Source organism: Limnothrix sp. HT2024, assembly GCF_059138625.1.
The window spans coordinates 3022699-3253384 of record NZ_CM181121.1 but is presented as its reverse complement, the minus strand read 5'-3'; the positions used below and the strand labels follow the sequence as shown (position 1 = coordinate 3253384).

Genomic DNA, 230686 nt, shown 5'->3' with positions numbered 1-230686 from the left:
CTCGGGTAGCGATGAGACACGGGCAGTCTTCCCACCCACTACCTCAGATCGACCATAACGCTACAGCACAGCAAAGTCTTCAATTTCAGACAGAAACTGCTCATAGGTCAAGCGGACAAAACCATCCTCACGCGGTTCAGTAGTTGCTTTTTCAGATGCATTGCCACTCACCCCTGCCGTACCGCCATTATCCTGACCATGAGGGTTATAAAGCACCACGTACTGCTGACCACCCTCTTCAAAGGCATCTGTCACCGTATAGGCATGAGTACCGTACAGGAGTGAAGCCTTTTTGGGAGTTGAGGCGGTGGTGAACCGGCCAGATGCCAAGGCATCCCGAATGATACTGAAGGAGTAAGCCGGATATCCACGATCATCATTAGCATCGTTGGTGTATCGCTGGGCCTTGCCACCCAAAATCTGACCTTGAGCCGCAGCCTCCGAGCCACCATTGCCCATCTTGTTGTAGCTACCCAGCCATTGTGCGTAGGCACGCTCCATCACAACTGGCCAAAGCACATTGTTGGGATCATTCGGATTCTGGGTTCTAGTGGATCCAGCAATCTTGCCCTCAGCAGTGATGAAAGACTGGTTGACCGTCACGTATTCTGCCCGGCCCGTATCACTGTTGAAGAACCGCACGGTGTAGGTTCTGTCACCATTATCGGTGATGGCATTCAAAATAGCCTGTGAAGTAACGGTTCCCCGGAAGGGTTCTTCCGCCGATGAAGGGCCAAGGGGTTGACGGCCAAATGTTGATCCCAAAGCTGCGATGTAGTAGCAATTGCCAAACGGTTCCTGAGCCAGATCCCCAATCACAGGTTGACCTTTTGCACCGTAGAGAGTTCCTTGGACACCTTGATACGTAAAGGTTTTAGTATCTGGCTCATCATCATCCTTGAAGATGGCAGCAGGGCCGAAAGCACCACGGAACCATGTACCCACAACCTTGTTGAATTCCTCACTATCCAACAGGGTTGTAGAGGCAGACACTTGAGCTGCGACTTTACCAGCTAGATAGAGGGTAGGTTCGGACACGCTAAACGCATCGGTTTTTCGAGCCAACACGGACAAGTCAACCTCTTCGTTATTGTCGATCGTGCCGTCACTGGCCATCGTTTCATAGATCGCTAGGTAGTCGTTGCGATCAAGCTGTTCATCACTGGCTAACTGTTCAACCTGTGCTCGAACAGGCGCACTCTTGATAGCGCCTAAGTAGGTAGGCAAGCTGGGGCGTACGCGCGGTTCGTTGAGCCGCCCGGGCGTTGCGGCCAAGGTGAAGCTACCGGTTTGATCTTCAAGCGAACTGCTGGCCCGCACGATGTAGTTCTTACCGGCCGTTGGAGTAAAGGTCAGTTGTGCATTGGTATTACTCGGGAAGCTGATGTCATCATTATCAGCAATGACCAACCCGGAAGAGGCATCTACCACTTCAAGGTAAGCATCAAAGGCACTGGAGGTGAGATTGAGCTGCACCGCTTGACCAGGTGTGAGACCACCCAGACTGTAATCGGCACGATAGAAACCGACTGCTTTAATCGATCCAGTGCTCAGAGCACCGCCAATACTTTGACCCAAGGAGATCGAACCGCTGACGGTATTCGATCCGGTGACGTTGACGCTAAAATCACCCGTGGCCGCCGCTGCGCTGGCAAAGCTGGTAACGCGAACAGTGTAGTCAGTGTCAGCTTTGGCCGTAAAGGAGATCGCTGCATTTTTGGTACTAGGGCTGCTGTTATCGTTTTCAGCAACCACTTGACCCGTTGCCTCATCAATAATTTGAACTGCCGCATCAAAAGTGCCTTGACCTGTCACCGCCACATTGACTTGTTGATTACCAACCACATCAAGCAGCAAGAAGTCCTGGCTTCTAGCTCCACCAGCACGGGTTGGATTAAGAGGGCTAGTGGAGGTGATAGAACCGGAAAGGCTCTGGCCAGGGGCGATGGTTTCGATTGTCTCTGAGCCAGTGGAACTGCTGCCTATAGCCTCCAAACTCAGGCTATAGCTGGTGTTGTTAGTGGAGGTGACACGTGCAAAGTAGGTTCCAGCCGCCTGTTGTGGGAAATAAATTTCACCGGTTTGCCCTGCGGTGGCAGTGGCTGTTTGCAGCATCTCGCCAGCATCAAGCCGATTATTGTTGTTGAGGTCGCGAAACAGCTCTACCGTCGCGGGTGCACTGGTTTTGTCGAGGAATAGTCCGAGTTCGCGGTTACTGCCGAGTGAGAATTGATAGAGATCATTCTTATTGGAAGTTAGAGTCCCGGTGCGATCCTCAACACCACTCAGGGATCCAATCTTGGTGGCATTGCCCAGGGATAGCCCGATCGCGCTAGCCGGAGTCGCTACTGCTTTTTGCTGGAGAGCCAAATTAAAGTTTGTGTTCCCCTCAAACTGATACACGTCCAGAAAATACTGGCCGGGGAACAGATTCAGCGTCAGGGATTCAGCAGCAGTGCCTTCGTTTTCCGAGAAGATCAATTCTTCTTCTGGTTCAAACAGGCGGTTTTTGTTTAAGTCTTGCCACAGGGACAGATCTGAATCGGCACTCAGGCCACTCAATGTGGCCGAGAGGGTTGAGGTTTCACGAATGCCCAGCTCATAGCTGACAATCGGTTGATCATCGTTGATGCGACCGGACAAGGTACGCGTTCCCGTCAAGGGGTCAAGGCTGGTGGTAGGCACCTCCACGATCGGCTGCGGTTGAATGCTCTTGTAACCAAACCGAGCCAGGGCCGCCGCCAGCAATTCTTCGTAGCGTTTGTTGTCTCGCCTGATGCGCTCGCTCGATTCGCCTGTCAGGGGATCTACACCCTCTGGAAGTGTTGCACTGCCTCCCTCTGGGAGCAAGGTTGTGGAGTTCACGAACCAATCGCTAGAAATGCCGCCTAAAAAGCTCCCAACCTGATTGACACCCAAAAACTTTAGGGTATCTGCCAATGTGCCATTAGGAACAATTGCACCCTGATTTCCACTGAGTGCTTCGGTCGATCGTTGCGTTGCATCGATCGATCCAAAAAGATCGCTATTCATAAACTATGCTAAGCCCCAAAAGAGTACTGGAGAGATTAAGCCAGTGACTTTAGCTGCGGCAACGATTATTCCAACCGATCGTGCAAAAAATCACTAACGTCTCCGTGCCAGATTTAGCCGCTCATGCTAACAGCCCATCATCTGGAATGGGTTTAGTGTTACAAGAGTGTTACGCCCAAAATCGCCTAAATTAACCGAAAACAGTTCCTGAGTCCATATTCAGGCGATTTTCAGGCTGAAGACTTATTCATCAATCAGACTGAAATTAGATCAGGAGTAAGTTAAGTTTCATTAATTAGCCAATGAATTGTCATCAATCAAGAATCAAATGATCAAATTTTTAATTGGATAATTGCCAATAAAATTAGATCACAAACTTCATTGAAAATTCGATGATCAATCTGGCAGTTGAATTGTCAATACATTTGCCAAATCGTCAATCAATTTTTAATCAAATCAATGAATGATTGAGCTAATCACTTGTCAAGTCAGATTTATTTGAAAATCATCTCGATTTTTCAGTACCTCACTGCCACTTCATCTCCATCTACTTGTTGGCTAATTATTATTGCTACTGCTACCTTCTTCTTCCGTTGTCGCAGGGCTTCCAAACGTACCGCCGGGGCCAAAAAGGGACGTGGCCGCCTCATCCAGTTGTTGGAAAAAGAGCAGGAACCCTAAGACATCTCGGAACGGCTGGGTCACGGTGTTCAAGGCATAGGTAACACGAGCGATGAGATTGCGATTCACAACCACCACGTCGTTATCGCGCAGGGGAGGATTATTCGCTGGATCGCCCATAAACGCAGCTTTGCCATCCAGAATTCGGGTGACCGGTTTGCCCTGTTCTGGATCAAAACGAATGAGGGCAATTCGCCGGAGCCGGGCGGTATCCAATGACACGCCATTGAGCGCATCAATGAAGGTGCTGCCGTTGGGCAGGGTGAGGGTGACCAGGCCACCGCGACCGGCATAGTTCACCATCCGAATCCGAATGGCGGCACGGGCTACGTTGCTGCGGGCCATCAGGTCTGCGTCATAGCCCGGATCAATGCCGGATTCGCGCCGAGGTACCACGATCGCATCGCCATCTTGCAGATAAATCCGGGGTTCCGGGGCCCCTTCCACAAGCAGCGAGAGCAGGTTCACGTTTTTCTCGATCGTGGAGCCGTCGGGCAGTTGGCGACGAACTTTGATGGCCCGTAGGTCGGCCCAGTCGGTGGCTCCGCCGGAGGCCACCAGGGCGGTCACGACCGTATCAAAGGGACTCACTCGATAGAATCCGGGTTTGACCACTTCGCCGGTGACCACAATGTCAGGGTTCACGGGGGTGAGCACACCGACGGTGACGATCGGGTTAACGAGATAGCGTTCGTACCCCTGTTGCAGAAACTTTTGCAGTTCGGCGGTGGTTAGCCCTTCCGCATTGACGATTCCCAGTAGGGGGACGGAAATCTGCCCCTGAACATTGACGATGGTGGAGGTGTTGAGTTCGGGGAAGCCTTGCACCTGAACGGCGATCGTGTCGTAGGACGAGAGACGATAGACCCGCCACTCCGGGGGCGGTGCGGTTAAGGATTCGGGCCAGTCGGGAATGGGTTGCCCCGGTTGCAAGGGTGGCACGGGGGCGGCGTTGGGGTCGGAGGGTTGAGCCAGGGCCGGGCCGGGGGCCGGCTGGGCTGGAGTTGTTGGGGTGGCGGGAGGCCGGTTGGGTTGGGGAGCCGCTTGGATCGATCGAATTTGGGGGCGATCGGGGCCCGATCGGGGAATGTCCGGAAACACGACTTCAGCGGTGGATTCGGCGGCGGACGGATCGGGATTGCGATCGAGCGGATTGGCGGGCTGATGGGCAGGTCGATCTAAACCTGAGCCATTCGCTCCCTGGCGAGGCGTTTGGGCCAAGACGGCGATCGCCTGACTACTGAGCAGGACGATCGGTAAACAACGGCTGAGGGCCAAGGTCAGGGCGGGCAGGGAGGAACGGGCCATAGGACAGAAAAAGGCAGCAACGGCAGAATCAGCGGACTCTAAAGAATCCAATCAGCAGCATCCAAGTCGCGAAGAGCAGTAATGCAATCCCCATTGAGCGATTCAGCCATTAGCGATCATTCACGATCGGCGCTAGCGATCGACCTTGGGTGGGGCGGGTTTCAGCGGCCCCGTCAACAGGACTTGCTGCACCTGTTGCGCCAAATCGGTTAAGCGGGCTTGATAGTTTTGATCCCACTCATCCAAGGGCTTATCCGTAGGCAACAGCAAACTAACCGCAACCCAAGGGGTGTGGCCCTGTTGCCATTGGGCCAGTTGATCACGCCAAAACCATTGGCTGGGGGCCGGGTCGCCCCCTTGGGGCCAGGCATACCAAGACAACAGGAAATAGGTTTGATGCTGACTGGTCCAAAGCCGCACCAGCCGAGCCCGGAAGGGGGGCAGGCCCGCCGGGGTCAGGGTCAAGGTCTGTTCTGAGTCTGTTTGCAGGCCGTCGCCCAACCAGTTGCCGGAGTCGAGGGCTGTCCATTCCACTTGGGGCCGATCGCGCCCGCGCTTCATGGGCATCAGCAGCAACACGGCGCGATCGCGTTGGGCTGCGGCGTTGGGGGTTGCGCCCGAGCCTTGGGGCCGCACCCGCTCGATCGGCTGCCAAAGCCACTGTTCACCACCCAAACTGCGCTGGCTGATCTGCTGGGTTTGCCAACCGGGAATGGCTAAGCCCTGTTTGGGTAATTGCCGCAGGGTTTTCAGTTGGCTGGGGTTGCCGGCCCGTTGCCAGCGCCAGGCCCCGCCCGCCACATAACCCGGCAAGGATCCCAGGGCGATCGCCCCCAACAGGCCCAGGGCCAGCAGCTTAGAGCGGTGGCGGCCCCAGAAAGTTTGAGTGGGGGTGGGTTGCGAGTCCGAAGCGGAAGAGTCGGTCATGGGAAAAAGCAGCGGCGGGCAAGGACAGGCTCAAGAGCAAAAATCAAACTAAGGCAATCAAACTAAAACCCAAGCTGAAACCAAAGCAAAGCTCAAAACACCAACGACAACACAAACCCAAACAGCAACAGATGCACCACGATTAGCTGATTCGCAGGCAAATCCTCCCGCCAGGATAGCGGGCTGGGACTGGTGGCCGCCAAGGGCAACGCGATCGCCCGGGGAGTCGATCGACCCGTCTGGAGATCGATTCGGGATCGATTTGAAATCGATGAGATGACCGCAAATTACCAAGGACTGCCAATTGTGGTGAAGCTGGCCCAATAGTAGGGGTGCGCTAGGGAAAAAGTCGCTAACTTGCTCGACTCCGGCGGCAAATCTACAACGCCACCGGGAAACACCAAGCGCCCATCTTCGGCCCGAGTTTGCCCCCGCAACATGGCAATTTGGGCCCGGCGCAGGGCTTCCGCTTTGATGGGAGCCGATCGCAGGGCATCATAGAACCCCGCCATCAGCCCCAAGGTTCCCTCATCACTCACATACCAGAGGCTAGCCACCACGGATTTCACCCCCGCATCCACCGCAAAGCCCGCAAATCCCAACTCCGCCGACTCATCCCCGATCGCCGTGCGACAAGCACTCAGCACCAACAATTCCACGGGCGGACTGCCCAACCCCAAGTAGCGCAAATCACTAACCGCGAGCCGTCGATCCCATAACCGCACAAAGGAATCCTGGGGAGAGCCGGGCCGAAAATCCGCATGGGTGGCCAAATGCAAAATCGGGAACGGGTTCGATCGCCGCTGACGCTTCAGGTTTTCTAAGTTGAACTCTTCATTTAGAAAGGTTTTGTCCCGGGGAATGAGCCGCTGAATCGTGGCCAGTTCCACCGGCACAGCGGGCAACGGTGGCAAATCCGTGAACTCCGAGGCCCCAAAACTGAGCACCGGGGCCGATCGAATGGGTTCAAACTGCGTATCGGTCAGGTTAATGCTGGGAATTAACCCAACGCTGTATTTTTCAATCAAAAACTGCTGGCCATCGTGCAACACGGACACGGGCAGCGATCGCATCCCGCGATCCATCGAAAAGGCGATCGTGTCCACCTGATGGCGCACCAAATCTTCGGCCACGGGCCCCACAATCCAGCGGTATAGCTGTTCGGCCGGGGGGCGGTAGGTGTTGCTGATGCGGGCTACGGGGGTGGTGATGGCGGCTCGCAAATCATTCACCGCCTTCAAAACCCGATCGCGCTGGGCCTCGCGCACCACTCGATAGATCGGTGGCGCATCGGGAATCACCAAAATCACATCCAACTGCTCAGGGCGAGCGAAGGTATACAAAATCGCCGGTTTCAGGCCCGTTTTGGACTCCAAACGGCGCAATGTGCCCTGAAGGTCGGGAAAACTTTGCACATCGTTGCTCAGGGCCCGACCCAGATGGCCGTTGGTGAGGGTGGTATAGAGCCGATCGATTTCCACCGCTGCCTTGTCCGAAGCACCGTCTTTTAGGTGGTCAATGATTTGACGACGGGCCACCTGTTCAACGTCCGTCAAATTGTCTTCCGATTGCGCCCCGTTGCCCATGGCCCGTTGCTGCACGCTGCGCACCGCTTCCGGGTCAGCGCGATCGCCCTTCGCTTCTGGCTCCCCACCGGGAGTCGGCGTGGGACTCGGAGAAGGCGTGGGACTCGGGGAAGGTGTGGGACTCGGGGAAGGTGTGGGCGTGGGGCTGGGACTCGGCGTGGGACTCGGCGTGGGACTTGGCGTGGGACTGGGGGAAGGACTGGGACTTGGGCTAGGCGTAGGGCTTGGATCAGGACTGGGGCTGGGGCTAGGACTGGGACTAGGGGTGGGCACTGGCTCGCCCGTGGTGATGAATTCGATGTTGCCCTGGGTGAAGGGGCCCGGAAAGGAACCGGTGCTGATGGTGCTGCTGCCGGTGGATACGCCGCCCGCCAAGCCATTGCCACCGCTGCTGGGCGTTTCGCCCACCACCAAAGGCACAACAGGTGTTTGGGAACCGCCGCCATGGGTGATGCGCACGGCATTCCCTCCCTGGCTGCCGCCCGTGGCAATGCTGGTCAAAACGCCCGATCGATCAATAAAAGCCCCCAGGGCCCGGAAAAAGCGCGTGCTCACAATATCCACGCTGCCACCCCGACCATCACTCCCCCCTTGGGCGTTCAGGCTGGTGATTTGCACATCGCCCGGGCCCGTGAGGGTGAGGTTGGCGTTGCCACCGTTGCCGCCAATGGCGCTGAGATTCAGGGTTCCCAAACTGATGCCGGTGCTGGCGCGGGCCTGAAGATTGCCGCCTTGGCTGTTGCCGCTGGCGTTCAGGTTGCCCCCACTGATCTGGTCGGTGGCGCTGATCAGCGTGATGCTACCGGCGGCGTTTTGTCCCTGGGTGCTGAGGCTGCCAAAGCTGAGGGCCCGCTGGGCGGTGAGGGTGATGTTGCCGCCGCCGTTGCCCGCCGCCGTGATCAAACCGGCGATCGCGGCGCTGTTGTTGCTGCTGGCGATCGCCACATTGCCGGCCACGCCAATCACCGGAGCACTGGTGGACAGGTCGCCACTGAGGGCGATCGGGCCGTTGCTGTCGATCGTTACGCCGCCGCCGCTGCCATTGTTGCCGATCGCCTGGAGATTGCCCCCCACCGTCACCCCCGTGCTGCCATTGAGCGTGACTGCTCCCCCGGACTGACTGCCGCTGCTGGTGATGGCTCCCGTGGCGATCGCCCCGCCCGAGGTTCGCAATGTCACTTGCCCCCCGATCGGGCCCTGGCTGGTGATGGCTCCGGTGGTCAGGTTACCCGGCGCAGACAGGTTAATCGCCCCGCCGATGGTGTTAATGTCGCCCGTGGTGATGGAGCCGCTGCTGCTATTGAGGGTGATCGGGCCACCTGCGCTACCGGTGGTGCGCAAGGAGCCAGTGGTGATGCTGGAGCCGGCCGAGAGGTCGATCGCCCCGCCCTGGGTTTCCAGCGCCCCGATCGAGATCGCCTCGCCCGCTTGAATGGTGATCGGTGCGCCCAAGGTGCTCAACACATCGGCGGAATCCAAAAACCGCACATCGCGCCCCGCCGTAAACCGCACGGATCCCCCATTGGCCATCTGGAGACTGAGGCGATTATCGAGCAAATTTTCTAGGAAAATATCCCGTTCCGCCTCCAGGATCAGGTTAGCGGTGCCCAACAACCGCTCCAAGCGCCCCTCACTGATCGTGAAGTCCACTGGAGTGGGTGGCCCCGTAAAAAAGCCTTGATCGGTTCGCAGGATCTGATTTTCTGGCTGGCCAGAGGGCACATTACCGCTCAGTTGTGAATCATCAATGCCCACTAAACCGGGCACAATCCGAATATCCTGGGGATCCAGCAGCAGAGTGCCCAAGGAACCCAAGGGAGCCGTCAGATCCACCGTTCCCCGCACGGCCAATTCCCCTTTAGCCGACAGCTCCACAAAACCACCCGGGCCACCGTTGGGGCCGCCCCGGGCCGCGATCGCCCCGCTATACCAAGTCAAACCATCGGCCCAAACAATCACCTGACCGCCGGCCCCTCGATCGGTGGCGTTGGCCTGAATTTGGCTGGCCCGATCGACCCAAGTGGCCCAAGCGCTGAACAGATTCCCGCTGCCCCGTTCGCTGCCGCCAATTTGCACCCGACCGCCCCCCTGAGGGCCGCTGGCTTCCAAATTAGCCCCCACCAAACCCACCCGATCGCCCCCGATCGTGATGCTGCCGCCGGAGCCGGTGGAGCGGGCGGTGTCCACATTTCCGGCCACCGCCACACCCCGATCGGGCAAGGCCACGGGCCCCGACGCAACCGATTGCAACAGCACCGAGCCATCGGGATTGATCACCAACTGGGACGCGGCGGCGGTGGGGCTGCCGGCCAACAATTCCGCCAGTGATCGCCCCCCGATCGCCCCCGGTTCCGGCAAGGCCACTTCCAAGGTCAAGGTGGATCCATCGGGCGCAATCCTGACCCGATTCGTGCCGGGAATCGCGGCCACGGTCACGTTGCCTCCGGGAGCTTGCAGCCGGCCCGTGGACACCACGGAACCACCGCCCAACAGCCACAGATTTTGTCCTTCGCCCACGGCCAGGGAACCCCAGTTCAACAGATGACCAGGGCGATCGCTCACAAAATCCAGCCATTGCAAGGAGCCACTCAAGCCGCGAAAGTCTACGGGCCCTTGGGCAGGAAACCAACCGCCATCGCTGAAACCCAGCCGATCGGCCGTGGTGGCCATAAACGAAGCGGGCACATCCAACCGGGCCCCAGCCCCAAACAGGATCCCCGCAGGATTCATGAGATATAAATTTGCCTGGCCGCCGGAGACCCGAATCAGCCCTTCAATCACGGACGGTTCACCCCCAGTGACGCGCCCGACGATCGCCCGCAAGTCCGGTGTGGCCAAAAAGTTAGCGATTTCTTGGGAACTGAGGCCCAGCCGCTGAAAGCTATGGAACAGGTTATCGCCCGATCGGATGCCGCCGCCGATGTTGTATTGGTTGCCCTGTTGTTGGACGGTGGTGCCCAGGCCATCGTTGGCGGGAACGATCGCCGGTTCGGCATGGACGGGGCTGGCCATAAGGGCCATGCCGATGCCCAAAATCCCGATCGCCGTTTGCCGGTAACTACCCATGGCTTTTCCTCGCTCGATCGCTGGGGGTGGATGTGTCCTTAGGGCGATCGTAGCTCGCAAACGGTTGATTAACCCTGGCTTAATTTGCAGCGGCGGGGCAATCATCCATCCACTAGTTTTTGGCCGTAGACTGGCTGGGTTGGGACTGTTGGGATCAAAACAATGTCGAACTCGTTGCTGCGCGACCGCTTTCGTCAGGCCTATCGCAACTTGAACTTGCAACCGCTGCTGGATGAAAAAGCGATCGCCCAATTTGGCATTGAGTATGGCGAAGAGTCGATCGCGGAACTCGAAAATCTGATCGACTTAGCCGAAGCACCCCACAACAAAATCATCTTTGCAGGCCACCGGGGATGTGGAAAATCGACCCTGTTGGCCACTTTGGAGCGGCGGCTGAATGCCGACCCAGAACAGCGTTTTTTTATTGTGCGGTTCTCGATCGCCGATGTGGTGGAACAGTCGGACGTGAACCATGTGAATCTGCTGTTTTCAATCGCCTTGCAAATTATGGAACGGGCGGTTGATGCGCAAGTAGATCTTTCTCAAGAGCAACGAAAGCGGATCGAAAATTGGTTTGCCGAGCACACCCGAACCGTCACCGAAACGCCCATTAGTGCCGAAGTGGAAGCCGGGTTTGATTTTGTGTTCTTTAAGGGCAAGATGAAAACCGATTCATCAGTGCGAGATGAAATTAAAAAGAAATTTGAGCGTAGTGTTTTTGATTTAATTCAACAACTGGATGGCATCGCTTCTGTGATTGAGTTGGCAACTCAGCAGGAGCTGTTGGTCATTATTGATGATCTAGATAAATTAGATTTGCCCGTTGCTCGAAATCTCTATTATGAAAATGTCAATGCTCTCTTTGCTCCTAGCTTTCGGATTTTGTACACGGTACCGATCGGGGCAGTACGAGATATTACATTGCTGAATAGCGTGAAGACTGCTTCAGACAACCAAATGCACTTCATGCGAGTCTCGAAGCTTTATAAGCGGGGTGACAGTCGAAAAGCTGATGTGCCCCCGAATCCTCAAGTGATAGAAGAGCTGACGGAAGCGCTCTACCGGCGGATTGATCAGGACTTGATGGAGCCAGGGATTGCCGGGAAAATCGCCGTAACGAGCGGTGGTGTGCTGCGGGAATTAGTCCGAATTGCCAATGAGTGCTGTCAGCAAGCTCTGTTGAAATTGCGGCGCGATCGCACCCTGGCGGATCTCAAAATCAATGAGGAAATCTTGCAGCTTGCGATTAACGAATTACGCAATGATATTGCTGCGCCCTTAACCCAAAATAATTATCGAATTTTGCTGGAGATCTATCATCACTATATCTACGATGCCCAAGACGACCAAGAGCGCCAAACCTTCTTGGATCTGTTGCAGTGGCTGTATGTGTTGGAATATCGCAATGCGGATGATTGGTTTGATGTGAATCCGTTGGTGGTGGATTTGTTGAAGCGGCGAGGATTGACCAACAGCGATGACCAGTCCCCAGAATGATGCAGCGCTGCAAGATGAGCTGACCTTTGAGCGGTTAATTGAAACCATTGCCGCCAGCAAGGGAATGTCTGCCCTGTTGGTGGCGGTGAGTGATGACCCGTTCCAGGAGGAAACAATCGTCCGGCGCTGTGAGGTGGAGCTGTTGCAACAAGAGGGCATCCACACGGTGGAGGTGCAGTTGGCGCGGCGCGACCCTAGTATGCGGGCGGCGATCGAACGGGCCTTGACCACAGCCCCCCACGTCCGCGCGGGGCGGCCGAGCGTGCTGATGGTGCGCGGGGCGGGGGGCCTGTCGGGGTTGAACTTGCAGGCCGAGGACGACAGCCCCACGGAAATCGATCGCTTTTTTGGGTATTTGCAATGGACGCGGGAAGCGATCGGGCAAATTCCCTATCCGATCGTCCTGTGGCTCACGCCGCGCCTCTACAAGCAAATGGCCAAGCGTGCTCCCGATTTTTGGAGTTGGCGACGGGGCACATTTCAGTTTCGCCAGCGAACTCCTGTGGAAACGGGGCCGGTTCGCTCCCCAGATTTCCTTGGCCAGATCGCCCGTGATGATTCTGATGACGACAGCATTCTTTCCGATGATTCTGATGACGACAGCATTCTTTCCCTCGAAGACTTGCAGGCCGCAATCACGGCCAACACCAATAATCGTCCCCGCCTAGCCCGCCTCTGGAATCAGTTAGGTAGGCGATATCAGCGGGATTACAACAACTATCCCGAGTCGATTGTGGCTTGTGAACAAGCGCTGCAAATTGCTCGTGAATTGGACGATCAGTATGAGAAGGCCTATGCACTGAACTGGCTGGGCAATGCTTACAATTCCCTTGGTGAGTATCAGCAGGCCATCGACTTTCACGAGCAATCCCTAGAAATCAGACGTGCGATCAGCGATCACAAAGGAGAAGCAGGTTCCCTAGGCAATTTGGGCAATACTTACAAGTCTCTTGGTGAGTATCAGCAGTCCATCGACTTTTACGAGCAATCCCTGGCAATCTTTCGTACGATCAGTGATCGCTACGGTGAAGCATATGCCTTAAACAACTTGGGCAATACTTACAAGTCTCTTGGTGAGTATCAGCGGTCCATCGACTTTTACGAGCAATCCCTAGCAATCTTTCGTACGATCGGCGATCACTACGGTGAAGCATATGCCTTAAATGGTCTAGGCAATGCTTACTTGTTCCTTGGTGAATATCAGCGGGCGATCGACTTTCACGAGCAATCCTTAGCAATCAAACGGGCGATCGACAATCGCCACGGTGAAGCCGCTTCTCTAGGCAATTTGGGCAATGCTTACTATTCCCTGGGTGAGTATCAGCGGGCGATCGACTTTTACGAGCAATCCCTAGCAATCTTTCGTACGATCGGCGATCGCCGAGGAGAAGCAAATTCATTAAACAATTTGGGCAATGCTTACAATTCCCTGGGTGAGCATCAGCGGGCGATCGACTTTCACGAGCAGTCCCTAGCAATTAAATGGGCAATCGGCTATCGGCAAGGAGAAGCAAATTCGTTGGCAAACAAAGGGACTTACTTAGCCAAGTTGGGCAAAAAATGGGAAGCCAAACAATACTACGAAGCGGCGCGGCAAATTTATCAAGAATTGGGGCTACAGTACCGTGTTCATGACGTGAATGATCGCCTACGAACTCTACTGTAAGTGGTCGAGCCGTTTGGTTCGGTGGACTTGGCAAGATTGCAGGAACCTCGCCAGCCGGAACCTTGGGAGTTGGAACGGTTCGACCAACCCCGCCCGCCGCGTCCGTCCGGCCCACCCTGGTGGCAACGCCTTTGGCGGGCCTTTCGTCGTTGGTTTCGTCGCCTGTGGCAACCCTACTAGGGCCCACGAAACTAATCAATTCAGCCTTTCGCCACCGACTGGTCTGGTTGGTGTGCGCCCTTCCATAGCAAGGTGCAACAGGCGGAACTCCCCCAGACACCGCCATGGCATCGGGGGCGATCGCCCTGGCCCAGGCCTATGGGGTTGGGGCAGGCGGTTCTAGCTGATTGAGGGCTCCACAGATATATCGCTTGACGGTTTCGCGGCTGGCGGTCACGCCGCTGGGCAGGGTAAACACCATCTCGACGGTGGTTTGGTTGTTTTCTGCTAAGGCAAATACATCAATGGGCAAGGCCCGTTGAAAGGCGGTGGCGGGGTTTTCGGCGCGCATCGTACCGTTGGCTACGTCGGTGCTGAGGGTGCGAATGCCTTCGCGGGCCAAGATCACCCGCAGTTGAAAGAAGGCTCTTTCGACGGATAGGCCTTGGACTTGGACGCGGGCGAAGTAGGCGGAACCGTTGAAGAAGTCGCCTTTTTTGTCGAAGCTTTCTTCGCAGGTGGTGGCCAGGGCGGGCGTGCCAAGGCAGAGCAAGGCCAGGCTCAGGAGCAGCGATCGCATGGTTTGCATGATCGGGTCAAAGAACAAAACCTCAGGATTGCCGATCGGGAATGGGCATGGCCATAGCGGTGTGACACAAAGGAGCCACAGCACGCGATCGTGTAGAGCAATGATGGCGGCCCAAGTAATCGGAAATAGTCGGTTTGCCCGATCAACCGATCCACAACCTCCGCGAAACAATGCGGGTTTCAGTCGATCGCCCCAGGTTGTGGATCGGCTCATTGTTGACTAGCCGACCGTGATATTCGGCTCCTCGCAGAAATTCACCAACACCGTTTCGCTTTCCGACTCATCCTCAAACACAAAGCTGATGTACCACTCACAGGGCGAATCATTCGTATGCTCCGCCCAGGTGACTGTTGCCCCCTCCCCAGAAGCAATTCCCTCTTCTGGCAAATCGAACTGCGACCACTCCTCATCATCGGGCGAAACCCAAATTTCCAGGATGGTTTGATCGGTGTTGTTGGTGACCGTAAAGCTAAACAAATCGTCCGACATGGGGGGTATATCCCAAAATTGCAGAATACGGCTCCGTTCTAGACTCCAAACCGGGTCGCTGTGGGCTTTCCTTAGCTTTTCTTCACCACGCCGTTCCCTTGCCCGCAATTCAGATTCCAACTCCTATGCTGAAATGAAACCCCTGATCGAGCGGGCATTACTGAACCGATCGGTCTTGGTTTTGATGGTTTTTGATCAATTAGGAGCAAGATTCGATGAAATGGACTGGCAAACAAGGCCCATGGCTCGCGGGCCTGTCCCTCGCGATCGCCAGCACCGCCGCGATCGGGGGTTGGGGATTTAGCCAATGGCGGGGCCAACAACCCGCCGCATCGGCCCAAGGTTCCAACCCCATCGCCCAGGCCAGCCCCGCCCTTTGTCCTCCCGGCGGGGACGCGGCCGGCGGCATGGCGCATCATATGCACTCGATGCAGGTGAGCAGCGAGTTTGAATTCATCAGCCACATGATTCCGCACCACCAGGAGGCGATCGACACGGCCAAGCTCGTGCGCGATCGCACCCAACGGCTGGAAATGCGGCAATTTACCCAAGCGATTATTGATGCCCAAAGCCGGGAGGTGAGCCAAATGAAAACATGGCTGCAAACCTGGTATCCCAACCAAACCAGCACCCAGGCCTACCAGCCCATGATGCGCCCTCTGGAACCTTTGCAAGGGGATGCGCTGGATCAGCAGTTCTTGCAAGATATGGTGATGCACCATCAAGGGGCGGTGATGATGGCCCAAAGCCTGATTCAAGGCAAGTTGGTGAAACATCCGCCCGTGCAGTCGATGGCTCAGGATGTGATTCGCACCCAAAGCCAGGAGATTGATCAGATGCAAACCTGGTTGGGGACTTGGTTCCCGAACGGTGGCCAATGTGGGCGATCAACGGCGACGGATTCCACGGGCAACGGGTTAATGCACCACGGCATGAACCACGGGAATATGAACCATGGGAAACAGCCTTAGGCTTCGTTGTATTCGCCATCGGGTTTGCACCGTGGTGATTCGCCACCATGATTAGTCTGGGTCAATAGTCCAGCAGGGGCCGTATAGGGCCGGCCGCCAGCATTCATCGGGAATGGCATGGGATCACCATCCCGATCGCCCATCGATTTTGGTTGATTACGGTTGATTCTTAAAGAAATGGCTAAGGAACAAGCAGCCATTAGCCACAACTTCAACGAATTTTCTGAGGAAATGGCCCTGGCACTTTCTGGGACAATTTGGACAACCCAACGCCCCGGGGACATTTTCTGAGCCAAAAAACTTCTGAGCCAGAAAAACCGTCAGGAAATTTTTACAAATTCCACAGGGGGGCGATCGCCGGCCGGCGGGAACCTTGGTATCGTGGAGATATAAATCGTATACCGCAATACGAAATAAATCAGGAAGCTTAGGGTGTGTCGTCAAATCGCCTGAAACCCTGATTCCACCGTTGGCAGATCGTGGAAGACAAGAGGCTCAAGCCCCTTGTTACGACGACTGAGACATGTAAAATCAATCGTTTCTGCCTGATCCTAGGAAATGACGACAGACCCTATTTCCTAACGTTATATTTGCGCCGTTTTAGCGCTAGTTTGGCGCTGTTCTGGTGCTTTGCGAGGGTTCGCTCACGCCACCTCACTGCTCGATCGATTCATCACCGCCGAATCTGTTCCTCAAGAATTTCACCGTATGCTGGCCAGCGATCGCGCCCTGAAATTTAATCCCCTGGATGCGGGGCAACCCAGCCGCATCCTGATTGTTGAAGACGAAGAACTGATTCGCGATATGGTTGCCGCGGCCCTGCGCGACGAGGGCTATGAAGTATTAGTGGCGGCCGATGGGGCTGCGGCCTTGAACCTGTTGAATCTGAACAATCCCGGCGACATGAACCGCCCGCCCGACTTGATTGTTCTGGATTTGATGTTGCCCCGGGTGAATGGGCTGGATCTGTGTCGGCTGTTGCGCCAGCGCCAAGATCCCGTGCCGATTTTGATGCTGAGTGCTAAGGGCAGCGAGACCGACCGGGTGTTGGGGCTGGAAGTGGGGGCCGATGACTACCTCACGAAGCCCTTCAGTATGCGGGAGTTGGTGGCTCGTTGTCGGGCCCTGCTGCGGCGCAATCGGATCGTGAGCGCGGCCCAGCCGGAAGTGCTGCGCTATCGGGATATTGAACTGTATCCCCAGGAATGCCGGGTGGTGGTGCGCACTCAGGAGGTGAACCTGTCACCGAAGGAATTTCGACTGCTGGAATTGTTTGTGCAACATCCCCGGCGGGTTTGGTCTCGGGAGCAATTGCTGGAGCGCATTTGGGGCATTGACTTCATTGGCGACAGCAAAACCGTTGATGTGCATATCCGCTGGCTGCGAGAAAAGATTGAGCTAGATCCCAGCACGCCTGAATACATCGTCACCATTCGCGGCTTTGGCTATCGATTTGGTTAGTGTCCTAGTCGGTTTAGGACTGGGGCTAGGGGTTGGGGTGTGGCAACAGGCGCGGCTGCGTTCTCGCCTGATGCAGCTTTTTGCGCCCATTTTGGCCGATGAGGTGGCGATTCCGTTGGGGCTGGAGTCCTTAGTGCGGCGCGGGGTGGTGGCGGCGCTCGATCGGGAAGTGGCCCTGGAGTCTCAGCTCGAAATCTGGGAGAAGGCCCTGGCGGCGGCTCCGATCGCCTTTCTGTGGGTCGATCGCGATGATGGCCTGCGGTGGTGCAATGATCGGGCCCGGGAATTGTTCGCCATCCGTCAGTGGCAACCCAGCCAAGACCGGCTCTTGATTGAGGTGGTGCGCTCCTACGATTTGGATCAGTTGGTGCAACAAACCCGGCGGGGCCGGCTCACTTGCCAACGGGACTGGACTTTTTATGGGGATCCACGGCCGGAACCCACGGAACCGACGGAGGGCCCGGAGTTCAGCGACCACGGGACGATCGATCCGCCATTGCCGGGGCCGGGAACCGCCACCAAGGGGGTGGGGCTGGCCCTGCGGGGGTGGGGAATTCCGCTGCCCCATGGTCATGTGGCGATTTTTGTGGAAAATTGCCAACAGATGGTGGATTTGGCCCGCAGTCGCAACCGGTGGATCAATGACTTGGCCCATGAGTTGCGCACGCCCCTCACGTCCATTCAATTGGTGTTTGAAACCCTGCAAAAGCAACTGGAACCGCCCTTGAGTCATTGGGTCGATCGGGCGATGCCGGAAGTGAAACGGCTGGTGCGCTTTGTGCAAGATTGGCTGGATTTGAGCCAAATGGAACAGAATCCGGGGCAAATTTTGCGCCTGGAGGTGTTGGACTTGGTGGAGGTGGCCCAGGCGGCTTGGCAGTCGGTGGAACCCTTGGCGGAACGAAAATCGGTGGCCCTGGTGCTCGATCGGGATGGGTTAGATCATCTTTGGCTCCAGGGCGATCGGGCCAAGCTCCATCGGCTGCTGTTAAATCTGCTGGACAATGCGATTAAGTACAGCCCGGAAGGTGGGCAAATTTGGCTGCACATTTCCCAAGATGCGCCGGCCTTGACCTTGCCCCAACCGCCCAAGGAGTTAGCGGAGGAATTGGCGGAGGAACTGGGTTTGGCGAGCCAGTCGGGCGATCGCGCCTCGGAGTCTGACCCGCACTGGGCCGCCGGAGCGCCCCAGCCCAACCCCCAAGCGGCCAGCGACTCCCCCGACCCAGACAATGACCCGATCGCCACCTGGGCCTATGCCGACGTGATCGATATGGGGCCCGGATTTTCGCCCACGGATTTACCTCACATTTTCGAGCGGCTCTATCGCGGCGACGCTTCCCGCACCCGCGAAACCGATGCCATGATTGCGCCCCAGTTACCCAGCACCGGCAGCGGCCTGGGGTTGGCGATCGCCCGGCAAATTGCGATCGCCCATGGGGGACAAATTACCGGCAGCAACGACCCCAAAACCGGCGGCGCAAGGCTGCGGGTGGCCCTGCCGATTCGGGCCATCCGTCAACCCCTGGATGATCTGTAGCGCTTGACGATCGGGCGCAATCCCCAAAAACACCAACAACCGGGGCGATCGAGTTGTTTGGTAGCCAACAGCACCCCAACCAGTGCAGAAATTTTGAACAATCATCTCAGGGGCGACTCTTCCCGGGATTGCGGCAGATCAGCCCACTAAAGTTTGGTTAAATTCCCACTAAACTTCTGAGCTGGAACCCCCATCTTAAGAAAATATAAGATATAAAGGAAAGGCAATCTTTTGACATGCATCCATTAATTTCTCATTTCCATTCCCCTTTTTACCGAGGCATTTTTATTCCAATCCTTATCCATCAGACAATCGCCAATTAGTCCAATGGCAGCCTTGATTAATCCTAGATTGATCTTTCGCAGATTGTCCTTTCATGAACCTTTGATCAGACAACAGCATGAGTCATTAAGTATGAATCATTAATCACCCCAGTCGATGTTTCGTCATCATTCCTTGCGATCTTCCCGATCGCTCAAAAATTGTCAAATCCATCAAGATTGATTGGAGTTTGACCCAGCAATCCCTAATTCTATTTCTGTCCGTTGCCTAGCAGCTTCCCAGAAACTTCCCGGAAATTTTTCCAGTACTTTTGGATCAGCCTTTCCCTAGTCATCAAACTCTCGGCGCGATCGGCTTTGTTCAAAATTTCTGCCCGAATTTCTGCCCAAAATATTCATAGCCAAGCGCCAAGCCCCTAAGAGGATGTCTGAAAAGCCAAAATTGCTACTCTGTACGCCCCAGTGATCGACTTAGACAAGGGGCTTAAGCCCCTTGTTTCCACGACTATTGGTGCTTGCCCGTGCCAAAGAATACTTTTTAAACATCCTCTAAGCCGCACTCATCTTTCTTTGCCAGCCCTCCAACTAAGAACCAGCAATTCATCAAGAATCCATGGTGCAATTCCTGGTTTTGAGTCTTTACTTTTTTCAAGTTGCGCCATCAGTGATTTATCTATTTTTCAACACCTTCTTTCATCGATCAATGCGGCTCTAAGGCTTCTTGGGGGTTGGTGTCTTGATTTCCTGAAGTAGATGTTCTCAATAGAACTGGGTTGGTGGTTTCATTGCTGAGCAACGCCTAAATTCAAAAGGAAATCATTCTGAGCCAATCATCACGGTTTCCAAAGTAGGGTTGGGGCGAGCTGTTGATTCATTCCGTTGTTTATGAAGGTTCCATGATTGCTGTAGACGTGAAACGATCTTTGTTTTCCACTGCTTCGGGTGCGGCCACCAAACCGACGGCGATCGAGCGCAAAATCAAGCGAGTTTGCCAAGATGTGCTGCGGATGGGAGCGCTGGTTGAGGATTCGTTTCGCCTCACTCAGCAAGCCCTGTTTGCCCGCGACCTATCCACGATCGAGCGGATTAATGCCCTCGAAGACCGCATCGATGCGTTCTATCGCCAAATTGAACTCGACTGCGTGGTCACCATGACCCTGAACGCTCCGGTGGCGGAAAATTGCCGCTGGCTGAGTGCCCTGATGCAGTTGGTGCGGGACTTGGAACGCATTGGCGATTATTCCCAGGATTTGGCGGACATTGCGGTGCGCCTGTTTCCCTATGGGCCCCATCCCCATTTGGAGGAGGTGGAAGCCATGGCTCGCCAAACCCTAACCATGTTGGGCATGAGTTTGGCGGCGTTGGTAGAACCAGATCCGGAGGCGGGGGCCCGGCTCCAGGCGGCGGACAATGTGGTGGATGAGGCCTACGATCGCCTCTATAGCCTGTTGGCCACGCAGCGGGATGTGCCGGGGCCGATCGAGCCGGTGTTGCTGATGGTGCTGACCATTCGCCACATTGAGCGCATGGCCGACCATGCCACCAATATTGCCCAACGGGCCTCCTATATCGTGACGGGTCACCGCCCCTAGCCATCCCCTGAGAGGATGCCTGATCAGCCAGAATGTCCACTCCGTAAGCCCCAGCAATCAACGAAGACAAGGGGCTTCAGGCCCTTGCCCCCACGACCCCTAAGCCCCAAACAGCCAAAGCCAAAGGGGCAAGGTGAAGGGCAAGGCCAGGGTTCCCAGGGCCACACTGGACACGGCCAAGTCCCGATCGAGGTCGTAGGCTTCGGCAATGACCAAACAGGCAAAGGCCGGGGGCATGGCCATCTGCAACACCAAAACCAAGAGGGTCGGCCCCTGCCATCCCCAACCCCGCAGGGCCAACCCCACCACCAGGGGCACGATCGCCATTTTGATCACCAACAGGGCGATCGCCGGGGCCGTGGCATTGCCCCAACGCAACTGACTGAGCCGCATTCCAATCAACACCAAGGCCAGGGCCACCACAGTCCAAGCAATGGCCGTCAGTCCCCGATCGATCACCTGGGGCAGGGCGATCGATCGCGACCCCAAGCCCGCCAGGGCCCCCCAGACCGTCGGATTCACCAACCCCGCCCGCACCATGCCCCAACCGTCGCTGGATTGTCCCCCCAGCCGGGCCGCCAGGGCCGAACCCACCCCATAGGCCCCCAGGGTTGTGCCCGCCACATCAAAAAACAGGGCCCAGGCAAATTGCCCACTCCCCACCAGGGCCAAGGCGATCGGGAAGCCCAAATAGCCCGTGTTGCCAAACATGCTCCCCAGCCAAAAGCTGGCTCGCCGTTGGGGAGCGGTCACCCCTTGCCAGTGCAACCATCCCCAAGCCAGGCAACCGGCCAGGGCGATCGCCCCCCAAGCCACCAAGGGAGCCAACCAGGCTTGGCCGCTCAGATCCGTTTGGCGCAAAAAGGCCACGCAGCTCAGGGGCACCCCTACCCAAAACAGCCCTTGCCCAATCGCCCCGGACACCCGCGCCGGTAGCCAGCGGCCCAACAGCACCCCCAAGCCCACCCCACCGGCCAAGGTGGCGTATAACTTCCCCAACACAACTGCATCCAACGCCATTCCCTATCCCTGCCTTTGCCCAACAGTTCCCATTCAGCTCCAATCTCAGATCCAATCCCAGGTTCAATTCAGATTTAGTTTCAGATCCAATGCAGATTCAATTCGGTTGAGTTTCGAGCCAAGATTCCACAAAAACTCGCCCCCTTTCCATCAAACGCATCCCCACAGCCCCAAAACCGGCCGCAGTTTCCGCCAAAGACCTCAGTAATCCCGATTCGATCGGTCACATGCTCTCTTTCGCGAACCCCATGGCAAGCGCTACAGTGTCGAAAACCAAATAAACCACGCCGGAATCCGGCAAGCCTCGCCCATTTCCCTTGGCTTGCTGATTCCACGATCGCACCGTTAAATAAAACGTGAAGCATTCCCGGGGAGAAGCCAGCTAAACCATGAAAGCCATGATCCTTGCGGCAGGCAAAGGCACGCGTGTTCGGCCAATCACCTTCACCGTGCCCAAGCCGATGATCCCCATCCTGCAAAAGCCAGTGATGGAATTCCTGATCGAGCTTTTGCGCCAACACGGCTTTGATCAAGTGGTGGTGAACGTCAGCCACCTGGCCAAGGAAATTGAAGACTATTTTCGTGACGGCCAACGGTTTGGGGTCGAAATTGCCTATTCCTTTGAAGGATTTGTCGAAGACGGCGAGCTGATTGGCAAAGCTCTCGGATCTGCGGGTGGCCTGCGCAAAATCCAAGACTTCTCCCCCTTCTTTGATGACACTTTTGTGGTGCTTTGCGGCGATGCGCTGATTGATTTGGACTTGACCGCCGCCGTCAAATTCCACAAGGCCAAAGGCTCCCTAGCCACGATCGTCATGAAATCCGTACCCCGGGATGAGGTGTCTAGCTATGGGGTGGTGCTGACGGATCCGGACGGCCGAATCAAGGCATTCCAGGAAAAACCCGCCGTGGAAGAAGCCCTCAGCACCAGCATCAACACCGGGATTTATATCTTTGAGCCGGAAATTTTCAACTACATTCCCCCGGGCTGTGAGTATGACATCGGGGGCGACCTGTTTCCCAAACTGGTGGAAATGGGTGCGCCGTTCTATGGCATCACCATGGATTTTCAGTGGGTTGATATTGGCAAAGTGCCGGACTACTGGCGGGCCATTCGCAGTGTGCTGTTAGGGGAAGTGCAAAACGTGGCCATTCCTGGACGACAGGTGCGCCCGGGGGTTTATACGGGGCTGAATGTGGCGGTCAACTGGGACAAGGTGGAGATCCAAGGGCCGGTGTATATCGGGGGCATGAGCCGGATTGATGATGGGGCAAAGATTATTGGCCCCACGGCGATCGGGCAAAACTGCCACATTTGCAGCGGGGCCACGGTGGAAAACAGCGTGATTTTTGAATATTCCCGCTTGGGCCCGGGGGTGCGGCTGGTGGATAAGTTGGTGTTCGGTCGCTATTGTGTGGATAAGACGGGCGCGACGATCGATGTGCAGGCGGCGGCCCTCGATTGGCTGATTACGGATGCCAGACAGGTGATGCCTGCTACACCCACGGAGGAAGGCCAGGCGATTGCGGAGTTGTTGCAGTTGGAGTGAGCCAGGTGATCGGGATCGAGACCCGATCGAGCCAGCCCCCGAGGTCAACTTGGCTGCGGGAATTTCCCGATCGACCATCCAGGAAATTCCCATCAGGTCTGCAAAAGACCGTCTACCCTTTTGCAGGATTGTCAGTTAGCATTGGCGAGAAGTTTTAGACAGGCATCAGTATGGCCGAGGGTCGAGTAGCGTTTTTAGCAGGCTGCGCCATTACGGGATCGCTGGCATTTGCGGTCGCGAAGGGATGGATTGCGGTGGGCGCGCCTCCGTCCTCGGTTCCCGGGCTGTCGGAAAATCCCAACGGGGTTCCCCTGCTCGAAGGGGGTGGCCAACTGCCCCCGGCCCCCACGGTGACCATGCTGCCCTCGCCGCCGCCCACTGCTGTGACCGCACCCGCCGCCCGCCCCAGTGCCGCCGCGAACGGTGCTGCTGATGCGGCGGCCACCCCTCCCACGGGCGACAGCACGATCGCCAAGTTGGAGGAACGGCTGCGGAAAAGCGAAGACCAACTGAAGGAAATTCAAGCGGACTTGCGAGAAGACCGCAAAGACCGGGAGCGCCTGACTGCGGCGGTGGATAAACTGAGCACCGCCGTACAGGGCCAGGAAAAGAACCTCACTTCCATGGCCTTGGATGACAAGTTGGCGCAAATTGCGGCTAACCGGGGCGAACAGCAGCCCCCGGGCCAATGGGGCAACGGCATCCTTTGGGCCCTGGGGGGCATGGTGCTGACGGTCAGCAGCATTGTGATGGCGGGGGTGATTTCCACCATGGCCCGGCAAAACCGAGGGAGCTATGGCGCGCCGCCCCACAGCCCGCAACCCTTCCACCCCATCCGAGTGGTTCCTACCTATTTACCTCGGGCCCGCCAGGATCAGGCGGTGCGCCGGGAACCGGGGACGGCGGATTTCGTGGAATACGATTACTAATTAGCAAGCAATGGGCCGGTTCTAGGCTTTTGCGAGACGGTTGCAAGGTTTGGGTGGCGATCGGGACATGGCGGTGAGTGGCCTGTGGGTGGCCGGTGATGGCAATGCGTTCCTGATCATGGGGCGATGATGCACGATCAGGCGTTGAGTTTGGCTCGCCAGGGGGATTGGCCGGGGGCGATCGCCCTATGGCAACAAATGGCGGCGGCGGCCCCCCATGATGGGGCCATTTGGAAGAATTTAGGGATTGCCTATTATCGATCGGGGCATTGGCTCCAGTCGATCGACTGCTATCAACGGGCGATCGCCCTGCGGCCAACGGATCCGGGCTTGCGAGTCAATCTGGGAGCGGCCCTCAAACAGGCCCAACAGCTCCCGGCGGCCGTGGCGGAATATAAACGGGCGATCGCCCTGGATCCTGATCATTGGGATGCCCATCGCAACCTGGCCAATGCCCTGGAAAAGCTGGGCGACCTGATTCCCGCCGAAGTTCATATCCGGCAGGTGGTGGCAGCGCTGCCCCAATGCGCCAAAGCCTGCCACAGCTTGGGCAATATCCTTTGGGAACAGGGTCGCTATGAAGACGCGATCGCCCAATATAACCAGGCCTTGGCGATCGAGCCGGATTTCCATGAGGCGATCGCCAATCGGGGTATGGTGCAAATGACCCTCGGCCAATGGGAACAGGGCCTAGCGGACTATGAGCACCGTTGGTTTTGTGTGGAAACGGCGCGGGGGCTGCCGCCGGTTCCCTTTCCCCAACCGGTTTGGACGGGAGCGCAACCGCTGGCGGGCAAAACCATTCTGCTCTACTCAGATATGGGCTTTGGGGATGCGCTGAACTTTGTGCGCTATGCTCCCCTGTTGGCGGCCCGGGGAGCGCGGGTGCTGGTGGAATGTCCAAGGCCCCTGGCTCGGCTGTTTGGCACGGTGGCGGGCGTGGCGCAGGTGGTGATCCGAGGGGAAGCGCCACCGCCGTTTGATTATTGGTCGCCGTTGATGAGTTTGCCGGCCGCCTTGGGAACCACGCCAGCCACCATTCCAGCGAATATTCCCTATTTTCAGCCCCTTCAATCGCTGCCGTTGTTTCCAGGGTTTCCACCGTCAGCTCAGGGGGCGATCGAGCCGGAACCTTTACCAATCGCCTCGCCAGCGGGTCAACGGTGGGGATTTGTTTGGGCTTCGGGCAAAACAGGAGCCACCGCCCGCAAGCGATCGACCGCTTTGGCCCAATGGGCGGCCCTGCTGCGATCGCCGGGCTATCAGTTTTGGAGTTTGCAAACGGAAACCAGCCCCGAGGAGCGGGCCTGGCTCGCCGATCGGGGCATTCCCGCCTTGGGCGATCGGCTCACGGATTTTGCGGACACGGCCCAAGCGATCGCCCAACTGGATGGGGTGATCACCGTAGACACCGCCACAGCCCACCTGGCCGGGGCGATCGGCAAACCGGTTTGGATTCTGTTGCCGGCCGTGCCCGACTGGCGCTGGCTGCTGAACACCGATCGCACCCCCTGGTATCCCACAGCCAGACTCTTTCGCCAACCGAAGATTGGCGATTGGGCGGCGGTTTTTGCCCAAGTGCAAAGGGCGCTGGCCCCATGACCAACGCCCCGAAAATAGTTGATTCGCGAGATATGGCCCCCGGCCAATTCCCCCCGCCAGACTAACGACTGACGAAGGAATCAAGCCGGGCGATCGACTTGCCCTAGAAACCCGTCCTAGAAACCCATCGCCTGGGCCACTGCCTCCAATTCCGGTTCAATCCCTTGGTGGTACTGATTTTGGGAGGTTTTCAGGGCCGTATCCGGATCCTTCAAACCATTCCCCGTCAGCACACAAACCACCGTGGCCCCGGCGGGCACTTGGTCGCGCACCTTCAGCAGCCCCGCCACGGAAGCCGCGCTAGCCGGTTCACAGAACACGCCTTCTTCACCCGCGAGCAGTTGGTAGGCCTCCAGAATTTCTTCATCGGTGACCGCCTCAAAGCCGCCTTGGCTGGCATCCCGCACCGCCAGAGCCTTATCCCAACTGGCGGGCTTGCCGATGCGAATGGCCGTCGCGATCGTGTGTGGATCCAACACCGGACGACCCACCACCAACGGCGCAGATCCGGCCGCTTGGAAACCCATCATCCGGGGCAACCGCTGGCACCGTTGCTCCTGGTGATATTCACAGAAGCCCATCCAATAGGCGGTGATGTTCCCGGCATTCCCCACGGGCACGCAGAGCCAGTCCGGCGCATCGCCCAGGGCATCCACCACCTCAAAGGCGGCGGTTTTTTGCCCCTGAAGTCGATAGGGGTTCACGGAGTTCACCAGGGTGATCGGATAGTCGTTGGCCATTTGGCGCACCAACTCCAACGCCCGATCGAAGTTGCCCCGAATCGCCAGCACCTCAGCGCCGTAGAGCAGGGCTTGGGCAAGCTTGCCCAGGGCCACATAGCCATCGGGAATCAAGACAAAAGCCTTGAGGCCACCCCGGCGGGCATAGGCAGCAGCAGCGGCGGAGGTGTTGCCGGTGCTGGCGCAAATCACCGCCTTGGCTCCGGCTTCCTTGGCTTTGGTCACGGCCATGGTCATCCCCCGGTCTTTGAAGCTGCCGGTGGGATTCAAACCGTCATATTTCACGTAAACTTTCACGCCGCGCCCAATCCGATCGGCCACGGACGGGACGGGAATTAACGGTGTATTACCCTCGTGTAGGGTGACAACGGGCGTGGAGTCGGTAACGGGAAGATAGCGGCGATAGGTTTCGATCAGGCCGCGCCAGCCTCCCGGGGGCGCTGGAACCTGTGCCGTACTGGCCGTGCGAGGATCAACAATTGGGGCGGATTCGACGACGGGTAAACGAGCGGTCACAGAGCGTCTACAACTCCAACGTGCTTGCAGATTACCCAAACAGTTTAACCTGACAGGCCCGAACGCGGCGACGACGAACCTATCAAAAGCTGGGTGCTGAAAATTGAATCACGGCCGTTGAAATGATGCAAATGCTGATCGAAAGGGTGAGCCAAAGGTGAACAGAATATGACCTTTCAACTGACACAGGTAGTGCCTTGGGGGCGATCGTTTGAGGACTATCGGCAAATGTTTTCCCTCACGGAGGAGGATTTGGAGCGATCGATCCTCGACTGTGCCGGTGGGCCGGCCAGCTTTAACGCGACGATGCATCGGTTGGGAAAACGGGTAATTTCCTGCGACCCGATTTATCAGTTTTCAGCGGCGGAAATTGCCCAACGGATTGCGGAAACCTGTCCCAAAATCGTGGCGGGATTGCACGAAAACCACGATTGGTTTGTGTGGTCTGCGGAATTGCCCACGCCGGAAGCGTTGGCGGACTATCGGTTGCAAGCAATGGGGGAATTTTTGGCGGATTTTCCTGCCGGATTGCCAGAACAGCGCTACCAACCATGCTGTTTGCCGGAGTTGCCCTTTGGGGATGGGGAGTTTGAGTTGGCGCTCTGCTCCCATTTGCTCTTTACCTATTCCGCTCAATTTTCCCTGGAATTTCATCAGCAATCGATCGGGGAATTAGCCCGGGTGGCGCAGGAAGTGCGGGTGTTTCCGCTGCTGGAAAATTATCAGGTGACCCGATCGCCCCATGTGCAACTGACGATCGATCACTTGGTCGATCGGGGTTTGCGGGTGGAAGTTTTGCCCACCACCTACGAATTTCAGCGGGGTGGCAATGAACTGCTGCGCATTTGGCGCGCACCCTAGCCAGAGCCAACTGGCAAAAAAACGCGCTTGATCGTCAGCGCCTGATCGCCAGTGCGATCGAGACTGGCGCGATCAAGGCCAGGGCCAGGAACCAAGCACCGGACAAGTTCCCAAAAGCGTGCTATCGATCGGATGATGTGCCACTCCTTGCTTCGTTATCGATGGTTACTGCTTTGGCGCTATTGATCCTGTTCTCGATCGCCCTGCTGCCACCGTTGCTGTCCCTGCGGGCCGTTCGCCGCTATGAAGTCCTGGTGCAAACCACGGTTGCCCGGGCCCGCCTGACGACCCGATCGCCCCGGTCGTCCTTCCCGGGGCCTCAGCCCCCGGAACTGACCCATATTCCAGGGGCGGGCTATGTCATCGGCAATCTGAGCTGTCGGTTCAATGCCCGATCGCCCCAGTTGCGCTGTGCCGTGAATCCCAGTGGCCCCTGTGCCGATTGCCATTGGTACGAAGCCACGCCTTAACAGGTGGTTAATCAGTTAATCAACTCATTAGTTAATTAGTAGACTGTTGATTAACCCATCAATCAAGGGCCGTTGGCGATTTACCCACGATCGCCCCCAGCGTTGCCACCAAAATATCGGGCGTTTGGCCGCTGGTGGCAAAGATACTCGCCTCGCCCTGCAAGCGGTAGGCGGGGTTGGTGGCCAGAATGCCTCGCCCCCCTTGGGCCACGAGGGCGGCTTGGGTGGCTCGGCCCATCAGAGCGATCGCCTGGGCCCGCAGTTGCAGTTTTTGGGCATAGGGTTTGTCGATCGGGCGGCCATAGACCTGTTGCCGCAATTGGTCAAACTCCCGGCGCAGGGTGTCGTGGGCAACGGCGATCGTCAGCAGGCGTTTTTCCTGGAACAGCACCGTTAGCCGATCGAGGGCCGCTTGGGTACAACCGAGGGCGAAGTAGACCCCTTGCAGAGCGTTCCGGCGATCGAGTTGCTGAATCCAGTCGATCGGCTTGAGGCCAATCACGGCCGCTTCGGGAATTAGCCAGCGATCAAATGTGACTGCCGCCGTTTGGGTGGCGTTCATGGCTCCCAACACCATGGGCGGCTCCGGCTGAATGTTGCGATCGCCCGATTGCACCGCCGTCAACGGCACAATGCCAAACAGCACCCCGGCCGCCGTTGGCACAGCTAACACCGCTTCGGGAAAGTGCCCCACCCCGGTCACCCAAGGAGCCGTGCCCGTAACTTCCCAGCCACCGGCCACGGCGCGCCCCTCGATCGGGGGATCATCCGCCCGCCGCAGATGGGAAAAGGCGATGCCCAATTGTCGATCGCCCCGCGCGATCGCCGGTAAATATTGGGTTTTGAGGTCGTCATTGTCCCCGGAGGCAATCAGCGCCGCTGCGGTTTGGTGCTGGGCTTGCAAAAAGGCCAAAGCACCGGAACAGCGAGCCAGTTGCTCCCGAAACCAACCATATTCCTCTTCGTTCAGGGCTTTGCCGCCCCACTCGACGGGCACTTTCAGGGCTAACCAACCCTGTTGCCCCAGCCATTGGAGGGCCGCAGTCAGGGCTTCCGGCTGGCGATCGAGTGAATCCGCCTGGGGCCCCAGGGTGGTTAGCAACTGGGCCGCCGCCTGCTCCAACCAAGGAGGCAAATTGGGCCCGTCCGTCGCGGCCAGCGTCGGGGTCATCGGGTTGGTCTCTGCGTGGTTGGTCTCTGTGTGGTTGGTCTCTGCGTGGTTGGTCTCCGTGTGGTTGGTCTCCGTGTGGTTAGCCTCTGCATGATTGATTACTTCGCCGCTGGTGTCGTTAGGGCCGGTGTTGTTGGGGCTGATGTCTTGAGATGGCTCCACCTTGGTCGATCGGGGATGAGTAGTGGTTTACGGCTATTGTGCTACGGCCGGGAGTTTTCGCCCCCTGGCCAGCGGCGTTTGAGCAGCGTTGTCAACGAAATGTTAACTCTAAAGTTAAGGTTTCTTGCATGAACGAGGCCGCCCGAAACGCACCGTGATAACTTTCTTCTCGGTTAGCAAAGCGCCAACCGCCATCAATATCTCCCCACCCATTCGGAACCTTAATTTCGGTCAATTCGCTTGCTGAAATTAACTTCGGAAGATCAGTTCAAGATAATCGCAATTTAATCGCAGATTAATCATGAACGGTTCTCAAAGCTGATGGGTAATGCCAGTTGATCGGTGAACTATTGATCTTAAATTAATGATCGAATTGGTTGACCACATCAATTAGAAATTGGTGAGATCTTGAGGACAGTGGCTCCGCTTTCTAACCTGCTTGAATCACGCCGTTTTACTTCTCTGGCAGTAGCGATGTTGACCCACAAAAGCGATGCACCGGTTCGTGAAAGCTTCAGCGATTATGTAGCCGAATTGCAATTGCACATGAGTTTGCAAGCGCGAAACCTGGTTCCTTCATCGGGCCAAGCGGAAGAAAACCGTGATCGCTTGCTGCGAGAAACCCAAGAAACCGTCGAGAAAATGCTATCGCGGCAATTGGGCTAAGATGCTTTGGTCAAGACATCTTGATCAAGGGGCTTGGTGATTCGTCACCGACAAACCATAACAATCTGAATAAAAACGCTCTTCGGAGTGGTTTTTAAAGCGCAATCAAAACTCAGTTGTTTGTTTTTTCTTTCCTTTTAATTGCTTTTTCAATTCCTTTCTTGAATGCCCGATCGCGCCTTTTTTAGCGATCACCCTTTTAATTCCACAAACTGCTGTATAACCAAAAGCACGCTCCGATTCTGGGGCGTGCTTTTGGTTTCTGGCCCCAGTGAACTTGGGGGTCAATTTTCCCGCCTGCCCGTTTTTGCATCATGACCCTTGGGATTAATTTGAGTTTTACGATTCCCGAACCAACGGGCTTGGCAACCTACGCGATCGAACTGTTGCCCTACTTGCGATCGCGCGATCCTTTGCTATTTAGCCCCTGGGAAATGGCGGGGTTTCGTAACCAGCGCGTGCCCGCCAACATGACCTCAGATTTAGGCGCAAAGGGTCATCTACGGCGACTGTTTTGGACGCAATTTCGCTTGCCGCAACTGTGCCGTCGATCGGGTGTTGAGCTGCTGTTTTGTCCGGTTCCCGAGGCTCCAATTCAGTTTGGCACTCGGGCCCTGCGCACCCTGGTGATGGTACATGATTTGATTCCGCTGCGGTTTTTTCCGCCCCGATCGCGCCTACATCTTTACAGCAAATATTATGTGCGCCGAGTGGCCGAACAGGCCACCCATTTGCTCTGTAATTCCCAGGCCACGGCCGATGATTTAGTCCATTTTTTCCAAATTCCTGCCCAGAAAATTACCGTCACCCCGTTAGCGCACAATGCCGATCGCTACCGATTTTTAAACCTGCCGCGCCGCCCTTATTTCTTCTATGTGGGACGCAACGATCCTTACAAAAATTTACCGGGGGCGATCGCGGCCTTTGCCCAATTTTTGCGGATGGCTCCGGCTAATGATTGGCAATTTTGGATTGCTGGGCCCATGAACCCGCGCTATCAACCGGCCCTGGCGGCCCAAATTGCGGAACTGGGTTTGGCCGATCGGGTGCGCTTTTTAGGATATGTGCCGATCGAGCAATTACCGGTATTGCTGAACCAGGCGATCGCGTTGGTTTTTCCCACTCGTTGGGAAGGCTTTGGGATTCCGGCCCTGGAAGCGATGGCCTGCGGTACGCCCGTGATCACCTCCAATCTGGCTTCGTTGCCGGAGGTAACGGGCGATGCGGCGTTGTTGATTGACCCGGAGCAACCCCGAGCCATTGCTGATGCCATGGTGCAGGTGGCCACCGATGACCGACTTTGGCAGGAGCTACACCAACGCAGCCTCGATCGCGCCAGTCAGTTCAGTTGGGCCAAAACCGCAGCCCAAACGCAAGCCGTTTTGAGGCAATTGTTTTAAGGCAATGTCAGGCCCCTTGAAAGCAAGGCGCTGGCAACGGCCAAATCGACCGACCTAGGAGCATATGGATCGTGGGGGACAAGGGGCTTAAGCCCCTTGTTACGGCGACTAGGGCCGCGCCAGTCAGTTCAGTTGGGCCAAAACCGCAGCCCAAACGCAAGCCGTTTTGAGGCAATTGTTTTAAGGCAATGTCAAGCCCCTTGAAAGCAAGGCGCTGGCAACGGCCAAATCGACCGACCTAGGAGCGTATCTAAGGATCCTAAGGATCGTGGGGGACAAGGGGCTTAAGCCCCTTGTTACGGCGACTAGGGCATGGAAGATCAATCGTTTCAGCATCACCTCGAACAATGACGACACCCCCTAAGCCCCTTGCCCCCACAACGATTGAGTGGAATAACCACTGGTCTCCACCTTCTTCACCACGCCAAGCGCTCAAATAATTCAGGGGACGATCGGGCGATCGTCCCCTGAGCATTGGTTACGGTTTCCTGAGCAGATTGGACTCAGTACCCGTTACCCATCCAAGCCAATTGATTTAGCCTATTCAGCAGTGGCCAGCTCTTCCGTGCTGCCCCGGCTGCGGCGGCGGGTCAGGGTGTTAAACAACATTTGCCCGATCGCCTTGATCAAATTGCCTTCCAATTCCATGAACATTTTCATGTTCTTGCCAAACGCATCATTGGCTTCATCCACAATGCGATCGGCGGTGGCTTCATCGATCGGTAATTCGTTCAGCGCTGCCCGATATTGGTTCTTGAAAGCCTTCTCATCCGAGATGGTTTCAAACTCATAGAAAGCCGTTCCTTGGCCATCGGTCAAGTTCATGGCATTCACGGCAATGTTCTTGAGAATTTGCCCACCGGACAAGTCACCCAAATAGCGCGTGTAGGAATGGGCCACCAACAATTCGGGAGCCGTGGCCGACACTTCCCGCACCCGAGCAATGTAGTCTTGGGCGGCGGTCGAAGGCTTCACTTCTTCACGCCAATTGGAGCCGTAATAGTAAGCCAAATCACGCTCCAGGCTGCTCTTGCGATACAACTCTTGGAAGTTGATCGGCGCAACAACTGGGTGATCTTTGTGCTTGGTCATTTCCTCTTCCATTGCCGTATAGACAAAGTAGAGGTTGCCCACCAGTTTGCGATAGGAGCTTTTTTCGACTACGCCTTTCAGAAAGCACTTCACGAAGCCGACATTCTCTGCCATGCTGTGTGATTTTTTCGTGCCTTCGCGTAGTTTGGTTGCTAAATTGACGCTCATGTTAAAGAAGTTGAGAAGTCTGCGAATACCAGTTTGCCAATTTTGTGCGATTCCTGGGCAAAGGCAGCGGGGGAGAAATCCACACCCCCTACCGAACGCGGGCCCCTAAAACAGTTAGGTTGCGACGGTTGCCGACACAGGGCAGCACTTAACCACGGCGAAAGACGGCCAAAGCAAAATCCTGTCTCGATCGCTGGGTGACTCGATCGTTAGATTAGCGGGATTTTCTGAACGTTATGGTTAAGAATCATGACAAGCACCAAAGTCATCGAGTTTGATCAAATCAATCATTTTCGTATCTCTCCTTGCTTGAATCCCTGGCTGTGAGTTTTTGCCTAAACCCCCAGTGCGATCGCCCGCACAATCCCGATCAGGGAAACTTCTGCCTCAATTGCGGTGCTCCCTTGCTGTTGCGGGGGCACTACCGCGCCATTCGCCCCCTGGGCCGTGGCGGATTTGCACGCACTTACTTGGGCATTGATCGCGATCGGCTCGATACCCCCTGCGCCATTAAGCAATTTTTGCCCAGCGCCAAAACCCCCGCTGGCCGCGACAAGGCGATTGAACTGTTCACCCGCGAGGCCCTGCGGCTGCGAGACTTGGGCGACAATCCGCAAATTCCCGCCCTGTTGGGTTTTTTTGAGGAAGGGGGCTACCTCTACCTGGTGCAGGAATACATCGCCGGGGAAACCATCGATCGGGAACTGCAACGATCGGGCCCATTCAGCGAAGCCAAGCTGCTGGCTTTCCTGCGGGATTTGTTGCCCGTGTTGCAATTTGTGCACGATCGCAGCACGATTCACCGGGATCTGAAGCCCTTAAACCTGATTCGTCGTCAACGGGATCAGCGAATTGTCCCGATCGATTTCGGCGTGGCCAAAGTGCTGGAAGCCAACACCCAAAGCCGCCCCGGCACGAAAATTGGCACGGCGGGCTATGCGCCCGATGAGCAATTGCGCGGCGGCCAGGCCTATCCCGCCAGCGATCTCTACAGCGTGGGAGCGATCTGCGTGTTTCTGCTGACCGGTGTGGAACCGGAGGAGCTATACAACCCCCTGACGGGCCAGTGGCCTTGGCGAGAACAGTTGGCCCAATGGCGGGATGAGCTGTCGGGCAATGAAGATTCGCTAGATGCATCCCAACGGAAGCACTTGCCAGTGTCTGACTCGGTGAGCGAAGGGTTGGGCTTGGTGCTCGATCGACTCTTGCAACCGGCCGTTGCCGATCGCTACCAAAGCGCCCTGGAAGTGCTGGCGGATCTAGACAACATCATCCGCACCATGCCCCCTTCTCCCTACCGTCGAGAAGAGTCCATGGCGGTCGATCGCGATCGGGCCAAGCGCTTTTGGCTGACTCGAATCGGCACATCTTCCGGCGGCAATTTTTCATAGAACTCGGGCAGTTTGACCTTAATTGTCCAGAGCACGGCCTTTTCAATTTCCAGGTGCGATCGGTAGCGATAAACAAATTTCCAAGCTAACCGATTGGGCAACAAGATAAAGACCAGAATTTTGGTCAAAATCTTGATTGTGCAATCACGATTCTCTCGCACAAATTCCCAATTATCGCGCCAAATCCAATAGGCTAAATAGCGCAGGGCCAAAAAAGCACGGTTGCGGTGAATTCCCCCATCCATCGCCTTATAGAGCAGGAATTTATAGCGATTATTCAGGGTCATTTGCACCAGCTTGCCAAAGCGCTTGCGATCGGCTGGATTTTGACTGAGGCGTTGGCGCTCTCGGTTAATAATTGCCAAGCTCACCTGCTCCATCTTGATCGCGTTGGTGGAGGCGGAACCCCTCACCTGGCGATAATGCACCTGTAATTTCGGCACACAAATAAATTCATAGGATTCCGCCAGGCGCAACCAAAAATCCCAATCTTCCGCCGGGTGCAGCGATCCTTCATAGCCCCCCAATTCAAAATAGGCATCGCGCCGGATCATCGTGTTCGATCCTGATTGCACAATGTCAATCAATAAAATCTGTAAGTAGGTGTTATATTCCGTGTCAATAAAGCCCCCGTCACGAATATAATTTCCCTCTTCATCAACCCAATCAATCCAACTGTAGACGGCTCCGGCTTCTGGGTTGGCTTCAAGGGCATTCACCTGATCTTCAACCTTGTCCGATGTCCACAGATCATCCGCGTCAATAAAGGTGAGATATCGCCCTCGGGACACCATGGCCCCATGATTGCGAGCAGCGGCCACACCGGCATTTTCCTGTTCAATCAGCTTCAGGCGGGGATCTGTGAATTGCCGCACCACGTTGGAGGTGTTGTCGGTGGAACCATCGTTGACAACGATCACTTCGATGTCCCGCAAAGTCTGATTCAGGACGGATTCGATCGTTTCAGCAATGGTTTTTGCCCCGTTATAGGCGGGAATAATAATCGATGCAGTGGGGACGGCGTTCATGGGTGGGGCCATCAGAAATCAACAAAACCAGGAAGAAATCGTGCCTTGAGCATAGCCTCCGGCTTGGGGCTGCTGGTAGCTTTCATTGGCTTCCCCATTTCTGAAATTCGCGCAGAATTGGCCCAATCCGCCTAAAACGCAATTCTTGATTGTTTTCGATCGGGTTTTCGATGGGCCCCGATCGGGGCATGGCGGAAGCCGCAAAAACCGCAACGGGCTGGGTCAAGCACTGAATAAGCTCGGGATGCGCTGAACTCGTTGAATGGGCTGAGGTAACCCCTAGGAACCACAGCGGGCCCGATCGGCTGCGAGGCGCTCCTTCAGCTTCGGGGTGATGCCGGTGGTGGCGTTGCTCCAGAGGCGGTCGAACTCCCGCTGAAACAGGGTCGCCACGATCGGGTGCTTGACCACCAACAGGGTTTCATCATTGAGGCGATCGGCCGCCGCAGACCAGTTGTGAGAACCGGTCAGCACCGTTTGCCCATCCACCAAGCCAAATTTGTGGTGCAGCAGGTCACCCATGGGCAACTCCGGGGAACCCACGGTGGTGATCGGTGGGTTCCAAGGTCGCTGATTGGGTTCCAGTTCGCAGGTTCTGCGGCGCAGGGTCACCCCCAACAGATCCAGGGCTTCGCTATAGTCCCGGGCCAGGAAGCTCGGATCCACCAGCACACGCACTTTGGATCCTCGGCGGTGGGCGGTTTCCATGGCATCCGCGATCGCCTGCTCAGAAAAGACAAACAGGGCCAGATCGATCGAGCGGGTGGCCTGGCCCACATTGGCCGCAATCACCCCATTGGTGCGTTCAGGAAAGGGAACGGCGGTTTTCATGGGCGAAAACTGAATGCCAATGGTGGCATCACCCACTTGGGTCGATCGCAGAGGGCGCAGGGGCTTATTCGTGCCAAAGCGGCTGTCGGGCTGGCCGCCCGGCCCATCGCCCCACATCAGCGCAAATTCCTCCAGCAACCAACCGGCCACGACGGGGCTATCAATTTCTAACAGGTTATTGGGATTGCCGCGACTGGCGGGCCGGCCCATGTCGCCATGGACATCGCTGAGGGTGAAGTTCGCGGAGGTGATGATCGATCGATTGCCGTCCACCACGATGAACTTGTGGTGCATCAAGCCCGATCCCTTGGATCCGTCGGCGGTGTCGTCTAGGGTGGGCACGCCGCCCTGAGCCAACATCACCATGGCATCGGTTGCCAGCACCTCTGCCTCACTGACGGTTCCGTCGCCGTTGCGATCGCCCAGTCGGAAATAATCTTCAATGCGCGATCGCTCCCGATCGCTCAGTTGCGCCAACTCCTCCGGGCTGTAGCTGCTCCAGGGACGGCTGGCGCTGTTTTCCAAAATCACCCGTACTTGCAGGCCGGCTCGATGGCGATCGACCAAGGCTTGGGCCAACCGAGGCAAGCGCAATTCCTGCACGGCCACCACCACGGTTGATCGGGCGCTTTCGACCAACTGCACCATGCGCCCTTCGAGGTCATCGCCCGATCGCTCAATGCCCCGGTAGGGATCGCGATATTGACTAGCAAGATTGTGATTAAAAAATGCCCGCACGGGGCCCGGTTGGGCGATCGGGGAAGGACGACTTTCGGCGGAACCGGCTGAGTTGTTGGATTCAGCGGCCGGCGGCAAGGATCCCCCCTGGAACCGGGGGCCCGCAGACCCGCAACCCCAGAGGGCGATCGCACCCAAAAGGCTAAACGTCCAAAGACCCCCCCAGGATTTCAACCGCCCGATCGCCCATCCGTTCGTTTCCATCACCCCGATCGCCCGTTGAATGGCAACTAGTCCACAGCAACTGTTGAGCTGTTGAGTAACCCGTTCAGCCCAAGTTGAGCCGCATGAGTTGAGCCAAATGCAGCCCACTTGAATTCAGCCCACTTGAATTAGGCCAGGTTAACTGCGCAATTACTGGTAAGCGGCCACGCACTTTTCAACCAGCGCCGCCACCTTGTCTGCCTCCTGCCAACCGAGGATTTCCGTCACCTTCTTTTCCAGATTCTTGTAGGTGCGGAAGAACTCAGCAATTTCTTCCAAGCGGTGGGGGTGAATGTCCTTCAGGGAGTTCACACCGGCATAGCGGGGATCCGCAGCGGGAACGCAAAGGATCTTTTCGTCCCGATCGCCCCCATCCACCATTTCCAAGAAGCCGATCGGGCGTGCGGCAATCACGCAACCGGGGAAAGTCGGCTCATCCATAATCACCATCCCATCGAGGGGATCGCCATCATCCGCCAAGGTGTTGGGAATGAAACCATAGTCAAACGGATAGCGCACCGAGGCATACAACACCCGATCGAGGGCGAAGGCTTGCATATCCTTATCGAACTCGTATTTGTTCTTGCTGCCACCGGGAATTTCCACCAGCACGTTCACAATTCCGGGCTTCGGTTGGGCAGGAATGCGCGACAGATCCATGGTCTCGATCCTAAAAGCTTGCTTGAATACTTGCTTGCGCCAGAGCAAACTCCAATCGATCGCGCCCGATCATCCATCATCATTGACTCCCTGCAATGGCTGGATGGGAACCCAGCTTCTTAACCCCCAGGCGATCGAGGGTTGGGCATCGATCCTGACAGACACCGGGCGCGATCGGAGCGCCCCTTTTGGCCCTCCAATAATTGCATGGAGCGCGACCCCAGGGGTAGCAACCAGCGATCGGGCTGGGGAATTGGTCGCTCAGAACGATCAACACTCAGGATCCTGAGCACTGCGAATCTATTTGGTGAATCTATCCAAGGCCCAAAACTAGCTTGAGCGATTAGGGCATCGGCTGTTCCGCACGGAAAACCGCTGGCGTTGGCAGGGCAGTGGAGGGCATCGCATCCCAATTGGAATAAACCACCGCCATCCAAGGCAAGGTCAGGGTTAAAAGGGCGATCGTCGTTCCCAAACAGCGGGCCCAAACCGCCGAGGGGGGTTCCGTCAACATCGCCGGACGCGACAACAGAACGGGGGACGGAGGATCGTTAGATTTTGAGGCCGATTTTAGGACAGAGGCTGAGGCCAAATTTTGGGGCGATTTTAGGACGGGAGATCCTTTTTGGTCTGCGATTGGATGGGAAAGGGGGAAGGCAGAATGCAGAAGCGGTTCGAGCGGACGACTACTACCGTCACTATCCATAGGGAAGTCTGAAATCAGCAATCGGATCTCCGCTGAATAAACCAGCGATCGGGGGCTGGGGTTGGCCGTGGCTGCGGGTCGATCGGGCAGGAAACCCACCCCTCTCAACCCAGCTCGGGCCGTCACCAGCTCGATGGGCGATCGATTCATCCAGTCAAATCGGGCCGCCGGGAGATGCCGTGCCGATCATCGTAGCAAGTCCCCGGGCTGGGTTGGTGTTGGGAACTTGACCAAACCTACAATCCAGCAATCTGGGTCAGGGAAATTTCGCCCCGCAAAATTCCCACCACCAACACCAACGCCAGACAACCCACAAAGGACAGACCCAGGGTAAACAGGGCAAACAGTTCCCCGCCGGACAGGGGGCGATCGGTCGGATCCAAGTACAAATTGGAAGACTCGAAGGAACTGGGGGGCTGCAAATTTTGCCAGGGCTGCACCACCGTCCAGCGGGAATAGCCGATCGAGAGGTCATATTGCTCCCGGCGATCGGGATTACTCAACACCGCATAGGCCTGGTTCAACTCTTGAAATTTGACCGTGGCGATCGGAAGCGGCAACTCGGTTGTGTCCGGGTGATAGGCCTTGCTCAGTTCGCGATATTGCCGCCGAATTTCAATCACATCCGCCGAGGGATGCAGCCCCAAAAGGTCGTAGTAGGTCATTTTGGGATCAAGAGAGCCAGACTGTGCCGTTCGATCGCCTGCCATAGTTGATGAACCCAATGCTGAATCAGGGTCAATAACCGCTAACCAAGATTCCGGTTTGACCGGTTTCCTGATTGTACTGTGATGGCCTCTCCGCCTTTGCTGCGGTGGCGCTGCGGTGGTGCTGTGTTTAGCGGTTAACGGGTTGCCGCTCCCAGCACCGTTTTGCCGCCCAGATAGGGTTGCAGGGCTTCCGGCACGGCGATCGCCCCATCCGGTTGTTGGTAGTTTTCCAAAATTGCCGCCATCGTTCGGCCCACAGCCAGCCCGGAACCATTGAGGGTATGCAGGAATTGAGTTCCCTTTTTGCCCGCCTCCTTAAACCGCAAATTTCCCCGACGGGCTTGGAAATCGCCACAGTTCGAGCAACTGGAAATTTCTCGATATTTGTTTTGGGAGGGCAACCAAACTTCCAAGTCGTAGCACTTTTGGGCCGAGAACCCCATGTCTCCCGTGCAAAGTTGCAACACCCGATAGGGCAGCTTCAGGGCCTGCAACACGCCCTCTGCATCCTGGAGCAATTGTTGGTGTTCTGCCTCCGAAGTTTCCGGCGACACAAACTTAAACAACTCCACTTTGTTGAACTGGTGCAACCGAATGAGTCCGCGCGTGTCGCGCCCATAACTGCCGGCCTCGCGCCGGAAACAGGGCGTGTAGGCGCAGTGGTAAATCGGCAACTGATCATCGGTCAAGATTTCATCGCGGTAAAGGCTGGTGACCGGCACTTCAGCGGTGGGCGCGAGCCACAGATCGTCGCGATCGCACTTGAAACTTTCTTCGGCAAACTTGGGCAACTGGCCCGAGGCGGTTAACGAGGCGGAGTTAATCAGAATGGGGGGCAACACTTCCTGATATCCGGCGGCAATGTGGCGATCGAGCATGAAGCTAATCAACGCTCGCTCCAGGGCGGCCCCTTCGCCAATTAGCGCCACAAACCGGCTTTGGGCAATGCGGGTGGCCCGTTCAAAGTTCAACCAACCCAGCTTTTCGCCGATTTCGTAGTGGGGCAAAATGTCCGATCGCGTGGGGATCAAAGCCTCGCCCCACCGCCGAATTTCCACGTTGTCGTCCTCATCCTTCCCGATCGGGGTGGTGGGGTCGGGCAAGTTGGGAATGGTCATCAGGGCGCTTTCAATTTGCGCTTTCAAGTCCCGTTCTTGGGGTTCCAGCGCTGCCAATTGGGCCTTCAGTTGGTTGCCTTCTTCCTTCAGGGCCGCCACTTCCGCCCCCTGGGGATCGGCCCCTTGCTTCATCTTTTGGCCCACCAGTTTGCCAATTTCGTTGCTGCGGGCCTGGAGATCATTGCGCCGCTGTTCCAAGTCACGCACTGCCCGATCAAGTTCCAAAATCGGAGCAATATCGTATTGGCCACGGTGGTTCAGGCGTGCTTGCACATCATCAGGATTCGCACGCAGTAGCTTCAGGTCTAGCACGATCGATGGGGGCTGTTTTCAGTAATATCTTGAGGTGCAACCATTCTATCGGCTGGTTTACCCTTGCTCGATCGCCCCGGCCCATTTCTCGTTGCCTGGGGTTAATTCACCGTTGGCCCTGTTGGCGTGAACGCTGTCCGTTGATTCAACCTAACCCTGTCTATGGATTACGAAACCGCCCGCGCCTTTTTGATTGGCCAAGGCAACGCGAGTTCTGAAAATGCCGATGCATTTTTGAATCGGCTGAAGGCAGGCAAACCCCCAATTCCCGGACAGGTTACCTCCATTCTGTTGGCCCTGAAGATGGTCTACAACGCTTTGGAAGGAACCCCCAGCCTCAGCCGGGAACTGGCCGGGCCGCTCTATCGGATTGCGGTCGAAAGTCGCGAGGCCTACGAACAGGGCGATCGACAGGGGGTGAGCTGGCCGCCGCTGTTGGATGAAGACTTGGGGCGGATCGCGCGGGCCGCAGGCAGCATCTTTGCCGGAAGCTGGCAAGATTAGAACTTCATCAGCATTTCAACAGCATTTCAAGAGCACCAGATCGCAGCATGACTGAGGGGAACCGTTGGGGCATCGCCATCCACACCGCCAGCGCCCAGTTGGGGTTGGCCAAGGGAGACTCGCCCCGTGACATCGTGGGGCGGGTTTGGGAACTGGGCACAAAACTCTCCAGCGATTTCCACGATCGACTGTCGGAGTTTGTGTATCCCTTGCCTTGGTCGGCGGTGCGGCTCTTGGCGGTGGCGATCGGCCCCGGCGGTTTCACCAGCACCCGCATTGGCGTGGTGGCGGCCCGCACCCTTGCGCAACAGTTGGATCTCCCGCTGTTTGGCTATTCCACCCTGGCGGCGGCGGCCTGGCGACAGCGCCAACGGGCCCAACCGGGCGAATGGTTGGCGGTGCAAATGCCGGCCCGCCGGGGAGAATGGCATGGGGGCATCTATGAGGTTACGGCGGCGGGCTTGGTGACCCATGTGAGCGATCGGGTCTTGGCTCCGGAGCAGTGGGAAACCACAATCGCCCAGCAACCGGCCCCCTGTGTGATCGTGACGGCGGAGGCAGATTTGGGCCAAGACGCGATCGCCCTCCTGCAACTGGCCCAACAGGATTGGGCAAAGGACGTTCGGCCCCATTGGTCGCAGGTGTTGCCGCACTATGGCCAACATCCGGTCGATCGATAGGGTGATCGCCAGGGCCCATCAGCAGCTTCAGCCCATCAGCACAACCGTAGGCAGACCCATGGCCAATCGATCGAGCCAGTTTTCGCGCCTCCCTTGGGGCGATCGCCTCCGTCAAGTTGGGCGATCGGTGGGCAAAATTCTCCTTTCGATCGGGTTAATCGGCTGCTTAATCAGCGGGCTTTGGGGCAGCACCTTGATTCCCGCATGGGCCGCCACGGAACCGATTCCACTAGCCGCACCCTTGGAAGCCGCCCCAATTTCACCCGATGCCAGCGCCGTGCCGGCCGAAAAGGTGACCCAATTCGTGCGGGCCTATTTGCAAGTGCTGGCTCTGTTGGAGCGGCGGGAAGGAGAGCTGCGCCAAGCGGAAACTGAACCGGAAGCCAACCGCTTGGAGCAGGAAATTGAGCTGGAGGCGTTCGAGGCGATCGAGCAGGCGGGATTGAAACCCCAGGAATATGTGCAACTCCTGAGCTTGGCGAACAACGATCCCGATTTTGGAGAACGAATTGCAGCCAGGCTGCAGGAATTGGAAGCCGAACCCCGTTGAAATTAGTGATCTAAGTGATCTATCTGTTGCATCAGTCTTGATGGAGTGATCAAGCCAACGACCGATCGAGCGGGCGATTAAGCCGCCGCTTCCACACAGTTCAACAGCGCCGCCAAGGACTGTTCCGCCACTGCCAAATCGTAGGGAAAGGGTGGTTTCATGGGTCGATAGTCAAGGCGATGGGCGGCTCCGTGACGCACCACAGCATTCACCACCAAACAGGGATCTTGACTGAAGTTCAAAGCACCATGGGGCACACCGGGCGGAATGGTTAAAACCACCGGCACACGATCGCTCAAAGGAATGTATTGATAGCGACGGTTTTGCAACACCACCATCACAAAATTGCCCCGCACCACCAACAATTGATCGGTCTGAAACCGATGCACAAATAAATCATCCCGCGCCATGGCCGGCACTTGCACCAACATTGTTTCATGGCAGGATTGGGGCGTGTAAAACTCTGCCATTCCCGACTTCATGGAGTCGAGCCGCTTCACTTGGATTGTTTGAGAAAGTCCCATGATCTATACCTCAAGAGCATTTGAGCGATCGATCACAATGGCGCTGGCGGTTAGTCTAACGCATTTTTTAAAAAGCCGTGGGAGCTAGTTTTTTCTGGCTAATTTTTAGTTTTTTGATCTTTTTGATACAAAATTTCCATTAACCCAAGATTTTTCAGCAAAATTGCCAAGCAAAACTTTCCAGTTAAATTCCAACACAGGCTCTGGGTCAAAGCTCAAGATTCGCTCACCCCAAAAGGTCAGCAAAGGCATGACATAAGCCACGCAATGGTAAACATCGGGGAGCAATTGATTGCGATTGATTCTGAAGGTTTTCTGAAAAGTCTGCTGAAGATTCTGGGGTGTTTTTGGGAGCGGTCGATGGCAAACCCCAAGCCTATCTGTCAGTATTGGAAGGTTTCCAATCCGGTGCAATTGATACAGTCTCCGAGAACGGGTTATCGTACAACTTAATCGCGCCGCCGCCGTTGAGGCTGCCCCCTAAAAACCGTGTTTGCGAAATCTCGTCAGTCGCCCTTTCGATCACCCCGTGACACCGATCGCCCCAACGCCGAGGCCACCGACTCCCCGGCCCCGCCCGATCCCCTCCATCGCCTTTGTCGTCCCTTGGCAACCTATGCCTTGCGCGGTCTGGCGATTCATCAGGATCAGGTGCTGGCCTTGGATGCAGCTCGGGGCCATCTGCTGTTGGTGGACTTGGCAACCGACTGCACTGAAGTTCTGAATGCTTACCAGGTTGGGGATTTTTTGGATGCGATCGGGCTGGCCATTGGGCCGCCGTTGGCCGGGGCTGATGTGCCCTCGGTGTGGTTCACGCGCGATCGGGAAGTGCTTGCCTGTAGTTGGGGCCAGTGGGAACCCAAACCCATGTACACCCTGCCCGAGTGGGTGGAAGGGGTGGCGATTTATCGATCGACCCTGTATGTGTCGTCCCAACGAGCGGGCTGCATCTATGTGCTGGATTTGAACAAGGGGCGCGAAATTACCCGGTTTTATGCCCCCGGAATTGGGGTAGAGAATCTGGTGGCACAGGGCGAAGAACTTTGGGTGTGCGATCGCCTGGAGCAAACGGTTTATTGTCTCGATCGGGCAACGGGGCTGGTGAATTTCAGCGTTCTCACCCCCTACGAATCGCCCACGGCTTTGGCTTTTGATCAGGCGGGAACCCTTTGGGTGGCCTATTCGGGCGAAGAACCCTACATCCGCGACAACCCCAACGATCCGGAACCCCTGCAAGTGGCGTTCCGCGATCGGGTAACGATCGGCTCCCTAGACTATGGGTTCTATCCCGATCGGGGCTACGCCCTTTCCAACGGCTACAGAATTGAGATGTTCTATGTGGAAGAACTGTCCCCCTTGGAAGGGGTGGATTTCAGCCTGCTGAAGGATGTGGAATGGCGCATTTCCCTACCGTCCAACACCGATCGGCAAACGGTGCAGAGTGTGGAACCCGTGGGGATGCCCTTTGAAATTGAAGCGTTGCCCGACGGTCAGCAGGTGGCAGTTTTCAAATTTGGCTCGATCGAGCGAGGGGAAGGGCGGCTGTTTGGCTGGAAAGCCATCATTGATGTGCGGGGCATTCGCTACCAACTCACACCGCCGGACGTGGAACGGTTGCCCTCCCTCGCGGACTGTGAATTGTCCGCAGACTACACCGAAAAATATTTGGTCGATAACGACAACCTGGCGATGGATCAGCCCTCGGTGCGGGCGGCGGCCCGCGAGGCGATCGGCACGGAAACCAATTTGCTGCGGCAAATGTTGGCTATTCGGAACTATGTGTACGATCGCCTGGGTTATCGGATTCGCCGCAGCATTGAGCCGCCCGATGCGGTGCTCGATCGCGGCTATGGCTGTTGCGGCGAATACGTGGGCGTGTTGCTGGCCCTGTCTCGGCTGAATGGCATCGCCACCCGCACCGTGGGCCGCTACAAGTGCCCACAACCGGCCGATCGAACCCAAGTGGCGCTCTATCCCGACTACAACCACGTTTGGCTAGAGTTCTTCATTCCCGGTTTCGGTTGGGTGCCCATGGAGTCCAACCCCGACGATATCCAAGAGGGCGGCCCCTATCCCACTCGCTATTTCATGGCCTTGCCTTGGAACCATGTGGAAATTGCCAAGGGATCGCGATTCCAAGGAATCCAGGTGGGTGGGCGACCCTTGGCGGAGTTGTCGGAGCTGAAGGTGGGCGATTTGGCGCTCAACCATGTGCGATTCCGAATTTTGGAGGAGCTGGATCCACTCGATCACCTCTAGGATTCAGGGGATCCATGCGCTTCATGTCTTGCACCCATACTTGCAAGTGATTGGCAAGAAGCAAGCGAACGTCATAGGATGACCTGTGGCTGACCTTGCCCTTTGCCTTGTGGATTGCCCGACCATGACCGACTCTGCCGCCATTTTGGATTTGGCCATTTTGCATTTGGACTGTGTGACCCGTCGCTATCAAACCGGGCCGGCGGCGGTTGATCGGGTAACGCTGACCCTAATGCAGGGCGAACTTTTGGCATTGTTGGGCCCCTCCGGCTGCGGCAAAACCACCCTGCTGCGACTGATTGCCGGGTTGGAAGTGCCGAACGAAGGAGCGATCGTGCTGTCGGGGCGACCCGTGGCCGGGCCGGGCGGCTGGGTTCCACCGGAGCGCCGCCAACTGGGAATGGTTTTTCAGGATTACGCCCTGTTTCCCCACCTGACCGTGGCTCAAAATGTGGGCTTTGGGCTGGATCGGTTGCGGAAACAGGCCCCCCAGCAAATGCGCGATCGGGTGGCCGAGGCGATCGCCCTGGTGGGCTTAGAAGGCCTGGAAAAGCGCTATCCCCACGAACTGTCGGGCGGTCAACAGCAACGGGTGGCCCTGGCCCGATCGATCGCCCCGCAACCGTCCCTGATTTTGCTGGATGAACCGCTGAGTAATTTGGATGCCCGGGTGCGCCAACGATTGCGCCAGGAAGTGCGGGCCATTTTGAAGCGGGCCGGAGCCGCCGCCGTTTTTGTCACCCACGATCGGGAAGAGGCCATGGCGATCGCCGATCGGGTGGCCGTGATGCGTCGGGGCCAAATTGAGCAAATCGACAGCCCCGAGGGTCTCTATTGGGAGCCAGATTCTCGGTTTGTGGCCGGGTTTGTGGCAGAAACCAACTTTTTGATCGCCACTCGATCGGCCCAAGGTTGGCAAACGGAATTGGGAATCATTTTGCCGGAACAACTGGGCAACGATCCCCCGGGCGATCGGGTGGAGCTGGCCATTCGCCAAACGGATGTGACCCTGGAAGCCAATCCCCAAGGCAACGGCCAACTGCTGGAGCGACAATTCCTCGGGCGGGAATATATTTACCTGGTGCAATTGCCCAGCGGCGAGCGGTTGCAAATTGTCACGGACTGGCGGTGCAAGCTGGAACCGGGCGATCGGGTGCATCTCAAAATTACTAGCCCCCGATTGCGGGCCTTCCCGATCGGCCCAGACTAATCACGGCGATCGACCTGCTTCGAGTCTGTCGTCATTTCCTGGGATCAAGTGAAAATGGTTGATCTTCCATACCCTAACCACCCTAGACAAGGGGCTTAAGCCCCTTGCCTCCCACGATCTGACAAGGCGAAATCAGGGTTTCAGACGATTTGACAACAATCCCTAAGCCCCTTGTCCCTCACGATCCGCTAACGGTGGAATCAGGGTTTCAGACGATTGAAACGATAGGTCTTAGGCCGCTTGGGAGGGTTGATCGATCGGGGAGACTTTGTGTTGGTCGATCGCGGCCTTGCATTGGTCAATCGAACCCCGATCGCGCAGTTGAGCCACCAAAGCACCATAGGCTCGCTCATTCTGTTGCAGCAGCGTCTTAGCTCGCAAAATCGACAAATTCATTTGGGCGGTGGCATTGGGGCGGTTGCCTTGGCCCTGGGTGCTGAGTTGGGCCCAAAGGCTCAGGAGCTTTTGGCGATCATCGCCGCCGCCTTCTGCGTTGCCATACACCAACTGTTCAGCAGCAATGCCCGCCATCCAAACGGTGGCGTAGTGACTGAGAATGCGGGCCGGCACTTCACCGCGATCGAGCCATTGGGCCAGCTCCTGATCGGCAAATTGCACCCCACCGGAACCGGGATAGCCCTGCTGGAAAGCTTCCCAGGCATTGAGGGCATAGCCAGAAACGGGAATTTCCAACAAGTGGGCCACCAGAAAATGGCCCGCCTCGTGGTGCAAAATCCGATCGCGGTGGGCAGCCGAGCGATGGGCAAACCAGTCCACCAGCAAGGTGCCGCCCCGACCTTGCCACCCAAAGCGATCGACCGCCGCCAATCCCAAAAAACCAGCGGTGAACAGGGCTGGCACTTCCGCCGGGAGCGCAATCAAGGGGCCAAACAGGCTAGACAAGGTGACCACAAACACCCCGATCGCAACCAGATTGAGCGTGATGTTTCCCATAGCGGCGGTGGCAAAGCGGCCAAAAACGGTATAAAGAACAGTATTTGTAGCTTAATAGTTTTTTCATAGAAACCCCTATCATGAGCGGAATTCCCCAGGATTTAGCCGAGGCGATCGCCCAAGCCCGCACCGCCACCCTTGCCGCTTTGGATGAGGGACTAACGCTCATTCAGGTGGAATTGGTTTTGCCGGAGCTGAAAGTGATGCCCGTGGCGGAAAGTTTCCTCGCGGCCTTGGAACCCTGGGGCGATCGGCTCAAAATCTTCTTCCCCGACGCGGGGGCAGCCGCCTTGGCCCGGCGAGATTGGGGCGATCGCCCCTTTCGGATCACCGATGTGGGGTCGGGGCGCACTCCCATGACCGGCAAGGTGCAACCGGAGGATGGCATCTTTCTGTTCATTGAACCGTCGGCCGTGGAAGTGACTCAGGTGGAGCAACTGTGCCAAGCGGCGGGCGATCGACCCGTGATTTTCCTGAATCCTCGGATGGAAGACCTGGCGATCATTGGCATTGGCTACGCGGGCCGGCAACTGCGCGATCGATTCTTAAACCGAATTGTCACGGCCTATTATTTGCGCCCGATCGAAGGAGCAGCCGTGCGGCGGGCTTTCCCGGGCCAGTGGGAAGTGTGGTTGGAACCCACGGACGACGACGCTGATTATCAATTGGTGGCCACCCGTCCCCAACGGCCCGCTGGCGAGGCCCTGGATGAGATCTTGCTGCAAGCCACTGGCGGCCAGGACACCAACAGCCCCAACGCGGCCGTGAACGCGGCGGCCCAGCGCCAAGGCTTCCTGGGGCAATTGCAAAACTTCCTGAAGGCCCTCAGCAACTAGACCTTCCGCAGTTAGGGCTTCTGCCATTGGGTTAATCAACGGACTGAAGACGAGGGGAAGCGGGAAGCGGGTTTGAACACAAGCCATCGGGTCGATCGAGTCCGGCTGCGATGGCTAATTTTGCGAACCCCAACCCACCCAGACAAGGGGTTTAAACCCCTTGCCCCCACGATCGAACAACGGCAGCGCGATCGGCTGGATCGGGTCGATCGAGTCCGGCTGCGATGGCTAATTGTTCTAACTCCAACCCATCCAAACAAGGGGTTTAAACCCCTTGTCCCCACGATCGAACAACGGCAGCGCGATCGGCTGGATCGGGTTGATCGAGTTCGGCTGCGATGGCTAATTGTTCTAACCCCAACCCACCCAGACAAGGGGTTTAAACCCCTTGCCCCTGCGATCGGGCTGCCCCCCACGATCGAACAACGGCAGCGCGATCGGCTGGATCGGGTCGATCGGCTACAGTCGTCACCGTAACTTGTGACGATTCTCACGGGCGATCGTGGATCAGGTATTAAGCGGTCAAAACCCGATGGCGCTAAGCTGTAAGTCGAATTAACGGCGGTCTGCGAGGAACCCCCCCATCAGATCGCGATCGTGAACTGGCATGTTGGGGCGATCGCACGTCAAGATAATAGGTATGGATGCGACTTCAGCGACTCGAAAAATTGTCATTGGTGATGTCCACGGACAATACGATGGCTTAATGCACTTGTTGGGCTTGATTGCACCTGGCCAGGATGATCAGCTCTGCTTTGTGGGTGATTTAATCGATCGCGGCCCCAAAAGTGCCCAGGTGGTGGATTTCGTGATGCATAGCCCCTACCAATGCTTGCTGGGGAATCACGAACGCATGTTGCTGGACATTTTGCACGAGGGTCAAGTGCTGCAACAGCCGCTGCAAGCCTGGCTCTTCAGCGGCGGACAAATGACCCTGGTGAGCTACCAAGATTTTTATGGCGAGCCGGGAATTCCCCACGCGCACTTTGACTGGATGCGATCGCTCCCCCTTTACGTTGATTGGGGTGACTATTGGATCGTTCATGCGGGGGTGGATCCCACTTTGCCCTTAGATGTGCAAGGCATTCAGCAGTTTTGTTGGATCCGTGACTCGTTCCACAGCTTCCCTCAGCCCTACTTCAACGACAAAACGATCGTGACGGGCCACACCATCACCTTCACACTCCCGGGGATTGAGCCGGGGCAATTGGCTCGGGGGCCCGGCTGGCTGGACATTGACACCGGAGCCTATCACCCCCGCAGTGGTTGGTTGACGGGTGTTGACCTCACTCAGCAAATGGTCTATCAGGTCAATATCTATCGCAGTGAAACCCGAATTCGACCCCTGGCGGAAGCGACGATTTCGATCATGCCAGAGGCCGTGGTGGGTCGATTCTAGGGGCGATCGCCCTTGTTCAGTGCCCTTGTTCAGTGCCCTTGTTCAGTGCCCTTGTTCAGTGCCTTGCCGCTAGCGCAGGGCCGATTGCACAAATCCTTGATATTCCGCATTGTCCAGCCCCATGCCATTGCTGCCGTTGGGGCCAATCAGTTGCAGCAATCGCGCCACCCGTTCATCGCTGTTGGGGTGGGTGCTGAGGATGGCAGGCGGCTCCCGCCGACTACGAAGTTTTTGTAAAAAGCTGGGCAACCCGATCGGGGCATATTGGGCCCGTTGCAGCAGGGTCACTCCCACCTGATCCGACTCGAACTCCGCTTGGCGACTGCGGGGCAAATTTAACGCCAACTCCACACCCAGACTGGTGGCCCGGCGGCGATCGAGACCCGTGGCGCTCAAAATTCCATCCGACAGGGCCCGGCTGCGCAGGTTTTTAACCACATGGCGCTCGGTGATGTGGCCAATTTCGTGGGCCATTACGCCAGCGAGTTCCGCTTCATTTTCGGCCGCAACCATCAGTCCCAAATTGACATATACAAAACCGCCCATGGTGGCAAAGGCGTTGATATCGCGGCTGTTGACCACCCGAAAGGTGTAGGGAATGTTGGGGCGGCTGCTAACGGCGGCGAGGCGCTGCCCGATCGAGTCCACCAGCCGATTGAGGGGACTGTTATTCACGAATCGCAATTGGCGGCTCAGTTCCCGATCGATCTGTCGCCCTAAATCCACTTCTTGGGCATCGGAAAGGTTCGAGAGTTGATACACTTCAAAGCCGCGTCGGAGCAAGTCTAACCAATCGACCGCTTGGACGCTCGGTGGTGTGCTGAGGGTGGTGATCACGGCCGCACAAAGGGCCAGCAAACCGTAAATCCAGCGGCGCGATCGCCCGGAGGTGAGGAAAGTCATAGCTTCAGTTCCTTTGCCGATCCCTTTTCCCATCTATCATTGACCGGGATGCCTAAAAACTGCGGGATTCGATCGGCCACTGACGCGATCGACCAATCCCTAATGAGGCTTTCCTGAATGACGGAATTTCCCATTCTCAAGATCCAACGACGCTGTACTTTGGAGATAGCAATCAGCAGGGGTTCATTAGCGGTCGAAATTGCCCAAATTCAACCATTCCCATCGCCAACATTTCCCACCTTCAGCATTTCCAACATTCTTCAGCATTGAAAACTCCCAGGATTCAGCATTTCCAGGATTTAGTATTTCCAACACAAGGGTTAACCAACAGCTAGGCAAGGATTGAGGTATTGGCGTGGAAACAGCGGAGCAAGCAAATCAGCAGGTGAACCCAATCCAAATCACCTATCCTGAGAAAACGGTGCATCGAGCCGCGCGTGCTGTCCGCTGTGCGCCGTTTGGGGTGAAGTTCTACGAGTCCATGCGCAGTCGCAGTGTGGCGATCGCGGAGTTGGTGGGTGTGGCGGCGGTGAAACAATCCATGACCCGATCGCCCTTGAGCGAATTGACCGCAGAAAACGAACTGATGTGGCTAATTCAGGTGGGGATGTTACGACGGGAGGTTGATGGTCAAGGTTTGACCGATCGATTCCGGCTCACACCCCTGGGGTTTTTGTTGCTCGATCGGTGGCAAACGAACCCCGCCGCCTGGACTCAGGGCCGATGGGGCGATCGCCTGCGGAATGGTCTGTGGCGCTGGGGACGATGGCCCCTCTAAGCTTCGTCTTCTCGTGATCATTGCTCAGTTTCAGCTTCCAGTTCTGTCGCCCGGCTTCGGCCCGGATTTCGACGCGAACTTCGGCACGAATCCTTCCCCGCCGTGGTGAAGGCTCTTGCCCCTTAAAACATTTCAGTAATCGCAGTATTGGGATAACCGATCGTTTATCGGTTCCGAAGTTGAAGTTTATGGACACACAGGCTCTCAAAGCAATTTTGCTGATCGGCACAGGTAACGCGGCCGGGAAGTCGCTGTTGGCTTCGGCGCTCGGTCGGCTGCTGTATCGACGGGGTCTGAAGGTGGCTCCCTTCCAAGCCCAAAGCACCTCCTCGATGCTCTACACCACCAACCAAGGGGAACAAATCGCCTATTTTCAGGCGGTGCAAGCCTGGGCGGCCCGCACGGAACCCCAAGCGGATTTTAATCCCCGTTGTCCCGGTGATCAGTCTCCAGAACGGGTTTGGGCGGTGCTCAAACAGGCCCTTGAGCGGTTAACTCAGTCCTTTGATGTGTTGGTGGCCGATGGGGTGGGCAGCCCGGCCGATGCGTATTTGACGGGGCAGGATGTTTGTAACTTGCACTTGGCGCAAACCCTGAATGCGCCTGTGGTGTTGGTGGTGGATGCCGATCGGGGGGGCTGGTTGGCCAGCGCGATCGGGACGTTGGAACTGATGGATCCAACCGAAAAAGCACTGGTACGGGCGATCATCATCAACAAATATCGGGGCAATCCCGATCGGCTCAAACCCGGTCGCGATTGGTTGGAGCAGCGCACCGGAATTCCCGTGGTGGGAGTCATGCCTTGGCTCCAGAACCTCTTCCCCTCGCCCGAGTCGATCGACCTGTTTGCTCGCCGTCGTCGTCAATCGGATATTGAAACCACGATCGCCGCCGTCCGCTTGCCCCACATCGCCAGCTTCAGCGATCTGGATCCGCTGTCGGCCGAGCCAACGGTTTCCCTTCGCTACATTGATTTGGGTCAAGAATTGGGCTATCCCGACGCGGTGGTTTTGCCGCGATCGAACAACCTAGCCGAAGATCTCCAGGCCCTGCACCAATCGGGCTTTGCGGAAGATCTCCAGCAATACGCGATCGCGGGCGGCACTATTTTGGGCATTGGCGAAGGATTCCAGATGCTGGGTCGCCAAGTGGTGCAACTGCAAGGGCTAGACACCGCTTCCCAAGAGCTGATGGGGCTGGATCTGTTGCCCATCTCCAGCATCACCACAGGCGACTGGATCGATCGGGAACGCCAGGCCACCTCCAACTATCCCCAAGCGGGCTTACCGGTCACCAGCCGTGAATTTCGCCAAAGCTACACCCAAATTTTGGACAACCAAAGCGTGCAATCTCTCTTTGACGATTCCAAGCTGGGCGTAGTGTCCAGCAGCCAACTGGTTTGGGGAACCTATCTGACGGACATTTTTGATAGCAGTCCCTGGCGACGGGCTTGGCTCAATCGTTTGCGCCACCAACGGGGTCTGTCTTCCTTGCCCACGGGAATTCCCGACTACCGGGAACACCGGGATATGTTGCTGGATTCACTGGCCGACGATGTGGCGGTCAATATCAATCTCGATCGACTCTGGGCCGCCATCGGCCTTTAGTTTAAATAACGCAACAGAATGAGCGATTCAAGACGCGACTCAGGATGTTGCTCCAGAAAATGGGTGACCTGGGATTCGAACCCAGAACCAGCGGATTAAGAGTCCGATGCGCTGCCGTTGCGCCAGTCACCCCGGTTGCTTGTGGGTCAAGCTTGTTTATATTGCCAAAGATGCTGAAAAAGTTCAAGCACCTTTGCCAGAATTCACCCAGAATGGGAATGGAAAACACGATCGCCCCCGCCCAGGATCGCGATCAGTCAGCAAATTAGCCCCTCAGCGGCGAGACTCTCAGGTGCTAGACTCTCAAGCGCTAGATTCTCAGCCAGAGCACGACCAGGTTAGTTTGCCGTTTCCAAGCTTGGCATTTCCCGATCGGCTCATCTCCAGCATCCGCCAACCCCCGCGCACCCCGCCCAATCCGCTGCCCGATCGTGCCTTGGCAGCCGCTGGCGGCGATGCCCAGTGGCGAAAAGCGGCCAGTTCCGCGATTGGGGCCCCGCAATTCGGGATGAGTGATACCTTGGCTAGAGTTGGCATTCACGGCGGCGAGTTGGGAGAGCAAGGTTATGAGCGATCGCGATGGGTCCGGCATCTTGGCCAGTCCCGAGGTTTCCAGACTCAATGCTGAAATCGATCGCCTCAATGCCCACAACGCTGCCCTTCGTCTTCAGCAGGAACTGTTGGGCAGTTGGATCGTGACAGCCCGAATGACCACCGCCACCGGTTTGGTGTTGCGGGCCCTGACTCAACAGATCTTGGAAGCCCTACAATCCCTGTGCCAGGCAGAACAGGGCAGTATTTTTCTTCTCGATGAGCACCTGCAAGCCACGGAATGTTTGTTGGCCCGAGGATCCACCATTCGGGAGCAAAAGCGAGAAATCGTTAACCAAATTCTGAAAGAAGGGCTGGCGGCCTGGACGATTCAGCACCGACAAATCGCGATCGTGATGGACACCATGACCGATGAGCGGTGGTTGCAACTGCCCAACCAACCCTACACGGTGCGATCGGCCCTTTGCATCCCCATCCAGCGCGGAAAACGGCTGTTGGCACTGGCCACCCTCATGCATAGCCAACCGCACCACTTCACCCCCTTGCGTGTGGAGCAGGCCCAATTTGCCGCCGACGCGATCGCCCTCAACTTGGAAAACGCCTTGCTCTATGACCAGCTCACCAGCACCCTAAACGAGGCCAAAGACGATCCCCTCAGTCACGAAGCGCCGTCCTTTGGGGGCGAGTCCAACGCCTTGCCCTCCTTGGCTAATCCCTTTGAAGACTCGATCGCCAGTTCCAACATTCTCCCCAGCAGCATCCAAAGCGCCGTCAACGCCAGCGAAGCCCGCGGCCTCGAAGAAACCGGCCTTTACATCACCACCGCCGAAGGACGATTGCGTTACGTCAACCGCTGCTTTGCCCAAATTTTTGGCTATCGGCGGCGCGAATTGGCCCGGGTTGAATCCATTCTGGACTTAATTCCCGTGGACTATCAAGCCATGCTGGTTCACAAGCTGGAAGACTGCATTCGCGACAACCAACGGCCCTTAAGTTGCCTGTTGCCGGGCCTGCATCGATCGGGGCGGTTGATTGGCCTCGACTTGTACGGCGAGCGGATTCACTTTTCCGGCGAACCGGGCGTGATCGGCATGGTGCGCCGGGTCGATTCGTCACCCTATCGCACGGGCAACACGGTTTAGGGAGAATTATTGAGCCAGTGGTCTGCGAGCCAAGTGGGCATTGCCCACCCAATAGGCTGACTAGCTCCATTCCCGTTGCGCTCCTGCCCGATCGCGCCCCGGAGTCGTGGTGGTTAGTAGTGGTTGCCTACTTTGCGATGGTGGACGGCCGTGAGGGCATCTTCTTTTGAGACCCGACCGTTATCCACGGTGCTGTAGACCAGCCAGTGATCCCCGCAATCCATCCGGCTGCTGACCTGGCATTCCAGATAGGCCAGCGCGTCGCTGAGGATGGGGGAGCCGTTGGTGGCCTGCTGGGTTTCCACACCGGCAAAACGGTCTTCACCGGGGCCAAACCGCTTCAGGAAATGCCGCATTAGATGGCCATAGTTGCCCTCTTCCAAGATGTTCAGCACGAAGCGATCGCCCACTTGCATTAGCGACTCGATCGCCCGATCTTTAGCCACCGCGATCGTGATTCCCAGGGGCTGGAAGCTGGCCTGCACCACCCAAGAGGCCAACATGGCGCTGGCCACATCGCCTTTCTTAGCGGTGATGATGTAAAGCCCACCGCTCAAGCGGCCCAAGGCCTTATCCAAATCGGAATCCAGGGACTTCATTTGCTTGACGGTTTCTTTGACCATCAACGCCTGGCCCAAGTCCGTGCCCGCTTCTTCGCAGAGTTGATAGGTGAAAGCTTGGGGCTTGGTGCTAATCCGAATCACATCGAAGGCCGGCTTCAGACCCAAATCCCGGAAGCGGTTAAACAGGGGATAGCTCGGCTCGTCTTGGCCGCCGCCGGACTCAAACACACCAATCCGCTGCTTGTTGTTGGCCACGGTCAGGATTGTGCCGATCGCCGCTTCGCATTCTCCTTGGGGCGGCGCGGCCAAAACCAGTGCCACCGATCGCTCCACCAATTCCCGCAACTCCTGGGGATCGGCCGCCTTCAGATCCATCATTTCCACAGCCACGCCGGTTTTGGTGATCCCCTTGGCGATCGACTGGGACAACCGATCGCTGTAGCCATAGTCAGACACATAGAACACGGCGGCGGTGGTTTCCGCTTCGGCCTTGGTTTGGCTCCAGTGGCGATAGCGACCGGTGAGTTCAACCACGTTGTGGCGCAACAGGGGGCCGTGACCGGTGGCGATCGTGTGGTACCCGGGGAGGGCATCCATCCGCTTCATGGCTCCCAAGACCGATCGAGCATTGGGGGCCATCAGGCATTCGTAATAGAACCGAAAATCCGGTTCGATCGCCCCCAAATCCGCATCAAACAGGTCATCGCTGCAATAGTGCATCCCAAAGGCATCACAGGTGTAGAGGGTCTGCGTCCCGTGGTCATAGGTAAAAATCGTGTCTGGCCAATGGAGATTGGGTGCATTCAAAAACTCCAGCACATGCCCTTGGCCCAAATCCAGACTCTCACCACTTTTCACCAGCAGTTTGCTGAAGGGCTGGTGAATCAGATTTTCCAGAAACTGAATCGCCACCTTGGAAGCCACCACAGTGATCTGAGGATTCAGGGCCAGCAAATCCGCCACTAAGCCGCTGTGATCCGGTTCCGTGTGGCTCACCACCAGGTAATCAATCTGGGTCGGGTCGATCGCGCCCTTCAGGGTATCCAGATAAAGTTGGCGAAATTTGGCGTGGGAGGTGTCCACCAGGGCCACTTTGTCCCCACGAATCAGGAAGGAGTTATAGGTTGTGCCGTTTTGCAGGCCAAATTCAATATCAAAGCGATCGCGATCCCAGTCCAGCGATCGAATCGTCAGGGTTTGGGCGGCAATCTCGGCGGTTTGAATCGTCAACCGCTTCTCGGTTTGCGGACGTTCTGTGGCGACAACCATGCTCGCACCTCCTGGGCTTGACCGATCTGGATGGGGGATTTGTTAAGTTGTTTTACCTATCTTGACACAAGGGATACAGAAATACTGGGCGATCGGGCGGGGCGATCGTTTGCAGTCGTGATGCTGAAAATTGACATGGCTTATATATGAATCTAAGGATTTCCAATTTTTCTGATGTATTACGCCTTTAAAATGATTTAAATCAGGTGAGCTGACATCCAAAACCTTGCTTTTACTGTTTGCGGCTAATGGATTAACAAGCTTCGTAGGTGTGACTCTGCGTCGGCTAACTGGACTACTGCAATACCTAGCCCCAATCATTATGATATTGACCAAGGCTGGGTTGTGCCCTTTGAGCTTTTCATAACGAGCCACGTCTTTGAATTCCTTTGAAAAGTGAATTCTGTTTTGTGCTATCTTGGAAAAACTAGAACTGCAACCTGTAGCTTCATCAGCTAAAGCTAGTCATTCAATCAACGGATATGAGTGGATTTCATAACAGTCAAAGCCTGCGTCGAATCCCTGTTGAGCTTTCAGACAAGACAATAATCTATGTGGAAGTTGAGACTATTGGAGATCAGCCTGTCTCTTCGTCCAAGGCTTCTATCAAAGGTGTAATGCAAAAGCTTGAGTCTCTGGCTAAAGATTTAGGAGATAGCGTAAAGCAAATATCAGATGTTGCCTGCCCTGATGAAATCAGTATTGAAATGGGACTTGAAGCATCCTTGGAAACAGGAAAGTTGTCAGCAATTCTTGTACAAGGTGGTAGCAAAGCGAACTTTAAAGTAACCATGAAATGGAATCTTGAGCGGTAACCAAACAAAGAACTTCTTAAGCTAATCCGATGTCACTTGATAAACTGCAGCTATCCACAGTCAAGATAGAGACTAATAATTCAACGGGAACTGGCTTTTTTATAGGCTCTAATCATATTCTGACATGTGGCCACGTCGTTGCATCATCGTTGGATGATATATCGTTTACCTGGAGAGGTGAGAGGAGAAATTGGCAATGTTCTATTAAAGAATTTCATGATCGCGATGATGATGAAACACTGAGCTGGCTAGACATAGCAATTTTAGAAATCGATTTTCAAAAGTCCTTAAACACTCCGCCTCCTTCTATAGATTTAGAACTCGATGACCCCGAGCCAGGCGACAAAATTTACACGTTTGGATATCCGTCAGCAGACTATAGTCAACCCAATGAAGGTGAAGCTAGTTTTTTGATTTATGAGGGGCCATATTATGAAAAAGAGTGGGGAAATACAGCATACAAATTAAAAGACTCAGATATTCAGCCGGGCATGAGTGGATCCCCCCTTTATCGTAAACATGTAGATCGTGTTTGTGGGATAGTTCAGCTATCAAGACAATTTGGAGGCGCAAGAGGGTTGGCAGTGTCAACTCTCGTGAAATATGTGCCTTATATCCTTGAAATCAATAAAATAGCAAAACGTCAACAAAAAATCTGGTTCGAGTTTCCTAAGATTCGGCCTGCTGATATTAACTTAAACAAAAAAATTTCAAAAAGACTACCAATGATTTATTTTTTGGGAATTAATGCTTTTTCTCACTATATGTTGTCTAAAATGATTGTTTGGAATCAATATAGTGATTATCAACTACCTCATAGAGTTGCTATTCGTTTGATTTCTTGTTCTCACTCGATCCATAAAATCTCTGAAGAAATTAATAATGTTCTCAGTGAACTCGACGATAAGTTTCGACGAAACTTTGGGAGAAGACAAGATTTTGAAGATTTAAGTATTGAAATACAAACTTATATGCTCATTACAAATTTCATAGCCAATTTTTCTTGTAAAAGAACTGATTCTTATGGAAGGATACTAGACATTCTAGATACGTCGCGACAGAGGTATGATTTCCTCAACCAAAATCTTGATTCAGAGACTGATTTGGTTCCGATAGTATCCAAGAAACTGGTGTTCTGGGATAGAAAAGAAATTTTTAGAAAATCAAAACAAAAACTGCTCTCCAATCTGTCGGGCTTGGGTCTACAGCCAGAAGTAGTTCAATTTTCAAAGTTGAACGATATACTGCAACAGTTATATAGCCTTAGAGAGGTTGATTCTTCTATTCATGAGAAACAATGGACTGAGTTGGTGCAGCTTAAGGTTAATGACTTTATCACTGAAAATCTAGTAACACTATCCTGGGTAGAGATATCTTTACTCAAAAAGGTTGAACTTTTACTTTGTGAAAAATTCTTCCAAACCCAAAAGGAAGATTATCATTTATACGCTGAAATTAGTCAGTACTGTGGACTCATAGACCCGAATACAACAACTTATCACTGGAACGATAGCTGCTTTCATCTTGATAAGCTGAAATGGTTGCTGATGGGACAAATTATTCGAGTTCGACGCGGAGAAGCTTCAGACGTAACGATTCGGGGTGTGGGTTTAAAGGAGCATCAGGCTATTCTAGATAACTATGAAGCACACCAGTTGAAGAAGTGTGGTATCTGCCACAAGAATAAAGCCTAAACTTTAGAGACAAACCTAAGCAGGCTGTCTCTAACACTAATTGTTACTGTGGCTTAGAATTGTCGATCACGGCGTATTGGACTTTATAGGAAGACTTCACCGCCTCGATCGTGGCGGCCATCAGCGCTTCAAAGGGATCTTTGGGTTTGTCAGCAGCGGCGATCGGGCTGCTTGCGCCCGCCAAGAACTTCGCCGGATCCGTCACCACCCAACCTTGGGCCGTGAGCTGACGAACTTCAAAGTGCAAGTGTGGCCCCGTGGACATGCCCGTGCTGCCCACACGCCCAATCACTTCCCCTTGCTTAACCATGGCTCCCGGCTTCACAAAAATTTCCGATAGGTGACCGTAAAGAGTCTTTTGCGTGTCGCCGTGATCCAACACCACCGTTAGCCCATAGCCCCCCAAAAAGCCCCCGATCGAGACCTTGCCGTCCAACACCGCTACCACGGGCGTACCCAAGGGAGCCGAAAGGTCAGTGCCCGCATGAAACCGGCTGTAGCCCAAGATCGGATGCACCCGCCAGCCAAAGGGGGAGGAAATTGGAGCCAGGCTGGTGAGCGGGAACAGCATTTTCAGGTTGCCATTACCCAACAGGCCCTTGGGGCGACTGCTGCGGAAATAGTAGCTGTTGGCATCGAAGTTCACGCCGTTTAAGCCCACGGTTAGGGGGCCGATTTTGACGGAAATGGGCGATTGGGCCGGCAGGGCGCTGCCCACGGAACCAAGGCGCATGGGGCTGCCCATTTGCAGGTGGGAACCCCGATCGCCCGTGGGAATGGCCACAATTCCGGGGTGGCCAGCTTGGCCGGGTTGCCCAGGCGATCGGGTCACGGTGCAACCGGCGCTGAGGCGGCCGCCCACGCTGGCACAACCGGTGGAGCGCTCTGTGAACTGAATTTCGCTGGGCGGGGCCTGGCGTTGGGTGGCTCCCAAATTGAAATCGTTGGACTGGTCGATCGGGCCGCGGCTGGTGGGGCGTTCTGCCGGGGAAGGGGCCAAGCGAGGCACGTTCGGCAGTTCCCGTTGGGGAGTCCGCTCCACGGCCGGCGCGGGCCGTTCGATTCGGGCTGGGCGATCGGGATTGGCGGCGGGCTTCGGTTCCGGAGGTGCAGCGGGTGCTTCCGGGGCCAAGTCTGCGGAACTACCGCCGGGGGCCGCGTCGATCGCCTGGATCGGGGTTGCCAGTCCGCCGAGCAAGCTGGTCATTGCGCCAACCCACCCGAGACCTTGCAAAATGCGACGGCGACGGCGTTGGAGACGAGTGGGGAAGTTGGGGCGGTGATTCATGGCGCGGTTGGGAGCGCAATGCATGGCGTAATGGGACGGGGACAGCACAAACAGCGTTAAAAACCGGGTTCCAGGGGAAGCGTAGTTGGCTTCGGGCAGCGAACCGCTAGGGAAAGCGTTACCAAGCCTTAGACGGCGCGATCGCCCAAAATGTTCAGAAAATGTTTAGCCACGGCCTTCAATCACAGCCAGAAACGGCGGTTGCACCCTTTGACCGGGGCTTAGAAGCCAGGAGAGTCAGACAGGATGGTTGCCAAAACCTCGGGACGCTACTGCTCTTTTCAGGCATGACAACCTTGAGTCAGGTTTGGGTCAGGGGGGTTTGGCTCAGTCCTCAGTCATGATAGCAAGGGAAAAAGCAAAAGCGCTTAACACAACCCTGCGGAAATCGAAAAGACTATTCAAGGATTCTTTAAACAATCCGTAACCTCGCCACCGTCTGGGCCGGGGGGTTCAGGCATTTGGGGCGATCGCGCATAGCCTAACCGCACCGCGCCGGGGGGGAGATGCAATTCCGCAGCAAGTTGATCGGAAAATTTGACCCGCAGTTCTCCGCGTGGGGTAATGCCCACGGCGATCCCGGTGCGATCGCCCACTTGCACCGATCGCCCGCAGGTTTCCAGCAATTCCAAATAATCCGCCAAAAAACTTTCGATGCCGCCCGTTTGGAGTTGTCGATCGCCCCGGTCTAGACCCGCGATCGCCAGGGCTGCCAACTCCGCGAGCGATCGAATCGGTGGCCCACCCTCCAAGGGGAAATCGGCAGACGGCAACAGGGACGGGGCGCTCAGTTGATTCGCCTTGTTCGCCAACGCACCGGCCCCATTCAACGGATGAGAGCCATCAGAGACATTGGACGAGTCCGATGAGCGATCGGCCCAATGACCCGAAAGATCTAAAGGATCTAGGCGATCTACTAATTGACGATCTACTAATTGATTTGATTGATCTTTTTGATCATGCAGACGATCTACTAATTGATTTGATTGATCTTTTTGATCATGCAATCGTTCTGGAAACGCCAGCCCTGGAAACAGCTCCGTGGCATTGATCCCCGTCTCAGGAACCGGATTAGCCCAATTCAACCCCAATCCCGTGACCGCGCGGGCAATCTTGCCACCCACCAGCCGGGTTTCCGTCAGCAACCCGCCCCACTTGCGTCCCCGAACGACCAAATCGTTGGGCCACTTCAGCGCCACCGGCACACCCCGATCGCGCAGGGTTTGCCCCAAACCCCAAGCGGCCGCCAAGGTCAGTTGGGCCCCATCCTCCGGTAACAACTGGGGGGCAAAATAGCGCGATAGATACAACCCGCCCAAGGGCGACAACCATTGGCGGCCCCACTGCCCCCGCCCGGCCGACTGTTGCAGCGCAATCACGATCGTCCCTGGTTGGGCCCCCGCTTGGGCCAGTTCCCAGGCCACCTGATTGGTGGAGCCAGTCTCCGCTAGCACCTGCAACTTGGGTAACCGAACACCGAGCCGCGCCGTTTCGCGCAACACGGCGGTACTGAACTCTGCGGGGTCGATCGGGGTGGTTTCTAACACCAATAATTTTCTAATTGCTTTCTGATCTTTGAGGTCGTGATTGCGGCGATCGCCCTTTACCCTACCGCGATCGGGTCACCCAGCGGATCGCCCCCATTTCATCCTCTTGCACAAGCCGAATTGGATGTGTTGCCTGGTCGTTGAGCAACCCAACCAGCAGATGAAGCCTCAAGCCAAAACAGCGACGACGATTGCGATAGTGTTCTGAGCAGATCCGAAATTGCTTCAAGTGACGAATGGCACACTCAAAACGCCATTGACTAACGCCATTGCCCAATCGCTAGGCATCTGGCGATCGACTAATGGTTGCGATTGTATTTTTTGAGGGGACGATCGCCCTTGGAAGGGGAAGGGGAACGATAAAATGTGGTCTGGTTGTGGTCTGGTTACGGATAATGACGCAGCACTGAGGATCGCAACCGGAAATTAGGGGCCGATCGCTGGCTGCTAATGGGTTGCAAGGGGCTGCGGTTGTCCGTGCGGGCTGAAGGATGACGTTCAGGCGAGGGTCTGGTTTATGGCTTTGACGGATTTGCCGATCGCGCTGATTTTGTATGTGGCGCTGGCGGGGGCTTACCTGGTGGTGTTGCCACTGGGTCTCTATGTTTATCTACAAAAACGGTGGTATGTGGCTAGCTCGATCGAGCGGCTCTTGGCCTACTTTGCGGTGTTTTTGTTCTTCCCCGGGCTGCTGTTGTTGTCGCCGTTTTTGAATCTGCGTCCCCAGCGTCGGGCCATTTGATGCCTAGCTTGTCCCGCTTGGGCGATCGAACCAGGGTGAGGGGTTGGATGATGGTGAGCAATCGTGAGCAATTGACAGGGGCGATCGAGCAAACATGCGGCGAATTGACGCGATTCTGATCGGGTTAGGTGTCTTTTTGGGTGGGGGACTGGTCTATGGTCTCCTGCAACTGGTGGGCATTGATGCCACCAATGCGGGCATCTGGACTCAGGCCGCGTTGGTAGTAGGATTGATGGGCTGGTTGCTGACCTATCTGGTGCGGGCCCTGACCCAAAAGATGACCTACTCCCAGCAGTTGCAAGACTACAAAGACGCAGTTTTGCAAAAGCAGTTGGAAGCGTTGTCACCAGAAGAGCTGGCCGCGTTGCAAGCTCGCTTGGAAGCGGAAGCGGCGGAAACGGATCGATCGAACCCGACCCATCCGTCACCCTAATCCGCGTTCTTCGTCACCAACGCGCCGCCCGTTCCCCCAATTCAAAGCCAGCATCCTCAGCCCCCAACGCGGGTTCGCCCTGAATCCAGCGCTTGGGCGAAGTTGCTGGCCGTTTTTGATGTCCTGACTATCGAGTTGATCGATCGCCTGCCACCATGACCGTCTCTGTTTCTGAACGTTTTGCCACCCTGCGCCAAGCAGAACGCTGTGCCCTGATCCCTTTCCTCACCGCCGGGGATCCGAATTTGGCAACAACGGAGGCGGCCCTGCGGCGACTCGATCGGGCAGGAGCCGACCTAATTGAACTGGGCGTGCCCTACTCCGACCCCCTAGCGGACGGCCCCACCATTCAAGCGGCCGCCACTCGGGCCTTGGCCAACGGCACTCGCCTTGATGATGTGTTGGCACTGGTGCAGCGGGTTTCGCCGGAACTGTCCGCCCCGATCGTCCTGTTCACCTACTACAACCCAATTCTGAATCGAGGAATTGAGCAATTCATTCAAGACGTGAAAGCGGCCGGGGCGGCGGGCCTGGTTGTGCCAGACTTGCCCCTTGAAGAAGCAGACGGACTGCTGAAGCCAGCGGCGGCGGCGGGTTTGGAAGTCACGCTGTTGGTGGCCCCGACGAGTTCCAAGGATCGGATTGAAGCCATTGCCCAGCAGTCCCAAGGGTTTATCTATCTAGTCAGTGTGACTGGGGTAACGGGGATGCGCAGCGAAATGCACGGGCGCGTTTCCGAAATTTTGGCCGCCATGCGCCAGGTTACCGATAAGCCGATCGGGGTGGGCTTTGGCATTTCCTCGCCGGAGCAAGCGGTGCAGGTGCGGACTTGGGGGGCTGATGCGGCGATCGTGGGCAGTGCCTTTGTGAAGCGGCTGGCCGACGGCACACCGGAAGAGGGCTTAGCCGCCGTTGAAGCGTTCTGCCGGGATTTGCGAGCCGCCCTTGATCAATAAAAATCAACCAACTAGATCAACAACGAACTAGATCAACAAACTAAGGATCAATAGCTCAATCAACTAGGTCAATTCGATTGAGGCAAGTTCCATTCCCTCAACAGAAATAGTCCAAGTCAAGATAAGGGCATACGGCCGTATGCCCTTATCAAGTTGACCGGTGGAACTGGTCAGTGGCAATTTTGAGCAATTATTTTGAACAATTCTTGAGCAATTGTAATGAATTGCCCCTACACCCAGTCGGCCATGGATTCCCAACTGTGGCGCAATTGGCTGCTCAATAATCCATTTTCCGATCGCCGATTGCGGCGGCGGGATTTGGCAGCATTCGAGCGTTTCCGCGATCGCTTGTCAACCACAATTTTCCTCAGGTCGATCGCATCGTCCCAAGAATGAAACCGGTCAGGAAAAGTTCGCTGAGTCATGATTCTGACCTCCCAAAATTGACGTTGGGGGAATTGCCAGCCCAGTTGCTGGCTTCAGAGATGCAGCCCCGTCGTCGATGGAATGATCCCAGTGCAATCCAGCTTCATCGTCGAAGCGAGCTAGGGATATGGACGCAAATCTCTAGGGTATTGTTCTGCGAATCGGGAACCCAATCCGGTTAACTTCGCCAGAAGCCCCCAGTTCGATCGTACCGCTCTTTTTCAGGGGCGGCGACTCATAAATCTTGATTCCTCAGGAATGAGATTTCCAGAATTGTCCAAGGAATTCCAGCCCAAATTGCTTACTGAGCTAAGTGATCGCGCACCAACTGGCGCAATGCTTGTTCAGCAGCAATTTCATCTTGCTGAGCCTCTGCCAAAAATTGATACAAATACGCTTTTTCTACCCAAGGAAAAATGGGGCTAAATTCCGATTCTTGATAATCCCCATTTTCCAAAATAAAAATGCGCCAATCACGGCCGTTATATCGCCACAGTTCTGGAACGCCCATCGCGGCATAGAGCCGATTTTTGTCAATATCCGTGTGGGTGATATCCACTTCAACCACCAGATCCGGCGGAGGATCAGTCGCAAAATCAACTCTTCGACCTGCAACCCGTGCCTGATTTTGAATGTAGTAAGCACAATCAGGTTCTGAGCTGCGATCAAGCTCTTCACGCTCAATCCGAGTAGATCCCATTGTTTTAATTTTCAGACCCATCTCAAAGATCATGATGATGATAAAGCGCTCAATGAGACGAATCGAAAATTCATGATCTTCCAAGGGCATAGTGATTTCTAAAACTCCATGATCATAGGTCAAGCGAGCAGAACGACGGAACGGCAGGGCATGGAGAACCTGTTGGTAAGTTTGCCAAGTTAGGCCACACAGCGTCACACGTTTTTCGCCGATGAGTTGGGTGGGAGCCAGCGGGGCGATCGCAATCATTGCTCACAACTCCTGAAACGGTTGATCAGTTCTATTATCGCCAATGGGGCCAAGCAGCGGGCCAGCCACCCGATCGCCCGGATCGGTGCGCAAAGGGACTGCTATGCTGAGGGCGAGCATTCTGCAATCGCCCCATGACCGACTCCGCAAAGACCTTGCTTTTGGTAGATGGCCATTCCTTGGCTTTCCGAGCATTCTATGCCTTCGTAAATGGACGAGATGGCGGCCTGCGCACTTCCACCGGCATTCCCACCAGCATTTGCTACGGATTTATTAAGGCCCTATTGGACACGATCGCCCTTGAAAAACCCCAAGCGATCGCCCTAGCTTTTGATACTCGCCAGCCCACCTTTCGCCACGAAGCCGATGCGACCTACAAGGATGGGCGGCCGGAAACTCCCGTGGAGTTTATTGAAGATATTCAGCACCTCGAAACCCTGTTGGCGGCGCTGAATTTAACCATTGTCAAAACGCCAGGTTTTGAAGCGGATGACGCGATCGGGACAATCACCCAACAGGGCATCGCGGCGGGCTATCGAGTCAAAATTTTGAGTGGCGATCGGGACTTATTTCAACTGATTAATGACCAGCAAGGTATCAGCGTTTTGCACCTGGGTGGGCGCGATGTGAAGTCTTCTCGCTACAGCGAATATCGTGCGGCCCAAGTGGTGGAAAAATGGGGCGTACGTCCGGATCAGGTGGTGGATTTCAAAGCCCTTTGTGGTGATAAGTCCGATAATATTCCGGGGGTGAAAGGCATTGGCGAAAAAACCGCCGCCCAGCTTCTGCAAGAGCATGAGTCCTTGGATGGGATTTATCAGGCATTAGATTCCCTAAAAAAATCCGTTAAAAGCAAATTAGAAGCCGATCGAGAAGCTGCTTACCATTCTCAATTTTTGGCGCAGATTAAATGTGATGTGCCCTTGGATTTGGCCTTAGCCGACTGTGAATTAAGTGGGTTCGATCGCGCCGCCCTCACCCCTCTACTGGAAAAATTAGAACTGAATCAGTTTCTAAAGCAAATTGAGCGCTTGGAAGCTCGATTCGGCAATGGTCAGTTAACGCTGGGAGCAGAACCAGGGACAGGCAATGAAACGGGTTCTGCGGGCCGATCGCCCCAATTATCCAGGGGTTCCCAGGCTTCGACCTTGGAAGCGGAAGATACTTGGTTTTTCAGTGCCGAAGAGACCGATGCACTCAAGGAAAATCCACCGCTACCGGCCGAATTCACCCCAGAAATTATTACTACACCTGATCAATTAGAGGCGCTAGTTGCCGCCCTGTTACGCTGCCAAAACCGTGACTATCCCACCGCTTGGGACACAGAAACCACCGATCTTGATCCTCGCAAGGCCGCACTGGTAGGAATTGGGGTTTGCTATGGAAATGCGGAACAATTCACGGTGGCCTATATTCCCGTGGGACACAGTACGGGAAAACAGCTCGATCAAGCACTAGTTTTGCAAGCGCTGAAACCGATTTTGGAAAGCGAAAACCATCCCAAGGTGCTGCAAAATGCCAAGTTCGATCGGGCAATTTTGCGCAGCCAAGGAATTCAACTAGCCGGGGTGATTTTTGACCCAATGCTTGCCAGTTATGTGCTGAATCCAGAAGCCAGCCATAACCTAACCGATTTGGGATTGCGCTATTTAGGGATCAGCGCCACCAGCTATCAGGATCTTGTGCCAAAGGGGCAAACCATTGCAGCGGTGAGTATTGCTGCCGTTGCCAACTATTGCGGCACGGATGTTTATAGTGCATTTCATTTAGTTAATATCCTGCGATCGCAACTGTCTAGCGAACAGGATTTGTTGCCACTGTTTGAGCAGGTGGAGCTGCCCCTTGAGCCGGTTTTAGCGGCCATGGAAGGGCGAGGTATTCGGATTGACACGGCCTATTTGGCGGAATTTTCTAAGCAATTAGAAACAGACCTATTGGCGATCGAACAGCGGGCCTACGCAGCGGCTGGGGAGACTTTTAATTTAGGTTCACCCAAGCAGCTCAGTGAATTGTTATTTGGCAAATTGGGTCTTGATCCCAAAAAGTCTCGCAAAACCAAAACTGGCTATTCCACGGATGCCGCTACCTTGGAAAAGTTAAAAGATGATCATCCCGTGGTGGAAGCGATCGTGGAGCATCGCACCCTAGCCAAACTGAAGTCTACCTATGTGGACGCGCTGCCGCAGTTGGTTTCGCCCCAAACCGATCGCGTCCATACGGACTTTAATCAAACGGTGACGGCGACAGGTCGCCTCTCTTCGTCCAATCCCAACTTGCAAAATATCCCGATTCGGACGGCCTTTAGTCGGCAAATTCGGCGGGCTTTTTTACCCAAAGCGGGCTGGCTGTTGGCCGCAGCGGACTATTCCCAAATTGAGCTAAGAATTTTGGCCCATTTGAGTCAAGAACCGGTCTTGATTGAAGCCTATCAAACGGGGCGAGATGTCCATGCTTTGACCGCGCAATTATTGCTCGATCGCCCCGACATTACCCCCGAAGAACGGCGACTGGGCAAAATCATCAACTTTGGGGTGATTTACGGCATGGGGGCGCAACGATTTGCGCGGGAAGCGGGCGTGTCGCGCATGGAAGCCAAGGAATTTATTGATCGCTTTAATCAGCGCTATCCCCAAGTCTTTGAGTATTTGCAACAAATGCAGCGCGAGGCGATCGCCCTGGGCTATGTGCATACGTTGCTGGGCCGACGGCGCTATTTTCAATTCATGAGTCCCTCATTGAATCAATTGCGCGGCTCCGATCCCCAAGCGATCGACCTCGATCGGTTGCGGGTCAATGGTCAAAATGATGCCCAATTGCTACGGGCGGCGGCCAACGCACCGATTCAGGGTTCCAGCGCTGACATCATCAAAATCGCCATGATTCAACTTCATCAACGGTTGCAATCTACCCAGGCGGCGTTACTGTTGCAGGTGCATGATGAATTGATCTTTGAAGTGCCTCCGGAAGAGTGGGACTTTGTGCGAGCAATCATTCAGGAAACCATGGAGTCAGCAGTCACCTTGAGTGTGCCCTTGGCGGTGGAAGTTCATGCGGGTCAAAACTGGATGGAAGCGAAATAGCTGATCTGGAATGAGTGATGGAATTAGGGGCGATTTTAAACCTGCTTTACCTAATTTGCTTTCGTCACATTCATCAATAGCTCTCCTTTTATCTCACGAATTTATTGCAATGAGTTGTTAAAATCAGCCTCATTTCCAGCCAATCAAAATTGGCATAGACAGTTACAGACTGGCACAAAATTGATGGAGTTCAGTTGAAAACCCCCATAGGATTGAGGCGATCGAGCGAATGCACCTGAAATAACCTGAGAGGATGTCTGACAAGCCGCAATGGCTACCTTGCTGGTGGGTTTCATCAACCGACGAAGACAAGATGCTCAAGCCCCTGACTCCCACAACTGTTGGTGCTTAACCATTGCCCCAAGTTACTTCTCAGACATCCTCTGAGGTTTGTTAATTTCAGTTGATTCCAACCGATCGAGACAGCAAGCTGCGTCTTTTGTCCTCAACCATTGCTGCGATCGCTTGTGTTGAATTTTGCGAGCTATTTTTTTGCCCCCGGTGGCTGGGGAACCCATGCCCGATCGCTCGCGGGAGCATTGCACCCGATCGAGCCGATCGCCCTTTGTGATTGGCAACCTCCCCAACCCCTAGCCGACTGGGAACGGGGCGTGCCGGAACTGTTGGCGGCTGGGCTGCAACCGGCGGCCGATGCGCCCACCTTGGTCATTGTGTCTGGGTTGCCGATGCCGCCCTTTCCCGGTTGCTGCCAAATTGGGCTGTTTGTGTGGGAAACCACCCACATTCATCAAAAATTTCAGCAATTGCTCGATCGGTTCGATTACCTGTGGATGCCGTCCCTTTGGCAACGACAGGTGGCGATCGAGTCCGGGCTTGCCCCCCAGCGCCTGGCCGTTGTGCCGGAGGGGGTTGACCCTCAAGTCTTTCAGCCTCACCCCAACCGCCCCTCACCCCTCAAGCGCGATTTGCGGCAGCGGCCTTTCCGGTTCCTTTGTGTGGGCAAATGGGAACGACGCAAGGGGATCGATCTGTTGATTCAAGCCTTTGCCAAGGCCTTTGAACCCCAAGACCCCGTAGAACTGGTGTTGCACGCCCACAACGGCTACATTCCCCACTTTGACCTCAAGGCATCGATCGACTATGCCGCAAAGCTGCTGGGGGCCGAGTCCCATCGCATTTTGCCCAGCTATCCGGCCGGTCGATCAGGCCTCGTGCAAGTCCTGCAAAAAGCCGATGCCTTTGTGTTGCCCACCCGGGGCGAGGCTTGGGGATTGCCCATTTTGGAAGCCATGGCCTGTGGACTGCCCTGCATCGTCACGGACTGGAGCGGACTGCGGGCCTATGCCCACCCAGGCAATGCTTATTTGATTCCGGTTAAAAACCTCGTTCCCGTCAATGATCCGCAGTTTTTTGACCCCAACTTGGACTGGGGCCATTGGGCCGAACCGGACTTGGATGCTCTGGTGGCCCTGATGCGACAGGTTTATCACGATCGGGAAGCGGCCCAACGACGCGGGGCGATCGCCCGGGCCGAAGCCGCCAGCCTCTGGACTTGGGAGCAAGCCGCCCACACAGCACAGCAGCAATTGGCCGCCCTGGGATTCCGCCCCGATCGCTGGCCCCCTTCGGTATCCGCTGCCGCTTAGGTGGCACTTTTGTGCTCTGATTCAGCAGAAAAGCCAAAATTTCTCCAAAACAGCGGAATTTTGGTCAAAACTAGAGAGAAATCAAAATCTGCCATTTGTGGCTGAAACTCGCGTTCAGGATCAGCGCTGTTTTGTCGTGTCTAGGTATCTAACGCTACTCATGCGCTACCCGATCGGGGCGGATTTGCCATCAAACCCAGACCAGCTTTCACCAGATTTTCACCCCTGACCGCTATATCTAAACTCGTCGGTTTTCTCACTGGTGACTCTATTGAGCCATTGTTGAGCCATTGATGAAACCTCTGGCGAAACCATTGGTTAAGCTGCGGTTCATAACTCAGCTTTCGTTAAGACTCCAGCCCAGTTCTTAACCGAATCTTTAACCAAAGGTACCGCCAAATCTATCGTAGGGTGTGCCTTGCCTCTCGTGGGCAAACCAATCGCTAATTTTCTAGTTCAAACCATCGCAGACAAGATTTGCAAGCTCTTTGCTTCCAAAATTGCTCCTCGATCGTCGTAACAATCGTCGCAACAAGGGACTGAAGCTTCTTACTGCCGGACAACTTGCTAACAGCAGTATCAGGGTTTCAGGTGCTTTGACGATCAACCCTAAACCCCTAAAACACCCAGTCAATATTAATTGTGATTACTATGCAATCCTCTCCTCTGCAAGTGGCAGACCTATACCCAGTCAGTGACTCGGGGCAAAATAAAACCATCCCCCTGATCTATCACCAAAATTTGGTTGCCCTGGCGGATGGTCAAAATCATATTTTGGAGCTGATCGCCCAAGGCCAACCCTTAGAAACCGTTCTGACAGAATTGGCTTTACTCATTGAAGCCCACACGTCCTGCCAAACTTTTTGCGCTTTTCTATTACTAGACGCGGAAACCCAGCGATTGCGCCACGGTGCTGCGCCTAGCCTGCCGCCCGACTATAACCAATGCATTGATGGCATCCCGATCGGGCCGGTGGTGGGATCCTGCGGCACGGCGGCCTATCACAAAGCTTCCGTGATTGTTGAAGATATTGCGACCGATCCGCTGTGGGCTGAATTTCGGGATTTGGCGATCGGCTTTGGGTTGCGGGCTTGCTGGTCAACGCCCATTTTGTCCTGTGAAGGTCGGGTGTTGGGAACCTTTGCGATGTATAACCCCTTTCCCCATCGCCCGCATCCCCACGATCGCAAGTTGCTGATTAAGGCAACCTATTTGGCCCGCGTGGCGATCGAACGACACCAAACCGAAAAAGCCCTGCAAGCGGCGAATGAAGACCTGGAACGACAGGTCACCAAACGCACTCAAGATCTGCAATTGGTTGTGACCCGTTTGCAGCGGGAAATGCAGGAACGGGAGCGCGCCGAAGAGCAATTGCGCCAACGGACGATCGAACTCGAAGCCACCTTGGATGAGCTAAAAAAAGCTCAACTTTGGATGGTGCAAAGCGAGAAAATGTCTTCTTTGGGCCAGTTGGTAGCCGGTATGGCCCATGAAATTAATAATCCGGTGAGTTTTATTCATGGCAACTTGAAGCATGTGCAAAGTCACGTGGAGTTGCTGTTAGGTTGGACAGAAAAACTCCGCGATTGGGCCCAATCTAGTTCTTGCTCCAACCATCCTGAATTGGTGCGGATGATTACTGATTTAGATGAAGAATCGGATTTTGAGTTTATTCAGGAAGATTTGCCCAAAATCTTATCTTCTATGAATTTAGGAACCGAGCGAATTCGCCAAACTATTCTTTCCCTTCGCAATTTTTCGCGAATGGATGAAGCTTGTTATAAACCGGTCAATATTCACGAAGGCATTGACAGCACCTTGGCAATTTTGCAACATCGGATGAAGGCTGCACCCGACCACCCGGAAATTCAGGTGAAGTGTGATTATGGTGATTTGCCAGAGGTGGAATGCTATGCCAGCAATTTAAATCAGGTCTTTATGAATTTGATTGCCAATGCGATCGAGGCAATTACTGAAAAATATCAGGCTTGTCCGCTTGGGGCTACAAAAACTAACCCATTAGTTACGGATCAATTTAAGGGTTGCATTGAAATTCAAACGCGCCTTTTGCAGGGCGATCGGGTACAAATTCAAATTATCGATAATGGGGTGGGGATGCCGGACAGCATCCAATCACAGATTTTTAATCCCTTTTTCACGACGAAGCCCGTTGGCAAGGGCACGGGCCTGGGCATGTCCATTAGCTATCAAATTGTGACGGAGCAACACCAGGGCCAGCTTCGGTTTAGCTCTGTGCCAGGCGAGGGATCAACATTTACGATCGTGATGCCCCTGAGGCAAGAAGGACAACCCACTTAGAGGATGCCTGAAAAGCCAAAATTGCTACTCTGTCCGCTTCAGTGATCGACGTAGACAAGGGGCTGAGGGCCTGTCGTCATTATTTCGAGGTGATGCTGAAACAGTTGATCTTCCATGCCCTAGTCGTCGCAACAAGATGCTCAAGCCCCTTGTCCCCCACGATCCGCTAACAGCAGATCTAGGGTTTCGTGCTCAACGACGACAGGCCCTAAGCCCCTTACCCCCACAACTATTGGTGCTTGGCACGGGCCGAAAGATACTTTCCAAACATCCTCTTAGTCATGGGGTTTGTTCGGGTCGCCAAGGCAGAGCACAGATCTTAGGTTTACAATAGGAGCCTCACCCAAGATAGACTCGTTACCCAGTCCATTACGCCATGCCCGAGCCAGCCTCTTCATTAATCGCTTTCATTCAGCGGTGGCAAGCATCAAGCGGCAATGAGCGGGGCAACTATCAGCTTTTTTTGAGTGAATGGTGCGATCTGTTGGGGGTGGCGCGGCCCAATCCGAAGGGGGCGATCGCGGGGGATCCCTATTGTTTCGATCGGGATGTGACGATCTATCACCCCAGCGGCAAAAAGAGCGCGGGATTTATTGATCTCTACAAAGAAAATTGCTTCATTTTGGAAGCGAAACAGGGCGGCGTGAGTGGCGGCAAAGTGGGCACGGCTAAGCGCGGCACGGAAACTTATCGCAAGGCAATGCGGGGAGCCTTTAACCAGGCCGTTTCCTATGCACGAACGTTCAAAAATCGCCCGCCGTTTCTGATTACTTGCGACATTGGCGAGAGCTTCCAAATTTGGTCAGATTTTGGGGCGGCTTCGGAGTTGGATTATGGCAGCTATGATGCGCGTCAGGAAATTCCATTTGCGGATTTAGCGAAGCCGGAAATTTTTGAATTATTTGTGGATATTTTCACCGATCCGCAAAGGCGCAACCCGGAGAAAATTGCGGCGCAGGTGACGCGGGAAGTGGCGGCGGATTTGGCGGATTTGGCGAAGTCGTTGGAGGCGGAGGGGCGCGATCCCAAATTGGTAGCGGATTTCCTGATGCGCTGCATTTTTACGATGTTTGCGGAGGATGTGGGGCTATTACAAAAAGAACCCATTTTGACGGAAAATCTGGAGGAACGGTGGCAACCCAATCCGCACAAGTTCCAAGCGGGAATCGAGGCCCTGTGGGCGGCGATGAATGAGGGAAAACCGTTTTGGGATTATGGCAAGTTGCTGCAATTCAATGGGGGTTTATTTGAGGATTCGTCGGCGATCGCGCTGAATGGGGAGCAGTTGGCGACGTTGTTGCAGGCGGCGAAACGGGATTGGCGGAAGGTGGAACCGGCGATTTTTGGGACGTTGTTGGAACGAGCATTAGATACAAAAGAACGCAGCAAGTTGGGGGCGCATTATACGCCGCGTGCCTATGTGGAACGGTTGGTGCGGCCGGTGGTGTTGGAGCCGTTGCGGGAGCGGTGGCGGCTGGTGCAAATTGCGGTGGATGGGGCGTTGGGGATGGGTGAAGAACCCCAAACAAGTAAGGGCGAAAATAGTCGATTAGACAAGGGGCTTAAGCCCCTTGCCCCCGAGGCGATCGGGGCGATCGAACCAACAAAAATCCAACGTGATCGCGCAGTTTTGGAGTTAGAAAATTTCCTGAAGGAATTGCGGGAAATTAAGATTCTTGATCCGGCTTGTGGTACGGGAAATTTTTTGTATGTGACGATGGATTTGATGAAGGAGTTGGAGTCGGAGGTGTTGGCGCGGCTGGCGGAGGTGTCGGGGCGAGATCAGTTGCGATTGGATTTTGAGCAAATTAATCCAAAGCAGTTTTTAGGGATTGAAATTAATCCGAGGGCGGCGGCGATCGCGGATTTGGTGGTGTGGATTGGCTATTTGCAATGGCATTTTCGGCGGTTTGGGGATGTGCCGCCGATCGAGCCGGTGTTGCGGGCCTATCACAACATCGAAAATCGCGATGCGGTGTTGGCCTATGACGGGGTGGAGCCGGATATTGACCCGAAAACGGGGCAGGTGCGGACTCGTTGGGGTGGGCGCACGATGGTTCATCCGGTGACGGGTAAGGCGGTTCCCGATCCGAGTGATCAAAAGGTGATTTATCGCTATCTAAATCCGCGTCCTGCCGAATGGCCGGCGGCTGATTACATTGTCTCCAATCCGCCCTTTATTGGTAATACTTGGATTCGAGAAGAACTGGGTGATGGTTATGCAGAAACCATTCGCAAGGTCTATAAAGATGTACCCGATACAGTCGATTATGTGATGTACTGGTGGCACAAGTGCGCTCTAGAAGTTCGCAATGGTAAACCGGAGGCCTTCGGACTAATTACAACGAACAGCATTAGCCAAGTCTTTCAACGAAAGGTCATGGATTTTCACCTCAAGCCCTCAAATCCTGTAGAGCTTGTTTTTGCAATTCCTGACCATCCTTGGGTAGATAAAGGGGCAAATGTTCGGATCGCAATGACCGTAGCCAAAAATTTAAACTCTAAACACTATCAGTCACCAAAAATCTTAAAGGTAGTTTCTGAAGAATTTCGAGAACTTCCTGAAGATTTTGCAGAAGCTATTCGGTTTACTGTTAACAACTTGAAGATCTTTAGCAATCTCCAGGGCGATGTAGACACCACATCAGCTATTAGCCTGAAATCCAACTTAGGTCTATCGTGTCCTGGCATGAAGTTACATGGCAAAGGTTTTATTGTTAATCAAGAAGATTTGAAAAATCTTGAGCAATCTATTATTTTTCCATATCTCAATGGCAGAGACCTTTTGCAAAATTCAAGAAAGTCATTTGTTATTGATTTGTTTGGAACTGACGAACAGCACCTTGTAGGAGAATATCCAAAAACATATCAATGGCTGTTGGAGCGGATCAAACCTGAAAGAGATAATAATAATCGCGAATCTTATCGCAAAAATTGGTGGATTTTTGGAGAGCCTCGTGCAAACTTTAGACCGACATTAAAAGATATTTCTCGCTACATTGCAACAGTTGAGACGGCAAAGCATCGAGTTTTTGTTTTTCTCGATAAGCAAGTAGTGCCTGATAACCGATTGATTGTAATTTCCCTAGAAGATGCCTATTTCTTAGGAGTGCTGTCTAGCAAACTTCACGTCACTTGGGCACTAGCAGCCGGTGGAACCCTTGAAGATCGACCGGTTTACAACAAAACCGTTTGTTTTGATCCGTTTCCATTTCCCGATCCAGACGATCGCCTAAAACAAGACATTCGCGAACTGGGCGAGCGTCTCGATGCCCATCGCAAAACCGTGCAAGCCAACCACCCCGACATCACCATCACCGGGATGTATAACCTGCTCGAAAAAATCCGCGCTGGTCAACCCCTCACCGACAAAGACCGCGAATTTAATCAACGCGCCCTCGTTTCCACCCTCAAACAAATTCACGACGACCTCGATCGCGCCGTCTTTCGCGCCTATGGCTGGGATGATTTGATCCCCCTGCTGACCCAGACAAGGGGCTTAAGCCCCTTGCCCCCCAACGACGATCGCCCCTCGGCCCCCAACGCAGAACCGGCTAACGGCCTCGATGAAGCGATTTTGGAACGGCTCGTGAAACTGAACGCCGAACGCGCCGAAGAAGAACGCAACGGCCACATCCGCTGGCTGCGGCCCGACTACCAAGCCCCCAGCCAAACCGCCCCCACCGGCCAACAAACCGACCTCCCGATCGCACTCCCCAGCCCAGACCCAACAAGGGGCTTAAGCCCCTTGCCCCCAACCAGTCGCCCCCTCCCAAAAGGATTCAAAGAGCGCGTCGCCGCCGTTCGCGACCTGTTCCGCACCGAAGGGGGCGAATGGACAATCGATCGCGCCGCCAGCCGATTCAGCGGCAAAAACACCAAAGCCAAAAAACAACAAATTGCCCAGGCGATCGAAGCCCTCGAAGGCGCAGGCCTGCTACTGTCCTACACCGACAACGGTGAACAACATTGGTATGATGCCAGCCTCCAGGCGATCGCCTAGCGATCGATCATCGGTGACTCAAGATCCTTCGCGCTGCGCGATCGACCATCCTAGGAGCGGGCCAACAGATTCAACGGGCGATCGCTCTCTTGCAAGTTAGATTCCAAATCCGCAATCAGGCGAGGATCGTGCTGCTCCAGCAGTTGGGTGGCGGCGCTGGCCTGGAGCGGCTGGGCCAGCCAATAGCCCTGAATGTAGGTGCAACCCAGATTCGCCAGCCAAACCAGTTGCTCAGCGGTTTCCACCCCCTCCGCGATCGTGTCCATGCCCAACTGTTCCGCCAGGGTGATGATGGCGCGGACGATCGCTTGGGTGTTGTCGCGCCCACCCAGTTGGGAAATGAAGGATTGATCGATTTTGAGCACATCCAACGGGAACCGATGCAGATAGCTGAGGGAGGAGTAGCCCGTGCCGAAGTCATCGAGACAAAGGACGATCTGGCGCGATCGCAGCTCATACATGGTGGCCGCTGCCAGATCGGAATTGTCGGCGATGGTGGTTTCCGTTAGCTCCAACTTCAGAGTTCCGGGATTGATGCCGGTGCGGGTCAAGACCTGATCAATTTGCTCCATCAGGTCAAGGCGGGAAAATTGCTTGGCAGAAAGATTGACGGCCATTTGCAAATGGCCCAATTCTGGGAAAAGCTGTTGCCACTCCCGAAGCTGATAGCAGGCGCGATAGAGCGTCCACAGGCCAAGGGTGATGATCAGGCCCGTTTCTTCGGCGATCGCAATGAACCGATCGGGAGCAATGGGCCCCAACTCCGGGTGATGCCAACGCAACAGGGCTTCAAAACACTGAATTTCGCCCGTGCGGGCCTCGGCGATCGGTTGATAGCGCAAGCTAAAGGGCATGGGCACTTCGGGGTGACCAGCCCGATCGATGCCCATGTCTTCAATTTGGGCGATCGCCCGGCGCAGGTCATGCTCTAGGCGCAGGGTGGTGAGCACCTGTTGGTGAACGGCCCGATCAAACACCTCATGGCGCGATCGCATGGCCTTGGCCCGGCGCATGAAAATATCCGCATCCCGCAACAGCAGCTCTGCGCAGTCATATTCTCGAGATCCCAGAGCAATGCCAATGCTGACGCTGGTGAAAATCTCCTGGCTGCCCAAGGTCACCGGCCGCGCCAAGGAACGATGGATCGATTCGGCCACCTGTTCCGCTTGGGCCCGGGTGGTCACATCTTGCAGCAAAATCGCAAATTCATCGCCATCCAACCGGGCGATCGAATCGGTGGGCCGCAAACAGCGCCGCAATCGGTGGGCGATCGCCACCAACAGTTCATCCCCCGCTTGATGGCCCAGGCTGTCGTTAATTACCTTGAAGCGATCGATATCCACAAACAGGATCGCAAAGCCCCCCTGTTCGGTCACTTGCATCACGCGAATGGTTTTGGCCAACTCTTCCATCAAAAAGGTGCGGTTGGGCAACCCGGTGAGTCGATCGTGCAGGGCGTTGTAGCGTAATTGCGATTCGGCCCGCTCCCGCTCCTGAATTTCCTGTTGCAGTTGTTGCACCGCCGCCCGCAACTTCAGGGTGCGCTGTTCCACCAGGCTTTCAATTTGCATGTTGAAGCTGGCCAGCTTCACATCGCTTTGGTGGCGCAAGATGGTGCAGCCAATGCCCGCAGCCGCCAACCGCAGCAAGTTGCATTCCGCATCCGTCCAGAGCCGATCGGTTCGGCAGCGATCGAACCCCAAGAACCCCCAAAATTCCCCTTGCAAAATCATGGGCAGCATCAAAACCCCATGAACTGTCTGCCCATGCCAAAAGCTGCGATAGGCATAGTTGGCGGGCAAATCTTGCAGCCGGAAATTCAACACCCGATCGGTGCTGAGGTATTCGTGCCAACTGGGGTCTAAATCTTTGTAGGCAATGTTTTGCAGCTCCAAATGCTCCATCTGCAACGTCAGCCCAGCGCGCGTCCATTCCCAACGCTGGCTGGTGAGCAGCTCGCCCGTCACGGGGTGGGGATGGTTCCGAAACACATAGGCGCGATCGGCCTGGGTCATGCTGCCCAACACTTGCAGGGTTTGGGTAATGGCCCGATCGCCATCGGGCAACAACATCAAACAGCGCATGGCTTCCCCCACCGCCAGCGCCGTCGCATCCCGCTGCTCCAAATCCTGTTCCGCCAGGCGCAAGGCCTTGGCCAAGGTGGGTTCCAACCGTTCGTCTAGCCCCTCAATCAGCAGCAGGGGTTCCCCGTGATCCGGCAACGTCAACCGCGAACAAAGACAGGGCAGCGACACCAGCTCCCCTTGGCGATAAAACGTCCAATGTTCAGTCCAGGTCTGCCGCTTGCTGAGGGCTTGCTGAATTCGCTCTAGGCGCATCCGCACTTGCTCATGGCGGCCATGCTGGGCATGTTTCACCCAGGCCCGCAGGCTCGATCGGCTCCAAAGTTCGCTCCCCGATCGATTGGCCCAGTGGAGCCGCATAGCGAACAGATCAATCACCCAAATGGGCGAAGTCAGTTGATCCAGTAGTTGCAGGGGTGGCGGAGTCAAGATTGAACTAGTGCGAAGGGGATTAAACGCTTCCGTCATGGATCCGCAAAGATAGTGAGCTAGGAGACGTAGACCAACCTAGAGACCCTGATCACCTTCAAGACCGGTAGCGGGGCGATTGAGTCTAATCCCTATCCCCACACCAAACAGCAGGCTATCCGCCCTTTGTGGGTGGGCCGCAGATCCAGATTCCACAGCCAATTTTGGGTCAGGGGGTTTAGACCTGTCCAAATCCTAGCCAACCGATTCGACAAAGTACGGAAAAGTACGGAGATAACCCAAGAAATCTTGGGAAAACTGCCGAAATCAACAGCGATCAACCGCAAGGGCGCGTCCGAAACTTCACGGAGCGAGGCATTCCGATGGGATCCAAAGGAAATAGATACACCTTCAGCAAGAGTAGATGGGCAACCGTAGAACAGGTTCGCGTTGCTGGCGACGGCTTCAGCCTTGGCGCAATGCTGTTTTATCTTTAGCCGATCGATCTGCCATTTGTCGATTGCTTTTGAGGATGAACGGGGGTTCCCCTCTATCCTGTCAAGGGAGTTTATACCGCTGTGTGATCGGCTGCCAAATTTCTTGTGATCTTTTTGAGCATGGGGGTTGATCTGAGGTAGGCCAATGCCTGATCACAAGCCAAAACTGTCTCCTTGGTCGGTTATGGCGATCGATTCCCTCGCCTACCCCGATCGATGCTAATTCGGTATTGATTGGGTGCGCTGGATTTGGCGAAAATTTTCAGGATTGCGGCAACAGAATTCGTCCGAATTGAGGGGAACGATTCTGAGATCGCGTTGAAATCTTGGAGAAACCGGATCGCGATCGCGCCAGGTTCAGTCCAAAAAATCAGCCACCCACCGTTAGCCCCCCAAAAGCGAGCCGCCAGTCAAGCCCAACGCTTAACTCAAAACTCAGCCCAATCTTCAATCTCCAATTGGCCTCCCAATAAAGCCCCGAATTGAACTCAGCAATCAACTGGGTCATTAACCCAGCAATCGCACTGATCAACCAACCTCACGACTAACTCCCATTGCCAAAAATGTCTAATTGGGCAATGGGCGGCTCTGAGGGGCTGTTTAGCTCATTAGATGTTTTTGAGTGAGTCCGAGGGCCAGTTTGGGCGGTTTTGCGCAGACCTACGGCGATTTTCGAGTGTTTTTCAATTTGGGCCATGATTTCGCGGGCCCGGGCGATCGTGCTGGGGGGCAACCCGGCCAGGCGGGCCGCTTCGATGCCGTAGGAGCGATCGGCTCCGCCCGGTTGCACCTGATGCAAAAACACAATGCGATCGGGCAATTCCTTGACGGCCACTTGGTAGTTAGCCACGTTGTCGAGGAGGGTGGCCAGTTCGTTTAGCTCGTGGTAGTGGGTGGCAAAGATCGATCGAGCGCGCAGTTCGCTGGCCAAATATTCCGCCACAGACCAGGCGATCGCCAGGCCATCAAAGGTGGCCGTTCCGCGGCCAATTTCATCGAGTAAGACTAGGGATCGATCGGTGGCGTGGTTGAGAATATTGGCCGTTTCGTTCATTTCCACCATGAAGGTCGATTGCCCGGTGGCCAAGTCATCCACCGCCCCCACCCGGGTAAAGATCCGATCGCAAATTCCCAAATGGGCCGCCTGGGCTGGCACGTAGGATCCCACCTGGGCCATGAGCTGAATCAGGCCCACTTGCCGCAAATAGCAACTTTTGCCGCTGGCGTTGGGCCCCGTCAGCACCACTAAATCGGGCAAAGGAGGCGGCACTGAATCGGGCGATCGATGAGCGGGATTCGGTGGTTGATCCGGCGGTTCAGGCAATGTATTAATTGATACCTCCAAGTTGGCGATTGCTGGCGCATCTTGCTCGCTCCTCGCCCGATCGCCCGATGGCTCATACCCCAATTGGGTCGAGTTGGGCACAAAGAACCCTTCCGGTAAGGATTGTTCAACCACCGGGTGGCGACCCTGCTGAATCTCGATCGTGCGGCCTTGATCAATCACGGGTCGGCAATAGCCCCGGGCGATCGCCAGTTCGGCGAAATTGGTCAACACATCGATCGCCGCCACCGCCAGGGCCACCTTGCGAATTTGATCCGCCAGTTCCCCCGTGGCCGATCGCAACTCACAGAAAATCTCGTATTCCAATCGGTTCAAATCTTCACGGGCCGACAAAATTCGCGCTTCCCGTTCCTTCAGCTCTGGGGTGATGTAGCGCTCTTCGTTCACGAGGGTTTGCTTGCGGATATAGTCCTCGGGCACGAGATCCACCTTGGCCCGGGACACACCAATGAAGTAGCCAAAGGTTTTGTTGTAGCCCACCTTCAGGGTGTGGATGCCGGTGCGTTGCCGCTCGATCGCCTCCAGGTTGGCCAGCCAGTCCCGATCGCCCGCCGACTGTTGGCGCATGGTGTCCAAGGCATGGTTCACGCCATCCCGAACGAGGCCGCCTTCGGTGACGGACAGGGGCGGCTCATCAATCAAATGGCTGCGGAGACGATCGCCCAGTTGCTCCAGGGCCGACGGCACCTGTTGCAACACGCGGAAATAGGGCGATCGGCCCCCGCCCACCACCTGGGCCAGCTCCGGCAACCGGCCCAGGGAATCCGCCAAGGCCACCAAATCCCGGGCGTTGGCCGTGCCCGCGCCGGCCCGCCCCGCCAACCGCTCCAGGTCATACATTTCCCGCAGCAGCCGTTGCAGATCCTGGCGCAAGTCGGGCTGGTCAATCAGTTCCCCGATCGCCCCTTGGCGGGCCCGAATTCCATCCAAATCCAGCAAGGGTTGCAGCAACCAACGACGCAAAGCCCGACCGCCCATGGCCGTTACGGTGCGATCGAGCGCCCACAGTAGCGATCCAGTCAGGGTGCCATCGCGCACGGTTTGGACAATTTCCAAATTCCGGCGGGTTTGGTAATCCAGAATTAAATAGTCTGTAATTTCGTAAGTTTTGAGCAGTTGCAGCGGAATTTCCCGGGTTTGGTCTTCGGAACTGGGATGGGTTTCCGTGAGGTAGGTCAACAGCCCGCCCGCCGCCCGAGCCGCCAAGGGCCGCCGATCACAGCCCACCCCTTCCAGCGATCGCAGCCGGAAGCGATCGAGCAACCGTTGCCTTGCTTCCGCCAGCCCAAACCGCGATTGGGGCCGCAGGGCATAGCAAAACTGGCCAGGCAACCAATCGGGAAAATCCCGCCCCTTCAGGTGCGATCGACTCTCGCCCGGCCGCAACAGCCCCACCAGATCCAGCGCATTCACCGGCACCAACACTTCCGACGGACTCAGGCGCAACAGCTCTTGCACCAAGGGATCCGGCTCTTCCCCTTGGGTGGCCCAAAATTCCCCGGTGGAAATGTCCGCGTAGGCCAAGCCCCAATGGCGACGCTCCAGCACGATCGCCGCCAAAAAGTTATTTTTGCGGGCCGCCAACATGCCCTCTTCGAGCACCGTCCCCGGCGTGAGAATTCGGGTCACCTCCCGTCGCACCAACCCCTGAGCTTCGGCCGCATCCTGGGTTTGGTCACAGAGGGCCACCGCATAGCCCTTTTCCACCAGTTGGGCCGCATAGCGCTCGATCGCATGGTGCGGCACACCGGCCATGGGCACGCGCCCAATATCTTTGCCGCCCTCCTTGGAGGTGAGCACCAACTCCAGCACCTCCGCGATCGTGCAGGCATCCTGGAAAAAGGTCTCGAAAAAGTCGCCCACCCGATAGAGCAACAGGGCTTGGGGATGTTGTTCTTTGACCGAGACATAGTGCTGCATCATCGGCGTGAGCTGATCGCGGTTCAGCGGCCGATAGTCAGCATTGGGAATCTCGCGCGGCGTGGCAGAGGCACTCATATGGCCAAAGGAGTCTTTCGGAGTCTTTCATAGTATCGGGCAACGGTTGGTCGTGGGGGCTTCAGCCCGCCCAGCGCACCGGTTGAAACCGGCCCTGCGAACCGATCGATCGCCTGAGCTAGCATGGCCAGGACAAGCTTGGCTCCGTTGAACCAGCTCTTGAACCAGCTCTTGAACCAGCCCTTGGACTCAGCCTCCGGCATCAAGCAACGGTTCAAGATGACTGTTCAAGACCACGATTCAACGACCAGCTCTCAACTATCAGCAAGCAGGAGGAAACCACCATGGGCCGGGCGATCGAGCGAAGTTGTGTGGCAACAGCGATCGGGGTTGTGGTCTTGGGCGGTGCGCCCGCTTGGGCCCTGTCGGCCAGCCAGCGATCGGGCGATGCGGGCCCCAGCGTGGTGCGCTTGCAACGACAACTGAAAACCCTGGGTAATTATGGCGGCCCCCTCAATGGCCAGTTTGATAACACCACGGCCGCCGCCCTAGAAGCTTTCCAGCGATCGCGGGGTCTCTATACCAAGGGGGCAGTGGACATTGTGACGAAGCGATCGCTCCTGGAAGCCACGGGGGCTGATTTAACCTTGGTGGCGAATTTGCAACCGGGCGATCGGGGCCCCAGCACCACAGAACTGCAACGGCTCCTGAATCGGTTGGGCTTTTTGGCCGCCGAACCCACTGGGTATTTTGACAGCCCCACTCGCCAAGCCCTGGAACGGTTTCAGCAATCCCTGAACCTGTCAAGCACGGGTCATGTGGACTTGGCCACCATGCAGGCCCTGCGCGATCGGGCAGGCACCGACAGTGGCCAAGGAACCCCGGCCCGGCCCAACCGCCCGACCACCAGCCAACCGGCCATAGCCAGCAATGGTCTGGGGCCCGGCCAGCGGAGCGCCGCCGTTCGGCAACTGCAAACTCGCTTGCGCCAGTTGGGCTTTTTCAAAACCACGCCCACGGGGTTCTATGGGCCAATCACTAGCCGGGCGGTGCGAGCATTCCAACAGGCGGCGGGGTTGACCGCCACGGGCCGGGCAACGCCGGAAACCCTACGGGCGATCGAAACCCGGCTGGCGGCCCAACCGGCAAATCCCCGATCGACCAATGCCCGATCGACCAACACGCCACCCACCGATCGCCAAGCAGTCAGCCCGCGATCAACCCAGCCCACCCCAGCCCAACCGGCCACCCCGGTCAACCCGCCCGATCGGCCGCCCATTCGGCCCCTCAATCCCGATTACCAAGCCTTGAAGCCCGGTGACAGCGGCGATCGGGTCACGGCTCTTCAAGATCAGTTGCGAGCCTTGGGATTCCTCAAAGCCCGCAGCACCGGATTCTACGGCGACATCACCCAAGCGGCCGTCACCGCCTTCCAGCGATCGCGCCAATTACCTGCCACGGGCCAAGCCAGCCCCGCCACCCTGCGGGCCCTGTTTGGGGTCTCCAACGGCAGCCAACCCAGCCCTAGCCCCAACTCGGCAACGCCAGCCCGCGCCGTCCCTGCCTTCCAGTCCCCTCGGCCCACCGCTGCCCCGCGAGCCGTTCCCAACAGCAGCCCCCGGGCCCAGCGATCGCCCAGTGCCCGCAACGATGATCGGTGGCTGATGCCGGGCGATCGAGGGGTGCGGGTCACGGCCCTGCAACAGCGCCTGGCCGCCCTCGGTCTCCTGGGGTTCGATCGGGTGAATGGGGTTTACGACAACCTCACCGCCCAGGCCGTCATCAACTTCCAGCGATCGCGACGACTCAGCCCCACCGGCATTGCTGATCTGACCACCCAACGGGCCATGGGCCTGCTTTGAATCAGCCTGCTTTGAAGTTGCCGCCTCACGCGATCGCCCCATCCTCCCCCTGGCTCCGTGCCCCATGGAACTCCCTGAACCCCCGTCTCGGCCTCGCGCCCTCCCCCTCTGGCTGGAATGGACGATCGTTAGCAGCCTCGTGGCCGGAACCGTTGGCTTTGAACAACATCACCTGGCCTCCTGGCCCCAGTTTCCTTGGCTGCCCTGGTTGGGGCCCTTGCTGGGTGCGCCCTTTGTGGGGCTGGCCCAAGGTTTTGTGCTGCGATCGCACCTGCGCCGGGGCAAGGCTTGGGCCAAGGCCAGCGCGATCGGCCTCTGGGTGGGTCTGTCGGTGGGTGGCCTGATGATCTGGTTGGCGCAGCGGTCGCCATCGGGCAATTTCTCAATTCTGCTAGCGGCCTTCCCGATCGCCGCCGCCATCCAAGGAGCTTTCCAAGCGCCCGTCCTGCGATCGCGCGTCCAGCATCCCAACCGCTGGATTTTGATCTGTGCCCTGGCCTGGTTCGTGAACCTTTTCCCCATGTTGGTTTTTGGGGCCATGAGCCTGGACTGGCTGGAGGGCGCAATTGTCCCTGCGAGCTACACCCTGCTGAATGGTCTCCTGAGTGGGGCGATCGTGGGGTTAATTCGGGGCGTTGGCCTCAGCCTGCTGCTCTATCCCCCATCCCCCCGGCAGCCGGCCCAATCGTCCGGATCTTGACGGAGCGATCGCCCGAAGAAGGCAGCCCATAGCAACGCCCCCCAGAACAGCCCCAGAATCGTTTTGAACACTTTCTAGACAATTCCTAGAAAATTTTTTCTGAAACCCTTGACAAATCAAAAAACTCTTGGCATTCTACTAAAGCGTCAAACGCAAGCGGGTGTAGCTCAGTGGTAGAGCGTCACCTTGCCAAGGTGAATGTCGCGCGTTCGAATCGCGTCACCCGCTTTTTTTAAGACCGAAAAAGCTTCGAGAGCGGCTGGTTAGTAACATCTAATCAGTCGCTTTTGTTGATCGGGAGCCTTGCGATGTTATTGCCCCAAGCCATTCGCGATTACGTCAAAGCCCAGTTCCCGATCGAGCAGCAAGAAACCGTGCTGGGAATTTTGGTGAACTATCCCCAAGACCCGGCCGCCACAGCCCACACGGAGCAAGTGTTGATGGCGGCGTTGACCCTGGCGGGTAGCAACTTGGGACAGTTGAAGGCCTATGTGGAAGTGGCGATCGAGGATGAGGCGGAACTGTTGGGTTGGGCCGCAGCAGCAGGAATGCACCCCTAATCGGTTCTCTTGACAGGGCGTAAGTAGCCCTCGATCGCGAAGTCTTGGCCCACCGATCGCCAGGTGATCCGCTCCAGGGCGATCGCGTCGCCCATTTGCGTTAGCCCCAAATCGCCCACCGGGGACGGAGCCGCCACCCCGCCAACAATTTTGGGCGCGATAAACGCCAGGATTTTTTGCACCGATCCATCGGCGATCGCCTGGGCCGACAGGGCCCCGCCACATTCCCACAACACCGATAGAAATTGCCGCTGATTCAGCACCTCGATCGCCCGGGCCGGCGACAGATCCGGCACTTCTTGCACTTCCACGCCCCGATCGCGCAACCAAGCCTGCATTTCCGGATTTGCGCCCGGCAAAGTTAGCACCAAAGTTGGCGCTTCCGACGGCTCCCACAGGTGCAAAATTCGACCATCGGCCGTAGTTTGGGGCAACTCCAGCCGCCGGGTCATCACCACCCGCAGCGGATCGTGACTGTCTAGGCCGTGGCTAGTGAGTTTGGGGTTATCGCGCCGCACCGTGTTGCCCCCCACAATCACCGCATCACAACCGGCCCGCAAACGATGCACCTCCGCCCGGGCCTGCTCATCGGTCACCCAAGCGCTGTGGCCGTGGGTGGTGGCGATTTTGCCATCGAGGGTCATGGCATATTTCAAAATGCCCAGGGGCCGACCCTGCTGAATGCGATAAAAAAACGGCTCATTCAGCCGATCGCACGCGGCCCGTTCCACCCCCACCAGGGTTTCAATGCCCGCCGCATTCAACGTGGCAATGCCTTGGCCCGCCACCTGGGGGTTCGGATCCACCGTCCCAATCACCACCTTAGCCACGCCCGCTTCCACCAGCGCCTTGGAACAGGGCGGCGTGCGGCCGTAGTGATTGCAGGGTTCAAGGCTGACATACACCGTGGCTCCCCGCGCCCGATCGCCCGCGGCCCGCAAGGCAAACACCTCCGCATGGGGCTGGCCCGCGCCGGGGTGGAACCCTTCGCCCACCACTTCCGTACCCTGCACAATCACGCTACCCACCATTGGGTTTGGGGCCGTGCGCCCCAGGGCCTGACGGGCCAACTCCAAACAACGGCGCATCATTGCCCGATCGAACTCGGTGGCAGCGGGGGCATCGACGGCGACAAACTCAAACATAGGACGAGACAGGAGCAAGGGCGATCGCGATCGAAGCCGCGATTCTTTCAACCAAATGGTAAAGGCAGAGGCCCATCCACCCTCCAAAATTGCCCAATTCTGTTCTGAAGTGCCTTACCCGTCCGCTGGTCGATCGGGATCGATGCCCAGGGCGCGTAACTGTTCCGCGAGGCGATCGGCTCGTTGGCGTTCCTGTTCAGCCCGTTGGCGTTCTTCCTCAGCCCGTTGGGTGGCGGCTTCGGCACGCGATCGCTCGTTCAACAGTTGCTCGCCCAATTCCGCATAGGTCAAAAAGGGCTGGCCGTTGGGCTGAAACAGATTCAGGCTGGTTTCGGTGAATTCAAAACGGATGCCCAAGCGTGGACTCACCCAATTTTCCATGGACTCGATCGGGGTCAGCCAGGGTGTCGGCGCTTCCCCGCGCAAAAACCCACTGAGTTCATGGCGATCGGGGTCATAAATGTAATATTCCTCGACTCCGTGGCGATCGTAAAACGTCTGTTTTTTCAGCATTTCTGCGAGTCGATTGCCGGGCGACAAAATCTCAAAAACCACCTGCGGGGCGATGTTTCCTTCGCGCCACTGCATATAGGAACCCCGATCGCCCTTGGCCACCCCAAAGACGACCATCACATCGGGCGCTTGGCGGGTTTTGTTGTCGCCTTCCACGGGATACCAAAGCAAGTCGCCGGCCACAAACACTTGATCATTCTGGGCAAAAATCCAATCCAGATTGCCTTGAATGACGGAAATCCAGCGAAATTGTTGGGTGTTATCTGCGATCGGTTGGCCGTCGCTGTCGGGATAGATCACCGCTGGGGAAGCTTGCGGATCCAGTTGAGCAATCATCGGGTGGGCCTCGCGGGTGTTGCGGTTGCGGTTTGGGCCGTGGCTCCCATTGTGTCGATTCGGGTTGGGTGGAGCCTCAGGAAATTCGCGGTTGATGCACCGATTCGGCGGGCATTTGTTGCACGATTGCCATGGTTTTGATGCTAACGGTGCAAACGCGCTGGATCAAATCGATCGCCCGTTCTTTGTAGTCGGCAAAGCGATAGGTGTTGAACAATTCGCGAATGGTGGGATCTTTGGGCGTTTTTTCTTTGTGTTGATCCAAGACCCATTCGATCGCGCTGCGGTTGCCGAGTTTGTAGTCCCAAGCGATCGGGGGAATGTTGCTGAGGGTGGTGAGCCGATCGATTTGAATGGTTCCCTTTGCTTTGTCGGCTTTTAGTTTGGGTGGGTTGGTTTTGTCGTCGGGGGGCAGGTCGGCGCGATCGAGCGGGTAGGGTTCGATCGTTTCGTAGTTGATGTGCCAATCCATCAGGTCGCGGCCCCAGTTTGCCCATTGCCAAAAGTCTTCGTAAAGGGGCAGTCGGGGAAAGTCGCGTTTGAGGTTAATTTCGTATTTTTGCCGATAGGCGGGATGGTGCAAAACGGCGTAGGTGTAATGAAAAATATCTTCCTTTTGAATCAGTCGATCGCCCCCATGCTTCTGGGGCAAGGGGTTTAAACCCCTTGTCTGTTCCGGTACGCCGTCGTTGGGGGGCAAGGGGCTTAAGCCCCTTGTCTGGGTGGGTTGGGGTAAGGTTGCAATCATGCTCTTGAGGGAAAGGTAATCGGGTTCCTGTCCCTTTTCCCATGCATCAATTAAGGACTGTCCCCAACGATCGCTATGTTTATAGGCGTTGTTTTGGATGTATTCGATCGCTCCTTGAATATCTGCTTCAGATACAAGGTTTTCGCGATTAAATTTCTGTGCCCAAATACCCACCCCTGGCTCTAGTTGGCGAGCTTTTTTAAATTCAGACGAAGTGTATCCCTTCAGTTTGCGAACTGATTCATTCAATGTTTTTTCATCGGGTGCTGACATGACCAAGTGGACATGATCAGGCAGAACGTTGAAAGTTTGAACTGCTAATGAGTAGCGTTGAGCAGCCTCAATGATTTTCTGAGCAATCAAGACTCGATCAGCCGCATCGAAAATGAATGGTTCGCCACGCTTGACGTGATAGGCAACCATTCGCTCTGAAAGTCGTGCATTGTGGGTTACGAAAGTCACAAGCCAGTAATACAATTCACCACTATCAGTGACCTGATCAACATCATGGGGCAAGGGGTTTAAACCCCTTGTCTGTTTCGGTGCGCCATCGTTGGGGGGCAAGGGGCTTAAGCCCCTTGTCTGGGTGAGTGCGCTGCTACTGGGTCTGACCTGCTCCGATGCGCTGTCGTTGGGGGGCAAGGGGCTTAAGCCCCTTGTCTGGGTGGGCTGGGATTGGTAGTGATCGCGGAATTGTTGCAGCGCCCAATCGGTGATGTTTTCGCTGCGATTGCCGTCGCGATCGTAGGTGTAAAGCGGTAGACATTGAGCCGCAGTTCCTACCAAGTGCAAATCAGGTACAGAATCAGTTGATGTGACCATGAAAGGAGATTGAGTCCCAGCATCAGTTGCGCTGATAATCTTATTTTCAGAATTCACACTTGGATATAAGTTAAATACTTGATAAATCATTCCATTAAAATGTTTATCAAAGTAAAAATATTTTTTAGAGAAAGAACGCCAAGCACCGATGCGAACAGAATCTTTTGCAAATTTCTTGACGATGCCAGCAGACAAGTATTTTTCGGTTTCACGATCCCATTTCATATCAAGAGATTCGCGGCGTTTGCCAGTTTTTAGGCGCTCTTGATAAGCAGCGATCATATATTTGACTTTCTGCTCAAGATGTTCACGCGAGAAATCATAAACCCACTCATCTCGCTGGGTTGCAACACCTCGTGAAAATAGACGAAAGATCGCTTGATCGCCCCGACCGGCCTTCACTTCCTTATCCACCAACGGCAACAACTGATCAAAATCGTTATCCGTCTGATTAATCCAGTTTTGTTTCGCATCGGGCTTAATCCGCACCATCTCGGACTTGGCCAGCAACTCCAGTGAGCTTTCAGCCAAAAACCGCAACTTTTCCTTAGCCGTCGCCATCTCCGGTTGATCAACATAAAAGATTTTGCATCCCGTCACCTCAGACAAGGGGCTTAAGCCCCTTGCCCCCTCACGACTGCGTACCGGATCAGATAAGGAGCTTAAGCCCCTTGCCCCCGAGTTAGGAAGTTTCACACAAAAGGAGATCGCCACACCCGCTTGAATCCCAAAAACATTGTGTGTCGTGCCCGAAAGCTTCGGATTTTCCCGAACATCACCACCCAAATCAATCAAATAAATATAATCAAACTCTTCTGAACAACACTTCCGAAACCCATCAAAAGCCCGAGAGTTAATAAACGATCGATTCGTAATAAATGCAATAATTCCCTGCCCGCGCAGACGGTCTACTGCCCAGCGATAAAACCGCACATACATATCGTAAACAGCAGTTTGTAGTTGTGCTGTCCCTTTTTTGATGTAGGTTTCCTTAACTCGTTGATCAATTTCCTTGTAAGGACGATTCGGATTACGGAGATTAAAATTTTCCTGCCAAGCGTTATAGGGCGGATTGCCAATAATCACCGTCAAATCTTCCGCATTTTGCCGCCGAATCCGTTCCGTGTTTTCCACCGAAATCGAAAACAGATCCTTTTGCTCCTCCTTCAGCCCCGCATGATCCAACGTATCCAAAAAACAAATATTGTTAAATTCCTCGTAGTTTCCCGTTTTCTGCTGATAGCAATATTCAATATTCAGGTTTGCAATGTAGTACGGCAAAATCGCCACCTCATTGCAAAACAAATCCTCGCGATATTTTTGCTCCAGCGTTGGTGGCGATAAATATTCAATCAACTCCGTAATAAACGTCCCCGTCCCCGTCGCCGGATCGAGAATCTTCACCCCTAGCTCTGACAAATACCGATTGAAGTGTTTCTCTAGTAGGTGATCCGTTCCCTCGATCATGAACTTCACAATCTCCGACGGCGTGTAGACAATCCCCAGCCGATCGGCCGCCTTCGGGTTATAGGCCTTATAGAAATTCTCGTAAACCGACTTCAGAAACTCTTGCTTCTCGTGATGATCCGAGATCGCCGCCGATCGCTGCCGAATGATTCCGTAATAGTGGTCGATCGACTTCAGCACATTTCGCCGCAACCCACCCGTAAAAAACGTGTCCACCACCGATTGCACTTGCCGCGCAATGTTGTTATCCCGGTGAAATTGCGCGTCATTAAACACATTCAGGAAAATATCCTCAGACAAAATATGCTGAATCAAAATTTCCTGAATATCAAATAGCGTAATTTGTGGATTAATTGAGGTTTTACAGGTTTCCCAAAACCGATCGCGTAACTCCAAAAATCGCTGATTGCTGGTTTCTTCTTGGGCGATCGTCTCCCGCAACACCTCCACAATTTGCGGCAAATCCTCCCGAAACTTCTCGATCGCCTGCCGGAATCCCTTCACCTCCGGCCGCTCATAATCCAAAAACTGATTCAGGCAACGATCCAACGCCGCCGCATCCGCTAATTCAATCCGAAAGGCTTCCTCACCGCTTTGAATGAGAACCGCCTTTTCGGTATTTTCAAATAAAATATTGTCGTCGGGATAGCCCTTTTCAAATTTGGCCGCAATTTCCCGATCTAAATCATCCTTGGTGTCCTTCGCTTCCCAGTAGCCCAAATCGAACCGCAGGGCATTTTTCACCACCCCATCAAACTTGATGATGTTGCCTCGGGCTGTGCGAGTCGCAATTTCTTCCACCAATCGATAGTTACGCGGCCGGCAATAACTATCCAGCAAATTGGCAAAGGATTGTCGCAAATTGCCTTCATTACTCTGCCCGCCATATTGCTTGCGCTCGGCCAAATCCGCATAGTAGCGATCGATGAGCAAGCGCGACATATCCCAATCTCCCAGCCAAAATGCGGACATCCCACCCGCAAAGATCCTGATTTTTTGTATCACATTTCAGGAAGCCGTAGTGCATGGGAGAACGCTTGGCGCAAACCAACCCTTTTGCCTCATCTCCCCTGCACCGCAATCGATCGATCAAACCACCCCTTTCCCCAGGTCTGTTGAATCCAGAACCGTTGATTAACCCCTATCGATCGTTTGAGCGATCGGCGAGGGGCGATCGGGCACGGGTCATCACGCCCGTGGCTTGGCTGTTCATGCGCACGGCCCGGGCAGCGGCTTGGGACAGGGTGTTCACCTCGTGCAAAAGGCGCTCCGGGTCGAACTTTTCTCCCAGCACCACATCCACTGTCAGATTGGGATGATCGACCAAAATCGGTGAGGCCTCGGCGCGATCGCCCAACAGCAGCACTTGCACTCGGGGCGCTTGGCGGCGCAATCCGGCCACCACTTCCCAACCATCCATGCCCGGCAGCCGCAAACTGACGATCACCACCTGGGGTTGCAACACATCCAATTGGGACAAGGCGATCGCCCCGTCTGGAGTCCAAACCACTTGATACCCAGCCGCCATCAGCAACTCACAAACGGCGATCGCCCGCTCCTCCTGAGCATCAATGAGGATCACCGAGCCTGACGGCCGCCAATCTACCGGTTCTTCCACATGGGGGACGACGGGTTGCTCGATGGTGGGGGCTTGGGAGGGAATTCCCACCGTGAAAGTCGATCCCCGATCGGGCAAAGAATCCACCTCAATCCAACCCTTGTGCAGATCCACTAACTGCTTGGTCAGGGCCAAGCCCAACCCCAAGCCGTCGTAGACCCGCCCGTAGGACGGATCGAACTGATGAAACATCTCAAAGAGTTGCGGAATCCAATCCTCAGGAATGCCGATGCCCGTGTCTTCCACTTGCAACATCAACAGGTCTTGTTCTCGCCAAACCCGCACGATCGCCTGGCCACCCTCGGGTGTGAACTTGATTGCATTGCCCAACAGATTCCCAAGAATTTGCCGCACACGATGACAATCGGCCGAAAAGCGATCGTCCTTCGCCAAAATTTGCACTTCCAGCAGCAGTTCAACACCGCGCTCAATGGCATGGGGCCGCTCGCCATTCACCACCGAGTAAACCAATTGGGTAATTGAAAAATCGCTGACACTCAACACGGTGCGCCCGGCTTCCACCTGCGACATTTCCAGCAAGTCTTCAATTAGCTTCAGCAAATGCTCGCCGCTGTCATGGATGGTTTGCAAATAGTCGCGCTGTTTTTGGTTCAGTTGCCCAAAAGACCAGCGCAACAGGGTAGCCGACAGACCAATCACACAGGTTAGGGGGGTGCGCAGCTCGTGGCTGATGGTGGCTAAAAATTCACTCTTAGCCCGAGCGGCCGACTTGGCCGCCAGCAGGGCTTCCTGCAAAACCCGCGTTTGGGTGTTGATTTGCTGACCGAGGGTTTGTTGTTGCTGCTGCAAGGTGGCATCCAGATGGGCAGCCCGCACGGCCACGGCCAACCCCTGGGCGATTTGTTGGGCTAGGCTCACTTCTTCGGGAGTCCAAAGCCGGGCCCGATCGCACTGATGGAGCACCAAAAATCCCCATAACCCCACCGAGCCACGCATGGGAGCCAAAATCGGCACGGCCAGTTGGGCCCGCGCCGCCCGATCGCGCCCCCCATCGTTCACAATCCAGGTTTCCTGTTCCTGCGATCGCCATTGGGGTTCAAAGTCATCCACAAAGCAGCGATCGGCCCCCTCATAGAGCACCGAAGCCACCTGGTCGTCCAAACGCGCTTCATAGGTCACGCAATCGCGAGTCATTTGCCAGTTGGGATCCTCCCAAGGGGAAGGCATCCCCGCCGCCTGATCCGCCTGTCGCCAGAGCCGAATGGACTGTAACCGCGCCTGAAATTGATAGATCAACGCTCGATCGACCCGTAAGCCCTGACAGAGGGTTTGCAAGGCGCGGTCAATCACCACGGGCAATTCCTGTTCCTGAACAATCCCCACCAGCAAATCAATCAGGTGGCGATCGCCCTCCCCAACCCGAGGCGCAGGGGCATTGGTTAACAAAGGAGCGGTTAGGGCCTGCGTCCAAGTGGCCAGCCATCGCACCAATACGGCCGACTGGAGCGACGCATTGGCCTTATGCCAGCCCTGGGGGATTTTCAGCAATCCCCGTTCCTTCATCAGGGCTTGAATGGCCCGGCGATCGTCCGTCAGCCGCAGGTGATAGATCCCCGGATGGAGCGTGGTTTGATCTAAGCCCTGGCGTAGGGTTTGGTGAGTGGTGATTGCTGGATCCTCGATCGGTCCGCGGCCGCTGGCTTTGTGGCCGCGGCCCCGCCCCCGGCGCATCGATAATTCCGGCGCTTCTGTTGCCATCCCGGTTGGATCCTCGCCCTCGCTCGATCGCTCCATGGTCAACAACCAAGCCAGTCCCGGCCCCGTCACCAGGGCAAAAGCGGGCTGTTGTCGCTTCCCGATCGTCGCGTCCCCTTCTGTAGCGATCGCCCCGGATTCCGGCAAATTGCCTAATTCCTGGAGACAATCCAACGTTGACTGCCAGAGCAGCGATCGCACCTGTTGACAGCCCTCCGCCGTCAAGGTCCATTGCAGTGATTGCGCAAACGAGCCACTCATGATCGGTACGCTGGCAGACAGCGTTCTAGGGGATGGCAGAAACTCCCAAATTCAACGTAGATTTGCGTAAATTCAGGCAGCCTGTAACGGATAAACGGTTCAACCTCAATCACCAAATTCAGCCACACCATTCAGATTGTCATGACACATTTGACCGTTGTTTGAGGCGTTGACAACTGGGATCGTCCCGGCAGTGAAAGCTTAATGGCAGCCAACTGATCCAGAACTTGATTCCGGCAGATACGGGGTCAAAGTGAAACAGTGCGCTAACTCGTCCTAACTAGAGGTTTTCTCAATGGGGCTAGGGAATGAGAATTGTTTTGAAATCACTCACTCAACCCAAAGCCGCCGAAAAATACCTTTTTTCCTGGTAGCCAACACGAAATAGGGCCAAGGGCATTGACAAAAACATCAAGAGAGAATCGCCAAAAAGATGAGAAATGCCCTGTAGTCGCCTCTTTGACCAGTAGCAACGATCACGAAGCCCAATGGCGGATGGAGCCATCCCGAATCAATATTCTCTATTTGAGTAATTCTAAGATAGTCAATTTACGAGGAAATTAATCTAAAAAGTTTCTGGATTCTAATTCTGTCATTGAATCAGGCTCTTCCAAATTCAATCCGGATCACTTAAGGAATGAAAGATTCTGAAATCATGACAAAAATTTTATTCAAGAAATGGGCAATCAGTGTGACTTTTTTGAGGTTTTCCAACTAAATTTCAAGATTATTCTCAAGATCCACAAGGTTATTCATGTAGTTTTCAACAAAAGAAAGGTTCAAAACTTTTTGAAACGAAACAAAACATTACAATTAATCACCGCAATCAATACCTGTGATCAGTTTTTCAAGAAAATCTAACTCAGAAGCTCAATTAATCTCAGGTTAACGACATGATAATTGCAGATTTATTTCGTAGCAATGGTGCATCAGAATCGGTAAATGATGCATTGATGGCGTATTAATTGCATATCAATTTCAGATTAATTTCAGATTAATTTCAGATCAACGACGCAGCCCCAACAGGGTAGCAACGTGGTAATGGCGGAGGAATTGGGGAGAAGTTGTGGAGAAATTGTGGAGAAATACGTAATTAATGCGTAATTTAGGATGGCGTTGAGGTCTTTTTGAGTTGGGTTCTTTCATGGAACCAGTGGATTTGTTGTGGCTGGGAGGATTGGCGTTGGGGACAGTGGGCCTCTGTGCCAGTCAGGGCTTGGGGCTAACGCAGGCTTGGGGCCGGGCGATCGGGCGGGCCCTGTTGCAACTCACGGCGGTGGGCAGTTTGTTGGCCTTGGTTTGGGCGGCTCCGTCTCCGGGCAACCTGGCGATCGCCCTGGGGGGATTGTGGGGGCTGGCGGTGGTTTCCGCCCACCAACAGATGGGGCAACGATGGCCCCAACTCTTGCCCTGGCTGTTGGGCGGGCTGTTGGGGGCCGGACTGGTGGCCAGTGTGCCGGTGGTGCTGTTGGTGCTGCGGCCGGGTCAGTGGTTTGAGCCTCGGGTTTGGGTTCCCGTTTGGGCTGTGGTGTTGGGGGCGGCGGCCCATGGGGCGGCGATCGCGGGGGAACAGGTGATGATGGCAGCCCGATCGCACCGCAACGACATTGAACAGCGATTGAGCTTGGGAGCCACGACCCAACAGGCGATCGCCCCCCATCGTCGCGCGGCCCTGCGATCGGCCCTTGTGCCAACCTTGAACGGGTTCACCAGTGCGGGGCTATTCACGTTGCCTGGTTTGGTGAGTGGGGCCCTGCTGGGAGGCATGGATCCCTTGACGGCCGTGTCGGTGCAGCTATTGGTGATGGTGGCGGCGGCGCTGGCTGTCTCCGTTGGTGCGCTGGTGGTGGCCTGGGGGGCTGGTCGTTTGTGTTTTGACCCGATCGCCCAACGATTGCGCTAGAGCGATCGCGCTAGAACGATCGCCCAACGATCGCGCTGGGCCGATTACGCTAGGGCGAATTGAGTCAACTTGTACCAACTTGCGACAAGGGGCGGACTACAAGGAACGGAGTTGCCCCGTGGCGTGGTTAACTTTTGGACGCTTCTTCCTCGGTGGCAGAAACTGCCGGAGCCGAAGCCAAATGGGGCGATCGATCATGACCATAACTCAAGCCCCGCTGAAGCTGATTAAATCGCAACTTCATCGCCAACTCCTCCTGGGGTTTAGTTTCGCGAATCTGCTTCAGGGGCAGCAAAATAATAAATTCACTACCCTGATCCGGCTCAGAGATGCAGCGGAGTTGTCCGCCATGCTGCGTAATAATTTGATGGCTAATGAATAACCCTAGCCCAGCGCCTTGACCAACGGGCTTGGTTGTGAAAAAGGGGTCAAATAATCGCGATTGAACTTGCTTGTCAATGCCTAAGCCGTTGTCGGCAATGGAAATCAAAACCCAGCGGTTTAAATCCACTTTAGTGCGAATTGTGATGGTGGGTTGTAATGGAACCTTAGCGGCCTCAAAGCCTGAGCCATTAGTGTCAAAGGTTTGTAATTTTGATCTCAGTTGCTCTGCAAAGGAAGCCCCTCGATTTCGCCTATTGTTGTTGGTGTTTTTGGCGTTGTTGGTATTATTACTAGTGCTAGCGGTTCCAGAACCCAGGTTGCCGACACCCGCATTTCCCAGGCTCGGTTGGCTCGTCGATTGACTGGAATTTCGGGGGGCTTTCGCAGGTGGGCCGGCGGAGGTTTTCAAGACCGGTGAACGATGGCTTTCCCCATCCATGGGTTCTGAATTACTAAGGTCAATTTCGGTTCCCGGCTCTGCACCCAAAATGACGGGAGCAGTGGTTGAGGCGCTCGGGGCTGAGTCTGCCGGTTTGCCGTGAACTCGTTGATAGTGTTTTTTCATGGTCTCGTCGAGGGAGTCGATCGAGTTCATGAGTAAATGCATAAAAACTTGGTTGAGCTGGCGTGCATAACACTCAACAAGGGGTAATTCGCCATAGACTCGCTCGATCGCAATCGCTGGTCGGAATGAGCGTTCTTCTAAGGCGTGGTCTAAGAGTTCGATCGTGCTGTCAATGCCCGCATGGAGATCCACCGATTTCAAATCCGATTCATCCAATCGCGAAAAATTGCGCAGGGCATTCACAATTCGATAGATCCGATCGGCTCCACGATCGATGGACTGAATCACCCGATCGCTATCTTCCAAAATGAACACTAAATCCATTTCTCGGCTGCGATCTAAAATTTCATCGTAGGCAACGGGATAGTATTTTTGATATAGCCGTACTAGGTCGCAAAGATCCTGTTGATATTTTTTAAGGTGTCGCAAATTACCCTGAATAAAGCTCACGGGATTATTCACTTCATGGGCAATGCCCGCCACCATTTTGCCCAAGCTTTCCATCTTGGCGCTGTGAATCAACTGAGCCTGAGAAGCCCGCAAATCCTGAAGGATTAACTCCAGTTCCATGATGCGAGCGCGATAGGTTTCCCGATCGAGATTTTGAGTGGCCGATTCAATTAAGGCGGCCTCCGCGCGATCGCGCTCATCTAAGTTTTGCAACGCCTGTTGCAGGGCCTGCCAAGCCAGGCTAATGAATCCCAAACTGAGCAGCACCAAAATGCCACCAATGCTCAAGAGTCCATACAAACTATGTTGGTGTAGGGTGCGCGTAATGGTGACTCGGGCGATCGCGCTGGGCTTGCCATATACATCCACTAAGTAGCGATAACCCACCAAATTACGCGATGAATCAGTTACCTCGGTGCGCTGATTTCGTCGGATTTGACCCGAAAAATCAAAGGTTCCATAGAGGGGTAAATTGTTGGAATGACGGCTGACCTTAATTTCCAAAGCCCCCGGCACCAATTGGCTTAAATCTTGAAGCACGCGAGCATCCAGCCGCTGCCCCATCACAAACCAACCATCCACTTGATCCGGCTTTTGCGGATTGGGAATGCTGCAAATGGCAATGCTTAATAAATCATTGTCAATGGCTACCACACCCGCCAACCGCTTTTGGTCTGGGTTTGATTGAAATCCTTTCGGCAAGGATTGCAAAAAATACGCCAGGGTTGTGGAGGGTTCATGATAGCGATCGTTGGCGGTGCTGCCGGATTGATTTGAGACTTGGCGCTCTCGGGCATAGCGAATTTTGCCATCGCGACCCACCACGGCCATGATGGTTAAATCAAAGCTTTGATAATTGGTTGGACTAAAATTATTGCGAATAAAGTCTTCATTGGGCTGCCCTAGAAACCGATGGGTTGCATCCCAATAGCCATAATCACAGGCCGATGGCAAAAGCTGGGCCGATCGCCGGTAAAGTAACCGAGTAAAGCGGTTGGTATGTTCTTCGATGGTTCTTTGTTCGAGGCTGGTGATGGTGTTCAGCAGGACACTCGCCACGCCCGTGTAAAGCAACCCTGATACCAACAAAATGGTCACCACGAGCTGCCGAAAGCCGCGTCGCACCTGCTCACCTTCAGACGAAGCTGATTTCAGCACAGAACTGCCTCAAGATCCTTTTCCATCTTTCCTTCAGAGTTATCACAAATAGAGGGGTCGCAACTTCAATTATTGTTAAATTTTTTCCTCTGAGATCCAATTTAGATAATTTTCTTTCGGGTTAACTCGGTTTTGAATTAATGGTAAATATCTTTGGGAGCAAACTGCCAGGTAGATTGGCCAGCCAGGGGGTGGGCATGGGAACGGCCACGACTCAGGCCCAGTGGGCGGCCAGAGCGAAAAATCAGCCCCGATTCCGGTTGGCCCCCTGCGGTCTCAGAGGTGCGCAGGTTCAGAGAAAATCCGTAGGATTGCCGAAATCTGGGACATTAAAGATTAGCAAAGGTTCATAATTTAACCGTTGCTTTTGCGATCGGGAAGTCTATTTCTTAGCCCTAAAATCCTGCTTCAAGAATGGCACTTTGGCACAACACCTCCGTGGCACAGGGTTGCCAAAGATGTGATTTTTTAGACCTCCAAAGGTAGGGGCAGTGGTTGCAAAGTCTGAATGCCGTGAAGAATCAGGCCATATTCGATCGCCTCCACAACCGCTTGATAGGAAGCTTCCAAAATGTTGCCGGAGACCCCCACGGTTGTCCAACGCTGCTGGCCGTCGCTGGATTCCACCAGGACTCTGGTTTTGGCGGATGTGCCCGCGCCGCCATCCAAAATTCGCACCTTGTAATCGGTGAGGTGGAACTGAGCCACCACTGGATAAAACTGCACCAGCGCTCGCCGCAGGGCCGCATCCATGGCCGCCACGGGGCCGTTACCTTCCGCCACTTCCAGTAGGGTGCGATCGCCCACGGTGACCTTGACGGTGGCCAAGGATTCCCGATCGCTCGGTTCACCAAAATCGTAGTGAACGCGGCAATCTTTTAGGACAAAAAAGCTCGATCGCTGGCCGAGGGCCGTTCGCATCAGGAGGTCAAAACTGGCTTCGGCGGCCTCGAACTGATAGCCCTGGTTTTCCAAGGTTTTGAGGGTTTGTAAAATCTGCCGACAGGCGGGGTCTTGTTTGTCGAGATCTAAGCCAAAGGAGCGGGCCTTGGCCAACACATTGCTCAAACCCGATTGATCCGAAATGACGATTCGGCGCTGGTTTCCCACCCGATCGGGCGAGATATGTTCATAGGTTTGGGGATTGCGTTCCACTGCGCTGACATGGATCCCGCCCTTGTGGGCAAAGGCGGACAGACCCACATAGGGTGCGCGATCGTCCGGAGCCAAGTTCGCCACTTCACTGACAAAGCGACTGGTGGCCGTCAACTCCGCCAACTGGGCGGCAGGAATGCAGTTCAGCCCCAGTTTCAACTGCAAATTAGGAATCAGGGTGCAAAGGTTGGCGTTGCCACAGCGCTCGCCATAGCCATTGATCGTGCCTTGCACCATCCTTGCGCCCCCTTGGACTGCGGCGATCGCGTTGGCCACCGCCGTGCCGGAATCGTTGTGGGTGTGGATTCCCAATGGGGCCGCGGGCAGCCATTCCCGCACCTCAGCCACAATCCGAGCCACCTCGTGGGGAAGTGTGCCGCCATTGGTGTCGCAGAGGGCCAACCAAGCGGCCCCGGCCTCGTGGGCTGCTTTGAGGGTGGCGATCGCATAGTCGGGATTCGCCAAATAGCCGTCAAACCAATGTTCCGCGTCGTAGATCACCTGTCGCCCTTGGCTGATCAAAAAGGCGATCGAGTCGTGGATCATGGCGATGTTTTCATCGAGGGTGGTTTTGAGGCCCTCGGTCACATGCAAGTCCCAAGATTTCCCAAAAAGGGCCACCCAACGTGTCCCAGCGGCCAAAATCGGCTTCAGGAGCGGATCTTCCTCGGCGCTCATGCCCGGTCGGCGGGTGGAGCAAAAGGCCACCACCTCGGAAAATTCCAGCGGTTCTTCCTGAAGTTGCCAAAAAAATTGCACATCCTTGGGATTCGCCCCGGGCCAACCCCCTTCAATGAAAGGAATTCGCAGGCGATCGAGTTTGCGGGCAATCCGTAGCTTGTCCTCAATGGAAAATGAGAGACCTTCCGACTGGGCCCCATCCCGCAACGTGGTGTCATAGAGCCACAGTTGAGGACTCGCCTGGTGAGAACTGGGCTGGGCGGGGCCGTTGCTGGGTGCAGCATCCGGCGCGGGGGCGGAAAAAACCATGGTTGCAGTGCCTAAACCGATCGCCTATCAAGGGCCTAGTAAATGGCCGATCAACTGAATCGCCTATTCCCGATCGCTAATCGCCCATTAACTCAATAGGAACGATGCGAAGAGGCATGAAATAGCGCCAGTGGTGCTATTATCGCGCCTTTTCTGGGGCATTGCGAGGGAAGTTTTTAGAGGGTTCTAACCAAGGTTCTAACCCCGGCTTTCATCAGGATGTCTGAGCAGCCAAAATTGCGATCTCGTAGGACTCATTGATCAATGCCTGTGGGATTCATTGATCGATCACAACAAGGGGCTTAAGCCCCTTGCCCCGACGACTGGTGCTTTGCAAGTACCCTAAGTTACTGCTCAGAGACTTCTTAGGCTAAAGATAGGGACTTTTCATAAATGCGATAGGTTTTGTAGATTTTGCCGCCGGCCGCTTCGATCAGGCGGCGCGATCGGGAATTGTCCTCGTAAACCCAACCTAACTCAGAGGTGCGATAGGGTTTTCCCTTTTGTTGACAGGCTCGCAATCCCAGATAAATTAAGGCCAAGGGAACCAATTTGCGTTGATATTCCGGCAAGGAACAAATGGCAACCACCCGCCCCCGATCGATTTGCCGCCGGTACCAAAGAAACTTCAAGGTTCCCCACCAATTCAGCTTGCCTTTCACTTCCTTGAGCGGGATGTTGTAGTCTGGCAAGCCCATAAAAAATCCCACGGCCTTACCGTCCACTTCTGCAATCAAAACCACATCGGGATCAACCAATGGTTGGAGCGATCGCGCCTCTTCCAAAAACTCCTCTTCGGTGCGCGGGGTGGAACTCCAATTTCCTGAAAAAGCTTCGGTGAATAGACGATATAAAATCCTGGCATCTCGCTCAAAGGCTTCACCCTTGGTTTCAATGGAGCGGAAGCTCACGCCGGATTTGGTGGCAATTTTATAGGCTTTTTCAAATTCCGTGGGCAAGGGGCGATCGAGTGGATATTCATAGGCATAGGCATCTTTGGCCTTGCTGAATCCTCCTTGCTCCACCAATTCGGGATAGTAGGAAGGGTTGTAGGGCATCATCACCATCGGTGGGGAATCAAACCCATCAATCAGCATCAGACAATTATTGTGAGTCGATAGATCAATGGGGCCGCGAACTTTGGTCATGCCCTGTGCTTTTAACCAAGTTTCGGCAGCCGTAAATAACCCTTGAGCCACACTGAAATCATTGATGGTTTCAAAATAGCCAAACAGCCCGATCGCTTCCCCTTCCTTTTCCACCAAGCGTTGATTCACCGTGGCCACAATCCGCCCCACCGGTTCAGGATTCAAGGCCACAAACGCTTGCAATTGGCCATAGGTGCGGAATGAATTCTCCGCTGACAATTGCCGGGCGATGCTGCTGCGAAGGGGGGCAACCCAATAGGGATCCTGGTGATAGACCCGATCGGGCACATTTAAAAACTGTTCCAAATCAGCCGGCGTATTGACGGGGCGAATTTCCAAAGCACACATAGCAGCAAGACCAGACGATGGGAACGGGCGTGAACACCGGATTTAGGGCCGGCTGATTAACTTCTGCATTGTAGGCCCTGGTTTCGGGTCGAATCGCCCAGGAGAATCTAGCAAATTGGGTGAGGAACCGAGAAAATCGCGCCAGTTTTGCACGAGCGATCGCATTGGATCGCTTAACCAGTCGTCAAAGGCGGGGTAAATCGGTAACCGGGGGCGCAGTTGCCCACCCGCTGTGGCTACCCAATGGGTGAGTTGGGCCAAGCTCGGGTGGTCATAGGTGGGGTTCACCTCATCGATCGGGCAGATTCCCCCCAGGTCGCTTGCCCCTAGCTCGATCGCCCGTTGCAGCAATTCCGCTGTCTTCAACAAATTGGGTGGTACTTGAATTGCAATCTCCGGCGGCAACAGTTCCCGAGCGATCGCCACCGTTTCCAGCAGCACGGCCGCCGAGCAGGCCTCGCCTTCCCAGGCTTGATTCAAACCGGGGCTGTGGGGTTGCACGATCACTTCTTGGATGTGGCCGTACTGGCGATGAATCTGCCCGATCGCCCGCAAGCTGTCCAGGCGATCGGCCTCAGTTTCGCCAATCCCAATTAATAGACCCGTGGTGAAGGGAATTTTTAACTCCCCCGCTTGGGCCAGTTGCGCCAACCGTCGGGATGGATCCTTGCTGGGAGCATGGCGATGGACGGTTTGGGCCAGGGCGGAACTCACCTGCTCAATCATTAAGCCCATCGAAACATTCACGGCTTTCAGATAAGCCATCTCCTCGAGATCGAGCGGCCCCACGTTGGCATGGGGCAAAAACCCTTCCAGCAGCGCTAACCGACAGAGGGACTCAATGCGCCGAATCCAGGCCGATCGCCGGGGGCTGCGGGGATGCACCTCCCCACTCAGAATCAGAATCTCGATCGGCCCGAGGACTGGGGGGCTGGCCGGGGCGATCGGGAATCGCCCTGATTGTGGTTTGTAACAATCTCGCAATGGATTGGTGAGTGATCGAAGCTTAACCGTTGCTTCCGCCAGGCCCAGCCAGCGATCGGCCCCCGGCTCCACCCGAAAATTACAGTACTGACAGCGGTTGAAACATTCATAGGTGGGAACCAGCGTGTAGGCAGCGCTGTAGGTGACCAGAGACCCCAAAAGCTGATGGGTACGGCAATCCGCCTCTGTGCGATCGGCCATGGCCCTTGACCTCAAACGTTAAAGAAAATGGAATTTGTGTAAATCATCGTCAAAACCTCTTTACAAAACTAAACACAGCGGTTAATCTATATTCACGTGGGAAACAAAACCCGCCAAATCATTCTTCTACAAAGCAATTCATCCAACCATGACTGCAACCCTGCAACAGCGCCAAGGCGCTTCCGTGTGGGATCAGTTCTGCGAGTGGGTAACCAGCACCAACAACCGCCTATACGTGGGCTGGTTCGGTGTCCTGATGATCCCCACCCTGCTGGCTGCCACCATCTGCTACGTTATCGCTTTCATCGGCGCTCCCCCGGTTGACATCGACGGCATCCGCGAACCCGTGGCTGGTTCGCTGCTGTACGGAAACAACATCATCTCTGGTGCTGTGATCCCCTCGTCGAACGCCATCGGTTTGCACTTCTACCCCATCTGGGAAGCTGCTTCCTTGGATGAGTGGCTGTACAACGGTGGTCCTTACCAACTGGTTGTGTTCCACTTCCTGATCGGCGTGTTCTGCTACATGGGCCGTGAGTGGGAACTGAGCTACCGCCTCGGTATGCGTCCTTGGATCTGCGTGGCTTACAGCGCTCCTGTTGCTGCTGCTACCGCTGTGTTCCTGATCTACCCGATCGGTCAAGGTTCGTTCTCTGACGGTATGCCTTTGGGCATCTCGGGCACCTTCAACTTCATGTTGGTGTTCCAAGCTGAGCACAACATTCTGATGCACCCCTTCCACATGTTGGGCGTTGCCGGTGTGTTCGGTGGCTCGCTGTTCTCCGCAATGCACGGTTCCTTGGTGACCAGCTCGCTGGTTAAGGAAACCACCGAAGTTGAGTCGCAAAACTACGGCTACAAGTTCGGCCAAGAGGAAGAAACCTACAACATCGTTGCAGCCCACGGCTACTTCGGTCGCTTGATCTTCCAATACGCTTCGTTCAACAACAGCCGCTCGCTGCACTTCTTCTTGGGTGCTTGGCCGGTTGTGGGCATCTGGTTCACCGCCCTGGGCGTGAGCACGATGGCATTCAACCTGAACGGCTTCAACTTCAACCAATCGGTTGTTGATTCGCAAGGTCACGTGATCGGCACCTGGGCTGATGTGATCAACCGCGCCAACCTGGGTATGGAAGTGATGCACGAGCGTAATGCTCACAACTTCCCGCTGGATCTGGCTGCTGGTGAAGCTGCTCCCGTAGCTCTGCAAGCTCCCGCAATCAACGGTTAATCCTGAAGATTGTGAGTGCCTGCTAGCCTGAGCAAGTCAGTCTAAGCGACACAGTGGAGGGGGGACGATCTTGAATCGTCTCCCCTCTTGCTATTGATGAGCTGGCGTAACTTATGCGGGCAGTTGCACGCTAGATCCAGAACGGTTGAATCGCCCGATAATTAGGTTATGGGTACTGGGTTTGAGGCCGGCTCCCGGGGAATTCGCAGGAATTCAAGATTTGAGGAATTCAAGGTTTATGTTGCTCGATCGCCCAGAAATGCATAGCGAATCTGACGTGGCGGTGGCGGAAGCGAAAGCGGCGACAATTCCCACCTATGACGTAGCGATCGTTGGGGGTGGGATTGTGGGGTTGGTGGTGGCCTGTGGGTTGCGCCAAACGGGGTTGAAAGTGGCCATCATTGAAGCCCTAACCCAGGCCACGGCAGCAAAACAAGCCCAGGCCTATGCCTTTTCCCTGTCTTCGGCCAAAATCTTCCAGGGATTGGGCCTGTGGGATCAGGTGCGATCGAGCCTGGAACCCTTCCGGCGGATTCGGCTTTCCGATTGTGATTGGCCCGATGTGGTGGAATTCTGGCCCCAGGATGCAGGGATGCAGACGGAACTGGGCTATGTGGCGGCCCACAATACCTTGCTGGAGGCCTTGCAAGGGGCAGTGAATCGATCGCCCCATTGCACTTGGATTGGCCCGGCCACGGCCACCGTTTTGGACTATGGGGCCGATTGGGCTGAGTTGGTGATTGCGCCCAATGGCGAGGGGGTGACGGTTCCGTCGCGACTGCGGGCCAAGTTGGTGGTGGCGGCAGATGGTGCCCGATCGCCCCTGCGAGAAGCGGCCGGCATTCCCAGGCGTGGCTGGGCCTATTGGCAATCCTGTATTGTGGCCGCCGTCAAGGCTGAACAGCATCACCAAAACATTGCCTACGAACGGTTTCAGACCAGCGGCCCCTTCGCCATTTTGCCCTTGGGGGATGTGTGTCGTTTGGTGTGGACAGCTCCCCACGCGGAAGCCCAAGCGATGTTGGCGTTGGATGACCCAGCATTTTTGCGGGCCCTGAGCCAACGGTTTGGCCCCCAAATGGGGCAATTGGAATTGGTGGGCGGTCGCTATCTGTTTCCGGTGCGGTTGATGCAGTGCGATCGCTACGTGGGACATCGGTTGGCCCTGGCGGGGGATGCGGCCCACTGTTGCCATCCAGTGGGGGGACAAGGTTTGAACATGGGCATTCGCGACGCGGCAGCCCTGGTGGATGTGATCCAAGGGGCGATCGCCCGGGGTGAAGACTTTGGACAAGTGGCCGTGTTGCGGCGCTACGATCGCTGGCGGCGTTGGGGCAATTGGGTGATCCTGGCGTTCACGGATTTGCTCGATCGACTCTTTTCCACCCAACTGTGGCCCGTGGTTTGGGTGCGGCGGCTGGGCTTGGCTGCCCTCAAGCGGGTTCCACCCCTGAAGTCCCTGGCCTTGAAGCTGATGACGGGACTGCTGGGAAAGATGCCGAGCTTGGGCTGCCTGGCGGATTCTAACCCTTGAGTGTTGGGCGATCGCCCTGCGTCAATGGGCGATCGCAAATTGGCCGATCGTAGATTGGCAAGCCGCTAGCCTAACCAGGCGGCCGGTGCGGGCCGAGTGCTCGATCGACCGGCAGGCCGCACCTCGTAAAGCTTGCCCTCATTCAGTTGCAAAACTCGGTGATGACTGCGCCGCACCCACAACTCATCATGGGTTGTGACGATCGTGGTTGCTCCCAATTCGTTGAGCCGCTCCAGGATCGCAATGATCTGTTGGGAGTTGTCGCCGTCGAGGTTACCGGTGGGTTCATCGGCCAAAATTAAGGGGGGCGTGCTGACAATGGCCCGGGCAATGCTGGCCCGCTGCTGTTCGCCGCCGGAAAGCTGTTCGGGGAAGTGGTCTGCCTTGGGCAGCAGCCCCACCAACCGCAGGGCGGGCGTGAGACGACGGCGAATTTCCGCCTGAGGATAGCCCTGGGCCAACAAAACGAAGGCAATATTTTCAGCTACGGTGCGGCGGGGAATGAGTTTGTAATCTTGAAAAACAATGCCAATTTTGCGCCGCAGGAGCGCCAGTTGATTGCGATTGAGGTCGCTAACCCGTTGCCCATCGATGATCACTTCGCCCCGATCGACCAGTTCTTCGCCATAGAGCAGCTTCAGCAGGGTAGACTTGCCCGCGCCAGAGGGGCCCGTAATCATCAAAAATTCACCGCGATCGACCCGTAAATTAGCCCCCAACAGGCCGCGCTGACTGCGGTTATAGATTTTCACCACCTCGCGCAGTTGCACGATCGCCGCCGCATTCGACCTCACACCAGCCATGGCCGTTCTGTCCTCGGTTGAGGGTGGGGGTCATGAGGATTCCAAGCTTTGGCCACCGGGCCTGGGCCACCGGGTTCACAACCGCCTGAATCGATCGCCCTGTTCCACCCAATTGTTCGTTCTTGTTCGTTATGAGTTTAACCGCCGATCTCCTTTCCACCATCCCCGGCCAACCGTTGGCGGGTTTAGCGCGAGCCGATCGCCTGTGGCAACAACTCCGGGGACTGGATGATCAGGGGGTTACACCCCCCATTCCGGTGATTTACGAATCTTCACAGAACCCGACGGCCGATCCTGACAACTCGCCGCCGGCCGATGCCCTCACGGTTGATTTGGTAGTGCTGGGGGGAACCTTGGGGATTGTGATGGCCACGGCCCTGGCCCAGGCCGGTTGGCGCGTGGCGTTGATGGAACGGGGGCAACTGCAAGGGCGAGATCAGGAATGGAATATTTCCCGATCGGAATTGGCCGTTTTGGTCGAACGGGGGCTGTTGACGGCGGCGGAACTGGAGCGGGCGATCGCCTCGGAATTTAACCCCGTGCGGATTGCCTTTGCGGGCGGCCAGGAGCGATGGGTGCGGGATGTGCTGAATCTGGGAGTCAGTCCCGCCATCTTAATTTCGCAATTGCGGCAGAAATTCCTAGCGGCCGGGGGCATCCTGTTGGAACAAACCCAGTTTGTTTCCCTGACCTTGCAGCCCGATCGGGTTTGGGTGCGAGGGCGATCGCTCCTGGGCGGCCCCACCGGAGCCACCGGAGCCGGGGGCAGCGCTGCCTATGGGGATTGGGTCACCACCAATCAGGCGACGGTCACGATCGGGGCGCGGTTGGTGTTGGATGCCATGGGCCATCAGTCCCCGATCGTCCGGCAAACCCGCGGCCCCGCCAAACCCGATGGCGTTTGTTTGGTGGTGGGCACTTGCGCCACTGGCTATCCCGCCAACGACAGCGCCGATCTGATTGCCACCACCACCGGTATTCAGGACGATCGCCAATATTTTTGGGAAGCCTTCCCCGCCCAAGCGGGCCGCACCACCTATCTGTTTTGTTATGGGGATGCCCACCCCAGCCGTCCCAGCTTGCACGATTTGTTTGAAGACTACTTCCGGCTGTTGCCTGCCTACCAAAACTTGCCTTCCTTGGAGGGGTTGCAATTTCAGCGGGCCCTGTTTGGTTTTTTCCCTGCCTTTCGCCAAAGCCCTTTGCAACCAACGGTCGATCGCCTGCTATTTATCGGTGATAGCAGCGGTTTGCAATCTCCCCTCAGTTTTGGGGGCTTTGGGGCCCTGTTGCGCCACCTCGATCGGCTCTTGAACGGCATCACCAACGCCCTGCAAACCGACCAGCTCGATCGGGCCCACCTGAGCCTGTTGCTGCCCTATCAACCGAATCTTTCCGTTACCTGGCTATTTCAGCAGGCCATGCGCGTGGCTGTGGGGCAACAGTTACCGAGCGATCGAATCAATCGATTGTTGGATGCGGTGTTTGGGGAAATGGCCGCAGCGGGCGATCGGGTACTGCGGCCCTTCCTGCAAGATGTGGTGCAATTTCCCGCCCTCTCTATTGCCCTGGCCCGTGTGGCGATCGCCCAGCCAGCCTTGGTGGCTCAGCTCATTCCCCAACTGGGCTTGCCTGCTTTGCTGGGTTGGATGCGTCATTATCTCGCCTTGGGGCTATATCACGTGGGCGATCGCCTGGCCTTGCCCGCTCGCGAATCGGTGCGATCGGCTTGGCGCTACGGTTCTGGCAACGATTGGCATTCCTAACGGCTAGTTAATGCTTGGTTAGTTAATACTTGGTTGGTGAATGCTTGGTTAGTTACAGCCTTTACCTATGATTGAATGCCGTGATTGAGTGGTGAATTGTGCTGATTGATACCAGCAGGCAAATGAATAACAAATTGAGTGCCTTGATTGGGTTGAGAGCGGCAGAAAATTCTCCCTTGGTGTCGCTCCGTAATAACTTGATAGCTGATTGACAGTCCCAAGCCTGTGCCTTTGCCAACGGGTTTTGTGGTGAAAAATGGATCGAAAATCCTTGCTTGCACCGATTCTGGAATGCCTGGGCCATTATCGGTGATGCTGATTTCAACCACATTTTCACTAGCGATAAACTGGGTGGTAATTTCAATTCGGCTAGGATTAGCCTCAATTTCTGCCTCGCTCCAACCGGCGGTTTTTTGCTCCAAGGCATCGATCGCATTAACCAGCAAATTCATAAACACCTGATTGAGCGGGCCTGGATAGCATTCCACAGGTGGCAAATCGCCATATTTTGTGATCACTTCAATGGATGGATGGTCGGCTGTCGCTTTCAAACGATGTTTGAGCAACAGCAAGGTGCTTTCAATGCCATGGTGCAAATTGGTGACACAATCTTTAGTTTGATCAGTTCTGGAAAATGTGCGCAGGGATAAAACTAGTTGCCGAATTCGATCGGTGCCCACGGTCATCGAATCCAAAATTTTAATCAAGTCCGATTGAATAAACGCTAGTTCTTCAAAGTCGATCGAGGCTTGACCGTTAGATTGGCTGGCTTGACCGGCATGGATTGCATAAACCTGCGTTGTGGCTTGGAGTAACTCGTGAACGTAGTCCCGCACATAATCTAAGTTGCCATGAATAAAATTAACGGGATTATTAATTTCATGGGCAATTCCTGCCAAAAGTTGCCCCAACCCTGACATTTTTTCACTTTGGATCAGTTGCAATTGTGTCTGTTGCAATTGGTTTAGGGCTTCGCTGCGGTCTTGAACAGTGGCCTGTAGGGTTTGATTTGTTTCGGCCAAAGATTGCAAGGTTGCCTCCACTTTGGCAGCCATTTGATCAAAGGAATGACATAAAAAAGTCAACTCATCCATGTGCTGCCGATCGCGGTTGGGAGCTGTGACAACCTCCTCTGAGCTAGTAGCGGTTGTTGGGGTGACCATGGGCATGATTTGCTTGGTGGCCACCAAGGTATTGCATTTTTCTAGAATCGGCTTGAGTTGGCGGTTTAGACGGCGCACAAAACCCAATACGGCGATCGCTAACAGAATAGCGGCGATGATGACGCTGATGATTAAAACGCGCCAAAGGGGCCCTAACACCACATCACTGGGAACAACGGCGATCGCAATCCAGTTGGCGCTGGGGATTCGCTCATAGGCAATGATTTGATCTTGGTGATAAATAATATCGGAATTTTTGCTCTGCAAGATGGGCCACAGTTCGCGCAAGAGTGGCAAATCTCGATAGCTGGAATTGGCTTGAAGAGACTTGAGCTTCGGTGGGTAAGCCAGCAATTTACCGGATTTGCTGAGAATGGCAAAATAGCCTTCATTGTTGATGACAGATCGATCAACTCGTTTGCTGAGTTCGGTGACGCTGAAGTCGGTTCCTGCTACGCCAACTAGTTGCCCCTGACTATCATAGAAGGGTACTAAATAGCTGGTCATAACAATATTTGACCACTCATAGGGTTCTATCCAAATTCCCTTTTGATTACCCACAGGAATTCGCCAGTAATGTCGATCAGGATATTGATCATCTTTATATAGCTCTGAATAAAGCCAATCAGAGTGGGGAGGGGGCAAGCGCTCACCGATCGGATTGGGCTGACCTTGATCGACATAAAAATATGGATAAAACCACTGACGATCGCGCAAAACCTGAAAGGCATTTTGACCAAAGCCTACTCCCAACACTAAGCTGGGACGTTGTTTGAAAAACTCTAAAGTTAATTGCTTATAGAATTCTGGATCTTGAACATTTCGATCGCGATTGGTCAAAACAGCAGCAGTCAGAATCTCAATATAGCGCTGAGACTCTAACAGTTGCCCCCGGGTAAATTCAACTTGTGCATCGAGTTCTGCGCGAATTCTGCCAAGGGATTCCCGCTCAATGGAGCGATAGAAAACAATGGCCATGGTTCCCAATGCGACGAGGGATCCACCTAAAACGTAAAGGAAAAGCTGAGTGCTGATGGAGCGAACAAGCAGGCGATCGTGTAGTCTTTGAAACCACTTGGCCAACATAGAAATCAGTTGTTTGGAAGAGCAACGGGTTTTAAAGAAAAATGCCCTGAGCTTAGCCCTAGTGATCGATAGCCATGACTGCTTTTAAAAATGTCTGAAATATTAATCATCTTCCATTTTTGCTTATTCTGAAACAATTAGGTTAAACATGATTAAAATTGGCTATTGAATTAACTGAGAATCTGCTTTTGCCCTTAACGATTCCAATTATGCGATTTTTTCAGAAGGCTGACAATCTTGATCTTTATCTTTTATTTTTGGAATTTTAAGCGATCGATGATAATGATGGGCGTTGGGTGATCACAGTGATCGCAGTTCTTGAAGTTTTACGGATTCCAAGGGCAACCAACCGGATTCCTTTGCTGAGTGATTTGAGAAAGCGGATGGGCTGAGGCCCGACCAGAAGCGATCAAGATGAACAGTACGATCGCCCCCAAAGGGGTTAAAAGGGGTGAGAATGTATTGTGCAAAACAATTTCCCGTTTCTTTCGCCATGACGTTTGCGCCCCCAGTTCAGCACCATGTTTTTCCCAATGGTTTGACGGCAATTGCGATCGAAAACCCAGCAGCGGATATTGTGGCGGCTCGTATCTTCATTAAGGCCGGGAGCCTATGGGAGGCGCGATCGAAAGCGGGGCTAGCCAACTTGGTGGCAGCGGTGATGACCAAGGGCACGGAACGCCTGTCATCGATGGAAATCGCGGAGCGGGTGGAATCGATTGGGGCCAGCCTGGGCACGGATGCTAGCACCGATTACTTTTTGGTTAGCCTCAAGAGTGTGTCCCACGATTTTGTGGATTTGCTGTCCCTGGCGGGGGAATTATTGCGATTGCCCGCGTTTCCGGAGTCGGAGGTGGAACTGGAGCGATCGCTGATGTTGCAGGGGATTCGTTCCCAGCGCGAGCAGCCGTTTTCCCTGGGGTTTGATCAACTGCGCCAAGTGCTTTACGGGCCAGAGCATCCCTATGCGTTTTCGCCCTTGGGCACGGAAACCACCACGGGACAACTGACCCCAGCGGATTTGCAGGCGTTTCATCAAACCTACTTCCAGCCCGATCGGGTGACGATCGCGGTGTCCGGTTGCCTGAGCACCCAGGAAACTCTGAAGGCGATCGAGGCTGTATTTGGCGATTGGCAGGTGAGCGAGCAAGCAATTGTGGAGCCGCAGTTTCCACCCTTGCCCAACACCATTGAGCAACGGGCGATCGCCCAGGAAACGCAACAGGCGATCGTCATGTTGGGTTATGGGGCCGCATCGGTGTTGGGAACGGGCGAAACCGCAACCGAGCAACAACATCACCCGGACTATGCGGCGCTGAAGTTGGCTAGCACCTATTTGGGCAATGGTCTTTCGAGCCGCCTGTTTGTGGAGCTGCGGGAAAAACGCGGCTTGGCCTATGAAGTTTCGGCGCTTTATCCAACCCGCTTGGGCCCGTCGCACTTTGTGGTTTACATGGGCACTGCCCCTCAGAACGTGCCCGAGGCGATCGCCGGGTTGCAATCGGAGGTGGAACGCTTGATTCATCACCCGATCGAGGAAGCAGAGCTAACCGCCGCTAAAAATAAGCTCTTGGGTCAATACGCCCTCGGGAAGCAAACCAATGCCCAGTTGGCTCAACTCTATGGTTGGTATGAAGTGTTGGGCTTGGGTCGCGAGTTCGATCGCACCTTTCAAACCGCGATCGCCCAAGTGAGTGCCCAGGATATTCAAACGGTAGCCGATCGCTACTTTGCCGCGCCGCACATGGTTTTGACGGGCCCCGCCGCCGCCGTGGAGCCGGCCCTGTTGGTGACCCCCTAAGTGCAGCCAGCGAGCGCCAAAACAGGCCAAAGTCAAAAAGTCCAAAGAAAATCAGAAAATTAGGGGCAAGGAACTTCAGCCCCTTGCCCTTGTTCTTGACCTCTTAGTGGTTTTAGCCGTTGTTGTTTGAATCGTCGTGGTTAGAGGATGTTTAAAAAGTATTCTTTGGCACGGGCAAGCACCAATAGTCGTGGAAGGGGCTTAAGCCCCTTGTCTAAGTCGATCACTGGGGCGTACAGAGTAGCAATTTTGGCTTTTCAGACATCCTCTCAGAGTCGCAGTGGCTAGCGTCGTAGCGGTCTGAGTCGCCCACCAACGGCATCAGCATTTTGAAAACTCGAGGAGAGTTCCTGGGGCGTGTCGTCAAATCGCATGAAACCTTGATTCCATCGTGACGAGATCGTTGGGAGCAAGGGGCTTAAGCCCCTTGTTACGATGATCGGGGTATGGAAAATCAATCGTTTCAGTTTGCCCCCAGGAAACGACGACAGGCACTAGCCCTTCCACTTCACCTTCGGCAAAATTTCCGAGTTGTCTACCCGTCCCTTATATTTCACCGCGAAGTTCAACAGGGAATCCAGCAGCGAATCGGACAGGTAGTGCGGTTGCAAGCCCAAATCCAGCAGATTGGTGTTCTTGGCGTTGAAGTAATGTTCTTCGGCTTCGACGCGGGGGTTTTCGATGTTGTTGATTTCCACCTTCAGCCCCAGGGCCGCGCTGGCCTCTTGGACTTTCTTGGCCAAGTCCAAAACGCTGAACAGTTCCGTGAATTGGTTGAACACTCGGAATTCACCGGGCTTGGCAGGCGTTTCGATCGCCAGTTCCACGCAGCGCACCGTATCGCGAATATCCAGGAAACTGCGGGTTTGGCCGCCCTTGCCATAGACCGTCAACGGATGGCCCACGGCGGCCTGAATACAGAAGCGGTTGAGCGCCGTTCCGAACACGCCATCATAGTCCAACCGGTTGATCAGCAGTTCGTCCATGCCGGTTTGGTCGGTCAACACGCCGTAAACCACCCCTTGGTTGAGGTCGGTGGCCCGCAGACCCCAGACGCGACAAGCAAAGTGGATGTTGTGGGAGTCGTGGACTTTCGAGAGGTGATAGAAACTGCCGGGTTGCTTGGGATAGGGCAGGGTATCTTTGCGACCGTTGTGCTCGATCGTGATGTAGCCTTCTTCGATGTCAATGTTGGGCGTGCCATATTCGCCCATGGTGCCCAGCTTGACCAAGTGACAGTCGGGGAACTTCTCACGGATGATGTAGAGCAGGTTGAGGGTTCCGACAACGTTGTTGGTTTGGGTCAACACGGCATGTTCGCGATCGATCATCGAGAACGGAGCCGATCGCTGTTCCCCAAAGTGGACGATCGCCTCAGGCTGAAACTCGGTCAGAGCCTGATCCAGGAAAGCATAGTTGGTGATGTCGCCAACGTAGAGGTCAATGTGCTTGCCGGTCAGGTCTTTCCACCGTTGGATGCGCTGCTTGATCGGGGCGATGGGGGTCAGGGTGTCAATTTGCAGTTGTTGATCCCAGTGCCGACGAACCAGGCTGTCTAGGATGCCAACTTCATGACCGCGATCGGACAGGTATAGAGCCGTTGCCCAACCGCAGTAACCATCACCGCCAATGACGAGGACTCTCATAACTTCTTGGAGCTAGCGCTTGCCGATTGTTTCGCTCAATCTATCAGGGTTTGGTTAAATTTAGGCCTTCCAATGAAGGATGGGCACTGGATCCCGATTGATCCTGATAGGCTCCTGATGGGCTGGGCGTTTCGAGCACCATGATCTCGCTTTCGAGTTCTGATTGGTTTCTGGTCGGTTGTCGGTTGATCGTTAGTTGATCGTTGACTGATCAGCGATTGCCGGTTTGTGATTATTTGCAAATATTTTCTGGGCAGGTACTTTCCGCAAGTCCTTGCTGCAAGCCGCTGGGTCAAAACAAGTCCACTTGCCAATGGCGGAACCCATCCATAATGCCCAAGAGGCCAGGATAGGGACTGCGGTAGAGGGTGGGTCGATCGCCCAAAGCCGCCAGCAATTTGGGTTCACTGTTGCCCACGGCGATCGCCCGGTAACCCGCCGCCAACAGGTTCAAATCATTGAGGCTGTCTCCGGCGGTGATGATGCGATCGCCCGGCCAGCGCTCCAGCTTGGCCAGTCGTTGCAGGGTAGATCCTTTGGCAACGCCCTTGGGCATCACGTCTAGATAGCGATCGGCGGACATAATCACATCAAAACCGGCCGCCTGGATCAGGTTTAGCGTGGCTTGCCGCAATAATTGCGGGTCATAGTCATAGGACACGCGGTAGGCAAATTCCCCGCGCTGCAACGAGAGACCCGGCTCCCCCACCAGCAAGCGCTTCACCCGATCGTTCGCGCAATTCCAACGATTGGCGATTTCCGTTTGGATAGTTTCGATCAAGCGGCCCTGACCGTCATAGACCGTTGTACCCACATCGGCAATCACAAAATCCGGTTGGGGCACCGGGCAATCGCCCGACCACAGCGGCTCAATGAGTTCCCAATGGCGACCGGTCACGAAAACCAAAATCAGCCGATCGCGCTGTTGTTCAATCCGTTGATAAAACGCAGCGCGATCGGCCTGGGAGCCGTGCAGAAAGGTTCCGTCCAAATCCGTTGCCAGCACCCAACGGGGCGCGGTCGTTGCAAAAACCATAGATCACCAGTTCCCCACCGATGCGATCAATCCCTGGGCATTGTACCAAGGCGTTTCCTGCTCCCCAGGAACGATGGGTGTCTAGTGGGGTTAATCAACGGCTATGCGCCGACGGCTTCCTTGGCGGCATAGAGCACTTCAGCGGTGATTTGCGTCAGTCCCCGATCGCGCGCAAATTTTTCCGTATTGCGCTTCACCTTGCCCCGCACAAAACCCGGCACACGGTTCAACTCCGTCAGCCCATCGCGACTCCAACTCAGCTCCGAATCCGTAGAAACAGACTTGGTAATCACTTCCTTGGTGTCGTGGCCGCCAAAGATTTCCAGCAAATGATCTTCCATACCCAAGGTGAAGGAGTTATACACCAAATCCACCACCTGATTAGCGCCCTCATAGCCCAAATAGGGCCGGTAGCCAACGGGGAAATTCTGAATATGAACCGGAGCCGCAATCACACCGCAAGGGATATCTAATCGCTTGCCCACGTGGCGCTCCATTTGCGTGCCAAAGATGGCGGCCGGTTCAATTTCCGCGATCGCGTTGGCCACCTGGGTATGGTCATCGGTAATCAAGACCCGATCGCAATATTCACTGACCTGATCCCGGAACCAATCGGCATCATACTGACAGTAAGTGCCCGCCAAAACCACCTGAATTCCCATTTCCCGGGCCAGGATTTTGGTCATGGCCGCCGCGTGGGTGTTGTCACCAAACACCACGGCTTTTTTGCCCGTCAGATTTTGACAGTCGATCGAACGCGTGAACCAAGCGGCTTGCGAAGCAAATCGGGTTTGTTCATCAATAAACCCTTCATAGTCCACCGCTTCGCCCTGGCTATTCAGCACGGATTGGATCGATCGAATGCAGCGGGCCGTTTCCACAATTCCCATCGGCGTAATATCCACAAGCGGCATCTGAAATTCCGTTTGCAAATATTGCGCCGTCAGCCCGCCAATTTCACGGTAAGGAACCAAATTAAACCAAGCCCGAGGCAACTGTTTCAGTTCCTCCACCGAAGCCCCATCGGGAATCACCGCATTCACCGTAATTCCCAAATTCGCCATCAATCGCTTCAGTTCCGTGCAATCGTGGCGATTATGAAATCCCAGCGTGGTCATTCCCAAAATATTCACCGAAGGGCGATCGGTCTTTTGGGTTTGCAAATCACCCACTTTGCGGGCTTTTTCAATGTAGAACTTGACGATTTGCTGAAGGGTTTGATCCGCCGCTTGCAATTCGTTCACGCGGTAGTGATTCACATCCGCAAAAAGCACATCACCCTTGGCATCCAACTGGGCCCGCGCCACAAAATTTTGCAAATCCTCTTGCAAAATGCTGGAGGTACAAGTGGGAGTCAGCACAATTAAATCCGGCGCTTCTTCCCGATCTTTGCGAACAATATTATCAACAACTTTTTCTTGGGAGCCTTGGGCCAAAACATTGCGATCGACCACACTGGTGGTGACAGGGGTATAGTCTCGCTCCCGTTCCAACATCGATCGCATCACATTGAAATAATCATCCCCCAGTGGGGCGTGCATGATGGCATGGACTTTTTTAAAAGAACTGGCAATCCGCAACGTTCCAATATGGGCCGGCCCGGCATACATCCAATAGGCTAATTTCATCGGCTGCTCAACTTGGGCCCAATAGCCCGACGCATTAACGTTGAATCAGGTCTAAATTTGCATCTAAATCTAAGCCCAAGTTTGATTCTCGCAGACGAATAATTGATCCCCGCTAAACATGAAGCATTGCAACGTAAACAAAAATCTGCAAGTGTTGCGAGACCTAACAACCCTTGCAGACGAATGAATGGCGTTTACCTTGTTTGGGATTGGCTTTTCGAGAATGAACCTTGTTTTGGCTTTGTCTTCTTTTGAACAAACTTGAATCAAGGTGAACGAACTTGAACCCAATTGAAGGGTTGGGATGAGACCGAAGAGGCTATCTAAAAAGAATTTTTGGGTTTGGGCCCAGCACGCGCAGTCCTGGGGGCCGGTCACCGTTTAGCCCGAAACCCTAGGGCTGCCGCTAGCAGAAGTCGTGGGGGGCAAGGGGCTTAAGCCCCTTATCTTTGTTAATCGAGGAGATTCGCCACATAGCCCCTCTGCAAGAATCGGGGTGAAAGGGCCGAAGCGATCACCCAACCTGACGTTTAAACCGAAGCTGCGTCGGGCACGGTTTCCACGGCGCGATCGTCCTGGGCCGGCAATTCAAGGCAGTAACCCGCACCATAAACAGTTTTGATGTAGCGCGGATGGCGGGGATCGGGTTCTAACTTGGTGCGCAAATGTCGCACGTGAACCCGAATGGTTTCAATGTCATCGTTGGGATCGTAACCCCAAACTTCCTTGAGAATTTCGCTGGGGGCCACGGTTTGGCCATGGCGTTGCAACAGGCAGTGCAACAGCTCAAATTCCAGGTGAGTGAGTTTAACGGTTTTGTCAAACCAAATGGCTTCAAACCGTTCAGGAACCAGGGTTAGGGGGCCGTAGCTCAGAATTTCGCTATGTTTAGCCGCTTGGGGAATGCGATCGGTGCGCCGCAGCAGGGCCCGCACCCGCGCCAACATTTCTTCGACTTCAAAGGGCTTGGTTAAGTAATCGTCTGCCCCTGCATTGAAGCCTTCAACTTTATGTTGCGTTTGCCCCAGCGCGGTCAGCATGAGCACGGGAATATCGGCGGTGCGTTCATCGCGTCGCAGCCGCTGACAGACGGTGAACCCATCAACCTTGGGCAACATAATGTCCAACAAAATCAAGTCGGGCATGAGTTGGAGCGCTAGGGCTTGGCCCTTGATGCCATCGGTGGTTTGGTTCACGTCATAGCCGGCCATTTCTAGGTTGACGGATACCAGTTCGGAAATGGCTGGATCGTCGTCAATAACGAGAATGCGCGGCATGGCCTTTGGCTCCGAAAAACGTGCGATCGGGGACAGGCAACCAACTGCGTATCCCTGATCGGATTATAAAGCGGCTGAGAAGAAGGCTGAAAAATCACTATTTTGTTTTAGCAATCGTTCGCAACTGACGGTAACAGTTCGCAATGTTGCAATGTTTGCAATCTGGCCGTGGCTAATCCTGCCGTCGCGAACCTTGTTGTTGCCCGATCGCCCCGCTGCCGGCTGCACGGGAGATTTAGGGGCTGCAAGGATTAGGGACTGAGATGAACTTGGCCGAGGATGGCCCGCAGGCGATCATAATCATCCTTGAGCAGGACGCTGAGAGTGCGGCCCGCCTGCACCAACCAGGGACGATCGCCCTGTCGCAGCCGATAAACCTCCCGCAGGGTGGCGGCAATCAGCGCATCGGTGGGCGTGCCGCTCATTTGCAGCAAAGTCCGCAAAAAGTCCATTTTGGCGGTGAATTCCACCACCTCTTGGCGATCGCACCCATACACCGCCTGGTGAATTTGGGGTGGACGGGGGGGCAAATGTTGATAGAGCGGGCCGTTGATCAATTTGGCCCCCGCTTGCAAGAGGCTGGCGATCGCCCCTGGGTTCACGCCTTCTGTGCCGATCGCGTCGGGATTCAAGGACTCCAGCGGCACAAACCCCACGATCGCCACTCGAAACTCCGTGCGCAACATGGAAAAAATCTGCGGCTGTTGTTCGCGCAAATCTTCCAAGGACAGCCCCAAGGCCTGGGCCCGGTGTACGGAGTCGATCGGGGCGGTGGTGGCATGATAAACCACCCCATAGATCTGATTGCCGGAATCCTCATCGCGCGATCGCACCCAACTGCCAAAGGGCGGCATGGTCGGAAAACTAAGGGTTTCTGGCTCCAAACATTGGGCCAAATATTCCGTCGTGGCCGTTTCAATCACTTCCGCCAGGTGATGGGACGGGCGATCGCGCTGGGCAAATTGCGGCAGGGGTAAACGCATGGCCGAACCAAACGGGGCTAAGGGGAGCAAGGGTTAGAGGACGGATGGCCTTAAACCAATGCGTTACTTTTTGCCGCGACCAGCCGTGGCATCCACCGTCTCCAGTTCCGAGAACCGGAAGGTGACCAATTTATCCCAGTTGCCGCCCTCAAACAGCACAGCCACTTTGCCATCGGTCACGCGCTGCACTTGACCTTGAAACTGATAGTAGGTGTCGTTGGGGTTAATGACACGGACTGCGGAACCGGGCAGGATCATAGGATTAGCCTGAACTCGACAGGGACTGGGATTGGCGTTGGGATCGGGGCTTGGGGCCCCAAGGGCCGTCAAGCGATGCCCAGCCCTTACGATAGCGTGCGATCGAGCTGCTTTGATCGCCCAATCCCGCCCGATCGCCCCCAAAATTTTTGATATCCCCAATCAGGCGAACGGTTTAATTCTGAGCTGATCTCGGGCTGTGCCGATCGATGGATCCAATCAATTGGGTCGATCAAGCACGCGACCTAGGGCAGGGATTCCCCGCGTCTTTAGCTGGCCAGCACCAAGTTATCCCGATGCACCACCGTTTCCGGCGCGTCGTGCCCCAAAATTGCGGCAATTTCGTCCGATCGCTTGCCACAGATTTTCTCCAGCGCCTCATGGCTGAAATTCACCAGGCCGCGAGCCACCTCCCGCCCTTCCAGATCACAGAGCTGCACCGCATCTTGGGGTTGAAACTCCCCTTCCAAGTCCCGAATTCCCGCCGCCAACAGGGATCCACCCCCCGTGCAGATCGCCCGCACCGCCCCGGAATCGAGATAAAGCTTGCCCGCTGGAATCAGGCCATGGGCAATCCACCGCTTGCGGGCGCTGGTGGCCTGAGGTTGGGGCGCAAACTGCGTGCCAATATCCGCCCCCTCCAAGATTTTCAGCAAGTTACGGGGTTGGCTGCCGTCCGTAATCACCACGCGAACCCCGGCACTGGTACCAATTTGGGCGGCGGTGATTTTGGTGGCCATGCCGCCGGTTCCCCACTGGGAGCCACGGCCGCCAATGTCCAGTTCCAACGCCTCCAAATCAGACATTTGCTCCACCAGGCGAATCGGTTCCGCGTCGGGATTTTGGCGTGGGTCGGCGGAATAGAGCCGATCGACATCCGTGAGCAAAAACAGCCACTCCGCTTCCACCAGGCTGGCCACCAAGGCCGAAAGGGTGTCGTTATCGCCAAATTTCAACTCATCCACGGCCACCGTGTCGTTTTCATTGACGATCGGGATAGCCCCCATCCGCAGCAGTTCTTGAAAGGTGCTGTAGGCGTTGATGTAGCGACTGCGCTGGGCCAAGTCCCCCCGCGTCAGCAACACTTGGGCGATCGGCTGGTCAAACTGACTAAACAGATCGTCATAGACCCGCATCAGTCGCCCTTGGCCCACGGCGGCCACGGCCTGTTTCTGGGCGATCGCCTTGGGCCGTTCCGTCAGCCCCAACCGCGCACAGCCCACCCCCACGGCTCCCGACGACACCAGCACCACGGGATAGCCCCGATCGCGCAGATCGCAAATCACTTCCACCAACGTGGCGATCGTGGACAAGGCCAGCCGGCCGCTGTCCGGTTGGGTCAAGCTAGAGGTGCCAATTTTCAAGACGATCGGGCGCATAACTAACCACCACTTTCGGGACGGTTGCAAGGGGCAACCAATTATCAAACCAGCGAAGGGCCCCAGCGGCCCAGGCTTTGGCCCCGGGGCGATCTTGGCCAACGGGGATCAGGCGGTGGATGTGTGGGGTGAATGCGTGGGGCTAATTCTGGGCGATCGCTTCGTCTTCGTGTGGATCCCTAACCAGAATGCTTGAGATTGCTGCGAGACCTCCACCCCCCATCCCGGCCTAGATCCTGGGCGAAACGGCTATTTCAATCCCAGTGATCCCAAAAACCATGGGAAACGCAGCGCAAAAACAAAGTGCCGGGATCCGGAGACCCCAGCACTTTGACTGTTTAAAAAAGTTGGTTTTATGGTTAGGGTCTTTATTGGCTGACCCCATTTGAACTGTTATTAGAATCGCAGATTTTTGGGATGGCGTTTTATTTCCTTATATTTTTTTTATATTTGTTTCTTCATAAAAGTTAATCAACATGATCGGATTTTGTATTCTAGCAAGCGATATATCACGAGATCAGTGTCTTTTCTTTAAAAAATGTTTCAGCCATAGCGGCAACTTGATAGAGAAATCCCCCTAGGCCAGAAAGCCGAGGCGATTTGAATAAAAACTGTATCGGAATTGACAAAAAATTATTAAGCGCCCTATTCCCTAGATTTTCACCATGAATCTGTGCGTTACACCGCAAATTGCAACGATTAATGATGGCAAAAACCATGACTAATCGCTCCTAAAGTTAGCCCCCAAATCCTCGGATTGGATTCCGAATCTTTGGGGGCAGTTGTCAATGGTGCTGTGTTGGTTGTTTGGGGCCAAGACTGCTTAATTGTGTGCTCATCTATTCAGGTGGGATCCACCCAGTCAAAATCCATGAGCACCGGTCATTTGTAACTCAATCTCAGAATGACTTCGAGTTGACGGTTGACGAGTTAGCTGGCGGGGCGATCGGGCGAGGAGGTCGCTGTGGGCAGGGGCGAAGGATCGCGATAGAACGACGCGCCAATCAGTTTTGAGAGCCACACTTCGAGGGAGTGAATCGGGTAGCCCCGATGGGCCGACAGGGGATTCACCATCGGTTGCACCAACACGGTGAACAGCCCCAGACGGTTACCGGCCAACACATCGGTGAATAGGCGATCGCCCACCATGGCCACCCGTTCCGGCGGCAGTTGCATTTCTTGGAGCGCTTGGCGCAACTTGCGGCGGGAGGGTTTGGCGGCTCCGGTGAAGTAGGGCAAGTCGAGCGATCGAGCAATGCTGCCAATGCGCGATTCGCTCAGGTTGTTGCTGGCCAGCCACAGTTGCACATGGGGCCGCACCGCCTGGATCCAAGTCACCAGTTCCGGTGAAACCGCGTCGGTGGTGGTGGGAACCAAGGTGTCATCCACATCCAGAATCAGGCCCTGCAAACCGTGCTGCACAATCACTTCCGGCGTGAGGGCCAAGATGGAGTCGCCTAGGATTAAGTCGGGCTGAAGCAGGACACCAAACGTCACGGGAACCTCACAAACTTGTGGCGATCGAACTGAGCAGCGAAACTGAGCAGCGAAACTGAGCAGCAACGTGGAAATCGGGCGATCGGGACGATTGCACCTAGGGGCTGGGGCTGGCCGCCGGTTGAGGGGTCGATCGAGTCCTGGCGTTCCGCTCGGCCCGAATGCGCTTCACCGCGGCCTCGTGTTCCGCCAAGGTTTTGCTAAACACATGGGTTCCGTCATACCGTGCCACAAAGAACAGATAGTCTGTTTTGGCCGGAGCCAAGGTCGCTTCTAGGCTGGCCTTGCCCGGTGCGGCGATCGGCCCCGGCGGTAACCCAGGATTGAGATAGGTATTGTAGGGCGATGGCTGGCGAATATCCGTGAAAGTCAAAGGGCGATCGGGCGTTTGCCGAATTTTCAGGGCATATTCCACCGTTGGATCTGATTCTAGCTTTTGCCCCTGATTCAGCCGATTGCTAAACACCCCCGCAATCACCGATCGCTCCTGGGGAATCACCGCCTCCTTCTCCACAATGCTGGAAAGCGTCACCCACCCCAACAAATCCAACTTGGTTTGGCCGCGATTTTGGTTCCACAGGGGCAAAGCCACCTTTTCAAAGCGATCGAGCATCGAATCAATCACCGCCTGTGGGGTAATCGTATCTCCCGGAAACTGGTAAGTATCCGGAAAAAGAAACCCCTCCAAGGACGTAATTCGCTGGGGCAACCAAGGATAGCGATCGCGTGGGATTTTTTGCGCGAGGGCCAAAAACTCCTCCGCCCGAAACACCCCTTGGGACTGGAAATAGTCGGCCATTTGCCGCACCGTCCAGCCCTCCGGAATCGTCAGGCTCTGTTGAATGGTCTTGCCCTGCCAAAGTTGCTGGGCAACGTCCGTCATCGGGGCCGTGGGCAATAGTTCATAGGTTCCCGCCTGGAAGCCGCCATTGTCGTCATTCCAAGTCAGCCACCGGGCCCACAGTTCCCAAGCCGCGCTGGAGCGAATAATCCCTAACCGTTCCAGATCGCGGCCAATTTGCCGGGCGCTGGTTCCCCGTTCAATTTGTACTTGTACTGCTTTCATGGCGGTGTCGCCCTGGGCCAAGTCCATGGGACGGTTGGCCCAGCTCCACCATTGCCATCCTTGCCAAGCACCAACCAAGGCCGCCGTGGGCACGAGGAGAGTAAATATCACGCGACCCAATCGTTGCATGGCTCGATCGAACTACTCCAACCCATTAAATAGTTGTTCCTCGATCGACGGTAGCAAATCTTCGATCTGCTCCAGCTCCTCGGGATCCAGTAGTTCTGGCTGTCCCTGTTCATTCATGCGGGCCACAATGAAAAACGGATCCAACGGCGTATAAACCGCATACTCCGTTTCATTATGGAAAAAGCTAGCTAACCACTGGAATTCATCCACATCTTCGCCGGAGCCGTTCCCTTCCCAGGGTTCATCCTCCTCCGGTTCTTCGGGTAATTCGCCCTCAACGGTCAGCACGATCGCCGTGCGCTTCAACTTCAAATTCTCCTCTGCCAACACCGCCTTCGCCGTGTTGAACAGGAGATCGATCTGTTGCTCGTTCTCGATCGGGACGGCTTCCTCGTCCTCGTCGTCACCCTTCCAGGTCACAATCTCAACCGGGGAATCCACCGGGTGTAAGAGCACATACTCGGAGCCTTCCACCTCGATCGAGTGCTCAACAAAACACTCCAATGTCCGACCCGTGGCATCGGACAGGGTGATGGTGGGAACGTCCCACGCAGTATCTTCTTGGGTCATGCGCGCGATGGGAATCGAGACCTTAAAAGTATCCCCCATGAGGGCAGCGTTGCCGCAGGGAATAATTAGGATTTTCCCGCCCTGCTCTCAATCACCGAACTGACAGCAGAACGGCCAGGCAATTGGCTCACCCACAAAAAAGCCCCCTGCACAGGAGGCCCATTGCGGACTAGAGGAGAAAGTTCACCCCCAACACCCATCTTTCACTCAGTGCCTATACCCGATCGAGAAACCCATAACAGTGCTGTTCCGAGTGCTGTGAATTGTGCCAAGCACTGGGCCACCAATTGAAGGGAAAAAAAGAAAGGGCGATCGCACCGGTATTCTCAGCCTCAGGGGCATCATTGAGAATCAAGATGGGATTGATCGTACTTGAAAAACGAATTGGGAAAAAACCGGTTGCAGACTACTGGACAGTCTCTTTTGAAGCGATTGTTTCAGTAAACAACCTTCAACCCAACATCTCAATTCAGCGAATCTAGCGAACTTCATGAATGGTAGTTGCTGAATTGCTGATTCAGCCATTCAGCCAACGGAACCATTAGCCAATGGCATCTTCTTCAGACAGCATCTCTAGAAGATTGTCGGGATCCACATAGTGGCAAACCGCATCATCAACACAAATCAAAGCCCAACCCGATGCATCAATATCCATTAATTTGTAGGAGGCTTCTTGGACAAAAAAGCCCTTATGATTACGGGTTTCCGGCTTAACAGTAACGTTGTTCGCAGACATTTCCCTAACTCCTGAAACGGTGTGACGACGAACTGAACTGGTCGGGTAAAGCAAGTCTAATAACTTGTATCGCAAAATCCTATCATTCAATTTTTGATTGTCCAGTAAAGTTCTGTGACATCTTGCAACCCCTTGTTAAATGTAAACGCTGTAACCAGAGAGCTGCTGAACCCTGTTTTTTCGAGGGTTTGACCTGTCGGAGATTTGGCCTTTTGGGGTCACAATCGTTCGAGAAAGTGTAAAGTTTTTTGACAATTAAAAATGGAGCCAGTTTTTACCTGACTCCAATGCCAAAAAATCAATAAGACACGATCCCAGCACGATCCCTAACTGTCAAAGATCCAAGCTTTGATCCGCTGAAAGCCTTTGCTGTTGGGTTTTTGGGCGATCGCCTCTTCCAAATTTTTCTGAACTTCTTCGGCCGCGTCTTGGTCAATCAAAACCAACTGGCTGGCGATTTCCACCTGTTCGCGCACCCCTTTTTGGCCGTCTTCGATCATGGCAACGGCCAGATTTACACGGGCTTGGGCATCCTGGGGATTGAGTTTCACGGCTTTTTTAGCAGCTTTGAAAGCCAATCCCGCTTGGTCAGTCAGCAAATACAGCCATGCCAAGCAAGTCCAAGGGGGGCTGCTTTTGGGGGCCCGATCGCACACGGACTTGAACAGCGGAATCAGCACAGTGGGATCTTCACCGGCTTGATAGCGATCGATGCCTTGCAAGAACAGTTCTTCGGCGGTTAACGTCGCGGAGTCAGTGGTTTCCGCATCCGCAAGTTCTGAAGTGACGACAGGAGTTTCGGCCATGGGTCAACCACGAAAAAGAATGAGGGTCAGTCCTGACGAACGATCGCCAACGGGGAGCAACCCGCCAGCACCGATCGCCCAAAGGCTTGGTCTTTGACCACTGTTGAAGGGTTACGTTGCGCGCACAAAGTCGCGATCGCCCCGAAAACGGAATGGCAGGGACAATTCCGAATCCTAACGATACCAGCAAACGCGAAACGGCAATCCCGAAGGACTGCCGCCGCTGACAGAGGGGCGATCGATCATCCCCCCAATGGGCCCGACCAAACTGATGCAACCCAGTTAAGGACAGGAGGCCCAGTTCAAATCAACTCAAGCTAAATCAACTCAACCTAAATCATCAAGCTAAATCAACTCAACCTAAATCAACTCAACCTAAATCAGCTCACTCAACCAAAACCCAGTTAGAGGATGTCTGAAAAGCCAAAATTGCTACTCTGTACGCCCCAGGGATCGATGTAGACAAGGGGCTTAAGCCCCTTGCTCCCACGACAATTAATGTTTAGCCCGTACTGAAAGATACTTCTCAGACATCCTCTTAGGTTCAAGCCTAACTAGGCCGAAAAAGACTTCCCACAGCCGCAGGTTTGGGTAGCATTCGGGTTGCGAAATTGGAACCCGCCACCAATCAAAGCCGTGCTGTAGTCCAGCTCCAAACCATAGAGATACAGCAGGCTTTTCGGATCACAAATCACCTTGAAATCGCCGTAATCAAACACATCGTCATCGGGGCGAATATTCGCTGCCGTCTCAAAGTCCATCGTGTAAGACAAGCCCGAACAACCGCCTCCCCGAACGCCAACTCGCAAGCAGAGGTCGCTTTGGCCTTGGCTCTGGCGCAGGTTGAGCAGGTGTTGGCGGGCCGACTCGCTAATTTGAATGCCTTGCTTGGCGGGAATGGTTGAAGTAGTCATAGGGTTCAAAGGGCTGGGACTAGCAACTACCTGGGGATGGCTCCTTGAAGGAATGCCCCAGAGTTTCGCGGAATTTGTGAAATCGATGGAGTCTGATGGAATCTATTGTATGCAACTCCTCCAGCTAATTTTCAGTAATTCCAGGAGGCTATAGGTTCTGGCCATGTGACGATAACTTAACGATCATCCTCTTCCTGGATCCTCTGGGCTGAAACCACGGCAAAATAACCACGGTAAAATCAGCCCACCGCAGGAAATCACGGCACAATCACCCCACCCTAGGGTCTGTCGTCAAATCGTCTGAAATCCTGATTCCACCGCTAACGGCTCTTGAGGGACAAGGCCCTTAAGCCCCTTGTTGCGATGATCGGGACATGGAAAATCAACCGTTTCTGCCTAATTCCAAGGCAGCACAACCGTCCCTAAAACCTATCGTATGGTTCAGCCACCGTTTCGCCAGGCTGCCTCGGATGCTGGGTTTGGCGAGTGCTAGTTGGGAAGAATTGCGATAATGGAACCGGAAAGGCTGTGTCAGAACGTGAAAATGGAGTGCGCACTGCTCTTTCCAATGCGCTGTGTTGTTGGGGATCTGGGATATGCAAAGTTTGCCAAAGGCGACGATCGAACGGCTAAAGCAACTTCCGTTGTTGCGAACCACTTGGCAGGGAGACCTGAGACCGGTTCACAGCCGTGCCCTCAATACCCGCGCAAACCAGGATGCCCAAAGGCTCTGTGTGCTGTGGATGGATGTTAGTCAACCCTCGTTGCGCTCTTTGGAGCCGGTGACGGAAGAAGCGGGATTTGAAGCGGTGGTGCGGGTTTTGCTGCAGGCCATTGAACAACCCCGAGGACAACAGCCACCGGGACGGCCCCAGCGGTTGGTGGTTTGTAACCGAGAATTGCAATTTTTCCTGCGAGGCGCGTTGCAAGGGCTAGACATCAAGGTGGAATACGGCGCGAAGCTGCCTCTGATTGATGATGTGGTGCAATCGCTGGAAGCCTATAACCCAGAATTGGAAGTGCGAGATATTTGGGATTCGCCCCACGCCAAACGGCTGGTTCAAGCAATTCGGGCCACCTGGCGATCGGCCCCTTGGATGTTGTTGGCTGAATATGAAGTGGTGGAGATTAAATTTGAGCTGGATGAGCCATACCAGTTCTATTTATCCACTTTAGGCATGGAGGGGTTGGAGCTGGGATTGTTGCTCTATCGATCGCTGGAATCATTGGAGAAATTCCGCAAGGATATCATTAGCAGCCCCCATCGATCGGAACCGCACAAAATGGAAGAAATCTTTCTGAATCAAGATTGTTTCTTCCTCACCTTCAATGATCTAGAAGAGGGCGAAGCGCCATCCTCCCAAAGCCCCATTCTTAGCGAATCGGCCTGGCCAGAATTGGGCAGCATTCATCCCCTGGAAGGAATGCGAGATCATCTATCAGATGATGAATTGATGGTGATGGTCGTCATTTTGGAAGCGCTCAATCAGTTCATCAAGCGCAATAACAAAATCCTTTACGATGCTGACGATTTCCCAAGCCTCAACAACCAATTTCGGATTCTGAATCCCTTAGCGAATCCTAATCCTGGCCAGAAGCGCAAACAGGACAACATCGCTGTCACGATTCAAACGCGCCCTGATGTGACCCTGCGATTGCTGGAATCGGTTGCGGATCCCGAATCCCTGGCGGCTCATTTGCTGATGCCCGATTTTATGGATGACTTGGATGAGGATGCGGAGGGCATGGCCGCTCTGGAGCAAATCCAAAAATTGTTGTCCCTCGCATCGGGACGGGATGTTCCTCGGGGACTGGGCAACCCTAACTTGAATTCTGGCTATGCTCCAAGGGCGCTGAAATCGGGGTCGTCTCAACAATTGCCATCGGGTTCACGCCACTACACCCAGGAGATTGAGACGGATTGGTTACCGGAGGGAACGTTGGTCAATTTGGAAACCAATTTGCCTCGGGTGACCCATGACATGATTCCAAATGCTTTTCGATCGCCCTTGGTGGACTATCCCTTTACGCCCAATAATTTGATAGAGGGCGGTTCGGCGCAGGAAGGCCAGCAGAAAAAAGCTGGTTCCGGAAAGGCTGCTGGAAAGACCGCTGCTCAGTCATCGAAGCGATCGCCCAAGAGTTTCCCGCTACTGGCTTTGCAAACCTCCCAGCCCAAGGCCAAGGCGTTGATTGATGAAGTGCTGAGTCAAGATCGCCCGATCGCGATGGGGTTGATGTCGAGTCATGATCAGTTTGATCAGGCTTACGATTTGTTGGTGCTTTACACGGCGCAAGGTCGCCTGCTGGGGGTGAATGTTTATTGGCAAGATGACCCGCTCGATCGCGCATTGATTGAAGACTGGCACAAACGAACCAAGGCGGCGGGAAATTGCTGCTCGGTGGCGGTGTTTAAGGGAGCCACGGGCAAGAATCGCGGCATGGTTGATCCGTTGGATCTGATGCGGTTGTGGGATATCCATGCGTTGAGCATGGAAGATTTGATGAGATCGGCAGTGCAGGCCCAAATTGCCAGGGGGAAGGCCTAGGGGCGACGGAAGCGGGCAACTGCGATGTTACAATTCGTTAATATTTTGGGTGATCGAGCCGGGTGAACCGTTCCAGGAACCCACCGCCCGATCGCCCTTACTCACCCGATGCACAGAAGGATTTGAGGCAGCCATGCGAGTCGCGATCGTGGGAGCCGGATTAGCCGGATTAGCCACCGCCGTGGATCTAGTCGATGCGGGCCATGAAGTGGAAATCTTTGAGGCCCGTAATTTTGTTGGCGGCAAGGTTGGCAGTTGGGTTGATGCAGACGGTAACCATGTGGAGATGGGCTTGCACGTCTTCTTTGGCTGCTATGAAAACCTGTTTGGCCTGATGAAAAAGGTGGGAGCCTTTGAAAATCTGTTGCTGAAGGAGCATACCCACACCTTCGTGAATCGGGGCGGCCATTTGGGCGAGCTGGATTTTCGCTTCCCGATCGGGGCCCCTTTCAACGGTTTGAAGGCTTTTTTCACCACCTCGCAACTGTCGGTTGCCGACAAGCTGGCTAACTCGATCGCCCTGGGAACCAGCCCGATCGTCCGGGGATTGGTGGACTTCAATGGCGCAATGAAAACGATCCGTGAGCTGGATCGGGTCAGCTTTGCCGACTGGTTCCGCAGCCACGGCGGCTCCGATGGCAGCTTGAAACGGATGTGGAACCCGATCGCCTACGCCCTTGGCTTCATCGACACCGAAAATATTTCGGCCCGCTGTATGCTCACCATCTTCCAATTCTTCGCCGCCAAAACGGAAGCTTCGGTGTTGCGGATGCTGGCCGGCTCGCCCGATGAATATCTGCACAAGCCGATCGTCAAATACATCACCGATCGCGGCGGCAAAATTCACCTGCGTCGCCGGATTCGGGAAGTGCAGTACACCGAAAGCAGCAGCGGCGAAATCCGCGTCACGGGCCTGGATGTGGTCGATGGGGAAGCCACCGAGCGGATCACTGCCGATGCCTACGTGGCCGCCTGCGACATCCCCGGCATTCATCGCCTGTTGCCGGAAGCCTGGCGCAAAATTCCCGAATTCGACAACATCTACAAACTAGAAGCCGTGCCCGTGGCCACGGTGCAGTTGCGGTTTGATGGTTGGGTCACGGAAATGCAAGACCCCGCAGCCATGAAGGATTTGGCTAAGGCGCGTGGCCTCGATAACCTACTCTATTCCGCCGATGCGGATTTCTCCTGCTTTGCGGACTTAGCCCTCACCAGTCCCAAGGATTACTACCGCGAGGGCCAAGGCTCCTTGCTGCAATTGGTGCTGACTCCCGGCGACCCGTTCATCAAAAAGTCCAACGAGGAAACAGTGCAGCATGTCCTCAAGCAAGTTCATGACCTGTTCCCCTCGTCGCGCAGCCTGAATCTGGTGTGGTCAGGGGTGGTGAAGCTGGCCCAATCGCTCTACCGCGAGGGGCCGGGCATGGATCCCTATCGCCCCAACCAAAAGACCTCGATCGAAAACTTCTTCTTGGCCGGCAGCTACACCATGCAGGACTACATCGACAGCATGGAGGGCGCAACCCTCTCGGGCAAACAGGCGGCGAAGGCGCTGTTAAGCACCCAACTCCCGATCGCGGCCTAGCTATCGGCTGTCTATGAGGGGTTCATTCTTGGTCAACCGGGGGTAACCGGGCGATCGGGTCATACCTCCAAGTGCTGATTGCAGCAGCATGTGGGGTGGTTAATGGCCACCCTCCAGGTTTAACAGTGTTGATCGTGCGGATCATTCAGACCAGTTCAGACCAGTTCTGACCCCTCTTTTCTGCATCTCAAAATTCCGGTGTCAAAATAAATCAATTGGTTATGAATCAATTGGTTGCAAGCACGGTGATGTTCACATGCTAGAAACCCTGACCGCCCCGATCGCCCTGGCAGACTTTTTGGAGTTGCCGGAAACCCAACCAGCGAGTGAATATATCGACGGGCAAATCCTGCAAAAACCCATGCCCAAAGGAAAACATAGCCGAATCCAAAGCAAGTTGACTGCATTCATCAATGCAGTAACGGAACCATTAAAGTCAGCCAGTGCATTTACCGAATTGCGTTGCACCTTTGATGGGCGCTCGATCGTGCCGGATATTGCTGTCTTTTCTTGGGAACGGATTCCCAAAGATGAATCGGGTGAAATTGCCGATCGATTTCTGCTGGCTCCCGATTGGGTGGTGGAGATTCTGTCTCCTGATCAAAGCCATGCCCAACTATTTAAAAAACTCCGCCATTGCTTTCAGCACGGAACGATCGCTGGTTGGATTATTGATCCCGCCAACAAAGCCGTCATGATCTATCGGCCGGGTCAAGAGGCACTGTTGTTTGATCTAGAAGAAATGCCCGATCGCCCCTTGCCCATTCCAGAATTTGTCGGAGAGCTAACCCTCACCTCAGAAGTTTTATTTAGTTGGCTGGCACTGTGAAACTGCGAAGAATTCAAATTCTTCAAGTCCTTCGATTTTTTATACAGATTTTACCTAGAACAATTGGTACGCTATATCGCAAATTCAATACAGCGCTTAGTTAGGTGGGCAATGCCCACCCTATGGGCTAATTTTTACCATTAATTGACGAGCTTCTGTTGGGCTTTCCGTTGCTTTTTGCGTTCCACCATGGCCGATAAATGTCGTCGCAACAGAGCGCTACCTTGCAAATTTTGACTTTCCAAATATAAATCTCCCGCCTTTACCAACCGAGGAACTGCTTCATTGTCATTGAGCAAATTAGCCAAGGCCAGACCCCAGTTATGGTAAGCCTCCGGCCAGTTGGGTGCTAATTCCAGAGCCGTTGCAAATCGCTCACCGGCAGCCCGATAGTCTCCTTGGTTAAACAGCGTTTGTCCCTGATTGAAAGCCGCGATCGCCTTAGGAATTCGATCGCCGTTCTCTGTGGGCAAGGGAACCGCCTCCGTGAACAGAACCGATCGGCTACCCTGGCCGCGATAGGCCCAAATCATAATTCCCAAAGAGCCACCCAGCACCGCGCCGATCACACCAAACCAAAGGGCAAAGTCACCCCACTCTAAGCCCAGGCGATCGAGCAATTGGGATTCAACCACGGCCACGAATGCTGTCATCACTGTTGTCATTACCCCGATTATGATCATTGATGGATGAAGACGACAAGGGACTTCAGTTCTATCGTCAAATTGCCTGAAACCCTGATTCTACTGTTGGTGGATCGTGGGAAGGCAAGGGACTTAAGATTACTGTGAATCCGTGGCAGTGGCTTGCCAGGGCGATCGCCAGATTTCGCCCCGCACCCGCAACACCAAACGCTCAATGCCAAGCTGACAGGCCGCTTGATTAAGTTGGGCCCGCTGTTCCCAAAGCTTGTGGGCAGCGCTATCGGCCCGACAATCAATGGCCAAGACCGATCGCCCTTCCAACACATCCAAATACATGGCATAACCCGCAACGGGTCGGCATCGAGCCAACTGCCAAAACCGCATTACCAAAGCTCTTTGAAAGTCGATCGGCATTGGATCGCCTCCTCCGCTGGCTGGTACGTCCTGAACTTTGGCCATTGTGGCTTGCGGAGAATTCAGCGGTCGAGGCGATCGTTACAGCTTGATGATCATTGCAATAATTAGCCTAGGCATAAAGACCAGAAACCCATTTTCCATAGCCGTTGTAGGGACGGGTGGGAACCGTTTTCCAGGCCAGCGGCGGGCCCGACCCCAATAACCGCTCCGTGGCCTGAGACCAACGGGGATGAGGCACAAGGGGATCCACATTGGCCTCAAAGCCATATTCATCAGGGGCCAGAGTGTTCCAAAAGGTCAGGGGCTGACGGGGCAAAAATTCAATTTTGACGATCGACTTAGCCCCCTTGAAGCCGTACTTCCAAGGCAAGACGGCCCGAATTGGCGCGCCATGCTGCTTCGGCAAAATCTGGCCGTAATTGCCCACCGCGAAAAAGGCTAGCTCATTGGCCATTTCCTCAATCCGCAAGCCTTCGGTGTAGGGCCAAGGCAACTCCCGGAGAGACCAACCGGGGCCAATCGTGATGTCTTTGTTGTAGTAGGAGGTGAAGCGGACGAATTTAGCATCGGGCAAGGGATCAACCGCTTCGATCAGTTTGCGCATCGGAAACCCGAGCCAGGGCACAACCATCGCCCAGGCTTCGACACAGCGAAACCGATAGATGCGTTCTTCGATCTCAAAGGCTTTGATTAAATCCTCGATCGCCCAAGTTTTAGGCTGTTTGACCAATCCAGACACTTCCACAGTCCAGGGATTGGTGGGCAACCGTTGGGCCCGCTGGGCAATGTCCTTCGTGCCGCCAAACTCATAGAAGTTGTTGTAGCGACCAGCCAAGTCTTGGGGCGTGACGGCTCGCTGCGGATCGGCAAATTGGGAATTGCGCTGCACCCCAACAAAGGGCGATCGCATGGTGGTGGGGCCGGGGGGTGGAGCTGCTTCCAGCTCGCCGGGTGGTGTATTTTGGCAACCCGTCAGCGACGAAACACTACCGGCAATGCTGAACCCGGCGAGGGATTGCAAAAAGCGGCGGCGATTGAGAAACAGGGCTGGATCCGTTGCTTCGCGATCGCGCAGTTGCCAGTCGGGGCGCAGATTAAAGAAGGTCATGGGGTAGACAGGGCGAGCAGTCAGCGCGGTGAGTCAAGCACAGTCGATCGGGTGCGATCGCGGCGGCAACTAGGGCAGGCGATCGCTAGGATTACAGCTTCTCAGGAGAACACCCAAGCCAAAATTATATTCTCCCTCAAGAATACTCAGAACCGTTTGTAGTCTGACGGTCGCGCTCACCAAGCGCAGGCAGGTTTTGTAAATCAATAGACCCTATTGAATGTTATTGAACATTCTGGTGCAGAGCGTTGTTAGACTTTGTTGCTTTGCTCCACAATAATGACGACATTCCCTTTCTTGTGTCCTTGTTCAACATACCTATGAGCTTCGGCAGTCTGCTCCAGTGAATAACGCCTGTCGATGACCGATTTCATCTTGCCCATTTCGATTAACTCTTTCAGAAAAATCAGATCTGCTTTACGCTCGATCGCCACCCCACCGATGACTTTCTTGCTGCTGATCATTGAAGTCCACAGCCCTCGGAGGATCGGCAATAAATTGATATGAACAGCTCTAAGATAGATGCCATTATTTTTTAGCGAGTTGAGACAGCCTGAAAATGGACTTTTGCCACTGGTGTCAAAAATGATGTCGTAGGTCTTACCGTTTTGAGTGAAATCCTCTTTGGTATAGTCAATAACGTGATCAGATCCGAGAGATTTCACCAATTCTAATTTCGCTGTACTACACACTCCGGTTACTTGTGCGCCAAAAAATTTGGCAAGCTGCACGGCAGCCATCCCCACTGCCCCAGAAGCGCCATAGATCAAAACTTCCTGCCCGCTCTGAATCTTTCCCTTATCTCTCAGGAAGATCAATGCGGTTGTTGCCCCAAAAGGAATGGCCGCAGCTTCCTCATAGGTCATATTGGTAGGCTTGATCGCAACCGCCCCTGCTTCAGGCAGACAAATATACTCAGCATTTGCACCAAAACTGGTTCCTGCACCAGCAAATACTCTGTCACCTGCTTTGAATTGTTTTACATTTTCACCAACTGCTTCAATCTCTCCGGCTAGCTCCGATCCGAGTATCGTGTTGTTTTTAGGTCTTGCGAAACCGTAGAAAAATCTTACGGGGAATGGGTCAGCTTTTCGGATGCGGATATCTGCTGATGTTACTGTTGTTGCATAGATTTTAATTAGCACCTCGTTTGCTTTAGGAGTAGGTTTTTTTACTTCTTGAAGCTGCATAGCATCGGGAGATCCATACTTGGCACATACAATTGCTTTCATGAATGTTCCTCAAAGATAGTTTTAGTGTGCCATAGTTTTTTATCCATTGACTTTGCGAAATTTAACGTTTCTAGTCAGCGACTGTAAGCTTTCTTGTGTTTAGCATAAGTTATGTTTGTTGCAAGTCAATCTTCGACAGCCTGCCGCACTAGAATTCTTAGATCATGCCACTTTGTCAACAATTTTAGAACAATCATCGTTATTAGAGGATGTCTGAAAAGCTAAAATTGCTACTCCATATGCTCCAGCGATCAACGCAAATAAGGGGATTAAGCCCCTTGCCCCCACGATAATTGATGCTTGGCCCGTACTGAAAGATACTTCTCAGACATCCTCTTAGGAAGTATCACTACAAAATACTTTCATTTGATTGACGAATTTTGCTGATAACTTTCAAAATAGTTTCTCGGTTTTTAGCTGATTGAATCCATCGCGGCAAGCGTGAAAATAGGCTGCGATTCGACCAAAGATCATTCTCGTCGCGTTGGCTTTCTCGCAATCTTGCGCTGACAAATGCTTCAATAAAATCTAAATGTTCAAAATTGTAAGCCCAAAGCGTCTGGCCACAACAAGGTGCTTGCAACCATAAAGGGTAATGAAAATAATCATCTACTGGTGGCTCATTTTTCCAAGTTCTTGAAATTGTGCTTTCAGCCCAATCCTTGTAGGAGCCACAGGCTTTGCAGGAAAACCTGCGAGGAGAAAATCGGAAATTTTTAGGAGTGGTGCAACGCACAGCAGCACATGACTCACAATGGGGACAGCGCACCAGAACCTGATCTTGAAATGATTGAATTGTGTCTCCTGTATCCTGAAACCTTTCCATAATTTAAGTTGAAATACTTGATGTCCTAGCCCAAAATCTAGCGGTCTAATTCTGATATTATGGGCATTCTTCTGTTGCTGCGGAATATACCGTCATCTACGGGACTTTGACCGCAACTCGTAGCGCATAGGTCAACGTTGCGGAGTCAGTCGTCGTGATCAGGAGATTAATACCTTCGCTCCCTACCGATCGGGTAGCAGCAACAGTCATTGGACTTGACCGATCGAATTAAAACAGCCGCGCTACTAGGCTCAGCGATCGCTAGGATGACCGCTTCTCAAAAGAACACCCGAACCAAAATTATATTTTGCCTTAAAAATACCCAGAGCCTTTTGTCGTCTAACGACCAAGCTCACCGGACGCAGACAAACTTTGCAACTCAACCGACTAGATTACGGCGTTCCGGCGCAGCGAAGTTGTTAGCCTGTATGGGAGTGTGTTTACGGGTCTTTCAACAATGGATTACAAGCAAAAATGAATTCTTCAACTGGTTGTCCTTCCAGCAAATGTTCTTGAATAATACGTTCACAAACCTCTGGAGTAACTTCACAGTACCAAGTTCCTTCGGGGTAGACAACGGCAAGGGGACCACTGCGACAAAACATTAAACATTCTGTCTCTGTACGATAAATATTATGTCCATCTTGAGCAAGTTGTTTCAATCGCCTGCCCAAATATTTCCAGGTTTTAGCACCTTCTTCAGCGGGACAACAAGTGTCCCCACTTTGACGTAATCCAGTACACAGCAAAATATGTCGCTCGTAACCACCTTGCCCATCAATAGCAATACCTCGTGATTTAGCTTTCTTTTGTAAAGGTTTTATATCCATAATGAGTAGTACTTTAACGACAGTTGGAAGTTGCGGTATACAAGTGTGTGCGATAAATTAATCTTACCAAACCTTGGTGATCGCAAAAACGTTGATGAAATACGGCTAAGTCTGATACAAGTTTTTCTAAATTTCTTCCTTCAGACGCTGTAAATCCCTGACTTCGGGCTAAACCGACTAGCCCTAGAGAATCTAAGTATTGGTTAGACACAAACTGATGTCGCTTTAAATTTGTGAAGCAAGGCAACCATAACCCTTGCCAAAACAGTTGATAACGGATGCTCTTGAACCATGTTTCCAGTTGCATTTCGGATCGGGATTGGTGCTCTCGATCTTTGGATGCTTCAAAAACCAAGCGGGTGTATTCTTTGGAAACAAGGTCATCTTGATCCCAAAAGCTCCATGTTAATGCTAAACGTCCACTGGGTTTGAGGATACGGCGGAACTCTTGGAGACTTTTGTCAAAATCAAACCAATGGAATGCTTGAAACGAAGTAACTAAATCGACTGAGGCATCCTTGAGAGGGGTCTGTTCGGCAGTTCCGACCAGAAACTCTACGCCTTCATGCGGGGTCGCTGCCGTTCTCATGTCTTCGTTGGGTTCGATCGCCACAACCTGAATCCCTCGATCTGCCAGCAATCTTGCGCCAATCCCTGTTCCTGCGCCAACATCAGCAGCAGTAATCTGAGTCGGACTTCCCAAGCCTGACAAAATTGTATCGATCACAGAAGCGGGATAAATCGGGCGGTACTTTTCGTAATCTTCGCCCCGATCAGAAAAATAGCTCAACGCATCTGTTGTCGAATCGGAGGCGGTGGAGAAATCAAAACTCATATTGCTAACCTCGCCACGAGTTACATTCTCAGGCTAATTCAGAAACTAAGATTGCAGGCTAACGACCAAGGTAACCCAGCGGCGACCGAGAACCTTTGATTTCAGAATCCGCCCGATCCACCGCTCAGGTTGGCCGCCTTGTTAGCCGTCTTTCGGTCTTATTGCGTCAGTGTTGTCACTTGCTTCTGGGATTATTCATATCGAAGCGGCGCAGTCAGATCGTGTTGTTGATCGCGCACTTGAATGTGAATTGCTTCGTCCGAACAGGTGAGCCGCACCCATTTCTTGGTGAAGAAAAACTTGTAGGTATCCGAGCCAGTGCTACCAGGACCAACAGTAAACTCAATTGCATCCTTTACGGATTCAATGCCCCCCAGTTCCATCAATTGGGTGACAAGTCCTGGCGCGAGCGCACCGAAATAAGTTGATGGTTTTCGCTTTTGTAGCCATGAAAATCTCACTTCAATACGCAGGACGGAAATCACGACATCGCATTCTCCGTGTCTGAGCAAGAAACCGAGAAGTTTTTCATCACCTTCAGAAACGTGCGAGCGGACACCCGATCTCGCAATCGTGAGAGCTTGTGCGAGTCCTTGTCTATCCGCTTCTGAGTACTCGATCGCTTTCATGGATTTGACGGCTAAGGGCTGCGGTAACCGGGCCGCCGCCAAGAAACTATGACTTCAAATTCCGCGTGATCGGCGGCTCCGGTTCACCGCTTTGTTCGCCCACGTCGTCTGCATGACCGACGCACTGAGCGATATGGTCGATCAACTGTAACAGAGTCTGCCTGTGGAAAAAGTTGTTCATGCGGTGGCTCACGAATGAATCCCCGCCCGAATCAATGATGTGTTGTCGTACGGTTTCAATCGACCGCGACAGGTCGGGAATGTCTGATTGTTTCGCAGCACCTGCAATGTCTTCCGGCCATAGTGCGTATGCATCAACTCCGCAACAGGCGGCGACACATTCAGTTTCCAGCGAGTTCAAGAATGGTTCGATGGGTTTCAGAATCTCGTCCAACTCGATCGCGTTTGTCTGTTGGCCATCAAGTTCAACGAACGTGATCCATTTATCTTTTCCGATGCTGATATCGTTGCGTTTCGGTTTCGACATGGGTATTCACATCATTCATCATTGACAGGCGACCGACTGATTGCGACCGTGATTTAGTGGGCGAACGTTGGACGTAGCCTTCCACCTTCGCCGGCCGGCGGGAGCGAACTTGCAAGCACAGCTTGCAGGCGGTCCGGTTGACGGAGGGGTTGGGTGTCATTGGTTTCGACGATTTACTACTGTCCTCGGAGTTCATCGGCGAAAGACCAGTCTTCATTTCGCACCGTTGCGACCAGAATTGGAAGGAACTCCTTGAATGAGTTTGCTAGCAATCGTTTCTCATCTTCATCCCGTCCGTAGGCAATGACTTGGCCGACGACACCGGTTGGGCCTGGGTCGAAGTCTAAGCCGACGTGATTGCCGCCGTAGTCGTGCGTCATAGGAATCCAGCATCGATTGGTGTACATCGGCTTTACTGCACCCGGCGGTTTGGATGACATGAAGTCAGCACAATCATCATTCATTGTGGACTCATCAATAGAGCGCCAAACGTCCCACTGCTGACAAATGCTTTCGGTCGATAGCAATTCGCTGCCCACATAGATACCGAGCTTGGCATGTACTTTCTGTCCGTTGTGCTCAGACAAGAAGTCATGAAGCTCTTGCGGAAGTGACTGACCGATGTGCTGTTCGAGTTGTGCCAATTCCGAGTATGTCGCACCCGCGTTGAGTTCACATGACTCGAACAGGCGCTCGTGTTTCAAATGGGCAATGATTTCATTCCACGCACTAACCATCACCGAACCTCCATTACTGAAGCCCCACTATGTATTAGACCGCATGTACACAATAACTCCCCTCCGCAGGGTGTTATCAAGCATGTGCGGTCTAACTCCGGTATTACGGGCGTTCTTCTGTCACTGCGGGATATGCCGTCATCTAAGGGATTTTGACCGCAACTCGTAGCACGTGGGTCAATGTTGCGGAGTCAGTCGTGGTGACAGGGGGCTGAAGATCTTGTCTGCCTAACGATCGGGTAGCAGCAACAGTCATTGAACTTGACCGATCGAATTAAAACAGCCGTGCTACTAGGCTCAGCGATCGCCGCAGGGTTTTTGGAGTTCGCTAGGATTAATTCTGACAGCAAATTCCAGTCCCCTCATTGATCGCCCACCCGATCGCCCTTACCGATGAACCTCTGGGAAAGCCTCAAAATGGCGATCGCCACCTTGGCCGCCAACAAATTGCGCAGCAGCCTCACCATGCTGGGGATTGTGATTGGCAATGCTTCGGTGATTGCCACGATCGGGGTGGGCGAGGGGGCCCAACGGTTTGTGACCGCTGAGGTGCAATCCTTAGGCCCCAATACGTTGTTTATTCGCCCTGGCAGCCCGGAGGCCGATCGGCGGCCCCTTTGGCCCCCACAAACCCTGGTGCTGGAAGACGCGGAGGCCATTTCTACAGAAGTGCCCACCGTGGTGGCAGTGGCTCCGGAGCTGACCGGGAACGAAGTGGTGAGCTACCGGGGCCGCAACGCTAGCGTCACCGTCATTGGCACCACGCCGGACTACACCGAGGTGCGCGATTTTCAGGTCGATCGGGGCCGGTTTATCTCCAAGCTCGATGGCCAACGGGTGCAACGGGTGGTGGTGTTGGGATCTGAGGTGGCGCGGCAATTATTCAACGGCCAAGACCCGATCGGGCAGTCCGTGCGCGTTCGCAACCTGCGAGCAGAGGTGATTGGGGTGATGCAGCCCAAGGGATCCAGCTTCGGCATGGATATGGACATGACCGTGTTTTTGCCGCTGCGCACCATGGCGAACCAGTTGGTGGGTCGTCGATCGCCCTATGGAACCAGCGTTAGTTATATTTCCCTGTCGGCGCGGGATGAAACGGTGATGCGAGCCGCCCAATTCCAGATTGAAAACCTGCTGCGCCGACGACACAAAATTGTGGGTGAAGATGATTTCACTGTTCGTAACCAGCAGGATTTGCAAAACACCCTGGGGGCAATCACCGGCACGTTGCAGGTAATGTTGGTGGCGATCGCCAGTATTTCCCTGCTGGTCGGTGGCATTGGCATCACCAATATCATGTTGGTGTCGGTGGCGGAACGCACCCAAGAAATCGGGCTGCGCAAGGCGATCGGGGCTTCCCAGCGAGATATTTTGATGCAGTTTGTGATTGAAGCGACGATTTTGGCCAGTTTGGGCGGGGCGATCGGCACGGCCGTTGGGGTTGGCGGCTTGGCCTTGGTGAGCGTGGCCACGGACTTGGAAGCGGCCCCCTCTAGCACCGCGATCGGGGTGGCTGTGGGTGTTTCTGGTGGGATTGGTCTCTTTTTTGGTGTAATTCCAGCCCAACAGGCGGCCAAGCTGGATCCGATCGTGGCCCTCCGCAGCGCCTAGGTTATGCCCTGTGCTCAATCGTCTGCAACCCTGATGTCATCGTGACGAGATCCTAGGGGACAAGGGGCTTAAGCCCCTTGTTACGACGATGAGGGGATGAAAAATTAACCGTTGTCCCTTGATTCCAGAAAATGACGACAGGTTCTATGGCTAAGGGAGCCACCAAACCCGCAACCCACAACACCGAGGACAACAGCACCGAGGACAGCCACCAGCCGCAGGTGTCGATCGTGCTGCCGGTGTTCAATGGGGCAGACACCCTGTCGGATACGGTGGCCTCGATTTTGGCCCAAACGGAACCCAATTGGGAACTGTTGATTATTGACGATGGCAGCCACGATCGCTCCCGGGCCTTGGCGGAGTCGATGGCGGTCGCCGATGGCCGGATTCGGGTTTATGCCTTTGCCAACGGGGGACAGGCGATCGCCCGGAATCGTGGGATCGCTCGGGCGCGGGGGAACTGGATTGGATTCATCGATGCGGACGATCGCTGGCATCCCGACAAGTTGCGGGCCCAACTGGCGGCCCTGGCGGCCAACCCCGCCGCCGGTTGGGTTTACAGTTGGACTCAGCTCACCGATGACACGGGCCGGGCGATCGGGCAACCGGTCATCAGCCCCTTCAGCGGTTGGATCTATGGGCCCCTGTTGGTCACGGATTTTGTCTCCAGCGGGTCTAATGTGCTGGTGAGTCGATCGGCCTTGAGCCAAGTGGGGGGCTTTAATCCAGACTTGGTTCCCTCAGAAGATTGGGATTTATGGTTGCGATTGGCTTGGCAGTTTCCAGCGGCCCATGTGCCCGAATGCCATGTGTTCTATCGCCAACGGCCCACCTCCTCATCGGAAAACGTGTGGCGACAGGAGCGCGTCAGTCGGCAAATTCTGCAAACGGCGATCGCCCGATCGCCCAACCAACTTGCTCCCCACCGGGCCCTCATTTGGGGCAACCGCTACAAATATCTACTCTTTAAGGCGTTGGATGGCCCCGCCCAACTGCGCCGAGCCAAAACCGCCGCTCGCTTCGCCTGGCAAGTCTTGCATTGCCATCGAGGGGTGTTGAAGCAATGGACTTTGGTAGCGCAAATTGTGCTCAAGATGGGGCTGATGGGGCTACCGGGGGCGATCGGGCAAAGGGCGATCGAGCAATTAGGGCTACAGCGCATCCAGGATCGGATCTTGACCTTAACCCTCGTACCGCGCTTTCAGGGGCCAATTCATGGCCAGGTCGATCAGTTCGATCGCCCCGAAGACTGATCGCGCCTTGGCATTTGTCTATCCGGCTATCAATACCCCTTCCGTAAGCCAAAGCAACCTATTTGACGCACCGTGGGTAAAAATTTTGACCCAAAGATTGCTCAAGGCTGCTGCGAGGCTCCAACTTTGCGCTCAAGCCACCATTGATTCAATTATTTCCAATCGAGGCCAGCAGTCCGATCTAATTGCAAGGTTCCAAGATCAACCCAAGCGACTGATTGAATTCAATTGAATCCACTGCACTTTTCGATAAGTCGTCAATGAATTTTGCATAATTAAAACTCATCAAAATATAGACCTCTTTTATTAGAAATAATTTTCATGAGTTCGATTTAATACTTGATCTTTACAAAAGAAAATTCTCTATCAGATCCGGTTCTTGTTTTGAATTTCTGAAGAAAAAATTATATTCCCTAAAAATCAGCCACGACTGACGGAGTTTTCCCATGAACTTTAGCGAGTTTGGTGTGGCAAATTTTGATTGTCGAGAGTCGGATCCTTGGGCGCAAACTTTTGAGATCAGCCTTCCCTCCAGCCAAAATCTCCCAAAATTCGGTTTCTGGCAATTGGCATCCAGTAGTTTCCCCGCAAATCAGAGTTTTAGAAGTACCAACGCGGTTTCAGAGACGGTTTCAGCCGCAGATTTTCTGCTCAATTCGGCAGCGAGCAATTTAGTCGCGAGTTCTGCAATTTCGGACACCATGCCCATCACCCCATCCAGTGCTGGATTAACCACCCCGATCGCCCCAGAAACCAGGGAACGCCGCAGCGCCAATGATGGTTTTTATCGTGTGGAGCTAACCACTGAAAACGCCGATCTGGTTCTTGGGGGCATTGGCCGGGACTGGATTCAAGGCGGGGGCGGTGATGACGAATTACACGGCTTGGATGGGGACGATCGCCTGCTGGGAAACCGAGGCCGCGATCAGCTATGGGGCAATGATGGCCATGATTGGATCCAAGGGGGACAAGGGGCAGATAGTCTGTGGGGCGGCAGCGGCAACGATCAGTTATTGGGGGATTTGGGAGACGATTGGCTCGCGGGCGAGTTGGGTATTGATACGTTGACTGGCGGCTTGGGGGCCGATCGCTTTTTGATTGGGATGGCGATGGATGGGGGCACGATCGACCAAGCGGATTTGATTTTGGATTTCCGAACCAGCGAGGCCGATCAGTTGGTGCTGCCCAGCGGTCAAGGGTTTGCAGATTTGGACTTCATCGCCGGAACGGGAAACAACAGTGGCGATACGATCGTGCGCGATCGGGCGACGGGCCGCAATTTGGCGATTTTAAAGGGGGTCAGCCCCAATAATTTCAACACCAGCAATGTGGTGTCCCAAGATAGCCTGGCCCCGACCCCGGCCGTGATTCGGTTCAGCAAGGGCAATTTTTTGGGCGTTGAGCTGGATGGCAAGGCGACCGTTACCCTAGAGCGATCGGTGAACACAGCAACGGATGTGAGCGTGAGCTTCAGCACCAGCGGCGGCACAGCTACCCCCAACCAAGATTTCACCCCCATCACCGGTTCGATCGTCTTTGGGGCCGGCGAAACCCGCAAAACCATCTCTATTCCGCTAACGGACGATCGGCGCACGGAACCCAATGAAACCGTAATGCTGCTGCTGTCCAATCCCGTTGGCGCTGAGCTAGATTTGGCAACCGCTACCCTCACCATTAGTGATCATGGTCTTTGAGCAGCGTTGAAGTGGGCCGAGTAGTTGCCCATCGTCAATTTCGCACTTGAATCCAGAGCGATCGGGCACGTCGATCGGCGTGCCTCTGCTCAACCAAAATGGGTCAGAAATTGGTCAACGATGCCTCGAAAGTATCTCGAAAAATCGACAGGCTCTCAGAGAATGTCTGAAAAGCCAAAATTGCTACTCTGTCCGCTCCAGTGATCGACGTAGACAAGGGGCTTGAGCATCTTGCCCCCACAACTATTGGTGTTTGGCACAGGCCAAAAGATACTTTTCAAACATTCTCTCAACCATTTGTCTTTGTTGATCGATGAAATCCACAAAATGGCCGCTTTGACTTTTCAGATATCCTGATCAAATGCCCTTTTGAATTATTGTTGAAACTCCTTTTATGTTCAAAATGCCCACCCAATTCAGTTTCGGAGCGCAATTCCGGTTTCTCAGGAAAATTTTTGAAAAGAACCGTTAGGGTCTGTCATCAAATCCTCGCAGTCCTCATCCTGTCATGATCTGATCGCCAGAAACAAGGAACTGGAGCTTTTGTGAGCAACCGGTTTCAGCGGTCATTGCCCACGGTCGATCGCACCGGCATCAGGAATTCAGCGAATGCGATGACAGCTCCTACCCTTCCCTGCGAATCAGTTTTGCTAGACGGAGCCGATCTATGGATTTCACCGGTTTTGAGGTGGCGAGTTTTGCCTATCGTGAAGCGGATTATTTAGCCCAAAATCCCGATGTGAGCCTTGCGGTAAGCGGTAATTTGCTGCGATCGGGCTTTGCGCATTTTTCACAGCATGGCTTCAAGGAAGGCCGCAGCCCCAGCGGCGACTATGAGATTTTGCAAGCGGTGTTGCCGCTTTACAACGAAGCGAATTATTTAGCCCAAAATCCTGACGTGCAAGGGGCGATCGGGCGGGGCCAGCTCACTTCGGGCCTGGAGCACTTTGCCCGATCGGGATTTCGGGAACGGCGCGAACCGGGCAGCGGGTTTAACCGTTTCAACTTTGGCAGCGAGTCAACCGATTCGCTCACGGGGAGCACTGGTCGCGATTTGCTGTTGGGTTGGAGTGGCGATGATCAAATCCAGGGGCTAGCGGGCGATGATCAATTGGCTGGCAACCGCGGCCGCGACTTGCTGTTTGGCAATGGGGGCAACGATCGACTGCGCGGCGGCAAGGAAGCCGATACCCTCTGGGGCGGTGCGGGCGATGATCAACTGCTGGGTGACCTGGGCGATGATGTGCTGTCGGGAGATTTGGGAGCCGACACCCTAACCGGTGGAGCCGGGGCCGATCTGTTCTTGATCAGTGCGGTGACGGGTGGCAGCTCGATCGCCTCGGCCGATGTGATTTTGGATTTTTTGCAGGAAGAAGCCGATCGACTGGTAGTGCCCAGCGGTCAGCGGTTTGAAGATTTGGACTTCACGGCCGGTACTGGCATTAACAGCGGTGACACGATCGTCCGCGATCGGGCAACGGGCCGCTACATGGCCGTTCTCAAGGGCATCAACCCCAATAGCTTCAGCGCCAGCAACGTGATCTCCCAAGAAAGCCTGAGCGCCAGCACCACGATCCTGCGCTTCCTGAACGGCGGTTTTGTGGGCAACGAGCAAGATCGCAGCGCCGTGATTACCCTGGAGCGTTCCGGCAACCTGCAAACCGCCGCCCAGGTCACCTTCAGCACCGGCAGCGGCACGGCCACCCCCAACCAAGACTTCACCCCCGTGAACAGCGCGATCGCCTTTGCGCCTGGCGAAACCCGCAAAACCATCTCCATTCCCCTAACAGACGATCGCCTCACGGAAACCGATGAAACCGTGGCCCTGCTGTTGTCTAATCCCGTGGGGGCCCAGCTCGATCGGGCAACCGCCACCCTCACCATCCGCGACGGCAGCGGCGGCAGCAGCAGCACGAACCCCACCGGCCCCGCCGTTTCCCTCGATGGCAATAGCTACAGCATCAACGAAACCGGCGGCTCTCTGGCCATCCCCGTGCGACGAACCGGCGACCTGTCCCAACCCCTGTCGGTGACCTATGCCACCAGCAACGGAACCGCCCTGGCCGGTCTCGACTACAGCGCCATCAATGGCCAGCTCACCTTCACCGCCGGCCAAAGCGTCGCCAGCCTCACGATCCCGATCCTGATTGACAGCCTGGCCGAGCCAACGGAAACCTTCCAACTCAACCTCAGCAACCCCACGGGCGGGCAACTGGGCAGCATCAACACCGCCACCATCAGCATCATCGACAGCACCGCCAGCGGCCCCAACGCGACCACCACGCCCACCGGCGGCCCGGTGCAATCCTCCGTATCCAGTGCCGTTGCCTTCAGCCCCGGTGATTCGGAAGTCGCGATCGCCGCCAAAAATGGCCCGAAGATCACCCTCGGCAACACCAACATCTACATCGGCTATCAACAGGTATCGGCCCTCAATCAGGATCCGATCCTGGTCAGTTTCACCAACGGCGTGCGCAACTGGGTACGCACCGACTACGAAACCACCGCCGATGATGGAACAGGCACGGGCTTAGCTTGGGATGGCTCCAATCTCTATGCTGTCTTCACTTCCACCGGCAATCAACCGGGGAATAACCTCAGTCGCTTCACGGGCAGCGGTTGGCTCACGGGCTACACAGACGGCAGCCCCAGCGGTGGCGGCGGCGGCAAAGTGGGGATTTTGGCCAAGGTTGATCCCACCACGGGCAATATCCAAAACGCCACTTACCTGACGGCACGTAATGACAAGGGAACCGCCACCCTTGGTGACGACACCACCAACTCCCTGTTTGTGCGGGGTCTCAGTTTCACGGGCGGCAATGTGTTGGTGCAAGCGGATTCGGCCTACGCGCCGCGCCGTCCCGACAAAACAGCCATGACTCAAAATGTTGGCAATGGTGCACTGCCCGCCAGCACGGGCTACAACTACGAAGTGGTACTCTCAGCCAATTTGGGATCTGCCCTGTCCACGAGGGCCAAAGACTTCATTTGAGGCCTAGGATGCCAGGGCCCGCTCACGATCGTCTGGAGTTCTTGATGGCATCTACTGATTTTGGGGGAGGAAGCTTGGCCAATTCGGCAACGGCTGTTCTGGGCCAAGGCATTGAGCCACGTTGGACGATGGGTTCAAGTGGGGTTGCATCCTACTTTTCGCCAATCCATGCTCACAATTCCGGAGGCGGTTTCAGCACTCAGCACTCGATCGAAACCCAAGATTCTGAGATCAAAAGTTCTGAGATCAAAAGCATTGATCACGTTTCCGAATTTTTCAGCACAAAGCAGCTTCTTTCTGGGGTTGATTTGCCTGGGAATTCTGCGGTTAATGCTGGAGTGAATGATCAGATCAATTTGGGTCAAATCAGTGATGATTTCTTGTTGAATTCCTGGGGACAAAATCGCAACCTGAGGCGCGGTGAAACGGGTGGCAATTTCAATCAGGATTTTGATCATCTGGGTCGCCGATCGGGAACTGATGCCCCCGATCGCCCGTTGGATCCTTTGACCGGAGCGCCTCAGGAGGAAACCGCCGCGATCGCCCCAGACCTGCCCCGATCGGTCAATGTGCCTCGCAACGGTGTGCAATCTTCGGTGAAAAACGCCGTTACCTTCGGAATCAACGACTCGGAAGCCGCGATCGCCGCGAAAAATGGGCCCAAAGTCACGATCGGCACCACCACCGTTTATATCGGTTATCGCCAAGTGACCTCCGCCAACAAAGATCCGATCCTGGTGAGCTTTAACAACGGGGTCAGACGCTGGGTGCGCACGGACTACGAAACCACCAACGATGACGGTACGGGCACGGGCTTGGCTTGGGATGGCTCCAATCTCTACGCCGTCTTTACCTCCACGGGCACGCAGCCGGGCAATGGCTACAGCCGATTCACGGGCAGTGGTTGGCTGCGCGGCTACACGGATGGCAGTCCCGGCGGTGGCGGTGGCAGCCGGGTCAGCATTCTGGCCAAGGTTGACCTGGCCACGGGCAACATCCAAAACGCCACCTACCTAACGGCTCGCAACGATCGGCGCACGGTTAGCGTTGCGGACGATCGCACCAATTCCTTAACGGTCAAGGGGCTGCGGTTTTCGGGTGGGACTGTGACTGTTCAGGCCGACTCCACCTATGCGCCGCGCCGGCCCGACAAAACCTCCATGACCCAACGGGTGGGCGGTGGCGCATTGTCGGCCAACAGCAGCTACAACTACGAGGTGGTGTTGGCGGGCAATTTGGGATCGGCCCTTTCAACCAAAGCGAAGGATTTTGTTTAATCGCCCAAAACCCTAGATCCCACCGTGACAATCTCGCTAGGGACAAGGGGCTTAGGGGGTGTCGTCAAATCGCCCGAAACTCTGATTCCGCCGTAACGAGATCGTGGAGAGCAAGGGGCTTAGGGGGTGTCTGAAAAGCCAAAATTGCTACTCTGTAAGCCCCAGTGATCGACTTAGACAAGGGGCTTAAGCCCCTTGTCCCCACGACGATTGGTGCTTGCCCGTGCCAAAGAATACTTTTTAAACATCCTCTTAGGGGGTGTCGTCAAATCGCCCAAAACTCTGATTCCGCCGTAACGAGATCGTGGGGAGCAAGGGGCTTGAGCATCTTGTTCCGACGACTGGAGGATGGCAAATTAACCATTTCCGCTCAATCCCAGGCAATCACGACAGGCCCTAGCAAAGTTCATGAAGTCGATCGCAGTTTTAGGAACCTCCTCCAACGCGGGCAAAAGTTGGGTAACCACGGCCCTCTGTGCTTGGTTGCGGCGGCGGGGTCTGCGGGTTGCGCCGTTCAAGGCCCAAAACATGTCCAATAATTCCTTCGTGACCCTGGAAGGGGGCGAAATTGGGCGGGCCCAGGCGGCCCAGGCGGAGGCCTGCGGGTTGCGGCCCGTGGCGGAGATGAATCCCATTTTGCTAAAGCCGTCGGGCAATAGCCGATCGCAGTTGGTGCTGTTGGGCCAGGCCGGGGAGCATATTGCGGCGGCAGACTATTACCAACATATCGATCGCCTGTGGGAGGTGGTGGCGCAAACCCTGGCGGACTGGCGCGATCGCTGTGATGTGTTGGTGATGGAGGGGGCGGGCAGCCCGGTGGAATTGAACTTGATGCACCGGGATTTGGTGAATTTGCGCCCGATCGAGCATCTCCAAGGCCGCTGGCTGTTGGTGGGAGACATTGAACGAGGCGGTATTTTTGCCCAAGCGGTGGGGACTTATCAACTGATGCCCCGATCGGCTCAGGCCTTGGGATTGGGCTTGGTGGTGAATAAGTTTCGGGGTGATTTGCGGCTATTTGCCGATGCCGATCGCTATTTTCAGCAGCATTTGCCCCACCTGCCCTATTTGGGAACCTTGCCCTACGCGGCGGAGTTGCAACCGGAAAGTGAAGATAGCCTCTGTCGATCGGCGGAAGAGGCCCCAGCGGAATGCGATCACCCGGTGATTGCCTGGATTCGGTTTCCCTTTTTGTCCAATTCCCAAGACAGCCAACCTTGGTTGATCGATCAAGGGGTGGCGGTGCGCTGGGTGACTCGGCCGGCCGAGCTGGCCACCGCCCGGGCGATCGTGTTGCCGGGCAGCAAAAACACCCTGCGGGATTTGGCTTGGCTCCAGGAAACGGGCTTGGCAGTGGCCATTCAACGGGCCGCCGCCCAGGGTGTGCCGGTGGTGGGCATTTGTGGGGGCTATCAAATGTTGGGCCGATCGCTGGTCGATCGCACGGGCATTGCGGGGGCTGCGGGCGAGATGGCGGGGTTGGGGCTGTTGCCGGTGGAAACGGATTATTTTCCACAAAAAACCGTGCGCCAAGTGACGGCCCATTGGCCCAGTCCGGCCGGTGCAACCCCACCGCATGACATTCCGCAGGTTGATCGCTGGCAAGCCTATGAAATTCACATGGGACAAACCCGCCCGATCGCCCCTTGCGATCGATTGCTGACCCTGGAGCCGATCGGGCAACCACCGGAACCGGAAGGGGCCCGATCGGCCCAAGGATACATTTGGGGAACCTATGTCCATGGACTGTTTGAGTCGGCGGCGGTGCGCCAAACCCTGACCCACTTGGCCGGCATCACCACCCATCGCCCCAACCCCCAATCCTGGCAACAACATCGGCAACAGTTGTACGATCGAATGGCCGACCTTTTGGAAACATCCTTAACCCTGGATCGGCTGTGCGACTACCTGGAGGTTTGAGCCAATGGCGTTCGATCGACCGATGGTTTCTCAGTGGCAACTTGCGATCACCAACGTGATCACCCGGGGTTTAGGGGCGATCGGGCTGTTGGCCCTCGTGACCTTGGGCACGCCCACCGCCCAGGCCCAAAGTCCTGGCCTGTTGGACTGTATGCGCCGCGCGGGGAATGATCCCTATGCTCTGGCCCGTTGCCGCAACCCCAACGCCCAGGCTCCCAACCTCGAAGAACCAATTACGCCCTCGCCCGGCAGCGGTAACTCCGGCGGGCCGCCGCCCAGCCAACCCAATTCCGCCAGCGGCCCCGGCAGCAACCCCAATCGCGGCAATGGCTCCGCCGCCACCAGCACCGGTGTTCCGGCCAGTCGCTACAACTCCGCCAATCGATCGAGGATGACGATCGACTGCATGAGCGCCTACAGCGACCAACCCAGCGCCCTGCTGGCTGAATGTGGTGCTTGGGCCCCCAGACGCAACACCCCCAATCCTTCCGCAACGCCCCAATTCCCCACCTCTCCCAACCAAGGGCCACCCGCGCAGATCATTCGCTAGTTGAGGTTCACTGAAATTCACTGAGATCCGCTAGCTCAGATTGGCTGTTAGTCCAGGTCTGCGGTCGGTTTGGGGGCTGCCGACTCCGAAGCCTTGCCCGATCGCGGACGGGTTGAGTTGGCGCGGGGACGGGTCAAGATTCCCTGACTGGGACTAAACAACAGGGCCATCAAAAACAACCCAAAAATCACCAGGGCGATCGCCGCGCCCGAGGGCAAATCCCAATAGAAACTGCTGTACATGCCCCCGATCGCGGCCAACACCCCCAAGCCAGCACCTACCAACATCATCATGTGCAGCTCTTTGACCAACAAATAGGCCGTGATCGCCGGGCCCACCAACATCGCGATCGCCATAATCACCCCCACCACCTTCAAGCTCGTCACGATCGCCAAGGTCACTCCCGCCATCAAGCCGTAGTGAATCCAAGTGGTGGGTAATCCGGCCGCTTCGGCCCCCAAGGGGTCAAAGGTATAAAACAGTAGTTCCTTATAATGCAGTTTAATTAAAGCTAATAAAATCACTGCCACAATCACCCCGTGAAGCAAGTCTCCTTGGGTGACATTCAAAATATCGCCAAAGAGAAATCCTTCCAGATCAAGCTGCGTTTTTAGCAGTGAAATCAGGGCAATTCCTAAGCCAAAAAAGGTGGAAAAAGTTAGGGTCATGGCCGCATCAACCCGCACCCGCGATTGCTGTCGAATCCAGGCAATGACGAAGGTGCTGCACATGCCAGACATGAACGCCCCGATCGATAAATCAATACGCAGCGCATTGGCGATCACCAAACCAGGCATTACCGCATGGGCAATCACATCACCCAGCAGAGACATCCGCAGCACAATAAGATAACTGCCCACCACGGGACAAACTACGCCCACGATCACCCCGATCGCGATCGCATTACGCACGAATTCATATTGCAGAGGATCAAGCAGCCAGTCCAAAATTAGCCCTCAGCATTCAGGTGAATCAGATTCGGATTTCCAATCAGGATAGTCTCACGGGATTTGCTAACAGGCTAAAACCGATTCAAAGGGAGCATGGCGATCGACCGTTTGCATATTTTCGCCATAGGCGCGCCGAATATTATCAAGGGTCATTACCGCCTGGGGCCGATCGTTCGCCAGGAGCGATCGATTCAGCAATAGCAATCGATCGTATCGTTCCAGGGCACTACCCCACTCGTGGGAGCAAACCAACACCAAATGGCCCCGGCTGCGGAGTTCGGCAAACAAATTCAGCAGCACCAGTTCCGTTTGCTTGTCCACACCGGTAAAAGGTTCATCTAACAGAAAAAATTCTGCCTTTTGGGCCAGGGCCCGAGCCAAAAAAACCCGCTGCTGTTGCCCACCGGAAAGGGAGCCGATCGGGCGATCGCGCAAATCCCAGATATTCACCTGTTCCATGGCCGATCGAGCTGCGGCCCGGGCTGCTGGGCCCGGCGATCGCCACCACCCCGCCGCCTTGGCAAAGGCCATCATCACCACCTGCTGCACGGTAATGGGATAGTCCCAGTCGATTTGTGACCGTTGGGGCACGTAGGCCACGCAATGGCGCAGTCGCCGCAAGGGCACGCCCCGAAAGGTAATCAGGCCCGACTCGATCGGCACAAGGCCCAGCAGAGCCTTGATCAGGGTGCTTTTGCCCGCGCCGTTGGGGCCAATCAGCCCCACCAATTCACCGGGCGCGAGATCAAGCGAAACATCGTCCAGAACCGAGAGTCCGCGATAGCGAACACACAGCGATTGAACTTGCAACATGGAGGCGATGGGTTCCAGTAGGAAAGCCAACAAAACCGCCAGCCACCACCGCGCCCCAACAGCGCCGCACAATGGCAGTGACTCACGGAGATGTCGAAGATTAGTTTGAGAATGGTTCTCAAAAAAATTCTAACACCCCCCTGAGGCCCCGTCGCCCCCGGGATGGCCAAGCCCGATCGGTCTCTGGGCGATCGGGCTTGGCCCCAATGAATTGCCGTTGAATAACTGCTGATTAGCCCCTGATTAGCCCCTGATTAGCTCCGATCGCGCCTTCTGCCGTCCCTCGGTTGGTTACTGGAGTTGGGCAATCGGAAGACCGCCAAATCGCCTAAACTGAAAGGCTGTCGCAAGATTTGGAATGCGATTGGGAATTGGGATCAGCATTGGGTGCGATTCACCTTTGGGATGCACTCGATCGATCGCCCGCCCTGGCCATCAGCCTTTCACCGAACCATGAAACACACCCTTTCTGTACTTGTCGAGGACGAAGCCGGCGTTTTGACGCGCATCGCGGGTCTCTTTGCCCGCCGGGGATACAACATCGAAAGCCTGGCCGTCGGCCCCGCCGAGCAAGGGGGCGTATCGCGAATCACGATGATTGTGTCCGGCGATGACCGGATCATTGAGCAAATCGTCAAGCAGCTCTACAAGCTGATCAACGTGATCAAAGTCCAAGACATCACCGAAGTGCCCTGTGTGGAACGGGAGTTGATGTTGGTGAAGGTGAATGCGCCCAGCAGTGCCCGATCGGAAATTATCGAACTGGCGCAAATTTTCCGGGCAAGGGTGGTGGATGTGTCTGACGATTCCCTGACGATCGAGGTGGTGGGCGACCCCGGAAAAATGGTGGCGATCCTGCAATTGCTGGAAAAATTTGGCGTGCGCGAGCTGGCCCGCACCGGCAAAATTGCCCTCACCCGTGAATCCGGTGTGAACACGGAATATCTGAAATCTGCTGACCTCCGCAACTAGGGCGCTTCCGGGGCCACCGACCGGTGAGCACCCGGCGTGACACGATCGATCCCTGACTCTGACGGCTCGATCGCCAACCAACGCCACCACCGTCCCCCACAGACGGTAAAATCTGACTTTGGCGAATTGCAGCCCAACCATTCAAGTCCTAGCGTTCCCCGGTACGATCGGCCCATGATTCACGAAGTCTTCATGCCTGCCCTTAGCTCCACGATGACCGAAGGCAAAATTGTCTCGTGGGAGAAAGCGCCGGGCGACAAAGTAGCCAAAGGCGAAACGATCCTGATCGTCGAGTCCGACAAGGCAGACATGGACGTGGAATCCTTTAACGAGGGCTACATGGCCGCGATTGTGGTTGATGCCGGTGGTTCCGCCCCTGTGGGTTCCACGATCGCCCTGATTGCCGAAACCGAAGCGGAAATCGAAGCCGCCAAGGCCCAAGCAGCCAGCCTATCCGGCGGAGCAGCCAGCGCCGCCCCGGCCCCGGCCGCCGCGCCCGTTGCCACTCCGGTGGCCGTGGCCGCTGCCCCCAGTAACGGAGCCAGCGCCCCCGCAACCAGCCCCAGCGACCGCACGATCGCCTCGCCCCGCGCCAAGAAGCTGGCCAAAGAATTGAAAGTGGACCTCAGCGGCCTGAAGGGGTCTGGCCCTAACGGTCGAATCGTGGCCGAAGACGTGGAACGGGCCGCCGGTCGCACCCCGGCCGCCGCTCCCGCCCCGATCGCCGCGCCCGTGGCCGTGCCCGCTGCTGTTCCGGCTGCGGCTGCTGCGGCTGCCCCATTGCCACCCATGCCCGGTCAAGCCGTGGCCATGACCACCCTGCAAAAGGCCGTGGTCAACAACATGATGGTGAGCCTGAGCGTTCCCACCTTCCGCGTGGGCTACTCAATCACCACCGACAAGCTGGACGCACTCTACAAACAAGTGAAGTCCAAGGGCGTGACCATGACCGCCCTGCTGGCCAAGGCCGTGGCCCTCAGCCTGCGCAAGCACCCGGTGGTGAACGCCGCTTACGCCCCTGACGCGATCGCCTACCGCAGCGACATCAACATCGCCGTGGCCGTGGCCATGCCCGATGGTGGTTTGATCACCCCCGTGCTGAAGAATGCCGACCAGGTGGATCTCTATTCCCTGTCGCGCAACTGGCAAGACCTGGTAACTCGGGCCCGCAGCAAGCAGTTGCAACCGGATGAGTACACGACCGGCACTTTCACCCTGTCGAACTTGGGCATGTTTGGGGTCGATCGCTTTGATGCGATCTTGCCGCCGGGCCAAGGGGCAATCTTGGCTGTGGGCGCGTCCAAGCCGACTGTGGTGGCCACCGATGACGGTTTGTTGGGTGTGAAGCGGGTGATGCAAGTGAACCTGACCGCCGACCACCGGATCATCTACGGTGCCGATTCGGCGGGCTTCCTGCGCGACTTGGCCGCCCTAATCGAAGGCGATGTGCAATCCCTGACGCTGTAGGTTTTCCCTAGCGCGTTTTCTGGTTCCCATCCTTCGTTGAACATCATTAGCGCGATCGACCTAAACAGTTGATCGCGCTTTTGTTGGAAGCTAAATTTCGATCGCTTGCAGTTCTCCAGTAGGTTGGGTTGAGCTTTGCGAAACCCAACTCAATCACCACGAACCTTACTGTTGTTGGGTTACCCTTCGGGAAGCAAGCTACGTGCCTCAACCCAGCCTACAAAATGACCGTTGATCAGCCCATTTTGGGAAAAGGGGTTAAGGATCAGAGCTTCTAACTGATTCGTGAAAGAAGTCTACTGACCTAGTGCTCCGCTTCAAGCTTGCTAGTGCGGCAAACAGGGAGGCTGACTATTTGAAAATCAGCTCGATGGCCAATGATCTTAGAGGATGTCTGAAAAGCCAAAATTAATACAATGCTTGCTCCAGCGATCGACGGAAACAAGGGGCTTAAGCCCCTTGCTGCCACGACTATTGGTGCTTAGTTCGGGCCGAAAGATACTTTTCAGGCATCCTCTTAAATGGATCTTACTTTTACAGTTCTAAATACTGTTGCGAGTAATCTAAGAATCTTGCAAAACAAGCGTTTCAGCGATGGCTCAGGCGGGATTTGAACCTGCGACCTTGGGCTTATGAGTCCCCTGCTCTAACCTCTGAGCTACTGAGCCTTGATGCGTCTTCAAATCTCTAGGTTACGGAGATTGTTTGAGTGGTGATCGTTTAGTTAACGGAACAAAACTCAATATTTTTGACGCGAGTATGTATTATACGCCATGGATGAAAAATCGCAAGGGTGCTGGCCAAATAATTTGGATGCAGCCCTACAAAATTCTCAACAACCGGCCAAGATTTTAAGATTGGTTGAGGTTTTCGCCTTTCGCGACGCGCAATTAGGCGATTCTCGATAGGATGCGATCGCCTGGCCCCGTTTGGGCCCGGTGGCATCATGCATCAGGGCAAAGCGTTCCCGATCGCGATCGAGGCGACTACCATCGGTTTCGATTAGCATGAATCGCGCGAGCCAGTTGCTCTGCCCCCTTTTTTAGTAACCCATCACGATAAAACCGCACAACAGCAATGGCAGAACAGCAAAAACCCACCGTCCTCATCACCGGTACTTCCTCGGGAGTCGGGCTGTACGCCGCTAAGGCCCTCGTCAATCGTGGCTGGTATGTGGTGATGGCTTGCCGGAATTTGGAAAAAACCCACGCGGCGGCGGCCGAAGCGGGCATTCCTCAAGATAGCTATACGGTGCTCCAAGTGGACTTGGGGAACCTCACCAGCGTGCGGATGTTGGTCAGCGCCTTTCGATCGCTGGGCCGATCGCTCGATGCACTGGTCTGCAACGCTGCCATTTATATGCCCTTGATTAAGGAACCGCTTTGGAGTCCTGAGGGCTATGAACTGACCATGACCACCAACCATCTGAGCCACTTCCTGTTGTGCAATCTGATGTTGGATGACATGAAGCTCTCGAACTATCCCGATCGACGGATGGTGATTTTGGGCACGGTAACCCACAACCCCGACGAATTGGGGGGCAAAATTCCGCCTCAGCCCGATTTGGGCAACCTCGAAGGCTTTGCACAGGGCTTCAAAAACCCGATTTGCATGGCCAATGGCAAGAAGTTTGAGCCGGTGCGGGCCTACAAGGAAAGCAAGGTTTGCAATGTGCTGACCATGCGCGAGTTGCACCGTCGCTTCCATGAATCCACTGGAATTACGTTCTCTTCGCTCTATCCCGGTTGCGTGGCCGATACGCCCCTCTTCCGCAATCACTATCCCCTGTTCCAAACCATCTTCCCTTGGTTCCAAAAGAACATCACTGGGGGCTATGTGTCCCAGGAGTTGGCGGGCGATCGGGTGGCGCAGGTGGTGGCGGATCCTGACTTCAAGCAGTCGGGGGCCTACTTTAGCTGGGGCAACCGCCAGAAGAAGGGTCGCGAAGCCTTCCTGCAACGGGTCTCGCCTCAGGCCCGCGATGAGCAACGGGGTCAAAGAATGTGGGATTTGACTCTGAAGCTGGTGAATTTGGCCTAGAAATTGCTAGCCATTCGCGGTCAATGGCAATCGTTCAGAGGCAAGGGGTTTAGGCCCTGTCGTCATTTTTTGAGGTGATGCTGAAACGGTTGATCTTCTATGCCCTAATCGTCGCAACAAGGGGCTTAAGCCCCTTGTCCCCCACGATCGATCCGCTAACGCCAGATCTGGGGTTTCGGGCTAAACCACGACACCCCCTAAACCCCTTGTCTTTTTTGTTGAGGTTGAAGTTGACCAGGGTTTGAATTGAGCGGCATGGGCTTTTGGGCGGCGATCGGGGAAGGAAGTTGCAATCGATCGAGCCAGGCCATGTTGTCGCCACCAAGGGGTTGAATTTGCCCTTTTAACTCTGTCTCGATCGCCTCGCGAAACGGGGGCATCAGGTTCAGGACGTATAGATCACTGACTGGTGGGGTCATTTGCCCGATCGCCGTTTTCAACAATTGCAAATCACCGGGGTTGACCTGCCGAAAATCTGAGACCAAATAGAATGGCACATTGGGCCGCAGACGTAGCGCCAGGGCGATGGTGTTGCCCGCTCGATAACCAAATCCATCCGCAATCACCAAGGGGTTAGCGGCGGCGTTGATCTGTTCCGCAAAAGCAGGCAAGCTAACACTAATGCCTTTGGCCCAATTGGTGGTGGCGGTAATTAATTGCCAACTACCATTCAGGCTAATGGTTAACAACAGGCTGGCCCCGATCGCGGCGAGACTGCGGCGCAGGGTTGGCCCATGGGTCAGGCCTTGGACAATCAGAATCGCAAAGGCAATTTGCAGCCCTAGGTAGGTCGGAGTCCAGTAGCGCGTTGAGATGGAGCGCAGCCCGCCATCGAGCAGATCCGGGATGACTAAGAGGCTGGTGGAGACCAACGTGAAACTCAGCACCCAACCACTCACCCACCGGGGCAGCCGTCGCTGAATCCAAATCAAGGATCCCAGGGCGATCGCGCAAAACAGCCCCGCCCCCCACCAACCAGCGCCCACAGGAACCCAATCCGTGAACCCTCGCAAAGTTTGAATTACCAATCGGCGGAGCACTTGAATGCGCGGCTCTTCATAGGCGGTCATCCAGGCGGTGAGCTGGCGGGCAGCTTCCCAATGGTTCAACAACACCAGCGCCCAGGGCAAGAACAACAGCCCACCGGCCAAGCCGGCCAGGACGAGCGATCGCACCCGCCAGCCCAGTCGTCCCCGATCGAGCCACAACACATACAACCCTTGACCCACGGATACATAAACCGTCAACAGGGAGGTGTATAGCCCCAGCGCCAAAACCAAGCTGTAGGGCCACCAGGCCCGCACCCGATCGCCCCAAGTTGCCGCCCGCTCTGTTAACCGCAAAGCACGCAGCAGCAGCGCCCCCAACACCAACAGCAACGCCGCCCACAGGCTATATTCCCGCGCCTCTCGCCCATAAAGCACATGGAACGGGGACAGGGCCACCAGCGCCATGGCCACCCAGCCCACCAGGGGCGATCGGGTTAACTCCCAACAGACCCAATACAGCGCGGGAAAAACCGCCAGCCCAAAAATCGTGGGCAAGCTCCGAAGGGCGGCGGCACTGCTGCCAAAGCATTCCATCCAAAACCGCGTTAACAGGTAATAGAGCGGTGGATGCTCCGGATTGCCAATCACAGAAGCAAAAACGGTGTACCAAGGCTGTCCCTTGGGCCCCAAATAGGCAGCCAATTCCGGCTGCATGACCAGTTTGTTGGCAAATTCACGAGCCTGGAGCACCGGCAAACGATGGCCGGCGGCGCTCACGGCTGTCAATACTTCGTCATGCCAAAGGATATTGTGATCAATGGCCCAAAGACGAAGGCCAATGCCCAACAATAAACAGCCGATCGCCACCCAACGGATGACGATTTGCCAGGATGAGGCGCTCGATCGAGTCGGGTTCATGGGCCATGCTGATGGGTAACCGAATTTAAAAGCTAACCGATCGATAAATTTTGGACAGGGGTAACGTTAAATTGCCGGTGGCGATCGAGCAAGTTTCTGTCAATCCTTCGGTTCTTCGCCAACGCCAGTCGCCGTCTTCACCCAACCAGAATCGATCGATTGCCGGTTCTTCCTGAGCCACCAACAGATATTCCCGAAACTCAGGAATTGAGCAATATTTACTAAACTTTTTCGTGCGATCGTAATCCGCCGTTGAAGGTGACAAAACCTCAATAATCAGCTTGGGATTTAACACTTCATCTCGCCGTCCATCGGAAAAGCTGGGGTCACCTTCAATCACCATCAAATCAGGATAAGTTCCGTGATTGTAGGTCGGCAGCCAAAGACGCATATCCAATGCAAAAACCGTGAAGGGTGGATCTAGATCTAGGAGCCGAATCAGGTTCAGACCAATTTGGTTATGACTTGAAGTACCACCGGTCATGGGGATTGATACTCCATCGGAATATTCATGGCGAGTTTCGCTTTTTTCTTCAAGGGCGCGATACTCGTCGGGTGTGAGGCTGGCAGCAATTAACTGGGCGGCAATCGAAGCAGTCATGGCAGGACGATCGCAAGAACTCTCTCCAGCATAGCCACTGAATTCAGATCCCATTCGGGGACGATTCCGCGCGATCGCCCAGCCGTTCAAAGACGAAGGCCGATGCCCAACACAACACAACCGATCGCCACCCAACGGATGACGATTTGCCAGGATGAGGCGCTCGATCGAGTCGGGTTCATGGGCCATGCTGATGGGTAACCGAATTTAAAAGCTAACCGATCGATAAATTTTGGATAGGGGTAACGCTAAATTGCCGGTGGCGATCGAGCAGGTTTCTGTCAATCCTTCGGTTCTTCGCCAACGCCAGTCGCCGTCTTCACCCAACCAGAATCGATCGATGGCCGGTTCTTCCTGAGCCACCAACAGATATTCCCGAAACTCAGGAATTGAGCAATATTTACTAAACTTTTTCGTGCGATCGTAATCCGCCGTTGAAGGCGACAAGACCTCAATAATTAGCGTGGGATTTAACACTTCATCAGTGCGATTTTCGGTGAAGCGTGGCTCACCTGTAATGACCAGCACATCCGGATATATGCCCGTTTGCCATTCCGGTAACCAAACGCGCAAATCATTGGCATGAACGGTATATTCCGTTTCGGCCCAAGCTGTAGCCAGCAGCACTATCAAGTTAGTAATAATTTGGCTATGTCGATAGCTGCCACCGGTCATGGGGATTGATACTCCATCGCAATATTCATGGCGAGTTTCGCTTTTTTCTTCAAGGGCGCGATACTCGTCGGGTGTGAGGCTGGCAGCAATTAACTGGGCGGCAATCGAAGCAGTCATGGCAGGAAAATCGCAGGAACTCTCTCCAGCATAGCCACTGGATTCAGATCCCATTTGGGGACAATTCCGCGCGATCGCCCAGCCGTTCAAAGTCGCAAACTTTCAGCCTGAAATTAGGGGTCGATCGCCAGGGCCAGCTTGCCAATCAAACCGCCCCGCTCCAGCAGTTGGTGGGCCTCAGCAGCGCGATCGAGCGGGAAGGTTTGGTGCAACTGGATTTTGAGTTGGCCCGCATCAATCCAGGCCGCGCATTGACGCAAAATCTCCGCCTGATGTCGCAAACCCGCATCCCAATGCTTCAGCAGCGGCGTGAGCATCAACTCCAGCCCAATTCGCAAGTTATTGTTGCGGGCAACCTTCCAGTTGGTGTTGGCCGCAGGTTCCAAAATCGTCACCACGTCGCCGTAGGGCTTCACCGCCGGAAAGGTAGCCGTCAGCAAGTCGCCACCCACCGTGTCAAAGGCAATATCCACGCCTTGGCCGCCCGTCCAGCCCTGCACAGCGCTCACGAAATCTTCTTGGCCATAGAGAATCGGGCGATCGCACCCCAACCCAACCACAAAATCCGCCTTCTCGGGCGTGCTGACCGTGGCGGCCACCTCCGCGCCCCAGCGCTTGGCGAGCTGAATCGCCACATGGCCCACGCCCCCAGCCCCGGCATGGATCAACACCTTTTGCCCCGTCGTCAGCCGCGCCCGATCGCGCAGGGCCTCCCAAGCGGTAATCAACACCAAGGGAGCCGCCGCCGCTTCCACAAAACTCAGGCGATCGGGCTTGGGGGCTAGGCAACGGGCATCCACCGCCGCCCATTCCGCATAGTTACCCGCCGGGCCGCCCAAGCCGCCATAGCAAAAATAAACCGCCTGTCCCGGCTGCCAGCCCGTCACCTCGGAGCCGATCGCTTCAATAATCCCAGCCCCATCACACCCCAACACCTGGGGCGTTGCCTCGGGGTAAAACGTGCCGCGCGATCGCAACTTGGTATCGATCGGGTTAATGCCCGCCGCTTTGAGTTTCACCAACACTTGGCCCGCCGTAATCTCCGGCTGGGGTAAATCTTGGATCTGCAAATTTTCCGGCCCACCGGGCTGACTCAGGGCGATCGCTTTCATCAAATTGCTCTCCAGTCCATATCATCGAGATATTTTCAAGGCAATTACTTGCTTTTCTTAGCTGGATTTTTACGACTCAGCCAACTTCGGATAATGCTAACAGCCACCGGAGCAAAGGCATCTAACTTCTCCCCTTGAGGTTTTTGTAAATCATGAAGTATCTCTTCGTAGAAGTCATATAGAAAGTCATCTTCTTCTAAGTCTTGCATTAGCCCTTTATCGGAATTGATGCCATGCTCCCAAAATAAGGAATTAACGAGTTGTCTGCGCTTCTCAATCAGAGCTAGGTTAGGCTTGTTACGATCACCTAGATTTAGAACTTGAATAGTTATACAGGCACGCTCGGTTAGTCCCTCTACGCGACCACTAATTTTAAATAATAGTTCTGTCTCGCACTCATCCATGACTGGAGTTAAAGGTAATGGTTGCGACTGATGCGATCTGCCGCATTGCCCTGGCGTATCGCAACTGGCAACAATATTTTGAAAATCAAGTGTTCGCTTCGGATTGAGGCTCTGCGCTTCTAAATGTTCATTATGACAGTCACCAATATCTTTGATTCTCTGACAGCAATAGGCACAGAGATAGTATTGCTCTGATAAGCTCTTTTGCCGGATATCAATCCGAACGCTGGGGTCTAGATCTTGATATTGTCCTTTGGGATGCTTCTTTTTCCAAGTCGTTAAGCTTGCAGGCTCTGTGCTTTTTCTAATGACTCGCATGACGAAGTTCCTGTTTTCGCAAAAGTAGTTTTGCTTTGATGAGTTCAATATGATTCTCAGGCAGTTCTTGGCTTAGTTGTGCCAGTAAGCTTCGGGCAAGCTCTAAGTTCACATCCTGGATGGCATCCAGTAAATCACCTAACCGCTCATCAATAGCTTGACTACGGATTCTGGTATCCATAATCTCAAGCAACACTGTATTCACATCTTGACCATACTGGGGGGGAAGCTCGTGAACTTCGCCGTCACTCAAACCATAGAGTAAAACATCTTTGTAATCACTGATGACTAATGATGAATGAGTAGTCAATACAAATTGACAATTAGGAAATGTTTCAGCAAGGTGTTCACAGATTTTTCGCTGCCAAGAAGGATGGAGATGTAGATCAATTTCATCAATCAAAACAATCCCCTTACCTGTCAAAGGGTTATCAAGACCGGGATTCAGCATGGCTAGACGACGAGCAATATCGCCTACAAGCGCCATCAGAGATTTTTCACCCTGCGATAATTGAGCAACATTTAGTGTTTCACCGTGCTTATCAATTGTCATGTGAAGACGCGGCTTACGACGAACTCGTAAATTTTTCATATGAGGCATAAACTGGCTAATCGCTGTACGCACTGCCATGAGCTGCCGATCCTTCGCAGATGCGTTGATCTGTTTGAGTCTTTCCCAAAATTCGGGTGTAACGTCAAACAATGGTATTTGACTGAAGAAGTCTTCAGAAATAGTCGATTCATTTTCTGCATCTTCTCGTTCACGAAACCATTCAAAAAATCGGCGAAAGTCAACTCCTTGATTTAAGGAATTATCATAGGCATCTAATTGAAAAAAAGTATGTTTGGTCTTAATTTTCAAGGGAATATCAAGTACGATTCGTTCGACGGGGTAAAATGCAATTAATGGCAAACTCGCAGTTTCATCATCAGTCAAAAAATCTCGGTAAACTTCTGCCAACCGAGTACAGGCAATGAGATTACTCGAAAATGATGAATTACGACCTCGCCTAAGCTTTGCGAGTGTCCATTGAAAGCCTTCATCTTTAATATGGTTTTGGTGCTGAACTTGAGATTCATCAATCTCTACTTTTACTTCGATTAAACCAGCATTAGCTTTGTTTAAAATTTCCTCTTCTAAAATTGAGTTACCCACTCCTTTTTCGGTTCGCAGTCGAGAGATGAACCAACTCAAAGAAGTTGCTATTGCTTTTAGAATTGACGTTTTTCCAGCACCATTGCTGCCAATAAAAATTGTAATGTTACTGTGATTCTTAAGTGTTGGAGCAATAGAAATTTCTTGATCTGAAAACAATCCAATGTTTTTTAATTTGATTGACTTGAGTTGCATAACAAAAGGGAAATATTTGAAATACCCGTCTATGTTTTATCAGAAATTTCAAGGTTGAGCTATGGTCGCTTAGAAATTAACTGCCTTCGTAAACTTTATGCGAAATATTTTTAATGGAGTGGACAATGCCTGGCTTACCCAGGCACTACTGATTGAGGCTGCTAGTCTCAAGTAACTAATAACTATCGATCGCCCTTGATCACTTCTCCGTCCACGTCCGGCGGGCCAGCGGGGCGATCGAGTTCCTTTTCATCAGGATTCAGCTCATCGCGAAAACCACGCAGGGTTTTGCCCAAGGCCCCACCCAACTGCGGCAACTTTTTGGGCCCAAAGATCAGGATCGCTACCAGCAAAATCAACAGCACTTCCGGCCAGCCCAGTCCAAACACGATCGCGCCTCTCCTACGAAATAACCTACTGAAGTAACCATCCCTCACGTCACCCGCAAACAAGGACACAGACAAGGGGCTTAAGCCCCTTGCCCCCACGACTTGCTCGCGGCGAAGTCAAGGTTTGGGGTAATGCACCTGGGGCGATCGACCCCCCACGTTGCTTTGATCAATAGCACCAATTGCCGGATCTGACTGACTCCATCACCAGCGCAAATCGTCAAATCCGCCACAAACCCCAAGCGATCGCCCAAAGTATGGCAACCTAAAAAACTGGGCAACCCATTTATTTGGGCAACCCCTTGAACCATCCGCGCCTTCAGACCTACCCCGCGCCATCCGCGATCGGAGCGAAGCCATGCAAACCCTGCCGAAACCCCCCGTTCCCAACGGCAGCATCGCCACCAACCTAGACGATCGACTGTTTGACACCACGATCCATCGTCGCCAAACCCGCCCCGTGCAAGTGGGCGACATCACGATCGGGGGTGGCCATCCGGTCGTGGTGCAGTCGATGATCAACGAGGATACCCTCGATATTCCCGGTTCGGTCGCCGCCATTCGTCGTCTGCATGAGATTGGCTGTGAAATTGTGCGCGTCACCGTCCCCAGCCTGGCCCACGCCAAGGCCATGGAAAGCATTCGCAAAACTCTGGAAGACACCTACCGCCCCGTGCCCCTGGTGGCCGACGTACACCACAACGGCATGAAAATCGCCCTGGAAGTGGCTAAGCACGTCGATAAGGTGCGGATCAATCCGGGCTTGTATGTGTTTGAAAAGCCCCGCGCTGACCAGGACTACAGCGCCGCTGAATTCGAGGCGATCGGCAAGAAAATTCGCGAAACCCTGCAACCCCTCGTGGAAACCCTGGGCGAGCAGAACAAATGTATGCGGATTGGCGTAAACCACGGCTCCCTCGCGGAGCGGATGGTGTTTACCTACGGTGACACGCCCTTGGGCATGGTGGAATCGGCATTGGAATTCCTGCGGATTTGCGAAGACATGCAATTCCAAAACCTGGTGATCTCCATGAAGGCCTCCCGTGTGCCCGTGATGCTGGCGGCCTATCGGTTGCTGGCCAAGCGGCTGGATGAAGCCGGGATGCCCTACCCGATCCATTTGGGTGTGACGGAAGCGGGCGACGGCGACTATGGCCGGGTCAAGTCCACCGCCGGGATTGCCACCCTGCTGGCGGAAGGGATCGGCGACACGATCCGCGTTTCCCTGACGGAAGCCCCCGAAAAGGAAATCCCCGTCTGCTACAGCATTTTGCAATCGCTGGGCTTGCGGAAAACCATGGTTGAATATGTGGCTTGCCCATCCTGTGGGCGGACGCTCTTTAGCCTCGAAGAGGTGCTGCACCAAGTGCGGGAAGCGACTAAGCACCTGGTGGGATTGGACATTGCTGTGATGGGCTGCATTGTGAACGGCCCAGGCGAAATGGCCGATGCGGACTACGGCTATGTGGGCAAAACGCCGGGGACGATCGCCCTCTACCGGGGACGCGACGAAATCAAGCGCGTACCAGAAACCGAGGGTGTGTCAGCGCTGATTGAACTGATCAAGGCCGATGGCCGTTGGGTAGACCCACCCACCAGTTAAGCCAGTTAAGCCGGGCGATCGACTGTTTTTGATGTGGCCCTAGCCCTAAACCAGCTTCCCAGACTGTTCCTCAGGCTTGCCTTTGCGCTTGGTGGCCGGACGCTGGCAAGCTGGTTTGGCATAGCCGTTTGGCAAAACTGTTTGGCATATTTGGCCGCAAAAGTCAGTGGCCAATCACACTTGCCAATAACATTGCCCATGCGAATTGGCAATCCTGGGCTAGAATCATTACAGATTTTTACAAAAATCGTCTTTCCGAGACCCAACCTGCTGGACCGCTTGCTGCCAGTGGGGCCCGTGTGAACCCATCGCTAATCAACCTATGAGCCTCCCGATTCGTAACGTTGCCATCATTGCCCACGTTGACCACGGTAAAACCACCCTGGTTGACGCGCTGCTGAAGCAATCTGGCATTTTCCGCGAGGGCGAAGAAGTGCCCACCTGCGTGATGGACTCCAACGACCTCGAACGGGAGCGCGGCATCACGATTCTGTCAAAAAATACTGCGGTTCGTTACAAAGAAACCCTAATCAACATCGTTGACACCCCTGGCCACGCGGACTTCGGTGGCGAAGTGGAGCGGGTGTTGGGCATGGTGGATGGCTGCGTGCTGATTGTGGATGCCAACGAAGGGCCGATGCCCCAAACGCGCTTTGTGCTGAAGAAAGCGCTGGAAAAGGGTCTACGCCCGATCGTGGTGGTGAACAAGATCGATCGCCCGCGCGTGGAACCCATGACCGCCGTGGACAAGGTGTTGGATCTGTTCATCGAGCTGGGAGCCGATGACGACCAGTGCGACTTCCCCTACCTGTTTGCTTCGGGGATGGCTGGCTTTGCCAAGAATGACTTGGCCGACGAAAACAAGGATATGCAACCCTTGTTTGAAGCGATTCTGGAGCATGTGCCTGCGCCCGTGGGCGACCCCGAAAAACCCTTCCAACTGCAAGTGACCACCCTGGACTATTCCGAATATCTGGGTCGGATTGTGATTGGCCGGATCCATAACGGGACGGTAACCGCCGGTCAACAAGCGGCTTTGATTAAGGAAGACGGGTCAATCACCAAGGGTCGGATTACCAAGCTGTTGGGCTTTGAAGGGCTGCAACGGGTGGAAATCGAGCAGGCTTCGGCCGGGAACCTGGTGGCCATTTCCGGTTTTGCCGATGCCAACATTGGGGAAACTTTGGCCAGCGCCGAAAACCCCGAAGCGCTGCCGCTAATCAAGGTGGATGAGCCAACGCTGCAAATGACCTTTGTGGTGAACGATTCGCCCTTTGCCGGTCGTGAGGGCAAGTTTGTGACCTCGCGGCAAGTGCGCGATCGCCTGATGCGCGAGTTGGAAACCAACGTGGCTTTGCGTGTGGAAGAAACGGACTCGCCCGATCGCTGGGCCGTGTCTGGTCGGGGTGAGCTGCACCTGGGCATTTTGATCGAAACCATGCGCCGCGAGGGCTACGAGTTCCAAGTGTCGCAGCCGCAGGTGATTTTCCGCGAAGTGAACGGCCAACCCTGCGAACCTTACGAATTGTTGGTGTTGGATGTGCCCGACGATGCATCCGGTAGTTGCATCGAAAAGCTGGGAACCCGTCGCGCCGAAATGCAGGACATGCGTGTGGGCGAAAACGGCCGTACCCAACTGGAATTCATCATCCCGGCGCGGGGTCTGATCGGGTTCCGGGGCGAATTTATGCGCATGACCCGAGGCGAAGGGATCATGAACCACAGCTTCCATGACTACCGCCCGATCGTGGGAGATATCGACACCCGCCGCAACGGGGTGATGATTTCCTTTGAAGAAGGCGTGGCCACTTTCTACGCCATGAAGAACGCTGAAGATCGCGGTGTGTTCTTCATTGAACCGGGCACGAAGGTTTACAAGGGCATGATTGTGGGTGAGCACAACCGCCCGCAAGACATTGACCTGAACGTGTGCAAAACCAAGCAGCTCACCAACCACCGCGCGGCCGGCGGCGATGAATTGGTGCAGTTGCAAGCGCCGGTACAAATGACGCTGGAACGGGCGCTGGAATATATCGGCTCCGATGAAATGGTGGAGGTGACTCCCGAATCAATTCGGTTGCGGAAGCTCCCGGCAAAAAAGCTCGCTAAGCGCTAAGTCGTTTTAGGGCGATCGCTCCGGGGCGATCGTCTTTCCCATCGGGCAGGAGAGGCACTGATCTCTCCTGCCTTTTTGCTGTCTGGAGTTTTGTGCTAGCCTCGATGGGTAGCTCTCCAGCAGCTCGCAGCGCCAGTCTATTTTTACTGATCTATTAGCCAGTTCAAAAACTATGTTTCTCAAGAAAGTTCATGTTAAAAATTTCCGTGGACTACAAGACGTAGTGCTTGAGTTCAATCAATCTTTATCGCCTTCTGTTTTCCCCGTCGGCAGCTTAAATGGTGGCGGCAAAAGCACGTTACTCCAACTCATTTTTATTCTTCTTCGCTGTTCTGCTGACCCACAAAAACATCACTACATTAGAAATATTCTTCAACTCGATTTAGGAGACGAGGAGTATGAACTCATCCGGTTCGTCATCAATCATCAAAATGAAGATATTGATCTTCGCTTCATAGTTGCATCTCATCAACTTTCTGACCAGTCATTAGATGTTTTTTATGAATTGACAGAAATAGAAAAGACACTTAAGCGTGATTTTGGATCAGACATTAGTCCAAACATAATTAATGGACATATTTTGGAACTCAGACAAATTATTCAACGACTGAAAGAGTCTAAAAATTTACTAACAATTGATCAATGGCGACGCATTAAGAATTTTGCTGAAAATCTTCAGAATTTTTTAGATCAACATAACTGGTCAGATAGACTATCTTTAGCTAGAAGATTGACAAATAAGCTAGATCAATTTAATGTGTCAGCTCCAAAAAATGGAACAATGATTTCTCAACTCTTAAATGAGCTATTAAATGAACTTGAAGATGTTAATTTTGATCTCAACGGATTAATTGGTCAGTTGATTAGTTACAACAAGTCAGTCCAACATATTCTCGCGCAGCTAGGTCAGGTTGGATATAAGCACATCACTCAATTATCAGAGAAGAATCTCTTATTCTGTGAAACCTCATCCAGCCAGTCCTTTTTGAGCTTAATTTCTGAGCATATTTATTTGGCATTTCCTTTGACACAGTTTGCGCTTTTTCTAGATAGAAATTTCTTGAAAGAAGTCTTAAGCATTGAGGGAGATCTGAATTACATGAAATCCTTGAAGTCTGTTAAAGAAGATTTGGGGAGTTTGTACACTTATGAATTTTTTCCAGTTCAAATGCTGATAGACATTTTTCAGCGCTGTATCAAAGAAGATACCAAGATTGGCTTAAATTCTGATGCTTATGGCACTTCTTTGATGAAACTAAAGAAAGAGATTAATGAATTTTTTACAGATAAGACTGTTTCAATTGAAAATGACTTTACAACCATCTTACTTAAGAAAAGAGACTCTGATCAAGCACTATTGCCTGAAGATTTGAGTCATGGTGAATTGAAGAAATTTGGAATCTATCTCTGGTTAAAGTATACAAATATCAAAGATGCGATCGTGCTGATGGATGAAGTGGAAATTGGTTTCCATCCTGATTGGCAATATGAAATTATTCATGAGCTACTAGAATGGTCGAATAATAACCAATTCATTCTAGCGACTCATTCTTATGATCTTTGTAGTGCAGTTACGCCTGCCCATGTCAATGAAATTGAACCCAGGCTCAATTCAAAAAGACAAGATAGCCAGGATAGTCAGTAGACTGACCCAATCAAGACCATGAGTTTAAATGATGATCAAGTTTGGAACTTGGCAAACTCAATTATCAGATGCCGTGCTATTAGAAATCGAGCAGTTATCCTTTGTGAAGGTAAGGTTGATCCTATTCCTGATAGCAAAAGAATCAGAAAGAGTCCTGGGAATTATCGACAGGAAGACTTTGATGATTCCAAATTTTATCGAAAATGCCTACCCAGATATTTACAACGCGAATACTGTCCTCAATTCTTCAATTGTGGAAGCCAAGCTAGTGTCATAAAAGTATTTCATCAACTTCTTGAAATTCATAATCTCGATCCAACGAATAGTCACTTAAGTACTGATAAGCTTTTTGCCTTGGTAGATTTAGATCTTGGTAGACAACCAGTTCACAAATACATATTTCCAGATATTGAGTCAATTTATAAAGCCATTTACCACTCTGATTCTGAAAATCTAAGTTTAGACGATCATCAAATCTACACCACGGGACTCATTCATAAAGAAGCTTATTTCATTTTGCCAGAGCTAGCGAAAGAGGTTTTTAACGAATTTCTAGAAAGATTCCCAAAATTGCAGCACTCTGGTCAACCATTCAACCTCAAGGTTATCTATCAAAAGTTAATTAACAGTATTGGTAACGATCCAAGAATCAACGAGCACTTTGATATTGTCAAGCAACGGCTTCAAAATTATTTATTGCCAGAAGAGTTAATAGATCTAGATCCAATCAAACTTCAAGCAATTCTAAAACAGCGATTTGAGGCTTGCGCTAATGAACATTCTTGGGACTCTGAAGAAGGGCGATCGCTTTTAGTGAAAGCTGTCCTCGTGATCACAAAGGTCAAAGACTTGGCTTGGAATCAAATTACAGATGGTGATGATTACCCTTTAGACTCAAAAGTAATTCGTGATCAGTTGACTCTTAATATTGCAGAATATTTTTCACAGAATCATGAATTCTTGAGAGATTTTCATATTATGGAAATTCTAAAATTTATTGCTGAACAGTCTAGACGTTAATGTCATAAAGATTACGCTAGCTTGCTTTTGAAAAACAATGAGGTTACGTGATGTCCTCTGATCGATCGACTTATGAAGCGGATTTTTATGCTTGGACACAAGAGCAGGTGAAACTGCTGGAAAGTCAAGCATGGGATCAATTAGATCGCTGGCATTTGATTGAGGAAATTGCTGCTTTGGGTAAGCAACAGCGCCAGGAGTTACGTAATCGGCTGGCAATTTTGATTGGGCATCTGTTGAAGTGGCAATACCAAGAAAACAAACGCAGCCGCAGTTGGTTGGCAACCATTCGGGTGCAGCGGCGCGATATTCAACGACTCTTGCAAGACAGCCCTAGCTTGAAAGCCTATCTAGCAGAAGCCGTTCAGGATGCTTATGAGAACGGGCGAGATTTGGCGATCGGGGAAACGGATTTACCTGAAGCCGTTTTTCCAGAAGCTTGTTATTACTCGATCGCCCAAATTCTAGATGCTGAATTTTATCCTGAAGAATCCGAAGAATCTAAATAAGAAGTTTCTGTGAGATTTTTGTTCAAATTACAAATCGAGCTGAGGCTCTGTGTTTAGATAGAGTCCAGTAGTTGCTTGGTGATCTCAATGCTTCATCAGCTTTTATGCGGTGCGATCGCCCTGGTTATCGGCTCCACGGCGATCGCACCGGCCCAGGCCCAACAGCGACCCAACACCCAATCAGCTCCCAGCAGCCGTTCCACCACCCCGCCCGATCCCAACTGCCCGATCAAAGGCAACATCTCCCAAACCACAGATGGCCAAAGCACCGGGCGACGGCTATATCACCTGCCAGGAATGCGGGACTACGAGCGCACGGTGATTGACCTATCGCGCGGGGAACGCTGGTTCTGTTCCGAGGCGGAGGCGATCACGGCCGGCTGGGCAAAGGCCCCACGCTAGCCACCAAGGAAAGGGGCCAGGTCGATCGACCCAGCCCCTCCAAACAGAAGTGAAATTTTTGGCAGTCTTCACAGGACAGAATTTCTCGTCCTGTTCTAATCCGTGCAGTTCTAGATTGTGAACGTGCTGGCCGCAACGTTGGTCACATCGGTTGCTGCCACAAAACCCGCAGCCGCCGTATCTACCAATACTGCCAGGTACTTCTTCACACCACTTGCGTCGGTGTAGGTTAGCGCCAAATCTGATGTTGCAGCCACGCCCGCCACATTCACCACTTCCGGCGTAATCACCACACTGGTCAGGCCAGGGCCAAGACCAATTTTGTCAGCGCCAGTGGTGAAAGTCGTGATCTGATCCGCTGTCAGCGCGCTGGTCGTCAAGTCACTAGCTTGGAACGCAAACACATCAACACCCGCCGCGCCTGTCATTCGATCAAGACCTGGGCCACCGACAATCGTGCCACCACCAGCGCCCGCCGTAATCACGTCATCACCCGCGCCGCCCAGCAACTTATCACCTGCGATCGGGCTACCCGTAATCGCATCGTTACCATCGCCACCATCGATCGAAATGGGAGCTGTCGGCGCAACTGCCCCAGGCGCAAAGGTATCGTTACCGCCTTCACCGCGAAGGATTGCTGGAGCCGTGTTTGAGTAGGTGAACTGATCGTCTCCACCGCCACCATTAATCCCGCCGGGGAAGGTAGAGAGCAAGCCTTGATCAGCCGTGATCGCATTCGGATCATTGTTGAACTGTAGTGTACTGCCAACAGCCGAGCTACCGGGCGGCGTGGTTGTGGTTGAAGTTGACACATCCTTGATCGTCAACACCGAAGTGACCTGAGTGCCCAACGTACCGCCAGTGGGGGCCGTCAGAGTCAGATTCACCGTTTCATCGGCTTCTGGCGTGATCGCATCGGACAAAACTGGCACGTTCACCGTCTTGGTCGTTTCACCCGCCGCGAAGCTCACCACTTGGTTCGCCACTGCCGTGTAGTCCGAGCCAGCCGTCGCCGTGCCGCCTGTACCGGTCGAGAAGGTGACGGAGCCAGCTTGGGAGGTGTCGCCCGTGCGGGTGATGTTGATGGCCGCTTGTACCGTGGCCGTGCCTTCCGTCGCCGTGTAGGTTGCGCCGCTGAATTGGAAAGTGGAAGAGCCAGTGGTTCCGCCGCCACCCGTTGCGCCCTTGTCCACGATCGTCAAGATTGCCGAATCCTGCTTGCCCAAGATTGCGCCGCCCGTGGGACGAGACAGCAACATCCGAATCGTTTCGCCGCTGTCAGCCAAAGGCGCGTCGTCAATCAGATCCACCTTGAAGGTTTGGCTAATTTGACCCGGCGCAAAGTTCAGGGTTTGGTTGAAGGTTTTGTAGTCCGCGTTGGCCGTTGCCGTGCCGCCCAACACGCCCACATCCACGGAAACCGCGCCCGCCGATTGGTTCACATCCCGCGTCACGGTCACTTCCACTTGGGAACCTTCCGTGCCGGTCAGGTTGGCCACCGAGAATTGCAGTGCGCCTTGGGGTGGCACAGATCCCGGCTGCACACCATCGGAACTGAACGTGCCGGGGGTGTTCATCAGTTGGTTGGCGCTGACCCCTTTCACCACCGCCAAAATTTGGTTGTTGCCTTTGTCGCGAATGATGGCGCTGCCAGCGGTTTGACCGGAACCATCAAAGATTTCCAGGTCAGACATCGTGACTCCGCCAATCAGCCGGATTTGGTCTTGGCCAAATTGGCTGAAGTCTTCAATCACATCGGCTTCCAGGATGGTGGAACCGCCGGTGGAGATTTGACCGGTCTGGGCCGAGAAGCTGTCGCTGCGGCGACCGATCACAAAGGTATCGTTGCCTTGGCCGCCGCGCATGGTGTCTGCGCCCAGGTCGCCAGACAACACATCATCGCCGTCTTCGCCAAACAGCAGGTCGTTGCCTTTGCCGCCATACAGCTCGTCGCCGCCGCTGCCGCCATACAGTTGGTCGCTGTCCATGTTGCCGAACAGCAGGTCGTTGCCGAGTCCGCCCAACAACAGGTCATTGCCAGCGCCGCCGAGCAATTCATCGTCGCCGGATTCCCCTTCCAGGGTGTCTACGCCTTGGTTGCCAAACAGGCGATCGTTGTCGTTGCCGCCCAGGATCCGATCGTCTCCGTTATAGCCCCGGATGATGTCGTTGCTATCCAAACCGCTGATCACATCATTCCCGGCCAGGCTGTCGAGGGCGGCTTGGGTTTCAGTAATGGGGATGACATCGGGAAAGTTGGTTCCGTTAATAACAGCCATTGACTCCTCCAGTGGACTTGAGTTGCAAAAGGTGAGCTGTTGAGTTGAAGAGGCGCGGACGAACAGCCGCAACCATTGCGGTCACGAGTTCGAGTCCCAAACGCTGGTGCAAGTCCTGCATTCTTGGGTGCTTAGGGGCCGGTGGAACCGGAACCGCTATCGAGGTGCAAGTGAATTGCTGTTGCGTTCCCTGTGCGGGTTGGTGAACTGTGGTTCGCTGCCTATTCCTTCGGGAAGCGATCGAAGAATCCGGAAGTGGGAGAATTTTTTTGGGGAATTTTGCGGGAACAAAATGTTCTGAAAAGTTTTCAAAAAGTTCCCGCAATTCTTGATTTTTCTGGAAACTGATCGGGAACGATCGCCCTGTCTGGTTCGTCTGGGGAGCGACTGTTGGGAACCGGATTTTCAGGATCGGACAGATGGCGATCGGGCCTTGGTCAAAGTTTGGGTGGAGTGATCACGCAATCCGCCCAATCCCATCAGGGCGATCAGCTCGGGTTGTTTGGGGATAGCAATCGCGTGGGGTTGGGGCCTAAGGGGCGATCGAGCCAAAAGGAAGGCATCCCAGGCGGATTGATCCTGAAGGACTGAGGAGATTCATGGGCGATCCACGGCCGATCGCTCCCGTCATTCGGTCAGGGATCGTCAACCGCAATCCCCCCAAGCCTCATGCCTATGAATGAGAGATTAAGCTTTGGATCGATTTTTTCTATTAATAGTTTTCTTGTGGTTGAAGCTTAGCAATTTTATCTAATTGATTCGATCAATTTCTTGATTTTAAGGATTACTGAAAACAAAACTCAGTGGTTGGATTGATTTTAAAAGCAGGCTTTGACAGCGACTGGAATTAAAACCCAGGAGCTTGATTCTTTTTAGTAAATCTTGGCTATGGGCTATTTTTCGAGGGATCCTCAATCAAGGACGTAACCAGTATCACCAGGTTCCCAAGGGCTGGCCCGGTTCCTCAGGACAATTAGGGTGATGCAGGATGATTAGGGCAACTGGGGAAGGTTCAGGCAACGGTCACGCCAGCGGCCAGCCACCGATCGCCAGGGGGATGGCGCTCAGGATCCGTCCGACTCCAGCTCATCGGGGCCGCTGTGGATGTAGTCCCGCTCAAAGGCCAGTTTCTCGGCATATTCGCCCAAGGCAACGATGCGATCGAGATCGAACACATCAAAAACAAAATCCATCACCTCAGAATGATCGAGGGTGGGCCGCCGATAGTAGTGATTGCCGGATGGATCCCGCGTTACCACTCGTTCGCGCACCAACTTATCTCGGATGGGGCGAATGTAGTGATAAAACAACAGAGCTTGGGTGGAATATTTGCCTTGCAGCTCAAAAAAGCGCTGTTGCTCCATGAAGCTCATGCAGAAAATCATGATGATCAGTTCAATGCCCACAATGAACTTCATCAAAAAATTTAAATAATCGGGCGTTAGGCGCTCTGGAATTGTGCCTGTGAGGATGTAATAACGATAGTAATATTCACGAATATCGTTTTCGCCCAGATTTTTTTGTAAGTAAAATCGTTTCAGCAAGCCTTGCACCCGTCGTCGCAAAAATTCCCGCGAGCGATCGGACAAAATGATGATTTCAAACTGAATCAGATCGTTGATGGCTTGGTGTTGCTGTTCGGGGGAAATGGCGGCAAATAGGGTGAGGGCATTGAGCAAAAACCGTCTTGTGCCCGCGTCTTTTTGCCCGAATTCTTCAAGGAATGAGTCGGGCATGATTCGCGCAAGATCAAGACGGCGATTGGCAAAGTTTCTGCTCATGCGGGGCGATCGCCTGATTTCATGCACCCGAGTCGATCGGGTGGGGGTTATTCTCCAAGATCTGATCCTTTGTGTCCTCAGGCCGGTTTTGGGGCCTGGCTGATGATGACTATCAGGTGCTCGACCGTGGCAAGGTTACCCCTAGCCCCAGCGGCCATACAAATCCACCAACTCCCGGAGTCGATCGGCCATCCAAGGGGCAAAGGATCCCTCTAAACAGCGCCACTCCCAATTACCATCGGCCTGGCCGGGCACATTCATGCGGCAATCGCTGCCAAAGCCCAAGCAGTCTTGCAACGGGACGATCGCCCAATCGGCCACCGAGGCCATGGCCATCCGGGTGAGATCCCACTGAATGCCATCGGGGCCCGCATAGCCAGCGTAGCGGATTACGCGCTGTTGCTCCTCGGGCGATCGACCATTAAACCAACCCACCGTGGTGTCATTATCGTGGGTTCCCGTATAAACCACATAGTTGGGACTGCGGTAATTGTGGGGCAAATAGGGGTTACCGCTGCCGGAGTCAAAGGCAAATTGCAGAATCTTCATGCCGGGGAATTGGAAGCGATCGCGCAGTGCTTCCACCTCGGGCGTAATAATCCCCAAATCTTCCGCAATCACCGGCAGCTCGCCCAAGGCCCCCTGCACCGCTTCAAAAAATGCCGCTCCCGGCCCGGGAACCCAATCGCCATTGATGGCGGTTTCTTCCCCTTGGGGCACGGCCCAAAAGGACTCGAACCCTCGGAAATGGTCAATTCGTACCCAATCCACCATGGTGAACAGGTGGCGGAATCGCTTGATCCACCAGCGATAGCCCGTTTGGGCGTTGGTTTCCCAGTCATAAACCGGGTTCCCCCACAGTTGCCCCGTGGCGCTGAAATAGTCTGGGGGTACGCCGGCCATTTGGGCCGGATCCAGGGTGTCTGGATCCAGGGCAAACAGCTCGCGATTCGCCCAAACGTCGGCGCTGTCGAAGGAGACATAGATGGGCACATCGCCCACCAGTTGCACGCCCCGTTCGTTGGCAGCGGTTTTGAGCTGTTGCCACTGCTCAAAGAAGACGAACTGCAAAAACCGTTGCAGGGCGATCGGTTCCGCCAGGGTTTGGCGAGCGGCGGCCAACACGACCGGATCTCGCTGGGCAAATCCCACATCCCAACGGTTCCAAACAATTTGGCCAAATTCCGCCTTCAGGGTCATGAACAGGGCAAAATCCTCGAGCCAGTCGGCCTGCTCGGTGCAAAATTGCTCAAAGGCGGTGCGTTGTTCTGCGGTGGCATGGACTTGGAACCCGGCCCAGGCTTGGACAAACAGGCGATCTTTGTAGGCCCGCACCGCCGCAAAGTCCACCCGATGGGGATTGAAATCGGGCCCTTGTTCGAGGGCGGCGGCGGGCAACCAGCCGGATTCCACCAGGCGATCGGGGCTGATCAACAACGGCTCCCCGGCGATCGCAGAAAAACTCATATAGGGCGAATTGCCAGCACCCACGGGCCCCAGAGGCAACATTTGCCACACCCGTTGGGCCCCCGCTTGCAACCAATCGCAAAAGGCAATGGCCTGGTCACCCAGATCACCCACTCCGTAGCGACTGGGGAGCGAAGTGGGGTGCAGCAAGATTCCGCTGAGTCTGGCCATGGGAATTGTTTAAACCATCCGGATCGGGTCGGAATGACTCTAACACAGGGTCAGTCTTGCTTTTTGCTGATTAACGTTTGTAGGCTTGGTGCTCGGTTTTGTAGGTGTGGGGAAAGGGTTGATCGGGAATTGGCACCCCTAAAAAAGGGCAGAGTTGTTCCCAACCATCCCCGGCGGGAATATTCATCACCAACAGTCGATCGGGCGGAATTTCTGCCATCACCCGATCGTTATGCTCCAGGTACTTCTTCTTATAAAGAAACTCAGTGGCGATCGCCGAGCCATAAACACAATTACGTAGGTCGCGGCGAAACTGTTGCGATGCACTTTCTTGCCAGAAGTTTTGCCAGCCCACTTGCCAATCCGTCGGCCAAGGCCCATGGCTCAACCAGCGATCGAGCTGCCAACGCTGGGCAAGCTGGGCCCGAATCCCCACACTGGGCGACACCGGAAAGCGGTGATTAATGTGAAATTCCACACTGCGCCACCAGGCATCCAGATCGCGCACGGTCAGAATGATTTTGCTGTCGGGATAGGCGGCCGCCAACTCCCGATAAAAATAGGCGCTGGGCAAATCCGTCACCACGTCCACATCGTCATAGCAGCGGAAATTGGGTTGGGTGACTTGGCCGCTGAGGATCTCGTTGAGGCGATCGCGATCGAAATGCAGCCCATAGAACCCCAGAATCTGCAAAGCCGCATGAAGTGAAGAAGTGCCCGTTTTGCTGAGGCCCGCGCCCAAAATTTTCATGGTTGTTGCGACTCTCGCTCTCGTGCGGTTTTAGCGGTGGCGATGCTCCCCTGATTTGACCGTCGCCCTTTGCAAAATCTCGGGGCAAAACCTCGGGGCAAAACCTCGGGAGTAGAAAGCATCCGGGTAGGGGCGTACAGCGGTACGCCCCTACGGATGTGGCTCAGAAAATCAGCCATTCCCGTCCCACGCGATCGGGAGTGCCAACCAGGCCTAAGGCATCAACACCTTGGCTACCGTTTGCACATCTTTATCGCCCCGGCCCGAACAATTAATCACAATCTTCGGGCTGCCGTCCAAGGTCGGGCAAAGTTTTTCCAGATGGGCAAAGGCGTGGGCCGTTTCCAGCGCCGGGATAATTCCCTCCAGACGCGACACCCGTTGGAAGGCATCCAACGCCTCCTGATCCGTCACGCTGTAGTATTCCGCGCGTCCCGCATCCTTCAAGTAGGCGTGTTCCGGGCCCACACCGGGATAGTCCAACCCGGCGCTGATCGAGTGGGCCTCAATGACCTGGCCGTCGCCATCTTGCAGCAAATAGCTCATGGCCCCATGCAACACGCCCACCCGACCCTTGGTCAAGGTAGCCGCGTGCTTTTCGGTGTCGGCTCCCTCGCCCGCCGCTTCCACGCCAATCATCCGCACGGTTGGTTCCGTCACAAACTCATGGAACAGCCCCATGGCATTGGAGCCACCACCGACGCAGGCCAGCAAAATATCTGGCAGTCCGCCCCACTTGGCTTGGCATTGTTGGCGGGTTTCTTCGCCGATGATGGCGTGGAAGTCGCGCACCATCATCGGGTAAGGGTGGGGGCCAGCCACGGAACCGAGGATGTAGTGGGTGGTTTCCACGTTGGTCACCCAGTCGCGAATCGCTTCCGAGGTGGCATCCTTCAGCGTGCCGGTTCCCGCTTCCACGGGTCGCACCTCTGCACCCATCAGCTTCATGCGGAACACGTTCAGGGCCTGGCGCTCCATGTCATGGATGCCCATGTAAATCACGCAATCGAGGCCAAAGCGGGCGCAAACGGTGGCCGTCGCTACGCCGTGCTGGCCGGCTCCGGTTTCGGCAATGATTCGCTGTTTGCCCATCCGTTTAGCGAGCAGGGCTTGGGCGATCGCGTTGTTAATTTTGTGTGCGCCCGTGTGGTTCAGGTCTTCGCGCTTCAGGTAAATTTGTGGGCCGCTGCCGTCGGGCCGGGCATAGTGCTGCGTCAGCCGCTCGGCAAAGTAGAGCGGGCTGGGGCGGCCCACATAGTCTTGCAGCAACCCTTGAAGTTCCGCTTGAAAGTCTGGGTCGTGCCGATAGTGCTCGTAGGCCCGCTCCAACTCAGCCAGGGCGGGCATCAGGGTTTCGGGAACGTATTTGCCGCCGAACTGGCCAAACCGGCCGAGGGCATCGGGCACTTGGGCATTGAAGGTGGCGGAACGGAGCGGGGTTACGGTCACGACTAGCTGGGCTGAATTCAACACCCCCATTATCGCATTGGGCGCTGGGCTGACGATCCGAGGCCCCCGGTCAGGATTTCTGAGGATGCAAATCATTTTGCAAAGGGGAAATTCTTATCTTGGGAGAAAGTTTTCCACAGGTTTTCCACAGAAAACCCCCAAGTTTTCCACAGAAAAGGCGGAGTTTTCCACAGGCTATGTCGCCAACGATACGGTTTGTCGTTCGGTTGGGGATTGTTTTGGGCGATCGCCCAGCTTCTCATAAAAGGTGCTTTTTAATGGCTTTATGTAAATTAAATGAGTAAAAATATGTGCTATCCAGAAAAAATTCTGAGTTTTTGAACTGGATCGCAATATTTCGCAGCATTGACATCGCCGAGAGCCTGGCGCACAATGTTGCCGCTTACCAATGTGGCTGGGGTTTTGCCGATGAGTGGCACAGTTAGCATCGTGGCGGAAATTCCTGAAGAACTCCACGAAGCCCTTAAGGATTATTTGGAAGTGCATCCCGACTGGGATTTGAACCGGGTGTTTGCGGCGGCTCTGTCGCTTTTTCTGTTGCAAAACGGGGAGAGCGATCGGCGGGTGTCGCGGGTTTATCTATCAACGCTGTTTCGCCAACCGGCTTAGAGGATGTCTGAAAAGCCAAAATCGATACTCTGCACGCCCCGTCGACCGACGAAGACAAGGGGCTTAAGTCCCTTGCCCCCACGACTATTGGTGCATTGCCCGTGCCGAAAGATACTTTTTAGACATCCTTTTAGCGGATCGTTGGGGGGCAAAGGGCTTAAAGCCCCTTGTTACAACGGTTGGGGCACGAAAGATTAACGGTTTTAGCCTCACCTAGAACAATGCCAACAGACCCTTGAATCAGCATTTCAAGAACTGGCAATTAATGAATTGCAATTAATGGGTTGCAATTAAGAAAATGCGTTGCACTGAAGAATCGATCGCCCTTGATCCCATATTGGATTTCTGTATTGGATTTCTGGCAATCGGTGAATCGTGCCGCATGAATAGAAATGAACACCAAGAATGAACACAATAGACCCTGGATCAAAAATTAGCCAGGGGTGGGGCAGCTCAAAGATTGCTGAAAAATTAGCTCAAAATTTCGATTTTGCCCGCTAATTCCGCAGGCTGAAAAGTCTCATAGAGCAACAACAATTGACGCACTATCCGCCCGATCGGGAGTGCCAGTGGACTATAGACCACGCCCCCATGATCTTTTTGCGATCCGGCGAACTTCACCAGCGTCACTTCCGCTGTCACGAAAACCAATTGGTGGCGATGGGCAAATAAAAGCTGGGTGGCATCACTCTGGTTCTGGAGCTTCACCTCTGTGGGCCGGGTGGCCCGCACCCCATAGCCGCGCAGGGCTGCGCTGACGGCGGGATCAAGGCTGTCGTCTAGGTAAAATCCCAAGCGTGGTTGGCTCACGGGTTGCAGGGGTGTCAAGAGCATCTCAGGATTGGATATAGCCTGAAGCGCGATCGATTGCAATTTCCTGAAACTTTCCGCACCCTTTCGCGGCCGCTCCGGAGCGATCGCCACAACGCTCAAGCATGAGGTGGGCTACCGGCTCGATCGGCGCTCAATCGCTTGATCGAAAAACGCTCAGTTAAGGACGCACTCAGCCCTAATCTCCGCGTAGCTCACTGAGGCGCTCTTGAAGGACGGAGACTTGGCTTCGCTGAAATCCGGCAACGAATGCCAGGTCTTCGTGAATGGCCAAGTCCATTTCGCTACGGTGGTCAAAGTAATAGGCCATGGCCGCATAGAGGGCCGCCAGGGGCAGTTGATAGCGCCCAGCGATTTCCTCGATCGATTGGCCAAGTCGTAGATGCATCAGGGCCACATCGGTCACGGTAATCCGGGTTCCGGCCAGCCGCGGACGACCGCCCCGAATCCCCGGTGTGGTTTCAATATGGCGTGACAAGCTTTTACTCATCGAACTGGGCTGTGCAAGAGTACCCATTTTGACGTGTATTTTCTGACATGTATGTTCTGACATGTACTGGCGGCGCATCGAGGTTGAACTTTGCTCCGATTTTGAGAGGCTGTTCCGATGCGGCCCCGTCGCGATTGTCACACTTTGGTCAGCTTTTGGGCCGCCAATGATATGGCCAAGAGCATGGCCAAAATCCGGGTGATTGGATTGCTGGTTCAAGCTTTGATTTTAAGAGAGCGGGGGGATCTTTGCCGGTCAGGGTCACGCCCTTAATTCGGAGGGCAGACTAGCGGGACAGATCACTTCCGTTCAGTGGCTCCGTGGGAGGCTGTGCCAGTTGATTCAAGGCATCAGCTAAATCTTGGGTCAGGGCGGGGGCGGCCACCTTGGCCGGGCGATCGAGATATTGCGCCAACGGGAGCGATCGCCCAACTATCACCCGCACGCCACAGCGCCAACCCACCTGCGGCGAACCATATTCCACATGAATCGGCACGATATGCACACCCGAATGGCTGCGCTCTGCCTGGATTGCCATCCGCGCCAAACCGGGCTTGAGGGGGTGCAGGTGGCCATCGCGGAAAATGTCGCCTTCCGGGAAAATCACCAGGGCCTTGCCCGTTTCCAACACTTTGATGCCGTGGCGAACGCTGGCAATGCTGGGGTTGGTGGTGTCTACGGGAAACCCACCCATGCGCTGAATAAACCAGCCTTGGAGGCCGCGGGAGGCTTCATTGGCCGAAACCATGAAGTGCAAATCGGCGGGGCAGATGGGCCGGCCAATGGCACAGGGAACCACCAAGGCATCCCAGCGCGATCGATGGGTGGGGGCAAATAGGAGCGATCGGGCGTTTTGGGGCAGGTTTTCCAAGCCCTCGATCGTCACGGAACCAAAATAGGTTGGCAACACAACCCGCCGGGCCAGGGGATAGAGCACCCGCGCGAGCCAAGGCAACACACAGGAGCGAATCGACCCAGAATCAACCACATGATCCATGGCTTGGTGATTCGTGGTTTGCTGATGCGTGGTTTGCTGATCCTGGGTTGGGTTGGTTGGCTCCGGTGTTCCCTGTGTTGCGGGCTGCTGTCCGGCGGGAGAACCTACCCGATCGCCCTCATGGCAGGAAGGATTGCGTTCCGCATTCAGCGGGTCGTCTAGCTGCATCACCGTCCCCCGCGCCGTCCCTGGCACCGAATCAGTCACCACCGCCATGGTGACGGCGCTGCTGGCTGGTCTGGATGTCCCTTGGACAGTCGGGGCGTTCGGCACAACCTCAGTAGAAGCAGAGTTTAGACGCATCATGGGCAGCTAGAGTTCCCCGACCGGTTGGATATTCTTCATGGTTTCTGAGGCTAACAATACCAGGTTGATTCTGCTGGCCAGTTCATGCACCGTCTGGACAAGGGCTGGGGCGGGAATCGATGGTTTGGGGCCGGCGTTCTCGCCACCATAAGTCTTGGGCGAACTGGGGCAGACCCTCAGTGAGCGCAACTTTATTGACCGGGTACGTTGATGGGTGGATTGCTTTTTGTAACAAATCCTTAATAATCATTCTATGGGATCTCACCCCCATGGAATTTCACCCCGATCGCGATTACCAGCTCATTGCCGCCAGGTTTCTACCCAATTTCTGCAAAATCTCTGCAAAATGCCTGCGAAGTCTTGGCTCAATCCCGCGCTCCTGTTGGTTCAATCTTGCTGATGGTTCAATCTTCCTGAATTGAGTTTTTTGTGCGAGTTGGGGCTGGTCTTGAGTTGATTCCCAAGCTGATCCCCAAGTTGATCCCCAGCCAAGCTTGCGCAAACCCTGAGCCTGTTGGGCTTTTTCTGAGCGCTGTCTGAATCTTTTGCTAAATCCTTTGCCAAAACCCTATGTACGAAGCCACTGCCCGATCGAGCGATCGCCCCATCATGACTCCCAAGGGCGATCGACCCCAGCCCGCCCTTTTCAAAACCTTTTGGGCCGATGCCCTATCCGTTTTTTGGGGTGACTGGCTGAAACTGCGGGTGAGGGTTGGGCAGGTAGCCGCTTCGGGGCTGGTTTCCCCGCTGATTTATATCCTGGCTTTCGGGTTGGGGTTGGGAACCTCCCTGGATGCCGTGGCCAAGCCTTCCGCAGGCGATAGCTATTTGGAATTTATCTTGCCGGGGATGGTGGCCCTGTCTTCCATGGCCATTAGCTTTGGGGGCACAACATTTTCAATTTGCGGCGATCGCCTGTTTACCAAGACCTTTGAGGAAATGTTGCTCGTGCCGGTGCATCCCTTGGCCATGCACCTGGGACGGATGATGGCGGGCATTGTGCGCGGCCTGCTGACGGCTGGCTCGGTGATTTTGGTGGCGGTGTTGTTTACGGGCAAGGTTTGGAGCTTTTTAAATCCGCTCTTTTTGCTGTTGCTGGTGCTCAACTGTGCTGTGTTTGCGGGCTTAGGGGTGATTGTGGGTCTTTCGGTGCAGTCTTTGGAAATGGTGGGGCTGTACAACAATTTTCTGATTGTGCCCATGTCCTTTTTGGGGGCCACGTTTTTTGACCCGGCCAAGTTGCCGCCGCTGCTGAAACCGATCGTCTATTGCTTGCCCTTGACCTACACCAGCATTGGCTTGCGATCGGCTGCTTACCTTCCCCTGAGCGAATTTCCTTGGTACAGCATCCCGATTTTGCTGGCGGTGGCCACGGTGCTAGCGTTTTTGGGGGCCCAGCGGTTTTCTAAGCAGCAGGATTAGGGGCTACCTGCTCGATCGATGGGTTGCAATTCGGTGCTGATCGGTCGCAATGGGCTGCATCACGATCGGTTGGTCGGCAGCGCCCAACGCCATACCCGATCAACGGGGATCAAGATCGCACCATCCGGCGATCGCGATCGCAGACTCTGGCGGGTTTGCGGCCGAAACTGAAGGCTAGAGCGCTTCATAGTCTCTAACCCTGTACTCTCGCCAATCTTGACCCAGCACTTGGGTTGAGCGTGCCCGGTGCTTCCATTCCTTAACACAGGACAGCTCAGAAACTGGACAACGTGATCCTGAGCCTGAGCCAGGGCCCTGAAACAGAGAGTCAGAAAACCGCTGGACGGTGATTCACTCCCCTCGATCGCAGTGTGAACCCTGTTGATTGCCGCCGAAACCCAGGCGCGATCGAGACCGGTCAGAATCGGGCACTGGTTGCCAACCCAATCCAGCCGTTGACGACGGTGGCTAGGAGGTAAAAAGCTATGCAACGTCAGGGATTAGAAGGTTTGGTTCGGTTTTTGCAAGAAGACTTGCAGTTGAGTGCTGCGGATTTGGCGTTGGCCCTCAAGCATCCCGACAGTGGCAACAATCTACCAACGATTTTGTGGCAATACGGAGCAATTACCACTCAACAGCTCGATCGGGTGTTCGATTGGCTGGAACGGTGGATGTCGCCCGAAGGAATTTAACGGCTGGCGGTGCGCGGTTGAGAACAGGTGGTTGAGAACAGGTGGTTGGACAAATTTGGCCCAGCTCGGAGCCGTGCAAAGTCGCTCGGAGCCAAGCCAAAGCCGATACAGAGCAGATTCAGGGCCAAAGGCTCACAAGACCGTTGGGCGATCGCACCAAGGCGGTTCGGTTCTGACACCCCCCAGTTGCCCATTTGCCTGTTAGATTGTGCTTGTTCAACGGAGACCATTCGCACCGTTCACCCGCGAGGTTTGAATCGTGGCCCCAGAACTGAACCCCATGTCTAATTTTTGGAAAAGCGAGCCAACCACCGATCGCGAACCGAGCGAATCGTTGATGCGCTACATCCAATCCCTCAATCCGGAAACGATCGCCCACCTGTCGCGGCCGGCTTCCCCGGAAACGATTCGGATGATGGAGCACAACATCGTGGGTCTGCTGGGCGTGTTGCCCGGCGAACAGTTTGATGTGTCCATCACCACCAACCGCGAACATTTGGGGCGGCTGTTGGCTTCGGCCATGATGAGTGGCTACTTTTTGCGGAATGCTGAGCAACGGATGAGTTTTGAAAAGTCCTTGCAAAACTGGTCGGGTGATTTGGCTGGCGACGCGCCGACGGCGGATTAGGTTCGATTCGGTTGATGTCAAGAACCTTGGGTGATTTTGCGTTCCTCAATTGCTGAAACCTCAGAACCGCTGCCGGTTTCGGCGGCGGTTTTGCAGCGATCGCTCCTGGATTGGTACGATCGCCACGGCCGCGACTTGCCTTGGCGAAACCCCCCGGACGTGTTGGATCCTTACCGGGTTTGGGTTTCAGAAATTGCCCTGCAACAAACCCAGGTCAAAACTGTTTTGCCTTACTACCAACGGTGGTTCGATCGGTTCCCCACGATCGCTGATTTGGCGCAAGCCGATTTACAAGCAGTGCTGAAAGCCTGGGAAGGCCTGGGTTACTACAGCCGGGCCCGCAATCTGCACCGGGCTGCCCAGTTGGTGATGGAACGGCATGGGGGACAATTTCCCCGCACGCTGGCCGAGGCGATCGGCCTGCCCGGCATTGGCCGCACCACGGCCGGCGGCATCCTGAGTTCTGCCTTTAATTTGCCCTTGCCGATTTTGGACGGCAACGTGAAGCGGGTGTTGGCGCGGTTGATTGCGCTGCCCATTGCGCCAGCCAAAGCGCTCGATCGCCTCTGGGCCGCCTCTGAGGCGGTGGTCTCGTTCGATCGCCCCCGAGACCTCAACCAAGCCCTCATGGATTTGGGGGCCACGGTTTGCACCGCCCGAAAACCGGCCTGTTTGGTTTGTCCTTGGATGGCATACTGTCAGGCGTACCAAACCAACCAGCAGCAGCAAATTCCCGTGAGCGAACCGAAAGCACCGATTCCCCACAAAGTGATTGGCGTGGCCGTGATCCGCAATCCCCAGGGGCAAATCTTGATCGATCGTCGGCCCGCCGAAGGGCTATTGGGCGGCCTATGGGAGTTTCCGGGCGGCAAAGTGGAACCCAATGAGTCGATCGCCGACTGCATTCACCGGGAAATTCAAGAAGAATTAGGCATTGAAATTGCTGTCGGTGAAGAACTGATTGTGGTGGATCATGCCTACACCCACTTCAAAGTGTCGCTGCACGTGCATCTTTGCGAGCATCTGCAAGGGGAACCCCAGGCGATCGAATGTGATGAAGTGCGTTGGGTCACCCTCGCCGAAATTGACCAATTTCCCTTCCCCAAGGCCAACACCACCATCATCGAAGCACTGAAACAGCGCTTTCCAGATGCCTAGAGGATAGTGCTCCAAAAGCATCAGGCTTTAAAAACAGGGGCGCACCAAAAATAGCACTAAAAATAAGGGCGCACGATGGTGTGCCCTGCTTGATCTGAATCGATGGAATCCAGTCGCTGAAAACCAGCTTGAGGCAGAGCGAGAGACCAGGGCACGTCGTCAAATCGCCTGGAACCCTGATTCCACCGTTAGCGAATCGTGAGGGACAAGGGGCTTAAGCCCCTTGTTACGACGATCGGGACATGCCCTTGTTACGACGCGACGATTAGGACATGCCCTTGTTACGACGATCGGGACATGCCCTTGTTACGACGATCGGGACATGGAAAATCAGTCGTTTTTGGCTGACCCCAGGAAATGACGGCGGCCCCCAGAGCGATCGCCCCTAGATTCTCCCAAGGGGGTGCTGAATGCCCCCGTCGCCTATGGGCCCTAGCTCACTCCGGGTTTCCTGAGCTTGAGTAGCTCTAGATTGAGTAGCTCTCAGGGATTTGCATCGCCCGGGCCAATTCAGCCGCCACCAAAGGCCGCGAGAATTCCGGCGGCGGCAACTCGCCCCGACGCAACATTTCGCGCACCTTCGTGCCCGACAGGTGAATCCGTTCGTCCGGTTCGCTGGGGCTGGTTTTGGTGGTGGCCATGCTTTGGGTGCGTTTGCAGTAGAACGCGTGCTCAAACTTCAGCGGCATGATTCCTAACTCACCCGGCGCAAACTCATCGAAAATGTACTGCGCATCGTAGGTTCCGTAATAGTCACCCACGCCCGCATGGTCACGACCCACGATGAAATGCGTGCAGCCATAGTTCTTGCGAATGAGGGCATGGAAAATAGCTTCCCGGGGGCCCGCATAGCGCATGGCGCAAGGGTTGATCGCCAAAATCACGCGGCCACGGGGAAAATAGTGCTCCAGCATGATTTCATAGCAACGCATCCGCACATCGGCGGCAATGTCATCGCTTTTGGTCACCCCCACCAGGGGATGCAGGAACAGGCCATCGGTGATTTCCAGGGCGCACTTGATGATGTATTCGTGGGCGCGGTGGATCGGGTTGCGGGTTTGGAAGGCTACGATCGACTTCCAACCCTTGTCGCGGAAAGCGTGGCGCGAGTCGATCGGGTCAATTTGATAGAGCGGGAAGCGAGGATCCGGCTCGCGCTCCAGCAACCACACGGGCCCAGCTAAATAAGTCGCCCCTTGGCTGTAAACCACCGCCACACCGGGGTGTTTCTCTTCGTTGGTGCGATAGACGTTGAGGGCTTCCCGGGTTTTGTCGTAGTGATATTTCTCCGTCAGCTCCAGCACGCCAATGAAGCGGCCGGTGGGATCGTCTAGGCGCACCAGTTGCCCTTCGCTGAGGGTGTTGGCCTGCTCATCGCTCACGGGCAGGGTCACGGGAATGGCCCAGGGCAGCCCGTTGGCCAAGCGCATGTCGTCAACCACGGTTTTGTAGTCCGCTTGGCCCATGAAGCCATCGATCGGGCTGAACGCACCAATGGCGATCGCGATCAGGTCACAGACGGCGCGATCGTCCAGGGAAATGCGCGGCAGGTGGTCGGCCTTGCTCAGGAATTCGGCCTTTTGCTCAGGGCTGGCAATGCGGTTAATCAGCGTGCCGCCGTGAGGGGCGATCGCGTCGGCTATACGGGTCATGGAACTCGGGGTGAGGTTGCTTCAAGACAATAATCAGTAAAAATTCAACACTAAAACGGTCGCCTTGTGGCCGGCTAGGGGATAGCCAGGGTTTTTCATCTCAAATCACGTTTTAGTTAAAAAATGCCCTAGTTTGCAGATATAGCCCAATCACGAGGGGAATGACCACATAGGCATAGGATCGAAGATTTGCGATGGCAATGGATCGGCCAAGATGAACTGAAGGGTTGGGCAGCCACTTCGCTAGACAAGCTCCCTCGATCGCCCAACTCATCGCCCAGCCAATCATAAAATAGGCAAAGGCACAGAAAAGCTCAATCCAAAAGGGAAACTTTGCATTGATAATGCCAATAATGACCAATGCCAATACTAAATTAAAAGGCCAAAACAGCAACCACAGCCATCGCCAGCCAACAGACCAGGGTGTTAGCTGCCGCAAAGCATCATGGGTTGTCAGTCCCATTAAACCTAGGCAGCCAATAAGTACGAAAGTAATTCTTCGGTTCCAGTCATCACCGTAGTTTAAAAACGGTATGACAACCAACCCAAATGAAAAGATAAGACCTGTGATTGATGAAACCAAATTAGCGCCAGTTACTGCAATCCAAACTCGCTTAGAAGAATAAGTTTCGCGTTTAAGGATTGTGATTGCTTCAATAGCAATGATGGCCACCAAGCCCCACCCAAAGCTGATGAATGAGGCGAAAAGAGGCAAGTTAAACAGGGAAACGGCCATGGGTGGCCAGCTATTGGCCCAAGCAGCTTGGGGCAGGGTAAGCGCCACTAATATCGCGATCGTGCCTGTAGCCCAGATCATTAGACGGGGATGGATGGCAGAAAACGAAAACCAACGAGGGCGATTTGATTTTTGGGGTGTTGCCCTACGATGATGGATAGGTGGATGATCCATGGGTTGACGCATTGAGTTTGGACTAAATTTTCATTTGAGGTGGTGACTGTGCAGGGAGATATTAATCAAAATACTAATCAGGAAGTTAATCAGAACATCAATCAGGAATCTGGCCAGGGAATTCATCAGGAAGCCATAAATGAATTTCCGGAATTTTTACCTGAAGCAGTAGCCAATTTAACGGAATCAGAGTCGATCGACTTTGTGCGTCAAATTCAGCGCCAAACGATCCAAACTCCCTGGCCCGATCCCCATCGTGTATTGCCGATCGAAACCAGTTTCGTCACGGGTCAACCGCCGGAATTGCCCGATCGATTGCCCGATGCGCCACCTATTTTGCTCGTGCATGGCTTTGACAGTTCACTGCTGGAATATCGTCGATTGTTCCCACGATTAGCCCAACAATACGCCACATGGGCCGTGGACTTGTTGGGGTTTGGGTTCACCGATCGCCCTGAGCAGTTGGAATTTACCGCTGAAGCAATGCGCACCCATTTATATTGCTTTTGGCAGCAAATCATTGGGCGGCCGGTGGTGTTGGTGGGGGCTTCCATGGGGGGTGCAGCCGTGATGGATTTTGCCCTCACCTATCCGGAGGCGGTGCAGAAAGTGGTGCTGCTGGATAGTGCTGGATTTGTGGGCAAACCGATCGCCAGTCGGTTTTTGATTCCCCCCTTGGGACAATGGGCCACGCAATTTTTGGCGAATAAAAAGGTGCGATCGGGCATTGGGCGCAAGGCCTACGCCGACCCCGATCGTTGTGCCACCGAAGAGGCCTATCGTTGCGGCGCATTGCATTTGGGAATGCCTCGATGGAGTGAGGCGCTGATTTCCTTCACGCGCAACGGTGGCTACACCATTACGGGCGATCGCATTGCTCAACTGCCCCAAGAGACCTTGATTCTGTGGGGCGATCGAGATCAAATTTTACCCAAGACCACGGCCCAAAAGTTCCAAACGGCGCTGCCCAAAAGTCAATTTATTTGGGTGGAAAATTGCGGCCATGTGCCCCACTTAGAACAGCCCGATCGCACAGCTCAAGCGATTCAAAATTTCTTGAAGTTATAGGGACTGCCAATCATCTTCCCAAAACGCTAATTCCACCGTTGGTAGATCGTGGGGAACAAGGGGCTTAAGCCCCTTGTCTGTGACGACTGGAGCATGAAAATCAATCGTTCTCGCTTGATCCCATCAAGCGATTCAAAATTTCTTGAAGTTATAGGGACTGCCAATCATCTTCCCAAAACGCTAATTCCACCGTTGGTAGATCGTGGGGAACAAGGGGCTTAAGCCCCTTGTCTGTGACGACTGGAGCATGAAAATCAACCGTTCCCACTTGATCCCAAAATATGAGGACAGGCCCACAGCCCCTTGTCTATGTTTACTGGTGTCTATGTTTTATTTTTGTCTTTGCCTTTGTTTCTTGATGGAATGAATTAGCGATCAGCTTTGCCTCTTCATTTGACTTTTCAGATGTCTCCCAACCCCAATCTTTAGACCCCAAAAAGGGCGATCGCCCTCAGACGATCGCCCCATGCGAGATGAATTGAACCCAGCTTCCTAGCGGATATATTCCTTCAAGATGCTGTTGCGGTTCGGGTGGCGCAACTTCCGCAGGGCCTTCGCTTCAATTTGGCGAATTCGCTCGCGGGTCACGTTGAAAATTTGCCCAATTTCTTCCAGGGTTTTCATCCGACCGTCATCCAAGCCGTAGCGCAACCGCAGCACATCGCGCTCACGGGCGCTGAGCGTATCGAGCACGCTTTCTAGATCTTCCCGTAGCAGGTTCTTGGAAACGCGATCTTCCGGCGTTTCGCCGTCGGATTCAATGAAATCGCCCAGGCGCGAATCTTCTTCCTTCCCGATCGGGGTTTCCAGCGAAATTGGCAATTGAGCCGACTTGGCAATGAACCGCAACTTTTCGATCGTCATTTCCATCCGCGTTGCAATCTCTTCTTCCGTGGGCTTGCGACCCATTTCTTGAGACAGCAACTTGGTGGTTTTCTTAATCCGCGAAATGGTTTCGTACAGATGCACCGGTAGGCGAATTGTCCGAGATTGGTCGGCGATCGCCCGGGTGATGGCCTGCCGAATCCACCAAGTGGCATAGGTGGAGAATTTGTAGCCCTTTTCGTGGTCAAACTTTTCGGCGGCGCGAATCAAGCCCAAGCTACCTTCTTGGATCAAATCCTGGAATGACAGGCCGCGATTCATGTATTTCTTGGCGATCGAAACCACCAAGCGCAGGTTCGACTGCACCATTTTGTCCTTGGCGCGCCGACCCACATACAGCCGCTTGCGGAATTCCGGCAAGCCCATATTCAACGCTTCGGCCCACTCCCGATCGTTCGGTGCGCGATCGAGTTGATCCAGCAGCTTTTCATGGACCCGTTCGATTTCTAGCAGGTCAGCAATCTTACGGGCCAGTTCAATTTCTTCGTCGGCTCGCAGCAAGCGAATCCGACCAATTTCTTGAAGATATAGCCGAATTGAATCTTCGGTGTAGTGCTTTTTCTTAGCAGCCGTGCGGCGACGAGATGCGGCCGCTTTGCCAGGCTGCTCTTCCTCTTCCTCGTCGAGTTCGGCAGACGGGTCATCATACTCATCAATATCGACCTCATCTTCGTCCTCTGTGGTGAGTAGCTCTAGTTCGACCTCTACATCATCCACAGCATCAGTCAATACATTCATTTCTTCGAGTACGGTTTTGGCCTGGGTCATGCCGAGTCCTCTCGCTCCTTTCAACGAAGTAGGGTAGATATGCAGTGATCGGTGGGAAGTTGGAAACTGCGACGGTTGCGGAAACAGGCACTGAAGGGCTGGCAACGCCGCAGTCTGGGCTGGATTTTTTGCCGAGATCCAGATTAGCCCCAGATTTTTGAAATGTCCCAATAAACTGTAGCCTGTCTTACGAAATTTTGCCGGGACGATCGAAAATTTGCTGGCAATTAACTCCGGAAATCACAACAAACAAGCGAGAAACAACCGATTGGCCGCTGATTTGCCGCCCATGACCGATCTTGTGTCGGCTGAAGTGGGCAATTTGGCTAGGGTTTAAGTTATGAGTTATTGATATTTCCCTGGATAAGCGGCAAATGTTGTCAGCAGAGGAACGGTCTTTTTTCCTCGTGATCGCCCCGGCCATTGTCGCTGAAATACTTCCAGCGATTTCGTCTCCCTAGACAGGCTCGATTGGGGCTGATTTACAGACCTCCAAGGTGATGCTTTCGCGTTTTCTTGAGCCTTCCTCTGTTGTAACACGCTCTTTTCTAAATCACAGGGCTATTGATTTCATTTGGGTTTCATTTTTCGGGTTTTCATGTTTGGGATTTGAATCGGCCAATCCTTCAGGGCGTGAATAACAGTTCTGTGGATTGGGTGATTAGTCCGTCGATCGCGCATTCATCAATCCAGGATTGACCCAGTATTCAGCGACTATTCATTCATTGGACATTTGATCGATCGCCCGATCGATCTCGTGAGCCGTTGGTTTTGGGGAAGCCGGGTTGAGCGCGCCTTGCTCGATCACATCCCACAGCCGATCGACCGTCACAAACCGCCACCCCCGATCGCGCAGGGCCGGAATCAGTTGCGCCACGGTTTTGACCACATCGCGCCCGCCACAGGGCCCATCATGCAACACAATCAGCGAACCGTTTTGCACCTGATCCAAAACCCGCCGCTGCACCACCGCCGGCCCCGGATGCGTCCAATCTTCCGGCACAACGCTCCACATGACTGGTCGATATCCCCAACTGCGCCACTGAGCCAAGGCCCCCGGCAAAAATAGCCCGTTGGGTGGCCGCAAATCTCGCACATGGTGTTGCACCCAAGCCGGATCAAGCTGACAGGCCTGGGAGATCGCCCGTTGGGTACGTTTTAAATCCCGTTGCAGTTCGTCTGAGCTGAGGCGGGGAAACGATCGGTGATGGTAGCCATGGAGGCCAAGCCAATGGCCCGCGTCCCAAACTTGTTTGGCAACGGCAGGGGCCCGATCGACCCAACAGCCCAACCAAAAAAAGCTAGCGGTCACCTGCTCTTGATCCAACAGGCGCAACAGGGCTGGCGTATATTCCGGGTGGGGGCCGTCGTCAAAGCTGAGAGCAATTTCCCGGTGATCGGGATTTCCGGCCCACAGACCCAAGGGAAAGCTGGCCGCCAAAACGGGATAGAGGCGTGGATAGAGCCAAGCAAATTGCATTGCCGAATGGGCCAGCTACATTAGCAAATTAAGTTGGCGAGCTAAATTGGCGAGCTAAATTGGTGATCGCGCCGGACGGGGGCGAAGAGTTCTGCCGCCTGAACGTTACGGGTTCGTAGGATTGGTGTTCGTAGGATTAGCGTTCGTAGGATTGGTGCTGGGCAGCGCTTCGGCCGGTTGCAAAAGCCGCAGCGTGTTGAGGGCCCGTTCGTAGCCCTCGCGATCGCCCCGACGGGCGAATAACCGGGCCGCCTGTTGCAAGTTATCCACGGCCTCTTGCAAATTGCCTACGGCCGCTTGGGCGATCGCCCGATTGTGAAAGGCTTCCGCATCGTCCGCTGCGATCGCCAGGGCGCGATCGTAATCTTCAATGGCCCGGAAATAGGCCTGCTGTTGCACTAGCAAATTAGCGCGATTGAAATAGGCGTTGGCGTATCGGGGATCTAGTTCGATCGCCCGGTTATAGTCCGCCATCGCTGCCAAGGGATTGTCTAGGGCCGCGTAGGCCGTCGCCCGATCGTTATAGGCCTCTACTAAGGCCGGATTCAACCGCAGGGATTCTGAAAAAGCCTCGATCGCCTGCTGAAGCTTGCCCGCCGCCGCCAAGGTGGTTCCTCTGGCATAGGCCGCTTGGGCCTGTTGACTGCGGGCTGCATTCGGCTGGGCTGGTTTGGGTTGCGCCGGGCCCGGTGGCGTATTGCGGGCCGGTTGGGGCGATCGGGAGCGGGTCGGGTTGGTCGGTTGGGGGCGGCGCGGCTGGGATGGCCCTTGGGCCTGAGCGGCCGGCGCGATCAACAATCCAAGCAGCCCGATCGCCCCCAAAAGTCCCCAAAGTCGCCGCCCCTGTCCGTTGAATGGCTTCCAGCCGAACTGAGACTGATCAGACTGAGACTGATCAGACTGAGACCGATCGAACCCAGGCCGGCCGTTCTGATCGCCCGAAAATTGCCCGAGAACCGGTTGAGTCGATCGTTGTGGATCCTTAAGCCTCATCCGTCGGTTGAGAGTTAGAAGAAGGGTTAGATGAATCTCCCGGCGAAGCATCAAACAACGCATCCAGACGGCTGCGAGCATCTTCAACCGTGATTGACTTCATCACCAACAGGGGTTCACGGATCGGTTGTCCCCGATCGTCCAGCATTTCCGGGTGCAACGAGATGGGCGGTTGAGCCGGAGCCGCCCCCCGCGCTGGATGATCCATTCGATCGGCCGTGCGGCCCGCCTCAGTTCCCAGTGTGAAGAGATTGCGGACTAAATTCCCGATCGCCAAGAATGCCAACACTGCAAAGGCCAGGATATACAACACCTGTAGCACGGCCGTCGTCTCCCTAACGGATGATCTCTAAATAAATAGTCTCTAACATGATCTGAGAAGGCGATTACCCCGCCGAACCCGAAGGATTCTGTTCAGCCCGGAACCGCATTGCCACATGCCAGCATTCCTGAACTAGGTTGTGCCAAGGCATGAGGGTTGACGTTTCAACACCCACTTGGGCCCCCATGGCCTCAAAAAGCAACTGAGTGCTGCTCACTTCCTGTTGGGCCTGTTTGACCCTTGCCAGCAAGCTTTCCTGTTGCTCATCGCTCAAAAACGACAAGCGCTCCGATTCCAGCAAGGTGCGCGATCGCCCAAACCAATATTGAAAATCTTCAAGCAGCGGCTGCAAGACGGTCTTCAGCAGATTGGGATCGGGAGGGGTAGGAGCCGACATAGGCAAAGTGGAAACTAACCAATCTACATACAAGCTTAACGCTATTCATCTTTCGTAACATTTTTTTGGAAGATTTCGCATCATCTCTTTCAGCTATTTCAGCGCCGAGGGCCAAGCCATGGTCAGGACGAGGGCCAGTCGTCATGTTTTGGGATCACGCGAAAACGGTTAATTGTCCATGCCCTAACCACCCCAGACAAGGGGCTTAAGCCCCTTGCCCCCACGACTCCCACGATTCGCCCTTGCCCCCACGACTCCCACGATTCGCCCTTGCCCCACGACTCTCATGATTCGCCCTTGCCCCCACGACTCGTCACAGTGGAATCAGGGTTTTGGGCAATTGGACGACCCGCCCTAAAGCCCCAAATCAAACAGACGCGCAATCCGCTTGCGCACCCACTGCACCGGGTTGCTGTCATCCTCATCGGCCGCAATCAAGCCCAAGGCCCGAAGCTGAGCCTGTCGATCGCGCAATTCCTCTTGGCGCACGGACAGTTCCCGCACAATCACCTCCGCGATCGGGGGATGCTGTCGCAACAACTCCGTGAACCCCCGCTGATTAATGGCAAAGAGCAAGGTTTCCTCATTGGCGCTCACCGTTGCCGTGCGCGGAATGCCCAACATCAGCGCCAACTCCCCAAAAAAGCTCCCCGCCTCCAAATCCGTCAGGTGCTTATCCAACTCCGCCACAAACACCTTCACCGATCCCGACAGCACAATATAAAAGCTATTGCCCGGATCCCCTTCCCGAAATAGCAGCTCATCTGGCTTGAGGCGCTGACGGTAACCGCACTCAATCACCCGCCGCAGATCCAAATCATTTAGATGCGAAAAGTAGTGAACCCGTTTCAGGGATTCCGTCAGCAGGCTCGATCGTGTTTCGCTGGAAATTTGGCGTTGGGCCAAGGGTGCAGGGGGCATAGCGGCCGTTGGATCACTGCCGCGCCCAAGGGGATAGAGCACTTCCGGGTTCCGGAGCCACAAATCCCGCTGGGGAAAGGGAATTTCAATGCCCTGTTGATGGAATCGATATTCGATCGCGCAGTTGAGGGCATGGCGAGCATCAAACTCCCGTTCATAGCCCCGAATCCAAACCCGCAGATCAAAATCCAGCCCATGATCGCCCAACCCCAGCAAAATCACCGTGGGAGCCGGATCATCCAGCACCATGGACTCGGAATAGGCCACATCCAGCAGCAATTCCGTCACCACCAGCGGGTCACTGCTGTAGGCCGTGCTGACTTTGATATGAAGCCTTGCGGCTAAGTCGTTGTAGTGCCAATTGATGACCCGTTTTTCCACTAGATCGCTGTTGGGAACGATCACATGGGCCCCGTCCAGGGTGCGAATCACAGCCGATCGCAGGGCTACCTCCACCACATGCCCCGCCAGCCCATCGAATTCAATGAAATCCCCCACCCGAAGCTTGCGCTCCAAGAGCAGATTCAAGCCGCCCACAAAGTTTTTGGTGATGTTTTGCAGGCCCAAACCCACACCCACCCCCAAAGCTCCGGCCGGTACAGCGAGGGAATTGAGATTGAATCCGGCACTTTGTAAGAGCGCAACGAAAATCAAAACGCCGATGCCGTAACTAACAATGCCGGCGATCGGGCCGCGATTGCCCTCATCAATGCGGAGTTTGGCAAGCAGGCGGTTTTGCAGAAATCCCTTGATGATTTGCGCACCGCCGTAAACCAAGGCACTGTAGAGCACCAGTTGCAGTAAAAACCCAAGAGAAATAACCGTTTCGCCCAATTGAAACAGGGGCGTTTGCAGCAAATCCAGAAGGCCTTGCTGAAGGGGTTTGAACCAGTTCATGTTAGGGAGAGGTGAGCAACCTAGAGGCTGAAATCAAGCCAGACTAGCCGTTATTTGGCCGAATTACTGTAGTTGAGTTGCTCGGGTGAGGAATTGATTCTGAAGCAAAAATAATGTGATTTTTCAGCCGGGAACCGGTGATTTTTAAGCTGGAGGGGCAGTGGTGTTCGATTCTGAGGCTGTGGCCTGGGCCCGATCGCCCAGGGATTGCAGCCATTGACCCAGGGCCGGAGACTTGGACGTGAATTGCACCAAAACGTGATCCGGGCGATCGGGACTGGGGAGCACTTTGACATAAACTTCGCGGTTTTCCGGGCCTGGGGGCAGGGTATCCGGGGCCGAGGCTTCCGCCAGGTTCAGCTTGAGATTTGTTAGGGGCTTGGTTAAGGCCTGGGGGTTCGGGGCCGGGGCATTGCTGTCCGGGTCGATTGCCCCTTGGATTTTCAGCCAACCGCCTTTGGCAGACAACTCCACCAACGCAACGGCCCAAGCCTGACTGCTGACATGTTTGCCATCCAGGGGTTGGGCGGTGAATTGCAAGGGGGCGATCGGGTAGTAGGTTTCCTGTGCTCGTTCCAGGGTGAGGTGATAGGGCGCACCCACGCCGCCCACGTCGTAAATGGTGATTGGTTCGGGAACGCCCTTAGGCTGTACCTGTTGGGTGGCGGCAATGTTGACGTAATCGGAGCCGCCAGCTTCTTCAAGGGCCGATTCGGTAATTAGAATTTGTCCCCCGATCGTGTAGGACTCAATCCGATAGGTCAGGTTGACTTGGGCCCCCACCACGCCATATTTAGCCCGTTTGTAGGAACCAATGTTGCCGACCACCACTTCGCCCGTGTTGATACCAATGCCCATTTCCAAGGGTTGGTAGCCCATTTCGCGCATTTTGGCATTCACACCGCCCATGGCTTGCTGCATGGCGATCGCGCAGGCGATCGCCCGTTTGCCATCGTCCGATCGGGTGGTGGGGGCTCCAAACAACACCAAAATTCCATCCCCCATAAACTCATCGATCGTGCCCTGAAAGTCCGTGATCGCATCGGCCATGGCTTCCAGGTAGAGATTAATGATTTCGATCACCCTTTCCGGGGGCAACCGTTCGGCGGTGGCCGTGAACCCTCGTAGATCGGAGGTCAAGATGGTGATTTTTCGCCGCTCCCCGCCCATTTTTAGGCCTTCGGGATCTTCCAGCAGGTTGGCAACTACTTCATTGTTCAGATACCGGCCAAAGGTGTTGCGAATCTGGCCGGCGGTGCGGGCCAGGTACAGGGCCACCATGGTCGCTCCCACCAACCAAGACAGCAGGGGCGGCACAAAGGGAACCCACAGGCCTTGGATCATCGCCCCTTGGCAAATTCCCCACAACAGCAACACCAAGCCGCCGGAACCTCCAATGCCCCAAATGGCAATCCAACGGCGCGAGTCCGGCAGTCGCAACAGCCAAGCCAAGGTGGAACCAACGGCGGCCCAGCCCACAATCCACAACCACTCGATCGGCTCCTGCCAGGTGGTGAGGAGGGGGCGATTGTCGAGGGCGGCGGCAATCACTTCGCTGGTGAAGTGGGCGTGGATTTCAACCCCGGCCATTCTTTGGGGCAGCTCTAGGGGTTTACCGCTATAGGGCGTGAGGAAGAGATCGCGGCCGCTTTCGCTGATGTTGCCAATCAGCACCACCCGATCGCGGGCCCAGTTGGCGGGGAGTTTGCCATCCACCAAATCCCGCAAGGAAACGGTTTCAAAGGAGCCACTCCCGCCACGATAGTTCAGCAGCAGTTGGTTGCCCGCATCGTTGGCATGGATGTAGCCGCCGTCATGGCTCCGAAACCGCCGAAAAATGGCGTTTTTGAGCTGAAAGGCTCCGGGTTCGGCGGCCACGGATTCGGGTGCGACGTTTTCTGGGTATAGATACAGCAGGGCCAGGTAAAGACCCAAACCGTAGATTTTGTTGTCTTCTACGTCTTGGGTATCGATTAAAACCCGCCGCACTTTGCCATCCGCATCCACCACAAAATCATTGGTGCCCACTTGCCCTTTAGCGGCCAGGGCAGGAGGCGCGGCCACCCGATCGGCGGCGGTTTCCCCCCGCACCTTGGCAATGCCCACCAGGTAATCGGTGTTGTTAAACAGGCGCACCAGGTTGGCGTGGCCGGGTTCCTGGGGCAAGTCGCGGTAAATATCCAACCCGATCGCCCGGGGGCCCATGGCCTTTAACCGTTCGATCGCCTGGGCATAGACCCCATCGGGCAGGGTTGTGGTGCCAAACCGCTGCAAGTCGGCATCGGTGATCCCCACAATTGCCACGCGCCGATCGGGAGCCTCCGCCGGCCGGGCCTGGAGCATTTGGTCATAGGCCAACCATTCCAGCCCTTGCAGCAGACCCAATTCCCGCATTCCCAAAACGAAGCCGGTGGCTGTGGGAACCGCCAGCAGCACGCCTCGCCACTGCCAGACCCACCGTTTGAGGATCTTGGCCCAGGATTTCATAACTGCCACTCAACCGGAGAACCTAATTGGGAAATTGGGAAATTGGGATGGGGAACCTAATTCAGGAGTCGGGCGCTGGCGAGGTTTTGCAGGCCCACGGATTCCAACAGGCTTTGCCATTGATCCGGTTGGGTGGTTTGGAGGGCGATGGCCGTGGCCAAGGTGTCGTACCAGAGGCGTGCTTCTGCCAGGACTTGGGCCCGTTGGAAGGGATCGCGGGCTGCACTGAGGCGGCGGTTAACGCTGTCCGGCAGGGCCACGAGTTTCACTTCCCCGATCGCGGCCACATCGCTGGCTCGATCGCTGGGGTCACAAACAATCGAAAAAGCCCAATTGTAGGTTTTGCCCGTTTGCAGCGCCTTGCCAGGGCTGAGGAGGGACATTTTTAAAATCCCCGCCTGACCGGTGAGCGGCACGGCTTGGCGATCGACCAAGTTGCCATCTTGGTCGGCCACCACCAGTTCTGCGGTTTTGACCACCGTGGAGGGCACGTAAACAAATACTGTTGGGTTAGCGCTGGTGGCTTGACCTGACTGGTTTTGTGGTAGCAGCAGGGTCAAGTTGGGCCCCGTGGCCGCAATACATTCACCGCCTCGGGTGCCACCGCCAGTGGTGCGGTTGGGGCCGCCCCGATCTTCCGTTTGGGGAAACCGCAGCCCGGAGCGAGGTGCCCCAAAGCGAGTGCCACCCCCGATCGTGCGGTTGGGGCCGCCTCGGTTTTCGGTGTTGGGGAAGGCAGGCCCAGCGATCGAGGCGGCCTGGGCAGGGGCCAGGGAGAGGGCAATGCCACCGCATAGCAGCATGGCAACTGCGCTCCGAGTCGCCAAGTGGTTCCGAGTGGGCGTTTTTTTCTGAAGGTTGCTCATGACTGGTTCTCCAGCGTGCGTTGCACTGGCTTGCACCTGCATTGCCTGACGGGTTGATTACACCCTGCGATAGGAGTTTTGGACGAGAGAATGGGGGCCACAAGTTCCAATGCCGGGATAGGCAAGGGCGAGACCAACCGGGAGCCAACGCCCTGAAATGGGCTGACTGCCCTGGATCTCGCCGCTTCTGGGCAATGGAAATGGAATCTTGAATGGCTGATTCCAATCTTAGCTGGCTGTTTTCAGTTTGCCCCTAGCCACCAATCTGGGACATGGTACGGGCGTAGCGTCCGGTGGTTCCTGATTCGCGATTTTTGAAGTTGATCTCGGGTTTGGCTTGGATCAGTTGGCTAACTTGGGCCCGCAAATCCTGGAGGTCAACGCCCGATCGCAGTTGGCTTTTGAGGTCGATTTGGCTCGACTCATTCAGCAGACAGGGGCGCAACCAGCCATCGGCCGAAAGGCGCATTCGATTGCAGCGATCGCAGAAGCATTCCGACATTTGGCTAATGAAGCCGATCGTGCCCTTGGCTCCCGGAATTTGGAACACGTCGGCGGGGCCATTGCCGGTGACCCAACCGGTGGTCAGGCCCCAGCGCGATCGAATCCGTTGTCGCAACTGTTCTGAATCAATCCAACCCCGATCGGCAAACAGATCTTGATTCCCGATCGGCATGAACTCAATGAACCGCACATGCCACTGGCGATCGAGCGTCAGGGCGGCCAAGGCTTCCACCTCTTGGTCATTGATGCCCGGGATCACCACCACATTCAGTTTCAGCGGATCGAAGCCCACCCGGTGAGCCGCTTGGATGCCATCCCAAACCTGTTGCCAGCGCGATCGCCCCCGATTCCCAATAATCACATCAAAAGTTTCTGGAATCAGGGAATCCAAGCTGATATTAATCCGTCGTAATCCTGCGTCGTAGAGCGGTTGGGCCAAATCCTTCAGCAGAAAGGCATTGGTGGTGAGGGACAAGTCCAAGGTTTCTGGAAACTGCGCGATCGCCTGGGTAATTTCCACCACCCCCGGCCGCAACAGGGGTTCTCCCCCCGTGAGTCGAAAGCGCCGAAACCCTGCCGGCATCAGCACTTCCCGCAACAACAGCAGCAACTCCCCATCGGTCAGCAAATCCTGTTGCAACGCAAACTGCAAATCTGTTCCCTCGGGCATACAGTACTGGCAGCGGAAGTTGCAGCGGTCAATCAAACTGATGCGCAGATAATCAATCGTTTCAGCGGCCATAAGTGCCCAACCCAGTTCCTGACGAACTTGTTCGTGGCGATGTGGCCAATCATTATTCAGGATCTCGACCAAAATCCATGCTTTTTCTTGCCGGGTTCGTTCATACCTAATGGGTTATCCTTAATCGGTTCATCCGCTCCATGGGTTATCATCGGGGCATTCAAATGGCCATCCATATCAACGGCCATCTAAGTTGGTACACTTTTTTTGGCTCGTTAGCCCTTAAGGGCTGGCTGTGCCCGCGCTGTTCGCCGTGGACTGAGCCGCCGCCGATCGCCCGCCCGCTTCATTCGGTTTGGTCGATCGCGCTTGGTGTTTTCGTTGCCCGCCAACGACTCGCCAGCTCAGTGCCTCCCATCCAGCCGCCGCAATTAATAGATTTTTGAGTCAGATTTTTCGCGCTAATCAGTTTTTTTCAGTTTTTAATGACCTAGCATCGGGCCGCAGCATTTTGCATTGGCAGTCACGGTAACTGACTCGCCCAGCCCGATCGCTCCTATTGATTTCTTCATCAAAATGGCCGCTGGCAGCGAGGCTGTCCGATATGCTATTCCGTCTACCTTCTCGCTGACGACCCGTGACTACCGAAACCCTATCGCCCACCGTCACCCCCCCCGACTCCCGAGTCAACCGCCAGTTCATCGCCATTTTGGACTTTGGCTCCCAATATTCCGAACTGATTGCCCGTCGGATTCGCGAAACCCAGGTTTATTCCGAAGTTCTGTCCTATCGCACCTCCGCCGAGCAACTGCGGCAACTTAGCCCCAAGGGCATCATCCTGTCTGGCGGCCCCAGTTCCGTCTATGCCGATGGTGCGCCCCTGTGCGACCCGGAACTGTGGAACCTGGGCGTTCCCGTGCTGGGCGTTTGCTACGGAATGCAGTTGATGGTGCAGCAGTTGGGCGGCCTCGTAGAAGCAGCCGATCGGGGCGAATATGGCAAAGCGGCCCTGTTTGTGGATGATCCCACCGACTTGCTCACCAACGTGGAAGACGGTTCCACCATGTGGATGAGCCACGGCGATTCCTGCACCCAGTTGCCCAGCGGGTTTGAGGTTTTGGCCCACACGGACAACACCCCCTGCGCCGCAATCGCCGATCACCAACGCAAGCTCTACGGCGTGCAATTCCACCCGGAAGTGGTGCATTCCGTCGGAGGCGCGGCCCTCATTCGCAACTTTGTTTATCACATCTGCCATTGCCACCCCACCTGGACCACGGAAGCCTTTGTGGAAGAGTCCGTGCGCGAAGTGCGGGCCCGCGTGGGCGATAAGCGGGTGCTGTTGGCCCTGTCGGGTGGGGTCGATTCTTCCACCTTGGCCTTTTTGCTGCACAAGGCGATCGGGGATAACCTCACCTGCATGTTCATTGACCAGGGCTTCATGCGCAAAGGCGAGCCAGAGCGTCTGTTGAAGCTGTTCCAAGAGGAATTTCATATTCCCGTGGAATATGTCAACGCCCGTCGCCGCTTCATCAATGCCGTGGATGGAGTTTCCGATCCTGAGCAGAAGCGCAAAATCATTGGCCATGAATTCATTGCCGTCTTTGAAGAAGAATCCACCCGCTTGGGCCCCTTCGATTACCTGGCGCAGGGAACCCTGTACCCCGACGTGATTGAGTCGGCGGACACCAACATGGATCCCAAAACCGGCGAGCGCGTGGCTGTCAAAATCAAGAGCCACCACAACGTGGGCGGGTTGCCAGACAACTTGCGCTTCAAGCTGGTGGAACCGCTGCGGAAGCTGTTCAAGGACGAAGTGCGCAAGGTGGGCCGGGCCCTCGGCTTGCCCGAAGAGATCGTGAAGCGTCAGCCCTTCCCCGGGCCGGGCTTGGCCATTCGGATTTTGGGCGAAATCACCGATGAGCGGCTGGATATTCTGCGGGATGCGGATTTGATTGTGCGGCAAGAAATTAACCGTGCTGGCCTCTACAACGACGTTTGGCAGGCGTTTGCGGTGTTGTTGCCCGTGCGTAGTGTGGGGGTGATGGGCGATAAGCGCACCTATGCCTACCCGATCGTGCTGCGGATGGTGACCAGCGAAGACGGCATGACCGCCGATTGGGCCAGGGTTCCCTACGATTTGCTGGAGACCATTTCCAACCGGATTGTGAACGAGGTGGAAGGGGTCAACCGGGTGGTCTATGATGTGACCTCCAAGCCACCGGGCACGATCGAATGGGAATAGGGCTAATTGCGGGGGGACTCGATCGATCTTGATTAATCTCAATTGACCTCGATTTACGGAGCTTGATCGAGATTCGTTGAGGTCGATCGAACCAAGTGCCCCCAAAAGCTAACCCTCTAGCTTAACGAAATTTCCCCAATTAAACCGATCGATCCCCAATTTCCCCGCTCAATTCATTGATGCGGGGACGGTCATCCTGTGGAAAACTAAACATTTTCTGTGGAAAACTCGGCCGCCCTTGTGGAAAACTCAGGATTTTTAACCGATTATTAAATTTTCTTTAAACTTCCTGATGGGTGATTGAGTCCATGCTGTAGGTCAACTGATCACTCTGATAACCATTGGGTTCCACGTGGATGGTCATGCGCACGGGATGGTAGTGATCGCAAAGGGCTGACTCCACCGCTTCCGTGATGTCGTGGGCCCGGCGCACGTCCTCTGCCTCCACCACCAAATGCATTTCCATAAAGACTTGCCGCCCTAATACCCCGCGCGAGGCGATGTCGTGGCAGTTGACCACACCCGGCACGCTCATCACCAGGCTGTGAATTTCTTCGGGGGGAACGGCCATGGCATCGATCAACCAAGGCAGGTTCGATCGCAACACGTCCCAGCCACTCTTGAACACCAACAGGGCCACGGGGAACGCCAGGGTCACATCCAGCCAGCGCTGGCCCCACCAAACGCCCAATAACCCCCCAATCACTGTCATCGTGATCCACACATCACCCATAGTGTGGCGAGCGTCGGCCATCAGGATGTTGCTGTGGAGCTTTTGACCCCAATGGCGTTCGTAGACAGCCACCAAAATATTGATCCCCAACACCAGCACGGTCAGCCCGATCGCCGGGCCCGACACATTCACCGGCTCGCCCTGGCCGGTTAGTCGCTCGATCGCCCCTTGCATAATTTCAAAACAAGCCACTCCCAAAAATGCAGCGATCCCCAAGGCTCCCAGGGCTTCATATTTTTGGTGACCGTAGGGATGTTCCCGATCGGGGCGCGGATCGGCTAGCTGGCTGGTAACCAACCCCAGCACGTTGCTGGCGCTGTCCGTCACACTGTGCAAGGCATCGGCCAACAGGCTCAAGGATCCGGTGGCCCAACCCACGAGGGCTTTGATCACCAACACCACAAGATTCAGCAACAGCGTCAGCCACAGGATATACCGAATCTTTCGCTGACGTTTATCGGGGCTAAGGAAACTGGTAGAGGCAGACATGGTGTTAGGCGGTGGTCAAGCCAAGAGACCGCGAGGGAGGTTGAAAAAGGATCAATGCTTTTGAGCATCGCTTTGGAGCATCGCTTCTGAGCATTGCTTTTGGGCATCAAGACTCATCAGCGTGACTAGATGCATCGAGGGTGGGGCGATCGGGAGCAGATTCAACATCCAGCTTCTTCGCCCGTTGCCCTTGGAATTGTTGCCAAATGCCAGCAGACCAAAACGACACCAGGGCGATCGCAAACCAGTTCACGCGATCGTTAGAAGCGTTCAGGGCCACCGCTGGCCAAACGTAGGGAGCAACGAATTGCAACAGGGCGATCGTGCCAAACAAGCCCCATCCCAGTTGGCCATAGCGTTGCCAAATCCAGATGCCTGCCAATGCCGCTAGGATGGGCATCCAACCATAAAGGAACTGCAAACCAGCATCGAGCGTTTCCATGGGCCTTGTCAGCGATTAGGGAAATGGGGCGTTTGGCAACTAATACATTGGCCACTGACACATTGGCGACCAATGCATGGGTCACTCATTCACAAACGCCAATTCACTAGTTAATTAACTGGCTAATCCTCTGCTGAAGTCACTAGCTTGATTGACCAGATGAACTAACCAGATGAATTAACCAAATTCATCAACCAAATTCATCAACCAGAAAACTGATAGGCAAACTGCGTTTTAGTGATCGCCTTTGGGTCATACCAATCAGTGAGGGATTGGAGACCATCGAACAGTTTTTTGGCGCGGAGGGCGCTGCGAGCGGAAAAGTTTTCCGCATCTTCGCCGTAAGCAAACGAAAACTCAACCACTGAAGGCTGTGCTTGGCGATCGGGATCCACATACCAGGCCGTGAGGGCCACTTCTGCGTCCTGTTTGCCAAAGTCAATGATCGCCCCGCGTTGCACAAACTCTTTGGCAACAAACTGATTCACAACGGTCAAGGGTTTGCTGGCCGACAGTTCCAGGGAATCAACCCCCGGGAAGTTGGTGGCCAAATCTCCGATCGTTGTCCAATTTGCCGATTCCACAACGGCACTCGTGGAATGGGAAAACTGACTGCGGAAGGGGGGAACAATGTCCTCTTCAAATTTGGTTTCGCCCTTGAGCGTGGGGGTGGAAACATCTGCGCCCCAAGCAATGTAGCGATCGGGCGATCGATACTTCAGCATCACCTTCGTGCGGGCGGGTTTGCCGGCCTTCAGTTCCACCCGACGGCGCACGATGTAGCCGGTGTTGAGCAAGTCATGTTCCGGTGTGTCCAAAAACACCACTTCCCGCTTCACCAATTCGCTGAGTTCGCCCGTCACCTTCAGACCCAAACCTTCCGCGAGGTTGCGAACAACTAACCAAAATCGATCGACTCCAGCCGCCCGATCGGTAAATTGATTCGCCTGCAAAATCACTTTGTATTCACGAGATGCAACACAAGACATGGGCAAGCCTTCTAAACAGTAATGTCCTGGGGAGAGAAAGCAGTGGGAGCGATCGGGGCCATGGCGGTGATCGTCTGTGGGGTGATCACCCCAGCAAAATCGGTACTGATCAATACCTAAGATGACTGAAAATGCCTCGGTTATCACTCAGCTTACTGCTCCTTATCCTTCATAACCCAAATCCCTTAAAAAGGAAGACTCAAGTTCATGAACTGTCACTTATAAGGGCTTGATCCTAGCTTCCATAATTACTTCGTAACTGCCAATAATTGCCGTTTGCGGGCAACCATGATTACGAGTGGTTCGTGACAGCAACATGGCAAGGGAAGATTCATAGAAAATCGTTCCTAATCGCAAAACTTAAGCAAGATCTATCGATCGGTTTTGGGCATTGGTAAACGGTGACGCGATCGCCCAAATGGCACGATCATTCGCCGGTTCCTGGGTCAATCACCCGCCAAGCACCGCCTCGCTGGCTTGCTATGAATTGCTAATTGCTGAAAATAGACATGGCCTCGGCTTCGTCCGTTTCGCTTCGCGATTGGGGCTTCCGGCCTAGGAGCCAATAGGTGGTCATCATGCCACGTCCTTTAACTTCCAGTTCACCACGCGGCTCTAATAGGAATTCTTGGCGCAGGGTTTCGTAAACCGCTTCGGTGACCTGAATTTTGCCGGGTTCTCCCTGGGTTTCCATGCGGCTGGCCACGTTCACCGTGTCGCCCCACAGGTCGTAGGCGAATTTCTTGATTCCAATCACTCCGGCCACCACGGAACCGGTATTGATCCCAATCCGAATTTGGAAGGGCTGGCCGCTGGGGGTGGTGAATTTGGAAATGGCCGCTTGCATGTCCAAAGCCAGTTGGGCCACGGCTTGCACGTGGTCGGGCTTGGGAACGGGCAAGCCGCCCACGGCCATGTATTCGTCCCCGACGGTTTTGATTTTTTCGAGGTCGTGGTTTTCGGCCAGTTGGTCAAAGGTGGAGAAGATTTGGTTGAGGAGGTTCACCAGCTCGATCGGGCGCATTTGGGCGGAAACGGGCGTGAAACCAACCAAATCAGCGAACAGAATGGTTGCTTCGGCATATTGCTCCGCCAAGGATCCTTCGCCCTGTTTGAGGCGTTCGGCGATCGCCTTGGGCAAAATGTTCAGCAACAGGCGATCGGACTTTTCTTGCTCCATCACCAGGGCTTCTTCCGCCTGTTTGCGCTCGGTGATGTTTTGGATCGTGCCTTCGTAATACAGCAGTCGCCCATCCCCATCAAAGACCGTGCGGGCATTTTCGGAAACCCAAAAGGTATCGCCATCGCGATCGAACACTTGCGACTCAAAGTTATAGATCGTGCCTCGATCGGCAATGACCGTGAGGAAGCTGTCCCATCGTTCTGGATCCACATAGAACCGGCGGGTGCGATTTAAGCCCATGGGGCCGAGCATTTCCTCGATCGAGTCGAAGCCAAACATTTTAGCCAAAGACTGGTTCCCCCCCAAAAACTGACCATTGGGGGCGCATTGAAAAATCCCTTCCACCGCATTTTCCACAATGCTGCGGTAGTTTTCTTCGGCCCGTTGCAGGGCCTCTTCCATTTGCTTGCGATCGGTCACATCCCGGGCCATCGCCAAGAAAATTTTCTGGCCTTGGGATTCGCGCATTCCCACCCGGGTTTCCACGGGCAAGGTGCGGCCGCTCTTGCAGCGATACATGCCTTCCACGGTCACGGGCTGCCCTGGCTTCATCATGGCCCAGATTCGATCGTGCTGATCCAAGGAAGCGAGGGTGTCGATCGCCCGCACATTCATTTGCAGCAGTTCCGCCTTGGAGTAGCCCAACACGGTGCAAACCTGTTGGTTCGCATCCAAAATTTGCCCATGCACGTCATGCACCAACATCAAATCGCCGCTGGCCTGTTCCGTCAGCATCCGGAATTGGGCTTGGCTTTCACTGAGGGCCTGTTCCGCCTGTTTGCGCTGGGTGATGTTGTCCGTAATGCAAAGCAGATAGGCTACGCCTCCGTTGGGATCAAACAGCGGCACTTTCACCGTGCGCAACACTAGGGATTCATTGGGCCCAGTCACCTGCTCTTCGGGAATTTCTAGCTCGCGCCGCTCTTCCACGGCCTGCACGTCCTGTTCCAGGATGGTGGTGGCTCGCTTAATGGGAAACAAATCATCGGCGTTTTTGCCCAAGGCCCGATCGCGCGGAATACCAAAGAGCTTTTCGCTGGCTCGATTCCAGAGCACAAACCGGAAATCCTGCCGCACATCCTTGACATAAACCGCCAACGGAATGTGCTCAATAATGCCGTCAATGAAACGCTTGGCCCGCAGCACCTCGGCAATCAGTCGCTTGCGCTCGGTGATGTCTCGAATCGCCAGGACGGCACTGGTTTGGTTGTGGTTAGGCGCGCCGTCGGGATCCGGCAACGTCACATTAGACCAAGCAATTTCTAGGGAATAGCGATCGCCCGCTGAGTTGTGAAATTCGTAGGCCGTGTTGCCCGAACCGATTTCCAACGCCCGGGCGACCGGATGCAGAGACGTGGGCAGTTGTTTGCCACGATGGATCAGAGGCAAGCAGTCGATTAAATCTTGGCCAATGACTTGCTCATGGGACTGCTGGACTAACCGCTCAAAGGCAGGATTACACCATTGCACTTTGCCCGCTGGATCTGTCCAAACGAGGGCATCGCGCACGGAGCCAAGAACCGTTTCCAGCTTCTCCAGGGTCGATCGCAACTCATCGCGGGACACCTCCAACAGCGCCAAGGCCCGCCGCCGCTCCATTTCCTCCAGGCGCTGTTGGGAATAGCGCAGGTCTTCTTCTAGGCCTTTGTAGTCCGTGATGTCATGAACCACCAACAGGGCGCATTCCATCCCGTGGAGATAGAGCAACTCCGCCGACAGCAACACCGTGCGAATGTCTCGGCCCTTGGTGCGAACCGGAATTTCCTGGTTGCGGATGCTGCTGCCCCGTTGCAGGGTCTGCATCACGGCCAGGCGATCCTCTGCCCGCAGCCAGATGTTGAATTCCATGCTGGCAAAGCCCATCATTTCCTCGAAGCTATAGCCAAAAATGTCGAGGAAACTGTCGTTGAAGTCCAAAACGCAACTGTTATCCAGTTGCATCAGACAAATGCCGCTGGGGCTGGCGTAAAAGATTTTGGAAAACTTGGTTTCGGAGAGGCTGAGGGCGCTGGTTCGTTCACGGATGCGTTCTTGGAGGGTGTCCCGATCGCGCTCAAAGGCCGCCATGGCCGCCCGCAACTCCCGCATCATCAGCCGCACTTGGCGGGCCGCTTCATCTAGCTCTCGCAGGCCCGTGGGTTCAATGGGCCCCGTAATGTGACCGCTGGCCATGGTTTGGGCCGTTTGGGCAAACCGAGCCAAGGGCTGCTCAATCAGCCGCAGCAACAACCAGGCCACACCCAGGGCACAGCCCACCGAAAGAAAGAGAACAGCAACGGTGAGGGCATTGCTACCTGGATCGCTGAGGCTATCGATCGGGGCGGCCACCAACACCACCCAGTTGGGTAAATTCGGATTTTCCAGGGGTTGGGCCCAAAGGCGATAGGTTTGGTTGCCCAGGCGAATCGTGGTCGATCGCTCCCCATCCCACTGTTCTAAGGGGCCGCTGGCCTGCTGCCAACGCTCCAGCAACAGGGGCCAGCGATCGCGGGCTGGCGGCTGACCGGCCTGGGTCGATCGCTCACTCAGGGCCAACAGTCGCCCCGATCGATCCACCACCGCCACATCCACATCCCCCAACTGGGCCAGTTCCACCCCCAACGGTTGCAAAGACACCGCCGACACCGACACCCCCAAGCGCCGGCCATCGGCCCCCACCACCGGCTCCGCAATCGCCGCGATCGGGGTTGCCGTCTGTTCGCTCAGGGGCCACAGAAACCAAGTGGGCCGGCCCGCCAAGGTCGCTGCCCGAAACCAAGACTCCCGCTCGATCGCAAAATCGCCCTGGCTGCGCAGCAGACCCGATCGATCCCCTTGGCTGTTGGTGTTGTAAATGGCCAGCCCCTGATTCGGCTTCGGCGGCGCAGCCCACAGCAGCAAAGATCCCGTTTCCGTGCGTTCCACCGCCGTTAGGGCCCCATTATCCCGGCCAAAAGCCGCAAATCGCAGGGCCCGCGATCGCTGGGACTGTTGCCACAGCCAACGCTCCAGGTCTTGGGGACTTTGGGCCCACTGGCCCCAGCGGGCCCCATCGCCCAAGGATTGATTAAGCTGAATTGCACCTTGCAAGTGGCTCACCAGTCGATCGCTAGCCCGGGCCCCCAACACCTGCTGCCATCGCTGGGCCGTGCGATCGCTTAAATCACGCACCTGCCAGCCATAGATCCCTTGGCTAATGACCAACGCCACCCCCACCGGCAGCACCACCCCCAGCCCCAGCAGCCAACGCAACGACAGCCGCCTTGGGCTACCGCCGATGCCATCACCTGTCTGTCCTCCCACCAAACCCATTCGCTTCGTTCCTTTGTGGCCGTTGGGCAACCCGATCGCTCGGCCCCAACCCCTTTTATCAGGCTTTGGTCAGCCCATCAGCCTCGCTGCGTCCAGTTTGTCCTGCGCTCATGTCCTAGCTTAATCAACAAAATCATCAATCCAATATCACCACCTCGATCGCCACCCCGATCGACAAAAAAGGAGGATGTCCCCATGGAACATCCCCACCATTATCTTCAAATTGTTTCAGATCCCCGGATTTCAACGAAAAGGATCCAGAAATTGAGTTTCCAAACTCGCTTTGAAGCGGGTTTCTATCTGTTGCCTCAACCGAGTCTCGAACCAGCTTCGAGGTCAGGATTCAGGACGCTTACAGACCCACACCCACCAGCGTCTTTTGGGTCAGACGCTCATAGGCTGCCCGCATCTTCAGGCCCGTCAGCACTTGGAACAGACCCGAACCATTGTTCGAGCCAGGGTAGTCACGGTGTTTCAGCAACAGCTCCGTCATTTCGCCGTAGTACTTCGCAGAGGTGTTGCTCAGGTGGCTTTCTACGTAGATCATCTCTTCGAGATTCTCGAACTGACCATCCACTTCCAGCACCGAAACTTGGTTGCCGTAGTAGGTGTCAGGCCCATAGAACAGCTTCATACCGGGGTAAGAGCAGGTCAGCTTGCGGCCGCAGGGAGTCCAGTAGATCGTGGAACCTTCATCAAACAGATACACCGGCTCGAATCCTTCAACACCCGTGCGTTGCATCATCCGCACTCGCAGGATCTTGCGCTCTTCGTCGTTGGCGATCAACTGCGTCGGCAGAATTTGCAGCACCACATCAGCGTGGGTCTTTTGCGGGTCAATGTAAGCCTCAAAGTCCGGACGACGGGCCTCGATCGCGGTCAGCACATCCTCATAGGTGTGACCCCGCTCAGCCATGTCGCGTTGGATCTTCCAAGCGATTTTCACCTCATCGCTGATATCGAGGTAGACGCTAAAGTCCAACAGACTGCGAACGCGCTCGTCATAGAGCGGGTGCAAGCCCTCAATCACCACAATGTGGTTGGGGTGTACCACTTCCGGCGGATCGATCAGGCCGGTTTCGTGGTTGTAGATGGGCTTATTGATGGTTTCGCCATTCTTAAGGGCTTTGATCTGCTCATACATCAGATCAAAGTTATTGGCTCTCGGATCCAGAGCCGTCACACCCGCTTCCTTACGTTGCTTGCGGTCTAGACTGTGGTAATCGTCCAGACAGATCACGGTCATTAACTCTGCGCCGAACAAGTCTTCTAGGCGACGCAAAAAGGTCGATTTACCGCACCCGGAATCGCCGGCCACACCAATTAAGACGACGCGATCTGGCTTGCTGGTCATAAGTTTCCTCTATATCACTAGACACTTTGGCTGGGATGTGTGGCGTGCTCGGCAGCGAACAGCGCCTAAGAAAATCCCTGCAATTATCGCAGTCAATTGATGCACGATCAAAGCGACTCGATCAAAATCATGCACTACATCGGGTCTGCGCTCTATTTGGCATGAACCCCAGTGGCATGAATTACACCGAGAACCGTTGCTTTGGGACATGAATCGGCCATTGATGATCTCCAAAGGAGAGGGCAGCAAGTGCTGATTCGAGACCCCAATGAAGCGGCCGTTGACCTGTCGCGATCGCTGCGACCAGCGATGTGCAGGGCCGGGGCCGATCGGGCGTTTCGTCAATCGCTGGGTTGCCGTTGCGAAACAGTGATCGGTCACCAAAGCACGATCAGAGTCACGTTGCTGAAGGATTGATGAAAACCAGCACTCCCCAAGCAACTTCCGCAAGCGTTAACCGCAACGTTGCAATCGCACAAGTTGTTTAACGAGCACGTTGTCTAAAATTAATAGTTCGTTAAGTATTTTTACTAAGCGAACCGTCAGTAGCGTATCAGACTGATATCGTTCGTGCAAGTTTAGGTTAATGGGGGTCTTGCTTGGCCGATCGCCCCATTCTTTACCTGGCCAGCGAGCTGCCATTGCCCCCGCAAGCGCAACCGTTTCTCGAATCCCAGCGAAGGCCTTGCATCAGAGGGGCTAAAATCTTTGCAGATCGAAACCCACTCCTAAACGTTGATTAGAGTCATAGCAAGTCATGTATAGTCCCAGTGCAGCCGGGAGCGCCAGCAACACAACTGCCGGAAACCGCGTATTTCGTTACGAAGTAACCGGGTTACGTCAAAGCAGTGAATCCGATAAAAACGGTTACGCGATTCGCAAGAGTGGCAGCGTGTTCTTTAACGTGCCCTACAGCCGCATGAATGATTTCATGCGTCGCATCGCTCGGCTCGGGGGCAAAATTGTCAACATTGTGGCGGTGACCGTGGATTCGGGCCATGATGGCTTGACCCCAGCCGCTCCGGTGGCCGCCGCCGCCGCGCCGGAACCGACCCCGAGTGCTCCGGCCGAGCCGCCCGCCGCCGTCAGCCATGAGCATATTTTCCCCACGGATGTACCGGTCAACACCTACAAGCCCAAAAATCCCTTCACGGGCAAGGTGATTTCTAATGAAGGTCTGGTGCGCGAAGGGGGCGAAGGGGTGGTGCAACACATCACCTTTGACCTGAGCGGCGGCAACCTGCGCTATCTGGAAGGCCAAAGCATCGGCATTATCCCGCCCGGAACGGACAAGAACGGCAAACCCAACAAGCTGCGTCTGTACTCGATCGCCTCAACGCAGCATGGTGACCTGCTCGATGACAAAACGGTTTCCCTCTGCGTTCGTCAATTGGTTTACACCAACGAAGCGGGCGAGCGGGTTGAAGGGGTTTGCTCCACCTTCCTGTGCAACGTGAAGCCCGGCGATGACGTGACGATCACGGGGCCCGTGGGCAAGGAAATGCTGTTGCCCGTGGATCCGAACGCCAACATCATCATGATGGGGACTGGAACGGGGATTGCACCGTTCCGCGCCTTCCTGTGGCGGATGTTTAAGGAAAACAACCCGGATTACCAATTCAAGGGTCTTGCTTGGCTGTTCTTTGGTGTGGCTTATACCGGCAACGTCCTGTACAAGGACGATCTGGAAAAAATGCAGGCGGAAAACCCTGACCATTGCCGGATCACCTACGCCATTTCTCGGGAACAGAAGAACGCCCAAGGCGGCAAGATGTACATCCAAGACCGCATTAAGGAAAATGCGGATGAGCTGTGGGCGTTGGTGCAACAACCCAATACCCATGTTTACATCTGCGGTCTGCGTGGTATGGAGCCGGGCATTGACGAGGGGATGTCGGCGGCCGCGTCTAAGTTTGGTGTGAACTGGGCGGATTATCAGAAGCAAATGCGCAAGGAAGAGCGCTGGCACGTGGAAACCTACTAAACCTTGAGGGTTCAGCTTCTACCCCGGTTTTGGGCTGGAATGGCTGAGTTGGTTTAGGAATTGCCATGAAATTGAGGGGGCCGTTGCGATCGCGACGGCCCCTTTGTATTGAGTATTGAGTTTGATTGGCTTTGGGTTGAATGGGTGTTGCATGGTGAGTGCAAGCTTTACCAATTCAAGTTCTACCAATTCAAGTTTTACCAATTGTCGTCCCAGTCATCATCGGGGGCCGATCGATCCCAATCGTTGACCTGAGGGGCGGTGGATTGGGGGGCGGGCGGAGTCAGAACGCGATATTCCGCATCGGTGACGGAGCGCGATCGCTCGGCGGGCGGCGGCAATTCTGATTCTGGCTTTGAAGATTCTGGCCTTGAAGATTCTGAGCCTTTGGCCGTTGCGGCGCGATCGGCCTTGGGCGGTGCTGCCGGTCTTGGTGGCGTTGCTGGTTTTTCCGGCTCTTCTACTTTTGGCGCTTCTGCTGCTAGTTCTTCTAACTCGTCCTCGTCCCGTTGATAGCGAATGGAGTAGCTGGTTCCTTCGCGGCGGGTGGCAGCGGGGCGGGCGGGCGCTTCAAGGGGCTTAGGTTCTGGTTTTGGGGGGGCGGCCTGAGGAGTTGGGGGTCGGGCCGGGGCCGGATCGGGGTCAAAGGGGCGATCGATCCGATTGGTCGATCGGGGACGATCCTGAGGCGACGATGGGTTCGATCGGGGTGGACTCGGCTGGGTTCGGTTGCTGTCGGGAGCCGTTTCTGCCCATTCATCCCACTCCGGATCGTGATTCCAACCCTTCTGCGGGCGATCGGGCACAGCCCAATCGGCCAATTCCTGTTCCAGTTCGGCGGCGGTGGCAGAAGGGCGCGGCTCCGCTTGCAAGGAAAACAGGCGCGATCGCCAAGAGGCATTGCCCGGTTGGCCTTTCATTTGGCCCTCGGCGGCCGATTCCCCGCTGCCCCACTCATCCTCCAACTCATCGCCTAAGGGCTGATTAATCAAACGCTGTCGGGGAGAGCGAGACTGCTCGGATTCGGGGGCTGGCCGGCGATCGATCACCGGACGGCGAGGCGGCCGGCCCAATTGAACCAACAGGCCAATCAGTCCCATCGTTGCGGCCCCCGCAGCCACCGCACTAGCCAGCCACCACCCCAACGGCAAAGCCACCATCGGCCGGCCAAGCACCACCAACGGCAGCAGGGGCAAAGGGTTTTGAGCTGCCACCAACAGTAACCCCACCACCAACAGTAGCAATCCCAACAGGCGCGCCATTACCCGCTCTCTCTCCTTTTCCGGACGACCTTAGCTGTTTCGTGACCTGGCCGTTCAACCAACCTAGCTCGGATTGGGGCCGATGGGAGTGCTTCCGCCAGGGGAGGCAGGAGGAGCGGTCTGGACTTGGGCTTGCAATTGGAAATGCCTGAAAATTGAGAATGGCTGCAAAAAGTTCAACCAGTGGGTTTAACCCGGCAAATCTTCGGGCGTTTCGTTGCCCCCTTGCCAGCGCCGGAGAGGCACACAGTCGATCGCCAGGCGATCGAGCGCCCTGGCCACCACAAAATCCACCAAGTCTTCAATCGATTGCGGTTGATGATACCAAGCGGGAATGGCCGGCACGATCGCCGCGCCGGCCTCGGCCAACTGGGTCAGGTTCCGCAGATGAATCAAGCTCCAAGGGGTTTCCCGAGGAACCAACACCAGCGGCCGCCCCTCCTTCAGTTGCACATCGGCGGCCCGCTCCAGGAGATCGCTGCTTAAACCCGCTGCCAATTTGCCCACGGTGCTCATGCTGCAAGGCATCACCACCATGCCCAAGGTGCGATAGGAACCGCTGGCGATGGTGGCCCCCACGTTCCCAAAACGATGGCAGATGAGCCGCCCTCCGGTGGGTACGCCGGCCTGCGATCGCCAAAACGCTTCTTGGGTCAAGGGTTCCAGGGGCATCTGCACCTGGTTTTCTGACTGCCAAACCATGTGGGCCGCCTTGGAAGCCACCAGCTCGATCGCGTAGCCCGCTGTTAACAGCCACTTCAGGGCCCGCACCGCGTAGATCAAGCCCGAAGCCCCCGAAACTCCCAAAATTAACGGTCGCTGATCCGCTTGATCGTGCGATTGAGGTTGATCAAGATCCGGGGATATATTGGGGCTAAGTTCCGTGCGCTCAACGCTGTCGGTCATCGACCGGGCCGCCATTTCACAGAACAACCCACCGCCTCCGTGAAGGCAATCGCGATCGGCTGTTCATCCAAAAAACTGGTGATCGCATCCCGCAAATAAGCCTGCGTGACGACGGATGGATCCTGGGGGCTGTCATCCACCGCGCCGATATAGCGCATGACGCTGTTGGCATCCACCAAAAAAGCCTGGGGCGTTTTCTTGGCCCCGAAGCAGTCCGCCACATCCTGGGTGGGATCCCACAGGTAGGGAAAATTCAGCCCCCGCTCCCGAGCAAAGACCTTCATCGCATCAAAGCTATCTTCGGGGAACTGATTGGCATCATTGGCATTGATTCCGATCAGCGTTACGCCCTGTGGCTCAAATTCCGCTTGCAGAGCCTTCAGCCGATCGAGATACATCCCCACGTAGGGGCAGTGATTGCACATGAAAATCACCACCGCCGCTTTGTATTGACCGAGATAGGTCGCAAAGTGGTGTACTTTGCCATCGGCCCCAGGAATTTCAAAATCGGGGGCGTATTTTCCGATACGTTCCATAAGCATGGGGGTAAGCCAGTTGCGCCGCGCTCAGACGGCTAGTTTGCTGGGGGTCTCAGCGAGGGGGTGCCACTTCGCCAAGAGCCGTCTATCCGGAAGCACACTTCCATTGATTCTACGAGGATTCGGCCAGATTCGTGCGCTGGAATCATTTAACCTCAAGAACCCTAAGCCGTTTCCGCCGGAATGAGAATTTATAAACTTGCGATCTTTGGTCGATCGCTGGGTGTGCAATGTTGAAGCGGCCTTGAAGCGGCGTGCGATCGGCTGTTGTCGTTGAGATTCCGGTTTGGTTCAGGATTGACTACGAATTTGCCCTAGATTCATCTGCCACGCGGGCGCGATCGGTTGGTTTTTAGTTCCGAAATCAGCGGCTTAGCAAGGCTTGGGATTGGCAAGTCATGGATCGGCCGTGCCATTCAAGCCCTGTGCGAGATCTCAATTCTGGATTGCGAGATTGCAGCAGGGGGGTGCAATTCAGGATGGGATGAACAATTCGCCGGAGTTCGTCGGGATTTGCCGGGCGATCGGGCGCTTTATAAGACATCTCCGTAAAATTACGTAATTAATTCATAGGTTTTGGCATTAAATCGCACTCAAAAAAATCGAGCTAAAGGGATTAAGAAAACAGCACCCGATCGCGAATGGCTCAGGAAATTGGGGCGATCGGGGCTTGGGAAACATCTGAGGCCATGCTTGAGACCAAAATTTGGGAAAGGCAGTGGGAAAAGCAGCGGCAAAAGGCTATTGGGAAACCCGTTGGGAAACTGGCACAATACCGAATTGGAGTTCTGAATCCCCGGCATGGCTTGCTCCCGGTTGGTTGGCTGGCTGTTGGCTGAGCCATTGATTCATGACCCAACGCACCCTATTGCACCTTTGCCACTGCCATGACCATTGCGATCGACTTTGGAACCAGCAACACGGTGGTGACCTATCTCAACCCCGTAACCGGCAATCCCGAAACCCTGGATCTCAGTGGACTTTCGGTGCGACAGTCCCCCAACCCGCCGCTAATTCCCAGCCTGTTGTATGTGGCCCAGGCGGCCGAAGGTCAGGTGGTGGCCGGCCAAGCAGTGCGCGATCGGGGACTGGATCAATTGGCCGATGGGCGCTTGTTTCGGGGGTTTAAGCGGGGGATCGGAACCGCTGTCCAAGGATTTGTGCCCGAGTTAGACGGGCGATCGGTGGATTTTGAGCAGGCGGGGCAGTGGTTTTTAGATGCCATTGCCCGCGCCCTAACAGAGCAGCAGTTTTGGGGCGGTGCAGGGGCCGGGTCACAACTGATTTTGACCGTGCCGGTGGACAGTTTTGAGCAATACCGCAATTGGTTAACCCGGGCGATCGCCCAGTCGGACTTGAGGCAAATTGAACAGGTGCGTTTGCTGGACGAGCCAACGGCGGCGGCTTTGGGCTATGGCGCAGGCGATCGGGACTTGGTGTTGGTGGTGGACTTTGGCGGCGGCACGTTGGATCTGTCCCTGGTGCGGCTCGATCGCCCCAGTGCCACCAGCGCCGGCCGGCCCTTGGGATTTCTGTTGAAGTGGGGGAACCGCGCCCTTGAGGATTCCCAACAAACCGTGAAAACCGCCAGGGTTTTGGCCAAAGCAGGCTTAAACCTGGGTGGATCCGATTTGGATAACTGGATTGTGGACTATTGGAGTCAACAGCGAGCTTCGGTGGATTGGCCAGGCAATACCTTGGGTAATTCCTCGGGCAATCTCGCGGGTCATTCTTTCCAGAAAACTCCAATTCTGCTGCGATTAGCGGAGCGAGTCAAAATAGCCCTTTCGCATCAGGAAATGGCCCAGGAAGTCTATTTTGATGACGTGACGCTTAATAGTCTAGAGCTAAGCCTTTCGCGCACGGAATTGGAAACTATTTTGCGCGATCGGGGTCTGTTTCAACAGCTCGATCGGGCCTTGGATCAAATTTTTCAGCAAGCCCTTCGCCAGGGACTAGAACCCCAGTCGATCGAAGCGGTGTTATTGGTAGGTGGCACGAGCCAGATTCCTGCCATTCAATCCTGGATTCGTAACTATTTTCCTACCGAAAAAGTCGCCACCGATCGCCCCTTTGAAGCGATCGCCCAAGGAGCTTTGAAGCTGGCCAGCGGCTTAGAAGTGCGCGATTTTCTCTATCATGGCTACGGAATTCGCTATTGGAACCAACGGGAAAAGCGCCACAGTTGGCATCCCATCATCCCTAAAGGTCAGCCTTATCCCACCGCCAAGCCCGTTGAATTGCTCTTGGGAGCCTCTATTGAAAATCAACCCCAAATTGAACTAATCATTGGAGAATTAGGCGACGAAGAACAACGCACTGAAATCTTTTTTGATGGCGATCGATTGGTCACCAAAACCATCGGCGGCCAAGCCTCAGTTCAACCGCTGAATGATCGTGATGGCGCACGCAGTTTGGCTCAACTGGATCCGCCTGGAATGCCTGGCATTGACCGAATTCGGGTGGCCTTTGAAGTGGATGCCGATCGCACCTTGCGAGTCACCGTTGAAGACTTACTGAGCGATCGCACCCTGCTCAACCAATGCCCGATCGCCCAACTGAGTTAAGTCCTGGTAAACCTCGCCATTCCTGAGCTTGCTGTTAATCCCTGGTCATTCCTGAACCAGCGCCAGGCACAGCCCAAGGGGTGTTTCGCCAATTCGTAGCCTCCCCAACCGAAAGACCGCATTGGGGCACGATGTGCAAGGGTTGGCGAGTATTGACTCGTATTCGTTAGCATGAGCAAGATAAAACATTCAACTTCAGTCTCGGCTGCATTGGGCTGCATTGGGTGCTATTGGGTGCAATAGAACTCCGATGTGGTCTAAGCTCCTATGCTGAATTCACCTGAGTTCGGGATAGTTTGAAACCTCTCAACTTCTAATGGGTAAGCTAGATCCCAAAAGGCCGTTAGCAAACCATTAGGTACTTGGGGCGGGCAAGGGTAACTTCAGAAGTTCTAAACCCAACCCAAGATCAACAACAATTGATAGTTTCTGCCTATCCCTTGCTCACGTTTTAACTGTTGACTGATCTCCCAATTCCGATCGCCCTGATCCCGATCGTGCGTCCTCGATTTTGGATTGGGGAACTGGAATTGTCATGGTTAAACCTAGGATGTCTTTAGGTCTTTCCCGGGGTCTAGTTGTGCCATTTTTTACAATCAATTTCCGATTATTGTTTCGATTGTTGCCGCCGCTTGATCCAGCCAACCTGACTTAGTTGAGGAAAATTTGACCTGAAAGTCGATGAAGCAGGATGAAAGATTCAACAAACTCCACCTGCAACCCGACTGATATCAACCACTAGTGCTTTAGGTCTTAGGAATTTGGGGGGTTAGAAATTTTTCAGCATCGATCACCACTAGTCCTTAGCCCATGGATCCCAATCCCAGTGCGCTCATCACCCATCGGAGCTAGTTGTCTCTTGGTGAATATCATTCCTGTCCATTGACCGCGATCGCTTCCGAAACGCGATCGATTGCCAAAAATAGTGCTATTCAGGAGTTTGAGTTAGGGGGTAACCAACAGCGCTCTGGAGTGCTGAAGCGGGGTGAATCGCCCCCCTAGTTGCATCACTCCAGTGCAGCAGAATCCAGTCGTGCTGAGTGAGGATCACCTGTCAGAATGCGCAATTCGATCACCGCCCGCACCGATGCCAATGTTGCGGCCAGTTACCCATCTCTCTCATCCAGTCCTCTCTCCCACCCGATCGCATCGCCAGACATGGAGTCCAGCCGCAAACACTACTCACTGTTGATCGTTGACGACACTCCCGACAACGTGGATCTGTTGCGGCGCTACCTGATGCGCTTCAAGAAATTTCGCATTCAAAGTGTTGAAAACGGTCAACTGGCCCTTGAATATCTGCAAAATGTGCCACCGAAGGATCATCCTGACCTGATTTTGATGGATGTGGTGATGCCAAAGCTGAACGGGTTTGAGACCTATCGTGCTTTGCAAACCCTTTATCCTGACTGGGATGTACCCGTAATCTTCATGACGGGCCTTTCGGACTTGTCCAGCAAGCTTGAAGGGCTGGAACTGGGCGCAGTGGACTACATCATCAAGCCCTTTCAAAAAGAAGAAGTCTTAGCCCGTATTGAACTGCAATTGCGGCTTTTGGACTTAACTCGGCAGTTACGAGCCAAAAATGAAGAACTGGAGCGGGAGGTGGCAGAGCGGCAGCGAGTGGAAGCCACGCTGCTGACGGTGAATTTGGAACTGGAGCGCCTGGCCACCAGCGACGGCCTGACGCAGGTGGCAAACCGGCGCTGCTTTGACACCACGATTAATCGCGAGTGGCAACGCCTGGCCCAGGATCATCGTCCAATGTCGTTGGTGCTCTGTGATGTGGACTACTTCAAGCGCTTCAACGACCATTACGGTCATCAAGCGGGAGATGATTGTTTGATTCAAGTGGCCCGCACCTTGCAGGATGGCACACGCCGGGCGACGGATTTGGTGGCTCGCTATGGGGGGGAAGAGTTCGCGATCCTGTTGCCGGACACGGACTTGACAATGGCCGTGGAGGTGATCGATCGACTGCGACGGGCGATCGAGAATTTAAAAATTCCCCACGAGCGATCGGAAGCTAGCCCCTGGGTCACAGTCAGTTTGGGCTTAGCCTGTCAGTTTCCCAAAATGGGCAATACTCCCCAAAATCTGATCGCTGCCGCCGATGCGGCCCTCTACGAAGCCAAACAGCAAGGGCGCAATACCTATTGCAAGCGCTATCTCTTGGAGAGCTAGGGCCCGCTAACCAGATGCCAAAAGCTGGATGCTTTGATACTTGGGCATCCATCGCCCAGAATTAACCGCCCAACATCAGCGGCTCAGAATTCGCTGCTCAGAATTAACCGCCCAGCATCAATCGCTCGCAATTTGCGATCGGTTCTGTTGCCGGTCTGTGGTAGTCTCAGGCCGGTTTTGAGCGATCCCCAGCGCCATGAACGTCACGCCGACCGAGATTCCCGATGTTTTGCTGATTGAGCCGAGGGTCTTTGGAGACGATCGCGGCTTTTTTTATGAGAGCTTCAACAGTCGCACCTTTGCGGACAAAACTGGCCTCGATGTGACCTTTGTGCAGGACAACCATTCCAAGTCCGTGAAAAACGTGCTGCGCGGCCTGCATTACCAGGTGCAACAGCCCCAGGGCAAATTGGTGCGGGCTGGAGCCGGGGCGATTTTTGATGTGGCGGTGGATATTCGACACGGGTCGCCCACCTTTGGTCAATGGGTGGGCTATGAGCTGAGTGCCGAAAACAAGCGCCAACTCTGGATTCCGCCGGGATTCGCCCATGGGTTCCTCACCCTGACCGATACGGCGGAATTGCTCTACAAGGCGACGGATTTCTATTGTCCAGCGGGCGATCGATCGATTCTCTGGAACGATCCGCAAATCAACATCGCCTGGAACCTGGATGGTGAACCGATCCTGTCGGGCAAAGACCAGGCGGCCAAACCCTTGGCAGAAGCGGATCTGTTTGAATACGGGCAAATCTAGGATCGCGGAACCATGCGGATTTTATTAACGGGCGCACAGGGGCAGTTGGGCGAGGCCCTGCAACCGGTGTTGGGGGCGATCGGGGAGCTGACGGCGGCCGGGCGCGATCGGGTCAACCTGGCCGACACTGAATCGCTCTACGACGCAGTGATGGCGCTCCAGCCGGATTTGATCGTGAACGCCGCCGCCTACACGGCCGTGGACAAGGCGGAAACCGAAGCTGACTTGGCGATGGCCGTCAACGGCAAGGCTCCCGGGATTTTGGCCCAGGCGGCCAAGAATTTGGGCGGGCGGCTGATCCATGTGTCCACAGATTACGTCTTCAACGGGCAACAGGGGCGACCCTACCGGGAAACGGCCCCCACCGATCCGCTGGGCAGCTACGGGCGATCGAAGTTGGCAGGGGAAACGGCGATTTTGGCCACAGCTCCGGGCCAGAGCGCGATTGTCCGCACCGCTTGGGTCTATGGCGCAGGCAAAACCGGCAACTTTGTGAAAACGATGATTCGGCTGGCGACCGATCGCCCGGAACTGCGGGTGGTGGCGGATCAAATCGGTTCGCCCACCTGGACGCGGGACTTGGCCGGGGCGATCGGGCAGCTCGCCAGCCGCCTGGATGCGGAAACCGCCGGAGTTTACCACTACACCAACAGCGGGGCCGTTAGCTGGTATGACTTTGCCGTGGCGATCATCGAAGAGGCCCGCGCTCTGGGGCTGGAACTTGCGGTGGAACGGATCGTCCCGATCGCCACGGAGGATTATCCAACCCCGGCCCAGCGCCCGTCCTATTCGGTGCTGTGGGGTGGTAAGTTGGCGGACTTGCTCGGCAGTCCGGCTCCCCATTGGCGGGCCAGCCTCCGCAAAATGCTGCCAGAACTACTGAACCGCTAGGTTACTCCCACAGCATCAGACAAGGGGCTTAAGCCCCTTGCTCCCCAACGATTAAACGATTACTCAACCGCTTCACCTCGGCAATCCCAGACAAGGGGCTTAAGCCCCTTGCCCCCCAACGATTACTCAACCGCGATCGCAGCGAGTTAATAATATGAAAGCCTTGATTCTTTCGGGTGGCAAAGGAACCCGCCTGCGACCCCTGACCTATACGGGTGCAAAACAGCTCGTGCCGGTGGCCAACAAGCCAATTCTTTGGTATGGCATCGAGCGAATTGTGGCGGCAGGCATCACCGATATTGGGATTATTATCAGCCCGGAAACCGGCGACGAAGTGCGCGAAAAAACCGGCGATGGCAGTCGCTTTGGCGCAAAGATTACCTATATTTTGCAGGAGCATCCGTCGGGATTGGCCCACGCGGTTTCCGTGGGGCAAGAGTTCCTCGGTGACTCGCCATTCATCATGTATTTGGGCGATAACGTCATCCAAGCGGATTTGGGGCAGTTTATCGACCAATTTAAAAAGCCCGGTGTCGATTCGGTCATTATTCTGCGAGAAGTGCCCGATCCGCGTGCCTTTGGGGTGGCGGAAGTGGACGCGGCGGGCCGGGTGGTTCGGTTGGTGGAAAAACCGAAAAATCCTCCTTCCAATTTGGCGATGGTGGGGATCTATTTCTTTCAGCCGGTGATTCACGAGGCGATCGCCCAAATCCAGCCTTCAGCCCGGGGCGAATTGGAAATTGTAGACGCGATCCAAAAGCTGATTGATACGGGCAAAACCGTTGAGGCTTGCACCCTGGAAGGTTGGTGGTTGGACACCGGTAAAAAGGATGATTTGCTAGAAACCAACCGGATTATTCTTGATACGGATTTGCAGCCTTGGAACTACGGCGAGGTTGATGAATCGAGCAAAATTATTGGGCGGGTGGAAATCGGTAAAGGCTCACAGGTGATCAATTCCACGGTGCGCGGCCCGGCGGTAATTGGCGAGAATTGCACGATCGAGAATTGCTACATTGGCCCCTACAGTAGCATCAGCGATCGCGCCCATTTGGTGGATGTGGATTTGGATCACAGCGTGGTCTTGGAAGGGGCGGAAATTGTCGGGGTGACGGAGCGGATTATTGATAGCGTGATCGGTCAACGGGTGAAGCTCCATGTGGGGCCAAAACGCCCGAAAGCCTTGCGTTTCATGATCGGTGATGATTCCCACATCGAATTGACCTAGGATGATTGCGGCCTCTGGGGCAAGGGGCTTAAGCCCCTTTTCTCAACCGCTGACAGCCCAAACAAGGGGCTTAAGCCCCTTGTCTTTGGTTCTTGGATGGTCGGGGGTTTGGGGGTTGATTCTGATAGGGCGAAATGCCGATTTTTTATTTCGTTGTTGTGAATTATTGGTGTGGGGAATCGATCGCCCACTTATTGCGATTGCTGGCCCAAGATTCCCCCGACCAGAATTACCAAATCCTGATCGTGAATAATTCACCGGAGGATCGATCGCTCGACTCGTTTCCCACTGAATTTGCCCATTGCACAATCCTAGAAACCGGCGAGAATTTGGGGTTTGGGCGGGCCTGCAATCGGGCGATCGCCTGGGTGGCTGATCGCGATCCAGGGGCGATCGTTTGGCTAATCAATCCCGATGCTTGGCTACCGGCGGGAACGATCGCGGCGGCCCGATCGCTCCTGAGCCAAGCCGATTGGGCGATTTTGGGCACGGCGATCGATCAACCCGATGGCCGGCCGGAGTTTCGCGGCGGCCGGTTCGATCGGCGATCGGGCCTGATCGAGCCGATCGCCCAGGATTCCCCCACCGCTGCCCAAATTCAGCCCACGGATTGGGTCAGTGGTTGCAGTTTGCTGATCAATCTGGCGGCATTTCGCGAGCCACCCCGGTTCGATCGCCGCTTCTTTTTGTATTACGAAGATTTCGAGCTTTGCCGCCGCTACGCCCGCCAAGGCTATTCGGTGGCGATCGCCCCGAGCCTGCGGGTGATCCATGCCACCTCGACGGTGACGGGCCGCCAACCGGAGCGGAAATTGCGCTGGTCGATCGGGGGCTATTTGTTGGCCCTGGCGATTCACGGCAGCCGTGGGGCGCTGATCTATCGGTTGGCGCGGATTGTGATTAGCGCGATCGCCCAGTGGCCGCAGCATCCCGCCCGATCGCGCGCCAAGCTCCAAGGCGTTGCCAATGCTTGGCAAAGTTGGCGATCCACACGCAACGGCTCCACGCGGCGCTAAAGTAAAGCTCGACTTGCTTGGCCCACTTTTTCGGAAACCTATGCTGGACTTGCGCTTAACTCGATCGCTGCCGGAGCCGTTGCGCTCTTGGATGGGGCGGCTGGCGGCTTTGGACGATCGGGGGCGGGGCTGGCTAGGCCTGGCTTGGGTGTTGTTGGTTTGGGCGATCGCCCTGTTTTGGCACTCGGGCAGCGTGGGGCTGGTGGACGAAACGGAGCCGATGTTTTCGGAAGCGGCCCGCCAAATGACCGTGACCGGCGATTGGATCACGCCCTATTTCAACGGGGCCACCCGCTTTGACAAGCCGCCGCTGATCTATTGGCTAACGGCGATCGCCTACAAAATCTTGGGTGTGAATGAGTGGGCTGTGCGGTTGCCCTCGGGATTGGCGGCCCTGGCGACGATCGGGCTGTCCTTTGCCACTCTCTGGCGCTTTTCCGTCACTGTCGAGGCGCGTCAACAAGCCCCTTGGCGGCCTTGGCTGGTGGGGGCGATCGGGGCCGGAACGATCGCCTTTTCGCCCCACATGATCATCTGGGGTCGGGTCGGCGTGTCCGATATGTTGCTCACCGGCTGCATCAGCACCGCCCTGCTGGCCTTCTTTTGGGGCTATGCCAGCGATCGCCCTCGGGTCAAGCGTCTTGGGTATCTCGGGTTTTATGTGGCCCTCGCCTTGGCGGTGCTGACCAAAGGGCCGGTGGGCGTGGTGTTGCCGGGCGGGATTGTGCTGGCCTTTGCGCTCTATGTGGGCGAATTCAAGCAGCTATGGAAGGAAGCGAAGCCGCTGTGGGGTTTGCTGCTGGTGGCGGTGCTGTCGATTCCCTGGTTTGTGCTGGTGATTTTGGCCAATGGGGATGCCTACGTTGAGTCCTTCTTTGGCTACCACAATATTGATCGCTTCACCCGCGTGGTGAATCAGCATTCGGCTCCCTGGTTTTTCTATTTCATTGTGGTGGCTTGGGGCTTTGCGCCCTGGTCTGTCTATCTGCCGATCGCCCTGGGCCGGCTGGAAATTTGGCGGCGCAAGTGGTGGCTGCGGCGATCGCGATCGGAGCGGCTGCCTTTGTTTGCGGGCGCTTGGTTTTTGGGCGTGTTTGGCTTTTTCACGATCGCGGTGACCAAGTTGCCCAGCTACGTTGTCCCGCTCATGCCGGCCGGTGGGCTACTGGTGGCGTTGCTGTGGCGGGACTTGCTGAGTGGTGATCTGGCTTCCCGCCGATCGATGCCCCGGCCGGGGTTGAGCGAACCGCCGATCGCCACGGAAGATCAGGTTTCACCGGGATTCCACCGCAGCGCGATCGCCGCCGTGATTGTGATGGGTATTTTGGCGATCGCCCTCAGTGCCCAAAACCTCTGGCTACCGTTGATTAAAGATCCGACCATGCCGCGCATTCGGGAGGTGTTGATCGAATCTGGAGCCATTACGCGAGGGGCGATCGATTGGGCAATCACCGCTGTCCTCAGTGTGGTGGTGATTTACCGGCGGCGCTATCGCTGGCTGTGGCTGCTCATGTGGGTCGGTGGTGTGCTGTTTTTTGTGGGCACGATCGTGCCGGTAACCTTCGCCCTCGATTCCCAACGTCAATTGCCCCTGCGGATCCTGTCGGCGGATGTAATTCGGGTACGACAACCGGACGAGGAGTTGATGATGGTGGGCTTTGCCAAGCCGAGTGTGGTGTTCTACACCCAGCAAATCGTTAACTTCTCCCAACGGGCGACCCCGTTAATTGAAGGAGAGCGGGAAGCCCTCAAGATTAATCCCAACCCCAAACCTGCCACGGTGCTGTTGCTGGGCGATCGCAAAAAATTGGCGGAAACCGGTTTAGACCAAGTGGGTCAACCGATCGCCGCCGCTGGTTCCTATCAATTATTCCGGGTCGATCGGCGTGCCTTTGCGAACCACCAACCGCCCACTGATCCAGACGATTAACCTGCAAGGTTCAACGATAGAAAGCGCTTGACGGGGCAAGGGGTTGAAACCCCTTGTCTAGATTGGTCTTGGCCCTTGTCTAGATTTGACCTGCCTAGCTTGGGACAGTCTGGATCTGGATTGTCACCTAATCGCCCGACGGAATCGGCACTTGCTTGATGTCAAAGGGCAGGTTCAAATCATCCGGCAACTGCTGTTGGGTTTGTTTCAGCCACTTCAGGAATTGTTTGCGCAAGCCCTTGAGGGGCCGATCGGGTGTTGCCGTTCCCGATGGCATTGGCTCAACGATCGGCTCCGAGATCACCGGCTCGATCGACTCAAGCACAATCGGCGGTTTTAATCCAACTTGGGGCGCTGACTTTGGTTCAGACACCGCTGGTTCCGGTTTAGCTTCCGGGGCGATCGGCTCCGTTGTGGGAACCTCCGTTGCTGATGCTTCCGGCTTCGTTCCCTCCGCTGGTGCAATCACGTCTGGCGTAGCAGTCTCCGGTTCTGGTTCGCTCACCAACGCTGGCGAAGCAGACTCTGCTCGGTCTTCGCTCAGGGAACTGTTGATTCTCCGGGCCTCTGCTTGAGGCAGGGCTACATCCGGCGGCTCAGGGCTACCTGACTCAGGGCTAACTGGCTCGGCACTGGGTTCCGGCATCGGTTCAGGTTCCGTCGCCACAGGCGGGTTAGCCGTGGGGGAATCCTCAACAGTTTCCGAAACTGTTGTCGGTTCTAGGGTTGAGGCGGCAGGCTCCGATGGTGCAACGGCGCTGGGTTTTGGGGCCAGAGTCCCACTTGGAATGCTGACTTCGTGATCTGCTGTGTCCTTTGGTTCTGGGCTGGCCGTTGCTTCCGGCAGAGCCGCCGGTTCTGGTTCTGGAGTCATTGCCGCCGGTTCTACAGTCTCTGGCTCTGCGGTTACAGTCGGCAACGCTTGCGGCAATGGTGCGATCGGCTCAGGCGCGGCAACCGGTTCCGGGGCCGGTGGCTCATAGGTTGGGTCAATCAGCGCCCGGGCTTCCGGTTCCGGCAACGCACCCTTCAGCAGTCGGTCAATCGCGCTCGTCTGGTTGGGGTCAAACTCCACCAGCGCCACCGACTCATTAAACGCATTCTCCAGCAGCTCTCCCCGATCGTCGATCAGCTCCAACTTGACCCAGTTTTTGCCCCGACGGAATCCCTTCAAATAAATAGACTGCCAATCATCCAGCAAAAAGCTGTCGCCATTGACCGTCACCCGCACCTTCCAATCCACAATCTCATCATCATCCCGTTCCCGAGCCAGCAGATGTAGCGGGGCATTGGTCAAGTAAAAGTCCAGCAGCACCGGTTCTGTGCCCACCGTCCCGATCGGCTGGTTATAGGTCAGCAGCGGCCGGCCCGAGTCGGGAACATGGGTTTGGGTTTTTGCAAACACATGGAAAGACACCTGAGCATAGGCCCCATCATTCTTAAAGCTTTCATGCCAGGGACGTTCCGCAAAGGCCCGGAGTGTGTGGGTTCCCGGCGTTAGGTCGCTAATCGTAATCGGATCCGTGACATCAAAAATCTCTGCCACCGGGCGATCGTCCAACATCAGCTTCAAATGTGGCCCGGCAGCCAGCGCTTCATCCTTAAATAGCGGCAAATCTTGCACCCGCAACTGCACCGCCACCTGTGTTTGCGTCAGGGTTTCATCGGGCCTTGGCGCAATGATCTGCACCTGGGGTTGATAGCGATCCAACTCCCGATTCAATCGCTGCACGATCGATGGTGGTGCCACCTCATCAATGGCCCCCACTACTTTGCCCTGATTGGGTTTGGGCGGCGTGGCCGTCGCCAGCGGTGGTGGCTCCTTGGCGCATCCCCCGATCGGCAACAGGAGGCATCCCCAGACCAACACCACGCATCCCCAGGCCATTCGCCGCCCTAGCCCTCGACCCAGCGCCCCGAGCCACCTCATCTCGTTACCTCTTTGCAATCTTCAGTAATGGGTATAGGAACTGATATGACCTAGGCGATCCTAAGCAAACCTAGGCAATGCAGAATTTGGAAAACTTGCGAAATCTGCGAAATTTGCGATCTGAAGGCAATCTGAAATCGAGTCCAGTGTATCCGAGAACCATAGCCGGGCCGCGGTTTCCAGCCTTTACCACAAAGAACTACCCAACTCGACCTCAGATGCTTTGCAATTCTTAATCAAACTGTTTGTAAAGTTTATAAACCTAACTTTCTGGATCTGACTACTGAATAAAAAAGCTCCAATGCCTCATGGGATGAGGCTTTACGGATTTTGAAATATTGTTAACCCCCTCAAGTCCCTTCAAAACCCACGTCTATAATCTTCAAGAGAGAAGCCACCCCGGTCGTTCACTGCGAGCTAGATGCGACGGGAATTCCAGGCAATCTGGTTGTGATGCGTGTCTTGATCCCTGCCATCCAAGCTGCGATCAACACCATCGCTAACCCGCTGTAATCCCCTGCTTGGGGCGCTGCGAAGGCCAGCCGGGTGGATAGTCCTCGTTTCCTGTCTTGAGAGAGGAGAATCTCGATGACGATTAGCCCTCCAGAGCGAGAGGCAAAAGTCAAGGTCTCGGTTGATAAGAATCCGGTTCCGACTTCTTTCGAGAAGTGGGGCAAGCCGGGTCACTTTGATCGAACTTTGGCTCGGGGTCCCAAGACGACGACTTGGATCTGGAACCTCCACGCTGACGCTCACGATTTTGATAGCCATACCAGCGACTTAGAAGACGTTTCGCGCAAAATTTTTAGCGCTCACTTCGGCCACTTGGCCGTGGTTTTCGTTTGGTTGAGCGGCATGTACTTCCATGGTGCACGCTTCTCGAACTACGAAGCCTGGTTGAGCGACCCGACTCATATCAAACCCAGCGCCCAAGTGGTTTGGCCGATTGTGGGCCAAGAAATCCTCAATGGCGACGTGGGCGGTGGATTCCACGGTATTCAAATCACCTCCGGTCTCTTCCAAATGTGGCGGGCCGCCGGTTTCACCAATGGCGATCAACTCTATGTGACCGCGATCGGTGGGCTGGTGATGGCTGCCCTGATGCTGTTTGCTGGCTGGTTCCACTACCACAAGGCAGCACCCAAGCTGGAATGGTTCCAAAATGTCGAATCGGCAATGAACCACCACCTGGCAGGTTTGCTGGGCTTGGGCTGCTTGAGCTGGGCTGGTCACCAAATCCACGTTTCTCTGCCCATCAACCACCTGCTGGATTCGGGTGTGGCGCTGAAGGATATTCCGCTGCCCCATGAATTCATCCAAAACAAGGACTTGATGGCGGAGATCTACCCGAGCTTTGCTCAGGGTCTGACCCCC

General features: G+C 54.9%; 180 protein-coding genes and 3 tRNA genes (1 of these 183 cut by a window edge). 80 read left to right on the top strand and 103 right to left on the bottom strand.

The annotated features are described in order from the left end of the window. Nucleotides 1–60: 60 nt before the first annotated feature. The 4 genes from AC2IAX_RS13170 to AC2IAX_RS13155 form a co-directional block, all read right to left on the bottom strand. Nucleotides 61–3033, bottom strand: a complete 2973-nt coding sequence (locus AC2IAX_RS13170; protein WP_494387883.1) for a C2 family cysteine protease — start codon at nucleotides 3031–3033, stop codon at nucleotides 61–63. A gap of 558 nt (nucleotides 3034–3591) precedes the next feature. Next, nucleotides 3592–5022, bottom strand: coding sequence for a polysaccharide biosynthesis/export family protein (locus AC2IAX_RS13165; protein ID WP_494387882.1), 1431 nt, complete (start codon nucleotides 5020–5022; stop codon nucleotides 3592–3594). Between the two features lie 132 nt (nucleotides 5023–5154). Then, a complete protein-coding gene (locus AC2IAX_RS13160) occupies nucleotides 5155–5949 on the bottom strand; it encodes a cyanoexosortase B system-associated protein (protein ID WP_494387881.1) in 795 nt (264 codons plus the stop codon). A 287-nt stretch (nucleotides 5950–6236) separates the two neighbouring features. Beyond that, complete coding sequence (locus AC2IAX_RS13155) at nucleotides 6237–10601, bottom strand: CHAT domain-containing protein (protein WP_494387880.1); 4365 nt, start codon at nucleotides 10599–10601, stop codon at nucleotides 6237–6239. A 162-nt stretch (nucleotides 10602–10763) separates the two neighbouring features. Here AC2IAX_RS13155 and AC2IAX_RS13150 point away from each other — a divergent pair, with 162 nt between their 5' ends. The 3 genes from AC2IAX_RS13150 to AC2IAX_RS13140 are packed head-to-tail and all read left to right on the top strand — an operon-like array spanning nucleotide 10764 to nucleotide 13944. Then, nucleotides 10764–12098, top strand: a complete 1335-nt coding sequence (locus AC2IAX_RS13150; RefSeq protein WP_494387879.1) for a P-loop NTPase fold protein — start codon at nucleotides 10764–10766, stop codon at nucleotides 12096–12098. Beyond that, nucleotides 12079–13764 carry a tetratricopeptide repeat protein gene (locus AC2IAX_RS13145; protein ID WP_494387878.1) on the top strand — a complete coding sequence of 562 codons (1686 nt, stop codon included), beginning with the start codon at nucleotides 12079–12081 and terminating at the stop codon, nucleotides 13762–13764. The genes AC2IAX_RS13150 and AC2IAX_RS13145 overlap by 20 nt, the downstream gene beginning before the upstream one ends. Continuing rightward, nucleotides 13765–13944 (top strand): hypothetical protein, encoded by a 180-nt coding sequence (locus AC2IAX_RS13140; protein ID WP_494387877.1) that lies wholly within the window; start codon nucleotides 13765–13767, stop codon nucleotides 13942–13944. It abuts the gene before it with no gap. Nucleotides 13945–14080: 136 nt separating this feature from the next. Here AC2IAX_RS13140 and AC2IAX_RS13135 read toward each other — a convergent pair whose 3' ends face one another. Together AC2IAX_RS13135 and AC2IAX_RS13130 are read right to left on the bottom strand one after the other, a co-directional pair. Beyond that, nucleotides 14081–14725: a hypothetical protein gene (locus AC2IAX_RS13135; protein ID WP_494387876.1), complete on the bottom strand. Its 645-nt coding sequence runs from the start codon at nucleotides 14723–14725 to the stop codon at nucleotides 14081–14083. Between the two features lie 6 nt (nucleotides 14726–14731). Next, complete coding sequence (locus tag AC2IAX_RS13130; protein ID WP_494387875.1) at nucleotides 14732–15001, bottom strand: hypothetical protein; 270 nt, start codon at nucleotides 14999–15001, stop codon at nucleotides 14732–14734. Nucleotides 15002–15216: 215 nt separating this feature from the next. On the opposite strand from AC2IAX_RS13130, the gene AC2IAX_RS13125 reads away from it, so the two are divergent. The 4 genes from AC2IAX_RS13125 to phoU all read left to right on the top strand — a co-directional run bounded on the left by AC2IAX_RS13125 (nucleotide 15217) and on the right by phoU (nucleotide 20846). Beyond that, nucleotides 15217–15972 (top strand): DUF305 domain-containing protein, encoded by a 756-nt coding sequence (locus AC2IAX_RS13125; protein WP_494387874.1) that lies wholly within the window; start codon nucleotides 15217–15219, stop codon nucleotides 15970–15972. Between the two features lie 711 nt (nucleotides 15973–16683). Further along, the gene (locus AC2IAX_RS13120; protein WP_099531549.1) at nucleotides 16684–17433 is read left to right on the top strand and encodes a response regulator; all 750 of its coding nucleotides are present in this window, start codon (nucleotides 16684–16686) and stop codon (nucleotides 17431–17433) included. After that, nucleotides 17414–18973, top strand: coding sequence for an ATP-binding protein (locus tag AC2IAX_RS13115; RefSeq protein WP_494387873.1), 1560 nt, complete (start codon nucleotides 17414–17416; stop codon nucleotides 18971–18973). Before AC2IAX_RS13120 ends, AC2IAX_RS13115 begins: the two co-directional genes overlap by 20 nt. Nucleotides 18974–20150: 1177 nt before the next feature. After that, the gene (gene phoU / locus AC2IAX_RS13110; protein WP_494387872.1) at nucleotides 20151–20846 is read left to right on the top strand and encodes a phosphate signaling complex protein PhoU; all 696 of its coding nucleotides are present in this window, start codon (nucleotides 20151–20153) and stop codon (nucleotides 20844–20846) included. A gap of 99 nt (nucleotides 20847–20945) precedes the next feature. Here the strand turns inward: phoU and AC2IAX_RS13105 are convergent, their stop codons facing one another. Continuing rightward, a complete protein-coding gene (locus AC2IAX_RS13105; RefSeq protein WP_494387871.1) occupies nucleotides 20946–21866 on the bottom strand; it encodes an AEC family transporter in 921 nt (306 codons plus the stop codon). 389 nt (nucleotides 21867–22255) lie between these two features. On the opposite strand from AC2IAX_RS13105, the gene AC2IAX_RS13100 reads away from it, so the two are divergent. The 3 genes from AC2IAX_RS13100 (at nucleotide 22256) to AC2IAX_RS13090 (ending at nucleotide 25947) form a co-directional block, all read left to right on the top strand. Then, nucleotides 22256–23416, top strand: a complete 1161-nt coding sequence (locus AC2IAX_RS13100) for a nucleotidyltransferase family protein (protein WP_099533069.1) — start codon at nucleotides 22256–22258, stop codon at nucleotides 23414–23416. 170 nt (nucleotides 23417–23586) lie between these two features. Then, nucleotides 23587–24345 carry a hypothetical protein gene (locus AC2IAX_RS13095; RefSeq protein ID WP_494387870.1) on the top strand — a complete coding sequence of 253 codons (759 nt, stop codon included), beginning with the start codon at nucleotides 23587–23589 and terminating at the stop codon, nucleotides 24343–24345. 126 nt (nucleotides 24346–24471) lie between these two features. After that, nucleotides 24472–25947 carry a tetratricopeptide repeat protein gene (locus AC2IAX_RS13090; protein ID WP_494387869.1) on the top strand — a complete coding sequence of 492 codons (1476 nt, stop codon included), beginning with the start codon at nucleotides 24472–24474 and terminating at the stop codon, nucleotides 25945–25947. Nucleotides 25948–26063: 116 nt separating this feature from the next. Here AC2IAX_RS13090 and thrC read toward each other — a convergent pair whose 3' ends face one another. After that, nucleotides 26064–27167: a threonine synthase gene (gene thrC, locus AC2IAX_RS13085; RefSeq protein WP_494390385.1), complete on the bottom strand. Its 1104-nt coding sequence runs from the start codon at nucleotides 27165–27167 to the stop codon at nucleotides 26064–26066. Nucleotides 27168–27371: 204 nt separating this feature from the next. Here thrC and AC2IAX_RS13080 point away from each other — a divergent pair, with 204 nt between their 5' ends. Both AC2IAX_RS13080 and AC2IAX_RS13075 read left to right on the top strand, forming a co-directional pair. Continuing rightward, entirely contained in the window at nucleotides 27372–28064 is a 693-nt protein-coding gene (locus AC2IAX_RS13080) for an SAM-dependent methyltransferase (protein ID WP_494387868.1), read from the top strand. 161 nt (nucleotides 28065–28225) lie between these two features. After that, nucleotides 28226–28534 (top strand): DUF6464 family protein, encoded by a 309-nt coding sequence (locus AC2IAX_RS13075; RefSeq protein WP_494387867.1) that lies wholly within the window; start codon nucleotides 28226–28228, stop codon nucleotides 28532–28534. 58 nt (nucleotides 28535–28592) lie between these two features. Here AC2IAX_RS13075 and AC2IAX_RS13070 read toward each other — a convergent pair whose 3' ends face one another. Then, on the bottom strand, nucleotides 28593–29867 hold the full coding sequence (locus AC2IAX_RS13070) for an acyl-CoA dehydrogenase family protein (RefSeq protein WP_494387866.1): 1275 nt from the start codon (nucleotides 29865–29867) through the stop codon (nucleotides 28593–28595). A gap of 474 nt (nucleotides 29868–30341) precedes the next feature. On the opposite strand from AC2IAX_RS13070, the gene AC2IAX_RS13065 reads away from it, so the two are divergent. Next, the gene (locus AC2IAX_RS13065) at nucleotides 30342–30533 is read left to right on the top strand and encodes a hypothetical protein (RefSeq protein WP_099533076.1); all 192 of its coding nucleotides are present in this window, start codon (nucleotides 30342–30344) and stop codon (nucleotides 30531–30533) included. A 105-nt stretch (nucleotides 30534–30638) separates the two neighbouring features. Here AC2IAX_RS13065 and AC2IAX_RS13060 read toward each other — a convergent pair whose 3' ends face one another. Next, on the bottom strand, nucleotides 30639–30821 hold the full coding sequence (locus AC2IAX_RS13060) for a hypothetical protein (RefSeq protein ID WP_494387865.1): 183 nt from the start codon (nucleotides 30819–30821) through the stop codon (nucleotides 30639–30641). A 26-nt stretch (nucleotides 30822–30847) separates the two neighbouring features. Between AC2IAX_RS13060 and AC2IAX_RS13055 the strand changes: the two genes are divergently transcribed. Then, nucleotides 30848–31933 (top strand): glycosyltransferase family 4 protein, encoded by a 1086-nt coding sequence (locus AC2IAX_RS13055; protein ID WP_494387864.1) that lies wholly within the window; start codon nucleotides 30848–30850, stop codon nucleotides 31931–31933. 540 nt (nucleotides 31934–32473) lie between these two features. On the opposite strand, the gene AC2IAX_RS13050 is transcribed toward AC2IAX_RS13055, so the two are convergent. Next, a complete protein-coding gene (locus tag AC2IAX_RS13050) occupies nucleotides 32474–33193 on the bottom strand; it encodes a biliverdin-producing heme oxygenase (RefSeq protein WP_099533078.1) in 720 nt (239 codons plus the stop codon). Nucleotides 33194–33516: 323 nt separating this feature from the next. On the opposite strand from AC2IAX_RS13050, the gene AC2IAX_RS13045 reads away from it, so the two are divergent. Next, a complete protein-coding gene (locus AC2IAX_RS13045; RefSeq protein ID WP_494387863.1) occupies nucleotides 33517–34584 on the top strand; it encodes a protein kinase domain-containing protein in 1068 nt (355 codons plus the stop codon). Here AC2IAX_RS13045 and AC2IAX_RS13040 read toward each other — a convergent pair. The 6 genes from AC2IAX_RS13040 to serS all read right to left on the bottom strand — a co-directional run bounded on the left by AC2IAX_RS13040 (nucleotide 34488) and on the right by serS (nucleotide 40891). Then, a complete protein-coding gene (locus AC2IAX_RS13040; RefSeq protein WP_494387862.1) occupies nucleotides 34488–35612 on the bottom strand; it encodes a glycosyltransferase family 2 protein in 1125 nt (374 codons plus the stop codon). The two genes, AC2IAX_RS13045 and AC2IAX_RS13040, sit on opposite strands and share 97 nt — an antisense overlap. Before the next feature lie 279 nt (nucleotides 35613–35891). After that, entirely contained in the window at nucleotides 35892–37385 is a 1494-nt protein-coding gene (locus tag AC2IAX_RS13035; protein WP_494387861.1) for a phospholipase D-like domain-containing protein, read from the bottom strand. Between the two features lie 150 nt (nucleotides 37386–37535). Beyond that, a complete protein-coding gene (locus AC2IAX_RS13030) occupies nucleotides 37536–38045 on the bottom strand; it encodes an inorganic diphosphatase (RefSeq protein WP_494387860.1) in 510 nt (169 codons plus the stop codon). 343 nt (nucleotides 38046–38388) lie between these two features. Further along, complete coding sequence (locus AC2IAX_RS13025; RefSeq protein WP_158234415.1) at nucleotides 38389–38559, bottom strand: hypothetical protein; 171 nt, start codon at nucleotides 38557–38559, stop codon at nucleotides 38389–38391. Nucleotides 38560–38987: 428 nt separating this feature from the next. Then, nucleotides 38988–39416, bottom strand: a complete 429-nt coding sequence (locus AC2IAX_RS13020) for a J domain-containing protein (RefSeq protein WP_242026394.1) — start codon at nucleotides 39414–39416, stop codon at nucleotides 38988–38990. A gap of 179 nt (nucleotides 39417–39595) precedes the next feature. Next, nucleotides 39596–40891: a serine--tRNA ligase gene (gene serS / locus AC2IAX_RS13015; protein ID WP_494387859.1), complete on the bottom strand. Its 1296-nt coding sequence runs from the start codon at nucleotides 40889–40891 to the stop codon at nucleotides 39596–39598. A 162-nt stretch (nucleotides 40892–41053) separates the two neighbouring features. On the opposite strand from serS, the gene AC2IAX_RS13010 reads away from it, so the two are divergent. The 3 genes from AC2IAX_RS13010 to AC2IAX_RS13000 are packed head-to-tail and all read left to right on the top strand — an operon-like array spanning nucleotide 41054 to nucleotide 42625. Then, the gene (locus AC2IAX_RS13010; protein WP_494387858.1) at nucleotides 41054–41395 is read left to right on the top strand and encodes a Dethiobiotin synthetase; all 342 of its coding nucleotides are present in this window, start codon (nucleotides 41054–41056) and stop codon (nucleotides 41393–41395) included. 47 nt (nucleotides 41396–41442) lie between these two features. Beyond that, complete coding sequence (tsaB, locus tag AC2IAX_RS13005; RefSeq protein ID WP_494387857.1) at nucleotides 41443–42075, top strand: tRNA (adenosine(37)-N6)-threonylcarbamoyltransferase complex dimerization subunit type 1 TsaB; 633 nt, start codon at nucleotides 41443–41445, stop codon at nucleotides 42073–42075. After that, nucleotides 42050–42625 carry a DUF4168 domain-containing protein gene (locus AC2IAX_RS13000; protein WP_494387856.1) on the top strand — a complete coding sequence of 192 codons (576 nt, stop codon included), beginning with the start codon at nucleotides 42050–42052 and terminating at the stop codon, nucleotides 42623–42625. Before tsaB ends, AC2IAX_RS13000 begins: the two co-directional genes overlap by 26 nt. A gap of 77 nt (nucleotides 42626–42702) precedes the next feature. Here AC2IAX_RS13000 and AC2IAX_RS12995 read toward each other — a convergent pair whose 3' ends face one another. After that, nucleotides 42703–43149 carry a dTDP-4-dehydrorhamnose 3,5-epimerase gene (locus AC2IAX_RS12995; protein ID WP_494387855.1) on the bottom strand — a complete coding sequence of 149 codons (447 nt, stop codon included), beginning with the start codon at nucleotides 43147–43149 and terminating at the stop codon, nucleotides 42703–42705. Nucleotides 43150–43638: 489 nt separating this feature from the next. On the opposite strand from AC2IAX_RS12995, the gene AC2IAX_RS12990 reads away from it, so the two are divergent. Then, nucleotides 43639–45408, top strand: a complete 1770-nt coding sequence (locus tag AC2IAX_RS12990; protein WP_494387854.1) for a transglutaminase domain-containing protein — start codon at nucleotides 43639–43641, stop codon at nucleotides 45406–45408. A 124-nt stretch (nucleotides 45409–45532) separates the two neighbouring features. Then, the gene (locus AC2IAX_RS12985; protein ID WP_494387853.1) at nucleotides 45533–46618 is read left to right on the top strand and encodes an ABC transporter ATP-binding protein; all 1086 of its coding nucleotides are present in this window, start codon (nucleotides 45533–45535) and stop codon (nucleotides 46616–46618) included. A 231-nt stretch (nucleotides 46619–46849) separates the two neighbouring features. On the opposite strand, the gene AC2IAX_RS12980 is transcribed toward AC2IAX_RS12985, so the two are convergent. Continuing rightward, nucleotides 46850–47572 carry an ATP-dependent Zn protease gene (locus AC2IAX_RS12980; protein WP_494387852.1) on the bottom strand — a complete coding sequence of 241 codons (723 nt, stop codon included), beginning with the start codon at nucleotides 47570–47572 and terminating at the stop codon, nucleotides 46850–46852. An 80-nt stretch (nucleotides 47573–47652) separates the two neighbouring features. On the opposite strand from AC2IAX_RS12980, the gene AC2IAX_RS12975 reads away from it, so the two are divergent. From AC2IAX_RS12975 to AC2IAX_RS12965, 3 genes are all read left to right on the top strand, one after another. Continuing rightward, a complete protein-coding gene (locus tag AC2IAX_RS12975; protein WP_494387851.1) occupies nucleotides 47653–48408 on the top strand; it encodes a DUF1995 family protein in 756 nt (251 codons plus the stop codon). Nucleotides 48409–48480: 72 nt separating this feature from the next. Further along, nucleotides 48481–48885: a hypothetical protein gene (locus AC2IAX_RS12970; RefSeq protein ID WP_494387850.1), complete on the top strand. Its 405-nt coding sequence runs from the start codon at nucleotides 48481–48483 to the stop codon at nucleotides 48883–48885. A gap of 163 nt (nucleotides 48886–49048) precedes the next feature. Continuing rightward, on the top strand, nucleotides 49049–49807 hold the full coding sequence (locus AC2IAX_RS12965; protein ID WP_099533092.1) for a metallophosphoesterase family protein: 759 nt from the start codon (nucleotides 49049–49051) through the stop codon (nucleotides 49805–49807). Nucleotides 49808–49876: 69 nt separating this feature from the next. Here the strand turns inward: AC2IAX_RS12965 and AC2IAX_RS12960 are convergent, their stop codons facing one another. Continuing rightward, a complete protein-coding gene (locus AC2IAX_RS12960) occupies nucleotides 49877–50710 on the bottom strand; it encodes a M48 family metallopeptidase (protein ID WP_494387849.1) in 834 nt (277 codons plus the stop codon). 355 nt (nucleotides 50711–51065) lie between these two features. Between AC2IAX_RS12960 and AC2IAX_RS12955 the strand changes: the two genes are divergently transcribed. Together AC2IAX_RS12955 and AC2IAX_RS12950 are read left to right on the top strand one after the other, a co-directional pair. Then, on the top strand, nucleotides 51066–51488 hold the full coding sequence (locus AC2IAX_RS12955) for an Npun_F0494 family protein (RefSeq protein ID WP_494387848.1): 423 nt from the start codon (nucleotides 51066–51068) through the stop codon (nucleotides 51486–51488). A gap of 188 nt (nucleotides 51489–51676) precedes the next feature. Beyond that, complete coding sequence (locus AC2IAX_RS12950; protein ID WP_494387847.1) at nucleotides 51677–53095, top strand: cobyric acid synthase; 1419 nt, start codon at nucleotides 51677–51679, stop codon at nucleotides 53093–53095. Nucleotides 53096–53155: 60 nt separating this feature from the next. On the opposite strand, the gene AC2IAX_RS12945 is transcribed toward AC2IAX_RS12950, so the two are convergent. Together AC2IAX_RS12945 and AC2IAX_RS12940 are read right to left on the bottom strand one after the other, a co-directional pair. Then, a tRNA-Lys gene (locus tag AC2IAX_RS12945) sits at nucleotides 53156–53227 on the bottom strand. Nucleotides 53228–53405: 178 nt separating this feature from the next. After that, complete coding sequence (locus tag AC2IAX_RS12940) at nucleotides 53406–53657, bottom strand: hypothetical protein (protein WP_494387846.1); 252 nt, start codon at nucleotides 53655–53657, stop codon at nucleotides 53406–53408. 4 nt (nucleotides 53658–53661) lie between these two features. Here AC2IAX_RS12940 and AC2IAX_RS12935 point away from each other — a divergent pair, with 4 nt between their 5' ends. Continuing rightward, nucleotides 53662–54789, top strand: coding sequence for a GAF domain-containing protein (locus tag AC2IAX_RS12935; protein ID WP_494387845.1), 1128 nt, complete (start codon nucleotides 53662–53664; stop codon nucleotides 54787–54789). A 113-nt stretch (nucleotides 54790–54902) separates the two neighbouring features. Here AC2IAX_RS12935 and AC2IAX_RS12930 read toward each other — a convergent pair whose 3' ends face one another. Then, nucleotides 54903–56621, bottom strand: coding sequence for a diflavin flavoprotein (locus AC2IAX_RS12930; protein ID WP_494387844.1), 1719 nt, complete (start codon nucleotides 56619–56621; stop codon nucleotides 54903–54905). A 482-nt stretch (nucleotides 56622–57103) separates the two neighbouring features. Here AC2IAX_RS12930 and AC2IAX_RS12925 point away from each other — a divergent pair, with 482 nt between their 5' ends. Together AC2IAX_RS12925 and AC2IAX_RS12920 are read left to right on the top strand one after the other, a co-directional pair. Beyond that, on the top strand, nucleotides 57104–57436 hold the full coding sequence (locus tag AC2IAX_RS12925; protein ID WP_494387843.1) for a CU044_2847 family protein: 333 nt from the start codon (nucleotides 57104–57106) through the stop codon (nucleotides 57434–57436). 29 nt (nucleotides 57437–57465) lie between these two features. Then, nucleotides 57466–59130, top strand: a complete 1665-nt coding sequence (locus AC2IAX_RS12920; protein ID WP_494387842.1) for a S1 family peptidase — start codon at nucleotides 57466–57468, stop codon at nucleotides 59128–59130. A 43-nt stretch (nucleotides 59131–59173) separates the two neighbouring features. On the opposite strand, the gene AC2IAX_RS12915 is transcribed toward AC2IAX_RS12920, so the two are convergent. Together AC2IAX_RS12915 and AC2IAX_RS12910 are read right to left on the bottom strand one after the other, a co-directional pair. Continuing rightward, nucleotides 59174–60466: a M23 family metallopeptidase gene (locus tag AC2IAX_RS12915; RefSeq protein WP_494387841.1), complete on the bottom strand. Its 1293-nt coding sequence runs from the start codon at nucleotides 60464–60466 to the stop codon at nucleotides 59174–59176. 353 nt (nucleotides 60467–60819) lie between these two features. Beyond that, a complete protein-coding gene (locus AC2IAX_RS12910; protein ID WP_494387840.1) occupies nucleotides 60820–61965 on the bottom strand; it encodes a biotin--[acetyl-CoA-carboxylase] ligase in 1146 nt (381 codons plus the stop codon). Nucleotides 61966–62482: 517 nt separating this feature from the next. Between AC2IAX_RS12910 and ndhL the strand changes: the two genes are divergently transcribed. The 3 genes from ndhL to trpA all read left to right on the top strand — a co-directional run bounded on the left by ndhL (nucleotide 62483) and on the right by trpA (nucleotide 64096). Further along, the gene (gene ndhL / locus AC2IAX_RS12905) at nucleotides 62483–62707 is read left to right on the top strand and encodes an NAD(P)H-quinone oxidoreductase subunit L (protein WP_190354306.1); all 225 of its coding nucleotides are present in this window, start codon (nucleotides 62483–62485) and stop codon (nucleotides 62705–62707) included. A gap of 94 nt (nucleotides 62708–62801) precedes the next feature. Beyond that, nucleotides 62802–63140 carry a DUF3007 family protein gene (locus AC2IAX_RS12900; RefSeq protein ID WP_494387839.1) on the top strand — a complete coding sequence of 113 codons (339 nt, stop codon included), beginning with the start codon at nucleotides 62802–62804 and terminating at the stop codon, nucleotides 63138–63140. Nucleotides 63141–63295: 155 nt separating this feature from the next. Continuing rightward, nucleotides 63296–64096, top strand: a complete 801-nt coding sequence (gene trpA / locus AC2IAX_RS12895; protein ID WP_494387838.1) for a tryptophan synthase subunit alpha — start codon at nucleotides 63296–63298, stop codon at nucleotides 64094–64096. Nucleotides 64097–64326: 230 nt separating this feature from the next. Here the strand turns inward: trpA and AC2IAX_RS12890 are convergent, their stop codons facing one another. Both AC2IAX_RS12890 and AC2IAX_RS12885 read right to left on the bottom strand, forming a co-directional pair. After that, complete coding sequence (locus AC2IAX_RS12890) at nucleotides 64327–64521, bottom strand: hypothetical protein (protein ID WP_099535395.1); 195 nt, start codon at nucleotides 64519–64521, stop codon at nucleotides 64327–64329. Nucleotides 64522–64823: 302 nt separating this feature from the next. Further along, nucleotides 64824–65471: a Uma2 family endonuclease gene (locus AC2IAX_RS12885; protein WP_494387837.1), complete on the bottom strand. Its 648-nt coding sequence runs from the start codon at nucleotides 65469–65471 to the stop codon at nucleotides 64824–64826. Between the two features lie 134 nt (nucleotides 65472–65605). Here AC2IAX_RS12885 and polA point away from each other — a divergent pair, with 134 nt between their 5' ends. From polA to AC2IAX_RS12865, 4 genes are all read left to right on the top strand, one after another. Further along, complete coding sequence (polA, locus tag AC2IAX_RS12880; protein ID WP_494387836.1) at nucleotides 65606–68551, top strand: DNA polymerase I; 2946 nt, start codon at nucleotides 65606–65608, stop codon at nucleotides 68549–68551. Between the two features lie 467 nt (nucleotides 68552–69018). Continuing rightward, complete coding sequence (locus AC2IAX_RS12875; protein WP_494387835.1) at nucleotides 69019–70158, top strand: glycosyltransferase family 4 protein; 1140 nt, start codon at nucleotides 69019–69021, stop codon at nucleotides 70156–70158. A gap of 651 nt (nucleotides 70159–70809) precedes the next feature. Then, on the top strand, nucleotides 70810–72477 hold the full coding sequence (locus tag AC2IAX_RS12870; protein ID WP_494387834.1) for a GAF domain-containing sensor histidine kinase: 1668 nt from the start codon (nucleotides 70810–70812) through the stop codon (nucleotides 72475–72477). Nucleotides 72478–72853: 376 nt separating this feature from the next. Next, a complete protein-coding gene (locus tag AC2IAX_RS12865) occupies nucleotides 72854–76480 on the top strand; it encodes a DNA methyltransferase (RefSeq protein WP_494387833.1) in 3627 nt (1208 codons plus the stop codon). A gap of 50 nt (nucleotides 76481–76530) precedes the next feature. Here the strand turns inward: AC2IAX_RS12865 and AC2IAX_RS12860 are convergent, their stop codons facing one another. After that, nucleotides 76531–79032 (bottom strand): putative bifunctional diguanylate cyclase/phosphodiesterase, encoded by a 2502-nt coding sequence (locus tag AC2IAX_RS12860; protein WP_494387832.1) that lies wholly within the window; start codon nucleotides 79030–79032, stop codon nucleotides 76531–76533. A 981-nt stretch (nucleotides 79033–80013) separates the two neighbouring features. After that, the gene (gene mutS / locus AC2IAX_RS12855) at nucleotides 80014–82812 is read right to left on the bottom strand and encodes a DNA mismatch repair protein MutS (RefSeq protein ID WP_494387831.1); all 2799 of its coding nucleotides are present in this window, start codon (nucleotides 82810–82812) and stop codon (nucleotides 80014–80016) included. A gap of 284 nt (nucleotides 82813–83096) precedes the next feature. Between mutS and AC2IAX_RS12850 the strand changes: the two genes are divergently transcribed. From AC2IAX_RS12850 to AC2IAX_RS12835, 4 genes are all read left to right on the top strand, one after another. Then, on the top strand, nucleotides 83097–84614 hold the full coding sequence (locus tag AC2IAX_RS12850) for a peptidoglycan-binding domain-containing protein (RefSeq protein WP_494387830.1): 1518 nt from the start codon (nucleotides 83097–83099) through the stop codon (nucleotides 84612–84614). 64 nt (nucleotides 84615–84678) lie between these two features. Continuing rightward, a complete protein-coding gene (locus tag AC2IAX_RS12845; protein WP_494387829.1) occupies nucleotides 84679–85314 on the top strand; it encodes a hypothetical protein in 636 nt (211 codons plus the stop codon). Between the two features lie 156 nt (nucleotides 85315–85470). Beyond that, nucleotides 85471–85542, top strand: a tRNA-Gly gene (locus AC2IAX_RS12840). Nucleotides 85543–85622: 80 nt separating this feature from the next. Further along, a complete protein-coding gene (locus AC2IAX_RS12835; protein WP_494387828.1) occupies nucleotides 85623–85874 on the top strand; it encodes a hypothetical protein in 252 nt (83 codons plus the stop codon). On the opposite strand, the gene ribD is transcribed toward AC2IAX_RS12835, so the two are convergent. The 4 genes from ribD to AC2IAX_RS12815 form a co-directional block, all read right to left on the bottom strand. Then, complete coding sequence (gene ribD / locus AC2IAX_RS12830; protein ID WP_494387827.1) at nucleotides 85871–87019, bottom strand: bifunctional diaminohydroxyphosphoribosylaminopyrimidine deaminase/5-amino-6-(5-phosphoribosylamino)uracil reductase RibD; 1149 nt, start codon at nucleotides 87017–87019, stop codon at nucleotides 85871–85873. The two genes, AC2IAX_RS12835 and ribD, sit on opposite strands and share 4 nt — an antisense overlap. Nucleotides 87020–87133: 114 nt before the next feature. Then, on the bottom strand, nucleotides 87134–87868 hold the full coding sequence (locus AC2IAX_RS12825; RefSeq protein WP_494387826.1) for a Uma2 family endonuclease: 735 nt from the start codon (nucleotides 87866–87868) through the stop codon (nucleotides 87134–87136). Between the two features lie 76 nt (nucleotides 87869–87944). Next, nucleotides 87945–91877 (bottom strand): type ISP restriction/modification enzyme, encoded by a 3933-nt coding sequence (locus AC2IAX_RS12820; protein WP_494387825.1) that lies wholly within the window; start codon nucleotides 91875–91877, stop codon nucleotides 87945–87947. Nucleotides 91878–92046: 169 nt separating this feature from the next. Further along, a complete protein-coding gene (locus AC2IAX_RS12815; protein WP_494387824.1) occupies nucleotides 92047–94500 on the bottom strand; it encodes a hybrid sensor histidine kinase/response regulator in 2454 nt (817 codons plus the stop codon). Between the two features lie 1144 nt (nucleotides 94501–95644). Between AC2IAX_RS12815 and AC2IAX_RS12810 the strand changes: the two genes are divergently transcribed. Beyond that, nucleotides 95645–96403 (top strand): ABC transporter permease, encoded by a 759-nt coding sequence (locus tag AC2IAX_RS12810; RefSeq protein WP_494387823.1) that lies wholly within the window; start codon nucleotides 95645–95647, stop codon nucleotides 96401–96403. Nucleotides 96404–96530: 127 nt separating this feature from the next. Here AC2IAX_RS12810 and AC2IAX_RS12805 read toward each other — a convergent pair whose 3' ends face one another. The 4 genes from AC2IAX_RS12805 to cofG form a co-directional block, all read right to left on the bottom strand. Continuing rightward, nucleotides 96531–98960 (bottom strand): CHASE4 domain-containing protein, encoded by a 2430-nt coding sequence (locus tag AC2IAX_RS12805; protein ID WP_494387822.1) that lies wholly within the window; start codon nucleotides 98958–98960, stop codon nucleotides 96531–96533. A gap of 468 nt (nucleotides 98961–99428) precedes the next feature. Next, nucleotides 99429–101105 carry a citramalate synthase gene (cimA, locus tag AC2IAX_RS12800; RefSeq protein WP_494387821.1) on the bottom strand — a complete coding sequence of 559 codons (1677 nt, stop codon included), beginning with the start codon at nucleotides 101103–101105 and terminating at the stop codon, nucleotides 99429–99431. A gap of 365 nt (nucleotides 101106–101470) precedes the next feature. Continuing rightward, complete coding sequence (locus AC2IAX_RS12795) at nucleotides 101471–102601, bottom strand: GNAT family N-acetyltransferase (protein WP_494387820.1); 1131 nt, start codon at nucleotides 102599–102601, stop codon at nucleotides 101471–101473. A 42-nt stretch (nucleotides 102602–102643) separates the two neighbouring features. After that, on the bottom strand, nucleotides 102644–103786 hold the full coding sequence (cofG, locus tag AC2IAX_RS12790; RefSeq protein ID WP_494387819.1) for a 7,8-didemethyl-8-hydroxy-5-deazariboflavin synthase subunit CofG: 1143 nt from the start codon (nucleotides 103784–103786) through the stop codon (nucleotides 102644–102646). A 148-nt stretch (nucleotides 103787–103934) separates the two neighbouring features. On the opposite strand from cofG, the gene psbA reads away from it, so the two are divergent. Together psbA and AC2IAX_RS12780 are read left to right on the top strand one after the other, a co-directional pair. Beyond that, nucleotides 103935–105017, top strand: a complete 1083-nt coding sequence (gene psbA / locus AC2IAX_RS12785) for a photosystem II q(b) protein (protein ID WP_099532637.1) — start codon at nucleotides 103935–103937, stop codon at nucleotides 105015–105017. 238 nt (nucleotides 105018–105255) lie between these two features. Continuing rightward, complete coding sequence (locus AC2IAX_RS12780; protein WP_494387818.1) at nucleotides 105256–106551, top strand: FAD-dependent hydroxylase; 1296 nt, start codon at nucleotides 105256–105258, stop codon at nucleotides 106549–106551. A 65-nt stretch (nucleotides 106552–106616) separates the two neighbouring features. Here AC2IAX_RS12780 and ftsE read toward each other — a convergent pair whose 3' ends face one another. Then, nucleotides 106617–107354 (bottom strand): cell division ATP-binding protein FtsE, encoded by a 738-nt coding sequence (ftsE, locus tag AC2IAX_RS12775; protein ID WP_494387817.1) that lies wholly within the window; start codon nucleotides 107352–107354, stop codon nucleotides 106617–106619. A 131-nt stretch (nucleotides 107355–107485) separates the two neighbouring features. Here ftsE and AC2IAX_RS12770 point away from each other — a divergent pair, with 131 nt between their 5' ends. Beyond that, complete coding sequence (locus tag AC2IAX_RS12770) at nucleotides 107486–109120, top strand: NAD(P)/FAD-dependent oxidoreductase (protein ID WP_494387816.1); 1635 nt, start codon at nucleotides 107486–107488, stop codon at nucleotides 109118–109120. A 65-nt stretch (nucleotides 109121–109185) separates the two neighbouring features. Here the strand turns inward: AC2IAX_RS12770 and AC2IAX_RS12765 are convergent, their stop codons facing one another. Continuing rightward, nucleotides 109186–111261, bottom strand: a complete 2076-nt coding sequence (locus AC2IAX_RS12765; protein WP_494387815.1) for an ATP-binding protein — start codon at nucleotides 111259–111261, stop codon at nucleotides 109186–109188. Nucleotides 111262–111862: 601 nt separating this feature from the next. On the opposite strand from AC2IAX_RS12765, the gene AC2IAX_RS12760 reads away from it, so the two are divergent. Next, nucleotides 111863–113170, top strand: coding sequence for a M16 family metallopeptidase (locus AC2IAX_RS12760; protein WP_494387814.1), 1308 nt, complete (start codon nucleotides 111863–111865; stop codon nucleotides 113168–113170). Between the two features lie 494 nt (nucleotides 113171–113664). On the opposite strand, the gene AC2IAX_RS12755 is transcribed toward AC2IAX_RS12760, so the two are convergent. The 13 genes from AC2IAX_RS12755 to AC2IAX_RS12695 form a co-directional block, all read right to left on the bottom strand. After that, on the bottom strand, nucleotides 113665–114816 hold the full coding sequence (locus tag AC2IAX_RS12755) for an NAD-dependent epimerase/dehydratase family protein (RefSeq protein WP_494387813.1): 1152 nt from the start codon (nucleotides 114814–114816) through the stop codon (nucleotides 113665–113667). Between the two features lie 292 nt (nucleotides 114817–115108). After that, on the bottom strand, nucleotides 115109–115852 hold the full coding sequence (locus AC2IAX_RS12750) for an HAD-IIB family hydrolase (protein ID WP_494387812.1): 744 nt from the start codon (nucleotides 115850–115852) through the stop codon (nucleotides 115109–115111). Between the two features lie 101 nt (nucleotides 115853–115953). After that, entirely contained in the window at nucleotides 115954–117480 is a 1527-nt protein-coding gene (bchB, locus tag AC2IAX_RS12745) for a ferredoxin:protochlorophyllide reductase (ATP-dependent) subunit B (protein WP_494387811.1), read from the bottom strand. A 530-nt stretch (nucleotides 117481–118010) separates the two neighbouring features. Next, nucleotides 118011–118757 carry a response regulator transcription factor gene (locus tag AC2IAX_RS12740; RefSeq protein WP_494387810.1) on the bottom strand — a complete coding sequence of 249 codons (747 nt, stop codon included), beginning with the start codon at nucleotides 118755–118757 and terminating at the stop codon, nucleotides 118011–118013. 251 nt (nucleotides 118758–119008) lie between these two features. Further along, nucleotides 119009–119740: an HAS-barrel domain-containing protein gene (locus AC2IAX_RS12735; RefSeq protein WP_494387809.1), complete on the bottom strand. Its 732-nt coding sequence runs from the start codon at nucleotides 119738–119740 to the stop codon at nucleotides 119009–119011. 63 nt (nucleotides 119741–119803) lie between these two features. Further along, nucleotides 119804–119998: an NAD(P)H dehydrogenase subunit NdhS gene (locus AC2IAX_RS12730; protein WP_099532648.1), complete on the bottom strand. Its 195-nt coding sequence runs from the start codon at nucleotides 119996–119998 to the stop codon at nucleotides 119804–119806. Between the two features lie 269 nt (nucleotides 119999–120267). Continuing rightward, nucleotides 120268–121377 carry a glutamate 5-kinase gene (proB, locus tag AC2IAX_RS12725; RefSeq protein ID WP_190353458.1) on the bottom strand — a complete coding sequence of 370 codons (1110 nt, stop codon included), beginning with the start codon at nucleotides 121375–121377 and terminating at the stop codon, nucleotides 120268–120270. Nucleotides 121378–122307: 930 nt separating this feature from the next. Beyond that, nucleotides 122308–122874 carry a YqeG family HAD IIIA-type phosphatase gene (locus AC2IAX_RS12720; protein WP_494387808.1) on the bottom strand — a complete coding sequence of 189 codons (567 nt, stop codon included), beginning with the start codon at nucleotides 122872–122874 and terminating at the stop codon, nucleotides 122308–122310. A 97-nt stretch (nucleotides 122875–122971) separates the two neighbouring features. Then, nucleotides 122972–124069, bottom strand: a complete 1098-nt coding sequence (mltG, locus tag AC2IAX_RS12715) for an endolytic transglycosylase MltG (protein ID WP_494387807.1) — start codon at nucleotides 124067–124069, stop codon at nucleotides 122972–122974. Between the two features lie 12 nt (nucleotides 124070–124081). Beyond that, the gene (locus tag AC2IAX_RS12710; protein WP_494387806.1) at nucleotides 124082–124639 is read right to left on the bottom strand and encodes a DUF3727 domain-containing protein; all 558 of its coding nucleotides are present in this window, start codon (nucleotides 124637–124639) and stop codon (nucleotides 124082–124084) included. Nucleotides 124640–125180: 541 nt separating this feature from the next. After that, on the bottom strand, nucleotides 125181–125375 hold the full coding sequence (locus AC2IAX_RS12705) for a hypothetical protein (protein WP_099532654.1): 195 nt from the start codon (nucleotides 125373–125375) through the stop codon (nucleotides 125181–125183). A 326-nt stretch (nucleotides 125376–125701) separates the two neighbouring features. After that, entirely contained in the window at nucleotides 125702–126181 is a 480-nt protein-coding gene (locus AC2IAX_RS12700) for a hypothetical protein (protein ID WP_190353455.1), read from the bottom strand. A 554-nt stretch (nucleotides 126182–126735) separates the two neighbouring features. Further along, the gene (locus tag AC2IAX_RS12695; RefSeq protein WP_099532656.1) at nucleotides 126736–127095 is read right to left on the bottom strand and encodes a HesB/IscA family protein; all 360 of its coding nucleotides are present in this window, start codon (nucleotides 127093–127095) and stop codon (nucleotides 126736–126738) included. A 596-nt stretch (nucleotides 127096–127691) separates the two neighbouring features. Between AC2IAX_RS12695 and AC2IAX_RS12690 the strand changes: the two genes are divergently transcribed. The 3 genes from AC2IAX_RS12690 (at nucleotide 127692) to AC2IAX_RS12680 (ending at nucleotide 132058) form a co-directional block, all read left to right on the top strand. Then, entirely contained in the window at nucleotides 127692–129644 is a 1953-nt protein-coding gene (locus AC2IAX_RS12690; protein ID WP_494387805.1) for a DUF6930 domain-containing protein, read from the top strand. A 133-nt stretch (nucleotides 129645–129777) separates the two neighbouring features. Beyond that, nucleotides 129778–131229: a 9,9'-di-cis-zeta-carotene desaturase gene (gene zds / locus AC2IAX_RS12685; protein WP_494387804.1), complete on the top strand. Its 1452-nt coding sequence runs from the start codon at nucleotides 129778–129780 to the stop codon at nucleotides 131227–131229. 256 nt (nucleotides 131230–131485) lie between these two features. After that, nucleotides 131486–132058 carry a Uma2 family endonuclease gene (locus tag AC2IAX_RS12680; protein ID WP_099532659.1) on the top strand — a complete coding sequence of 191 codons (573 nt, stop codon included), beginning with the start codon at nucleotides 131486–131488 and terminating at the stop codon, nucleotides 132056–132058. 140 nt (nucleotides 132059–132198) lie between these two features. Here the strand turns inward: AC2IAX_RS12680 and AC2IAX_RS12675 are convergent, their stop codons facing one another. From AC2IAX_RS12675 to AC2IAX_RS12630, 10 genes are all read right to left on the bottom strand, one after another. Then, entirely contained in the window at nucleotides 132199–132723 is a 525-nt protein-coding gene (locus AC2IAX_RS12675) for a tetratricopeptide repeat protein (protein ID WP_494387803.1), read from the bottom strand. A gap of 117 nt (nucleotides 132724–132840) precedes the next feature. Next, nucleotides 132841–133161: a hypothetical protein gene (locus AC2IAX_RS12670; RefSeq protein ID WP_494387802.1), complete on the bottom strand. Its 321-nt coding sequence runs from the start codon at nucleotides 133159–133161 to the stop codon at nucleotides 132841–132843. A gap of 67 nt (nucleotides 133162–133228) precedes the next feature. Continuing rightward, entirely contained in the window at nucleotides 133229–134227 is a 999-nt protein-coding gene (gene msrP, locus AC2IAX_RS12665; protein WP_494387801.1) for a protein-methionine-sulfoxide reductase catalytic subunit MsrP, read from the bottom strand. A gap of 251 nt (nucleotides 134228–134478) precedes the next feature. Beyond that, complete coding sequence (locus AC2IAX_RS12660; RefSeq protein WP_494387800.1) at nucleotides 134479–135459, bottom strand: NAD(P)-dependent alcohol dehydrogenase; 981 nt, start codon at nucleotides 135457–135459, stop codon at nucleotides 134479–134481. Between the two features lie 349 nt (nucleotides 135460–135808). After that, a complete protein-coding gene (locus AC2IAX_RS12655) occupies nucleotides 135809–136285 on the bottom strand; it encodes a hypothetical protein (protein ID WP_494387799.1) in 477 nt (158 codons plus the stop codon). A gap of 440 nt (nucleotides 136286–136725) precedes the next feature. Beyond that, a complete protein-coding gene (locus AC2IAX_RS12650; RefSeq protein WP_494387798.1) occupies nucleotides 136726–137115 on the bottom strand; it encodes a (2Fe-2S) ferredoxin domain-containing protein in 390 nt (129 codons plus the stop codon). 13 nt (nucleotides 137116–137128) lie between these two features. Beyond that, nucleotides 137129–137950: a class I SAM-dependent methyltransferase gene (locus AC2IAX_RS12645; RefSeq protein ID WP_494387797.1), complete on the bottom strand. Its 822-nt coding sequence runs from the start codon at nucleotides 137948–137950 to the stop codon at nucleotides 137129–137131. A gap of 191 nt (nucleotides 137951–138141) precedes the next feature. Then, nucleotides 138142–138579, bottom strand: coding sequence for a hypothetical protein (locus AC2IAX_RS12640; protein WP_494387796.1), 438 nt, complete (start codon nucleotides 138577–138579; stop codon nucleotides 138142–138144). 46 nt (nucleotides 138580–138625) lie between these two features. Then, nucleotides 138626–139066 (bottom strand): DUF6331 family protein, encoded by a 441-nt coding sequence (locus AC2IAX_RS12635; protein ID WP_494387795.1) that lies wholly within the window; start codon nucleotides 139064–139066, stop codon nucleotides 138626–138628. Between the two features lie 176 nt (nucleotides 139067–139242). Next, nucleotides 139243–139803, bottom strand: coding sequence for an SMI1/KNR4 family protein (locus tag AC2IAX_RS12630; protein WP_494387794.1), 561 nt, complete (start codon nucleotides 139801–139803; stop codon nucleotides 139243–139245). Between the two features lie 393 nt (nucleotides 139804–140196). On the opposite strand from AC2IAX_RS12630, the gene AC2IAX_RS12625 reads away from it, so the two are divergent. From AC2IAX_RS12625 to AC2IAX_RS12595, 7 genes are all read left to right on the top strand, one after another. Continuing rightward, nucleotides 140197–141414 (top strand): ABC transporter permease, encoded by a 1218-nt coding sequence (locus AC2IAX_RS12625; protein ID WP_494387793.1) that lies wholly within the window; start codon nucleotides 140197–140199, stop codon nucleotides 141412–141414. A 131-nt stretch (nucleotides 141415–141545) separates the two neighbouring features. Beyond that, nucleotides 141546–142667, top strand: coding sequence for a glycosyltransferase family 2 protein (locus AC2IAX_RS12620; RefSeq protein ID WP_494387792.1), 1122 nt, complete (start codon nucleotides 141546–141548; stop codon nucleotides 142665–142667). A gap of 701 nt (nucleotides 142668–143368) precedes the next feature. After that, nucleotides 143369–144361: a Calx-beta domain-containing protein gene (locus AC2IAX_RS12615; RefSeq protein WP_494387791.1), complete on the top strand. Its 993-nt coding sequence runs from the start codon at nucleotides 143369–143371 to the stop codon at nucleotides 144359–144361. A 667-nt stretch (nucleotides 144362–145028) separates the two neighbouring features. Further along, nucleotides 145029–147353, top strand: a complete 2325-nt coding sequence (locus tag AC2IAX_RS12610) for a Calx-beta domain-containing protein (protein WP_494387790.1) — start codon at nucleotides 145029–145031, stop codon at nucleotides 147351–147353. Between the two features lie 338 nt (nucleotides 147354–147691). Next, complete coding sequence (locus AC2IAX_RS12605; protein ID WP_494387789.1) at nucleotides 147692–148630, top strand: hypothetical protein; 939 nt, start codon at nucleotides 147692–147694, stop codon at nucleotides 148628–148630. Nucleotides 148631–149038: 408 nt separating this feature from the next. After that, nucleotides 149039–150550, top strand: coding sequence for a cobyric acid synthase (locus AC2IAX_RS12600; RefSeq protein ID WP_494387788.1), 1512 nt, complete (start codon nucleotides 149039–149041; stop codon nucleotides 150548–150550). Nucleotides 150551–150554: 4 nt separating this feature from the next. Further along, on the top strand, nucleotides 150555–151100 hold the full coding sequence (locus AC2IAX_RS12595; protein WP_494387787.1) for a hypothetical protein: 546 nt from the start codon (nucleotides 150555–150557) through the stop codon (nucleotides 151098–151100). A 47-nt stretch (nucleotides 151101–151147) separates the two neighbouring features. Here AC2IAX_RS12595 and AC2IAX_RS12590 read toward each other — a convergent pair whose 3' ends face one another. Beyond that, complete coding sequence (locus AC2IAX_RS12590) at nucleotides 151148–152050, bottom strand: metal ABC transporter permease (RefSeq protein ID WP_494390384.1); 903 nt, start codon at nucleotides 152048–152050, stop codon at nucleotides 151148–151150. A 63-nt stretch (nucleotides 152051–152113) separates the two neighbouring features. After that, the gene (locus AC2IAX_RS12585) at nucleotides 152114–152863 is read right to left on the bottom strand and encodes a metal ABC transporter ATP-binding protein (RefSeq protein ID WP_494390383.1); all 750 of its coding nucleotides are present in this window, start codon (nucleotides 152861–152863) and stop codon (nucleotides 152114–152116) included. Nucleotides 152864–153316: 453 nt separating this feature from the next. On the opposite strand from AC2IAX_RS12585, the gene ilvN reads away from it, so the two are divergent. Then, on the top strand, nucleotides 153317–153835 hold the full coding sequence (ilvN, locus tag AC2IAX_RS12580) for an acetolactate synthase small subunit (protein WP_099533066.1): 519 nt from the start codon (nucleotides 153317–153319) through the stop codon (nucleotides 153833–153835). A gap of 174 nt (nucleotides 153836–154009) precedes the next feature. After that, complete coding sequence (locus AC2IAX_RS12575; protein WP_494387786.1) at nucleotides 154010–155302, top strand: dihydrolipoamide acetyltransferase family protein; 1293 nt, start codon at nucleotides 154010–154012, stop codon at nucleotides 155300–155302. A gap of 595 nt (nucleotides 155303–155897) precedes the next feature. On the opposite strand, the gene AC2IAX_RS12570 is transcribed toward AC2IAX_RS12575, so the two are convergent. Both AC2IAX_RS12570 and AC2IAX_RS12565 read right to left on the bottom strand, forming a co-directional pair. Beyond that, nucleotides 155898–155970 (bottom strand) — tRNA-Met (locus tag AC2IAX_RS12570). A gap of 164 nt (nucleotides 155971–156134) precedes the next feature. Continuing rightward, nucleotides 156135–156311 carry a hypothetical protein gene (locus AC2IAX_RS12565; protein ID WP_494387785.1) on the bottom strand — a complete coding sequence of 59 codons (177 nt, stop codon included), beginning with the start codon at nucleotides 156309–156311 and terminating at the stop codon, nucleotides 156135–156137. 68 nt (nucleotides 156312–156379) lie between these two features. On the opposite strand from AC2IAX_RS12565, the gene AC2IAX_RS12560 reads away from it, so the two are divergent. After that, nucleotides 156380–157342, top strand: coding sequence for a protochlorophyllide reductase (locus AC2IAX_RS12560; RefSeq protein WP_099533996.1), 963 nt, complete (start codon nucleotides 156380–156382; stop codon nucleotides 157340–157342). Nucleotides 157343–157539: 197 nt separating this feature from the next. On the opposite strand, the gene AC2IAX_RS12555 is transcribed toward AC2IAX_RS12560, so the two are convergent. The 7 genes from AC2IAX_RS12555 to tatA all read right to left on the bottom strand — a co-directional run bounded on the left by AC2IAX_RS12555 (nucleotide 157540) and on the right by tatA (nucleotide 164216). After that, nucleotides 157540–159249: a glycosyltransferase family 39 protein gene (locus AC2IAX_RS12555; RefSeq protein WP_494387784.1), complete on the bottom strand. Its 1710-nt coding sequence runs from the start codon at nucleotides 159247–159249 to the stop codon at nucleotides 157540–157542. A 25-nt stretch (nucleotides 159250–159274) separates the two neighbouring features. Next, nucleotides 159275–159850: a Uma2 family endonuclease gene (locus tag AC2IAX_RS12550; RefSeq protein WP_494387783.1), complete on the bottom strand. Its 576-nt coding sequence runs from the start codon at nucleotides 159848–159850 to the stop codon at nucleotides 159275–159277. Between the two features lie 207 nt (nucleotides 159851–160057). Beyond that, complete coding sequence (locus tag AC2IAX_RS12545) at nucleotides 160058–160642, bottom strand: Uma2 family endonuclease (protein WP_494387782.1); 585 nt, start codon at nucleotides 160640–160642, stop codon at nucleotides 160058–160060. Nucleotides 160643–160755: 113 nt separating this feature from the next. Further along, on the bottom strand, nucleotides 160756–161754 hold the full coding sequence (locus tag AC2IAX_RS12540) for a zinc-dependent alcohol dehydrogenase family protein (RefSeq protein ID WP_494387781.1): 999 nt from the start codon (nucleotides 161752–161754) through the stop codon (nucleotides 160756–160758). A gap of 44 nt (nucleotides 161755–161798) precedes the next feature. After that, on the bottom strand, nucleotides 161799–162476 hold the full coding sequence (locus tag AC2IAX_RS12535; protein ID WP_494387780.1) for an HNH endonuclease family protein: 678 nt from the start codon (nucleotides 162474–162476) through the stop codon (nucleotides 161799–161801). Beyond that, nucleotides 162463–163827, bottom strand: a complete 1365-nt coding sequence (locus tag AC2IAX_RS12530; RefSeq protein ID WP_494387779.1) for an AAA family ATPase — start codon at nucleotides 163825–163827, stop codon at nucleotides 162463–162465. Before AC2IAX_RS12530 ends, AC2IAX_RS12535 begins: the two co-directional genes overlap by 14 nt. Before the next feature lie 182 nt (nucleotides 163828–164009). After that, nucleotides 164010–164216 (bottom strand): twin-arginine translocase TatA/TatE family subunit, encoded by a 207-nt coding sequence (gene tatA, locus AC2IAX_RS12525; protein WP_190353443.1) that lies wholly within the window; start codon nucleotides 164214–164216, stop codon nucleotides 164010–164012. Nucleotides 164217–164574: 358 nt separating this feature from the next. On the opposite strand from tatA, the gene ispG reads away from it, so the two are divergent. The 6 genes from ispG (at nucleotide 164575) to AC2IAX_RS12495 (ending at nucleotide 171511) form a co-directional block, all read left to right on the top strand. Then, on the top strand, nucleotides 164575–165819 hold the full coding sequence (gene ispG / locus AC2IAX_RS12520; RefSeq protein WP_099532671.1) for a (E)-4-hydroxy-3-methylbut-2-enyl-diphosphate synthase: 1245 nt from the start codon (nucleotides 164575–164577) through the stop codon (nucleotides 165817–165819). A 322-nt stretch (nucleotides 165820–166141) separates the two neighbouring features. Continuing rightward, nucleotides 166142–167935, top strand: a complete 1794-nt coding sequence (typA, locus tag AC2IAX_RS12515) for a translational GTPase TypA (protein ID WP_099532669.1) — start codon at nucleotides 166142–166144, stop codon at nucleotides 167933–167935. A 172-nt stretch (nucleotides 167936–168107) separates the two neighbouring features. Beyond that, entirely contained in the window at nucleotides 168108–169580 is a 1473-nt protein-coding gene (locus AC2IAX_RS12510) for an AAA family ATPase (protein ID WP_494387778.1), read from the top strand. 18 nt (nucleotides 169581–169598) lie between these two features. After that, entirely contained in the window at nucleotides 169599–170600 is a 1002-nt protein-coding gene (locus AC2IAX_RS12505) for a hypothetical protein (RefSeq protein ID WP_494387777.1), read from the top strand. 50 nt (nucleotides 170601–170650) lie between these two features. Then, nucleotides 170651–171109 carry a DUF29 domain-containing protein gene (locus tag AC2IAX_RS12500; RefSeq protein WP_494390382.1) on the top strand — a complete coding sequence of 153 codons (459 nt, stop codon included), beginning with the start codon at nucleotides 170651–170653 and terminating at the stop codon, nucleotides 171107–171109. Nucleotides 171110–171196: 87 nt separating this feature from the next. Further along, nucleotides 171197–171511: a sunset domain-containing protein gene (locus AC2IAX_RS12495; RefSeq protein ID WP_494387776.1), complete on the top strand. Its 315-nt coding sequence runs from the start codon at nucleotides 171197–171199 to the stop codon at nucleotides 171509–171511. Between the two features lie 110 nt (nucleotides 171512–171621). Here the strand turns inward: AC2IAX_RS12495 and AC2IAX_RS12490 are convergent, their stop codons facing one another. The 5 genes from AC2IAX_RS12490 to trpB form a co-directional block, all read right to left on the bottom strand. After that, nucleotides 171622–173790 (bottom strand): Calx-beta domain-containing protein, encoded by a 2169-nt coding sequence (locus AC2IAX_RS12490; RefSeq protein ID WP_494387775.1) that lies wholly within the window; start codon nucleotides 173788–173790, stop codon nucleotides 171622–171624. Between the two features lie 1064 nt (nucleotides 173791–174854). Then, nucleotides 174855–175526, bottom strand: a complete 672-nt coding sequence (locus AC2IAX_RS12485) for a hypothetical protein (RefSeq protein ID WP_494387774.1) — start codon at nucleotides 175524–175526, stop codon at nucleotides 174855–174857. A gap of 186 nt (nucleotides 175527–175712) precedes the next feature. Beyond that, on the bottom strand, nucleotides 175713–177209 hold the full coding sequence (gene malQ / locus AC2IAX_RS12480; protein WP_494387773.1) for a 4-alpha-glucanotransferase: 1497 nt from the start codon (nucleotides 177207–177209) through the stop codon (nucleotides 175713–175715). 70 nt (nucleotides 177210–177279) lie between these two features. After that, nucleotides 177280–177960 carry a sulfotransferase family protein gene (locus AC2IAX_RS12475; RefSeq protein WP_494387772.1) on the bottom strand — a complete coding sequence of 227 codons (681 nt, stop codon included), beginning with the start codon at nucleotides 177958–177960 and terminating at the stop codon, nucleotides 177280–177282. A 213-nt stretch (nucleotides 177961–178173) separates the two neighbouring features. Then, nucleotides 178174–179409, bottom strand: coding sequence for a tryptophan synthase subunit beta (trpB, locus tag AC2IAX_RS12470; RefSeq protein WP_494387771.1), 1236 nt, complete (start codon nucleotides 179407–179409; stop codon nucleotides 178174–178176). Nucleotides 179410–179838: 429 nt separating this feature from the next. Between trpB and AC2IAX_RS12465 the strand changes: the two genes are divergently transcribed. Further along, complete coding sequence (locus tag AC2IAX_RS12465) at nucleotides 179839–180039, top strand: DUF2811 domain-containing protein (RefSeq protein WP_099532685.1); 201 nt, start codon at nucleotides 179839–179841, stop codon at nucleotides 180037–180039. Nucleotides 180040–180510: 471 nt separating this feature from the next. Here AC2IAX_RS12465 and AC2IAX_RS12460 read toward each other — a convergent pair whose 3' ends face one another. The 3 genes from AC2IAX_RS12460 to AC2IAX_RS12450 all read right to left on the bottom strand — a co-directional run bounded on the left by AC2IAX_RS12460 (nucleotide 180511) and on the right by AC2IAX_RS12450 (nucleotide 182663). Beyond that, nucleotides 180511–180873: a DUF5615 family PIN-like protein gene (locus tag AC2IAX_RS12460; protein ID WP_494387770.1), complete on the bottom strand. Its 363-nt coding sequence runs from the start codon at nucleotides 180871–180873 to the stop codon at nucleotides 180511–180513. A gap of 175 nt (nucleotides 180874–181048) precedes the next feature. Then, nucleotides 181049–181360 (bottom strand): DUF433 domain-containing protein, encoded by a 312-nt coding sequence (locus tag AC2IAX_RS12455; protein ID WP_099532259.1) that lies wholly within the window; start codon nucleotides 181358–181360, stop codon nucleotides 181049–181051. 286 nt (nucleotides 181361–181646) lie between these two features. Next, nucleotides 181647–182663 carry a lysophospholipid acyltransferase family protein gene (locus AC2IAX_RS12450; RefSeq protein ID WP_494387769.1) on the bottom strand — a complete coding sequence of 339 codons (1017 nt, stop codon included), beginning with the start codon at nucleotides 182661–182663 and terminating at the stop codon, nucleotides 181647–181649. Nucleotides 182664–183272: 609 nt separating this feature from the next. Between AC2IAX_RS12450 and AC2IAX_RS12445 the strand changes: the two genes are divergently transcribed. Further along, entirely contained in the window at nucleotides 183273–184085 is an 813-nt protein-coding gene (locus AC2IAX_RS12445; protein ID WP_494390381.1) for an ABC transporter permease, read from the top strand. Between the two features lie 59 nt (nucleotides 184086–184144). Here AC2IAX_RS12445 and AC2IAX_RS12440 read toward each other — a convergent pair whose 3' ends face one another. Then, nucleotides 184145–184273 carry a hypothetical protein gene (locus AC2IAX_RS12440; protein WP_494387768.1) on the bottom strand — a complete coding sequence of 43 codons (129 nt, stop codon included), beginning with the start codon at nucleotides 184271–184273 and terminating at the stop codon, nucleotides 184145–184147. Nucleotides 184274–184570: 297 nt separating this feature from the next. Here AC2IAX_RS12440 and AC2IAX_RS12435 point away from each other — a divergent pair, with 297 nt between their 5' ends. Then, nucleotides 184571–184777 carry a DUF2949 domain-containing protein gene (locus tag AC2IAX_RS12435; RefSeq protein WP_099532257.1) on the top strand — a complete coding sequence of 69 codons (207 nt, stop codon included), beginning with the start codon at nucleotides 184571–184573 and terminating at the stop codon, nucleotides 184775–184777. On the opposite strand, the gene AC2IAX_RS12430 is transcribed toward AC2IAX_RS12435, so the two are convergent. Continuing rightward, complete coding sequence (locus AC2IAX_RS12430; RefSeq protein ID WP_494387767.1) at nucleotides 184774–184971, bottom strand: hypothetical protein; 198 nt, start codon at nucleotides 184969–184971, stop codon at nucleotides 184774–184776. The two genes, AC2IAX_RS12435 and AC2IAX_RS12430, sit on opposite strands and share 4 nt — an antisense overlap. 86 nt (nucleotides 184972–185057) lie before the next feature. Between AC2IAX_RS12430 and AC2IAX_RS12425 the strand changes: the two genes are divergently transcribed. Together AC2IAX_RS12425 and mutY are read left to right on the top strand one after the other, a co-directional pair. Next, entirely contained in the window at nucleotides 185058–185405 is a 348-nt protein-coding gene (locus AC2IAX_RS12425; protein WP_190353660.1) for a DUF760 domain-containing protein, read from the top strand. A 30-nt stretch (nucleotides 185406–185435) separates the two neighbouring features. After that, the gene (mutY, locus tag AC2IAX_RS12420; protein ID WP_494387766.1) at nucleotides 185436–186563 is read left to right on the top strand and encodes an A/G-specific adenine glycosylase; all 1128 of its coding nucleotides are present in this window, start codon (nucleotides 185436–185438) and stop codon (nucleotides 186561–186563) included. Between the two features lie 467 nt (nucleotides 186564–187030). On the opposite strand, the gene sat is transcribed toward mutY, so the two are convergent. After that, a complete protein-coding gene (gene sat / locus AC2IAX_RS12415) occupies nucleotides 187031–188215 on the bottom strand; it encodes a sulfate adenylyltransferase (protein WP_494387765.1) in 1185 nt (394 codons plus the stop codon). A gap of 112 nt (nucleotides 188216–188327) precedes the next feature. Continuing rightward, a complete protein-coding gene (locus AC2IAX_RS12410) occupies nucleotides 188328–188951 on the bottom strand; it encodes a hypothetical protein (protein ID WP_494387764.1) in 624 nt (207 codons plus the stop codon). Between the two features lie 213 nt (nucleotides 188952–189164). Here AC2IAX_RS12410 and AC2IAX_RS12405 point away from each other — a divergent pair, with 213 nt between their 5' ends. Next, on the top strand, nucleotides 189165–190193 hold the full coding sequence (locus tag AC2IAX_RS12405) for an alpha/beta fold hydrolase (protein WP_494387763.1): 1029 nt from the start codon (nucleotides 189165–189167) through the stop codon (nucleotides 190191–190193). 492 nt (nucleotides 190194–190685) lie between these two features. Here the strand turns inward: AC2IAX_RS12405 and rpoD are convergent, their stop codons facing one another. The 9 genes from rpoD to moaA form a co-directional block, all read right to left on the bottom strand. Continuing rightward, a complete protein-coding gene (rpoD, locus tag AC2IAX_RS12400; RefSeq protein ID WP_494387762.1) occupies nucleotides 190686–191846 on the bottom strand; it encodes an RNA polymerase sigma factor RpoD in 1161 nt (386 codons plus the stop codon). A gap of 718 nt (nucleotides 191847–192564) precedes the next feature. Further along, nucleotides 192565–193326, bottom strand: a complete 762-nt coding sequence (locus AC2IAX_RS12395; protein ID WP_494387761.1) for a polysaccharide deacetylase family protein — start codon at nucleotides 193324–193326, stop codon at nucleotides 192565–192567. A gap of 105 nt (nucleotides 193327–193431) precedes the next feature. After that, a complete protein-coding gene (locus AC2IAX_RS12390; RefSeq protein ID WP_494387760.1) occupies nucleotides 193432–194319 on the bottom strand; it encodes a tetratricopeptide repeat protein in 888 nt (295 codons plus the stop codon). Next, complete coding sequence (locus AC2IAX_RS12385) at nucleotides 194309–194641, bottom strand: DUF2973 domain-containing protein (RefSeq protein WP_494387759.1); 333 nt, start codon at nucleotides 194639–194641, stop codon at nucleotides 194309–194311. Before AC2IAX_RS12385 ends, AC2IAX_RS12390 begins: the two co-directional genes overlap by 11 nt. 64 nt (nucleotides 194642–194705) lie before the next feature. Continuing rightward, a complete protein-coding gene (locus AC2IAX_RS12380) occupies nucleotides 194706–195038 on the bottom strand; it encodes a DUF2605 domain-containing protein (protein WP_099532249.1) in 333 nt (110 codons plus the stop codon). A gap of 354 nt (nucleotides 195039–195392) precedes the next feature. Then, nucleotides 195393–196856 (bottom strand): cyclic nucleotide-binding domain-containing protein, encoded by a 1464-nt coding sequence (locus AC2IAX_RS12375; protein WP_494387758.1) that lies wholly within the window; start codon nucleotides 196854–196856, stop codon nucleotides 195393–195395. A 144-nt stretch (nucleotides 196857–197000) separates the two neighbouring features. After that, nucleotides 197001–199343: a CHASE2 domain-containing protein gene (locus tag AC2IAX_RS12370; protein ID WP_494387757.1), complete on the bottom strand. Its 2343-nt coding sequence runs from the start codon at nucleotides 199341–199343 to the stop codon at nucleotides 197001–197003. Between the two features lie 56 nt (nucleotides 199344–199399). Next, entirely contained in the window at nucleotides 199400–200146 is a 747-nt protein-coding gene (locus tag AC2IAX_RS12365; protein ID WP_494387756.1) for a DUF928 domain-containing protein, read from the bottom strand. A gap of 316 nt (nucleotides 200147–200462) precedes the next feature. Then, complete coding sequence (gene moaA, locus AC2IAX_RS12360; RefSeq protein WP_494387755.1) at nucleotides 200463–201455, bottom strand: GTP 3',8-cyclase MoaA; 993 nt, start codon at nucleotides 201453–201455, stop codon at nucleotides 200463–200465. A gap of 577 nt (nucleotides 201456–202032) precedes the next feature. Between moaA and guaA the strand changes: the two genes are divergently transcribed. Then, a complete protein-coding gene (guaA, locus tag AC2IAX_RS12355) occupies nucleotides 202033–203640 on the top strand; it encodes a glutamine-hydrolyzing GMP synthase (protein WP_494387754.1) in 1608 nt (535 codons plus the stop codon). A 280-nt stretch (nucleotides 203641–203920) separates the two neighbouring features. Here guaA and cdf31 read toward each other — a convergent pair whose 3' ends face one another. The 5 genes from cdf31 to AC2IAX_RS12330 form a co-directional block, all read right to left on the bottom strand. Continuing rightward, complete coding sequence (gene cdf31, locus AC2IAX_RS12350) at nucleotides 203921–204862, bottom strand: CDF family zinc efflux transporter Cdf31 (protein WP_494387753.1); 942 nt, start codon at nucleotides 204860–204862, stop codon at nucleotides 203921–203923. Nucleotides 204863–204968: 106 nt separating this feature from the next. After that, a complete protein-coding gene (locus AC2IAX_RS12345; RefSeq protein WP_494387752.1) occupies nucleotides 204969–205304 on the bottom strand; it encodes a hypothetical protein in 336 nt (111 codons plus the stop codon). Between the two features lie 203 nt (nucleotides 205305–205507). Further along, nucleotides 205508–206293, bottom strand: a complete 786-nt coding sequence (locus AC2IAX_RS12340; protein WP_494387751.1) for a hypothetical protein — start codon at nucleotides 206291–206293, stop codon at nucleotides 205508–205510. A gap of 490 nt (nucleotides 206294–206783) precedes the next feature. Next, a complete protein-coding gene (locus AC2IAX_RS12335) occupies nucleotides 206784–210767 on the bottom strand; it encodes a PAS domain S-box protein (protein WP_494387750.1) in 3984 nt (1327 codons plus the stop codon). Between the two features lie 352 nt (nucleotides 210768–211119). Beyond that, nucleotides 211120–212121, bottom strand: a complete 1002-nt coding sequence (locus tag AC2IAX_RS12330) for a phosphoribulokinase (RefSeq protein WP_494387749.1) — start codon at nucleotides 212119–212121, stop codon at nucleotides 211120–211122. 249 nt (nucleotides 212122–212370) lie between these two features. On the opposite strand from AC2IAX_RS12330, the gene AC2IAX_RS12325 reads away from it, so the two are divergent. Both AC2IAX_RS12325 and cpcD/petH read left to right on the top strand, forming a co-directional pair. Further along, on the top strand, nucleotides 212371–212538 hold the full coding sequence (locus AC2IAX_RS12325; protein WP_494387748.1) for a hypothetical protein: 168 nt from the start codon (nucleotides 212371–212373) through the stop codon (nucleotides 212536–212538). A 340-nt stretch (nucleotides 212539–212878) separates the two neighbouring features. Next, nucleotides 212879–214105, top strand: a complete 1227-nt coding sequence (gene cpcD/petH, locus AC2IAX_RS12320) for a bifunctional rod-capping linker CpcD/ferredoxin--NADP reductase PetH (RefSeq protein WP_494387747.1) — start codon at nucleotides 212879–212881, stop codon at nucleotides 214103–214105. A 197-nt stretch (nucleotides 214106–214302) separates the two neighbouring features. Here the strand turns inward: cpcD/petH and AC2IAX_RS12315 are convergent, their stop codons facing one another. The 3 genes from AC2IAX_RS12315 to AC2IAX_RS12305 form a co-directional block, all read right to left on the bottom strand. Further along, on the bottom strand, nucleotides 214303–215367 hold the full coding sequence (locus tag AC2IAX_RS12315; RefSeq protein WP_494387746.1) for a hypothetical protein: 1065 nt from the start codon (nucleotides 215365–215367) through the stop codon (nucleotides 214303–214305). A 189-nt stretch (nucleotides 215368–215556) separates the two neighbouring features. Further along, entirely contained in the window at nucleotides 215557–216273 is a 717-nt protein-coding gene (locus tag AC2IAX_RS12310; protein WP_494387745.1) for a flavin prenyltransferase UbiX, read from the bottom strand. Beyond that, the gene (locus tag AC2IAX_RS12305; RefSeq protein ID WP_494387744.1) at nucleotides 216270–216809 is read right to left on the bottom strand and encodes a thioredoxin family protein; all 540 of its coding nucleotides are present in this window, start codon (nucleotides 216807–216809) and stop codon (nucleotides 216270–216272) included. The genes AC2IAX_RS12310 and AC2IAX_RS12305 overlap by 4 nt, the downstream gene beginning before the upstream one ends. 890 nt (nucleotides 216810–217699) lie before the next feature. Between AC2IAX_RS12305 and AC2IAX_RS12300 the strand changes: the two genes are divergently transcribed. The 7 genes from AC2IAX_RS12300 (at nucleotide 217700) to AC2IAX_RS12270 (ending at nucleotide 227382) form a co-directional block, all read left to right on the top strand. After that, nucleotides 217700–219379 carry an Hsp70 family protein gene (locus AC2IAX_RS12300; protein WP_494387743.1) on the top strand — a complete coding sequence of 560 codons (1680 nt, stop codon included), beginning with the start codon at nucleotides 217700–217702 and terminating at the stop codon, nucleotides 219377–219379. Between the two features lie 1059 nt (nucleotides 219380–220438). After that, nucleotides 220439–221563, top strand: coding sequence for a GGDEF domain-containing response regulator (locus AC2IAX_RS12295; protein WP_494387742.1), 1125 nt, complete (start codon nucleotides 220439–220441; stop codon nucleotides 221561–221563). Between the two features lie 196 nt (nucleotides 221564–221759). Then, a complete protein-coding gene (gene rfbC / locus AC2IAX_RS12290) occupies nucleotides 221760–222317 on the top strand; it encodes a dTDP-4-dehydrorhamnose 3,5-epimerase (RefSeq protein ID WP_494387741.1) in 558 nt (185 codons plus the stop codon). Nucleotides 222318–222329: 12 nt separating this feature from the next. Then, nucleotides 222330–223208: a dTDP-4-dehydrorhamnose reductase gene (gene rfbD / locus AC2IAX_RS12285; protein WP_494387740.1), complete on the top strand. Its 879-nt coding sequence runs from the start codon at nucleotides 222330–222332 to the stop codon at nucleotides 223206–223208. 154 nt (nucleotides 223209–223362) lie between these two features. Next, the gene (locus AC2IAX_RS12280; RefSeq protein WP_494387739.1) at nucleotides 223363–224436 is read left to right on the top strand and encodes a glucose-1-phosphate thymidylyltransferase; all 1074 of its coding nucleotides are present in this window, start codon (nucleotides 223363–223365) and stop codon (nucleotides 224434–224436) included. A 134-nt stretch (nucleotides 224437–224570) separates the two neighbouring features. Next, nucleotides 224571–225452, top strand: a complete 882-nt coding sequence (locus tag AC2IAX_RS12275) for a glycosyltransferase (RefSeq protein ID WP_494387738.1) — start codon at nucleotides 224571–224573, stop codon at nucleotides 225450–225452. 40 nt (nucleotides 225453–225492) lie between these two features. Further along, nucleotides 225493–227382, top strand: a complete 1890-nt coding sequence (locus tag AC2IAX_RS12270; RefSeq protein ID WP_494387737.1) for an ArnT family glycosyltransferase — start codon at nucleotides 225493–225495, stop codon at nucleotides 227380–227382. A gap of 127 nt (nucleotides 227383–227509) precedes the next feature. Here the strand turns inward: AC2IAX_RS12270 and AC2IAX_RS12265 are convergent, their stop codons facing one another. Next, a complete protein-coding gene (locus tag AC2IAX_RS12265) occupies nucleotides 227510–229270 on the bottom strand; it encodes a hypothetical protein (protein ID WP_494387736.1) in 1761 nt (586 codons plus the stop codon). Nucleotides 229271–229900: 630 nt separating this feature from the next. Between AC2IAX_RS12265 and psaA the strand changes: the two genes are divergently transcribed. Continuing rightward, nucleotides 229901–230686: the 5' end (the start) of a photosystem I core protein PsaA gene (gene psaA / locus AC2IAX_RS12260; RefSeq protein WP_099532036.1), read on the top strand. The gene runs 1473 nt beyond the window's last position; only the first 786 of its 2259 coding nucleotides appear in the window; the start codon lies at nucleotides 229901–229903; its stop codon lies beyond the right edge, outside the window.

Excerpts from the sequence above, each read along its gene's own strand:
- msrP (WP_494387801.1), bottom strand. The coding sequence starts at position 134,227 with ATGACCTTCTTTAATCTGCGCCCCGACTGGCAACTGCGCGATCGCGAA.
- AC2IAX_RS12380 (WP_099532249.1), bottom strand. The coding sequence starts at position 195,038 with ATGTCGGCTCCTACCCCTCCCGATCCCAATCTGCTGAAGACCGTCTTG.
- AC2IAX_RS12455 (WP_099532259.1), bottom strand. The coding sequence starts at position 181,360 with ATGAGTAAAAGCTTGTCACGCCATATTGAAACCACACCGGGGATTCGG.
- AC2IAX_RS12985 (WP_494387853.1), top strand. The coding sequence starts at position 45,533 with ATGACCGACTCTGCCGCCATTTTGGATTTGGCCATTTTGCATTTGGAC.
- cpcD/petH (WP_494387747.1), top strand. The coding sequence starts at position 212,879 with ATGTATAGTCCCAGTGCAGCCGGGAGCGCCAGCAACACAACTGCCGGA.
- bchB (WP_494387811.1), bottom strand. The coding sequence starts at position 117,480 with ATGAAATTAGCCTATTGGATGTATGCCGGGCCGGCCCATATTGGAACG.
- AC2IAX_RS12695 (WP_099532656.1), bottom strand. The coding sequence starts at position 127,095 with ATGACTACTTCAACCATTCCCGCCAAGCAAGGCATTCAAATTAGCGAG.
- AC2IAX_RS12810 (WP_494387823.1), top strand. The coding sequence starts at position 95,645 with ATGGAACCAGTGGATTTGTTGTGGCTGGGAGGATTGGCGTTGGGGACA.
- AC2IAX_RS13040 (WP_494387862.1), bottom strand. The coding sequence starts at position 35,612 with ATGAACGCCGTCCCCACTGCATCGATTATTATTCCCGCCTATAACGGG.
- AC2IAX_RS12925 (WP_494387843.1), top strand. The coding sequence starts at position 57,104 with ATGAGTGGATTTCATAACAGTCAAAGCCTGCGTCGAATCCCTGTTGAG.
- AC2IAX_RS12815 (WP_494387824.1), bottom strand. The coding sequence starts at position 94,500 with ATGAGTGGCTCGTTTGCGCAATCACTGCAATGGACCTTGACGGCGGAG.
- AC2IAX_RS13095 (WP_494387870.1), top strand. The coding sequence starts at position 23,587 with ATGGCCGAGGGTCGAGTAGCGTTTTTAGCAGGCTGCGCCATTACGGGA.
- AC2IAX_RS12615 (WP_494387791.1), top strand. The coding sequence starts at position 143,369 with ATGCCCATCACCCCATCCAGTGCTGGATTAACCACCCCGATCGCCCCA.
- proB (WP_190353458.1), bottom strand. The coding sequence starts at position 121,377 with ATGCGCCCGATCGTCTTGAAAATTGGCACCTCTAGCTTGACCCAACCG.
- AC2IAX_RS13010 (WP_494387858.1), top strand. The coding sequence starts at position 41,054 with ATGGATTACGAAACCGCCCGCGCCTTTTTGATTGGCCAAGGCAACGCG.
- AC2IAX_RS12735 (WP_494387809.1), bottom strand. The coding sequence starts at position 119,740 with ATGCGTTTACCCCTGCCGCAATTTGCCCAGCGCGATCGCCCGTCCCAT.
- mltG (WP_494387807.1), bottom strand. The coding sequence starts at position 124,069 with ATGCAACGATTGGGTCGCGTGATATTTACTCTCCTCGTGCCCACGGCG.
- AC2IAX_RS12435 (WP_099532257.1), top strand. The coding sequence starts at position 184,571 with ATGCAACGTCAGGGATTAGAAGGTTTGGTTCGGTTTTTGCAAGAAGAC.
- AC2IAX_RS13035 (WP_494387861.1), bottom strand. The coding sequence starts at position 37,385 with ATGGAAACGAACGGATGGGCGATCGGGCGGTTGAAATCCTGGGGGGGT.
- AC2IAX_RS12395 (WP_494387761.1), bottom strand. The coding sequence starts at position 193,326 with ATGCAATTTGCTTGGCTCTATCCACGCCTCTATCCCGTTTTGGCGGCC.
- AC2IAX_RS12510 (WP_494387778.1), top strand. The coding sequence starts at position 168,108 with ATGTTTCTCAAGAAAGTTCATGTTAAAAATTTCCGTGGACTACAAGAC.
- AC2IAX_RS12280 (WP_494387739.1), top strand. The coding sequence starts at position 223,363 with ATGAAAGCCTTGATTCTTTCGGGTGGCAAAGGAACCCGCCTGCGACCC.
- AC2IAX_RS12495 (WP_494387776.1), top strand. The coding sequence starts at position 171,197 with ATGCTTCATCAGCTTTTATGCGGTGCGATCGCCCTGGTTATCGGCTCC.
- AC2IAX_RS12270 (WP_494387737.1), top strand. The coding sequence starts at position 225,493 with ATGCTGGACTTGCGCTTAACTCGATCGCTGCCGGAGCCGTTGCGCTCT.
- mutS (WP_494387831.1), bottom strand. The coding sequence starts at position 82,812 with ATGAGTGCCTCTGCCACGCCGCGCGAGATTCCCAATGCTGACTATCGG.
- AC2IAX_RS13065 (WP_099533076.1), top strand. The coding sequence starts at position 30,342 with ATGTTGACCCACAAAAGCGATGCACCGGTTCGTGAAAGCTTCAGCGAT.
- rpoD (WP_494387762.1), bottom strand. The coding sequence starts at position 191,846 with ATGACCCAGGCCAAAACCGTACTCGAAGAAATGAATGTATTGACTGAT.
- AC2IAX_RS13080 (WP_494387868.1), top strand. The coding sequence starts at position 27,372 with ATGACCTTTCAACTGACACAGGTAGTGCCTTGGGGGCGATCGTTTGAG.
- AC2IAX_RS13150 (WP_494387879.1), top strand. The coding sequence starts at position 10,764 with ATGTCGAACTCGTTGCTGCGCGACCGCTTTCGTCAGGCCTATCGCAAC.
- AC2IAX_RS12760 (WP_494387814.1), top strand. The coding sequence starts at position 111,863 with ATGACGTTTGCGCCCCCAGTTCAGCACCATGTTTTTCCCAATGGTTTG.
- AC2IAX_RS12890 (WP_099535395.1), bottom strand. The coding sequence starts at position 64,521 with ATGACTCAGCGAACTTTTCCTGACCGGTTTCATTCTTGGGACGATGCG.
- psbA (WP_099532637.1), top strand. The coding sequence starts at position 103,935 with ATGACTGCAACCCTGCAACAGCGCCAAGGCGCTTCCGTGTGGGATCAG.
- AC2IAX_RS12630 (WP_494387794.1), bottom strand. The coding sequence starts at position 139,803 with ATGGTTAGTGCGTGGAATGAAATCATTGCCCATTTGAAACACGAGCGC.
- AC2IAX_RS13160 (WP_494387881.1), bottom strand. The coding sequence starts at position 5,949 with ATGACCGACTCTTCCGCTTCGGACTCGCAACCCACCCCCACTCAAACT.
- trpA (WP_494387838.1), top strand. The coding sequence starts at position 63,296 with ATGACCGTCTCTGTTTCTGAACGTTTTGCCACCCTGCGCCAAGCAGAA.
- AC2IAX_RS12620 (WP_494387792.1), top strand. The coding sequence starts at position 141,546 with ATGACGACAGGTTCTATGGCTAAGGGAGCCACCAAACCCGCAACCCAC.
- AC2IAX_RS12975 (WP_494387851.1), top strand. The coding sequence starts at position 47,653 with ATGAGCGGAATTCCCCAGGATTTAGCCGAGGCGATCGCCCAAGCCCGC.
- AC2IAX_RS12550 (WP_494387783.1), bottom strand. The coding sequence starts at position 159,850 with ATGACTGCTTCGATTGCCGCCCAGTTAATTGCTGCCAGCCTCACACCC.
- AC2IAX_RS13100 (WP_099533069.1), top strand. The coding sequence starts at position 22,256 with ATGAAAGCCATGATCCTTGCGGCAGGCAAAGGCACGCGTGTTCGGCCA.
- AC2IAX_RS12430 (WP_494387767.1), bottom strand. The coding sequence starts at position 184,971 with ATGGGCAACTGGGGGGTGTCAGAACCGAACCGCCTTGGTGCGATCGCC.
- AC2IAX_RS12930 (WP_494387844.1), bottom strand. The coding sequence starts at position 56,621 with ATGGTTGTCGCCACAGAACGTCCGCAAACCGAGAAGCGGTTGACGATT.
- AC2IAX_RS12780 (WP_494387818.1), top strand. The coding sequence starts at position 105,256 with ATGTTGCTCGATCGCCCAGAAATGCATAGCGAATCTGACGTGGCGGTG.
- AC2IAX_RS12340 (WP_494387751.1), bottom strand. The coding sequence starts at position 206,293 with ATGTCTTGTGTTGCATCTCGTGAATACAAAGTGATTTTGCAGGCGAAT.
- AC2IAX_RS12545 (WP_494387782.1), bottom strand. The coding sequence starts at position 160,642 with ATGACTGCTTCGATTGCCGCCCAGTTAATTGCTGCCAGCCTCACACCC.
- ndhL (WP_190354306.1), top strand. The coding sequence starts at position 62,483 with ATGGCTTTGACGGATTTGCCGATCGCGCTGATTTTGTATGTGGCGCTG.
- AC2IAX_RS12275 (WP_494387738.1), top strand. The coding sequence starts at position 224,571 with ATGCCGATTTTTTATTTCGTTGTTGTGAATTATTGGTGTGGGGAATCG.
- AC2IAX_RS13075 (WP_494387867.1), top strand. The coding sequence starts at position 28,226 with ATGGTTACTGCTTTGGCGCTATTGATCCTGTTCTCGATCGCCCTGCTG.
- AC2IAX_RS12330 (WP_494387749.1), bottom strand. The coding sequence starts at position 212,121 with ATGACCAGCAAGCCAGATCGCGTCGTCTTAATTGGTGTGGCCGGCGAT.
- AC2IAX_RS12755 (WP_494387813.1), bottom strand. The coding sequence starts at position 114,816 with ATGAGAGTCCTCGTCATTGGCGGTGATGGTTACTGCGGTTGGGCAACG.
- ilvN (WP_099533066.1), top strand. The coding sequence starts at position 153,317 with ATGAAACACACCCTTTCTGTACTTGTCGAGGACGAAGCCGGCGTTTTG.
- AC2IAX_RS12995 (WP_494387855.1), bottom strand. The coding sequence starts at position 43,149 with ATGGGACTTTCTCAAACAATCCAAGTGAAGCGGCTCGACTCCATGAAG.
- AC2IAX_RS12770 (WP_494387816.1), top strand. The coding sequence starts at position 107,486 with ATGAGTTTAACCGCCGATCTCCTTTCCACCATCCCCGGCCAACCGTTG.
- AC2IAX_RS12565 (WP_494387785.1), bottom strand. The coding sequence starts at position 156,311 with ATGCTAATCGAAACCGATGGTAGTCGCCTCGATCGCGATCGGGAACGC.
- AC2IAX_RS12900 (WP_494387839.1), top strand. The coding sequence starts at position 62,802 with ATGCGGCGAATTGACGCGATTCTGATCGGGTTAGGTGTCTTTTTGGGT.
- AC2IAX_RS13090 (WP_494387869.1), top strand. The coding sequence starts at position 24,472 with ATGATGCACGATCAGGCGTTGAGTTTGGCTCGCCAGGGGGATTGGCCG.
- AC2IAX_RS12635 (WP_494387795.1), bottom strand. The coding sequence starts at position 139,066 with ATGTCGAAACCGAAACGCAACGATATCAGCATCGGAAAAGATAAATGG.
- cdf31 (WP_494387753.1), bottom strand. The coding sequence starts at position 204,862 with ATGTCTGCCTCTACCAGTTTCCTTAGCCCCGATAAACGTCAGCGAAAG.
- AC2IAX_RS12625 (WP_494387793.1), top strand. The coding sequence starts at position 140,197 with ATGAACCTCTGGGAAAGCCTCAAAATGGCGATCGCCACCTTGGCCGCC.
- AC2IAX_RS12705 (WP_099532654.1), bottom strand. The coding sequence starts at position 125,375 with ATGTCTGCGAACAACGTTACTGTTAAGCCGGAAACCCGTAATCATAAG.
- AC2IAX_RS12650 (WP_494387798.1), bottom strand. The coding sequence starts at position 137,115 with ATGGATATAAAACCTTTACAAAAGAAAGCTAAATCACGAGGTATTGCT.
- AC2IAX_RS13025 (WP_158234415.1), bottom strand. The coding sequence starts at position 38,559 with ATGTTGACGGAACCCCCCTCGGCGGTTTGGGCCCGCTGTTTGGGAACG.
- AC2IAX_RS13030 (WP_494387860.1), bottom strand. The coding sequence starts at position 38,045 with ATGGATCTGTCGCGCATTCCTGCCCAACCGAAGCCCGGAATTGTGAAC.
- AC2IAX_RS12295 (WP_494387742.1), top strand. The coding sequence starts at position 220,439 with ATGCGCAATTCGATCACCGCCCGCACCGATGCCAATGTTGCGGCCAGT.
- AC2IAX_RS13105 (WP_494387871.1), bottom strand. The coding sequence starts at position 21,866 with ATGGCGTTGGATGCAGTTGTGTTGGGGAAGTTATACGCCACCTTGGCC.
- AC2IAX_RS12310 (WP_494387745.1), bottom strand. The coding sequence starts at position 216,273 with ATGACCGACAGCGTTGAGCGCACGGAACTTAGCCCCAATATATCCCCG.
- AC2IAX_RS12730 (WP_099532648.1), bottom strand. The coding sequence starts at position 119,998 with ATGATCCTGCCCGGTTCCGCAGTCCGTGTCATTAACCCCAACGACACC.
- AC2IAX_RS12825 (WP_494387826.1), bottom strand. The coding sequence starts at position 87,868 with ATGATTGCTCAACTGGATCCGCAAGCTTCCCCAGCGGTGATCTATCCC.
- AC2IAX_RS12375 (WP_494387758.1), bottom strand. The coding sequence starts at position 196,856 with ATGAACTGGTTCAAACCCCTTCAGCAAGGCCTTCTGGATTTGCTGCAA.
- AC2IAX_RS12460 (WP_494387770.1), bottom strand. The coding sequence starts at position 180,873 with ATGCTCTTGACACCCCTGCAACCCGTGAGCCAACCACGCTTGGGATTT.
- AC2IAX_RS13055 (WP_494387864.1), top strand. The coding sequence starts at position 30,848 with ATGACCCTTGGGATTAATTTGAGTTTTACGATTCCCGAACCAACGGGC.
- AC2IAX_RS13145 (WP_494387878.1), top strand. The coding sequence starts at position 12,079 with ATGACCAGTCCCCAGAATGATGCAGCGCTGCAAGATGAGCTGACCTTT.
- AC2IAX_RS12530 (WP_494387779.1), bottom strand. The coding sequence starts at position 163,827 with ATGCAACTCAAGTCAATCAAATTAAAAAACATTGGATTGTTTTCAGAT.
- AC2IAX_RS12575 (WP_494387786.1), top strand. The coding sequence starts at position 154,010 with ATGATTCACGAAGTCTTCATGCCTGCCCTTAGCTCCACGATGACCGAA.
- cofG (WP_494387819.1), bottom strand. The coding sequence starts at position 103,786 with ATGGCCGATCGCACAGAGGCGGATTGCCGTACCCATCAGCTTTTGGGG.
- AC2IAX_RS12765 (WP_494387815.1), bottom strand. The coding sequence starts at position 111,261 with ATGGCCATTGTTTTCTATCGCTCCATTGAGCGGGAATCCCTTGGCAGA.
- AC2IAX_RS13165 (WP_494387882.1), bottom strand. The coding sequence starts at position 5,022 with ATGGCCCGTTCCTCCCTGCCCGCCCTGACCTTGGCCCTCAGCCGTTGT.
- AC2IAX_RS12710 (WP_494387806.1), bottom strand. The coding sequence starts at position 124,639 with ATGACCCAAGAAGATACTGCGTGGGACGTTCCCACCATCACCCTGTCC.
- AC2IAX_RS13020 (WP_242026394.1), bottom strand. The coding sequence starts at position 39,416 with ATGACCTACTACGACCTTTTGGGGCTGCATCCCTCGGCGGATGTGATT.
- polA (WP_494387836.1), top strand. The coding sequence starts at position 65,606 with ATGACCGACTCCGCAAAGACCTTGCTTTTGGTAGATGGCCATTCCTTG.
- rfbC (WP_494387741.1), top strand. The coding sequence starts at position 221,760 with ATGAACGTCACGCCGACCGAGATTCCCGATGTTTTGCTGATTGAGCCG.
- AC2IAX_RS12850 (WP_494387830.1), top strand. The coding sequence starts at position 83,097 with ATGGGCCGGGCGATCGAGCGAAGTTGTGTGGCAACAGCGATCGGGGTT.
- AC2IAX_RS13170 (WP_494387883.1), bottom strand. The coding sequence starts at position 3,033 with ATGAATAGCGATCTTTTTGGATCGATCGATGCAACGCAACGATCGACC.
- AC2IAX_RS13155 (WP_494387880.1), bottom strand. The coding sequence starts at position 10,601 with ATGGGTAGTTACCGGCAAACGGCGATCGGGATTTTGGGCATCGGCATG.
- AC2IAX_RS12465 (WP_099532685.1), top strand. The coding sequence starts at position 179,839 with ATGAGTGGCACAGTTAGCATCGTGGCGGAAATTCCTGAAGAACTCCAC.
- sat (WP_494387765.1), bottom strand. The coding sequence starts at position 188,215 with ATGACCCGTATAGCCGACGCGATCGCCCCTCACGGCGGCACGCTGATT.
- ribD (WP_494387827.1), bottom strand. The coding sequence starts at position 87,019 with ATGTTTGAGTTTGTCGCCGTCGATGCCCCCGCTGCCACCGAGTTCGAT.
- AC2IAX_RS13135 (WP_494387876.1), bottom strand. The coding sequence starts at position 14,725 with ATGAGCCGATCCACAACCTGGGGCGATCGACTGAAACCCGCATTGTTT.
- AC2IAX_RS13125 (WP_494387874.1), top strand. The coding sequence starts at position 15,217 with ATGAAATGGACTGGCAAACAAGGCCCATGGCTCGCGGGCCTGTCCCTC.
- ispG (WP_099532671.1), top strand. The coding sequence starts at position 164,575 with ATGCAAACCCTGCCGAAACCCCCCGTTCCCAACGGCAGCATCGCCACC.
- AC2IAX_RS12410 (WP_494387764.1), bottom strand. The coding sequence starts at position 188,951 with ATGGCCGTTTCCCTGTTTAACTTGCCTCTTTTCGCCTCATTCATCAGC.
- AC2IAX_RS13050 (WP_099533078.1), bottom strand. The coding sequence starts at position 33,193 with ATGAGCGTCAATTTAGCAACCAAACTACGCGAAGGCACGAAAAAATCA.
- AC2IAX_RS12365 (WP_494387756.1), bottom strand. The coding sequence starts at position 200,146 with ATGCTGCTATGCGGTGGCATTGCCCTCTCCCTGGCCCCTGCCCAGGCC.
- AC2IAX_RS12300 (WP_494387743.1), top strand. The coding sequence starts at position 217,700 with ATGACCATTGCGATCGACTTTGGAACCAGCAACACGGTGGTGACCTAT.
- AC2IAX_RS12935 (WP_494387845.1), top strand. The coding sequence starts at position 53,662 with ATGAGCGATCGCGATGGGTCCGGCATCTTGGCCAGTCCCGAGGTTTCC.
- AC2IAX_RS12610 (WP_494387790.1), top strand. The coding sequence starts at position 145,029 with ATGGATTTCACCGGTTTTGAGGTGGCGAGTTTTGCCTATCGTGAAGCG.
- moaA (WP_494387755.1), bottom strand. The coding sequence starts at position 201,455 with ATGGCCGCTGAAACGATTGATTATCTGCGCATCAGTTTGATTGACCGC.
- AC2IAX_RS12750 (WP_494387812.1), bottom strand. The coding sequence starts at position 115,852 with ATGGTTTTTGCAACGACCGCGCCCCGTTGGGTGCTGGCAACGGATTTG.
- AC2IAX_RS12490 (WP_494387775.1), bottom strand. The coding sequence starts at position 173,790 with ATGGCTGTTATTAACGGAACCAACTTTCCCGATGTCATCCCCATTACT.
- phoU (WP_494387872.1), top strand. The coding sequence starts at position 20,151 with ATGATTGCTGTAGACGTGAAACGATCTTTGTTTTCCACTGCTTCGGGT.
- AC2IAX_RS12835 (WP_494387828.1), top strand. The coding sequence starts at position 85,623 with ATGTTATTGCCCCAAGCCATTCGCGATTACGTCAAAGCCCAGTTCCCG.
- AC2IAX_RS12425 (WP_190353660.1), top strand. The coding sequence starts at position 185,058 with ATGTCTAATTTTTGGAAAAGCGAGCCAACCACCGATCGCGAACCGAGC.
- AC2IAX_RS12820 (WP_494387825.1), bottom strand. The coding sequence starts at position 91,877 with ATGTCCGCATTTTGGCTGGGAGATTGGGATATGTCGCGCTTGCTCATC.
- AC2IAX_RS12680 (WP_099532659.1), top strand. The coding sequence starts at position 131,486 with ATGCTAGAAACCCTGACCGCCCCGATCGCCCTGGCAGACTTTTTGGAG.
- AC2IAX_RS12535 (WP_494387780.1), bottom strand. The coding sequence starts at position 162,476 with ATGCGAGTCATTAGAAAAAGCACAGAGCCTGCAAGCTTAACGACTTGG.
- AC2IAX_RS12305 (WP_494387744.1), bottom strand. The coding sequence starts at position 216,809 with ATGGAACGTATCGGAAAATACGCCCCCGATTTTGAAATTCCTGGGGCC.
- AC2IAX_RS12980 (WP_494387852.1), bottom strand. The coding sequence starts at position 47,572 with ATGGGAAACATCACGCTCAATCTGGTTGCGATCGGGGTGTTTGTGGTC.
- AC2IAX_RS12390 (WP_494387760.1), bottom strand. The coding sequence starts at position 194,319 with ATGAGGCTTAAGGATCCACAACGATCGACTCAACCGGTTCTCGGGCAA.
- AC2IAX_RS12670 (WP_494387802.1), bottom strand. The coding sequence starts at position 133,161 with ATGGCCAAAGTTCAGGACGTACCAGCCAGCGGAGGAGGCGATCCAATG.
- AC2IAX_RS12675 (WP_494387803.1), bottom strand. The coding sequence starts at position 132,723 with ATGACAACAGTGATGACAGCATTCGTGGCCGTGGTTGAATCCCAATTG.
- AC2IAX_RS12500 (WP_494390382.1), top strand. The coding sequence starts at position 170,651 with ATGTCCTCTGATCGATCGACTTATGAAGCGGATTTTTATGCTTGGACA.
- AC2IAX_RS12860 (WP_494387832.1), bottom strand. The coding sequence starts at position 79,032 with ATGACGGAAGCGTTTAATCCCCTTCGCACTAGTTCAATCTTGACTCCG.
- AC2IAX_RS12315 (WP_494387746.1), bottom strand. The coding sequence starts at position 215,367 with ATGGCGCGCCTGTTGGGATTGCTACTGTTGGTGGTGGGGTTACTGTTG.
- AC2IAX_RS12555 (WP_494387784.1), bottom strand. The coding sequence starts at position 159,249 with ATGAACCCGACTCGATCGAGCGCCTCATCCTGGCAAATCGTCATCCGT.
- AC2IAX_RS12370 (WP_494387757.1), bottom strand. The coding sequence starts at position 199,343 with ATGAAATCCTGGGCCAAGATCCTCAAACGGTGGGTCTGGCAGTGGCGA.
- typA (WP_099532669.1), top strand. The coding sequence starts at position 166,142 with ATGAGCCTCCCGATTCGTAACGTTGCCATCATTGCCCACGTTGACCAC.
- AC2IAX_RS13000 (WP_494387856.1), top strand. The coding sequence starts at position 42,050 with ATGGCCAACATCCGGTCGATCGATAGGGTGATCGCCAGGGCCCATCAG.
- rfbD (WP_494387740.1), top strand. The coding sequence starts at position 222,330 with ATGCGGATTTTATTAACGGGCGCACAGGGGCAGTTGGGCGAGGCCCTG.
- AC2IAX_RS12740 (WP_494387810.1), bottom strand. The coding sequence starts at position 118,757 with ATGCCGCGCATTCTCGTTATTGACGACGATCCAGCCATTTCCGAACTG.
- AC2IAX_RS12440 (WP_494387768.1), bottom strand. The coding sequence starts at position 184,273 with ATGAAGCGCTCTAGCCTTCAGTTTCGGCCGCAAACCCGCCAGAGTCTG.
- AC2IAX_RS12265 (WP_494387736.1), bottom strand. The coding sequence starts at position 229,270 with ATGGCCTGGGGATGCGTGGTGTTGGTCTGGGGATGCCTCCTGTTGCCG.
- AC2IAX_RS13130 (WP_494387875.1), bottom strand. The coding sequence starts at position 15,001 with ATGTCGGACGATTTGTTTAGCTTTACGGTCACCAACAACACCGATCAA.
- AC2IAX_RS12560 (WP_099533996.1), top strand. The coding sequence starts at position 156,380 with ATGGCAGAACAGCAAAAACCCACCGTCCTCATCACCGGTACTTCCTCG.
- AC2IAX_RS12865 (WP_494387833.1), top strand. The coding sequence starts at position 72,854 with ATGCCCGAGCCAGCCTCTTCATTAATCGCTTTCATTCAGCGGTGGCAA.
- AC2IAX_RS12885 (WP_494387837.1), bottom strand. The coding sequence starts at position 65,471 with ATGATTGCGATCGCCCCGCTGGCTCCCACCCAACTCATCGGCGAAAAA.
- AC2IAX_RS12600 (WP_494387788.1), top strand. The coding sequence starts at position 149,039 with ATGAAGTCGATCGCAGTTTTAGGAACCTCCTCCAACGCGGGCAAAAGT.
- zds (WP_494387804.1), top strand. The coding sequence starts at position 129,778 with ATGCGAGTCGCGATCGTGGGAGCCGGATTAGCCGGATTAGCCACCGCC.
- AC2IAX_RS12585 (WP_494390383.1), bottom strand. The coding sequence starts at position 152,863 with ATGTTGCAAGTTCAATCGCTGTGTGTTCGCTATCGCGGACTCTCGGTT.
- AC2IAX_RS12690 (WP_494387805.1), top strand. The coding sequence starts at position 127,692 with ATGCAAAGTTTGCCAAAGGCGACGATCGAACGGCTAAAGCAACTTCCG.
- ftsE (WP_494387817.1), bottom strand. The coding sequence starts at position 107,354 with ATGGCTGGTGTGAGGTCGAATGCGGCGGCGATCGTGCAACTGCGCGAG.
- AC2IAX_RS12660 (WP_494387800.1), bottom strand. The coding sequence starts at position 135,459 with ATGAAAGCAATTGTATGTGCCAAGTATGGATCTCCCGATGCTATGCAG.
- AC2IAX_RS12445 (WP_494390381.1), top strand. The coding sequence starts at position 183,273 with ATGACTCCCAAGGGCGATCGACCCCAGCCCGCCCTTTTCAAAACCTTT.
- AC2IAX_RS12345 (WP_494387752.1), bottom strand. The coding sequence starts at position 205,304 with ATGGAAACGCTCGATGCTGGTTTGCAGTTCCTTTATGGTTGGATGCCC.
- cimA (WP_494387821.1), bottom strand. The coding sequence starts at position 101,105 with ATGGTTTTTTCCGCCCCCGCGCCGGATGCTGCACCCAGCAACGGCCCC.
- AC2IAX_RS12640 (WP_494387796.1), bottom strand. The coding sequence starts at position 138,579 with ATGAAAGCGATCGAGTACTCAGAAGCGGATAGACAAGGACTCGCACAA.
- malQ (WP_494387773.1), bottom strand. The coding sequence starts at position 177,209 with ATGGCCAGACTCAGCGGAATCTTGCTGCACCCCACTTCGCTCCCCAGT.
- AC2IAX_RS12845 (WP_494387829.1), top strand. The coding sequence starts at position 84,679 with ATGGAACTCCCTGAACCCCCGTCTCGGCCTCGCGCCCTCCCCCTCTGG.
- AC2IAX_RS12950 (WP_494387847.1), top strand. The coding sequence starts at position 51,677 with ATGGACACACAGGCTCTCAAAGCAATTTTGCTGATCGGCACAGGTAAC.
- AC2IAX_RS12335 (WP_494387750.1), bottom strand. The coding sequence starts at position 210,767 with ATGGGTTTGGTGGGAGGACAGACAGGTGATGGCATCGGCGGTAGCCCA.
- tsaB (WP_494387857.1), top strand. The coding sequence starts at position 41,443 with ATGACTGAGGGGAACCGTTGGGGCATCGCCATCCACACCGCCAGCGCC.
- AC2IAX_RS12960 (WP_494387849.1), bottom strand. The coding sequence starts at position 50,710 with ATGACTTTCCTCACCTCCGGGCGATCGCGCCGCTGGATTTACGGTTTG.
- AC2IAX_RS12450 (WP_494387769.1), bottom strand. The coding sequence starts at position 182,663 with ATGATGCGTCTAAACTCTGCTTCTACTGAGGTTGTGCCGAACGCCCCG.
- AC2IAX_RS12700 (WP_190353455.1), bottom strand. The coding sequence starts at position 126,181 with ATGGCCGAAACTCCTGTCGTCACTTCAGAACTTGCGGATGCGGAAACC.
- AC2IAX_RS12595 (WP_494387787.1), top strand. The coding sequence starts at position 150,555 with ATGGCGTTCGATCGACCGATGGTTTCTCAGTGGCAACTTGCGATCACC.
- AC2IAX_RS12645 (WP_494387797.1), bottom strand. The coding sequence starts at position 137,950 with ATGAGTTTTGATTTCTCCACCGCCTCCGATTCGACAACAGATGCGTTG.
- AC2IAX_RS12965 (WP_099533092.1), top strand. The coding sequence starts at position 49,049 with ATGGATGCGACTTCAGCGACTCGAAAAATTGTCATTGGTGATGTCCAC.
- AC2IAX_RS12485 (WP_494387774.1), bottom strand. The coding sequence starts at position 175,526 with ATGCCCGACTCATTCCTTGAAGAATTCGGGCAAAAAGACGCGGGCACA.
- AC2IAX_RS12505 (WP_494387777.1), top strand. The coding sequence starts at position 169,599 with ATGAGTTTAAATGATGATCAAGTTTGGAACTTGGCAAACTCAATTATC.
- AC2IAX_RS12540 (WP_494387781.1), bottom strand. The coding sequence starts at position 161,754 with ATGAAAGCGATCGCCCTGAGTCAGCCCGGTGGGCCGGAAAATTTGCAG.
- AC2IAX_RS12920 (WP_494387842.1), top strand. The coding sequence starts at position 57,466 with ATGTCACTTGATAAACTGCAGCTATCCACAGTCAAGATAGAGACTAAT.
- AC2IAX_RS12795 (WP_494387820.1), bottom strand. The coding sequence starts at position 102,601 with ATGTGTGCTTTGGAAATTCGCCCCGTCAATACGCCGGCTGATTTGGAA.
- AC2IAX_RS12655 (WP_494387799.1), bottom strand. The coding sequence starts at position 136,285 with ATGGAAAGGTTTCAGGATACAGGAGACACAATTCAATCATTTCAAGAT.
- AC2IAX_RS12475 (WP_494387772.1), bottom strand. The coding sequence starts at position 177,960 with ATGAAAATTTTGGGCGCGGGCCTCAGCAAAACGGGCACTTCTTCACTT.
- AC2IAX_RS12870 (WP_494387834.1), top strand. The coding sequence starts at position 70,810 with ATGCAATCCTCTCCTCTGCAAGTGGCAGACCTATACCCAGTCAGTGAC.